Here is a 191435-nt window from a genome sequence, read left to right as displayed (position 1 = left end):
CAAGGTGGCGATCCAGACAGTTGTAGGAGACGTTCAGAGTGCCATCGGCAAACCATTTGATATCGACATGGTGATCGTCGAAGGAGGTTTGCTTGACCTTGGTGAAGGGCTTGATCCAGTCCAGGCGCTGGGCCTGCTCACGCCAGAAGCCGTCCGGGTTGATAACCGACTGCTGGTACATGGCCTTGTAGGTCGCCTCATCAGTCAGGGTATTGGCCGCAACCTCGGGACGAACGGGATACAGGGGAGCCGCACTCATCTTTATCTACCTCGGTGTAATAGTTGTTTTTGTTGGTTCAGTTGAAGCTGCACGCAAAGCAATCAAATACTGAAACGCCCCAACAGCCTATCTTGCTCACCAACATGCTCGACCATGGCCGAGCACTGGGTGGCCTGCTGTTGCGCGCTACCGGAAACTTCAACGCTGATGTCGCGAATCGTTGTGGTATTGCGATTTATCTCCTCAGTCGTAGCGCTCTGCTGTTCAGCCGCCGCGGCGATTTGCAGGTTCATCTCGTTTATACGGTTGATCGCTTCGCGTATGCGTTCAAGCATCCCGTTGGCAGCGATCGCGTCTTGCGCCGTTTTGCTGGCGGTGTCCCGGCTCAATTGCATACGTGATTGCGCTTGTTTAACGCCCGACTGCAACTGGTCGATCATCTGGCGTATCTCCTGAGTGGAGTGCTGGGTTCTCGAGGCAAGCGACCGCACCTCATCGGCAACCACTGCAAAGCCGCGCCCGGATTCGCCCGCGCGTGCCGCTTCGATGGCGGCGTTGAGCGCAAGCAGATTGGTTTGATCGGCGATGCTGGTAATCACCGAGAGAATCGACTCAATGTTCTGGCTGAGCAGGGACAACTCATTGATGGCACAGCCGGTAGCGTCCATTTCCTCTGCCAGACGCAGAATTGCATCGGTCGAGCGCGAAACCAGGGCAACGCCGTTGGCGCTCTGCTCATCAGCGGCCACCGCTGCCTGCGCAGCTGCCTGCGCATTGCCCGCGACCTCTTCAGCAGTGGACGCCATCTCCTGCATGGCCGTAGCCAACTGCTCCAGTTCCTGCAGTTGCGTCTGCACGCGGCCCGCCGTCTGGCTGGCCTCCACCGATGCCACCGTCGTGCTTTGGCGCACGTGCTGGGCACTGTTCACGACATCGCAAATGAGCGTTCTGAGGTTTTGCAAAAACCGGTTGAACTGTGCTGAAACCAGCGATATTTCATCGCTGCCGGAAACGCGCAGCTCACGGGTCAGGTCGCCTTGCCCGTCATTGATGTCTATCAACGAGTCTTTCAGGCGGTCCAGTGGACGCAGCAACATTTTCACCCAGAACCCAAGGAGCAATAGGCTGATCAACACGCCAAGGCCGGTGCCGAAAACTGCGCGCCAGCCAAGTACACGGGCTGCGGCCATCACCAGTCCTTCATCCAGTACGATACCGATGTACCAGTCCATGCCCTTGAGTTGGCTGAGGGGTATGAAAGCTACCAGCAAAGTCTTGCCGTCATGGTTGATCTCGCGCAGCTTGCTCTCAAGAGGCGGTAGATCACCGGCAAAAATCTCACCGTAGGATTTGCCATTCAGTTGGGTTCGCGGGTGCGAAATAATGTTGCCGTCCTTGCTTAGCAGAAAGGCATAGCCGGCACCGCCGAAGTCCAGGGTGTTTATAGCGTCAGCTACCGCTTTTAAATGAATCTGCCCACCGAATACGCCGATGGTCTGGCCAACATCGCTGACCTTGCTCACCGCAGAGATTAGAATCTCGCCGGTGGTGGAATCTGGGTAGGGCTCAGTAAATACGGCCTGGTTGGCGGCTTTGCCGACCTCGTACCATGGCCGCGTACGTCCATCATAATCAGCCTTGGGGTTCCAGGTAGCGCTGCTAATCAGCGGCTTACCGGTGGACTCGTAGGCGCCAAAGACCATCTTGAATTCTGTGTTGAGCACCGGCGAATCGAGAACACGTTGAGTAGCCTCGGGGCTGTACTGGCTATTGATGGCCTGGCCAGCCAGATCAATCAAGTGCAATTTTCCATTGAGCCAGTTCTCAATCTGCCTGGCCATGGTATTGCTGGTTTCGGCGATGTTAGCCGTCGCCTGGTCGCGCAACAGTTCACGCACTTGAGTGACCTGTAGCAGCGACAACAGGCCGGTGGTGATAAACAGCACACAGGCTGCCACAAGACTTACCTTGTAACGGATCTTCATTAAGCACTCCAACGAGGCGGCTGATCGTATTGCCTTTACGAGGCCGTTGACGCGCCCGGCAGCGCATGCAAATGGCTGCCGAGAACGATTACCAAGGAATTAGAAGAAACCGAGCGGGTTGATGTCGTAGCTAACCAGCAGGTTTTTGGTTTGCTGGTAATGGTCGAGCATCATTTTGTGGGTTTCGCGGCCGACGCCAGATTTTTTGTAGCCACCGAACGCGGCATGTGCCGGGTACAGGTGGTAGCAGTTGGTCCATACGCGGCCCGCTTTGATGCCCCGACCCATGCGGTAGGCGCGATTGATATCTCGAGTCCACAGGCCTGCTCCAAGACCAAACTCGGTGTCGTTGGCAATCGCCAGGGCCTCTGCTTCGTCCTTGAAAGTAGTGACCCCGACGACCGGACCAAAGATCTCCTCTTGGAACACACGCATTTTGTTGTGGCCTTTGAGTAGGGTTGGTTGGATGTAATAACCCGCCGACAAGCTGCCCTCGAGTTTCTCCACCGTGCCGCCGGCAAGTAGCTCAGCGCCTTCCTGTTCGGCGATCTCAAGATATGAAAGGATCTTGTCGAATTGCTGCTCGGACGCCTGGGCGCCGACCATGGTGTCGGTGTCCAACGGATCGCCGCGCTTGATCTGGTTGATCTTCTTCAACACTTCAGCCATGAACGCCGGGTAGATCGACTCTTGAACCAACGCGCGTGACGGACAGGTGCACACTTCACCCTGGTTGAAGAACGCCAGCACCAAGCCTTCGGCAGCTTTCTCGATGAAGGAAGGTTCGGCCTGCATGATGTCTTCGAAGAAAATGTTCGGCGATTTGCCGCCCAGTTCGACGGTGGAAGGAATGATGTTCTCGGCGGCACATTTCATGATGTGCGAGCCTACCGGGGTAGAACCGGTAAACGCGATCTTGGCAATGCGTTTACTGGTAGCCAGTGCCTCACCGGCTTCACGGCCATATCCGTGCACCACGTTGAGCACGCCTGCTGGCAGGAGGTCGCCAATCACTTCTAGCAGTACTGTGATGCCCAGCGGCGTCTGTTCCGCTGGTTTAAGCACGATGCAGTTGCCCGCAGCCAAGGCCGGTGCCAGTTTCCAAGCAGCCATCAGGATGGGGAAGTTCCACGGAATGATTTGTCCGACCACACCGAGCGGCTCGTGAATATGATAAGCCACGGTATTACCGTCAATCTCAGCTGCACTCCCTTCTTGCGCGCGCAGACAGCCGGCAAAATAACGGAAGTGGTCAGCGGCCAATGGAATATCGGCGTTGAGCGTTTCACGGATCGGCTTACCATTGTCCCAGGTTTCAGTAATTGCCAGCAGCTCAAGATTCTGTTCGATGCGATCGGCAATTTTTAACAATACGCTCGAGCGGGTCAAAACTGACGCACGCCCCCACGCGTCTGCTGCGGCATGCGCAGCATCTAGGGCGCTTTCGACATCTTCAACGCAAGAGCGTGGAAATTCGGCAATCGGCTGGCCATTAACCGGGGACGTAGTGGTGAAATACTGAGCGTTTATCGGAGCGACAAAGTCGCCATTGATAAAGTTGCCGTAACGAAGCTTGAAGGACACCTTGGAACCTTCAGTGCCGGGATGTGCGTAGCGCATGATTTTCTCCTAATTATTGTATTTAGCTGGAGGAGCCTGGATAGAACCTGTCAGGTCAAGCTTCTGCCTGGTATAGCGGGAACAATCGCCCTTCCGTTAGCGCCGGTATAGAGTCATCAGGTCTGGGCTCAAGCTCAAATCGATTATTGAAAGGGGTGGATCGGCTGGAGCGATACGAAGCAAAAAGCGGGCAATTTACTCCACCTGCGGGCGGGCGCTATCCTCAAATAGCTCGTGAATCATTGGTCGGTTGCGGCGGGTTTGCAGGCAACAGAGGTAATAGCTGATCTGAAAAGGTTGCTCGACGAAGCTGATCGCCTTGGTCCCGGGACGATCTGCGTACTCCACTGCCGACACAAATCCCACGCCAATTCCATGAACAACTGCATGTACAATGGCTTCGCGACTGTTCAGTTGCATAGAGCAGTTAAGCTTTACGTTATGGGCGGCGCAGCCCTCCTCGACTAATTGCCGTGTGCGCGAACCCTGCTCTCGTAGCACCACAGGCTGGCCAATAATATCTTGTACGCTCACTTCGTCCTTGCTGGCCCATGGATGATCATCCCGCACTACCGCGAGAATCGGACAGGTCCGATACAACTGCGTACTAAGCCGAGGATCAAACTCGGATAAAGCCAATATGGCAAGGTCAATGTCAAAATTATAGAGCCGGTCTAGCGTTCCAGACTCAGTTGTAAACGAAGTTTCCAAGTCCACGTCCGGATACTTTTGCATAAGCGAATAGGTGAGACTCATAGCAATCGGCGGTGACACGGCCCCAATTCGTAACATTCCGTGTTTGCGCTGACGAAAACTTTGCAACAACTGAATCGCTTCATCCTCCTGACCAAATAAACCCTGAGTAATGTCGTAAAGCATATGCCCGGGAGCGCTTAGTTCAATATATCGACCGCGGCGATGAAATAACTCTACGGAAAATTTTTTCTCCAGCGCACTAACTTGCTCACTGATGGTCGGTTGGCCGACACTCAAGTATTCCGACGCCAGGGTAAAACTACCTGTACGAGCGACCGCATGAAATGAACGAAGCCATTTATGATATTGATACATGTTGAGTCTCTTCTTTAAGGCATCTGACCGTCAATCCATGAGGCGTGCACCCAATGGTCCTAATGAAAAGGATCATTACCTGTAGCATAGACCGTTTTTCTGATTAAAAAGAGGTCGCCGACTATCCACGTATTTACTACGCGGGGGGGAACGCGGACAATCGACAACCTAGAGGGAAACGTTTGATTTGCAGCAGCACTCGACCAGTGCTTGCCACGCAAATCTACAGCCCATAATTTAGAAATTGATCACATAACTGGCGATCACCCGGTTTTCGTCGCCACTGTCGGCATAATTTGAACGATTGGTCGCGTTTCGCCACCGAAGTGAAAGGTTTTTAAGCGGACCGGATTGAACGACGTAGATAATATCGGTGCTACGCTCCCACTCATGTCCCTCTTCATTCAGGGCACGCAACGCAGCGGACTTAGATGTTTTGATGTTGGCCGGGTCGACGTCGTCACCCTTAACATAGCGCAAGTTGAATGTCAGACCAGGGATACCTAGTGCAGCAAAGTCATACCCGTACCCCGCGTAGATAGCCTTTTCATTGGCCAACGAGAAGGTGCTGACTAGCATTTCGCCAAACAGGTAGGTATCTGTGCCGGAAATATAGGGAAACGCCGTATCGCCAGAGCTCTTTTGATAGCCGCCGCTCAGGGTATGTCCAGCAATGGTGTAGCCCATGTTGCTACTGAATGTGCGGTTATCCACCTCGCCGACAAGCGAGCGCCCGGTTTCACGAGCGTCAAAGTAGCGTGCTTCAGCAAAGGCTTTACCCGCGCCCAACGGCGCGTTGAATTTTACGCCCAGATAGTTCCGACGAACAATATCATCAAGCTCACTCAGATGATAAGAAAGTGTAAGGTTGGGCAGCACCTGATAATCCAGGCCACCATAGGAATAGTGGTCACCAGTTACTGCAGCGTAACCACTAAACTGGGAGGTCAAGGTAAGGTCGTCGGAACTGGATGAATCTCGCTGTTTAACCGAGTCGACCTGCCCCGCCGTAACGCTCAGGCCGGTAATGTCCTTAGAGACAAGCTGGGCACCATTAAATACCTGAGGCAACAAGCGGCTATTGTTCGACGACAACAGTGGTAGTACCGGATTCAACCCACCAATACGCAATTCTGATTGTGCAACGCGCGCCTTAGCGGTTACTGCCAGCTTTGAATAATCATCTTCAGCGCGTTTATCGGACCCACGCGGCAGTAAACCTGTGCCGGTGCGGTCTGGACTGGAATCAAGTTTCAGTCCAAGCATCCCGATTGCATCGACTCCAAAACCAACCGTACCATCGGTAAAACCCGACTGCAGGTTCAGGATAAAACCTTGAGCCCACTCCTCGCGCTTCGATTGACTCGGTGTACCATCGCGAAAGTCGCGGCTGTAATAAAAGTTTCGCAGTTCCAGCGAGCCTTTACTGTCGCCAATAAAGTCTGCGAAGGCGCTAGATGCGCCGGGCATCAGGGTCACGCACAGTGCGGTTTTCAGGTAGTGGCGAGGTCTTGTTTTCATTATTGTTTGATCTCTACGTTGAGTAATTCACCCAAACACACAGGTGCGCTGGCGACAGCCAGTGTGATCAGGTTTCGACGGACAAACGGTGGTGCAAGGCAAGTTTGAAAGCTTGCCGATTTCGCAAGCGCTAGTTACTGCGTTCCATTGATAGCCAGGTCAAACACCTGGTAACTTTTTAGAACACGCGTCGCAACACGCATGCGGTATTCATTATTCAGCGAACGATTAATAATTAGCGGAATCTTGGCTTCGGACAATCCGCCATGGGTACGTAGCCGCGTGCCATGCAAACCCTCAAGGTTATGATTGTCAATCGAACTACCAATACAAGTATCGGAGCGAGCGATTACCACCACGTCAGCCTCGCGATCTTCCGGCAGCTGGAATAACCCGCAGGCCGACTTTTTGTTAAGGACCAGTTCAACCCCTTCAATCGCACTGATCCGCGTCATGACAGCCTCCGGACTAGCGTTGCCGCGACACCAGACCCGAACAAATCCCCCGAGGGCACCATGATGACCTACAAAAGCATCGGTGATCGGACAGATAACAATGGTATTGCCGCTACCGAACGATTTATCGAGAATATCCTGCAACCAGATGACGTTGGGCGCCCCTTGTTTGTTGCTTTTGTCGCTCATGCCATGATCGGCGACCAGCGCCAATACAACATCCTGTTCGGCTAGCTTTCCGAAGGCGGTATCCATCTGTTGGTAAAAAAAACGCGCTTCTGAAGATTCCGGTGGACATTTGTGTTGCACATAATCCGTCAGGGACAGGTACATCAGATCGGGACGTTTATCATTCAGCAGCTTGAGGCCGGCTTCAAGAACAAACAGCGACAGTTCCATGGAGTACATGTCAGGCTGAGGCAAACCTACATAACTCAATACGTTTTCTATCCCATTTTCCTGCAAGGTGCAGTAGCGAGCAGCTTCTGCGGAAAAACTGATTTGGCCAGGGCTAGCGGTCAGGCCTTTACCCAGCTGTCGACGCAACTTCTCTTTGGCGGTGATAGACACTACCGTGGCGCCGGCGTGAGCAAAACCGGCAAGGATAGTATCGCAACGCAGCAATTCCGGGCCGGTCATCACCACCGGTTGCCAAGTGCCGGTATCCAGATAGTAATTACCGGAAATCCCGTGCTTGAGCGGAGGACTACCCGTGATGATCGACATGTTGTTTGGGCAGGTGAATGAAGGCACTACACCATCAACTAGGCAGGCAAAACCCTGTTCGATGAAGCGTTGAATGTTGGGTATTGCACCCTCCTCTAAATAACGCTGTAAGTAACTTGGGTCGCCACCATCAATGCAAACAACGACGACTGGGCGTTTGGGCCAGCTATATTCCGTTCCATTGACACTTACAGCATTGGTCATGTGGATGTCCTTCTGTGAAATACTGCCTGCTACCGCCAGGAGCAGTAGCAGGCAGTGCCCGAAGCGCTAAATTACGCTTAGCTCGATTGAGGCATTTCACCGCGTGCAAGTCGCTTGTTGATGTCATCGATTACTGCCGGCAATTCGGCAATGGTGTCGATCAAGTAGTGCGGACGCGAGCCTTCAAACATCTGGGCAATACGGGCGCGCTCTTCAGCCAGTGACTCCAAAGACAAGGCTTTGTATTCGTCATAGGTCAAACCCAAAGCATTCCCCGAACAGGTCAGAGCTACCGTCCACATACCGGCGCTGCGACCTTCCAGAATACCTGGCCAGGTGTCGTCAACCTTTACGCAGGCCGCAACGTCGTCGATCCCGAGGGCGATGACGTTAGCTAACGCTTGTGCAGGATGAGGACGGCCATTCGGTACTTCGTCAGTAGCGACCACATGGTCTGTGACGTAGCCGTTATCGCGCGCCAGATCGACTACTTTCTGCATGACCACTGCGGGATAACCGGAGCACGAACCGATTTTCAGGCCTTTGCTACGCAGCGTGGCGATGGCATCCAGGGCGCCTGGAATCAGTGCAGAGTGCACGGCAATCTTTTCGATCTGCAGCGGCATGAAGCGCTCATAAATAGCAGTCACGTCGTCGTCAGTTGGGGTACGACCAAAGGCCGCACGATAACGCTCGGCGATTTCCGGTACATCGCAGAGAGTACGGATATGATCCCATTTTCCCATGCCCATCGGGCCGCGGGCTTCTTCCAGAGTCACCGCGACACCGAACTCGCCAAATGCTTCGACAAAAATCTGAGTCGGAGCGAAAGAGCCGAAATCTACAACAGTGCCAGCCCAATCCAGGACGACAGCTTTAAGATGGGTCGGTTGCTTGTAGTTCATATTGGTACTCCACTTAGTTTTAGAATCGCCCACCCCGAAGAGCGTGGGCCATGTTACATGGGTTGAATGAAGCCATTAATACCAAGTTATTCAGCACTGGCTCCTTTGAATAACTTTTCAATCAGCGGCCGCTGCCGGAAAATGCGTAAGCAGCACAAGTAATATTCGATGTGCAGCGGTTCATCGATAAAGCTGATTGCGCATGTTCCGGGTAATTCGACATATTCCACTGCAGAGACGAAGCCGATACCGATGTTTTGCATGATTGCGTGGGTTATCGCCTCACGGCTGTTCAACTGCATCACGCAATTGAGTGGTACACCGAGCGGCAGGCAGTACGCTTCGAGCCGCTGCCTGGTCCGCGATTGAGATTCGCGTAACACAAGCCTCTCACCGCTGATTTGTCTGATGCTCACCTCACCCAACTTAGCCCAAGGATGGTCATCACGAACCACCGCTACGATCGGGTATTTTCTGTATAACTGAGTTTCGAGGCGTGGATCAAAATTACAATGCGCAAGAATTGCTGCGTCACTATCAAGATTAATCAAACGCTCCAATGTTGCCCTTTCAGTGTTGAACGAAGTCTCCAGTTCGATTTCAGGGTTACATTGCATGAACGAATAGATAATGTTCATCGCCACCGCCGGTGAAACGGCTCCCAAACGCAGCGTTTCTTTCTTTTGCTGCCCTAAGGAAGTGAAAACCTGCACCGCTTGCTCCTCTTGCTCGAACAGTCCTTGGGTGATAGCGAATAATTGACGACCCACCGGGCTAAGCTCGAATCGGCGCCCGTCGCGGTGGAACAGCTCCACCGCGAATTTTTCCTCAAGGGCACCGACTTGCTCGCTGACAGTCGGCCGACCAACGCTCAGATACTCGGCAGCGAGAGCGAAACTGCCCGTCCTCGCCACGGTATGGAAGGAACGGAACCACTCATTGTATTGATACATAAGAGGCGCCTGGATGAGCGAGTCAGCGTACTAGTTGCAGGCTTCAGCGCCGGATGAACAGGGCTACGGTTGCGCTGGAGAGACAAGCCGCAGTCACTACGATAAAGATAAGCGAGGTGTTACCGGTGCTGTCGAGCATTGCGCCAATCAGCGGCTCCGCCAGGCCTGCGAACAGGTAGGAAGAGAAGTTCATGATCCCGGTGGCTGTGCCAGCACGTTTGGCACCGACCAGATCAGGACACAGCGCCCAGAAGCTGGAAGCAGGGCCGTAGACGAAGAAGCCGCAAAGGAATAGAGCAACCAGACCGATAGCACTGTGGGCAGGCAGACTCCACATCCACATGCTGGTTGCGGCGCCGAGGAACATGTAGAGCATGATCGCCAGATAGCGCTTGGAGCCAAACAGCTTGTCGGATACCCAGCCATTGCTCAGTGCACCGACTGCCATGCCTACTGGCAATGCGACGGTGATCCATTTAGGGTCGATGAAGCCGTCACCATGTTTCCAGTCAGCCCCCATGAAGTGCACCGGCACCCAGACGATCAAGCCATAGCGAGCGGCGTTCTGGAAGCCAAGGGATACAGCCGCAATAATCAGACGGAAGTTTTTCAGTACAGCTTTATAACGCTGCGCAGAAGTTTCCACTTCACCTTCGCCAACTTCGTGGTCCTTATCGCCAGCATTGGCCACACCGGTGTCGGCAAGTGGTTCAAAGCCGAGGTCCTGCGGACGTTCACGAGCAATCAGGTAAAACAAGATGCCACCTGCGAGCATCAACAATACTGGCAGACGGAAGATCCACCGCCACTCGAGCTGGAAAACCTCCAGTACGACGATTGAGGTGATGTACGACAGGACCGATGCACAGCCGGCGGCGAATACATAGAAGCCATAGACCTTGCCGCGTTCGCCGGCGCTCCACCAGTTCGACAGCAAGCGACTGCCCGGCGCCCAACCCAATGCCTGGAAATAACCATTAATACCCCATGGCAGAACCAGGCTGGCTAGACCGCCGGCGAAACTGGTTACCCAGTTGGCGGCACAGGAAAGCACAGCGCCCAAACTCATGATGCGCCGGCCGCCGAACTTATCGGCTAGGTTGCCATTGATTGCCTGGCCGATGGCATACGCCCATAGCATTGCGGCAGATGCCCAGCCCAGCGTTTCTTTGGTAAAACCAAACTCAGCCTGAATACCGGGGATCGCAAAACCGAAGGTTTGACGTCCGGTATAGAAGAACAGGTAGCACAGCATTGCAGCCAATAGCATGCGCCATTGAGCCACGCGGAAGGATGACGTCGGTACAGCGAGACCGGACAGGGTGTCGGCACGATTCATGATGTTTTCCTTTTTGTTCGTTCCCACCAGCCGTTAGCAGGCGGGGGTGGCACTCTTTTTTGGTGCATCAGGAAAGCGCTGCAGCAAACACTGCAGCTAATGGGCTTCGTCCCTAGGCGGCCTGGGAGCCGATGAAGTTCTTCCCTCGCGCGCCCTGCATGGCAAACGCGATGATTTCTTCCGCCTCCTTGGCCGACACGCCGTAATCGGTAAATTCTGTCTTAACCTGCAATGCGTGAAGGAATGCGCGTAGTTGCGACTGCGCAGTGATCAGGTCGCAACCAAATACCTGTTGCAGGGTGCGGTCGCGCGCTTCGTCCTGGCCCCAGGCCAAGCCCAGAACAAGCGGCAGTGTGAAGGAACAGGCGATACCATGAGGCAGCCCATAGCGCAGGGTCATTTCGTAGGAAATGGAATGGGCGAGTGCCGTTTTGGTATTGGAGAAAGCCATGCCTGCCTTAAGCGCAGCCAGCGCCATACGCGAACGCAGCTCTTTATTCGAAAGGTCGCGATACAGTTGCGGCAAGCATTCCAAGATGTCCCGAATAGCAGAGATCGCGAAATTATCCGAGACGGGGTTGGCATTGATATTCCAAATCGATTCCAGGGCATGCGACAAAGCGTCCAAGCCGGTTGAAACTGTTACGCCAGCGGGCACAGTTAACATAAGTTCTGGATCGATAATCGCGACCTTTGGCCAAGTGCAATCAAGGTGTAGGGAATATTTTTTCTGGCTCCCGCTGTCCCAGATCGTGGCCCATGGCGTCACTTCACTACCGGTACCGGCAGTCGTGGGCGCTGCAATCAGGGCTTTACTGCGGGCTGGTTCAAAAGCCTTGCCAGTGGCCAGCAAAGCCAAAAGTTCGTCAAAGGTTCCGGTTTCGGTACCGACGATCAATGCTTTTGCAGTATCAATGGCACTCCCACCGCCGACAGCAATCACGGTTTCACAATCTGCCGCGTCGCGCCAGAATCGCTCATAAGTGCTGCGCAGTTGTGCGACATCTGGGTTAGGCTGGACATCCTCAATGATGTACACCAAGCGATCGCCCAACAAACCCTGGATGCGATCCACGAGCCCCAGGCCACGTGCTTCCGGAAAAATTACTAACGCGACGTTTTGCCCCTCAGTGAGCGACACCAGTTCCTTCAGGCTGCCATAGCCATAGCGCGTATCGACCGGGTTGTGGAAACGAGCAGTCATGACGACTCCTTGGTTTTATTGTTGTTGGAAGGTGTTGTCATCCTCACTGTCGCGACCGCATAGCTCAAATCGATTGTTTGCAGGTGACTATCGGTTGGGCCGATCGAAAGAAGTAAGTGCAATTAGCGCGGTCGGATACGGCACACGGAAAGTAAGTCCAAGGACCTTCTTCGCAGCGATCGAACTGCTACGCCGCACCGGCACTTAAAACAAACGGGGGAAAATAAATCCTGCAGACCTAATGGTTAACATTGAGTAGTGGACTGCCCCGGAAAGCTAGACGAATACCGTCAACCAGGCCGATACCAGTAACATCAGGGCCAGCGCGTGGTTCATGCGCTTGAACGCCCGTGGCGAACTCAGTGCCCGGGCGCTGCCCACGCCGAGCAAGGCCCACAGGGTCATGCACGGCAGCGAGACCAACAGAAACACCAGTGCCAACAGGACAACCTGCATCGCTCTGTCACCGCCGCTGACGAACACGCTGACGACCGCAATCGCCATCATCCAGACCTTGGGATTGACCACTTGCAGCAGCGCGATACTCACCATCCCGACGCCTTCGTCCTCGAAGTCTGCTTGCTCCAGCGAAGGCGCCGGACTTTGAAGAATCTGCCAGGCAAGCCAGGTCAACCAGAGCACGCCGGCCCAGGCCATTGCCTGTTGTACGCGCGGAAACTTCAATAAGGTTTCTCCCACCCCAAGCCCCGCGGCAAAAACAATCAGTGCCGCAGCCACACATGCAGCAACGATGATCGGCAACGTGGCGCCCATACCCCGCCGGGCGCTGTGACTGAACACAAGGATGTTGGTCGGCCCCGGGGTTATCGAGGCAACGAAGGCAAACAACAGAAACGGCAACAGTGACGGCATCGATCAAGCTCCTGCAAAGAGGCGATCATGGTCACGTAGCGGTGCGATTCAGTCTGGAAGATTTGAGCAACGCTTACGGTAGTCCGCTGGCGTCAGTCGGTAAGCGCGGCGGAACCAGCGCCCCATATGGCTTTGATCGGCAAAGCCGACAGCACTGGCGACCTGCACGGGTGACACACCGCGCGCCAGCAACTGCCGCGCTTTGGCCAGACGCAGTTGGATCAGATAGGCATGCGGCGCAAGGCCAAACGCCGCCTTGAAGGCTCGGGTCAAACGAAAGCGGTCGACGCCACAGGCGCGCGCCAGATCATCCAGGCCGATGTCTTCGCAGCCGTGGGCATGCAAGAAATCACGGGCTTTTTGTGCCGACAAGGGCAGGCGCGGATCCGGACTCAAACGCTTGCGCCAGTCCATATGGCGGGTTAGCACAACGAGCAAATCATCGATCGCGCTTTGACGCACGATGCGCAGGTCGTTGTCGTGAAATGCCCGAAATGCGTTTGATATGACCGTAGCCAAACTCCCGTCCTGGCTTAGGGTAGCGGTAAAACCCAGTTGGCAATTGTGCGGTGCGTGCTCGAACAACGTCAGCAACTCACGTTCCAGCCACTGCGGATCGAGATAGAGCATGGAGTAAGTGAACCCCTCCTCGGTCGGTGCATGGCCATCGTGCAGTTCCCCCGGCTCCAGCATGAACACCTTGCCGGGCGTACTGACATGACGAACGCGCCGACAATTGAACTGCTGCACACCTTGCTCGGTAACCCCCACAAGAAAACTGTCGTGCCAGTGCGGGTCGTAGGCATGCCCTTGAAAATGCGCACGAATCGATTCAATCCCGGTTTCGGTATCCTGGGATAGATCGATCCAATTGCATGGGTTCATTTGAGCTTCCAGTAGCACTGTTCATCAATGTCTGCGTGAACGTACACGCTACCTTGCTTTGGCGCAGACCGTTTAGAACATTTGTGCAGTTGGCCGTCTCGGCAGCGCCGTTCTCTTCTCGACTGGGCGCACTAGGGATTTGCAACCTGAATCAGTAAGATCCAAACCATCTGGTGAAATTTTCAACCCCATTACAAGAACAAGAGAGACCCAAATGACCTTGGAGCACAGTGTCGCCACCCTTAACCAACTGCTGTCGCAACGTTCCAGTTGCCGCGCCTTCACGGCCGAGCCGGTTCCCCAGGCTACGCTCGAAAGTATCCTGACCACGGCACAGCGCTCGGCCTCCTGGTGCAACTCCCAGCCCTGGCAAATTCACATTACTCAAGGTGATGCGACCGAACAGTTCCGCGACATTATGCAAGCGCCCGCGCATGAAGACGAACCCGGCCCCGACTTTCCATGGCCGAGCGCGTATCGTGGGGTTTATCAGGACCGCCGCCGCGAGTGCGGCCTGGCACTCTATGACAGCCTGGGTATCGAGCGTGGCGACCGAGTAGCCTCGGCGCGTCAGACCCGGGAGAACTTTCGATTCTTTGGCGCCCCGCATGTGGCGATGATCACCAGCGACCAGGCGCTGGGCGTCTACGGCGCGGTAGATTGTGGTGGATACATCGCCAACCTCTTGCTTGCCGCTGCAAGCCACGGTGTCGCTGCCATTGCGCAAGCGGCGCTCGCAGCCTACCCCCAACGTGTCCGTGACTACTTTGGCCTTGCGCCAGACCGGCTGGTTGTCTGTGGTGTCTCGCTGGGCTTTGCAGAGCCCGCCCATCCAGCCAACAATTTTCGCACCACCAGAGCCGAAATTGCCACGGCGGTGCAATGGAAGGGAAATAGCTGACCATCGCACAGCCATGGGATTTACACCCCATGGCTGGCAACAGTAACCGCTCGGAAGGTTAACGCGATGCCCAGGCGTTGAAACGCTGTTCCAGGTGTTCACCGTGGTCGGCCCAGAACAGGGCATCTACAGCCACTTGTTGCGCAAGGTTCTCGGGGGCGGTGGGTAGCTCTGCGATGCGCGCCTTATCGAGCAGATCCATGGCCTGCAAGTTGGCAGCGCCATAATCGATATGCTCGGCAAAGCTTTTCTGTTGCTGCGGTTCAAGCGAGAAGGCAATGAACTCACGGGTTTTTTCCTGACGCGAAGCGCCACGCGGAATAGCCCAGGAGTCAAATTCGTAGAGCCCACCGGACCAGACGATTTTCAGGTCATAGGTTTTGCGCTGCTCGGCCGAAAGACGACCGTTATACACCGAGCTCATCACCACATCCCCTGCCGCCAGGTATTGAGGTGGCTGCGCGCCGGCCTCCCACCATTGAATGTGCGGTTTGATCTGGTCGAGTTTGGCAAAGGCACGATCCTGTCCAGCCTCGGTCGCCAGCAGCGAATAAACCTCCCCAGGTTCAACACCGTCGGCGATCAGCGCAAACTCCAGGGTCGACTTGGCCAGTTTACGCAGGCCACGCTTACCCGGGAATCGCTCGACATCCCAGAAGTCTTTCCAACCGGTGGGCGCTTCCTTCAGCTTGCTGGCGTTGTAGGCCAGCACTGTCGAATAGACCAGGAAGCCAATGCCACACGGCTGGATGGCACCGGGCACGAAGTTTTTGCTGTCCAGGCCGATCTGCGCAGGGTCGAGGGTCTCGAACATGCCTTCGTCACAACCACGGGCCAACTCGGCGGACTCGACCTCCACGGCGTCCCAAGAGACGCTGCGGGTGTCGACCATGGCTTTGACCTTGGCCATTTCACCGTTGTATTCACCGGAAATAATCTTGCTGCCGCTGGCTTGCTGCCAGGGTTTGTAGAAGGCCTTTACCTGCGCCTCTTTGTTGGCGCCGCCGAAGGACACGACGGTGAGATCGGCGGCAAGGCCTTGACTGGCAGTTACTATCCCCGCTGCCAGCGCTGCGAATTTCAGAGTCTTGATCATTATTGTTATCTCCTACTGTTCAAGGGTGATTGCAAATCACTCAAGACACCGGGATAAACCAGCCTTCCCAGGCGAGAGACATCCGGGTCTCGATGCGTTCGTGGGAGATAGGCCATACGACCTACTCGGCAACGAACAATGGTGTTCTTAGGCTCCATTTTTCTCGCCAAGTAAGGTGGCATGTATGTAACGGTGGTTAGACTCTACTTTTCTGATTTTCAGATTGGCTGTGACTAAACATATGCAGCAGTAACTTTATGTGAGTGTGATCAAGCTTGTCTGCGCAGGGTGAGAATCGCAGCCCCAAAGAAGATGAACGTCGAACCGACCACCCTGCTCACCCACAGCGAAAAGCGCGGCCGCGTCAGTACGCCCTTGGCTCGTGAAGCGAGCGCGGCGTAGACGCTCAAGGAAGTCAGCGACAAGCCCATGAAAATCGAGGTCAACAGCAGAAACTGTGGCAGCAGTGCCGCACTCTGGTCGAGAAACTGTGGAAACAGCGCGGAGAAAAACATCGTGGCCTTGGGGTTGGTCGCTGCGGTCAGGAAGGCTGATTTGAATAGTTTCTGCCGCGACGGCCGACCTGCTTTCTCATGGCCCGGAGCATCGCTGGCAAGCATGGGTGACTTCTTGAACAGCTGCTTGGCACCCAGGTAGAAGAGATAGCCGGCGCCAGCAATCTTGACGACGTTGAACATCCATTCAGAACTGGCAAGCAAGGCGCCTAAACCGAGCATCGCCGCCGCCGACAAGCAGAACAAACCGCAGGCATTACCCAAGGATGACCATACTGCCGCACGCTGGCCATAGGCGACGCTGTTGTTGATTGCCATCAGTGTGGCAGGGCCCGGGCTGGCAATGGCGATTGCAGCGACAACGGCATACGCGAGAATCGAGTGAGCATCCATTTTTCAAACTCGAAGTAGATAGGAAGACATGCATCTTACAGAGCTGGTCGAGCGTATTCATTTGCTCATGGGACAAATACTGAGATGGCTGAGAGAGATTCGCTATCAACCCACAAGACTGCCGCTATTAGCCCTCGCAGTTGGCCACGTCTAGCCTATATTTATCGCTGCACCGATCCGGCTGGATGGCGTTTGGGGAAAGCGGCAACAGAGCGGCTACCGCCGTCTTTCCCGCAGTGGTCCACCTGTCGATAACGAGATTGCCGCTACGCTTAACCGTCCGTGATGGCCATCAACGATTCGTTGTCTGAACCGCTGGCCTTGAACCTATGCCATTGATTTCACTCATCTCTACTCGGTTGGCGCAACGGGTCAGATTGTGGGGTGAGTCCATCCAGAGGTGAAACAGTCATGTCAAACGAGTCAAAATGCCCGTTCAATCATGCCGCTGGCGGCGGCACCACCAACCGCGATTGGTGGCCCGATCAGTTGAACCTGAGAATACTCCATCAGCATTCGTGCCTGTCCGATCCGATGGACGAGGACTTCGACTACGCCAAGGCTTTCAAGAGCCTAGACTTTGCCGCGGTGAAACGTGACCTGACGGCACTGATGACCGACTCCCAGGATTGGTGGCCAGCCGACTTCGGTCATTACGGCCCACTGTTCGTGCGCATGGCCTGGCACAGCGCCGGCACTTATCGCACCAGCGACGGCCGAGGTGGCGCTGGGTCTGGACAGCAGCGATTCGCGCCCCTCAATAGTTGGCCCGACAACGTCAGCCTCGACAAAGCGCGGCGCCTGTTGTGGCCGATCAAGCAGAAGTATGGCAAGAACATTTCCTGGGCCGACCTGATTGTGCTCACCGGCAACGTTGCGCTGGAATCCATGGGCTTTAAGACTTTCGGTTTCTCTGGCGGCCGTGCCGATGTCTGGGAACCCGATGAGGATGTCTACTGGGGCTCGGAAACGGTCTGGCTGGGCGGTGATACGCGCTATGGCAAAGCACAGCCTCCGGGCGACGTGCCGCTGGTCGCCGAGCCCTCCAAGCATGGTCAGGAAGAAAGCCGTACCGATCCGCCTGGACGCAACCTGGAAAACCCACTGGCCGCCGTGCAGATGGGCTTGATCTACGTGAACCCGGAAGGCCCGGAAGGCAACCCCGACCCGGTGGCTTCGGCCAAGGACATTCGCGAAACCTTTGGCCGCATGGCCATGAATGACGAAGAAACCGTGGCGCTGATAGCCGGTGGCCACGCCTTCGGCAAAACCCATGGCGCCGGCCCGGCTGATCATGTCGGCGCCGAACCTGAGGCGGCTGGCCTTGAGCAACAAGGCCTCGGTTGGCATAACACCTTCGGCACCGGCAAAGGTCCGGACACTATTACCAGCGGCCTTGAAGTTACCTGGACCTCCACCCCCACCCGGTGGAGCAACGAGTACCTGGAGAACCTGTTCAACTTCGAGTGGGAGCTGACCAAAAGTCCAGCCGGCGCCCACCAATGGAAGCCGAAGGACGGCGCGGGCGCCGGAAAAATCCCGCACGCCTTCGATTCGGCGAAGCGACAGGAGCCGCGAATGCTGACCTCGGACCTGGCCTTGCGCCTTGATCCGATCTACGAGCCCATTTCTCGACGGTTCAAGGAAAACCCCGAACAGTTGGCCGACGCCTTTGCGCGTGCCTGGTACAAGCTCATCCACCGCGACATGGGCCCGCTTTCACGCTACCTCGGCCCAGAAATGCCGAGTGAGGAATTGCTTTGGCAAGACCCGATTCCGGCTGTCGACCATGCGTTGGTCAACGATGCGGATGTGTCCGCACTCAAAGCCAAGGTGCTGGCCTCGGGTCTATCGGTGTCGCAACTGGTCGCTACTGCATGGGCAGCCGCTTCGAGTTTCCGCGGTTCCGACAAGCGCGGAGGTGCCAACGGTGGACGGCTGCGCTTGGCGCCACAGAAGGATTGGGAAGCCAATCAGCCTGGGCAACTGGCTGAGGTACTTGGCAAGCTGCAAAGCATTCAGAACGACTTCAACGCCCAAGGTGGCGGCAAGAAAATCTCCCTGGCTGACTTGATTGTGCTGGGGGGCGCCGCCGGCGTGGAGCAGGCCGCGAAAAATGCCGGCCACAACGTCAACGTGCCCTTCTCTCCTGGACGAGCGGACGCCTCGCAAGCACAGACCGATGTCGAGTCCTTCAGCCTGCTGGAGCCGGTGGCCGATGGCTTTCGCAACTTTGCCAAATCCGGACTCAAGATCAAACCCGAAAAGCTACTGCTGGATAAGGCCCAGTTGCTGACCCTGAGCGCACCGGAAATGACCGTTCTTGTCGGCGGTCTGCGCGTGCTGGGCAACAATGTCGGGCAAGGCACCCAGGGTGTGTTCACTCAGCGGCCGGGTCAATTGACCAATGACTTCTTCCACAACCTGTTGGACATGAGCGTGGAATGGAAACCAACCTCCAGTGCCAACGACAGCTATGAAGCTCGCGACCGCAAAAGCGGCGAGCTGAAATGGACAGCCAGCCGCGTCGATCTGGTGTTTGGCTCTAACGCCCAGCTACGGGCATTGGCTGAGGTGTACGGCAGCAGCGATGGCAAGGACAAGTTTGTCCACGACTTTGTCGCCGCCTGGACCAAGGTGATGAACCTGGACCGCTTTGACCTGGCGTAAAAAAGCCGCTGTGTTGTGCAGGTGCAACGCAAAAGCGCCCCGAGTTGGAAAGCCAACGCGGGGCGCTTTGTGTCTGATCCGTATTTTTACGCAGCATCTGCATCTGTAATGAAAACCCCGACACTCCGACAATAAAGCCCCTACAGGGCACCTTTCAAAGCGTGCCTGACCAGGCAGTTGCTTCATCTGCAGCGCCTGTTGCCTCTTTCCTGTTCAGTTCGGAGTTCATATGGGCAAGCTTGCACTTTTCGTGGTTGGTTTTCTGGTGCTGGCAATTGGTATCGGCGCGTTAGGGACGATTTCGCCGCTGTAACAAACTCTGTACCACGCAAGGAGCTGTCATCTTTGCGTCATCAATCGAGTGGAAGATCGTCGCCAACGCCCTAGAGCGTTGCCCGATGAACCTGCAAGGACCACTCGATGAAAGGCGATACCTCCCTGTTTGCGGCCATTGACCTGGGGTCAAATGCATTTCGCATGATGATCGGCCAACCGGTCAAACGGAACCGCCAATGGCAGATCGAGGAAGTTAAATCCTTGCGTGAGCCGGTTCGCCTGGCAGAGGGCCTGCAAGGAGGCGCCCTCGACGAACTGGCACTGGATCGAGGCTGGCAAGCGCTCGCACGCTTTGGCAAAAAACTGCGTGGCTTCGAGCCAGGACGAGTACGTGCCGTCGCCACCAGCGCCGTGCGCGAAGCTGCCAACGCCAAACTGTTCTTGAGTGATGCCCAGCGTCACCTGGGCTTTCCAATTGATGTCATCTCCGGCCAGGAAGAAGCCCAGCTGGTTTACGCCGGCGTCAGTCATCGCATCCCCAATGCTGCCTCCATGCGTTTGGTGGTAGATATTGGCGGCGGCTCTACCGAGCTGATTTTGGGCCAGGGCGACAAGGCGCTGCTGACCGAAAGCCTGACCATTGGCAGTGGAATATGGAGCACGCGCTTCTTTCCTGACGGCAGGGTTACCGCTCAGTCCCTGCTCGACGCCGAGCGCACTGCCACGCTGCAATTCGAAAAAGTCGCGCGCCGCTATCGTTACCTGGGCTGGCAACAGGCAATCGGATCGTCCGGCACTGCGCGCATGCTGGCCAAAGTGCTCAGGGCCAATGCCTTGAACGACTGTGGTGAAGGCGGAATCACATACCGCGGTTTGTTGCGCCTGTCAGTGCTGCTGCTTGAACAGGGCAACGTCAATACTGCTCAACTGGGCGGCCTGCAACCTCATCGCCAGAGCGCCCTGCCCGGTGGCCTGGCAATCATGATGGCTGCATTCAAAGCCTTCGGGATCACCGAGATGATGCCTTCAGAGCCCGGTTTGAGGTTCGGCGTGCTGCATGGCTTGATGAACAAAGGCTGATCGTCGCAACGCCAAGCAAGGTAGCTAATAGCCCGTCATTTCCAGATAGCCCCTGCCGCTCATACTTCCGCTAAAGCGCACCGGCCCCTCCCAGTACGGGAAGCGGGTGCCCATCCAGGCGTTGTCTTGCAACGCTTGGACCTGCACATCCACGTCATGCGCAGGCACCTGCACGCGCCAACGGGTGGGCACTGAGGCGCCGCGATCCTGACGTGTCCAGGCCAACTCCGTTAGCTGTATTTGCTCACCCTGCAACGCCTGGGGCTCACCCTGCGGGCTGATCCAGGTGCCTGCCCGATAGGGTTGGCCGTCTTTTTCGCGCACACGAAACAGCATCAGCTTGGCGCCGTTGTCCAGATGCAAGGAAAACCACTCCCAACCCGTTTGCCCGGCGGCCAATGGCTGGCTGCTCCATTCGCGATCAAGCCAGGCATTGCCGGTAACCGAGAACCGTTGGCCATCGCGTTCAACCTCACCGCTGACCCGGTAGAACGGCTGACTGTAATAGTAGGAAGCCTGCCCCTTGCCGGACTTTTCGCTGTAGCCCTCATCACCATGAAGGACCGGCGCACTGCTGCTCGTGAGGTTCAAGTGATAGCCAAAACCCTCGCCCCTGGCCGTCATCTGCAACTGATCAATGCCGCCTGGGCCCTGCAACGACCAATCATTGATCCAGGCCCTGAACGGCTGGGCCACGACGCCGGCCTGGCCGATACCGCCGCGCGCCAGCGTTTCGCTGGACTGATGACCGCCCGGGCCGGTCAGCGCCGCATGCCCCATCCACAAATTCGGACTGTTCCACCCAGTGGTTTCCGGGCCATTACGCAGGGCTGAACGAAACAGGGTCCATTGCACGCCCCAATCCCGGCCTTGACTGTCCTTGAGATTGGCAGTGACATACCACCACTCAATCCGAAAGCCCTCATGAGTGCCGTGATCACGCGGAAATACCAGCGGATGATCGCGCGTCACCTGCGCGAATTCAGCCGCGTCCTGCCCCAGCCCGGCATAGCTTTTGGGCTCGGATGCAGGCTGATCGCAACCCGTCAGCAACATTAGCAACGCCCACAACCAGACTTCAGGTTTCATCGGCAAACTGCCTCAACAACTCGCCTGGCTGGCGTCGCGCCAACTGCCACAACGGCCAGGCACTGGCTAGCAGACTGGTCAGTAAACCCAGAAGGCTCAACTGCAACAGTTGCCCAGGAAACAGATGCAGCGGCAAGCGCCAGCCGAACGCTTGCACATTCACCACCGCAACCAGGCACCAGGTGAGTAACAACCCCAACGGCATTGCCAGCAGCACTGTCAGACAACTGAGCATCAAGGTCTGCGCGAGCGACAGCCACACCAACTGTCTACGCGGTACACCCAGCGCCCAGAGCGGCGCCAATTGGCCCAGGCGGCTCTGGTTCAGCGTCAACAAACTGATGAACAACGCTATACCAGCAACACCCAGGGTGAGGCTGTTGAGTGCAGCAGTCGCGGCAAAGGTACGACTGAAGACATCAGTCGACCAGCCCTTCAACATCGCTTGCTCGACAACGCGGCTATCGTCCAGGGCAAAGCGCTGCTGCAGTTGCGCTTTGAGTGCTATCACCGACGCAGATGCCACACTCAGGCTCAAACCACTGAGCCGTGCCTCGGGCCAGTGACTTCGCAGCCACTGGGCATTGACCAGCAAATGCCCCTTGGGATTGCCGTAGTCCGCATACACCGCCACTACACGCATCACTGGCCCTGGCGCGCCAGGCAACTGCAGACGATCGCCCAGTTGTACACCAAGGCGTCGGGCCAATTGCTCGCTGAGCATGACCCCACGACCGTTCGCCAATTGCTCCCAGGCGTATGCACTGTGCTCCAGCAACGGCCAGCGCGTCCGGTAGGCGGGGTGATCGATGATGCCCTGCACCTGCACTGGCCAACCCTGCAAGCGTACCTCGATGCGCCAGCTTGGCAGTACATCGGTGACTGCTGGCTGTTGCACCAGCCAGGCATTGATCAGCAGGCCTTGTGCGGTATCACGCGGAGTTACGAAGAGATCCGCTGATAAGCGCTGGTCGAGCCAGCCGGTAAATGTTTTGCGAAAGCCTTCGGTCATGCTGCCCACGCCGACACTGGCGGCCAACGCCAGCAACAATGCCATCAACGCCAGACTCAGCGCAGGCAACTGCTGGCGGCTATCGGCGATGAACCACTGCGACAACGGCCCTGCACTGCCCACTCGCGCCAACCCGACCAGCAGGCCATCGAGCAAAGCGGGCAACAGCAGTGCTGCTGCCAGCAACAGGGCCGCCAGTAAAACCAGAGCACTGGGCAGGCTGTTTCCCCACTGCCAACAGCCCAGCGCGACCAACAGCAGCAATCCTGCAGCCAGCGCTTGGTGGCGCAACCAGGGGCCTTGGGCCATGCGCCACGCCTGCGGCTGGGCCAGGGCCAGCAATGGCAAACGGGCTGCACGCAGCACACTGCTCGCCCCGGCCAGCACAGCACCGAACACACTCACCAACACCCCGCCCAGCCACCACCAGGCCGGCAGGCTCAGTTGGCCGGCGATTTGCGCACCATACAACCCACGCAAGCTGGCGGCCACATCGGGCAGCAGCAACCCCGCCAGCAGATAACCACTGGCGACCCCGGCCAAACCACCCAACACGGCGAAAACACCCAGTTCCAAGGCAAGGCTGAACAACAGGGTTTTCAAACTGACGCCGCACGAACGCAGGTTGCGAATCAGGCCACGGCGCTGCTCAAGTGCCAGGCCAATGGCGGCATGCGCTATGAACAGGCCAACGACAAAGGCCAGCAGGCCAAGCGCAGTGAGATTGAGGTGAAAGCTATCGGTGAGGCGCTGCAGGTCGCCATCGTCGCTGGCCTCCTGCAGTGTCAGCTGACTGGCAATCGCTGCGGGCAAGGTTGGCACATCACCGTTGAGCAGTAACCGAGATAACTGTGCAGGTGCTTGCAGCAACCTTTGCGCGTGGCCGATATCAACCACCACGACCCCAGGCGCCAACTGGGGTTTCAACACAAACGGCGGCAAGCGTTGACCGTCACTGCCAAGCGCTTGATCCCCCTCATTCAGGCCCAATTGGCGCAGTGTGTCCGGTCCGACCCAGGATTGGCCGGGGGTGCCAATAAAAGCCTGTAAGTCAACGCCCTGTGCCTGGGTTCCAGCAATGGCTGCTCCGGCCGGCAGGCTCAGCGGTTCGATACCTATCAGGCGCACACTCAGGGGTGGCTCGCCAGCGAGGCGCAAACGTCCCTCCAACACCGGGGCTAGCCGCCAGCCTGCCAGGCGTAGTTGTAGGTAGATCGATTGAGCGAAGCGATCACCCGTTCGCGCTACCAACTGCGCGTGCCCAAGGCCGCCCAGTACGGCACTGGCCCGTGCATAGTCGGCCTGGGCCTGACTGTTGAGGGCCTGTACGCCAGTCCACAGTGCTGTCGCCAGCCACAAGCCGGTAAGGATGCTGAACAACTGCAAGCGATGGCGCCACCAGTGACTCAATAGCGCCTGTAAGGCGATGATCAATTGGGTCTTTACCTCCTTTTTATCCAGGCTGCACGAACCTCTCGGGGGACAAGCTCGCACCTATCGACAGCGGGCGCGGAACTATCAGTGCTCGTCGACTTGCACGCGACCGGCCGAGAGAACGCATCGTTGCTCGAGTCGGGCGGCCAAGCGACGGCTGTGGGTCACCATCAGCACGCTGCTTCCGGCCTCGCCAACCAACTGCAACATCACGTTCAGCACTTCATCGCTGCTGAGTTCATCCAGGCTACCGGTGGGCTCATCGGCCAGCACCCACGCTGGTCGCCCCGCCAGCGCCCGACCGATTGCCACCCGCTGCTGCTGGCCACCCGACAACTGCTCTGGATAACGTTGCATTAATGCGCCAAGACCAAGACGCTCGGCCAGGTAATCCACCCATTGCTGCTCGAGCCGACCAGCCAAACGCGCCTGGAACGCCAGATTGGCGGTGACATTCAGGCTGCTGATCAAGTTGAATTGCTGGAACACCAAGCCAATGCCCTCCCGTCGCCAGCGGGCCAACGCTGACTCAGAGCGGTCATCGAGAGGCTCGCCGTCGATCAGAATGCGACCACTGTCGGCGCGATCAAGGCCCGCCAGCAGGTGCAGCAGGGTACTTTTTCCGCTGCCCGACTCGCCCATCAACGCCAGGCTGCTGCCCCTCGCCAAACACAAGTCAACGCCCTGCAACACCGACAAGGGGCCCTGAGCGGTGATGAATGACTTGTACAGTTGTTCGACGACCAGCATCTATACCATTCCTTGAATGCTTGAACCCTTAGGAATAGCAGCGTTCCATTGCTTTGCCCATTCGCTGCCGCTCGTTGGGTATTTATCCTAACCTTCACCCCAGACAGCCACTGCGGACGCCACCATGCCCAACCCTGAATCGGCACTCCAGCAAAGCTGGAGCGACAATGCCCGAATGTGGATCGAAGCCATCCGCAGTGGCACGATCGAAAGTCGTCGGCAGGTCACCGACCAGGCCATCCTGTTAGCGATCCTCGGACGTCAACCCGAGCGCGTGCTCGACCTTGGCTGCGGCGAGGGCTGGCTGCTGCGAACACTGGCTGAACGGGGAATCACGGCGGTGGGCGTTGACGGTGAGCCGGCGTTGGTCGAAGCCGCACGATTGGGCGGTGCTGGGCCTGTTCATCTGGCCAGCTACGACGCCCTAGTCGAAGGCTGTGTGGATCTCGGCAACAATTATGACCTGATCTGCGCCAACTTTGCCCTGCTGCATCAGGACATCATCCCCCTGCTCGGCGCCATGAATGCCCTGCTTGCCCCTGGCGGCGTGCTGGTAATCCAGACCCTGCACCCCTGGAGCTGTGCAGCCGGCGACTACCAGGATGGCTGGCGGCAGGAGACGTTCACCGCGCTCAAAGGCCAATGGCAACCCATGCCCTGGTATTTTCGTACCTTGTCCAGTTGGCTCAATGCCTTGGACATGGCCGGCTTTCGCCTGACAACCCTGCAGGAGCCACAGCACCCGCAAAGCGCCGTGCCGCAATCCCTGCTGCTGGTGGCCGAGCAGCAGCGCTGAGCGCTGCCCGCAACCCAGGTCAGAGCGTGGTGCGCTGGCCCTGGCGGTCCAACTCGAACACCTTGTTGGTTTGCAGACGTTCCTGCAGCCAGCGCTGCGCCTTGCCCATGGGCCTTTGTCGCGCCCAGAGCAGGTCCACACCCACCTGCCAATCGGTGTGGGGATAAGCGTTCAGTTGCAGTTCTACCAACTCGCCGCGCTCCAGTTCGCGCTGAATCAGTTGGCGCGGTAAGGTGGTCCACCCCAACCCTGCGCGCACCATTTCCAACAATGCCAGATAGCTCTCCGCTTGCCACAACTGCGTGGAACGCAGGTATTCACTACTGGGCAGCTTGCTGGCATGGGCGCTGAACGCAAGACGCCGGTGCACGTGCAAATCTTCGAAGGTTACCGTGGGCAGTTGCGCCAACGGATGCCCGGGGTGACAGACATGCAGCATGATCAGCTTGCCCAGTTGCTGGAACGCCAGTTCCTTGGCATATCCCGGTTGTGAAAAGGCAATGCCCAATGCGGCCTGGCCCTGGACCACAAGCTCACTGACATCGCCATGGACCGGGTGGCGGATGATCAGGTCGACATACGGGAAATCCAGCTCGAACGCCTTGAGCACCGGCAGAATCGGACCATAGGGCGTCTCGATCGCCAGCGTCAGGCTCGGCTCCACGGTTTCAGACAAACAATCAGCATGCGCCTCAAGCGCCAGACACCGCTCCAGCACTGCTTCAGCCTGAATCAGCAGCTTTTGGCCGCTGGCGGTCAGCCCCGGAATACGGCTGGCTCTATCGAACAGTTCGACACCCAAGTCAGCTTCCAGGTTGGCAATCGCCGCGCTGATCGTCGACTGAGTTTTGCCCAGCTTGCGTCCTGCGGCAGAGAAAGAGCCGCTTTTCACCGCCTCCACGAACATCAGCAATTGATCCAGAGAAAAACGCAACGTCCTGCTCCTTGCTTAGTAGGTATGGCCACAGCCTGCAACCCGGCGCCCTTTTGTGCAAGGGCGCATCCATCGATGTGGTCGATGGTTATTAACTTGTTTCATCGCTCGCAACACTGAAATATGGCCACGTTGTCGGTAGTTCCTGCTACGAAAAACAATAAGCGCTGCACCTTCAGGAGACATGCGCCATGAGCAAAACACCGGTTCATCCAGTGGACGAAGTCTTGCCTCTGCGTCAGTTATTCACCTTCGGTTTGCAACATGTACTGGTGATGTACGCCGGGGCGGTAGCGGTACCGCTGATTCTCGGCAGTGCGCTGGGGCTGACATCGGCGCAAGTCATCATGCTGATCAACGCCAACCTGCTGACATCGGGCGTGGCGACCCTGATCCAGACCCTCGGTTTCTGGAAGTTCGGCGCTCGCTTGCCCCTGATCCAGGGCTGCTCATTCATCGCCCTGGCACCCATGATCATGATCGGCAAGGAGTTCGGGCTCAGTCAGATTTTCGGTGCTGTGATCGCGGCAGGCGCCATTACTATCGCGCTGGCCCCCGTATTCAGCCGTCTGCTGCGCTTCTTTCCGCCGGTAGTAATCGGCAGCCTGATCACCATCATCGGTGTCTCGCTGATGCCTGCCGCGGCTATCTGGCTGGGCGGCGGCAACCCGGCTGCCGAAGACTTCGGCAACCCTGCCAATCTGCTGCTGGGCCTGGCGACAGTCACTGTCACCCTGGTGATCTACGCCAAGTTCTCCGGCTTTATCGGCAACCTCAGCGTGCTCATCGGCTTGTTTGTCGGCAGTTTGATCGCCGCAGCGTTCGGCATGACCAACTTCAGCCGAGTGAGCGAAGCTGCCTGGTTCGAACTGAGCCCACCCATGGCCTTCGGCGCGCCGCAGTTCTCGCTGGTACCGATCATGGTCATGACCCTGGCCATGCTGGTGATCATGGCCGAGACCACGGGCAACTGCCTGGCCATCGGCAAATTGACCGGCAAACCGACCACTCAGCAAACCCTGGGCAACGCGTTTCGTGCGGACGGCCTATCCACCATGCTCGGCGGCCTTTTCAACAGCTTTCCGTACAACGCGTTCACACAAAACACCGGGCTGATTGCTCTTTCCAATATCAAGAGCCGCTTCGTGGTAGCTGCTGCTGGAGCAATCATGGTGCTGATGGGCTTGTTCCCCAAGCTCGGCGCCTTGATTGCTGCAGTGCCCACCCCGGTGCTGGGTGGCTGCGCCATCGTGATGTTCGGCATGACCACAGTCGCCGGTATCCAGGAGCTGTCGCGGGTGAAGTTCGAAGGCACCCGCAACGGCATCATCGTGGCTGTTTCAGTCAGCGTGGGGGTGCTGCCGATGTCCTTCCCGCCCCTGTTCGAACACGCCAACGGCGCACTCAAGCTGGTACTGGAGAGTGGCATTTTCCTCGGCGCAATCACCGCCATCGTGCTCAACGTACTGCTCAATAACGAGAAGAAAACCAACGACAGTGTCGCCGCCGAGATGGCCGAGTGACCCGTCCACCCTTTACTGCCAAGGAGCAAACCATGACCAGCATCACTCAGCTCAGCCCTGCTGGCGTTACCGAGATGGACCTGCAACTGCTGCGCCGCGCCATCGATTTATCCACTGCGTCCCGGCAGCGCGGCCGCCACCCCTTCGCCGCCTTGGTCGCCGATCGCGATGGCAATGTGATTGCCGAAGCTGGCAACAACTCCATGCCTCCGGAGGGTGATCCGACCCAGCACGCCGAATTGGTCGCGGCCGCCAACGCCGCCAAGCTGCTCGACCCTCAAGCACTGGCCAGTTGCACTTTGTACACCAGCGCCGAGCCTTGCTGCATGTGTGCCGGCGCCGTGTATTGGACGGGTATCGGCCGAGTGGTGTATGCCTTGTCCGAGCATGCCTTGCTCGGCTTGACCGGCGATCACCCGGAGAATCCGACCTTCTCCCTGCCGTGTCGCGAAGTGTTTGCCAAAGGTCAACGCAAGGTCAGCGTGCTCGGCCCAATGCTTGAAGATGAAGCCGCCGCGCCGCACAAGGGCTTTTGGTCATGAATGGAGGCATCTCCATCCATGTCGTGGATGTCGCCAGCGGTTGCGTGGCACAGGGGCTGGAAGTACGCCTGGAGCGATTGGATGCAGCACGGCGTGAGCTGATCTGTGCCGGCCGTATCGGCAGTGACGGGCTGCTGGCTGAGCTTGGTGATCTCAGTGAGTGTCGCCCGGCAGGGGTGTACGAGGTCAGCTTGCAAGTTGCCGACTTCTACCGGGCCCAGGGCACTGCGCTGCCAGCACTGCCGTTTCTGGATGAGCTGGTGTACCGCTTCGGCGTTGGCGAACCAACCCAGCACTACCATTTACCGTTCAAATTGACCGCCTGGGGCGTTTCCTGTTTTCGCGGTGGCGCCTGACGCTCAGCTCGACGCACGTTAGTGCGTCGAGCCTCGGCCTTGTTCTTCAGGCATTCAGTTGCTGCAACAGCACTTCCAGTGGATGACGCAAGGTGCGATCAGCCTGGCGCTTGACTTGGCTGCGGCATGAATAGCCGGTCGCCAACGCTTCACCTTCCTTGTCCAGTTTACCGGCCCAGGACTGTTCGAAGATGGTCTTCGACGTTTCCTGATTGCGTGCTTCATGGCCGTAAGTGCCCGACATGCCGCAGCAACCGGTGGCCTCGGTGGACAGCTTCAGGCCCACGCGCGCAAACACCTGCTCCCACTGGCGCGTGCTGGCCGGTACGTTGGTCTTCTCGGTGCAGTGCGCCATGAGTCGGAAAGTACCAGTCGTTCTGCCAGGCTGCTCAGGCAGCACCTCCATCAGCCACTCCTGTGGCAACAGGACTTTCGGGCATTCACCCAGACCAGGAACCTTCAGGTACTCCTGGCGATACACCAGGGTCATCGCCGGGTCCAGGCCAACCAACGGCACACCGCAATCTGCCAGGGCACTGAGCTGGCGGGCGTTACCAATAGCCGCCTTGTTGAAAGCGCCGAGAAAGCCCTGCACGTGCAGCGGCTTGCCGTTGGCGCTGTAGGGCGCCAGGTAGATACGCTGGCCAAGGCGATAAGCCAAATCGATAAAAGCGGCCAACACCGGGGTTTCAAAATAGCGGGTGAAGGCATCCTGGACCAGGATGATACTGCGCTCACGCTGCGCCGGGGTGAGCTCGCGCAGGGCCGGGATACTGGCCATGCGCACGTTGCAACGGGTCAGCGTCGCTTGCAGGTTGTAGCGGCTGATCAAGGGGCTGTCGAGTATGCCGACCTGCTGTTCCAGCAGTTTGCTCACCCACTTGGAGCCCATCACCGCGTTATACAAACCGGGAGCGTGCGCCAGGTACGGAATGCTGAACTCCAGCGAGCCGATCAGATAATCACGCAGGGGTCGCTGGTAGCGCCCGTGGTACAGCTCAAGAAAACGCGAGCGGAATTCCGGCACGTTGACCTTGATCGGGCATTGGCCAGCACAGGATTTGCACGCCAGGCAACCGGCCATGGCGTCGTAGACTTCATGGGAAAAATCCGCCTCGCCTTTGCTGCGCGAAAAATTGTTGCGCAAGCGTGCTGGCAGGCCCTTTAGCCAATCGAGCTTACCTTGCGCTGTCGCCAGCACATCGATGTTGGCAGCGCCCTGCAGGCGCAGCCACTCCCGGATCAGCGAAGCGCGGCCCTTGGGTGAATGCTGGCGTTCACGGGTGGCTTTCCACGACGGGCACATGGCGTCGTTGGGATCATAGTTGTAGCAGGCGCCGTTGCCGTTGCAGTGCACGGCGCTGCCAAAGCTTTGCCATACGCGCTCGTCGATCTGGCGGTCGAAGTCTCCTCGCAGGGGTGCCTCGTTGACCTTGATCAGGCCCTGGGCGCTGTCCGGTGGTGTGCAAATCTTGCCGGGATTGAGCTGGTTGTGCGGGTCGAATGCACCCTTGAGCGCTTGCAGCGACGGGTACAGTTCGCCGAAGTATTCCGGTACGTATTCCGAGCGCAGGCCCTTGCCGTGCTCGCCCCAGAGCAAGCCGCCGTAACGCAAGGTCAAGGCTGCCACTGCATCGGAAATCGGCTTGACCAACGCCGCCTGCGCCGGGTCTTTCATGTCCAGGGCCGGACGCACGTGCAGCACGCCGGCATCGACATGGCCGAACATGCCATAGGCCAGACCGTAGCCATCAAGCAAGGCCCGGAACTCGGCAATGTAGTCCGCCAATTGCTCCGGCGGCACCGCCGTGTCTTCCACGAACGGCTGCGGACGCACCTCGCCCTCGACGTTGCCCAGTAGACCCACCGAACGCTTGCGCATGGTGTAGACCCGCGTGACCGCCTCGGAGCCCTCGGCCAGCGTGTGACCCAAGCGCTCGACACCGGTGTCGGCCTGCAGGTGTGCGACGAAAGCCTGTACCCGTGCATTGACTTCCTGCGGATCATCACCGCAGAACTCGACCAGGTTGATCCCCAGGGTCGGGCGTTCGACGTCGGCGGGGAAGTACTCGGCAACACTGTGCCAAACGATGTCTTTCATCGCCAGCATCAAGACCTTGGAGTCCACCGTCTCGATCGACAGCGGCTTGTGCGCCATCAATGCATTGGCGTCCCGCAAGGCGTCCATGAAACTGCTGTAGCGGACGTTGACCAGCACGGCGTACTTGGGAATTGGCAGCACATTGAGCTTGGCCTCGACCACATACCCGAGCGAGCCCTCTGCACCGCACAACACACTGTTGAGGTTGAAACGGCCCTGCTCATCACGCAGGTGCGCCAGGTCGTAACCGGTCAGGCAGCGGTTGAGTTTGGGGAAGATCTGCTCGATCAGCTCGGCTTTGGTTTCCTGGATGTTGCGCGCCGCGCGGTACACCTCGCCAGCACGGCCAGTTTCAGCACAGGCCTGATCCAGTTCAGCCTCGCTTAAAGGCCGGGTATGCAGGCGTTGGCCGCCGAGCAGGACGCTGTGCAGCTCCAGCACATGGTCACGGGTTTTACCGTAGGTGCAACTGCCCTGGCCGCTGGCATCGGTGTTGATCATGCCGCCAACCGTAGCGCGGTTGGAGGTGGAAAGCTCAGGGGCGAAGAACAGGCCATGCGGTTTGAGCGCGGCATTGAGCTGGTCTTTGACCACCCCGGCCTGCACCCGTACCCAGCGCTCCTCGACATTGATTTCAAGAATGCTGTTCATGTGGCGCGACAGGTCGACCACAATGCCATCGGTCAGCGACTGACCGTTGGTGCCAGTACCGCCACCGCGAGGCGTGAGTTTGACTGCCTGAAAGCGCGGTTCGGCCATCAGCGCGGCAATACGCGCAACGTCGTCGGTATCCTCAGGAAATACCGCTGCCTGCGGCATGCGCTGGTAGATCGAGTTGTCCGTGGCCAGCACCGTGCGGGTGGCGTAGTCAGCACTGAGCTGGCCACGGAAACCGGCACTGCGCAGGGCTTCAAGGAAATCAGGGTAAAGAGTGGCCGGTGCGGTGCCGGTCAGTCGGGCGATCATCGGTGGACGGCCTCATTTATGTCAGGCTAATCGAGAATACTTGCTGAAACGGTATGGTCAGTACACCGCCAGGTAGTGGATGATGCCAATGATCCCGCAGCCTTGAGCCAGGCACAAACGGATATTTCCGCAGCCTTTGATGACTTTTACGAATGAATTACCGCAATCTCACCCCTTCAATGTCTTTACTGCTGGCATTCGAGGCCGCGGCGCGCCATGAAAGCTACACCCGCGCCGCTGTGGAGCTGTCGCTGACCCAAAGCGCGATTAGCCGCCAGGTCCAGGCGCTTGAGCAGCAGTTGGGCGTGACGCTGTTCCGACGCGAAGGCCGCACGGTAAAGCTCACCGACGTCGGACGGCTATACCAGCGTGAAATCAGCGAGGCCCTGGGCCGCATCCGCAGTGCCACCCTGCACGCTATTGCCCACCAGGCAGGGGGTGGCAGCCTGCGCCTGGCAACCCTGCCGACCTTCGGCTCGAAATGGTTGCTGCCACGGCTGCACGCGTTCTACCGTAGCCATCCTGAAGTACTGGTACACATCAACTCACGCATTGAACCGGTGGACTTCGCCACCAGTGGTATAGACGCCGCAATCGTCGTCGCCACCAGCGAGCTACCAGGGCTGATCTGCCATCGTTTGCATGCCGAAGAATTGATGGTGATCCTCTCGCCTACCCTGGCCGCCACCCGGCCGACCTGGAGCGCGCAAGACATCAGCCAGCAGGTCCTGCTCAGTGTGGCCAACAATGCCAATGCCTGGGGCGAGTGGTTTACCCATCACGGCCTGACCCACCACGCTATGCGTCTTGGGCCGAGCTTTGAATTGACTTCGCATTTGATTCAGGCGGTGCGTGCCGATATCGGCATCGGCCTGGTGCCACGCATTCTCATCACCGAAGAACTGGCCGGGGGCGAACTGAGCAGTCCCACCCAGCCCTTTGCCAGCGCACGCAGCTATTACCTGGTATACCCGCCACGTAACCAGACACTGCCGGCACTGCAAGCGTTCCGTGATTGGCTCTTGGAAAAAGCAGGCAGGGAACTTCGCGACTGAGATCGAGCGCGACGCCGCAACGTCGCGCTCGCTGGCCCTTAGTGCGGGGCGCGGGGAATGGTCTTGAGCAAGTCTTCAGGGCTGATGTGCCCGACCACTTGCTGGCTGCCCGGTTGCGGCAAATCGAAGATGTGCCCCTTCATCTTGCCGATTACATGCATTTCGCAAGGCTTGCAGTCGAACTTCAACGTCAGCACCTCGTCACCGTGTATCAGTTGCATCGGTGCAACCTTGGTGCGCACACCCGTAACGCCCTTGGCCTGCTTGGGGCACAAGTTGAAAGAGAAACGCAGGCAGTGCTTGGTGATCATCACCGGCACTTCGCCTTTCTCTTCGTGGGCCTCGTAGGCGGCGTCGATCAGCTTGACCCCGTGACGGTGATAGAAGTCGCGAGCCTTCTGGTTGTAGACGTTGGCCAAAAATGACAGGTGCGACTCCGGGTACACCGGCGGCGGATTGCTTTCGGCTTTGCGCCCACCCCGCGGGTGTGCGGCAATGCGCGCAGCCGTCAGGGCCTCGATGACTTCACGGCGCAAGGCTTTGAGCTGCGAGTTGGGAATGAAGTATGCCTGTGGCGCTTGCAGGTCGATGGCGGTGGCATGGTATTGAGTGGTACCCAACTGACCGAGCAGATCGTGCAACTGCTCCAGCGCCTGCTCCGGCTTGTTGGCGACCCCAAACGGGCCGTCAAGCGTAATGCTGGCAGAGACACCCTCTTCACTGGTGGCGGTCAATTGCAGGCTGCTCTCGGTCAAGCGCGCGACCCATACCAGGCCGATGCGACGCTCGGCAGAAGTTTTCTGCAGGGCTTGCTGCCAGTTGTGGTCCAGGTTGCGGCTCAACGGATGGTTTGGCCGTAGCTGGTACATGCCCTTGGGCATTTCGTTGGGTTCGACGCGATAGCGGTAGCGCTTCTCGCCGTCTTCATCGAACTCGCCCTTGGGCTCGGCGATATTGGCCCGAAAGCCCACCACTTCACGCTTGACCAGCACATTGAGGCCATCACCATTGGATAGCGGCTCATGGGTGACGACTTGCATGTCACGCTTGCCGACTTTTTCCACCACACCTACCGCCAGACCGGTGAAGGTTGGCGAGTCGAAGGCGCCGATATCGATTTTGCGCTCGCTGACAAAGTAGTCGGTGCTGCCACGGTGGAAGGTTTTATCCGGGTCGGGCACGAAGAAGTGCGCGGTGCGGCCGCTGGAAGCGCGCGCCAGGTCCGGGCGATCTTCGAGGACTTCGTCCAGGCGCTGACGGTAGTAGGCGGTGATGTTCTTCACATAGCCCATGTCCTTGTAACGCCCTTCGATCTTGAACGAGCGAACCCCCGCTTCAACCAGGGCGCGAATGTTGGCGCTCTGGTTGTTGTCCTTCATCGACAGCAGGTGTTTTTCGTAGGCAATGACGCCGCCTTGTTCATCCTTGAGTGTGTACGGCAGTCGGCAGGCCTGGGAGCAGTCGCCACGGTTGGCACTGCGACCGGTCTGGGCATGGGAAATGTTGCATTGGCCTGAGAAGGCCACGCACAAAGCACCATGGATGAAGAACTCGATGGCGGCATCAGTCTCGTCGGCAATCGCACGGATTTCCTTGAGGTTCAGCTCTCGGGCCAGAACCAATTGCGAGAAACCGGCCTGATCGAGGAATTTGGCCCGCGCCAGGGTGCGGATGTCCGTCTGGGTACTGGCGTGCAGTTCAATTGGCGGGATATCCAGCTCCATCACACCCAGGTCCTGGACGATCAGCGCATCGACTCCAGCATCGTACAGCTGGTGAATCAGCTTACGTGCCGGCTCAAGCTCGTTGTCGTGGAGAATGGTATTGATGGTGGTGAACACCCGAGCATGATAACGGCGGGCAAACTCCACCAACTGGGCGATATCGCTCACCTCGTTGCAGGCGTTGTGGCGGGCGCCGAAGCTTGGGCCACCGAGGTACACGGCGTCGGCGCCATGCAAGATGGCCTCACGGGCGATGGCCACATCGCGGGCAGGGCTGAGCAGTTCGAGGTGATGCTTGGGTAAGGACATGTTTTTTTAGTCAGGCTTGGCACGGTCAAGGCGCGCATTGTAGCGCGAAACACGCTACCGGCACCTGTGCGCTGCCCGATGGCCATCGAATTGCGACCTCAAGCGCGGCAACAAACCAGCGGAAGCGTCAGCTCACTAAGATGTTGCTGCTAAATTCCTATCCTTTTAATAGCCACGCCATTGAACAGATTAATCAAGTTGGTGGCTAACCCGGATACGCATTACCTAGCATTTTTGTCAGGTTCGAACTTCAAGTATTTCCTCAATACTCCTCGAAGCGTTCCTATCCGCTTCAAGGAGTACCACATGTCTACCTACCACCAGCTCAGTGCGATCAGTCGCCTGCTTGCCAACCTACACCCGCTTAGCCTGTTCCAAGATCCCCCACCCACCCTGAATGCCCCGCGCATCCCCATTGCCGAGGGCAACGGCGGCATTCGCTGGGCCGACATCAGCGACCCGAACGTCCCCATTCAAGTGTTGATCACTGCCTACCCATCCATGCGGATCGCCGACAAGGTCGAGCTGTTCTGGAACAACCGCCTGATCGACACCCAACTGGTCAATCAGGATCACCTCGACCTGGGTTCCATGACCCTCAACGTCCCCACCGCCGCCGTTCAGGACGGCACACCGCCGGTGCATTACCTGGTCACCAGTGCCGTCGGCGGCAATGTCTACAAATCCCACCCGCTCAACATCCGGGTCAAGACCAACGTGCCCGGCGGCACCGACCCCGATCCTTCCACCCCGTACACCAACGAGAACCTGCAAGCCGTCACCGGTGTACCGGAGCTGGTGGAGGACAGCAACGCCGACAACATCGTCGCCACTGTGCCGGCGTACCTGAACATGACCGAGGGCGACCAACTCAAGCTCAGCTGGGGAGGCGAATCGGTCGAGCACAGTGTGCAGGCCAGCGAGGTGAACACCGCGATCCTCTTGCCCGTGCCTCGTGCCGTCATCGAGCAAGCCGGCGCCGGGCCCGTGCTGGTCCTGTACGAAGTGCGCGACATCGTCAACAACTGGTCGCTGTGGTCGCGCCCGGTGGAGATCAATGCCGAGATTGGCAGCGGCCTGCTGCGGGCCCCGGACGTCCTCGACGCCGTGAACGGCGCGATCGATCTCGAACGCCTGGGCGACCAGGATGCGCGCATCCGGGTACGCGTCTATGCCGGTATGGCCGAGGGTGACACCCTCACCGTCACCTGGCGCGCCCGCCCGCCCATCGGCGACCCGGTCGAGCATGAGCAAGCCTACAGCGTGGACGCCGACAACGAGGGCTTGCCTGCCGAAGTCGGCGTGCCCAATGCCATCGCCAGGGCCAGTGCCGGTGGTATGGCCGTCATCACCTACAAGGTGACCTCCAACCGTGGCGTGCAGCATTCCCGCCGCACCTCGGTAGAGATCATTGGCCAGGTCCAGCGCCTCGTACCGCCGACCTTGCAAGAGGCCGTGGGCGATAGTCTTGATCTGGAGCAGATCCCTGACGGCGGCGCCACCGTCGAAGTCGCACCCTATCTAAACATGCAGGCGGGTGATCGAGTGGAGCTGTTCTGCGTGGGTACGGCTGCCAATGGCTTGCCCTCCTCCTATCAGGACACCCGGGACATCACCGGTAGCATGGTCGGCAAGCCTGTGTTGCTCAGCGTACCCAAGGCCTTCTTCACACCTTTACTCAATGGCTCCCTGCGCGTGTACTACCGGGTCAAGGGTGAAGAGTCCACCAGTCTGGAGCTTAACGTGGTTGGCCAGGGCGGCGCCGTGCTACCGGCACCCAGCGTTGTTGGGGTAGTAGACGGCACCCTCGATCCCGACGCAGTACCCAGCGGTACCAATGCCACAGTGCCCCAGTATCCTGGCAAGGCATTGGGTGACCGTATCACCCTGACCTGGCAAGGCCTGACCGGTACCAGCTACAGCGACTATATCGATGTGAGCGCAGAAAATCTGGGCACACCGATCAACTTTTTCATCGGCTATACCCCTTACATCATTGGCAACCTCAACAATGACGTGACCGTTGGCTATCGAGTGCAGCGCAGCAGCGGCAGCCCGGCCAGTTCGGCACTGCTGAACCTGCCCATCCGGCGCAAGGCGCAGGACAATTTCATCGCGCCGACGGTTGTACAGGCGCCAGGCGGCATTCTGGATCCGATTACGGCCAGTGCAGGCGCCACGGTGCGGGTCGAGTATGAAGCCATGCTGACCACCGACACCCTGGCCGTCGCCTGGACGGGTGAAGGCAGCGCCGACACCATCGAAACCGAGCAAAAGCCCGGGAGCATCAGCGGTCGCGTGGATTTCACTATCCCGCCTTCAGTGGTGGCGGCCAGCCAAGGCAAGACCATCAACGTGCGCTATGCCGTGGTCCGCGGGAGCAACCCTGTACTCTCCGAACCCTTGGCATTGCGGGTGAACACACTGCAGCCAATACATCTGCCGACCCCCATCGTCCCCGAAGCAAACGGCACTGCCACGCTGGACATGGCCAGCTTCGACGGCGATGCCGCGGTCACGGTCGAGCCCTGGCCGCTGATTGCCGAAGGGCAACGCTATTGGATCAAGGTCAGTGGAACGCTGGAGAACGGCACGTCCTATAGCTTCTATCCGGCACGAGCGCTGCTGGTCAGCGCGGGCGAAGCGACACAAGGGTTGAGCAGCAAAGTGCTGCGCACCGAGCTGGTAAAGCTCAAGCATGACTCATCGTTAAGCGTGGAAGTCAGCGTCGCTTTCGATGGCGCTGCAGACGAATCCAAAGCGCTGACGTTTCCAATACTTACATTGACACTCTCCAAACTGCCCGACCTGAGCCTGGAAAAGCCCGTTATTCCTTCAGCGCCAGGTAATGTACTCACCCCTGAGCAGGTGCCGGCCAGCGGGCTCGTGATTAACGTAAGGTCATACACCGGCATGACCATTGGGGACAAGGTCGGGGTGAAATTCGGCGCTTACACTACGCAACAGCAAACGGTAACTCAGATCCAACAATTAACCTTCAACGTCCCCAAAGCGGAGGTTAACCGTTACGCTGGCATGACCTTCTCAGTTGCTTATGTTGTGACCAGAGTTTCTGGAGATCAGGTCACCTCGCCGTCAGTAATCCTTCAAGTCAAGGCCTTGCAACCGGCCCTGTACATAGATCCCACACCCGTAACGCTGAACGGCAGAATCTATCGCTCATCAAGACCAGTTACGAATCCACCCGCAAACGCCTCAGTGACACGTACAGCCAGCGGAGGGAAACCTCCTTACAAATACTACTCAAGTAATCCGAACGCGTTCGAAGTCGACATCAATACCGGACGAGCCATTTCATTCCTCAGTGGCACTCATAACGTAGTAGTACAGGATGCCGAGATGAACACGGCCCAGTACAGCGTGACCGTTTCGAACGTGCGACTTTTTTCAGGTTTGGGAATATTCGGGACGTGGGTCTCGTGCCGGGACTCGGCAGCTTCGTATGGCGGCACTTTGCCAACGCTGGCGGAATGGGCAGCACTTCGTACCTCCTACAGCGACGGTAACCCTGGCTTCGAGGGCGCAAATTGCTGGTGTCTGGATTCGGCTGGAACGAACAGGCGCTATGTATTCAATCCAGCAACCGGGGAACAAGGATCTCTACGAGGAGGAAACTGGATTGGTGATAGCGCGATAGGCTACGGCATATTCGACCGTTAGCCTTATTCCCTTTCGGGTGAGCCCGGCGTTTACCACTGCCGCTCACCCCTTGGCCGCCATCGCCGTCACTTCCACCCGCATACCTTCAACAGCTAGCGATGCAACGCCAACAGCGGCGCGTACCGGCCACGGTTTGGCGAAGAAACGTTGGTAGACTTCGTTGAAAGCGCCGCGATCCGCCATCTCGGTCAGGTAGATCGTCAGGTGCAACACCCGGTCCATCGAGCTGCCAGCACGCTCAAGGGCTACCTTGAGCGCTTGCAGGGTGCACTCACTCTGTAGGGTAATATCGCCAAGCTCCAGGCTGCCGTCGGCACGCGTTGGAATCTGGGTGGAAACCAACAGGCCGCCAAAACCGGCAACATCACTGGAAATGGATTCCGGATCGGGGTCAGGCGTGAAGGTAATGTCGTGGTTTGCCATGTGGGAATTTCCTGCTGAATAAATAAACGCTACGATGATGCAACAGTAACCAGCTGTTTTAAAAACAAATTTTTGCTTCAGGACTTCACAGACGGCGCAAAAGTTGTTAAATTCGCGGCCATTCCTGCTACAGCAGCGAATGCAGCAACTTCTTCAAATGAGTGCCCGACACTCATCGCAACATCTACAGGGGCGTCGCCAAGCGGTAAGGCAGCAGGTTTTGATCCTGCCATGCGTTGGTTCGAATCCAGCCGCCCCTGCCATTTTCTTCTTCAAAGCCAAAGCAATCTCACGACGACCTCCGTCGAAACCAAGCGCACCTCAAGCACAACGCTCAGCCGATAGGCCGGGATGACGCTGCTCAGCGCCAACCCCAACCTGCCTGTTACTTACCGACTGCCAGTGGCGGCGTGCGCGGCGGTACCAAGCGCCTGGAGCCTGTGGACTCGAATGCCGAAGCCAGGCGCAGCAGCGCTGAATCGTCGTAGGCACGCCCGGCAAATGTCAGCCCGACTGGCATACCAATGTCCACCATCACGCCCATCGGCACCGTCACCGTCGGCACGCCCAAGTGCCGGATAGCCAGGTTGCCGTTGGCGACCCACACGCCGTTGCTCCAGGCTATATCGGCCGATGCCGGGTCGACATCGGAATTGGCCGGGGCAACGTCGGCGACCGTTGGAAACAGCACGGCATCGAGCTGGAGGCGATCCATCCACTGCTCAAGGTCGATACGACGGGTTTTCTCCAAACCACGCAAGCCATCAGGCACGGTGCCGATCTTATCCCAAGGCGTGATGCCCCGCTCCGCCATGCGCACGTACTCATCCATGCCGGCAGCAAGGTCGCCCTCGCGATTTGGCAAGGTGCCCGGATCATGGGGAAAAATCTTTGCACCCTCGACATCGACCAGGCGGTTCAACTTTGGGTCGCCATTGGCCTGGAGAAAATCGTCAAACGCCCAGGCAGTCAGGTCCCACAGTTCATGGTGCAGGAACTCCTTGGAAACCAGGCCACGATTGAACACTGTCGGCGCGCCGGGACGATCCCCTTCGCAATTGGAGACCAACGGAAAATCCACCTCGATCACCTCGGCGCCCGCCGCTTCCAGCGCCTTGCGTGCCTCTTCCCATAGCGCGATTACCGTCGGCCGGGTATTGATACGCTGGCCCGTCGGACCACCGATACCCGGCGCTTCGCTGGTACCCGCCTCGGGATCGGCATTAATGTACATACGTGGAATGCCCAGGCGTTTGCCGGTGAGCGACGCAGCATCAACGGCCAGTTCCAAATACGAAGCCGGGCGCACCGACGCCACACTCGGAATCGGTACCCAGGGCTGCATCCGCCATAGATCGCCACGGGTATCAGGATCTTCGGCAACCACCACATCGAGCACTTCGAGCAGGTCGGTCATGGTTCGGGCAAAGGGCACAACCACGTCCATGGTGGGCGTCAGCGGCCAGTTGCCACGCACCGAAATTACCCCACGTGAAGGGGTGTAGGCACACAAGCCGTTGTTCGACGCAGGCCCGCGACCGCTCGACCAGGTTTCCTCAGCCAGTCCGAACGCTGCAAAGCTGGCAGCAGTGGCAGTGCCTGCGCCATTGGATGAGCCCGAGGCGAAAGGCGCAGTGAGGTAGTCGGCGTTGTACGGGCTTTCAGCCCGGCCATACACCCCACGCTGCATACCGCCGTTGGCCATGGGCGGCATGTTGGTCTTGCCCAGGCAGATCGCACCGGCGGCACGCAGGCGCTCGATGGTGAAGGCATCGCGATAGGCAACCAGTTCGGCAAAGGCCGGGCTTCCCGAGGCGGCGGTAAGCCCCTTCACCAGATAACTGTCTTTGGCTGTGTAAGGGATGCCATCGAGTGGCCCGAGGCATTCGCCCTTGGCCCGACGCGCATCGGCTGCCCGCGCTTCATTGAGCGCTTCGGGGTTGCGCACCACCACTGAATTGAGCGCAGTTGTGGTTGCAGGGCCGTCGTAGGCATCGATTCGGGCGAGGTAAGCTTCAACCAATTCCACCGAGGTCGTGCTGCCGGATTCGAGCGCGGCGCGCAATTGCGCGATGGAAACTTCAGTGACCTCGATCATGGGTTCACCTCCGATGGCTGGAGGTTGACGCCAGGACGTTCGCCATCACACTGAATACTGGGCACAGACACATCAATTCTCTCAAAACGGGTTTTCATATCGAGTCTCGTTGCACGCCATTACGCGATTCCGCGCATTGGCCACCATGAAAACCCGGCGTTGCTTTTAAAGCAACAGAGCAGCCGAAGGATCAACTCGAGTAAAATGTACTAACTTGTTAATTAGCTTGCTAAGGGTATAATTCCGCCACTCCCCTCTTCGAGTTCTTTTCGACATGAAGCAACCATCGCGCCCTGCTGGCGCCTCAACATTCATCCTTGCCGGCCTTGGCATCATCATCGCCGTGCTTGGTCTGGCGCTGGCCGCAGGTGGCGTGAAACTGATCAGCCTGGGCGGCTCCTGGTACTTTCTGATCGGCGGCTTGGCAATGACCGGCGCCGGCTTGCTGGTCGCACGCCGCCAACCAGCCGGCGCCTGGCTGTATGCCGCCTTCCTTGTCGGCACGGCCATTTGGGCTGTGGCCGATGTCGGGCTGGAGTTCTGGCCGCTGTTCTCACGCCTGTTCATGTTCGGCGCAATCGGCCTGGCAGTGGTGCTGGTCTACCCCATGCTGGCGCGCTCTGCAGGCGCAACACCCGGCCGCGGCGCTTATGCCATGGCAGGCCTCATGGCCGTGGCGCTGGTTGTTGCAGTCGGCAACATGTTCGTCGCCCACCCCAGCGTCAGCCCAAACGGCGATGGCCCCGGCCTGACCCCGGTCGACCCGGCCAAAGCGCAGAAGGATTGGGCGCACTACGGCAACACCGAAGGTGGCAGCCGCTTTGCCGCCCTTGACCAGATCAATCGCGAAAACGTCAATGACTTGAAAGTGGCCTGGACCTATCACACCGGAGACGTTGCTATCAGCGACGGCAATGGCGCCGAAGACCAACTCACCCCTTTGCAGGTCGGCAACAAGGTTTTCATCTGCACCCCGCACAACAACCTGATTGCCCTTGATGCCGACACCGGCAAAGAACTGTGGAAGAATCAGATCAATGCCCAATCGGCGGTCTGGCAACGCTGCCGCGGCATGGCCTATTTTGATGCCAGCACGCCAATCGTACAGCCTACTCATGCCAACAGCTCGGCGATCATTGCGGCCAGCGTGCCGGCGGGTGCGAACTGCCAGCGACGACTGCTGACCAATACCATCGACGCCCGCCTGATCGCCGTTGATGCGGACACCGGCGAGTTCTGCCAGGGCTTCGGCAGCAACGGTCAGGTCAACCTCAAGGCCGGCCTCGGCAATGTCCCCGACAGCTACTATCAACTATCATCTGCTCCGCTCATGGCCGGTACCACCGTAGTTGTCGGTGGACGCGTGGCAGACAACGTGCAAACCGATATGCCAGGCGGCGTGATCCGAGGCTTTGATGTCATTAGCGGGCAAATGCGCTGGGCATTCGACCCGGGCAACCCCGAAGACCGAAACGCGCCAGACGCTGACAACACCTATGTTCGCAGCACACCCAACAGCTGGGCGCCGATGTCCTACGACCCGGCGATGAACACCCTGTTCCTGCCGATGGGCAGCGCGTCTACCGACATCTATGGGGTCGAGCGTACCGAGCTGAACCACAAGTACGGTGCTTCCATACTGGCGCTGGACGCTACCAGCGGTGAAGAAAAGTGGGTGTACCAGACCGTGCACAACGATCTCTGGGATTTTGACCTGCCCATGCAACCGAGCCTGATCGACTTCACCAAGGCCGATGGTCAAACCGTGCCAGCGGTGGTGATCGGCACCAAGGCTGGGCAGATTTTTGTACTCGATCGCGCTACCGGCAAGCCGCTGACCCAGGTCGAAGAAGTCGCCGTCAAGCCGAGCAACATCCCCAACGAACCCTACTCGCCAACCCAGCCAAAATCGGTTGGCATGCCACAGATCGGCGCCCAACAACTGACCGAGTCGGACATGTGGGGCGCCACGCCGTACGATCAATTGCTGTGCCGCATCGACTTCAAGAAAATGCGCTACGACGGCCTCTATACCGCTCCGGGCACCGACCTGTCGCTGAGCTTCCCAGGCTCGCTTGGGGGCATGAACTGGGGCAGCATTTCTACCGACCCGGTGCATGGCTTCATCTTCGTCAACGACATGCGCCTGGGCCTATGGATTCAAATGATTCCATCGCAGAATAAGGCTCAGGCCAGTTCCGGTGGCGAAGCACTTAACACCGGCATGGGCGCCGTGCCGCTCAAGGGCACGCCCTACGCGGTGAACAAGAACCGTTTCCTGTCGGTGGCCGGTATTCCTTGTCAGGCGCCGCCGTTCGGCACCCTGACCGCCATCGACATGAAAACCCAGAAAGTTGCCTGGCAGGTACCCGTAGGCACGGTCGAAGACACCGGCCCCTTGGGTATCCGTATGCACTTGCCGATCAACGTTGGCTTGCCGACCCTTGGCGGCACCCTGTCGACTCAGGGCGGCCTGATATTCATTGCCGGTACTCAAGACTTCTACCTGCGCGCCTTCAACAGCGGCAACGGTGAAGAAGTCTGGAAAGCCCGCCTGCCCGTCGGCAGCCAGGGTGGCCCGATGACCTACGTATCGCCGAAAACCGGCAAGCAGTACATCGTGATTAGCGCAGGTGGTGCCCGCCAGTCGACCGATCGCGGCGACTACGTCATGGCCTACGCCCTGCCGTAACCACGCCGTTGCTGTATGGCGCGGCGCCTGGGTGCCGTGCCCCTTCCCTCGTTTTTTCTCGCGATTCTTTCAGATAGGTTGTGCATGTCCCGCGCTTTTCGCTTCTCTGGCCCTCGCTTGCTTGCCGGCCCGCTCCTGACCCTAACGTGCATCACCTTGCAACCCGCACTGGCCAACGATGCGGACCTGATGACCCGTAGTACCCTCAGCGGTGATTGGGGTGGCCTGCGTCATCAACTGGACAGCCAAGGCATCAAGTTCACTGGCGACTACAGTGGCGAGACTGCCTACAACGCCGATGGTGGCCTGCAGCGCTCCGCCAGATACTCACAAAACATCAAACTTGGCGTGCAATTCGATCTGGGCAAGCTATATGGCCTGGATAACGGCGGCAAGGTGCAAATGACCATCAATGATCGTCGCGGCAACAGTGCTTCTGAGGACTTGGTAGGCAACCGTCTGCCAATTCAGGAAAACTTCGGCGGCCTCTATACTCGCCTGACTGAGTTGAGTTACGAGCGCACCCTGTTCAGCCCCGAACTGAACGTCAAGCTGGGCTACATGGCCATGGGCAACGATCTCGGTGGCTTGGACAGCGGGATTCTCTGCAACTTCATGAACGCAGGTTTTTGCGGTCATCCGTTGAACATGTCCGGCGGCAGCGGCTGGACCAATTACCCCAACGCACACCTCGGCGTGCGCCTGAAGTACGACCTGTCATCGACCTGGCAAGTGCGGGTCGCCGCGTTCAACGTTGACCCACAGAGCAACGGCAACTCCAGCCGCGCCTGGCACTTGGGACCCAAACACACCACCGGCACTGTGCTGCCGCTAGAGCTGGTGTACAAGCTGCAGGGTGAGCTGCCCGGCGAGTACAAGCTGGGCTACTACTACGACAGTTCCGACGCCAAGCGCATCGGCAGTGACAAGGAAGTGTCCGGTCGTGACGGCCATTATCTGCTGATCGACCAGGCCGTGTGGCATTCGCAAGCCTCGCCAGGGCGCAGCATGCATGCTTTTGGTCAGTACTCGGCAGCGAGCACCGCCGCGTCCCCGTTCAGCAAGTGGTATGGCGTTGGCCTGGTCTTGTACACACCGTTCGAAGGTCGCGCGCGCGACACCATCGCTATTGGCTACGGCCGCGCCGTACCCAATCCGCGCAGCCGTGACGCCCAGCAAGACGCCGCCGCAGCCAATGGTGAAAGCGTTCCCAACCTGCACAGCGCCGAACAACTGATCGAACTCAGCTACGGCTATCAGGCAACCCCCTGGCTGACGCTGCGTCCGGACGTGCAATACATCATCGAACCTGGGGCATTTTCCGCAGAGAAAATCGACAACGCCCTGGTGTTGGGCCTGCAAGTCAAAGCGAGTTTCTAAACCTGCCCAAGCCGGTTGACGGCCAGAAAAGACAAGGCCCCGTCCAATACTGGCGGGGCCTTGTTTTACCTACTGCCTATAGTTCTAGCATCGGCACCAGACCCGCGATTGGCGGTCGTCGTGGTACGCATCGAGGTCAGCAGGCAAATCGTGTTGATTTCATACTGCGCCGGCACTGGCGACGGGTCAACGTCCAACCCTGTACCGTTTGTCAGACGTTTTTGAATACAACCATGGTCCAATCTATGACTGGCCGTTTCCCATCTGCACGGGATGTATTATCGTGGCTGCGTGCGCAATAAGAGACGCCTGGTTCGTCAGGCATATGCAAATCGATTCGAGGGTGCCATGAGTAACGAAAGCATTAACTGGGACAAGCTGGGCTTCGACTACATCAAGACCGACAAGCGCTACCTGTCCTATTTCCGTAACGGCGAGTGGGACCAGGGCACCCTGACCGAAGACAACGTGCTGCACATCAGCGAGGGCTCTACTGCGCTGCATTACGGCCAGCAATGTTTCGAGGGTATGAAGGCCTACCGCTGCAAGGACGGTTCGATCAACCTGTTCCGCCCCGACCAGAACGCCCTGCGCATGCAGCGCAGCTGCGACCGCCTGTTGATGCCACAGGTACCGACCGAACAGTTCATCGAAGCGTGCAAACAGGTGGTAAAAGCCAACGAACGCTTTGTGCCGCCGCACGGCAAAGGCGCCCTGTACCTGCGTCCGTTCGTCATCGGTGTAGGCGACAACATTGGCGTGCGTACCGCCCCGGAATTCATTTTCTCGATCTTCGCCATTCCGGTCGGCTCCTATTTCAAAGGCGGCATGACCCCGCACAAGTTCCTGATTTCCGACTACGACCGTGCCGCGCCACAAGGCACCGGTGCCGCCAAGGTTGGCGGTAACTATGCAGCCAGCCTGCAGCCCGGCTACAAAGCCAAGCAGGCCGGTTTTGCCGACTGTATCTACCTGGACCCACTGACCCACACCAAAATTGAAGAAGTCGGTTCGGCCAACTTCTTCGGGATCACCCCGGACAACAAGTTCATCACCCCGAAATCGCCCTCGGTACTGCCAGGCATCACCCGTCTGTCGCTGATGGAACTGGCCAAATCGCGCCTGGGCCTGGAAGTGATCGAAGGTGATGTGCTGATCGACAAGATCGGCCAGTTCAGCGAGGCCGGTGCCTGCGGTACTGCTGCGGTGATCACCCCGATCGGCGGCATCCAGTACAACGGCGAGCTGCATGTGTTCTACAGCGAAACCGAAGTCGGCCCGGTTACCCGCAAGCTCTACGATGAGCTGACCGGCATCCAGAGCGGCGACATCGAAGCGCCAGCAGGCTGGATCGTCAAAGTAGCGTGACCCACAGACCCCGCCGATGGCGGGGTTTTTTTTCTGCAGGCCTGGATTTATTCACGCTTGCAGCGCCTGATCCTCGCAGATGAATTTTTCTTTAACCCGGGCACCGCCTATTCTTTGGCACAATCAAGTCTCTACTCGCCGCCCAGGTACTAGCATGCCCCGCGTACTGACTATCGAAGACGACGCCGTGACCGCCCAGGAGATCGTCGCCGAACTCACCAGCCATGGCCTGGAAGTGGATTGGGCCGACAACGGCCGTGAAGGCCTGGCCAAAGCCATAGCCGGTGGCTACGACCTGATAACGCTCGACCGCATGCTCCCTGAGCTGGACGGCCTGACCATCGTCACCACCCTGCGCAACCTGAAGATCGCCACGCCGATTCTGATGATCAGCGCGCTGTCTGATGTCGATGAACGAGTGCGCGGCCTGCGCGCTGGTGGCGATGACTACCTGACCAAGCCCTTTGCCTCGGATGAAATGGCTGCCCGCGTCGAAGTGTTGCTGCGGCGCAACAGCGTGCCCCTGGCACAAACCCGCCTACAAGTGGCCGACCTGCAACTGGACTTGATCAGCCACGAGGCCCGCCGCGGGGAACAGGCCCTCAGCTTGCTGCCCACCGAGTACAAGCTGCTGGAATTCCTGATGCGCCATGCAGGCCAGGTCATCACCCGAATGATGATCTTCGAAGAAGTCTGGGGCTATCACTTCGACCCCGGCACCAACCTGATTGACGTGCACATCGGACGCTTGCGCAAAAAAATCGACGCGGCTGGCCAGACGCCCCTGATTCGAACCGTACGGGGCTCGGGCTATGCCATTGCCGAACCCGTCTAAGGGTTGGAGTTCCTCGACCAGTCGTATGCTGGCGCTCTACAGTTTTCTATTTGTGGCCTGGAGCAGCATCCTCATGGGGGTGCTGTATTTCGAGGTTTCCGGCTACCTGAACAAGCTCACCCGGCACTCACTGCAACAGCGCCAGCATTTGTTCGCGCACATGAGTGGCAAGCAACTCGACGACGCCCTGATCGCAAGTCAAGCCTTCGAAGAACGCAGCTTCGACGCCTATGGCTTGTTCGACGCACAGTTCAATCCGTTGGCTGGGCAGATCCGCCAGGTGCCGACCGACCTTGGGTTGGACGGCAAAATCCATGAGCTGAGCCGCTGCCTGGACGCCGATGATCCGCACCTGCCTCGCGACAGTTGTGACGCCGTGGCAATCAAGGTGCGTGATGGCCGCTGGCTGGTGTTGGTACGCGACAACGGCTCGTTGTTTGTCGTTACCCGCATCATTCTTCATGCCCTACTCTGGGGACTTTCACTGACGATCATCCCCGGCTTTGCCGGCTGGTACCTGCTGCGTCGTCGGCCGCTCAAACGTATTCGCGCCATTCAGGCGACTGCCGAACAGATCGTCGCAGGCGATCTTACCCAGCGCCTGCCACTGTCTCAGCGGCGCGACGAACTGGACATGCTCGCAGCTATTGTCAACGCCATGCTCGATCGCATCGAGCGTCTGATGCACGAGGTCAAGGGCGTATGTGACAACATCGCTCACGACCTGCGCACCCCGCTGACGCGCCTGCGCGCCCAGCTCTACCGGATACGCCAGCAGGCCGGAGACAACTCCGCGCAAGCCGACGCACTGGAGCAGGCGATAGGAGAAACCGACACCCTGATGGCGCGCTTTCGTGGCTTGCTGCGCATCAGCGAACTGGAAGACCGCCAGCGGCGGGCCGGATTTGTCGAGCTTGATCCGCGCGCCCTGCTGGTGGAAATGCACGACTTCTACCTGCCTTTGGCAGAGGACGGCGAGATTCAGTTGAAGCTGGAACTGCCCGCACAGCTACCGCCACTCAACGGTGACCGCGAGCTATTGTTTGAGGCACTGGCCAATTTATTGGGCAATGCGATCAAATTTACCCCTGCCGGCGGCGCCGTACGCATGCGTGCCCGCAATGAGGCCGGCGTGGTGAGCATCGAGGTGGAGGACAGCGGCCCGGGAATTCCCCAGAGCGAGCGTGAAGCGGTGTTGAAACGCTTTTATCGCAGCGAAGAAGGTCATCGTCACCCAGGATTCGGGCTGGGACTGTCGGTGGTTGCGGCGATTATCGACCTGCATGGCTTTGCGCTTGAGGTCGGGGCGAGCGAGTTGGGTGGCGCGAAATTGGCGTTGCATTGCCGGACCGGGGTAGCCCGCTAGGGCCATCGCGAGGCAGGCCCACTCCCACAGTAGGAGCGAGCTTGCCCCACGAGTGTTCAGTCAGCCAGACGCCAGGTAGTCGCGCCTTTGCTGTCTTCCAGCACCACGCCCATGGCGGTGATCTGGTCGCGGATGCGATCCGACTCAGCCCAGTTCTTGTCGGCACGCGCCTGCAGGCGCGCCTGGATCAAGGCTTCGACCTCGGCGGCATCAACCTTGCCTTCGGCGCCAGCGCGCAGGAAGTCGTCGGCATCCAACTGCAGCACGCCCAACAAGCCTGCCAACTCGCGCAGACGCGCAGCCAGACCGGCAGCAACCTCAGGCTCGCTCTCGCGCAAGCGATTGATCTCGCGCACCAGATCGAACAGCACCGCACAGGCTTCAGGCGTACCGAAGTCGTCGTTCATCGCCGCGGTGAAACGCTCGACATAGGCTTCGCCACCCTTGGCCTGCACGCGTGGCAAGCCGCGCAATGCGTGGTAGAAGCGCTCCAGGGCACCCTTGGACTCGCGCAGGCTGTCTTCGGAGTAGTTGATCGAGCTGCGGTAGTGGCTCGACACCAGCAGGTAGCGGACCACCTCGGGGTGGTACTTGTCGAGCACATCGCGAATGGTGAAAAAGTTGTTCAAGGACTTGGACATCTTCTCGCCATTGATGCGAATCATGCCGCAGTGCATCCACGAATTGGCGTACTGCTTGCCAGTTGCCGCCTCGCTCTGGGCGATTTCGTTCTCGTGGTGCGGGAACTCAAGGTCGTTGCCCCCGCCATGGATGTCGAAACTTTCACCCAGGCAGCAGGTGGACATCACCGAGCATTCGATATGCCAGCCAGGACGGCCCGGGCCCCACGGCGACTCCCAACTTGGCTCGCCCGGCTTGACGGCCTTCCACAGGACGAAGTCGAGCGGGTCTTGCTTGGCTTCGTCAACTTCGATACGAGCACCGATTCGCAAGTCTTCGATCTTCTTGCGTGACAACTTGCCGTAACCGACGAACTTGCCGACCCGGTAGTACACATCACCATTCGCCGCGGCGTAAGCGAAACCCTTGTCGATCAGGGTCTGAATCATCGCGTGCATGCCGGCGATATGGTCGGTGGCACGCGGCTCCTGATCTGGCGGCAAGATATTCAGGCGGCGCTCATCTTCGTGCATCGCATCTATCATGCGCGCCGTCAGGGCGTCGAACGACTCGCCGTTTTCATTGGCCCGATTGATGATCTTGTCATCGATGTCGGTGATGTTGCGCACGTAGGTCAGGTCGTAGCCGCTGTAACGCAACCAGCGCGTGACCAGGTCGAAGGCAACCATGCTGCGACCGTGGCCCAGATGGCAGTAGTCGTACACGGTCATGCCGCAGACATACATGCGCACTTTGTTGCCATCGAGCGGCTTGAAAACTTCCTTGGTCTTGCTAAGCGTGTTGTAGATGTTAAGCACGAGCGTTCCTCAGCTGCCCCACGAATCGCGCAGGGTCACAGTCCGGTTGAATACCGGGCGACCCGGCTGGGAGTCTTTCAGGTCGGCGCAGAAATAACCTTCGCGCTCGAACTGGAAGCGGTCTTCTGGCTGGGCCTGGCCCAGGGAAGGTTCCGCACGACAACCGCTGAGTACCTGCAGCGAATCGGAGTTGATATTGTCGAGGAAGCTGCCGCCGTCTTCGGTTTTCTCGGGGTTGGCCGAGCGGAACAGACGGTCGTACAGGCGCACTTCGCACTCGACGCTGGCCGCAGCCGGCACCCAGTGAATCACGCCCTTGACCTTGCGACCTTCAGGGTTTTTGCCCAGGGTGTCCGGGTCGTAGGAGCAATGCAGCTCGACGATATTACCGTCAGCGTCCTTGATCGCCTCATCGGCGCGAATCACATAGCTGCCGCGCAGACGCACTTCACCGGCTGGCTCCAGGCGCTTGTAGCCTTTTGGCGGCTCTTCCATGAAATCGTCGCGGTCGATGTAGATCTCGCGAGCGAACGGCAGCGCACGCACGCCCATGTCTTCTTTAGGGTGACGCGGCAGTTCGAGGTTCTCGACCTGGTCTTGCGGATAGTTGGTGATGACCACCTTCAATGGGCGCAGCACGCACATGGCGCGTGGCGCGGTGCGGTCTAGGTCGTCACGGATACTGAACTCGAGCATCGACATGTCGACCACGCCGTCGGAACGGTTGGTGCCGATCATTTCGCAGAAGTTGCGGATCGATGCCGGGGTATAGCCGCGACGGCGAAAGCCTGACAGCGTCGACATGCGTGGGTCGTCCCAACCGTTGACGTGCTGCTCATCAACCAGTTGCTTGAGCTTGCGCTTGCTGGTGATGGTGTAGTTAAGGTTCAGGCGGCTGAATTCGTACTGGCGCGGCTTGGCCGGCACCGGCAAGTGGTCAAGGAACCACTCGTACAGCGGGCGATGACCTTCGAACTCCAGGGTGCAGATGGAGTGCGTGATGCCCTCGATAGCATCCGACTGGCCATGGGTGAAGTCGTAGTTCGGGTAGATACACCACTTGTCACCGGTCTGGTGGTGGTGGGCATGACGAATGCGGTACAGGATCGGGTCCCGCAGGTTCATGTTCGGCGAGGCCATGTCGATCTTGGCCCGCAGCACACGTTCACCGTCCTTGAACTCGCCGGCTTTCATGCGCGCGAACAGGTCCAGGTTTTCTTCGACACTGCGCTCGCGAAACGGGCTGTTCTTGCCGGGCTCGGTCAGGTTGCCGCGGTATTCCTTGGCCTGCTCCGGGGTCAGGTCGCAGACGTAGGCGTTGCCCGACTTGATCAGGTCCACGGCCCAGTCGTGCAACTGGTCGAAGTATTCGGAGGCGTAGCGCACCGGGCCGGTCCACTGGAAGCCCAGCCACTGCACATCACTCTGGATGGCATCGATGTACTCCTGGTCTTCTTTGGCCGGGTTGGTGTCATCGAAACGCAGGTGACAAGCCCCACCGAATTCCTGGGCCAGGCCGAAGTTCACACAAATCGACTTGGCATGGCCGATGTGCAGGTATCCGTTGGGCTCTGGTGGAAAACGGGTGACGATGCTGCTGTGCTTGCCCGAATCCAGGTCGGCCTGCACGATCGGACGCAGGAAGTTCGCAGGGATGGCGGGTGCGCCTTTGGCAGCGGCGTTAGGAGCGGTGTCGGCAGTGGGCTTGCTCATAGGATCCTTGAATACGGGTACACGGCCTGGGTAGGCCGACTGAATCAAAGCGCTTATCATAGCCGAAGCGGTCGAGCTGCCGACAGCTTCGGTCCGACAAACTGGTCCGATATTCGGCAGGCAATGCGAAAAAACTGCCGCGAACCACGTATCGCGGGCTGTAGACTGTGCGTCAGGTTTGTATCGCGATCCTGCGTAAGCCCAATTCGAATGCCTTGAAAGAGCGAATTCCAGCATGTCCAAAGTCAAACTGAGCACCAATCACGGCGACATCGTCATTGAACTGAATGCCGAAAAAGCCCCGATCACCGTGGCCAACTTCATCGAATACGTAAATGCCGGTCACTACAGCAACACCGTTTTCCACCGCGTAATCGGCAACTTCATGATCCAGGGCGGCGGTTTCGAGCCAGGCATGAAAGAAAAGAAAGACAAGCGTCCGAGCATCCAGAACGAAGCCGACAACGGCTTGAGCAACGACAAGTACACCATCGCCATGGCCCGTACCATGGAACCGCATTCGGCTTCGGCACAGTTCTTCATCAACGTGACCGACAACAGCTTCCTCAACCACAGCGGCAAGAACGTGCAGGGCTGGGGTTATGCGGTATTCGGTAAAGTTACCGAAGGCACCGACGTTGTCGACAAGATCAAGGCTGTTTCCACCGGTTCCAAGTCTGGCCACCAGGACGTACCGGTCGAAGACGTGATCATCGAGAAAGCCGAGATCATTGAGTGATACTGCTGATCTCTGATCTGCACTTGCAAGAAGAACGCCCGGATATAACCCGGGCGTTTCTTGATCTGCTCGACGGTCGTGCGCGCCATGCTCAAGCGCTGTACATCCTCGGCGACTTCTTCGAGGCCTGGATCGGCGATGACGCCATGACGCCCTTCCAGACCAGTATTTGCCAGGCCCTGCGCGCCTTGAGCGACAGTGGTACCCAAGTCTACCTAATGCATGGCAACCGCGATTTCCTCATCGGCGAGGCCTTCTGCAAGGCTGCCGGCTGCACCCTGCTGAGCGACCCAAGTGTCGTGCAACTGGGGGGCGAGCCGGTGTTGTTGATGCACGGCGACAGCCTGTGCACTCTTGATCTGGCCTACATGAAAATGCGCCGTTACCTGCGTAACCCAGTAAGCCTATGGCTTCTTCGGCACCTGCCGCTTAGCACCCGCCAGAAGCTGGCGCGCAAGCTGCGCAGTGAAAGCCGGGCGCAGACGCGGATGAAAGCCAACGACATTGTCGACGTGACGCCGGAAGAAGTTCCGCGGGTCATGGCGCACCATGGCGTACGCACCCTGGTGCACGGCCATACTCACCGCCCGGCGATTCACAAGCTGATGGTCGATGATCAACCGGCACGGCGTATTGTGTTGGGCGACTGGGATCGTCAGGGTTGGGCACTGGAAGTGGATGAGCAAGGGTTTCAGCTGCAGCCGTTTGCTTTTCCGTAAGACCTGATCGCGGGGCAAGCCCTCTCCCACCCGTACGGCAGGAGCAGGCTTGCCCCGCGATTGCTCAATGCCCCGCCGACGCCGGCCCGGCCTTGGCCGCAAACGGCGGCTTGGCCAGCCACACCAGCAAGATCAACCCGGCAAACACCCAGCCCATCATGGTGAAGTAATCCACCGTCGACATCATGTAGGCCTGGCTGCTGAGTATCCGCTCCAGCTGCGCAAAAGACTGCCCATTCGCACCCCCCAGTTGATTGAGCGCTTCACGGGTGGCCGGCTCGTAGGTGCTGATGCTTTCGCTCAAGTAGGCGTGATGCTGGTCGGCGCGGCGAATCCACAACCAGGTCGTCAAGGATGCGGCGAAGCTGCCACCAAGGGTGCGCAGGAAAGTAGCCAGCCCGGAACCGTCGGCAATCTGGTGCGGTGGCAGGTCCGACAACAGGATGCTCAAGGTCGGCATGAAGAACAGCGCCACGCCGATACCCATGAATAGCTGCACCAGGGCGATGTGCTGAAAGTCGACCTCATTGGTAAAGCCTGCTCGCATGAAACAACTGGTGCCGATGGCCAGGAACGCCAGGCCTGCCAGCAGGCGCAAGTCGATTCTGTGTGCATATTTACCGACGAACGGCGACATCAGTACCGGCAGCAATCCGATGGGCGCCACCGCCAGGCCAGCCCAGGTAGCGGTGTAGCCCATTTGTGTCTGCAACCACTGCGGCAGAATCAGGTTGATACCGAAAAAGCCCGCATAGCCGCCCACCAGGACGATGGTGCCGATGCGAAAGTTGCGGTGGACGAACAAGCGCAGATTGACCACCGGATGCTTGTCGGTCAGCTCCCAGATGACAAAGATCGCCAGGAACACCAGCGAAATCAGACTGCCGACAATAATGAAGTTGGACTCGAACCAGTCCAGGTCATTGCCCTTGTCCAGTACCACTTGCAAGGCACCGACGCCGACGATCAAGGTCAGCAGACCGATGTAGTCCATCGGCTGGCGCTGGGTCGCAACCGGGCGCGTGCGCATTTGTTGACGCACCACTGCCGCAGCAAACAGGCCAATCGGAACGTTGATGAAAAAAATCCACGGCCAACTGTAGCTGTCGGTAATCCAACCGCCGAGGATCGGACCGGCGATTGGCGCCACGACCGTGACCATCGCCAGCAAGGCCAGGGCCATGCCGCGCTTGGCTGGCGGATAGACTGCGATCAGCAATGTCTGGGTCATCGGATACAAAGGACCGGCGACAATCCCCTGCAAAACCCGAAAGCCCACCAGCTCCGGCATCGACCGAGCAATACCACAAAGAAATGACGCCAGCACGAACAGCAAGGTGGCCCAGATAAACAGCTTCACTTCGCCAAACCGCCGACTCAGCCAGCCGGTCAACGGCAAGGCAATAGCGTTACTCACCGCAAACGAGGTGATGACCCAGGTACCCTGCTCGGTGCTCACCCCCAAATTGCCGGAAATGGTCGGCAAGGCGACGTTGGCAATGGTGGTATCGAGCACCTGCATGAACGTTGCCAGCGACAGCCCGATGGTGGTCAGCAGCAGGCTCGGCGGGGTGAATGAAGCGGTGTTGCTCATCGCACGGCCGTCTTGCTGGAGCCTTCACTGTTTTCATGGATCAGCCGCGTGATCATGGCATCGGCTTCAATCAACTGGCGGTCATACACCTGAGTGGCAAACGATGCCTTTTGCGCAGGCACCTGGGCCAATACAGGGCCGCTCTGGTCATGCAGATCAACGCTAACCTGGGTCGAAAGACCGATACGCAGTGGATGGGCGGCCAGTTGTTCGGCATTGATGTGAATACGCACGGGCACCCGCTGGACGATCTTGATCCAGTTGCCAGTGGCGTTCTGCGCTGGCAGCAGCGCGAAGGCACTGCCAGTGCCGGCGCCGAGACTGTCGATGGTGCCGCTGTACTTGACCTCGCTACCATATAAGTCGGCAACAATATCTACCGGCTGGCCGATGCGCATGTTGCGCAACTGAGTTTCCTTGAAGTTGGCGTCGATCCATAGCTGATCCAGTGGGATCACCGCCATGGTTGCGGTTCCGGGCTCCAGACGCTGGCCCAATTGCACTGTGCGCTTGGCCACATAACCTGTAACCGGCGCCACCAGAGTGGTGCGTGCGGCAGCCAGGTATGCCTGGCGCAGGTCGGCAGCCGCAGCCATCACCTGTGGATGGGACGAAACCACGGTGTCATCAACCAGTGCAGTGGTGGTATTGAGCTGCTGTTTGGCATTGATCAGCGAACTTTGTGCCGAGGCCAGATCATCACGAGCGTGAGACAGCTCTTCCAGGGAAATTGCCCCGCCCGCCGCCAGGGTCTTGCGTCGGTTGTAGTTTTCCTGGGCTTTGGTCTGTTCAGCCTGACGCGCAGCAACCTGAGCGCGCATCCCATCGACATTGCTGTACAACCCGCGCACCTGACGCACGGCGCGGGCCAACTGCGCCTGCGCGGCTTGAAGACCCACTTCGGCATCACTGGGATCGAACTCAATCAGTACTTGCCCGGCATGAACCAGATCACCATCGTCGGCACCGATGCTGACGACGGTGCCGGTTATCAACGGCGTGATCTCTACAACGTTGCCGTTGACATAGGCATCGTCGGTTTCTTCGTTCCAACGCCCGTAAAGCTCGTGCCAGGCCCATACCGCGCCCCCGCCCAGCACGACCAGCAAGGCAAGACCGAGCAACCAGGTCTTGCGTTTTCGGGAGTTGTTGAGATCTTGCGCGCTGCTGGCGCTGTCAGACATGTCACTCATTTTGCACCTACCCGTAGGGCTGTCAGTGTGTCGCCAGCTGCAAGGAGTACTTTTGTCAGCAAGCCTTCAAGGTTCGCCAGTTCAGTTGCATCGAGCACGCCTACCAACTCGTTCATTGCCGCTGCACCGATCTGCGGCAATTGGTCCGCCAGGTTCTGCCCTTCTTCGCTCAAGCCCAGACGCACCTGACGCCGGTCATCCGGGCAACGCCGACGCATGATCAATTGCTTTTGTTCGAGACGATCGAGCATGCGCGTCATCGAGCCGCTATCCAGAGACAGGTAACGGCACAGCTCGGCGGGGGTATCGACGCCGTACTGAGAAACAATGATCAACACCTTGAACTGCGCGGCAGTGACGCCGAAATCTTGCAGGTGACTGTCGAGAATGCGGTCTTTAACCAGCGCGGCGCGGCCCAGGAGCAAGCCTATGGTGCAAGTCTGGAAGTTTTCGGGGGAAAAGTGCTGCATGAAGGCAATACCGCTTAGGCAGTTAGTAACATAATGTTACTGCCTAGACAGCTAGCGTCAAGCCATTAATTAGCCTGCTTACTATTTCTTCTTAAAAAAATCGCGGGGCAACTCGATGGTCGCGCCGCGATCGTTTAAGCCGGAATACCGCTATGGAAACGGAACTCTACATCCGGGGTATTGATCAACTCGGCTTCAGCCTCCCTGACCTTCAGCACCACCCGCTCGACATCCGCTGCTTCACCGTATTGATGTGCCAGCTTAAGGTAACCCTGGTAATGCCGAGCTTCGCTGCTGAGCAGGCCGTGATAGAACTTGCCCAGTTCTTCGTCCAGATGCGGCACCAACGCGGCAAAGCGCTCACAACTGCGCGCTTCGATAAATGCACCGACCACCAACGTGTCGACCAGCTTTACCGGCTCGTGCGTGCGCACTACGCGACGCAACCCGGAGGCGTAGCGACCCGCCGACAGTGGGCGCAGACCGATCTTGCGACGTTTCATCAAGCGCAGTACTTGCTCGTGATGTACCAGCTCTTCACGTGCCAGGCGCGACATCATGTTGATCAGGTCCAGGTGCGTGTTGTACTTGGCCATCAGGCTCAGCGCCGTGCTGGCGGCCTTGAACTCGCAGTTCTTGTGGTCGATCAACAGGGTTTCCTGATCGGCAAGAGCTGCCTGGACCCAGGCATCGGGAGTACGGCAACCAAGGAACGCGTCAATTTCGGGAATAAGGTGCATAGGCTCACAAACAGGCAGGGCAACGACAAGAGCGGCGATTATACCGGCGGTGGAGGCGATCACCAGTGGACTATGCTTGATACATATCAGGCCCATCGCATTGAGTGCCGTCTATAGTCAGACATCGGTGACCAATTCTGAAGGGAGTTCACGCTCATGCTAGAAGTACGCAGCATCCTGGTGGTACTCGATCCCGAGCACGCCCACAGCCGGGCCCTGACCCGGGCGAAACTGATCGCAGGCGTCACGGGTGCTCGTCTGCACTTGTTGATGTGCGATAAAAAACACGACCACAGTGCCTTGCTGAGCCTGTTGTGCAGTCAACTGCACGACGACGGCTACAACAATGTGACCTACGAACAAGCGTGGCACGACACCCTGCATGAATCGATCATCAGCGTGCAACAAGCCGAAGGCTGCGAATTGGTCATCAAGGAGCACCGGCCAGACAACCCCCTGAAAAAGGCCCTGCTCACCCCTTCAGACTGGAAACTGTTGCGCCAATGTCCGTGCGCGGTGTTGATGGTCAAGACCGAACGACCATGGACCGGCGGGGTAATCCTCGCCGCCGTGGATGTCGGCAACCACGACGAACCGCATCGCCTGCTGCATACGAGCATCATCAATCATGGCTACGAGATCGCCAGCCTGGCCAAGGGCAACCTGCATGTGATCAGCGCCCATCCATCGCCGATGCTCTCGGCTGCCGACCCGGTGTATCAATTGAAAGAAACCATCGAGCAGCGCTATCGCGAAGAATGCACCGCATTCCAGGCCGAATTCGACATCAAGGATGATCGCCTGCACGTTGCCGAGGGCCCTGCCGATGTGCTGATTCCCTACACCGCGAAGAAGTACGATGCGGTGGTGACCGTGATCGGCACAGTGGCTCGTACCGGCATCTCCGGCGCATTGATAGGCAACACTGCCGAGGTGGTACTCGATTCACTGGAATGCGACGTGCTGGTACTCAAAAGTGAAGAAGCAAAAGTCCACCTGACCGAGCTGGCGCAGGGCTAAGGACTGCATCGTCGGGTTTGCCTCGCGCTTTACGGATCGCGGGGCAAACGACATTTAACCCAAGGCATCCTTGAGAAAACCTGGCGCGATATAGCGCTGGTAATGCGCCTCGGACAGCAAAAAGAATTCCCGATCAATGGCATCTCGCAGTTCGGGCAATTCCCAGTCACGGAACTCCGGCAACAACACCATGCCATAGGCCTCAAGCTCGCGAATCACCCGCGCGCCACGGGCGATCAACTGATAGGCCCAGCAGTATTCGGACTGATGCGGCACAAAGCGGATCTTGCGTTGCACCAGTTGCTGGCGCAGACGCTCGGCATCAAAGACCTCGAGTTTGGCCACCATGACCTGTACCAGCAATTGCTCAAGACGCAGCCAGACTGCGCGCTTTTCATCTTCGTTATAGCCGTTCCAATTGATCACTTCATGGTGAAAACGCTTGCAGCCACGACACACCAGATCCCCGTAGACCGTGGAACACAGGCCGACACAAGGCGTTTTTATTGACTGATTGGACATGAAAAAACCGACAGCTATGCGGTGGAACAGGCTGCCATGTTAGCCCTTTGTCTAACGGGGGTCACCCGCTAAAGTGATCAAGCGCGCCTTACCTTTATCAACTTTTTCCAGTAGAATTGCCCGGCCTTTTTAAGGCGCCAAATGTCCGTTAGAAGCTGTTTTCAAAGCGTCACGAGCACAGTTAATCCGGTAGAACGGCGTTGGCCTGGGATATTCGCCTGTCGCATATCCCTCGCCAGCCCTCATCAGCCTCCGTTCTACAGGCGTAAAACTTTGAAAGCAGCTTCTGTAAGGATTTCCTGCAACCCTGGCTACGCGGCCCAAGAAGCCGTATTGCGCACGGGTGCCGGAATTTCTGGATGAGCGTCCCGGACACCCATTTGGGACCACTGATGAGGGTAATAACTGTGCTTGAAGCCTACCGCAAACACATCGAAGAGCGTGCCGCCCAGGGTATCGTGCCCCAGCCGCTTAACGCCGAACAAACCGCAGGCCTGGTCGAGCTGCTGAAGAACCCCCCTGCTGGCGAAGAAGCAGTCCTCGTCGACCTGATCACCAATCGCGTTCCACCAGGAGTGGACGAAGCTGCCTACGTCAAGGCTGGCTTCCTCTCTGCTGTCGCCAAGGGCGAAGCCACTTCCCCACTGATCGACAAAAAGCGTGCTGTCGAACTGCTGGGTACCATGCAGGGCGGCTACAACATCGCCACCATGGTCGAGCTGCTGGACAACGCTGAACTGGCCGCCGTAGCCGCCGAACAGCTCAAGCACACCCTGCTGATGTTCGACGCCTTCCACGACGTCGCCGAAAAAGCCAAGGCCGGCAACGTTCACGCCAAGGCCGTTATGGAATCCTGGGCTGCAGGCGAGTGGTTCACTGCCCGTCCAGCCATCGAAGAAAAATACACCCTGACCGTTTTCAAGGTCCCAGGTGAAACCAACACCGACGACCTGTCCCCTGCCCCGGACGCATGGTCGCGCCCTGACATCCCGCTGCACGCCCTGGCCATGCTGAAAATGGCCCGTGACGGCATCGAGCCTGAGCAACCAGGCGTGGTCGGTCCGCTCAAGCAGATCGAGCAAGTCAAGGCCAAGGGCTTCCCAGTCGCCTACGTCGGTGACGTAGTGGGTACCGGCTCCTCGCGCAAATCCGCCACCAACTCGGTGCTGTGGTTCTTCGGCGACGACATCCCTTACGTGCCGAACAAGCGCGGCGGTGGTTTCTGCTTCGGCACCAAGATCGCCCCGATCTTCTACAACACCATGGAAGACGCCGGCGCTTTGCCAATCGAGTTCGACTGCACCGACCTGGGCATGGGCGACGTCATCGACGTCTACCCGTACAAAGGCGAAGTGCGTCGTCACGGCAGCGACGAGCTGGTCACCAACTTCCAGCTTAAAACCGAAGTGCTGCTCGACGAAGTCCGCGCTGGCGGCCGTATCCCGCTGATCGTCGGCCGTGGTCTGACCGAGAAGGCGCGTGCCGAACTGGGCCTGGGCCCAACCGATCTGTTCAAGCTGCCGGAAACCCCAGTCGACACCGGCAAGGGCTACAGCCTGGCACAGAAAATGGTCGGCAAGGCTTGCGGCCTGGCAGAAGGCAAAGGCGTTCGTCCTGGCACCTACTGCGAACCGAAGATGACCACCGTCGGCTCCCAGGACACCACTGGCCCGATGACCCGCGACGAGCTCAAAGACCTCGCCTGCCTGGGCTTCTCTGCTGACCTGGTCATGCAGTCGTTCTGCCACACTGCGGCCTATCCGAAGCCAATCGACGTCAACACCCACCACACCCTGCCGGATTTCATCCGCACCCGTGGCGGCGTGTCCCTGCGTCCAGGCGACGGCATCATCCACAGCTGGCTGAACCGCATGCTGCTGCCGGATACCGTCGGTACCGGTGGTGACTCGCACACCCGTTTCCCGATCGGCATTTCCTTCCCGGCCGGTTCCGGCCTGGTCGCCTTCGCCGCAGCCACCGGCGTAATGCCGCTGGACATGCCGGAGTCGGTACTGGTGCGCTTCAAGGGCAAACTGCAACCCGGCATCACCCTGCGCGACCTGGTTCACGCCATCCCTTACTACGCCATCCAGAAAGGCCTGCTGACCGTCGAGAAGAAGGGCAAGATCAACGCCTTCTCCGGCCGCATCCTGGAAATCGAAGGCCTGGACGAACTGACCGTCGAGCAAGCGTTCGAACTGTCCGACGCCTCGGCTGAGCGTTCTGCTGCCGGTTGCTCGATCAAGCTGCCAGAAAAGGCCATTGCCGAGTACCTGCAGTCGAACGTTACCCTGCTGCGCTGGATGATCAGCGAAGGCTACGGCGACGCCCGTACCCTGGAGCGTCGTGCTCAAGCGATGGAAGCCTGGTTGGCCAACCCAGTGCTGCTGGAAGCCGACAAGGACGCCGAATACGCCGAAATCATCGAGATCGACCTGGCCGACGTCAAAGAGCCTGTGCTCTGCGCGCCGAACGACCCGGACGATGCTCGCCTGCTGTCGAGCGTACAAGGCGAGAAGATCGACGAAGTGTTCATCGGTTCGTGCATGACCAACATCGGTCACTTCCGCGCTGCCGGCAAGTTGCTGGAGAAGGTCAAGGGTGGTATCCCTACCCGTCTGTGGCTGGCTCCGCCAACCAAGATGGACGCTCACCAGCTGACCGAAGAAGGCTACTACGGCATCTACGGCAAAGCCGGTGCACGCATGGAAATGCCAGGTTGCTCGCTGTGCATGGGTAACCAGGCACGTGTGCAAACCGGTTCGACTGTGGTTTCCACTTCGACCCGTAACTTCCCGAACCGCCTGGGCGACGCTACCAACGTCTACCTGGCCTCGGCCGAGCTGGCTGCTGTTGCCTCGATTCTGGGCAAGCTGCCAACCGTCGAAGAGTACATGGAGTACGCGAAGAACATCGACAGCATGGCTGCCGACGTTTACCGCTACCTGAGCTTCGATCAGATCGCCGAGTTCCGTGAAGCTGCTGCGAGCGCCAACATCCCGGTCGTTCAAGCGTAAGCTGACCTAGCGTAAAAAAACCCCGCCAATCGGCGGGGTTTTTATTGGCTGCTTGAAAGTGCGATCGATCGCTTCACCTTGATCAGCACCACAAACAACATCGCCGGCCAGCCTGCCCCCATCGAGTGGAAGCCGACTATGCCGGCGATTGTGCGAGCGTTAACAGGTTTTAAAAAGCATCACCTGGAACACGCACCCAGCCTTCCATGAGGATACGAGCGCTGCGGCTCATGATGGCCTTGGTGACCGTCCACTCGCCATCCACCTGCCGCGCTTCAGCACCCACACGCAAGGTGCCCGAAGGATGACCGAAACGCACCGCGCTACGCTCACCACCACCGGCTGCAAGGTTGACCAGGGTGCCAGGCACTGCTGCCGCAGTACCAATGGCCACGGCCGCAGTGCCCATCATGGCATGGTGCAATTTACCCATGGACAACGCACGCACCAACAGATCGATATCGCTGGCTGCTACCGCTTTACCACTGGACGACTCGTACGCTGCAGGCGGCGCAACAAATGCCACTTTCGGCGTGTGCTGGCGCTTGGCGGCTTCGTCGATGTGCTCGATCAAGCCCATACGCACCGCGCCATGGGCTCGAATGGATTCAAAACGGGCCAAGGCTTGCGGGTCGCTGTTGATTGCGTCCTGCAACTCGGTGCCGGTATAGCCGAGCGCTTGGGCCTGAACAAAAATGGTCGGGATACCGGCGTTGATCAAGGTGACCTTGAGCGTACCGATACCAGGTACTTCCAAGTCATCGATCAGGTTGCCGGTAGGGAACATCGAACCGCCCTCGCCGTCCTCGTCCGCCGCCGGATCCATGAACTCCAACTGCACCTCTGCGGCCGGGAAGGTCACGCCATCGAGCTCGAAGTCGCCGGTCTCCTGCACTTCACCGTTGGTGATCGGTACATGAGCGATGATGGTCTTGCCAATGTTGGCTTGCCAGATCCGCACGGTGGCGACACCGTTTTGCGGCACACGGCTGCTGTCGACCAGGCCCGCGCTGATCGCAAATGAGCCGACGGCAGCGGAAAGGTTGCCGCAGTTGCCGCTCCAGTCAACGAACGCCTTGTCGATCGACACTTGCCCGAACAGGTAGTCGACATCGTGCTCGGCCTTGATGCTGCGCGAGAGAATCACGGTCTTGCTGGTGCTGGAAGTAGCGCCGCCCATGCCGTCGATTTGCTTGCCGTAAGGGTCCGGGCTGCCGATTACTCGCAGCAATAACGCATCACGTGACGCTCCGGGAATCTGCGCACTCTCGGGCAGGTCCTGAAGACGGAAAAACACACCTTTACTGGTGCCGCCACGAATGTAAGTGGCGGGGATTTTCACTTGAGGAACATGTGCCATAGCTGTTGTCCTGTTGATGCTTTGGGGGAGCTATCACCAGACAAGCCCACCCCATAGGAGCAGGCTTGTCTCGTGATCAGGCTTTACCTCAGGCTGTCGCTGATTCGAGGAAGTCCTGGGCAAAGCGCTGCAACACGCCTCCCGCTTCGTAGATCGACACTTCTTCGGCGGTATCCAGACGGCACGTCACAGGCACGTCGAGGCGCTCGCCATTACGGCGGGTGATCACCAGGGTCAAGGTTGCCCGCGGCGTACGCTCACCGATGACGTCATAGGTTTCAGTGCCGTCGATTTCCAGGGTCTTGCGATTCACCCCCGGCTTGAACTCCAGCGGCAGCACACCCATGCCCACCAGGTTGGTGCGGTGAATCCGCTCGAAGCCTTCGGCAACGATGGCCTCGACGCCTGCCAGACGCACACCTTTGGCCGCCCAGTCACGGGACGAACCCTGGCCGTAGTCGGCACCGGCAACGATGATCAGCGGCTGCTTGCGCTGCATGTAGGTTTCGATCGCTTCCCACATGCGAGTGACCTTGCCTTCCGGCTCGATGCGCGCCAGCGAACCCTGCTTGACCTTACCGCCTTCCTGGACCATTTCGTTGAACAGTTTCGGGTTGGCGAAGGTTGCACGCTGCGCGGTCAGGTGGTCACCACGGTGGGTAGCGTAGGAGTTGAAGTCCTCTTCCGGCAGGCCCATTTTCGCCAGGTATTCACCGGCCGCGCTGTCGAGCATGATGGCGTTGGACGGCGACAAGTGATCGGTGGTGATGTTGTCCGGCAGCACCGCCAACGGACGCATACCCTTAAGCGTACGCTCACCGGCCAGCGCACCTTCCCAGTACGGCGGACGTCGAATGTAAGTGCTCATCGGGCGCCAGTCGTACAGTGGGTCGACCTTCGGGCCACGGTCTTCCTCGATGGCGAACATCGGGATGTACACCTGGCGGAACTGTTCCGGCTTCACCGAGGCACGGACCACTGCGTCGATTTCTTCGTCGCTCGGCCAGATATCCTTGAGGCGGATTTCCTTGCCATCCACCACCGCCAGGACGTCTTTTTCGATGTCGAAGCGAATGGTACCGGCAATGGCATAGGCCACTACCAGCGGCGGCGAAGCCAGGAAGGCTTGCTTGGCGTAAGGGTGGATACGGCCGTCGAAGTTACGGTTACCCGAAAGCACGGCAGTGGCGTACAGGTCGCGGTCGATGATTTCCTGCTGGATGACCGGATCCAGGGCGCCGGACATGCCGTTGCACGTGGTGCAGGCAAACGCCACGATGCCGAAGCCGAGCGCTTCCAGCTCTTGGTCAAGACCGGCTTCTTTAAGGTACAGGGCCACCGTTTTCGAGCCCGGGGCCAGGGACGACTTGACCCATGGCTTGCGCACCAGCCCAAGCTTGTTGGCGTTACGCGCCAAGAGGCCTGCCGCGATCACGTTGCGCGGGTTACTGGTGTTGGTGCAACTGGTAATGGCGGCGATGATTACCGCACCGTCAGGCATCTGCCCCGGCACTTCCTGCCATTGACCGGCAATGCCCTTGCTGGCCAGCTCGCTGGTGGCGACGCGGGCGTGCGGGTTGGACGGGCCAGCCATGTTGCGCACGACACTGGACAGGTCGAAGTGCAGCACGCGCTCGTATTCGGCGTTGACCAGGCTGTCGGACCACAGGCCGGCGACCTTGGCGTAGGTCTCAACCAGCTTGACCTGCTCGTCTTCACGACCGGTCAGCTTGAGATAGTCGATGGTTTGCTGGTCGATGGAGAACATCGCAGCGGTGGCGCCGTATTCCGGTGCCATGTTGGAGATGGTCGCACGATCACCCAGGGTCAGTGCGCGAGCACCTTCGCCGTAGAATTCCAGGTAGGCGCCAACGACCTTTGCCTTGCGCAGGAACTCGGTCAAGGCCAGCACTACGTCGGTTGCGGTGATGCCTGGTTGTGGCTTGCCAGACAGCTCGACGCCAACGATTTCCGGCAGGCGCATCCACGAGGCGCGGCCGAGCATGACGTTCTCGGCTTCCAGGCCGCCAACACCGATGGCGATCACGCCCAGGGCATCGACGTGCGGGGTGTGGCTATCAGTGCCGACACAGGTATCAGGGTACGCCACGCCACGTTCGGCATGGATCACCGGCGACATCTTCTCCAGGTTGATCTGGTGCATGATGCCGTTGCCTGGCTGGATCACATCGACGTTCTTGAACGCCTTCTTGGTCCAGTTGATGAAGTGGAAACGGTCTTCGTTTCGACGATCTTCGATTGCGCGGTTCTTCTCGAACGCCTGTGGGTCGAAGCCGCCACACTCCACTGCCAACGAGTGGTCGACGATCAACTGCACCGGCACCACTGGGTTGACCTTGGCCGGATCACCGCCGCCATCGGCGATGGCATCACGCAAACCAGCAAGGTCGACCAGAGCGGTCTGGCCAAGAATGTCGTGGCAGACAACACGCGCAGGAAACCACGGGAAGTCGAGATCACGCTTGCGCTCGATCAGTTGGCCCAGCGACGCATTGAGGTTGGCCGGATCACAGCGGCGCACCAGGTTTTCTGCCAGTACGCGGGAGGTGTAGGGGAGTTGGTCATAGGCGCCGGGCTTGATCGCATCGACAGCCGAGCGAGCATCGAAATAATCCAGGCCAGTGCCCGGCAGGTTTTTGCGAAATTCAGTATTCATGGCACAGGGACTCAATCACGGTAAGTTCAGTGGCTGGCAGACTGGCTGCCTGCATGCCCCTTGCGGGAGCTTGCTTGCCTGGCGACTGCGACCAACTGGGGCTGATCGCAATCGCGGGGCAAGCCTGCTCCAACCGGGCTCTGACAGGCCTACTGCCTCAGGCTCAGCGTTGTTCGATTGGCACGAACTTGCGCTGTTCGACGCCGGTGTACTCGGCGCTCGGACGGATGATGCGGTTGTTGGCACGCTGCTCGAACACGTGGGCTGCCCAGCCGGTCAGGCGCGAGCAGACGAAGATCGGGGTGAACAGCTTGGTTGGAATGCCCATGAAGTGATACGCCGAGGCATGGTAGAAGTCGGCGTTAGGGAACAGCTTCTTCTGCTCCCACATGGTCTTGTCGATCGCCTCGGACACTGGGTACAGCACAGTGTCACCGACTTCGTCAGCGAGCTTCTTCGACCAGCCCTTGATCACTTCGTTACGTGGATCGGACTCTTTGTAGATGGCATGGCCAAAGCCCATGATCTTGTCTTTGCGCTCAAGCATCTGCAGCAATTCGGCAACAGCGTCCTGCGGGCTCTGGAAACGTTCGATCAGCTCCATTGCCGCTTCGTTGGCGCCACCGTGCAGTGGGCCCCGCAGCGAGCCAATGGCCGCCGTGATGCACGAGTACAAGTCAGACAGGGTGGAGGCACACACACGAGCGGTGAAGGTCGACGCGTTGAATTCGTGCTCGGCGTAAAGTATCAGCGAGACGTTCATCACCTTGACGTGCAACTCGCTCGGTTTCTTGTCATGCAGCAGGTGCAGGAAGTGACCACCGATGGTGTCTTCGTCGCTGGTGCAGTTGATACGCACGCCGTCATGGCTGAAGCGGTACCAGTAGCACATTACTGCCGGGAACAGTGCCAGCAGACGATCGGTCTTGTCGCGCTGCTGTTCAAAGGTCAGCTCTGGCTCGAGGGTGCCGAGCATCGAGCAACCGGTGCGCATCACATCCATCGGATGGGCGTCAGCCGGGATGCGCTCGAGCACTTCCTTGAGGGCTTGCGGCAGATCGCGCAGGGTCTTGAGCCTGCCTTTGTATTCGGCCAGTTGGGCCTTGCTCGGCAGCTCGCCGTACAGCAGCAGGTAGGCGACCTCTTCAAATTCGGCACCCGCGGCCAGGTCACGTACGTCGTAACCACGATAGGTCAGGCCGGCACCGGTCTGGCCCACGGTCGACAGTGCGGTTTGCCCGGCCACTTGACCACGCAGGCCGGCACCACTGAGTACTTTTGCTTCGGCCATGTCTTTCTCCGTTATTGAATTTTTTATGGAATCTTGGCTAATCGCGGGACAGGCCCGCAGCTACGGTTCAGCTCTTTTTCTGGGCGAACAGAGCGTCGAGGCTTTGCTCGAACGCGTGGTAGTTGATGGCGTCGTACAGCTCCATGCGGGTTTGCATGGTGTCGATAACATTCTTTTGCGTGCCGTCGCGGCGCAGCGCGGTGTAGACATTCTCGGCCGCCTTGTTCATGGCGCGAAATGCCGACAGCGGGTAGAGCACCAGCGATACGTCAACCGAGGCAAGCTCTTCGGTGGTGTACAGAGGGGTGGCACCAAATTCGGTGATGTTCGCCAGAATCGGCGCTTTGACCCGATCAGCGAAGGTCTTGTACATGGCAAGTTCAGTGATGGCTTCCGGGAAGACCATGTCGGCACCGGCTTCAATGCAGGCAGCGGCACGGTCCAACGCAGCTTCCAGGCCTTCGACGGCCAGGGCGTCAGTGCGCGCCATGATCACGAAGCTGTCGTCGGTACGGGCATCGACGGCGGCCTTGATGCGGTCGACCATCTCTTGCTGAGAGACAATTTCCTTGTTTGGACGGTGGCCACAGCGCTTGGCGCCAACCTGATCCTCGATGTGGATCGCCGCAGCGCCGAACTTGATCATCGACTTGACGGTGCGCGCCACGTTGAATGCCGAAGAACCGAAGCCGGTATCCACGTCTACCAGCAGCGGCAGATCACAGACATCGGTAATCCGGCGCACGTCGGTGAGTACGTCGTCCAACCCGGTAATACCAAGATCCGGCAGGCCCAGGGAGCCTGCCGCTACACCGCCACCCGACAGGTAGATCGCCTTGAAGCCGGCACGCTTGGCCAGCAACGCATGGTTGGCGTTGATCGCACCGACGACCTGCAGCGGGTGCTCGGCGGCGACAGCATCGCGAAAACGCTGGCCGGGACTGCTTTTCTGACTCATGACTCACCTCGTGGGCTGGTAGCGTCCAGGTAATGACGCTCGATATTGCGTTTGGAGGCGCCGATGTGACGACGCATCAAGAGCTCGGCCAGTTCACCGTCACGGTCGGCGATGGCATCGAGAATCCGGTGGTGTTCGGCGAACGCCTGGCGTGGCCGGTTGGGGGTAGCGGAAAACTGGATGCGGTACATGCGCACCAGTTGATACAGCTCGCCACAGAGCATCTGCACCAACGTGCGGTTGCCGCTGCCCTGAATGATCCGGTAATGAAAATCGTAATCGCCTTCCTGCTGGTAGTAGCCCAGGCCGGCCTGAAAGGTGGCATCGCGCTCATGGGTGTCGAGCACCCGACGCAGCTCGTCGATCTCGGCTACGCTCATACGCTCGGCAGCCAGGCGGCAGGCCATGCCTTCCAGCGACTCGCGAATCTCGTACAGCTCGATCAGCTCGGCATGGCTTAGCGAAACTACCCGCGCACCGACATGAGGCACCCGCACCAGCAGGCGCTGGCCTTCGAGGCGATGGATGGCCTCGCGCAGCGGGCCGCGGCTGATACCGTAGGTGCGCGCCAGCTCTGGCTCGGAAATTTTGCTGCCAGGGGCGATCTCACCCTTGACGATGGCCGCCTGGATACGCCGGAAGACGTTTTCCGAGAGTGTTTCGGAATCCTCTGCTATTGCGCCGGGCGCTTGGGCTGTATCCAGCATATTGTCGACACCTCGTAAATCAATGAGGCCAAAACTAGCCAAATCCACTGGCATAGTCAAAGGCAAAATCAATATTGTCGACAATCGTCTAAGAACGAAACTCACCGCCCCTGCTGTTGTCAGAGTGCAGCCGCTGGCGCCAGCACACCAGCGTGATAGAATGCCGCGCCCCACACAGGGCATGAATAGTGTGCTTGTCATCATTTTGTGGTGATGGCAGATAAACGAGGAAGCTTGCGCAGAACTGCCAGTGGCCTTGACCCAAACATCGCACAGCACCGCGCCAGGATTTATGAGACTTACGCCCCTTCCACTGTTGCTCAGCCTGTTTTTGTTGCCTGCCCTCGGCCAGGCCGCGGAAAAGACCGTGTACGGACTTAATGAATACGCCCGTCTTGCCGATATCGACCTGGAGGTTGCCGCCAAGCTCGATACCGGCGCCAAGACCGCCTCGCTTAGCGCCCGCGACATCAAGCGCTTCAAGCGCAATGGCGAATCCTGGGTACGCTTTTACCTGGCAATTGACGCAGCCCACGCGCATCCGATAGAACGGCCTCTGGCCCGTGTCAGCAAGATCAAGCGACGTGCGGGCGATTACAATCCGGATGAAGGCAAGGCCTACACTGCCCGCCCGGTTATTGAAATGAACATCTGCATGGGGACGGCCAAACGCGTGATCGAAGTGAACCTGACCGACCGTAGTGCGTTCCAGTACCCGCTGCTGATTGGCTCCGAGGCGCTGAAGCACTTTGATGCCCTGGTCGACCCAAGCCTTAAATACGCGGCCGGCAAACCTGCCTGCGCCCCTGACGCTCAAACCGCAGAGTAATCCCGATGCGCTCTCTTACCCTTCATCTGAAAGTCCTGATCACCGTACTGGTGCTACTGGGCATCATTGTCACGGCCTACCAGATCTTCTTTCTCGGGATCCCGGTGACCGAAGACGAGACCGACGATCTGTGGAACATCGACGCCAAGGTCGAGTTCGTTGCCAACCCCAAGGATCCGGTCAAGGTACAGATGTTCGTACCCCCGTTGAGCCATGACTATGTCAGCCTCAATGAGAGCTTCATTTCCAATAACTATGGCGTCAGCGTCAACCGTGTCGACGGCAACCGCAAGGTAACCTGGTCGGCCCGTCGCGCCAGCGGCAACCAGACCCTGTACTACCGCCTGGTGCTGACCAAGCGCTATAGCACCGAAAAAGCCAAGATCAAGGGCCCGACCTTCCGCGACAGCCTGGCTGTGGAAGGCCCGGAAAAAATCGCCGCCGAAGCATTGATGGCTCCTATTCGCCAGCACTCTGCCGACGTCGAGACCTTTGTCAGCGAGACTATCAAGCGGGTTAACAACCTCAATGACGACAACGTCAAGCTGCTGCTGGCAGGTGACACCTCGTCCCTGAACAAAGCCAAGGTCATCGACCTGCTGCTGTCGATCGCGCACGTCCCGGTCGAAAAAGTCCACACCATTCGCCTGGTGGCCGACCAGCCGCAAACCCCTGAACTGTGGCTGCGCAGCTTCAATGGCAGCGACTGGCTGTACTTCAACCCGGATACCGGCGAGCAAGGCCTGCCAACCGACCGCCTGCTGTGGTGGACCGGTGATGACAACCTGATCACCGTCGATGGCGGCAAAAAAGCCAACGTCAGCTTCAGCCTGAACAACAGCGAGATGAACGCCATTCGCCTGGCCAAGCTGACGGACGAAAACACCGATGCCGACTTCCTCGAATACTCGCTCTACGGCCTGCCGCTGCAAACCCAGCAGACCTTCATGATCATGGTCATGATCCCGATCGGCGTATTGGTGATCCTGGTGCTGCGTAACCTGATCGGCCTGCAGACCCTGGGTACCTTTACCCCGGTACTGATCGCCCTGGCCTTCCGTGAAACGCAGTTGGGCTTTGGCATCATCCTGTTCACGGTAATTACCGCGCTTGGGTTATCGCTACGCTCCTATCTGGAACACCTCAAGCTGCAAATGCTGCCGCGCCTGTCGGTGGTGTTGACCTTCGTCGTGGTGCTGATCGCCGCCATCAGCCTGTTCAGCCACAAGCTGGGCCTGGAGCGCGGCCTGTCTGTAGCGCTGTTCCCGATGGTGATCCTGACCATGACCATCGAGCGCCTGTCGATCACCTGGGAAGAGCGTGGTGGTGGCCATGCCATGAAGGTTGCCATCGGCACCTTGTTCGCAGCCTCGATTGCCCACCTGCTGATGAGCGTGCCGGAGCTTGTGTACTTCGTCTTCACCTTCCCGGCCGTATTGCTGATTCTGGTGGGCTTCATGCTGGCAATGGGTCGCTACCGCGGCTATCGCCTGACGGAGCTGGTACGCTTCAAAGCTTTCGTGAAGGCTGACGCCTGATGTTCGGTCTCTGGAAAACCTGGAAAGCCCTGGAGGCCCGGGGCATCATGGGTATCAACCGGCGCAATGCGGACTATGTCCTCAAGTACAACAAGCGCCACCTGTACCCGATCGTCGACGACAAGATCATCACCAAGGAGCGTGCGATCCAGGCCGGCATCCATGTGCCGGAAATGTACGGGATCATCTCCACCGAGAAAGAAATCGACAAGCTCGGCGAAATCATCGGCGGGCGCAGCGACTTCGTGGTCAAGCCTGCCCAGGGCGCAGGTGGTGACGGCATCCTGGTGGTTGCTGATCGCTTCGAGGACCGTTATCGCACGGTGTCGGGCAAGATCATCAGCCACGAGGAAATCGAGCACCAGATTTCCAGCATCCTCACCGGCCTGTACTCCCTGGGCGGTCACCGCGACCGCGCCCTTATCGAGTACCGGGTCACCCCCGACCAGATCTTCAAGAGCATCAGCTATGAAGGGGTGCCGGATATCCGCATCATCGTGCTGATGGGCTACCCGGTCATGGCCATGTTACGCCTGCCGACCCGCCAGTCGGGCGGCAAGGCCAACCTGCACCAGGGTGCCATCGGCGTGGGTGTCGACCTGGCTACGGGCATGACCCTGCGGGGTACCTGGCTGAACAACATCATCAGCAAGCACCCGGACACCACCAACGCGGTGGACGGCGTGCAACTGCCGAACTGGGACGGTTTCATGAAGCTGGCCGCCGGTTGCTACGAGCTCTGCGGCCTGGGCTACATCGGTGTCGACATGGTGCTCGACCAGGAAAAGGGTCCGTTGATTCTCGAACTCAACGCCCGTCCAGGCCTGAACATCCAGATCGCCAACGACTGCGGCCTGACCACGCGCACCCACGCGGTAGAAGCGCACCTGGAACAACTGGCCAAAGACGGTCGCCAGGAGTCTCCCGAGGAGCGTGTACGCTTCGCCCAGGAGCTCTTTGGCCACATACCGTCGAACTGAGTGCATCCATCCGCCGTGCGCCAACCGGCCCTGGTTGACGCACGTCGGGCACTTAAGGTCGTTGTCAACGCTAGGCGCCATACCTGCACGGGACTACAATCGCTCCCCCGTATTCTTAGCTGTTCACTTGCATGCCGACCTGTACGCTTCACCCCCTGCCCTACCTGGCCGACCCTGCGGCTTACTTTGCGCGCATTCGCAAGGCACCTGGCGCGGTATTGCTCGACAGCGCTCGACCTAACGCCGAACGCGGGCGCTTTGACCTGCTCAGCGCCTGGCCCGTGCAGACGCTGGCGCCTTCACCAGACGAAAGCGGCGTGGCTTACCTGCAACGCCTGCGCACCAGCCTTGAACACCTGGGCCGGGCAGAGTTGCCAGACAACAGCGAACTTCCCTTTGCCGGCGGCCTGATCGGCTACCTGAGCTATGACTTCGGGCGACGCCTGGAGCAGCTACCTAGCCTTGCAGCAGACGACCTGGGCCTGGCCGATGCCAGCCTTGGGCTCTATGCCTGGGCGCTTATCAACGACCATCTGCGTGGGCATTCGCAATTGCTGTTCCACCCGCAGTTGGCCGAGGACGAGCGCCAGCGCCTGATCAACCTATTTGAATCCCCGGCACCGGTCGCCAACGCACAGTTCTCGCTATTGGCACCCATGCGCGGCGACATCAGCGCCGAGGCTTATCGCCAGTCCTTTGACCAGGTGCAGGCCTACATCCATGCGGGCGACTGCTACCAGATCAACCTTACTCAACGATTTCGCGCGCCGTGCCAGGGCGACCCCTGGCATGCCTATCAGGCCGTGCGCCGCGCCTGCCCAACGCCTTTCTCCGGTTTCCAACTGCTGGCCGATGGCAGCGCCCTGCTGAGTTTCTCGCCCGAGCGCTTTATCCAGGTCAACAATGGCCGGGTCGAAACCCGACCAATCAAGGGCACCCGCCCCCGCAGTGCGGATGCCGAGCAAGATGCACGCAACGCGGCTGAGCTACTGGCCAGCACCAAGGACCGCGCCGAAAACCTGATGATTGTCGATTTGCTGCGCAACGATCTGGGACGCACTTGCGAGACTGGCTCGGTGAAAGTACCTGAACTGTTCAGCCTGGAAAGCTACCCCAACGTGCACCACCTGGTCAGCAGCGTCACCGGCCAACTGGCCAGCGGCAAGGATGCTCTGGATTTGATTGCCGACAGCTTTCCTGGAGGCTCGATCACCGGCGCCCCAAAGATCCGCGCCATGCAGATCATCGACGAGCTCGAACCCAGCCGCAGGGCACTGTATTGCGGTTCATTGCTGTACGTGGACGTGCGCGGCGAGATGGACAGCTCCATCGCCATTCGCAGCTTGCTGGTCAAGGATGGACAGGTAAGCTGCTGGGGCGGTGGCGCGGTGGTCGCCGATTCGCAGTGGCAGGCGGAGTACGAGGAATCGATTACAAAGGTGAAAGTGCTGCTCGATACGTTGCAAAACCTGTAGCACACATCGAGGCGCAAGGCGCTTCCACTCAGGCGGTGGGAGCGCGCTTGCATCGCGGCCAGGCCGCTACAGACTCAACGACCGATTGGAAGCCTTGATGAACTCTTTCTTCAACGCCTCGAAATCATGCACCGCCGGAAACTGCGGGAACTCGCGAATCACATTCTCCGGTGCATGGAACAGAATTCCGGCATCGGCTTCGCCCAGCATGGTGGTGTCGTTGTACGAATCGCCCGCGGCAATCACACGATAGTAAAGGCTCTTGAAGGCCAGCACCGACTGGCGCTTGGGGTCTTTCTGGCGCAGCTGGTAACCAGTCACCCGGTCGGTTTCGTCGGTAATCAGACGATGGCACAGCAAGGTCGGAAAGCCCAACTGACGCATTAGCGGCTGGGAGAACTCGTAGAAAGTGTCGGAGAGGATCACCACCTGGAAGCGCTCGCGCAGCCAGTCCACGAATTCGATAGCGCCATCCAAAGGCTTGAGTGTGGCGATTACCGCCTGGATATCGGAAAGCTTCAGGCCATGCTCATCAAGAATGCGCAGGCGCTGCTTCATCAGCACGTCGTAATCGGGAATATCACGGGTGGTAGCCCGCAACGATTCGATTCCGGTTTTTTCCGCAAAGGCGATCCAGATCTCCGGGACCAACACGCCTTCCAGGTCGAGACAGGCAATTTCCACAACACACTCCTCGAACAACAGCAAAATGGGAAGCGGCACTCTACATGCGCGGCGTCTGCCCGGGCAATTTTTGTTAACATTGCCTGATTACGAGCGCCAAGCGCCATTCAATGACCGGAAGCCGCCTGATGAGCCAACCCTTCGACGTCGCCGCCCTGGCCGCGACCTATGCCAACAAGTCGCCACAAGACATCCTCAAACTTGCTTTCGAGCACTTTGGCGACGACCTGTGGATTTCCTTCAGCGGCGCCGAAGATGTGGTGCTGGTGGACATGGCCTGGAAGCTGAACAAGAGCGTCAAGGTGTTCAGCCTCGACACTGGCCGCCTGCATCCGGAAACCTATCGCTTCATTGATCAGGTGCGCGAGCACTACAACCTGCCAATCGAGATTCTCTCTCCCGATCGCAGCAAGCTTGACCCTTTCGTCAAAGACAAAGGCCTGTTCAGCTTCTACAAGGATGGCCATGGCGAATGCTGCGGGATCCGCAAGATTGAACCGCTACGGCGCAAATTGAGTACAGTCAGCGCCTGGGCCACCGGCCAGCGCCGCGATCAGAGCCCGGGCACGCGCAGCCAAGTGGCGGCTTTGGAAATCGACGGCGCGTTTTCCACTGCCGAACGTACCTTGTACAAATTCAACCCACTGGCGCAGATGAGCAGTGAAGAAGTCTGGGGCTATATCCGCATGCTTGAACTGCCTTACAACAGCTTGCATGAGCGCGGTTTTATCAGCATCGGCTGCGAGCCTTGCACCCGGCCCGTGCTGCCCAATCAGCACGAGCGCGAAGGTCGCTGGTGGTGGGAAGAGTCCACCCAGAAGGAATGCGGGCTGCACGCCGGCAACCTGATCAGCAAGGGCTGAATGCCTTGCGCAAAAAAACCGGCTTCGGCCGGTTTTTTCATGCCTGCTGCAGCTGTCAGTGCACGGGCAACTCGACACCGGCAAACAGCTCTTCAAGCTCTTGCTTGTTGTGGCACTGGATTGCCTTGGCCATTACTTCACGAGTCAGGTGCGGGGCAAACTTCTCGATGAAGTCGCACATGAATCCACGCAGGAAGGTGCCACGACGGAAACCGATCTTGGTCACGCTGGACTCGAACAACTCGCTGGCATCGAGTACGACCAAGTCGTTATCGAGCTTGGTATCGACTGCCATCTTGGCCACGATACCCACGCCCAGGCCCAGGCGCACGTAGGTCTTGATGACGTCGGCGTCAGCCGCGGTAAACACCACTTTTGGTGTCAGGCCGCGGTGACTGAAGGCCTCGTCGAGCTTGGAACGACCGGTGAAACCGAATACATAGGTAACGATCGGGTATTCGGCCAGGGCTTCCAGGGTCAGCTTTGGCAGCTTGGTCAGCGGGTGCCCCTGAGGCACAACCACACAACGATTCCAGCGATAGCACGGCATCATCACCAGGTCACCGAACAGCTCTAGCGCTTCAGTGGCAATGGCGAAATCCACGGTGCCGTCTGCGGCCATTTCAGCAATCTGCATCGGTGAGCCCTGATGCATGTGCAGGGCTACTTCCGGGTACTGCTTGATGAAACTGCTGATCACTGGCGGCAGTGCATAGCGCGCCTGGGTGTGGGTAGTTGCGATCGACAGCGTGCCCTTTTTCTCGTTGGAGAATTCCTGGGCAATCTGCTTGATGCTCTCGACCTTGCGCAGGATTTCACCTGCGGTGGTGATAATGCGCTCACCTGCCGGCGTCACTCGGGTCAGGTGCTTGCCGCTGCGCGCGAACACTTCAACGCCCAATTCGTCTTCGAGCAGGCGGATCTGCTTGCTGATGCCCGGCTGGGACGTATACAGGCTCTGCGCTGTCGCGGAGACGTTGAGGTCGTGGTGCGCCACTTCCCAGATGTAGCGCAATTGTTGAAGCTTCATATGTATCCCTCAAATCAGCTGGGCGCCACCGGCAGCAGCGACGATTTATAACTATATTAGTGGTTTGAAGAATAAATCTAGAACTATTTTAACAGTCTAGTAGGAATCCACCGACAAGACTGCGTTACGCCTTCCGACGCCCCAAGTGCTGGGCCAACGGCACCATGTACACCGGCACCGACGACAACTGCAGCAAGCGCACTGCGGTGCGACCCAGGGGTATATCGACCCCCGCCCCCTGGCTGTGACTGCCAAAAATCAATAGATCAACGTTCAAACGCTGCGCTTGCTCCAGAATCACTTGGGCGGGATCGCCCTGACGCACGCGTACCGCCTTGATCAAGGCCAGATCTGCTTCTTCGCCCAATTCATCGCGAAAATTGTCCAATACCTGCTGCTCGATATTGGCCATGACGGTGTTGACCCCCTGGCTATGCAACTGGTCCAGGGTTCGCTCGTCCAGGTAGCTTTGCAGCAGCGACTCAGCAAACTGCCCCATCGGCTCGACGGCATGGATGACATAAAGCTCTGCATTGAACGTACGCGCCAACGCCAGCGCGTGTTGCATGACAAAAGGCGCGTATACACCGAGGTCAGTGGCATACAGCATGGAACGGATCATTCGACCTCCTCGACTGCCGCGAGGGCAGAGCAAGCTTCAGCTTAGCAGCGCGCCGCCCACGCGCTGCTCCGTCCGGCGCTCGCCCCAAACGGCCTAGCCCATGGTTGGTTCGTTGCTGATGCCATGAGGCACATGACCTGTTGCCACCACACTGCGCGCCCGCTCGCAGTGACCGGCCTGATCGTCGAAGAACACATCGGCAGCGAAGGCTTCAAGGAACGCCGACTTGTCCAGGCCACCCAAAAACAGCGACTCGTCCAGGCGGATATCCCACTCGCGCAATGTCCGAATCACCCGCTCGTGGGCCGGTGCCGAGCGTGCCGTGACCAAGGCGGTACGAATCGGGCATGCGCCTTCTGGGAACTCCTTCTGCAGCAGGTTGAGTGCGGCGAGAAATGGCTTGAATGGACCACCGCGCAGCGGCTCGCGGGCCGATTGCCGCTCGCTGGCCTGAAAGGCCTCCAACCCACCCAACTGATAGACACGCTCGGATTCGTCGGAGAACAGCACGGCATCTCCGTCGAAGGCGATGCGCAACTCATCGCTGGCGGCTCGACGCGCACCTCCTGACAGGATGGTCGCTGCAGCGAACCCGGCGTCGAGGGCGCTGCGAACATCATCGGCATCGGTGGAAAGAAACAGGTGGCAACCAAAAGCCGCCAGATACGGATAGGGACTGCGCCCTCCAACAAAGGCTGCACGGTAGATACCCAGACCGTGGTGTTCAATTGAGTTGAAAACGCGCAGGCCCGTGTCGGCACTGTTGCGCGACACCAGAACGACTTCGACGCGAGGCTGGCCAAGATGAGCATTGAGGCCCAACAACTTCTGTACCAACGGAAAAGCATCCCCGGGCTCCAGCACTTCGTCTTCGTGCTCGATCTGATACTGGCGGTAAGCCTCCACTCCTTGCGCCAGATACAATCGATGGCTTTCACTGAGGTCGAACAACGCCCGCGAGGAAATCGCCACCACCAGTTTGTCGCCAAGATTCTTGCCCATGTGTTGTCCTCGGAACGCGCTAGTGCGCCGGCAGATTATGTCGATCGATGAAAGCCAATGCCTGGTACAAGTTCTCTATTCGCGGCAAGCTGCAGCCGACTGCTCGTGCCTGCCTCAATGGCTCGGCATAGATAGCCGCAAGTTCCAGGGGCCGATGATGGGTGAAATCGTGGTACATGCTGGGCCAGTAATCGGGCATATGTTCCGTCATTGCGAACAAATGCTCAGCATAGCCTTCGGGCAACTCATGACCGCAGCTACGCGCGCCCTGCACGACCTCGGCCATCAACGCCTGAATCAATTCCCGGCCCTGCTCGTCAGCCATCAGCGCCGAGGTACTGGCCCTGAGCAACACTGACAAGCCGTTGTAAGGCACATTCCACACCAGCTTCTGCCAACGCGCCTGGGCCAGGTTCGCCATCGCCTGGGCCTCAATACCCGCGGCACGAAAAAGCTCGGCACACGCCTCGACAACGCCCTGGCGTTCGACAGCATCAACCAGCGGGCCACTGTGATAGCCCAAATGCACTGCGCCAAAAGCCTGGTGACGAACGATCCCCGGCGCCTCACGATTGGCACACACAAAGCACAGGCCGCCGAGCAAGTGCAGGGCGCCAGGCAATAGCGGACGCAGGGACTCTTCCACTGCCAAACCGTTCTGCAGCAACACCACCTTGCAATCGCTTGCTGCGGCCTTGGCGATCAGTGGCGCAAGCTCGGCGTTGCTGGTGGCCTTGGCACCCACCAGCAACCAGTCGCACGCAGGCATATCGGCGGCATCGGCATAGGCTTGCACCGGCATCTGTATGACCCCATGCACCGCGCTGTCAATGCGCATGCCGTGAGCGCTGACCGTTGCGAATTCGCTACGCAGGAGAAAATGCACATCGAACCCGGCCCGGGCCAACATCACGCCGTAGAAACCGCCAATGGCACCGGTACCGAGGATGCCAATACGCGGACTGCTGGTGTTCATCCTGCCTCCTTCAACCGTTCATATTCTGTTCAATTTTTTTACACACAAATCAAGCGCTTTACGATCTTTCACTATACTCAGGCGAACAAGGTCAAAAAATCGACATGGAGTCGATCATGCGCGGATTCCTGCCCCACCCGGACGATGTACCGGTCGAACTGTCCCTGCGGCCCTCGCCCAGCCTGTTCCGCCAGCGCTTGCACACTATCAGCCTGGGCGGTATCGCCTGCAATCATCCTCGCGCCTACCGGCGCGGCATGGCTATCGAAATATTCATTCCCTCCCTGGGCGACTCGGCCCGCTTTCCCGGCTACGTGGCCTGGTGCCAGAAGCAGCAGGACGGTTACCGCGTCGGCATCGCCTTCATCGATGAGCAAGCCTTGTTCGGCGCCAGAATGAGCGAACAGGTCTGCCAGATACAGCACCTTTACCAACAGCACACCCGCGAACAAACCACCCCGCCAGACCTCGAAGCACTCGCACAGCAATGGGTCAGCCTGCACGCTGGCGAGTTCTCCGAAGCCAATCTGCAGGCCACCTACACCCGGCAGATTCTTGTTTGACGCGAAAAACCCCGCCCCTACGGGTTTTTACACGCAGGAAAGCAGGCTCTGCCCATTGTCGAGCCACCGTGTAACGCGCTAAGGTTCTGCTCCCCGCTGCGTACAATCTTGCTGCTCCGCCGCACGGGGATCGCTGGCGGCCGGCACCCGTGACCTGACGAGTAACACGATGGCTGATTTACCGATCGATGACCTAAACGTTGCCTCCAACGAGACCTTGATCACTCCAGATCAGCTCAAGAAGGAAATTCCCCTGAGCGCTGCTGCGCTCAAGACCGTAACTGCGGGCCGCGAAGTGGTGCGCAATATCCTCGATGGCAAGGATCACCGCCTGTTCGTGGTTATCGGTCCCTGCTCGATCCACGACATCAAGGCTGCTCACGAATACGCCGAGCGCCTCAAGGTCCTCGCTGCTGAAGTGTCCGACACCTTGTACCTGGTCATGCGCGTGTACTTCGAGAAGCCGCGCACAACGGTCGGCTGGAAAGGCCTGATCAACGACCCCTACCTGGACGACTCGTTCAAGATCCAGGACGGCCTGCACATTGGTCGCCAACTGTTGCTGGACCTGGCGGAGATGGGCCTGCCCACCGCTACCGAGGCCCTTGACCCGATCTCTCCGCAATACCTGCAGGACTTGATCAGCTGGTCGGCGATCGGCGCACGCACCACAGAATCGCAGACGCACCGCGAGATGGCATCGGGACTGTCTTCGGCCGTAGGCTTCAAGAATGGCACCGATGGCGGCCTTACCGTCGCGATCAACGCCCTGCAGTCGGTTTCCAGCCCACACCGCTTCCTGGGTATCAACCAGGAAGGTGGCGTATCCATCGTTACCACCAAAGGCAACGCCTATGGTCACGTGGTACTGCGCGGTGGCAATGGCAAACCAAACTACGACTCGGTCAGCGTCGCCCTGTGCGAACAGGCACTGGCCAAAGCCAAGATCAAGCCGAACATCATGGTCGACTGCAGCCACGCCAACTCCAACAAGGACCCGGCACTGCAACCGCTGGTGATGGAGAACGTCGCCAACCAGATCCTAGAAGGCAACCAATCGATCATCGGCCTGATGGTCGAAAGCCACCTGAACTGGGGCTGCCAGGCAATTCCGAAGGACCTCAACGACCTGCAGTACGGTGTATCGATCACCGACGCCTGCATCGATTGGGATGCCACCGAGAAAACCCTGCGCAGCATGCATGCCAAGCTCAAGGACGTCCTGCCCAAGCGCGACCGCGCCTGACAGGCACACACAAAAACGCCGGGCATTGCCCGGCGTTTTTGTGTGTGTGCGTTAAATGACAGCTCGGGGCCGCCCTTCGCGATTCTCAGGCCTTGGTGGAGTGGCGCTGCTGACGCTCCATGTAGCGCTCTACATACGAGCATGACGGAATCACGGTGTAGCCCATTTCTTCTGCATACTGCAGTGCCTTTTCGGTCAACGCAGCAGCAATACCCCTGCCCCGCAACGCATTGGGGACAAAGGTCCGGTAAATATCCAGGGTTTGCTTACCCAGGTCCATGTAGGTCAGGTAAGCACGATGACCGTCCACACTGGTCTCGAACTGATGACCAGCCTGGTCATGGTGGATGGACAACGCCTCGCTCATCATTACTCCTCGCGGGTCTTGTGATCTGACCCTACCTTACCGATGTTTGTCCGGCGAAGGAACCTCTACGCCACCCCGTGCCCGTTTGGACAGCAAGAACAGCCTGGTCGTTCTCTGGCAAAAGAGCACGTACAAATAGTAGGCGCCCAGGGCCCGTATGCTCAAGGCGTCTGGTCATAAATTTCATGTACTTCTAGCCAGCGGACCAAGCAGCAGGCGGCAGCCTGAACAGTTGCCGGATGTTGTAATGCTAAGACGTTTGATGACACTTTTAGTCACCGCTAGTTCAACAAAAAAACACACTTGCTACACTTGAATACAGCCGCTGCGGCGGCGCCTTCACGGTTTTTTTACAAAAACTGGGCAGGCCCCGAGACAGGCGTATTTTTTTGCAGTTCTTGCGCTCTGTCAGTTTACTTACTACAAGTAATGGGTACTATGTACACCGGCTAGTTTCTCTTTTCTGAGAGATGGCTATTTAATAGAAAGTCCTTGAAGGGGAACACGATGAACAACGTTCTGAAATTTTCTGCTCTGGCTCTGGCCGCAGTTCTGGCTACCGGTTGCAGCAGCGTATCCAAAGAAACTGAAGCTCGTCTGACCGCTACCGAAGACGCAGCTGCTCGTGCACAAGCTCGCGCTGACGAAGCCTACCGTAAAGCTGACGACGCTCTGGCTGCTGCTCAAAAAGCACAACAGACCGCTGACGAAGCAAACGAGCGCGCTCTGCGTATGCTGGACAAAGCCAGCCGTAAGTAATTATCCCTCGGGATTTTTATTTGGAGCCGACCCACTTGTGGGTCGGCTTTTTTATTGCCGACAAGAAAGTAAACCGATAGAAACGACGAGGCCTGCACAATGGCAGGCCTCGGGTGCAAACTCTTGCAGGTTATTGCATGTCTAGCGGCACGCTTGAAACCATAGGCTGCTGATCTGTGGTTGGTACGGCGATTTCTACCGGCATGCCGTCTTCCGCAGCAACCACGTCGCGCACCATGTCCCAGTTCATGCGCAGATTGTTAGCCAGGTCTGCGCGCTTGAGCAATGTGTTGATTACCGCAGTGTGCTTGTCGACTACCGACGGATCACCCTTGTCATCCAGCGGCGTGTGCGCCTCGAGGTAGACCTTGCCCGCGCTGACACCGAACTTGTACGGCTCGTTGATAATGCGCACCGCGACACCCACCGGCGCCATTTTGGCCAACTCCAGCACGTTGTTGTTGAACATGCGGAAGCAACCGTGGCTGGTGCGCATGCCAATACCGAACTTCTTGTTCGAACCATGGATCAGGTAGCCCGGTACGCCCAACGTAAACTTGAACGGGCCTAACGGGTTGTCCGGGCCTGCCGGCACTACTGTAGGCAGAATGTCACCGTCTTCTGCGTGTTCCTTGCGGATGGACGCCGGTGGTGTCCAGGTCGGGTTCGGCGTTTTGGCCGTGACCTTGGTGTTGGCAATCGGCGAACCCCAGCCTTCACGGCCGATACCCAACGGATAGGTGTGCACTACGTTTTGCCCTTTCGGGTAGTAGTACAGGCGGTATTCGGCCAGGTTGATGACAATGCCTTCACGCGGGCCCGGCGGCAGGATGAAGCGGGTTGGCAGGATGATCTCGGTGCCAGCGCCAGGTAGCCAGGGGTCGACCCCCGGGTTGGCGGCGATCATTTCCAGGTAGCCCAGATCGTTGGCAGTGCCGATATCGGCGAAGGTGTCTTCGTACTTGGCTTTTATCACCTGAACCTGGCCGATGACGTCTTCGCCTGGCGGTGGCAGGGGAAACTCCAGCGCAGCAACGGGACCTGCCGCCAGCAGGGCGGCCAGGGACAGGCAACGGGTGACGGCGGGAAAGCGCGGCAACATCCGGGAAATCCTTCGCTAATTCATTGAGGTCAAGAGCGCGATTGTACACCGCCCCCGGCACAATCGGGAGTAATCCCGGGCGCAGAAGACGATGCAGGGGATGAAAGGCTATTACCAGCTGTTACAGCTGCGGCCAGATTGGTCGCGTACCGCGACGCTGGGCATCGAGAATGGCTCGGCACAGCGAGCACAGACGCTGGTCGCGGTAGATAGCCCGCTCGACTGTCGACCAGCGCGGCTGCGCCGGCAGCAAGGTGCCACACAGCGTGCGGTCGGCCGAACCTCCCAGCTCAAGCTGACGGGCCACCAGATGGACGCGGATCTCCTGGCAGGCGAACAGGTCAAGCTGTTCGTCAGGCTCGATCAATTGATAGGCAAACAGGGACCAGGCGGGACGCGGCATCGGGGGCTCCAAATCGGGGGCGCCACATTAGCCGAAAGCCGGTCAGTATAAAAGCGTCAAAGCAGCGGTTTTAGCTGCGGCCAGGCATTTTCCAACAAACGAGCCTGGGCACTCTGCCCCGGATGAATGCCATCCGCCTGCATCAGCTCGGGCACCCCGCCCACGCCTTCGAGGAAAAATGGCACCAGGGACACCTTTTTTTCACTCTGCAAATTAGTGAAGACCTGAGCAAAGGCCTCGGTGTAGCGCTTGCCGTAATTAGGCGGCAAACGCATACCCAGCAGGAGTACCTTGGCACCTGATTGGCGAGCGCTGTCGATCATCGAGGCAAGATTTTGTTGCAATTGTTTAGGCAGCTGTCCACGCAAGCCATCGTTACCCCCCAGTTCCAACACCACCAGCGCCGGCTTATGCTCTGCAAGCAGCGCCGGCAGCCGCGCCTGGCCGCCTGCACTGGTATCACCACTGATCGAGGCATTGACCACTTTTGCATCGATACCCTCGGATTTCAGGCGTTGCTCCAGTAAGGCAACCCAGCCCTGGCGGGTATCCAGGCCGAAAGCGGCACTGATACTATCGCCAACAATCAGCACGGTACCCGCTGCTGCGACCTGAGCCATGCACATCAAGGCCAGGCCAGCACTCAATAACCACACTCGCATCGGATTCTCCATGGGCCCCAGCATTCTCACTGCGCGGAACCTTAGCAAAGTGGTTCCCAGCGCGGAAGGCGACCTGACCATCCTGCACGAACTTTCACTGGAATTGAAACAAGGCGACAGCCTCGCCATCGTTGGGGCCTCGGGATCGGGCAAATCGACACTGCTTGGCCTGTTGGCGGGCCTGGACTTGCCCAGTGCGGGCTCGGTCACCCTCGCCGGGCAAGACCTCGGCCAACTGGACGAAGACCAGCGCGCCAGAGTGCGAGCCGAGCATGTAGGGTTTGTGTTCCAGTCGTTCCAACTGCTGGACAGCCTCAATGCCCTGGAAAACGTCATGCTCCCGCTGGAGCTCGATGGTCGCCGCGATGCCCGTGAGCATGCCCGCAACCTGCTCGAACGCGTCGGTCTGGGTCAACGCCTGAGCCATTCGCCGCGCCAACTGTCCGGTGGCGAACAGCAGCGCGTTGCCATTGCCCGGGCCTTCGCCGCCGAACCTGCTGTCCTGTTCGCCGATGAGCCCACCGGCAACCTTGACAGCCACACCGGTGAGCGAATCAGCGACCTGCTGTTCGACCTGAACAAGGAACGTGGCACCACCTTGGTACTGGTTACCCATGACGAGCGCCTAGCCCAGCGCTGCCGTCGCCTGATCCGCCTGGACGCCGGCCATCTGGTCGCGCCGCTGGAGCCCTGATGGCCCGCCTGCCGTTTTTCCGTCTGTTTGCCCTGGCCCTGCGCCAGCTATTGCGCGATGCCCGTGCAGGTGAACTGCGTGTGCTGTTCTTCGCCCTGCTCGTAGCAGTAGCTGCCAGCACAGCCATCGGCTACTTCGGTGCGCGTCTCAACGGCGCCATGCTGCTGCGCGCCACCGAGTTCCTTGGCGCTGACCTTGTATTGCAGGGTAGCTCGCCAGCCCGGGCCGAACAGATCGCCAGCGGCGAATCCGCAGGTCTTTCGCACGCTCAGGTTGTCGAATTTTCCAGCGTGATTGCCACCGATAACGGCATCCAGTTATCCAGCGTCAAGGCTGCTGACAACGCCTACCCCCTGCGCGGCGAGCTACGCAGCGCCGCCGAGCCCTATGCCAGCGAAACCAGCGGTGGCGGTCCCGCTCCAGGCGAAGCCTGGGTGGAGCCGCGGCTGTTGGCCGCGCTGAACCTGAAGATCGGTGACACTATCGATGTCGGCATGAAAACCCTGCGCATGAGCCGGGTTCTGACTTTCGAGCCTGATCGTGCCGGTAACTTCTACAGCCTGACGCCTCGCGTGTTGATCAACCTTGCCGACCTCGATGCCACTGGTGTGGTGCAACCTGGCAGCCGTGTCACCTACCGCGACCTCTGGCGCGGCGAGCCCGAGGCCCTGGCCAGTTACCGGAGCAGTGTCAGCAAAGCACTGGCACCCAACCAGCGATTGCAAGACGCTCGCGATGGCAACCGACAGATCGGCGGCGCTTTGGGCAAGGCCGAGCGCTATCTGAACATGGCCAGTCTGGTCGCGGTGCTGCTGGCCGGGGTAGCAGTAGCCTTGTCGGCCAGCCGCTTTGCCACCCGTCGATTCGACGCCAGTGCCCTGCTGCGCTGCCTGGGACTGTCGCGAGGCCAGGCCCTGAGCCTGTTCTGCCTGCAACTGGCAATACTCGGAAGCCTCGCGGCCCTGGGTGGCGCCCTGCTTGGCTGGCTGGCCCAACTGGGTCTGTTCAAGCTGCTGCAAGGCTTGATGCCCGCACAAATTCCACCGGGAGGCCTGGCACCGGCATTGGCCGGGGTCGCTACTGGCCTGGTTGCCTTGGCAGGCTTTGCCTTGCCGCCTCTGGCCGCTCTGGGCCGGGTACCACCACTGCGAGTGCTGCGCCGCGACCTGCTACCGGTTCCGCCGAGCAGTTGGCTGGTTTACGGCGCAGCGCTGTTGGCACTGGGCCTGATCATGTGGCGCCTGAGCCTGGACCTTTTGCTGACCTTCGCCTTGCTCGGTGGTGGACTGGTTGCCGCCGTGCTGCTGGGGGGCTTGTTGTTGCTTGGTCTGCGCAGCCTTCGGCGCCTGCTTGCCGGCGCGCCCTTGGCCTGGCGCCTGGGCCTGGGTCAACTGTTGCGCCACCCGCTGGCAGCCGCCGGGCAATCCTTGGCCTTCGGCCTAATCCTGCTGGCCATGGCCCTGATCGCGCTGCTGCGCGCCGAGTTGCTCGACACCTGGCAAAACCAGCTGCCCAAGGACGCGCCGAATTATTTCGCACTGAATATTCTGCCCGACGACAAGGACACTTTCGCTCAGCACCTGCATGAATTCACCACCCAGGCTGCCCCCCTTTTTCCAGTAATTCCGGGGCGCCTGACCGAAATCAACGGCCAGGCCGTACAGCAGATCGTCAGCAAGGAATCCACCGGTGACCGCGCAGTGCAACGCGACCTGAGCCTGACCTGGGCTGCCGAGCTACCACAGGGCAACGCCCTGAGCGAAGGCCAGTGGTGGCAGGCCAGCCCCGGTGCCGACAGCGATCTTCCAGGGGTGTCGGTGGAAGCCGAACTGGCCCAGAGCCTAAAGCTGAAAATGGGCGACAAGCTCACCTTCAACATCGGCGGCCAGCAACGCCAGGCAGTGGTCAGCAGCTTGCGCACGGTCAACTGGGACAGCTTCCAGCCCAATTTCTACATGATCTTTCAGCCCGGCACCCTACAAGACCTGCCCACCACCTATCTGACCAGTTTCTTCCTGGCTCCGGGACATGACCAGCAAGTGGTAGCCCTGTCGCGGGCATTCCCGGCAGTCACTATCCTGCAGGTCGATGCGTTGCTCGAACAGTTGCGCAGCATCCTCGCCCAGGTCACGCTGGCGGTTGAGTATGTGCTGCTGTTTGTGCTTGCTGCAGGGCTGGCCGTGTTGTTTGCCGGGCTGCAAGCCACGCTGGACGAGCGCATTCGCCAAGGCGCACTGCTGCGTGCCCTCGGCGCCGGACGCAGCCTGTTGATCAAGGCCCGGCGCATCGAATTCGGTCTACTGGGCGCGGCCAGCGGATTGCTGGCGGCGATCGGCTGCGAGCTGATTACCCTGCTGCTTTATCGCTACGCCTTCGACCTGAGCTGGAGCCCGCATCCATGGTTGCTGTTGCTGCCGTTGATCGGTGCGTTGCTGATCGGCGGCGCCGGTGTATACGGCACCCGCCGCGCGCTAAATGCCAGCCCATTGACCGTGCTGCGGGAGGGGTGATTACTTCTCGTAGTCGATGGCGTTGATCCACCAGCACATTTCACCAGAGGGAGTCTGGACCACGACTTCGTCGCCAACCTCCTTCTTCAAAAGTGCCCGGGCCATGGGCGAGTCAATCGAGATGTAGTCCATGCGCCCGTATATCTCGTCATAGCCGACAATACGAAAGCGCTTGGTCTGGCCTTCTTCGTTCTCGATCTCGACCCAGGCGCCAAAAAACACCCGCCCTTCCTGCTCCGGCGAATACTCCACCACTCGCATGTCTTCCAGGCGTTTGCGCAAGTAGCGCACACGCCGGTCGATTTCTCGCAGCAGTTTTTTGTTGTACTGGTAATCGGCGTTTTCACTACGGTCGCCCAGCGATGCCGCCCAGGTCACTTTCTGGGTGATGTCCGGACGTTTGACCCGCCATAGATGGTCCAGCTCCTGTTTCAGGGCTTCATGACCTTCCTTTGTGATGATTTGGGTGCTCAACAATTCTCTCGTTTATAGCTGAAGGTTCAACACCGCACCGATGCTGCGGCGAAGTTCGGATTCAACCGCGGGTGATCAAACCTTGCCGCGCAACGCGGGTCAGGTGACCGATCACCTCTGCAGCGTCTTCGGCGCTTGGCGACTGGATCACAGCCAGGTCGAAGCGATCGTTGGCAAACTGGTCGAGGGAAGCGCGGGTATCGGCGAACTGAATCAAAAATGCAGTGGCGCTGCCTTTACGGCGCGGCCAACCATCGAGAAAGCGAAGAAGTGTAGGCTGATGGCTACCGCCCAGCAGGATGCGCGGCACGCGAGTGGCCTGGCTAGCAGGCAGAGGGGTCAAGCAGACACTGGTACGTGGACAACTCATGGAGTATTTCTCCGCCTCGCAGATCCCGCTGGGCTGCGGTGGGAGGCGTCACCGAACCAGCGCTTTAGCGGTATTTGGTGAAACCTTCCCGGTTCCTCCTGCGCCCCGCAAGTAGCTGTTTAAATCGGCGCAAGTCAGCATCCTAGAGAAGCTGCGGGCAGAATGTCAACCCGGATAAAACGTCCCCAGTGCATCTGTACTCATACAGGTACGCGCCAATCACTTGCGCCTTTGTGGCTCAAGCGACGCCCGCTCTCGATCAAATGCGAGGAAATATTTATTCACGCTGTTCACGTAACTGACGGGCCCCATCCCCACCTGCTCCATGGCGATACGCTCGGTCTGGAAAAACCATTGGTTGCCGTTGAGGCCACGCCGCCGAGCTTCGGCACGCATGGCTTGAACCCGTTCCGGCCCCAGGTTGTAGGCTGCCAGGGTGAAAGCCATGCGCTCACGCTCGTTGAGTTGGTTGCTGGAAAAGAACTTGCGCCGAATCAAGGCCATGTACCGCGCGCTGGCCTGCACATTGCCGTCGACATTGCTGATATTGCTCACACCCACCCGCTGGGCCGCACTCGAAGTAATCTGCATTAACCCATGGGTTCCCCCGGCACCTCGGGCCGCGGGGTTCAACGACGACTCCTTGAAGGCTACGGCAGCCAGGTTCAACCAATCGATATTCTGCTCGCTGGCATGGCGCTGCAACACTGGGCGCACGGCTTCCAGACGCTTGCGGTCCTTGCGCGCCAGCGGGTTGTGAACCCGGTAGAGGCACCGGTAAATGCGCTCAAAAGCCGCGTCCTGGTTCGCCGGCGGCCGATAGCCCTGGAGGAACCGGTCAACACTAGCATGCAGCATTACCGCATCGCGTCGCACATACCAGCGCATGGCGTCGGGAGCGGCTACCTGCACTTTGCGATCGATTCGCAGCTTGGGCATGACCCTGGCCCAACGTTCGGCAATGGGCTGTTCGACCACCGTCAGATGAAAAATGCCGGCTTGAACCATCTCCAGTACATCTTCCACCGCCAACGTAGGATCGACCCATTCGACCTTGATCGGCGGCAACTTGCGCAAGGCCAGCTTCTGGTTGAGTTCATGCAAGGTATCTCCGGCGGCGCTGGCACTGGTCAAGGCCACGGTTCGGCCAGATAACTGTTCGACCCGCTGGAAACTGCGCTCGCCCTTGCGCCCGACCAACACCATGGGGACGTTGTCCACCACCGGATCACTGGCGACCAGCCCGCGTGTAGAAGTCGGATCGAGCAACTCACCCGGCGCCGCGAGATCGGCCTCGCCACGCTGCAATGCGGCCAACAATTGCTCCTTGGCTCGAGGAATGATTTTCAGGCGTATTTCCTGACCATCGCGAGCGCGAGCATTAAGGTAATGCTCCAAGGCACGCAGGCGATGGTATTCAACCCCCACCGACTCGCCTTTGACTTCACCGGAACTGTTGCGACTCTGATTGACCAGTACCTTGAGCACCCGGCTGCTGCGAATTTGTGCGAGGTCTAGAACCTGGGTCTTGACTGTCGACTGTTGCGGCCCGGGCAAACGCGCACTCGCAGGCCCTGCCTGAAGCAGTCCTAGACTCAGCACAATCGACAGAAACAGCGCTCGGGTCATCCGTTGCAAGGTCCGCGCGTGTGGGGTTGGTGCCATAGTGTGCGGTCGTTCCATGACAATTGACCGCAAAAGACCACGACAACTCATTGAAGTTCTTCGATTTATCGAAATTCTTCGAGCTTTGCTATGCTGGCCGGCCACCGGCCTGAGGTAGCACCATGCAACTCATCGACATCGGCGTCAATCTGACCAACCCAAGTTTTGCCGACAAGCACCAAGCGATTCTCGATCGTGCCCAAGCTGCCGGTGTGGTGCAAATGCTGGTTACAGGCACCAGCCTTGAAGGTAGCGAGCAAGCCTTGGAACTATGCCTGGCGCTGGATGAAAGCGGCCAGCGCTTGTTCAGCACCGCCGGGGTTCACCCCCATGATGCCAGTAGCTGGAATGCTGCTAGTGCGCGCAACTTGCGCGCCTTGCTGGAACAACCGCGCGTGCGCGCCGTGGGTGAATGCGGGCTCGATTTCAATCGAGACTTCTCGCCGCGCCCTCAGCAAGAAAAAGCCCTGGAGGAGCAGTTGGCCCTGGCGGTCGATCTGCAAATGCCCGTGTTTCTCCATGAGCGCGATGCCAGTGAGCGGCTGTTGGCAATCCTCAAAGACTACCGCGACCGCCTGCCCGCCGCGGTCGTGCACTGCTTCACCGGAGAACGCAGCGCCCTGTTCGGTTATCTGGATCTTGATCTGCATATTGGTATCACTGGCTGGATCTGCGATGAACGTCGCGGCACCCACTTGCACCCGTTGGTCAGCAGCATCCCTGAAGGACGCCTGATGTTGGAAAGCGATGCCCCCTACCTGCTGCCACGCAGCCTGCGGCCAAAACCCAAGAGCGGTCGCAACGAACCGGCGTTCCTCACCGAAGTGTTGCGCGTAGTTGCCCTGCATCGCGGCGAAAGCCCCGAGCAACTTGCCGCTCATACCAGTGCTTGCGCCCGCAGTTTCTTTGGCTTGCCCGCGTTTTTTTGACGCATATCAACACGCAACCTGTGCGCTGCGGCACAATGATGGCACCTTGCCAATAATGTTTGTTTCCGCTCAATCAGAGAAGACCTTCCATGGGTGCCTGGCTTAGCAATATCTCCCTGAAGTACAAGTTCTGGGCCGTCAATGCGGTGGCCTTTGTAACGACGTTGTTCGTGGTGCTGTATGCCGTACATCTTGAACAGCAAGCCCGGGCGCAGGAAGCCCAGGCCAAAGCCCAATCGCAAGCCCAATTGCTGGCTGCATGGCCTGCAGGCCAAGCCCTGCCGCACAACCCCTTATGGTTGCAGTACGCCCCAGGGCAAACGCCCGCCTTTGCCGATGAAAAGCTTGAAGCTCTGGCCAATGCCCAGGGCTGGGTAGAGCTGCACGGTCTGGCGCTGACCGGCACCAACCCATTGAGCGGCGCCCAGGTAATCAGCCGCGAAGGCCAACAGGTCGCTGTCCTTGCGCCCTCCCCCAGCCTGCTGCAGGTGTTTGCCGACCGTTTCACCAATTACGCGATCTGCGTCCTGATCCTGATGCTGGCCATGCTCTGCGCCTCGCAGTTGTTGATCCGCTTCTTGCTCAGCCAGCTCAACACCCTCAAGGATGTGATGCTGCACGTGGAAAAGACCGGCGACCTCTCGGCGCGGGTTCCCTTGTCCTGCGGCGACGAAGTCGGCCAGATGGCCAGCGCATTCAATGCCATGCAGACCACCTACCACCGTGTGGTAAATACCGTTGCACGCACCGCTGCACAGCTCGACTCAGGTGCTGCGCGCCTGGCCTCGAGCATGAACGATGTACGCCATGGCATGCTCGGGCAGCAGAGCGAAACCGATCAGGCCGCCACCGCCATCAACGAAATGACCGCCACCGTTTATCACATCGCCCAACATGCCGGTGCTACCCGCGACCTGTCGCAGACTGCCGACACCCTGGCTGGCAGTGGCCAGGAAGTGGTCAGCCGGGTGCAGACTTCGATCTCAGGGTTGTCCAGTGGTGTACAGCAAACAGCCGAGATGATTCGTCAACTGGCCGAAGATAGCCAGAAAATCAATGGTGTGGTCAGCGTCATCCACAGCATTGCCGAGCAGACCAACCTTCTGGCCCTCAATGCGGCAATCGAAGCCGCCCGCGCCGGAGACCTGGGACGCGGCTTTGCCGTTGTCGCCGATGAAGTGCGCAACCTGGCCAAGCGCGTGCAAGCCTCCACCGACGAAATCACCACCATGGTTTCCGCGCTGCAGGCAGGTACCCGCGATGCCGTGGACTTCATGCAGGAAAGCTCGTTCAAGGCTGACGATTGCGTGCAACAGGCTCAGGAGGCAGGCGCCGCCTTGGCCGAGATCACCAGCGCCGTGGCGCAGATGCGTGAAAGCAATACCCAGATTGCAGTCGCCGCCGAGCAACAAAGCCAGGTAGCAGAAGAAATGAATCGCGCGGTGGTGAGCATTCGTGACGTCACCGAGGAGACCGTGCAGCAGACCGTCGACTCGGCCACCACCAGCAGCGAGCTGGCAACCCTGGCTGGCGAACTCAACAAGGCCATTGGCCAACTAAAGCTATAAGCCTCATAGCTGGCGCTCATTGGCCCCCTTGCGGGGGCCGCACTATTCTTCAGGCATAACCCTGAGGATTTGCCCATGAGCAAACGCTTACCCAACCTGCACGCCTGGCAATGGCGCGGCTATCACCACAACCACCGCAACCCGACCAATCTGGTGCTGCATCTGATCGCCGTACCGTTGTTCATACTCGGTGTACTGCTGGTGCTGTCCGGGTTGTTCTCCCTGGACTTCGGGCAACTGGCCGTCGGCATCATCGCCTTGATCGCAGCCCTTGGCCTGCAACGCCAGGGCCATCGCCTCGAGAAGCAACAGCCGGAGCCCTTCAGCAGCCGCAAGGATGCCGTCGGGCGACTACTGGTCGAGCAGTTCATTACCTTTCCGCGCTTTGTCCTTAGTGGCGCATGGTGGCGGGCCTGGCGTGATCGCCATCGCCACTGAAGGTTTTCACGCAAGGCTCAGGCAAAGACAGTCACCGTCTGGCGACTGATAGCCAGCAACTCGCCCTTGTCGGTCCACAGGGCCGACGCTGCATGGCCGTAACCATCGCGGGCATGTTCTGTTTGCACGCAGTACTTGCACCAGTCCAGGGTGGTCAGGCTTGGCACTGGCTGAACGAACTCGATGGTCCATGTCAGGGTGCTGCCTGCTGCGGGCCTTTTCAGGTGCGAAAGCAAGGTCGGCGGCCAGGCATCTACCAACGCCAACAGGTGCGCTTCACTCAAGGTTTCGTCACCGCCTTCGTCCCGCAACCTCACCCATCCGCCCATGCTGCGCGAGTGGTTGTTGCTGAAAGGAATGCCCCCCATCGCCCAGCGCAGCGATACATGCTGCATGAACTCCGGTGTTATTCCCTTGATGTAAGGGAGCTCGGTCGAGGACTCGTCCACACTGCGCATTTCCACAGCTGGCAATGCCGGGACGTCGACCACTGACTCACGCCCGCTACCGAAACTACCCTGCATCAGGGTTACCACCTGACCGTTCTGCATGGCGCGGCCCAGCAGCGAACTGACTGCCTTGCCTTCGCGCAACAATTCCACCTCGAAACTGATCGGTACATCCGGCTCAGCTGGCCCGACAAAGGTGATAGCCAGGGAGCGCACCGGGCGACCGGGGGATGTCTTGGCACGCATGGTTTCGTATAGCAGGGCAGCCATCAGGCCGCCAAAACAGGCACGCCCTTGCGCCCAACTGGCAGGAATAGACACTGCCTGAGGATGTAGACGGACCGCCTTGAGCAATTGCGAGAAATTCATGCCGACTTCATCCTTGGGAAAAGTCCGATCTTAACCAGCACAGCGGGCAGCGACAGCCCGCATTTCTGCCATATCAGCGGCTTATCGCTGCTTAACCGCTGCTTGCAAGCGCTCCAGCGTTACGTCAGCGCGTTGCTCGGCGTCGTGCAACTGGGCCTGCCAGTGATCGACGCAGGGTCTGAGGTCATGCTGCTGGTCGGCTTGCAACAACCATTGCAAATGGTCATGCCAACTGCCCAAATCGCTTTGCGCGGCTTTGAGCAAGCGCCGCAAGCGACGCCCGGCATGCTCCAACTGCGGATAGGCTTGCGCGGCATAGCGCACGCGCTTGATCAGCAGGCGCAGGCGGTGTCGATCATGAGCCGGATCCCGCAACGCCTCACCGAGCTTGTCCCACTGCTTTTCCAGGCGCTTGTCGATACGCCGGTGCAAGCGGCGGATCAAACCCTCGCGCTCAGCTGCCCGCAGAAAAATCGGAAAGGCGTCGATAATCGCCAGCAAGCGCCCCAGTTCGGCACTCTCGGCAACGCTGGCAAAGGTTGCCTGACGATGCACCAGGCGCGTCTGTGCCGCTACCATCAGCTCGCGCTCGAGCAACTGCGCTGCCAGTACCTCGCGATCACGCAACGGCGTCGTCAGATTGCCCAGCGCTTTCGCCGCCCCCTCAAGCTGCTCGACACCAGGCAACTCACGCAAGGGTCGCAGCAAGCTGCGCAAACGCCGGGTAGCGATGCGCAGGTCGTGCAGCGCTTCGCTGTCAGTGTCAGCTGCGAGGCGTGCCTGACAGCTGAGCAAACGAATCTGCAAGGCCAGTACCTGGGCAATCACATGGTCGAGCATTACCGACATGGTGTTCTCCTTGGTCAGCGACCCGCACGCGATTCACGAATGTAGAAACGGGCCTTTTCCGCCTTGTTGCTGCATCCTTCAAAGGCTTCGAACTGCTGCTGGGTCTTGGCGCCGGTCAACAACGACAGCGCCTTCGAGTAGCTGACTGTTCCAGCAAAACCTTCAGCCTTGGCCAGGTCGAGCTCCTGCCAGGCCGAATCCAACTGATTGGCGCAACTATCGCGATAGGCAGTCTTGCCAGCACAACCGGTCAGGAGCAGAGCAATCAGAGGCAGGCAAATCCAGGCTTTCATCGGTAATACCTCAAAAATAAATACACAAAGTGGCGTGTTCGACGACCAGAAAGAACAAAAGTGCCCTGCAAAGCGTAGCGCAGCGCTCATGACGATTGAAGCACAGACACGAAAGGGCGCATTGTTAGACCATCGACGCAGTCAAGCCGGGAACCATCATGAGTAAACGCGTGGCATTGGTACTAGGCTCGGGCGGAGCCCGAGGGTATGCGCACATCGGCGTGATCGAGGAGCTGGAACGGCGGGGCTATGACATCGCCTGTGTGGCCGGCTGTTCGATGGGCGCGGTGATTGGCGGCATTTATGCTGCTGGCAAGCTGGATGAGTATCGCAACTGGATCGAGAGCCTGGACTACCTGGATGTGCTGCGACTGGTGGATGTGAGCTTTCGCCTGGGCGCCATACGCGGTGAGAAGGTGTTCGGTCAAATTCGCAAGATAGTCGGCGAAATTAACATCGAAGAGCTGCGCATCCCTTACACAGCGGTAGCCGCAGACCTCACCAACCAGCAGGAAATCTGGTTTCAGGAAGGCTGCCTGCATCAGGCCATGCGTGCCTCGGCAGCAATCCCCAGCCTGTTCACCCCGGTGGTGCAAGGTAACCGTATGTTGGTCGACGGCGGGATTCTCAACCCCTTGCCGATCATTCCGGTGGTTTCCAGTCACTGCGACTTGATCATTGCAGTGAACCTCAACTCGACCAACCAGAAACAGTACCAATTGCCGGTGATCGAGAGACCGGCCGCGTTCAAGTTGCGGTTTGACAACCTGATCAGCTCTCTGGGCTCGCACCTGCCTTTTCGGCGTAAGCAAGCCGAACAATTGATGCGCATCCAGCAAGAGTTTCAGCCTCAGGCGGTGCATATTCCCAACCCGTGGCTCAGTGACGCAGCCGATCCCGAAGCCCAGCAACCGGCTGCGGCGCCGGAAACGGACGGTGCACCGAAGTCGGCGACGGGTTCGTTCATTATCGACAACGTCGGGCCGGCTTCACTGCTGGACTTGATCAACCAGAGCTTCGAGGTGATGCAAACCTCGTTGGCGCAATACAAGATTGCCGGTTATCCACCGGATGTATTGATTAACGTGCCCAAGCGGGTATGTCGCTTCTTTGAGTTTTACAAGGCGCCGGAATTGATCGCCCTGGGACGGGAAATTGCTCGCGATACGCTGGATAACTATGAGGCGGAGCGGCGCTGAGGGTAATCCATCTCGCTCACTCAGGTCCCACCAAGCGATACCCCACGCCCGGCTCGGTGATGATAAAGCGCGGCGCAGTCGGATCATCACCCAGCTTTTGCCGCACATGCGCTACGACAATGCGCAGGTAGTGACTGTCGTCTACATGGGTAGGCCCCCAGATATCCTTGAGCAGTTGCTGTTGGGTGATCACCCGCCCAGGGTGCGTAGCCAACTGTGCCAGCAATGCGTATTCCTTGCGGGTCAGGGCCACTTCAACCCCATCCAGGGTCACCTTGCGAAAAGCCAGGTCCACCGTCAGCGGACCGAAGCTCGGTGCCACATCGCTGGCGGTGGCCTGCGGCGCCTGGCGCAGCAACGCACGCACCCGGGCCAGGAACTCCTGGATGCCAAACGGTTTGGTCACGTAGTCGTTGGCGCCGTTATCCAGTGCCTCGACTTTCTGCACCTCACTGGCACGTACCGACAACACCAGGACAGGCACCGCACTCCATTCACGCAATTCACGCAGCACCTGCTGGCCATCCATGTCGGGCAAGCCCAGATCCAGCACCACCAGATCAGGCCGGGTTAACGCCGCCTGAGCCAGACCTTCGGCGCCAGTTGCGGCCTCCAGCACTTTATAGCCCTGAGAATTCAGGCTGATACGCAGGAACTTGCGAATCTGTGGTTCATCGTCGATGACCAGAAGGGTCGCTATCTGGCTCATAGGGCTTCGCTTTCAGGCTCGGGCTGAGCGGGGAGCGGCAAGCATAGTGTGATGCAGGTGCCGTGACCATCGATGCCCTCGCCCACCAGAATTCGCCCGCCATGCGCACCGATCATGCCCTGGCAAATCGCCAGGCCAAGGCCCGTGCCTTGACCGCCCCGATCCCCACGTGCGGCGGTATAGAACATGTCGAAAATTTTCTCGCGATCCGCCGGCGCAATACCAGGCCCTTCGTCACTGACGGCAAAACTCAACTGTTCATCGTCAGCCGATACGCGCAACTGCAAGCGCCCATTGGTGGGCGAGAAACGCGCCGCGTTCTCCAGCACATTGACCAGCGCCTGCTCGATCAGGGCCGCATGGACAAACAGCAACGGCAAGCCGTCCGGCACCTCGGTGGAAACCTGTAGCGGAGTCAATAGCACTCGCAAGCGGTTGAGGGCACTGCCGACAATGTCGGTTGCCGCCACCCAGTCACGGGCCAGTTTCAATCCGCCATGCCCCAGGCGTGTCATGTCCAGCAGATTCTGGATGTAACGGTCCAGGCGCTCGGCTTCGTTGCGCGTGCCTTCAAGCAGCTCCTGGCGGTCGCCCGCAGGGATCGCGTCGCCCAGGGCCAGCAGGCTGTCGATGCTACCGCGCATGGCGGTGAGCGGCGTGCGCAGGTCGTGGGAAACCGAGGCCAGCAATGCGCTGCGCAATTGCTCTGTTTCACCGTGCAGGCGCGCGGCTTCAAGCTGTTCAGCCAGGCGTGCACGGGCCAGGGCCTGGGCCAGTGGCTGACTGAGCGCCTTGAGCAGGCGCCGGCGTTGCGGGGTAAGGCTCTGACCCTGACGCGGACGCACACCGATCAGCGCCAGCGGCTGCTCTTCGACAGAAAGCGGCCACCACCACCAACGCCCATTGGGCAAGGTATCGCTGCCAAGGCCTGCGGCCTGATCATGCTGCCAGGCCCAATCGGCGGCAGCACGCTCGTTATCGTTGAACTGCACGTTGCTAGCCGTGGCAACCTGCAGGCGTCCTTCGACATCCCGTTCAAGCAGGCAAACCTGCAAATCGTTCCAGCCGTCGAGGTGTTGCCCGGCGGCGTTGAACACGGCCTGACGGTCAGTGGCGGCGGTCAGTTTGCGCGTCAGGTCGAGCAGTTGGTTGGTCTGCTCCTGGGTTTCACGCAGCGCCTGCAATTGCCGGCGCTGACGTGCGGCCAGGTTACCGGTGAGTGCTGCCATCAACAGGAAAAACAGCGACGTCAGAACATCCTCTTCACGCTGGATGCTGAAGGAGAAGTTAGGCGGGATGAACAGAAAGTCATAGGTCAGGAACGACATGACCGCACAGGCCAAGGCTGGGCCCAGGCTGCTGCGAACGGCCACCAGCAGCACCGCGGCAAGAAACACCAAGGAGATATTGGGCAATGCCAACACCGTGGACACGCCCCAGGCGAGGCCCGCTGCCAGCAAGGTGGCGACCAGCGCCAACAAGTAATGACGCCAGACCCAGACCTTCTTCACCGCCGCACTTTGCGGCTCAGGCCGGTCGTCACGGTCGAGTACGTTGATCTCCAGGCCATGGGCCTCGCGCAGCAAGCGGGTGGCCACACCGGCGCCGAACAAGCGCCGCCGCAGGCGATCACGGGACTGGCCGACCAATACCAGGTTGGCGCGCCGCTCAAGCGCATGCTCGATCAATGTTCTGGCCACTTCACCCGCACGCAGCAGCACCACTTCACCGCCCAGACGCTCCGCCAATTGCTGGGCTGCCTGCAAACGCTGGCGAGCGGCTTCGTCGCGCAACTTGCCATTGTCGACATGCACCATGCTCCAGGGCAAGTGGCGGCGCTGGGCCACCCGGCAGGCATGGCGCACCAGGCGCTCGGCCTGGACATCGCCATCGACCCCGACCAGCAAGCGACCACGCAAGGAAGGCGCATCCTGGCCGAGCTGGCGATAGCCGTGGGCAAGGTCGGCATCCACCTGTGCCGCCGCGGTCTGCATCGCCAACTCACGCAACGCTGTGAGGTTGGTCTGACTGAAGAACGCATCGATTGCCGCCCTCGCCTGTTCGGGCACGTACACCTTGCCCTCGCGCAAACGCTCGAGCAATTCGCGTGGCGGCAGATCGATCAGGACCAGTTCAAAGGCTTCCTGCAACACCCAGTCCGGCAGGGTTTCACGGACCTGCACGCCGGTAATACCGCGCACTTGGTCGTTGAGACTTTCCAGGTGCTGGACGTTGACCGTGGTATAGACGTCGATGCCCGCAGCCAACAGCTCCTGCACATCCTGCCAGCGCTTGGCATGACGGCTGCCGGGCGCATTGCTGTGGGCCAACTCGTCGACCAACGCCAGTTGCGGCGAAGCCTTGAGCAGGCCATCGAGGTCCATCTCTTCCAGTTGCACTGCGCGGTATTCAGAACGCAGCAAGGGCTGCTGCGCCAACCCGGCAAGCAAGGATTCGGTTTCAGCGCGGCCATGGGTCTCGACCACCCCCACCAGCACCTGCACACCTTGGCGTACCTGGGCATGGGCAGCCTGGAGCATGGCGTAGGTCTTGCCTACTCCCGGCGCGGCACCGAGGAACACCTTGAGCCTGCCGCGCCCTTCGCGCGGCAGCCCGGCCAACAACGCATCAGCGCGTTCGGAGTTGCTATCGCTCACTGCCTATCCTTACTTTGACGTCGGGGCCAGCCGTTCGAGGCTGGCGTTCAGAGCCAGTACATTGACCACCGGTGGTCCGATCAATGGCTGCAGGGTGGACTGCTCGGCCAACGCTTGCAAGGCCTCGACACTGAGTTGGCGCGCCGCTGCTACCCGTGGCAGTTGATAAGCGATGGCGGCGGGCGACAAGTGCGGGTCCAGGCCGCTGCCGGAGGTAGTCAGCAGATCCAGCGGCACCGCACCCTGCGCCGCTACATAAAGCTGCGCAGCACGTTCATTGATGCGCTCAGCCAGTGCCGGATTGCTCGGTGCCAGGTTGCTGGCGCCACTGGCGACCGTTGCATAGTCGCCAGCAGAAGGCCGCGAGTGGAACCAGCCATCGCCCTTGAACGCCTGGGCAATCAACAGCGAGCCGCGCACGTTACCCTGGTCATCGCGCAGCAGGCTGCCATTGGCCTGCTCGGGAAAAGCCACCTGTGCCACCCCAGTGACCACCAGTGGATACACCACCCCGGTGATCAGGGTCATCAGCAGAATCAGGCTCAAGGCCGGACGTACGTAAGTTGTCATGGTCGTCTCCCTGGTATCAGACCAGATTCACAGTAGTGAGCAGCATGTCGATCAACTTGATCCCGGCAAACGGCACGACCAAGCCACCCAACCCATAGATCAGCAGGTTGCGGCGCAGCAGGTGTGCAGCACTGGCCGCTTGCACCCGTACCCCACGCAAGGCCAGCGGAATCAGTACAACAATGATCAAAGCGTTGAAGACAATCGCCGAAACGATCGCACTTTGCGGGCTGCTCAGTTGCATGAGGTTGAGCACACCCAATTGCGGATAGATCGCCGCAAACAGTGCCGGCAGAATGGCGAAGTACTTGGCCACGTCGTTGGCAATCGAAAAGGTCGTCAAGGCACCACGGGTCACCAACAACTCTTTGCCGACCTGAACCACGTCCAGCAACTTGGTCGGATCGCTGTCCAGATCAACCATGTTGGCGGCTTCGCGGGCCGCCTGGGTGCCGTCGTTCATGGCCATGCCGACATCGGCCTGGGCAAGCGCCGGAGCGTCATTGGCGCCGTCACCACACATGGCAACCAGACGCCCGTCGTTCTGCTCCTGGCGAATGCGCGCCAGCTTTTTCTCGGGCGTGGCTTCGGCCAGGACGTCATCGACACCTGCCTCGGCAGCAATTGCAGCCGCCGTCAGCGGGTTGTCCCCGGTAACCATCACGGTACGAATGCCCAGTTTGCGCAGTTCGGCAAAACGTTCGCGAATTCCCGGCTTGACCACATCCTTGAGGTGAATCGCGCCCAGCAGGTGCTTGTCGACACATACCAGCAACGGGGTACCACCACTCTGGGCGATCTTGTCCACTTCACGCGACAAGGACGCGGGCATTTCCAGACGTTGCATACCAACGAACGCCAGCACCGAATCGACTGCGCCCTTGCGAAACCGTCGCTGCTGATAATCCACACCCGACAGCCGGGTTTCAGCGCTGAACGCCACTGGCGCCAGTTGATTCGCACATGGCTCGGCAAAATCATGCGCCTGGCGCAGGAACTCGACGATCGACTTGCCCTCGGCGGTATCGTCCGCCAGCGACGCCAGCAAGGCGCCCTCGCCCAACTCCCTGGAAGTCACACCGGGAGCGGCGTGCAAGGCACTGCAACGACGATTGCCGAAGGTGATGGTGCCGGTCTTGTCGAGCATCAGCACATGTACGTCTCCGGCCGCTTCCACGGCGCGGCCAGAACGGGCGATAACATTGAGACGCACCAAGCGATCCATGCCGGCGATACCAATGGCCGACAATAGGCCACCGATGGTGGTGGGGATCAAGGTGACCAACAGCGCCACCAGAAACACCAGGGGGATACTGCCGCCGGCAAAGTGGGCGAAGGGTTGCAGCGTGACCACCACGACCAGGAAAATCATGCTCAAACCGATCAGCAGGATATCCAGGGCAATTTCGTTGGGCGTCTTCTGGCGCCTGGCGCCTTCGACCAGGGCGATCATGCGGTCCAGGGTCGACTCGCCGGGATTGCTGGTGATGCGGATCAGCAGCCAGTCGGAAACCAGGCGCGTGTTGCCGGTTACCGCCGAACGATCACCACCAGACTCGCGAATCACTGGCGCCGACTCACCCGTGATCGCCGCTTCGTTCACCGCGGCAATGCCTTCGAGCACTTCACCGTCGCCGGGAATCATCTCCCCTGCCAGCACCTTGACCACATCGTCCTTGCGCAGGCTGCTCGCCGGCGCCACCTCGAAACTGCCCGAGGCATTGCGCCGCCTGGCATTGAGGCCTTGGCTGCCGGCCTTGAGACTGTCGGCGCGAGCTTTGCCACGCCCTTCAGCCAGGGCTTCGGCAAAATTGGCAAACAACACGGTGAACCACAGCCACACGGCGATTTGCACCGCCACCGCCACCGGCACCTGGCTGTCGGGAACCAGGCACAGAAAGGTGGTGAATATCGCAGTCAACTCCACCACCAGCATGACGGGGGAACGCTTGAGCTGACGTGGGTCCAGCTTGACGAAAGCCTGTACCAGCGCCGGGCGCCACAGTGCCGCAAAGGTAGTGCGTGCCATGGCGGCCGGAGCGGCGTTCACTTCAGGAATGGGCATATTCATGATTCGCTCCTCAGAAACCCAGGCTCAGGTGTTCGGTGACAGGGCCAAGGGCCAGGGCCGGCAGGAATGTCAGGCCACCCACCAACAAGATGGTTACCACCAGCAACGTGGCGAACAACGGGCCATGCGTAGGAAAGCTGTTCTCGCCCAGCGGAGCGGCTTTCTTCATCGCCAGGCTGCCCGCCAGCGCCAGCACCGGTAGGATGTAGCCGAAGCGGCCAATTAGCATGCCCAGGCCCAACATCAGGTTGTGGAAGGTGGTGTTGGCACCGAAGCCGGCGAATGCTGAACCGTTGTTGGCACTGGCCGAGGTGTAGGCGTAAAGCAACTGGCTGAAGCCATGCGCACCAGGATTGCTGATCGCGCCGGCAGGACCAGGCAAGCTCGCCGCCACGGCTCCCAGCACCAACACACCGACCGGCATCACCAACAAGGTTGCCACCAGCAGTTGCACTTCCCGGGCCTGAAGCTTTTTGCCCAGGTACTCCGGTGTGCGACCAATCATCAAGCCTGCCAGGAACACCGCGATCAGCACATTGAGCAACATGCCGTAGAGCCCGGCACCGACGCCACCGAAGATCACTTCGCCGACCATCATGTTAACCAGCGCGACCATGCCGCTGACCGGGTTGAGACTGTCGTGCATGTTGTTCACCGAGCCGTTGGAGGCAGCGGTTGTGGTCACTGTCCAGAGCACACTGGCGGTGGTAGCAAAGCGGCTTTCCTTGCCCTCGAGCGGTGCTGTCTGCTCTACCTGCGGGTTGTTCAAGCTCGGATTGGCCTGGTACTCCGACCACAGTGCAGTACCGCCACCAATCAGAAACAATGCCAACATGCAGGCAATGATTGCCCGGCTCTGACGCAGATCCTTGACGTAATGACCGAATGTGAACACCAGTGCCGCGGGAATCAGGATGATCGAGGCCATCTCGAACAAGTTGCTCCAGGCCGTTGGGTTCTCGAAGGGGTGCGCGGAGTTGACGCCGAAGAATCCACCGCCATTGGTACCCAACTGCTTGATTGCAATTTGACTGGCCGCAGGACCGAGCGGAATTGTTTGATCAGCGCCTTGCAGTGTCAGGACCTGGATATAGTGACCGAACGTCTGTGGCACACCCTGCCAAACCAGCAGCAAAGCCAACAGCAGGCACAACGGCAGCAAGCCATAGAGCGTGGCACGGGTCATGTCGACCCAGAAATTGCCCAATGTCAGCGCTGAACGGCGGGCAATACCACGGCACAATGCGACCAGCACGGCCAACCCTGTGGCAGCACTGACAAAGTTCTGCACCGTCAGCCCCATCATCTGGCTCAGGTAGCTGACCGACGCTTCACCACTGTACGCCTGCCAGTTGGTGTTGGTGACAAAGCTCACAGCGGTATTGAACGCCAGTGACCATTCCTGGCCTGGCAAGTGCTGCGGGTTGAGCGGCAGGTAGTCCTGGAACAGCAACACCGAAAAAACCACGCCAAAACCGGCCAGGTTAAATGCAAGCAAGGCCAGGGTGTACTGCTTCCAGCTCTGCTCGACTTGCGTGTCGACCCCGGCCAACCGGTAGCATCCGCGCTCCAGCGGTCCCAGCACCGGGGACAGCCAGGTACGCTGACCTTCCATCACCTTGTAGTAAAAACGCCCGAGCCAAGGCGCCGGTACCAGCACCAGCGCGAAGAACGCCAGCAGCAACGCATAATCGTAACTGTGCATGGCGGCTCCTATCCCCGTTCGGCGCGCAGCAGCGCGACCATCAGGTAGATCATCAACGCCACTGCCAACAGCAGGGCCACCCCATCCAGAATGCTCATCGAAACTCTCCGTCCTTACGGCACTTCGCCGCTGACGGTCATTCTCGGTAGAGCTGCTGTAAAGGTGCGAGACCAGAGCCCTGGCCAGATCATAAAGAATGCGTAAAGAACGCTACCCGTGTCCCGCCAATGCCAACCACTGTGGCGGCTGCACGTAGCCCGCAGCCCAGTCGATAACGGCGTCTGCCGGCATTGGCCGGGCAATGCCATAGCCTTGGGCGACATCACAGCCGAGGCCCATCAACAGTTGCCCGTGCTCGATGGTCTCCAGACCCTCGGCGACCACCTCGCGTCCAAACGCCCTGGCCAGACCAATCACTGCCCGCGTCAGCGCAAGATCGTCATGGTCGTTGAGGATGTCGCGAACAAAGGATTTATCAATCTTGATGGTACGTGTCGGCAGGCGCTTGAGATAACTCAGGGACGAATAGCCGGTACCGAAATCATCCAGGGAGAACTGCACACCCAGTCGCTGACAGGCCTCAAGACACTGGCTCACACTCTGAATATTCTCGATCGCCACCGATTCGACAATTTCCAGATCGAGCATCTGCGGCGCTACTGCGGGGTGACGCGCCAGCAATATTGTCAGGCGCTCGACAAAATCACTGCGCTGAACGTGCCGCGCCGCGATGTTGATGCTCACCGGCCAAACGTGCCCGGCCTGCTGCCAGCGCTGCATTTGCGCCATGGCCTGGGTGATTACCCATTCGCCGATGTCGACAATCAGGTCCGTCTGCTCCACCAGTGGCAAAAAATCGGCCGGTGCGACCAAACCCTTGATCGGATGCTGCCAGCGTAGCAACGCCTCGAAACCGAGAACCTTGCCGCTGCGCATGTTGACCTTGGGTTGGTAATGCAAGCACAACTCGCCCTTGATCAAGGCCTGGCGCACGCGCGCCACCGTCTGGTGGGTGGCCTTGACTTCACGATCCAGCGACACATCGAACAAGTGGTAGCGGTTACGGCTACTCTGCTTGGCAACATAAAGCGCCTGGTCGGCATGCCGTACCAGGGTGTCGGCATCTTCGTTGTCGAGAGGAAACAGCGTCACGCCGATGCTGGCGCTGACACTCACCTCGCGATCCTTGATCGAGTACGGCGCTGCAACCGCCTTGAGGACCCGCTGCAAGGCCAGGTGCAATTGCCCGGGGTCTTGCACATCGCGCAAGATCAACACGAACTCGTCACCGGAAAGGCGCGCTACTTCGTCGCCACCGCGCAAGATCCCCTTCAAGCGATTGGCTACCTCAACCAACAACAAGTCGCCGCAGGCATGGCCGTAGCCGTCATTAACCGCCTTGAACCCATCCAGATCGAGCATGCACACGGCCAGGGCGATGTCCTTGCTTCGGGAGAACTCCAGCGCCTGATTCAGCAAGTCTGAAAGGTATGCACGATTGGGCAGCCCGGTCAGCACGTCATGCCCCACCCGCCACTGCAGCGTATGCAGTAACTGGCGTTTCTCGGTAACGTCGAAGCGGATTGACACGTACTTGCGCACTCGGCCACTGGCAGGATCGATCAGCGGCACCATGGTGCTGTCGACCCAGTACAGCGAACCATCCTTGGCGCGGTTGCAGATTTCGCCCTTCCACATCCTGCCAGCCACCAGCGCAGTCCACATACCCTCGAAAAAAGCCGGGTCGTGCAGGCCGGAGTTGAGGATGCGGTGATTGGCCCCCAGCAGTTCATCGCGACTGTAGCCCGAAATACTGCAGAACTGCTCGTTGACGTAAGTGATCCTGCCACTCAAGTCGGTTTCGGAAAAAATCGCGGCTGCATCAACAGCCGTGCGGTAATTATCGTCCATGAAAATCTCGTACCAGTGGGTAAGCGATTGCAGCGCTCGACCAGCACTGATTCTTTAGTTCGAAGCAGCCGTCCACGCCGGGTGGTTAACGTAGACGGTTGGTAATAACCACACGAATTACATCACATTTCATGAGCAAATGTGACGAAATCAGCTGCGACCAAATGCTTATGGATTTAAACAACCAATTGATTTTCAACAAAAATTTACTGACCGAACAGTCAAATAGATAGCACGCGCCGGTATTTAGGCCTAATAAGCGCTGACGTCCTGCCCGCTGAAGCACGCGAACCGGTCTGACCAGTTGTTGCTACCTTTCATCTAAAGACCTCTTGCAAACCCCGAAAACCCGCGCATACACTGACCGCGCACTGGACATACCGGTAAGACCACAATAATTAAGTCCTCCGCTCTTTCGCCCCTTCCAGGCATCGAAGCAAGGACACCGATCAGAGATCCCTCCCATGCTCAAATGGTGCTCGCGTTCGATCTTCCTCCAAGTAGTGCTCGGCCTGGTGCTTGGCGTCGCCTGTGGCCTCAGCTTTCCCGAAGTGTCCCTACAGTTGAAACCCTTGGGCGACGGCTTTATCAAGCTGATAAAAATGCTCATTGGACTGATCGTGTTCTGCGTTGTAGTCAGCGGTATTTCCGGTGCAGGCGACCTGAAGAAGGTTGGCCGCATCGGGCTTAAATCGGTCATCTATTTCGAGATCCTCACCACCATTGCCCTGGTCATCGGCCTGGTGTTTGCCTTTACCTCCGGGATCGGCAGTGGCGCCAACATCCACCTCGATCAACTCTCCACTGCTGAGGCTGGCAACCTGGCTGATCGCGGCCAGCACATCCACGGCACCGCGGCGTTTCTCATGGACCTGATCCCGACGTCGGTGATCGGTGCATTCGCAGACAACAACATCCTGCAAGTGCTGCTGTTCTCGGTACTGTTCGGCAGCGCCTTGAACCTGGTAGGTGAAGCCGCCTCGGGCATCTCGCGACTGATCAACGAGCTGAGCCATGTGATCTTTCGCATCATGGGCATGATCGTGCGCCTGGCGCCGATCGGCGTGTTCGGCGCCATCGCGTTCACCACCAGCAAATATGGCCTGGAATCGCTGCAGCACCTGGGTGGACTGGTCGCTTTGTTCTACCTGACCTGCACAGGTTTTGTGCTGCTGATCCTGGGAGCCGTGATGCGCCTGTCGGGCCTGCGTATCCTGCCATTCATCAAGTACCTGCGCGAAGAGTTGACCATTGTCCTGGGCACCGCGTCCTCGGACGCCGTACTGCCGCAAATCATGCGCAAGCTGGAGCATCTGGGGATTGGCAATTCCACTGTCGGCCTGGTGATACCGACCGGTTACTCCTTCAACCTTGATGGCTTCTCGATCTACCTGACGTTGGCTATTGTCTTTATTGCCAACGCTACCGGCACGCCGCTGGCAATGACCGACCTGCTGACCATTTTGCTGGTATCGCTGATCACCTCCAAAGGTGCCCACGGTATTCCGGGCTCGGCGCTGGTGATTCTGGCGGCAACGCTAACCGCCATTCCTGCGATTCCGGTGGTGGGTCTGGTGCTGGTGCTGGCCGTTGACTGGTTCATGGGGATCGGCCGGGCGCTGACCAACCTGATCGGCAACTGCGTGGCTACCGTAGCCATCGGCCGTTGGGAAGGTGATATCGACATGGAGCGGGCCAATAACGTGCTGGCCGGTAAACAGGGTTTTGGTTTTGCCCAACGCAAGACACCCCACGCCCACCAACAAGAGTTCTGAGTGAAGTGGCCGGCACCAAGGGTGCCGGCCACAGGAGCAAACCATGCAAGTGTTCTCATGGAGTGAACAGTGATTACTTCATCGACAGTAGTGAATTCGGTAGTGGAAAAACTTCGCCAAGCCCTGGCCCGTGGTCAATGGCGCTCCGGCGACATGCTCCCGGGCCAGCGCGAGTTAGCCGAACAATTGGGCATCAGTCGTCCCAGCCTGCGTGAAGCGGTAACCGTCCTGGAGACCCTCGGCCTGGTGCGTTCGATGCCTGGTAAAGGTGTGTTGGTGCTGGACGCCGAGATGGCCGAAAGTGCCGCGCCGCAGTCCGCGGTGGCAGAAGCCAGCCTCGAGGATGTTCTGCAACTGCGCTATACCCTGGAGCCGTTCATCGTCGGCTTGGTGGCCCAGTCTGTGAGCAGCAAGGAAATTGGCCAGCTACGCCTGACCCTGATGGACATGCGCGAAGCCCTCGAGGCGCAAGACAGCGAAGCCGGGGTCAATGCCTACATCGCCTTCCATGAAGAGCTGTTCACCCTCACTGCCAACCCGATTTTCCAGAGTGTGGTGCAACAAACCAGTAATGCCCTCAAGCAAAGTGCTGCGGTGTTGCGCAACTCTCCCGAGCACCTGGCGGCGCGCCTGGAGGAAAACGAAGCAGTGGTACGCGCCATTCGCAACAAGAACAGCGCTCAGGCCAGCGCGCAAATGCGCCACCACATACTCCAGGAAGGTCGGCGCATGGGTATCGAATTGAATATCCCGGACGAACATCCGGTCAACTGACCCCAGGAGAGCATTGATGAACACCAGCGCCCAAGCGTCCGTGACCGCCCTGCCTGTCCTGCTTGCCCACGGCGAAGTGCGCCTGTCAGCCGAGCAGATCTATCCGCGCCTGTTCGATGCGATTCTTGAACAGCGCCTGGCACCGGGCAGTGCCTTGCCCGAACAGGCACTGGGTGAAGCGTTCGGCGTCAGTCGCACGGTGATTCGCCGGGTGTTGGGCCGCTTGTGCGATCAACAGGTAATCGTCCAGCGCCCCAGCCACACCGCCCGTCTGGCCGCGCCTGACCCGCAACAGGCGCGACAAATCCTCAGCGCCCGACGCCTGGCCGAAACCACGTTGATCACCCTGGCTGCACAACGCTCGCGACCGGCCAAGATCCGCCAATTGCGCGAACTGGTCGCCCGTGAACGCCAGCACCATGAGCAAGGCCAGCGCTGCACGGCCATTCGCCTGGGCGGTGAATTCCACCTGAAATTGGCGGAAATCGCCAACAATGCTCCCCTGACGCGCTTTCTCAATGGTTTGGTACCACAGACTTCATTGATCATCGCCCAATACGAAACGCGTCCCTGCAGTCACTGCGCCTGGCAGGAACATGCGGCCATCATCGATGCCCTCGAACAGGGTGACGCCAGTGCTGCCCTGGCCCTCATGCACCAGCACCTGGACCATATCGAAGCCAAACTCGACCTGCAGACTGTGGCTGGCGACTGAAACGCGGACGCTGTTCGTCTATCCCCGGCTGAGGCTCGCGCCAGCACCTCAGCGACTGCCTATACTGAAAATATTGAGAGATAATTCTGTCGCAAGGGGGTAGCGCTTGTGACCCCCCGTGCCCTTCTCGTTCTGTTGGTGATTCTGCTTGCACTAAGCGGTTGCGCCTCGCGACAAAAGCCCGTCGAACCTCCCCCGGTGCAACTGAGCCCTGCCACCTGGGAGCAGATTGACCGGGAAATCATTGAGGCCTCCCTGGCCAGTACCAGTTCAGTCAATGACTATGCCCGACGCTCCATGCGCGTATGGAAGGATCGCGTGCAGCAGTTCACCGAAAGCGAGTTCATTCCCTGGTTCACCGGTTACTGGACCCAGCAGTGGCTGACCATGAAAGTCGCTTGGTACAAAATGAACAGTGGCGATGGTAAAGACCCGCCAGAGAAGCGCCTGGCGCTTTACCTGCAAGAGCAGTATCACCGCCAGGTGCTCGACCAGGTGGCCAAGGAAATTGACCCCGAAGGGATTCGTGATCGCGCCATGGAACTGTATATCCAGCTACTGGGCCAGCAACTGCAGCAAATTGCCCAGCGTTATCGCGCACCGGCGCAGCAATTCAATCTGCGCCTGACGCGGATCCAGGCCATTAACCTGGGACCGCCAGCCGCGCGCAATGCCTCGCTCTATCAGTTGCTTTTCAGCAAACCGCTTACCGAGCAACCCGCTTACGCCGCTTTGGTCGGGCATATGCACAGCACAGTGCGCGCCGGCACCCAACGCTCCGATGTCGGCCTCTCCTCGGTGGCCCAACAGGCCAGTGAAAAACTTGGCGCAACCCTGGCGCCGCGAGGTATCGCCAGCGCCGTGGCAACTGCGGTTGGCCGCGTTGCTGGCTCACTGATCTCAGTGGCCGCGGCGGGCTATGGCGTAATAACCCACAACCAGGAACAGCCCGCCATGATCGAACAGCTGCGGGTGATCCTCAATGTTGCGCTCAATGAGGAATGGCGAGAGCTGATGGACAACCGCAAGACTGGCGCCATGGCCGGGGTGTATTACTTGTCCGGCGAAATCGAGGAAGGCTTGCTTGGCACCCGGCGAATGGGCATTGAACCCGAAAGCGGTTCGCTACGCATTGTGCTGCCGGCACCGTAACCGGCCTCAAGCGACAGCACGATTGTCACTTACCGCCTGAGCAGAGGTCGGCAGGCCAAAAATGCGATCGAACAGCCAGTTGTACACAAAGGTGTAGCAAGGAATCAGAATGATGAAAGCCAGGTCCACCAGGAAGGCTTCGACCAGGCTCATGTCCAGCCACCAGGCAATCAGCGGGATCAGGTAAACCACCAGGGTCAGCTGAAAACCAATGGCATGCGCCACGCGCCGGGCAACGCTGCGCCCGCGCTTCACCTGTCGGCTTTCCCAGTACTCGAACAGCGTGTTGTATATGAAGTTCCAGGCCATGGCGATGGTGGTGATCATCACCGCCAGCGGGCCGGTATTGCTTGGCGCCGTATCCGACAAATAGGCCAGGCCCAAGGTCGACATGCACAGGCCAATTGCTTCATAAGCGCTCACATAGACCAGTTTGCGTTTCACCCCTTGCACGTTACCACCTCAATTTCGTCATCAAACGCAGCCCATCCGGGTTGCAGAGGCGCGCAAGAGTGCGTCAATATTTCTGATAGAAAAAGTCAGCAGCTATCAATTTTACTGACAACAGGAAGTACCCTTTGAATTTCTCCAGTGACAACATCGAGCTTTTCCTTGCCGTACTTGATCGTGGCTCGTTCTCTGCCGCCGCGCGTACCTTGGGCCGGGTGCCCTCGGCCGTGAGTATGGCGATTGGCAACCTGGAGGCGGAATTGGGCTATCCGTTGTTCGAACGCACGCATCGAGAAACCCGTCCGACCGCCCTGGCCCAAGCCCTCGAACCTCATGCACGCATGATCGCCGGGCAACTGGCGCTGTTGCAGGTGCATGCCCTTGAGCTATCCCAGGGCCTGGAGAGCACGTTGTCTATCAGCGTGGTCCCGGATATTGATCACGGCCCGCTACTGACCGCGATCAAAGCTGTCAGCGAACGCTACCCATTGCTGGACGTGGAAATCCTCAACGCCCCACAGGAACAGGCCCTGCAGTTGCTGCAGCAAGGGCGCGTCAGTTTGTGCCTGGCTTTTGCCGGATTGACTGTCGACCCACAGCAGCGCTTTCAGAACATCGGCATGGAATCGTTGGTGGCAGTCATCTCGCCGCAGCACCCTGCCCTCGCGCACCAGCCCCGGCAAATTGCCTACCTCGAAGACTTGGTCAATGTTCGGCAAATCCTGGTAGCCAGCCACGATCTGCCGATTACCGACACACGCGCACTGATCGGCAAAGCCCAGTGGCGCACCGATAGTTTGAGCATGGCCCTGGAGATGGTAGAGGCGGGACTGGGATGGGGCGATTTTCCGTTGTCACGGGTTGCTCCGCTACTCAAGGCCGGACGCTTGCTGCGCCTGGACTTCAACAACACCCGCAACGAACTGCAACTGCCCGTGCATGCCTTTTGGCGGCAAAGCCACCCCCTGCAAAAAGCGGCGCAAGAACTGGTCAGGATGCTCGGCGCATAAGGGTTTACCCGGCACCACTGGCAGGATAAACCTGACGTTCCCCTGCGGCATTCTGACTTTCAATTTTTCCAGACTGCGGCCGATAGCCTCATCGACAGGTACGAGCAACGCCAAAAGCACCGCTCGGCACTCCTCCTTACTGGCTAAAGGTCTCGCAACATGAACCTGAAATTTCGCCACAAGATCCTGCTGTGCGCCTGCGGCGTCGTGGTTCTGGCATTTGCATTGTTCACCCTCTACAACGACTACCTGCAACGCAACACCATCCGGCAGAACATCGAGTCATCGGTCAAACAGGCCGGTGCATTGACCGCCAGCAGCGTGCAGAACTGGATGAGCGGCCGCATTCTGGTGCTTGAGAACCTGGCCCAGAACGTTGCCCATCAGGGTGCCGACGCCGACTTCGCCGGCCTTGTCGACCAGCGTTCGTTCACCAGCAACTTCCAGTTCACCTACGTGGGCCAGGCCAACGGTGTATTCACCCAGCGTCCGGACGCAAAAATGCCTGACGGCTACGACCCACGCCAGCGCCCTTGGTACACCGCTGCCGTGGCCGCCAACCAGCCTATGCTGACGCCACCCTACATGGCCGCAGTCGGTGGTTTGGTCGTAACCATTGCCATGCCGGTGAAAAGCAACGCCAGCGGTGAACTGCTCGGCGTGGTCGGCGGCGACCTGAGTCTGGCGAGCCTGGTCGATATCATCAACGCGGTGGACTTCGGTGGCATCGGCCACGCGTTCCTGGCTGATCGCAATGGCCAGGTTATCGTCAGCCCGAACAAAGACCAGGTGATGAAAAACCTCAAGGACATCTACCCTGGCAGCAACCTGCAAGTGGCACCGGGTATTCACGACGTGAACCTGGGCGGCGAAGAGCGAATCATCTCGTTCGCGCCGGTCAGCGGCCTGCCTTCTGCCGACTGGTACATCGGCCTGTCTATCGACAAGGACAAAGCCTACGTAGCCCTCAGCCAGTTCCGCACCTCTGCCATCATCGCCATGCTCATAGCCGTTGCTGCCATTGCCGGCCTGCTGAGCCTGCTGATTCCGGTGCTGATGCGTCCGCTGACCACCATGGGCCGCGCCATGAAGGACATCGCCCAAGGAGAAGGTGACCTGACCCGCCGCCTGGTAGTGGAAAACAAGGACGAATTCGGCGAACTGGCGGGTGCGTTCAACCAGTTCGTCGAGCGTATTCATGCCTCGATTGCCGAAGTATCCTCGGCCACCCGCCAGGTCCATGACCTTTCCGAGCGTGTGATGAGTGCATCCAACGCCTCGATTGTCGGTTCCGAAGAACAAAGTATGCGCACCAACAGCGTGGCCGCCGCCATCAACGAACTCGGTGCCGCTACCCAGGAAATCGCGCGCAACGCCGCCGATGCCTCGCAACACGCCAGCGGTGCCAGCGAACAGGCCAACGACGGTCGCCAGGTGGTGCAGGAAACCATTGCCGCGATGACCTCCCTGTCGCAGAAAATCAGCGAATCCTGCGAACAGATCGAAACCCTCAATGCCAGCACCGACGACATCGGGCAGATTCTCGATGTAATCAAGGGCATCTCCCAGCAGACCAACCTGCTGGCCCTCAACGCGGCCATCGAAGCTGCCCGTGCAGGCGAAGCCGGCCGCGGTTTCGCCGTGGTTGCCGATGAGGTTCGCAACCTGGCCCACCGCACCCAGGAGTCGGCCGAGGAGATTCACAAAATGATCACTACCCTGCAGGTCGGTTCCCGCGAGGCGGTGCATAACATGAACGCCAGCCAGGTCTCGAGCGAGGAAAGCGTGTCGGTTGCCAACCAGGCCGGTGAACGCCTGAGCAGCGTTACCCAGCGTATTGGCGAAATCGACGGCATGAACCAGTCGGTGGCCGCCGCGACCGAAGAGCAGACTGCAGTGGTGGAAAGCCTGAACCTGGACATCACCCAGATCAACGTGTTGAACCAGCAAGGCGTGGCCAACCTCAATGACACCCTGCTTCACTGCGATGCCCTGGCCCAACAGGCAGGTCGCCTCAAGCAACTGGTCGACAGCTTCAAGATTTAAAGCAAACACCTGGCGAGGGAGTGCACAGCCCTCGCCAGGCGCCTGTCGCTATACCGCTACGGCGCGTTTGACCCTGCCCAGGCGTATCCAGCCGATCAACACCGCCAGCATGACCACAAAGCCCAGGTAACCGAAGAGCGGATAAACCTGGCCGACCAGGCTGATGAAGCCGATCAGGCTACAAACAAACGCAGCCACCCCTGCACCCACTGCCCCCACTTGAAAACTGCGAGTGCCCGCGGGCAACAGCCGCGCCAGAAACGAATAGAGCATGCCCACGGCGGTATTGACGATCATGCCGAAGATGATCACGCACATGATCACGCCAAGCGTTGGCGACAGCTCGCTGGCGATCGACAGCATCGGCATTGGCAAGTCAGCCACGGTATCCAGGCGCGCGAGCAGCCCGGCGCTCATCACCAGCATCAGTGCGCCCAGCCCTGCACCGCCGAGAATGCCACCCCAGATAGCGGTTTTCTCCATACGTGCCGAGCCACCAAGAATCGCCAGCATTGGCGCCCCGGCGACGACGTTGTAAGACACATAGAGAAAAGCCCCCAACAACCAATGGCTGGCGCCTGCCTCCTGCTTGCTGGCGATCTGGTCCAGCGCGGAAAAACTCAAGTCGCGAGTGAACACCGCGTACAGCGCGATCGCAGTGGCGGCCAGAATCAGGAAAGGCGTAACTGCACCAATCAGCACGATGACCTTTTGCACATCAAGGCACACCACCGCTACCACCAGCAGGGTGACCAGCACACTGCCGGTCAGCGCCGGAATCCCAAACTGCTGCTCGAGCAAGGCGCCGCCCCCGGCGAGCATCACCACGGTGACCCCGAACATGAAGAAAGTAATCAGCAGATCGACGAACAGCCCCAAGTAGCGGCCGCAGATGGCATACACCACATCCTTGTGCGACGTGGCTTGCAGGCGATTGCCCAACCCGGCCAGGGCCATGCCGAGGAACGTGAACAGCGCCGCACTGACCAGCGTGCCGAGCAACCCCCAGAGACCGAAATTGACGAAAAACAGCAACAGTTCTCGCCCGGAGGCGAAACCTGCACCCACGATGACGCCAATAAAGGCGCCTGCAATTTTCAGCTGATCTTTCATCTCGAACCCTCTGGCATCTATGGCCCTGGCCGGGCCTTGTTGTTTTTTCCCAGTACCACGCAGGCAGGTGTGATCTCAGTCGTGGCCGATCCAGGCCTGCACTTCGATCTCCACATCAACCCCCAGGGCAAGCCCGGCGCTGACCGTCGAGCGCACGGGATAGCCGTTAGCAAAGAAGCTTTTGTAGACCTCGTTGAAGCCGGCGAAATGTGCCATGTCCGACAGCCATACCGTGGCCTTGATCACCTGATCAAAACCGACGCCGCATTCGGCCAGGGTTTCACCAATACGCTCCAGCGTGGCCTGGGTCTGGGTCTGGATATCACCCTTGACCACCTCGCCTTGGGCATTCATGGGAATCTGGCCGGAGAGAAACAGAAAGCCGCCGACCTTTACCGCTTTAGAGAACGGGAATGGCAAGTGGCTGGGGATACGCTGGATAGTCGAGCTCATTGAAGTGTCCTTGGATGATTAACGAAAACGGGCTGGCGACAAGCGTTTTGGCTCGACGCCCTCGCGGTGCAAGGCAGCAGGAAGGGGCTGACCGAGCAACAACGCACAGGCCAACTGCGAAACTCCCGCCGCCGACTGAATGCCATAGCCGCCCTGGGCGGCCAGCCAGAAAAACGCAGGATTGTGCGGGTCGGCGCCGATCACCAGATCGCCATCGGCCACGAATGAACGCAGCCCGGCCCAGGTGTGGCTGGGGCGCCGGATAGTCAGGGTGGTCAAGGCTTCGATGTTGTAGATGCCGATTGCCACATCCAGTTCTTCAGGCACTACGTCCTGGGGTTGGACCGGATCGGCATTGGCAGGAGAACCGAGCAATTGCCCGGCGTCGGGTTTGAAATAGAAGCTCTCGTCCACCCCGATAACAGCCGGCCATTGCGCAAACTCATGCGCCTGCGGTCCTTCAAAGGTAAAGGCGCTGCGCCGGCACGGTTGCAGGCCAACGGTTGGCACGTCGCACAGCGTGGCAACCTGATCGGCCCAGGCGCCCGCGGCGTTGACCAACTGCCGAGCCTGGATAACGCTGCCGTCAGCCAGGTGCACGTGCCACAGACCGTCGGCAAAGCAGCCTGCTACCAGTTCGGCGTTGCAGCGCAACTCACCACCGGCCTGACGAAAGCCACGCAAAAAACCCTGATGCAGGGCATGCACGTCAAGGTCCATCGCCCCCGGCTCATGAATCGCACCCGCCAGCGCGTCGCTGCGCAGGCTTGGCACCATTGCCGAGGCGGCCTCGGGATCAAGCAAGCGCACCTCGGTGCCGTTGGCCAGGTTCTGCGCGTAGCTGCTCGCTAGCAGCGCCTGCTGTTCGAGACTGGCGACATACAGACACCCACGCGGCTCAAGCAAATGATGTTCACAGAAGCCTTCCGGGGGCGACTCATAAAAAGCCCGGCTGGCGCGGGTCAGGGCCTGGATTTGCGGGGTGCCATAGGCTTCCATGAACATCGCCGCCGAACGCCCGGTGGAGTGGTAACCCGGCTGCGCTTCACGCTCCAGCAATAGCACTCGCTGCTGGCCAGCCAGCCGGTAACCCAGGGAAGCACCCGCTATACCGGCGCCAATGATTACGCTGTCGAATAGTTGCGTCATAACCTTGCCATTGCCTGGTAAAGAATTCGAAATTATCACTTATGAGAATTCTAATATATGAGAATTTAGAAATACGCAAGCGGCCACGGTAAGATGCCCAACCGCGATGCCTGACCGAGATACTTGATGAGTGACCGCTCCCCTGCTGCCAACCGCCCCGGCGCACAGCCGCCGATTGACCGTACCGAAGTCGGTGCGCGCCTGCGCACGGTGCGCAAGAGCCAGCAATTGACCCTCAAGCAATTATCGGAACGCTCCGGGGTGCCCGTATCGACCCTGTCGAAAATGGAACTGGCCCAGGTTTCAGTGAGTTACGAGAAACTCGCGGCGGCGGCGCGGGCCTTGAACGTCGACATCGCCCAGTTGTTCCGCTCATCCGAAGCGGGCGATGTGCCAACCTCCACCACCGTGGTGGTTCACTCGCTGCCTACCGCACCGGGCTACAGCACCGGGACCTACGATTACCACCTGATTGCCGGCGAATTTCCCGAACGTCTGATGACCCCGATGTACGCTCGCATCATTGCCCGCGAACTCCAGCAGTTCGATGAATTCATCCGCCACCCTGGGCAGGAATTTGCCCTGGTACTCAGCGGCCGCGTAAGAATCGTTTTCGAGACTGGAGAAGCCGTGAGCATCGGCGCCCAAGAGACCGCCTACTTCAACAGCAACGTAGGCCACATCTACCTTTCGGAGAGCGAAGATGGCGGCGATGCGCAAGTGATGGTGGTCATGACCGACCGATAACGCGGTCATCCCATTGCCGCGAATGCAGGTCGAGCCCGCATGCAGCGGTTATAACCTAATAACGAACTAGTCTATTTGGCTATAAAAAAACCTTTATGCTGGCTCACATCCGATCACGGGCATGTTGGGCGTTTAGATAAATGATGGATGTAGGTTCTTTCGGCTTTACCATTGCAGGCCTCGTCGTAGGATTCATCGTCGGCATGACCGGCGTTGGCGGCGGCTCACTCATGACCCCCATCCTCCTTTGGTTCGGCATCAGCCCAGCCACCGCCGTGGGCACCGACCTGCTCTATGCCGCCATCACCAAAGCCAGCGGCGTCTGGGTGCATAGCAAACACAAAAACATCGACTGGAAAATCACCGGTTGGCTGACCTTGGGCAGCGTCCCCGCTGCAGCCGCCACCCTGTGGTTTCTCAGCACCCTGAACACCGATACCCAAGCCGCAAACGCGGTGATCAAACAAGGCCTGGCCGTGGTCCTGGTACTGACCGCCCTGGCCATCCTGTTCAAAAGCAAACTGCAAGCCTTTGCCAGTAAACATGCCGGCGACCGCTATCACCTCAGCGGTACCAGCCTCAACTTGCTCACGGTGATCACCGGCGTGATTCTCGGTGTGATGGTCTCGCTGACCTCCATCGGTGCTGGCGCGCTGGGTACCGTGGCGTTGTTCCTCCTCTATCCCTACCTGGTCACCCGCCGCCTGGTCGGCACCGAAATCGCCCATGCCGTACCCCTGACCCTGGTTGCAGGCCTGGGCCATGCCAGCATGGGCAATATGGACTGGTCGCTGCTGGGCTACCTGCTGCTAGGCTCACTGCCGGGCATCTACCTGGGTAGCCACCTGACCGGCCGCATTTCCGACAGCGTCCTGCGCCCTTGCCTGGCCGGCATGCTGCTGATGATCGGATACAAACTGGCGTTTTAAACCGACAGAGCCGCGATGCCTGTCAAAAGTAGGCATCGCTGGCCCGGGCTTCTCTGATTCGCAGCTCTCGCGTCGCCTCCACTTCCTCGACCGACTGCAGTGAGCAGGCCTGCTTCTTGTAGCGATAACCGCCTTCTACGGGACGAGCAACCGCTACCTCTCCTTTGGCCAACAGCGCCAGCCGTGTGCCAACAGGCAACCCGGTCATCGCGCAGTCTTCAGGCCCAAGGTGAAAGGATGCATACACCAATGACTCATGCAAAACCGACCGCAGCTTGCTGTTCACCACTTCGGAAAACACCAGAAGGATCACGGCGGTATAGATCACTCCGATCATACACGCTGCATGCAGCCACTGACGCCGGTGCCCACCTGAGCTGGGAACGAAGAGGTTCCAGCAAATAGCAGTGGTGCGATTACGCCTCACCTGCTGCCTGAACACCGGCGCCGTCATACCGAACACCAAGGCGCCAATAAACATCACCACAGCGATCAGCAAGCTCGTCGCCAGGTACCAGATGTAAACCAGATAAATAAATGTCAGGGTTTTCTGTGCACCGGGAAACTGCCCTGGCTCGATGCGCGTCTGCCCGAGGATGAAGGCGTCCGCCTCTGCGCTGGCTGCAAGCCCCGCCGCCACCGTGAGCAATGCAGCCAGCAGCGTCAACCAGCCCTTGTGCTGCGCATAGCGCTCGACCAGCTGCAGCAAGCGCACAGCCAGCACGATCGACCCCAGGCTGAGCAGCGCAAACAGCCATTTCGCCAGGGTCTTGTCGACCGTGCTGCCCAGCCACTGAAACATCATCATGACCTGCAAGACCATCGCACAGGTCATGACCAACGCGGCCAGGTACTCATCAACGCCCCAGCCTTTCACACTGAAGTTCAGCTTCCAGCGAAAGTGCCGGTTCTGGGTACGGATGAACAACGACCGATGAATACTACGATCCAACCAATAGACGCTCGCTGCAAAGAGCACATAGAGCGCGACATATCCCCACATCAGCCTCGGTTCCCCTTCCTGCCAGCGCAACGCGCCAAAGCACACGAAGGGGTCATCCTAGATCAAAGCTGACTCGCCGTCTGGACGCAGTGACACCACCCTCAGGGCAATTTCGTATCGACGGATGTGCTAATGGCGACTATCGATTGAACCTGTCCACCAGGGCATACATTTCATGCGCAGTCTGCTGCAACGCTCGACCGAGGGTAGCGGAGCTGGCAGCAATGCCAACGTTCTGCTCCGACACCTGAGCAATGGTGGTGATTTGTCGACTGATGTCTTCGGCAACATGTGCCTGTTGCTCGGAAGCGGCTGCCATCTGTTCTGTCATCTGATGGATACGCTCCACCGCAGTGCCGATACCGTCCAGGGCGTTTTGCGTGGCAATCACTTGATCGACCCCGGCGTGGGCCTCGTCACTGCCTTGACGGGCAATGTCTACCGCCTGATTGGCCGCGCTGTGCAATGACTGAATAATGCTCTGGATCGTCTCGGTTGACTCCTGGGTCTTGAATGCCAGGGCCCGCACCTCGTCGGCGACAACGGCGAAACCACGCCCCTGTTCGCCGGCCCTGGCTGCCTCGATCGCAGCGTTGAGAGCCAAAAGGTTGGTCTGGTCGGCGATCTGTCGAATCATGTTCGAGGCGATCTGGATCGACTGGGTTTCCCCCGCGAAGTGCTCTACCGACTGGCTGATCTGATTAACCGTCTGCTGCAAGGTCTCGATGACCAGGCGCGTCTTGCCTGCCTCCTGTGAACCAACCTGAGTCAGCTGGTTGACGTCCTCGGCTTCGCGGGCCGTGTCGTGAATATGGGTCGACACCTCCGCAATCGAGGCAGCCATTTGAGTCATGGCGGTGGCGGCCATGTCCGTTTCGTCACGCTGACGTTGCAGCGACACCTCTGACGCCTGGGCCAACTGGCCACTCTCGGCGGCCATGGTTTCGGTCTGGTTGGCGTAGTCTCCCGAGCGGCTCAGCGCCGTGCGACCTTTGGCCTGCTCGCTGATCAGCGCCATCATCAGTTGCGCCAAAGGGCCCTGCTGGTCGGTGTAGGTGCGGGCGATCAACTCGCTGTCAAAACTCTCGGCGGTCAAACGCCGGGCTTTTGCGAACTTATGCTGCATGCGCCAATGAGCCGCTATCTGCATACCGATAAAGCCACAGGCCAGCACCGCAATAGCCGCCCAGTTGTCCAGATAGACCACGGCGGCAATGGCAGGCACCCCCAACGCAACCGGCGCCAGCCCCTGCTCCAGTGCAGTTGCAGCAAAGCGCTTGAAATTCCAACTGCGTTTACCTGTACGCATGCGTTCATACAGCGCAGAGGCACGTTCGATATCGGCTCGCTGCGGCTTGACTCGCACCGATTCGTAACCCACCACTATCGCGCCATCGAGGATCGGGGTGACGTAAGCACTGACCCAATAGTGATCGCCATTGCGGCATCGATTCTTGACGATGCCCATCCAGCTTTTACCGTCCTTCAAATACGACCACATGTGAGCGAAGACTGATTCTGGCATGTCCGGGTGACGCACAATGTTATGCGCACTGCCAATCAGCTCCTCACGACTGAAGCCGCTGATGGCGACGAATTCGTCGTTGCAATAGGTAAGGTTGCCGTGCAGGTCGGTGGCGGATATCAGCCGCTGTTCGTTCTGGAAAATGACTTCCTGCTGGGTGACCGGCAGATTGGTTCTCATACGCTGGTATCCGTTTGTGCTTGGATCAATTCAGGTGCAATTACCCTCATTGTAGGTATGGCCATTAGCCATTCCTCATCAATAGAGCGGGCATTGCTATAACGATAAGGAATAGAGGGCTAGACAGCCTGCGCTTCATTCGCAGCCATTTGATTGGTCAAGGTCAGGCACTCTTTGAACAGCCTGGCGGCGGGATCTAGATTGCGATTGGCCGCATAAAAACAGCCGATACTGCCAAAGCTCATCGGCTTGCCCAGATCAAACGCCTTGAGCTTGCCGCCATGGGCCAACTGCTGAGCGGTTTGCAGGGAAAAGAAGCTGATCGTCTGCTGATCCTGGATCAATTCGTAGTTAGTCAGGGCAGCAACCGACTCGATGACGTTGACCGGCGGGCCAAGGTCGAGCTCTTCGAACAAGCGATCGACCGTGCGCCGCAGCAGGCCACTTCGCGGGGGCAGAATCCAAGGAAAAGGATGCAAGTCAGCCAGGCTCAGCGGTTGACCGCTTCGATGCAATGGATGCTCGGCGCCCGCCACCACACACAGCCCTTCTTCGCCCAACACATCCACCTTCAGCCGCGTCTCGTACTCATGCCGGTGCCAATCATCGGGAATTCGCCCCACGACAATATCCAATTCACCGGCCAGCAAACTGGAGAACAATTGATCCATATGCCCGACACGCACCGTCACCAGTACACCGGGCGCACTCTCCTTGAGCAGCCGCAGCGTATGAGGCACCAGCAACGCGGAGGAAGAAGTCAATGAACCGACCATGACCTGCCCCGTGGTTCCGCTGTGGTACGCGTTGACCTCATCGGTCAGGCTGCGTAGCTCAGTGAGCATCGCATGGGCCCGACGCACCACTACTCCTCCCAGCTCTGTGGCGCGCACACCCCGGTTGCCTCTAACCAGCAAGGCCGCGCCGAGGAAAGCTTCCAGTTCATGAATGATCTTGGTAACAGCCGGCTGGGTAAGATTCAATGCCTGGGCAGCACCGACCAGCGAACCACTGCGCAGCACCTGGTCGAAGACCACCAATTGATAAAGTTTGAGTTTTCGGGCGACAGAAACAACGGTTGACTTCATGGGTAAAACCTAATGACTATCGAGCGATATCCGCGACATAAAACGGTGCTCGATATACTGGGCGGCTCCCTATTATTTTATTAACCCCCACACCAAAAACATCAAGGCGGCGTGGGCATCAGCACTTCCTTTCATTTCAATATAGAGGGGGTGCGAATGTAGAAATTGACCCAGATCATCGCTTTGAACGCGAGAAATATATATGCGAAGTGCTTATATAAAACACAAAAACCATACACAATGGAATTCTCTGCGAATTGTAAATTCTAACGTTTAATTCTGGAAATCAATTTAATCGACCCAGATATAAATAATTGGAATATCTGCGCTGTGGTTATTCAAAAAACCAGACTACCAGCGTGTCAGGCGGCCCTCTGCGTAGCTCCTTGGCTAATGAAGGCCCGCCGCCTTGCAGGCCTCGACAAAGGTTGCGCCTGCTCCGGTAACCTCAGGCGCCCTACTCGATGCGCCAACTCGGCCAGCAGGTACGGTATTTTCCAGAACACCAGCACGCGGTGGATGTACCAGAATCGCAAACGCCATGGGGTCATTCAATGGAGTAAGAAAAATTTCAGGATAAAATAATAAACTGTATAAAACGATAAGAACCGGCGCTATAAAAATCCGGCTTTGTCTTTACCTTTTAGTAATTCGAGCATCTTCGACTTAGCCGCGACAACCGTGCCCCCTTAATCATTGCGAACAGAGCGAATGAGCAGTTTGAAATGCGCGGTATTGGCCAACGCGATCATGGGCTTGTCCTTAAGCGTGATAAAGAACCAACGTATGGCTCAGCCTGACGCCGACCCATACGCTGATATTGCTACGCCTTAGCCTGCGACCGGTGCACGCCAGTCATCCGAGCCAGAAGTGCCAGACACTTCGTGGGTCCAAGTGATTTTGCGGTAGGTGAAATGCACGTCTTCCAGATGAGTGAAGTGTGCGTTGGAAGGATCTTGGCAGTTGTGCATGTAGTCTTTGATATCGACGATGATCGCGTCTTCCAGGAGGGTGGTGTAATAGTGCTCCTGGGTGCCGGCTGCCGAGGTACGGAACCACTGGATTTCGATTTTGGTCAGTCGCTCGCCGGAAGTCAGTGCTGCCAGCAGCAAAGGCGAAGCCTTGTCGAATACCTTGGTGATGACCACCGGCTTGTGTACACGCTGACCGGTTGGCTGGCCGGACTGCGGATCACGCGGAATGATCACTTCGTGCTGGAAACCCTGGACCATGACCTGGTCTTCGTGACCTTCCTGGTAGGTGTTACCAACAGAATCTGCGGTGAAGGCACCGGCGGTGATCAGGCCTTGTTTGGTACCCGTTACGGACATGTAGGCAGGTGTTGCCATTGTTGCTCTCCTTGCTGAAAAATGAAGTTCCCAAGGGTGTATTTTCCACTGGGGACATCATTTACTTGCCAAGGATCGTGCCAAATTAGCCAAGAAGCCCAGAGAGCGGGCGTTTCATTGATGAAGCTTATTTACCAGACCTCTTTTCACCCGTAATTTAGGTAAAAAGTGCGCAACTTCTTGCACACCCGTGCGCAAGAAGTTGCGCAGTCGACTGTACGCCAGGCGGCACAAGGCCTGGAGCGGTACATACGCCGGGTTGTCCACATTTTGATGTGCAAGAAGTTGCGCATAAAGGCTTAGCGCCATCGCCGGACACGAACGGATTCTCACACTGCAACATGCAACCAGAAAAGCGACGCTATTGGGCGTAGCGCAGAGGCAGCGCCGTGCGCATGTGCCCGACCGCACAAACCCTGATTCCTGATAAACTGCCCACCACGTTGTACACGCTCCGACTCGCGTCACAGTCGCATCAATACAGAAACCGCTAATGCCCCTAGATACCGCCAACACCTCTGCCCCTGAGCCTTCCCGCCGCTTCAGCGTGGCGCCGATGATGGACTGGACCGACCGCCACTGCCGGTTCTTCCTGCGTCTGCTCTCGAGCAATGCTTTGCTCTACACCGAGATGGTCACCACCGGTGCCTTGTTGCACGGCGATGCCGAACGCTTCCTGCGTCACGACGAAGCCGAACATCCCTTGGCTCTGCAATTGGGTGGCAGTGTGCCGGCTGATCTCGCTGCCTGCGCCAAGCTGGCGGAGGGTGCGGGCTACGATGAGGTCAATCTGAACGTCGGCTGCCCAAGTGACCGGGTGCAGAACAATATGATCGGTGCCTGCCTGATGGCGCACCCCGCGTTGGTGGGCGATTGCGTCAAGGCTATGCAGGATGCGGTACAAATTCCTGTGACGGTCAAACACCGTATTGGGATCAATGGTCGCGACAGCTACGCGCAGCTCTGCGATTTCGTCGGCCAGGTACGAGATGCCGGATGCCGCAGCTTTACCGTGCATGCACGAATCGCGATTCTCGAAGGGTTGTCGCCGAAGGAGAACCGCGAGATTCCACCGTTGCGCTATGACGTTGCCGCGCAACTGAAGACGGATTTCCCAGCGCTGGAGATCATCCTCAACGGTGGCATCAAGACGCTCGCCGAGTGCCAGGAGCATTTGCAAACCTTCGACGGCGTGATGCTTGGGCGCGAGGCTTATCACAACCCTTATGTGCTGGCGCAAGTCGACCAGCAATTGTTCGCCAGTCAGGCACCGGTGATCAGCCGCAGTGAGGCACTGGCCAGGCTGCGCCCGTACATCGCCGCGCATCTCGCTGCCGGCGGCGCCATGCATCATGTCACCCGCCATATCCTCGGCCTTGGCCAGGGCTTCCCAGGGGCACGCAAGTTCCGTCAGTTGCTCTCGGTCGATATCCACAAAAGCAACGACCCACTGGCGCTGCTGGACCAGGCAGGCGAACTGCTGCAAGGGCGTTAGTTCCGGAACCTGTGGGCGGTTGCAGACTCGAAGTGTTATCCCCTCGCCCGTCCTGCCAGCCAGCGCTTGAGCCGCTGGCAGCGCTCGGGTAATGTCGATCCATTGCACAGGACAGAGCACGCCCATGACCTCCAAGCTGGAACAACTCAAGCAGTTCACCACTGTGGTTGCCGACACTGGTGATATCGATGCCATCAGCCGCCTGAAACCGGTCGATGCCACCACCAATCCTTCCCTGCTGCTCAAGGCTGCAGCCATGCCCGGCTACGCCGACTTGCTGAAGGATTCGGTGGGGCACAGCAAGGGTGATATCGCCCGCGCCTGTGACGCCTTTGCCGTGGCCGTGGGTGCTGGCATTCTCAAGGTGATTCCCGGGCGTATTTCCACCGAGGTCGATGCGCGCCTGTCCTTCGATCAACCTGCATTGCTGGCCAAGGCCCGGCAGTTGATCGAACTCTACGAGCAAGCCGGGATCGGCCGCGACCGCGTACTGATCAAACTGGCCTCCACCTGGGAAGGTATTCGGGCTGCCGAAGTACTGGAAAAGGAAGGCATTCAGACCAACCTCACCCTGCTGTTTTCCTTCGCCCAGGCCCAGGCCTGCGCTGATGCCGGGGTATTCCTGATTTCACCGTTCGTGGGCCGTATCTACGACTGGTACAAAAAATCCACCGGTACGGACTACGTCGGCGCTGACGATCCGGGCGTGCAGTCGGTTACACGCATCTACAACTACTACAAGAGCAATGGCTATAACACCGTGGTCATGGGCGCGAGCTTCCGCAACATCGGCCAGATCGAACAACTGGCCGGCTGCGACCGCCTGACCATCAGTCCAGAGCTGTTGCAGCAATTGAGCGACGATCAAGGCGAACTGCCACGTATTCTCAAGCCTGGCAACGCCGGTGAGCCGCGTCAGCAACTCAACGAAGCGCAATTTCGCTGGGCATCCAACGAAGATGCAATGGCCACCGAAAAGCTCGCCGAAGGCATCCGTCAGTTTGCACGCGATCAAGAGAAGCTTGAGGCGTTGATGGCAGCAAAGGTTTGATACAAAGCCGGGTTTGATACTGAGCCAAAGAATGCTGAGTATCGTTGCCTTTTTGCGGCCTTGACGGCCTCATCGCGGGTCATGCCCGCTCCTGCACTGGAGCGGACGTGGCCCGCGATGCTTTTGATTTGTGCCCTTAGAGATGTTGATGCCTGATCCCTCCCCCTTGCCAGCAGTGTTGGCTGGCCCTTTGCTACGCCGCCTGGAACCCACCCGCATGGTGTTCTGGCTGGTCGGTTCGCAGGAACTGAATCCTCGCTTGTCATTGAGCTGTGCGAACATCACACCCACCCTTGAGTGCCAGGTCATTGCCATCGGCCAGCACGCGTTCGTGCACCTGATCGATATCCATCTCGACAGCGCCCTGCCCTACGATGTGCAAATCGACTATGACCTGCTCCTGAGCACTGACGACGGCTGCCAAGGCATCGCACAGTGGGCGCCCCACCTGCTTTACAAGGGTGCCAGCCAGCCCAATTTCGTACTGCGCTCGCGCATTGATCAACTGCTTCACGGGTCTTGCCGCAAGCCTCACTTTCCCGCTGCAGATGGCCTGCTGTGTGCTGATCGCTTGCTGATGGACTGTGCCGACCCCAACGCTCGCCCAGCGCTACTGATGATGAACGGCGACCAGGTCTACGCCGACGACGTCGCCGGCCCCATGTTGCGGGCCATCCATGCCCTGATCGAACGCCTGGGACTGTTCAACGAAAAGCTGCAAGGCGCAGTGGTCGAAACCAGCGCTGCGCTCTACAGGCATCCGGCAAGCTACTATCATCGCGCCGACCTGCTGCCGGCGCTGGAAAGCAACGAAACCCTGCGTGAGCGTTTCTTCGGCGGTACCCGCAAACCAATCTTTACCAGCAGTAACGCCGATAACCACCTGGTCACCTTCGCCGAAGTCATGGCCATGTACCTGCTGGTCTGGTCGCCGGTGCCCTGGACAGTGATCGACACGCAAATGCCGCCCGGGCTTACCGAGCAGCGCCAGGTGCGCTACCGGACCGAGCAGCAACTGATAGAAGACTTTGTCGCAGGACTTGGCGGTGTGGCAAGGGTATTGGCGCACCTGCCCAGCCTGATGATCTTCGACGACCATGACATCACCGATGACTGGAACCTGTCAGCACAATGGGAGGAGACCGCTTATGGCCACCCCTTCTCCAAACGCATCATCGGCAATGCTCTGCTTGCCTACCTGCTGTGCCAGGGCTGGGGCAATGATCCCGACAGCTGCTGTGAGCTGGTGCGCAAATGCCAGGCGCTGAGTAGTAGTGCCCAGACGGACCTGGAGCTGGATTCGCCGCTGCAAGATAGCCTTATCGATGAGCTGTTGCGCTTTGAAGGCTGGCAATTCGTGCTGCCGAGCAATCCACCCTTGCTGGTGCTCGATACCCGCACGCGGCGCTGGCGCAGTGAAAGCAACTTGAAGAAGCCATCGGGCCTGCTCGATTGGGAAGCCCTGTGTGAATTGCAGCAAGCGCTGCTCGATCATCCCTCGGCGATCATCGTCTCCCCGGCTCCGATCTTCGGCGTCAAACTGATAGAGACGGTGCAGCGGGTGTTCAGTTGGTTGGGCTATCCGCTATTGGTCGATGCTGAAAACTGGATGGCCCACCGTGGTTCGGCGCAAGTCATTCTGAATATTTTCCGCCACTCGCGAACCCCAGGGCACTACGTGATTCTATCGGGCGATGTGCATTATTCGTTCGTCTACGAAGTGCTGATCCGCCACCGTCAGCGCAGCCCACACTTGTGGCAGATCACCAGCAGTGGCATCAAGAACGAGTTTCCGCGGCGGCTTCTGGACATTTTTGACCGTCTCAATCGCTGGCTCTATGCACCGCATTCACCTCTGAACTGGTTCACCAAGCGCCGCCAGATGGAAGTGATACCGCGCACACCCAACCACAGCAAGGCGGGCGAACGGCTGTGGAACAGCGCGGGCCTGGGCCAGGTGTTTTTCAATGAACAGGGTCAACCCCAGCAGATTTTCCAACTCAATGCCGATGGGTCGACAGCAACCGAGTTTCCACCCAGGGTAACGGATTAACCAGTAGAAGCAGGCGTCATGCAGCGCCTGCAGGGCAGATCAAGTGCGCTCGAGTGCGTTGACCAGGTCGTGGAAAGCTTCACGATTGGAGTCGTTCAGCCCCATGAGGATTTTATGCGCCTCAAGCACCTTGGAGCGCACCACGTCTTCGCTCTGGTCTTGCGACGGCAGGTCGGTCAGGCACTCCGGGCAGGGAATTGGCCGATCAACGATGTTGAACACCTGATCGAAGCCCATGGATTGCAGCAACCGCGAGATGTCCGGGTTGGTGGTAACCACCGTCGGCAGTAGGCCGACCTTCTGCCGCGACAGGATCGAGAGCTTGGCCAGCAGGCCCAAGGTGGTGCTGTCGATACTTTCTGCTTCAGTCAGATCAATGACAATCGCCGAGAAATCCAGCGCCGTGAAGATCTTTTCAATAGTCGCATCCAGCGCCGAACACAAGGTAAGGCGCACTTCGCCGACGAACTTCAGAACGAACGTGCCGCTCTGTTCAGCGAACTGGATTCTTCCCATACTCATTGAAGGTTCCTGCTCAACACCAATAGGGCGATATCATCCGGCATCTCCCCAAGCGTAGCCAATCCGAATCGTTGGCGCAGCCCATCCAAGCTGCCCCCCGCGGCCTTTATTATTTCAGGCAAGGCCGCCTCTTTATCTTTGAGCGTCTTTCCAGGCAAAAGATCCAGAATGCCATCGGAGAGCAAGGTCAAGCTGAACGTCGCGGGCAATTCCAGAACATGATCCTGATAAGTCGCCTCGTCGAACAACCCGACCGGCAATCCACGACCTTCCAGATAGCGACTTTGCTCCGGGGTGTATAGCACCGGCAAAGGCAAATGGCCGCCGATGCTGTAGGTCATCAGCCCGGTATCTTCATCGATCACACCACCGACCATGGTCACGTGCTTGCCCAGCTTGCAGTTGATCAGGCCGCGGTTGATGTGCCCAAGTACTTCCGACGGTTTGAAGTCGCGCAATCTGGAATTGCGTTTGAATTCGAACAATAGCCGGGTAGTCATGAATTTTAACAATACAGTGACGAAGGCCGAGGAAGCGCCGTGACCGGAAACGTCTGCCAGGTAGAACGCAATACGGCGCTCATCGACGCGGAAATAATCGACAAAGTCGCCCGACAGGTACAACGATGGAATGATCTGGTGCTCGAATGACAGCGCGTCAGCCACCCACGGGCTTTCCGGTAGCATATTCATCTGCACCTGGCGCCCGGCGGTCTGGTCTTCCTGCAACAGGTGCAGGCTGGCCTCCAGTTCACGGTTGGCGGTTTCGAGCTTCTCCCGGTAACGCTGGTTTTCCAGCACCAGGCGAGCTCGATCCAGCGCACGGCGTACCGAGTGCTCCAGTACTGCGAGGTCTTCGAGCGGCTTGATCAGGTAGTCGGCTGCACCCAGGCGCAACGCCTCCACTGCGTCGTTCATCACCCCGGCGCCGGAAACAACGATCACCGGCAATTCAGGTGCGCGCTCGGTAACCTGGCGAATCAGCTCCAAACCGCCCATTTGCGGCATGCGCAGATCGCAGATCACTAGATCAGGCTGTTCCTTTTCGAAGACCTGCAGGCCCTGCTGCCCGTTACACGCTTGCAGGACACTGAAACCACTGTCTTCAAGGTAGGCGGCGAGACTCGCACGTACGACGTCGTCGTCATCGATTATCAGCAGCGTTGCACTGGTATTCTGCATGTGGGCAAACGGCGCCAGAATTAGGTTGGCGTAGGTGGCTCGACAAGGCATGAGCACACGTACTGGATTCGCTTCTAGCCACTCTTATATGAGTTGTAGGACAAGACAGGCTGTCCGGCAACTAGCAGAGGTGCCCTCTAAGGCGCAGACGGTACTCCCATCCGCCGGGGGTTTCAAGGGTACGCCGATGCTCGCAGTTGCTCTTTGCCGGGTAAATTACCGGGAGTTATAAAAACCCCTGAAGCTGCAACGCCTTGGAAGGTCTGTGGACAGCCGCTGTAGGAGAAAAAGGCTGGACTGGTAGGAGCAGTCTTGCCCGCAATTGCGATTTTTCAGCTGAATCGCAACGCGAGGCAAGCTCGCTCCCCTGCGCCGATGAACGGGCCCAGAATCAGAAATCGTCTACAACTTCGCCGTCCTTGACCTTGAACTCACGGTTTTGCAGGTAGGCATTACGAATAAACACGTATTTGTCACCGCTGATCAGCTTTTCCGCCGACAGCAAGCTTGCGCGGGTATCGACAACATCGACGGCGATGGCAGTGTTTCGGGTCGGCACATGATCAACATAACGGTAAGGTTCGGTGTAGGTATCCGGGTACTTGCCGATCGCATCACGAACCGTGCTTGGACCAAGCAGCGGCAGCATCACGTAAGGCCCGCTGGAGACGCCCCAGTAACCGAGGGTCTGGCCAAAGTCCTCATCATTGCGTTGCAGGCCCATCTTGGTGCCTACATCGAAGAAACCGGCCAAGCCGAAGGTGGTGTTGATGATCAAGCGAGCGGTGTCGACGCCAGCAGCGTGAGGTTTGAACTGCAGCACGTTGTTGGCCAGGTTGGTGACATCACCCAGGTTGAGGAACATGTTGTGGATACCATCTTCCAGAAACTGGGGAGTGACGGCCTGGTACCCTTTTGCCAGCGGCTTGAGGGCGTAGGTATCGACGGTATCGTTGAAGGTGAAGATCGGCCGGTTGATGCTCTCCCACGGGTCTTCTTCAGTAGCTGCCTGGGCTGCGCCCAATGGCGCCAGCAACAGGCCGGCGCAGACACAGGCCCGGGTCATCCGATCGATCACACCTGTACCGATCCTACGCATAGAGTTACTCCTCGACAGTCACTGCGCTGGACGTTATAAGCCCTGCGCTAAAAAAGGAAACAAGTATAAAGGGTCTTCCACTGATAAACAGCTTGGCACAATTGAGGTCACGATTTTGTGAACAACTGTGTACCTGGTCGCCAAGGTGTAACACGTCGAGTGTAGCCTGCAGGCTATTTACAGGGACGTTGCCATGTCAGACTTTCCCGCAATTAACGCATTGCTTTTCGGTCTGCGCGACTGCCTCGTCGACAGCACTACGGTGCAACTGACGCCAGGCGCGCTGCAAACCCTCGACGGATTGAAGCAGCAGCATATCCCCTGTGCCTGGATTGACGAGCTGACCGAAGCCGATGCCCTGCAGTTGTCCTCCCCCCTGCCATCATGGCTCAAGGCCCAGTACCAGGCACCCACGCCATGGCCAGCACCCGATGCCTGCTGGCACGCCTTGATGTCGCTCAAAGCCCCTGGCCTCGACGGCTGCGTGTTAGTCAGTGGCGATCCTCGGTTGCTGCAATCGGGCCTCAACGCGGGCCTGTGGACAGTGGGCGTGGCAACCTGCACCTCTCGGTGCCGGGCAGACAGCCTGAAATGGCAGGCGTTGAGCCTGCAGGAGCAAGAGCGCGAGCGTGGCAAGGCGACGCTGCAATTGTTCGCGCTGGGGGTGCATTCGGTGATCGGCCACCTCGAAGCCCTTGGCGATTGCCTGAACGACATCGCCCAGCGCCGCATCAAGGGCGAAAAGCCCTGACACAGAGCTGTTGATCAGGGTCATGCAAAGCGTCGCCTGGTGGATTACTCTAGTAACCAAGGTATGGACCTTTCACCCACTGCCGGGGTCCATGACTGAGCCTATTCATAGAGGGAGATCACCCATGCCTGCCCGCGAACTGCAAGAGCAACTCAACGAGCTGCGCGAGCAATTGGAGCAAAACCCACCGCTTTCAGAAGAAGAGCGCGAACACCTGCATGAGCTTATGCGCCAGATCGAGGCCAAGCTTGAGCTGGAAGCCGCCAGTCCCGACAACGACCTGGTCGACAGTGTCAATCTGGCAGTCGAAACATTTGAAGCCAATCACCCCAGCCTGACCGGCATCCTGCGTCGCCTGGCCGTAAGCCTGCACAGTATGGGTATCTAACCCCGTTGCGAAAAAAAGCCCCGTTATCAAACGGGGCTTTTTTCGTTACTGGCGAACCAAGCGCAAATTCGGCAGCGTCACGGCTTCGGTACTGCGGTACGGGTTGATATCCAGGCCACCACGACGTACATACCGGGCATAAACGGTGAGGAACTCTGGATTGAGCAAGCGCTTCAGGTCCAGGTAAATACGTTCAACGCACTGCTCATGGAAATCGGCGTGTTGACGGAAGCTGATCAGGTAGGTCAGCAAGCTTGCAGGGTCCAGCGCCGCACCGCGGTAATGAACGGTAACGCTGCCCCAATCGGGCTGACCGGTAACCGGGCAGTTGGATTTGAGCAGGTGACTGTGCAAGGTTTCTTCGACAATGCGGCTGCTGTCACATTGCAGCAATTCCGGTTGCGGCTGCTCGTAATTAGTGATGCTGACATCCAACTCATCGATACACCGGCCAGGCAAAGCAACCACGCCCTGCCCTTCGACTTCGGCCAAGCTACGAACCTGCACGGACACCGGCTTGCCAGCGGCCGCCGAAAGGTCTTTTGCCAGGCACGCCTGTAAGGCCTCCGGCGTTTCGAAGACGGTCTGGTTCAACGAGTTCAAGTAGAGCTTGAACGACTTGGACTCGATGATATTGGGTGAGTCGGCGGGAATGGCGAATTCGCCAATGGCCACCACCGGCTTGCCCGAGGGCAGCAACCAGGACAACTCGAAGCAGTTCCAGAAGTCCACTCCCTGCCAAGGCAGGGTCTGGGCAGTGACGCCCAGCTCGGCCCATTTGGCTGCCCGTGGAATAGGGAACAGCAGCGATGGCGTGTAAGTGGCGATGTATTCGCTGGACTTGCCCAGCGGGGAGTGTTCGGCGGCGGGGTGCATGGCTCAAACCTGAAGGACGAAATACGCCTAGTTTATCGGGTTTGTGCCATGCGTTGGGCAATCGGCGGTTATTGACCGATAGTCAGCTTGCCAACCATGCCGGCCTGGTAGTGGCCTGGCACGTTACAGGCAAACTCGATGGGGGTTGCCTGGGTAAAGGTCCAGGTCAGTTCACCCCGCTTGCCCGGATCGACCATGACCGTGTTTGGATCCTCATGCTTCATGCCACCACCATGCTGCATGCCGCCATGACCCATGGACGAATGATCCATCTGCCCCTGCATAGCGATCATTTCTTTCTGGTGCTTGGCATGCATGACTGCATCACCAAGGCTGAACTCGTGCGCCACTGCCCCCTTGTTGATCAGCACAAAGCGCACCGTTTCTCCAGGCTTGACCTGTAAGCTGCGCGGCTCGTAGTACATATCGCCCATGACAATTTCCACAGTGCGATCAGCCTTGGCGGCAAGCGCTGGTGCGCCGAAAGCGAACGAAGGCGCAGGCGATGCCAATGCAGGCAGGCTGAACAGCGCCAAGGCGCCAGCAAAATAAAGGTGTTTCATGTCAGGCCCACTCCAGGGTTGCGACGATTCAGGCTTCACTGTAAAAAATCGGCGCTGGCAGCTACCTGACAGAAAGATTACAACTTTGTCAGCTTGGCCACCCACTTTGCCAGGCACGGTATAACCATTTGGCACTCCTTCTCCAAGAGCCTCACGATGAAACTATTGATCGTCGAAGACCAGACCAAAACCGGCCAGTATCTGTGCCAAGGCCTCAGTGAAGCAGGCTTTGCCACAGAACTTGCCGCCGACGGCAATACCGGCCAGCACCTGGCCCTTACTGGCGACTATGACCTGTTGATTCTCGATGTGATGCTGCCCGGCCGAAACGGCTGGCAGATTCTTCAGGCGGTGCGTGCATCAGGCAATGAGGTTCCCGTCCTGTTTCTTACCGCACGTGACGCTGTGGAAGACCGCGTGCACGGTCTGGAGCTGGGTGCCGACGATTATCTGGTCAAGCCTTTTGCCTTCTCGGAACTGCTGGCGCGGGTGCGCAGCCTGCTACGCCGCGGCAGCAGTCCCGCACAAGAAACCACCCTTGGGCTCGCCGACCTGCGCCTTGACCTGATACGCCGCCGAGTTGAGCGCAGCGGTCAGCGCATCGACTTGACCGCCAAGGAATTCGCCCTGCTGGAATTGATGTTGCGCCGCCAGGGCGAGGTGCTGCCCAAGTCATTGATCGCCTCTCAGGTCTGGGACATGAACTTTGACAGCGATACCAACGTGATTGAAGTGGCCATTCGCCGACTGCGCCTGAAGATCGACGACAGTCATGAGCACAAGCTTATCCATACTGTGCGCGGCATGGGCTACGTGCTGGAAGAGCGAGTTGGCTGATGCGTAAATTGTCTCTGGGTGGCCGGCTGGCCCTGCTGTTCGCCGCTTGCACCGCGGCAGTATCGTTGACGGCCGGTGTGTTGTTCAGCCGTGCCAGCGAACGGCACTTCATCGAGCTCGACCAGCAGTTACTCGAAAGCCGCCTGTCAGTGTTACGTCAGTTGCTTGAGGGCGTTGCCGACCCTGCCAGCTTGGCCTTGCGCCTGCCTGCCCTGAAATCAGAACTAAGCCACCAGACTGACCTTGCCGTGCGCGTACGTGGCAGCGATGGCCAAGTCTGGTTCGACAGCCAGGAAAAGCTTCCCGACTCTCCACGGGTGCCCGGGGTCAGCACGGTGCACAGCCCAAGCAGCGATTACCGCAGCCTGTGCGTCAATCTGAACAATGCTGACCCGCAGTCAGCGCAACTGACGCTGTTTCTCGACATCACCCATCACCAACACTTTCTCCAGCGCATGCAGCAACTGATCTGGCTCACCGTCGGCCTCTCGGCGTTGGCTACGGCGCTGCTCGGCGCCTGGGCGGCGCGCAGCGGCCTGCGCCCCTTGCGCCAGATGGGTGAGGTGGCGTCAAAAGTGTCGGCACGCTCGTTGACCACACGCCTGCCGGCGGAGCAGATGCCGGTAGAACTTGCAGAACTGGCACAAACCGTTAATGCCATGCTCGAGCGCCTGGACAATGCCTTCCAGCGCCTGTCGGCCTTCTCCGCCGACATCGCGCATGAACTGCGCACGCCACTGTCGAACCTGCTGACCCACACCCAAGTCACCCTCACGCGCCCACGGGGCCTGGAAGAGTATCGCGAAGCCTTGCACAGCAATCTGGAGGAACTGCAGTGGATGGCGCAGTTGGTGAATGACATGCTTTACCTCGCCAAGGCTGACCATGGCCTGTTAATGCCGAGTCGTCAGTATCTGGATCTGCATGATGAAGCCGACGCCTTGATCGAATACTACGCACCCCTGGCCGAAGACGCTGGAGTCACCTTGAGTCGCGAGGGTATGGCAAGCCTGGAAGGCGACCGTCACATGTTGCGCCGGGCCCTGTCCAACCTGCTCGATAACGCCCTGCGCTTTACCCCGCCCGCAGGGGAAATCCGCGTGAATATCCAGGTGCACGACCATCAGGTGCAGTTGCAGGTGGCCAACACGGGCGAACCTATCGATCCGTCACTGTTGCCGCGCTTGTTCGACCGTTTTTATCGGGCCGACCCAGCGCGTCGCGAAGGCAGTAGTGAGCATGCAGGCTTGGGACTGGCGATAACCCGCTCGATCGTACAGGCCCATGGAGGTAACATTCGGGCAGAGTCGGTGGGGGGATGGACGCGGTTTGTTATCAGCTTGCCAGCAGTGTGAAATCGCCGGTCACGCCCGCTCCCACCAATGCGTAGTGGAGCAGGCTTGAGCGGCGCTGATTGTTACTCGTAACGCAAGGCGTACGCTGGCTCAACCTGCGAGGCGCGGTAGGCAGGGTACAAGGTCGCAAGGAAGCTCATGATCAGACCAGCGCTGCAAATCAGCGCCACATCACCCCATTGCAGTTGCGATGGCAAGCTGCTGATGAAGTACACGTCGGAGGTAAAAATGTGCTGTCCGCTGACCCGCTCCAGCCAGCCGACAATCTGACTGACATTAAGCGCAGCGATCACCCCAAGCACACCACCGATAAGAGTGCCGACAACGCCGATCAACGAACCCTGGACCATGAAAGTGCCCATGATCTGCGCAGGGGTCGCGCCAATGGTGCGCAGGATGGCAATGTCCGCACCCTTGTCGTTGACCACCATGATCAACGTGGCAATGATGTTGAACGCGGCCACGGCGATGATCATCAGCAACAGAAGGCCAATCATGGTCTTCTCCATTTTCATGGCACTGAACAGACTGCCCTGAGTATGCGACCAGTCATCGGCACGGTAGGTCTCACCCAGGCTTGCGGCAATGGCCTTGGATACCTGCGGCGCGCTGTAGAGATCCTTGAGCTTGAGGCGCACACCCTGCACCTGCCCCGGCTGCCAGCGTTGCATCTGTGCGGCATCGGCCATGTGAATGTAAGCCGTGGAGCCATCGAGCTCGGCACCCACCTTGAACACCCCGACCACGTTAAGGCGTTGCATGCGCGGGGTGATGCCACCCGGCGCACTGCTCACTTCGGGCACAATCAGGGTCAGCTTGTCACCCACGTTCAAGCGAAAACGTCGGGCACTGATCTCACCGATCACCACACCATACTCACCCGGCTCCAGGGCCTGCAGGCTTCCTTGGACAATGTGCTGGCCGACGATAGAGACCTTGCCCTCCTCGGCCGGATCGATACCACTGACCTGGATAGGTTGCATCGCGCCCTTGTAGGACAGCATGCCTTCCATCTCGGTCAACGGCGCGGCGGCAATCACTTGCGGATTTTTCAAGGCAGCGTCCGCCGCCGCGTGCCAGTCATCCAGGGGTTTCACACCCAGGATGCTTGCATGCGGAACCATACCAAGGATCCGCGCACTCATTTCGCGCTGGAAGCCGTTCATCACCGACAACACCACGATCATCGCCAGCACGCCCAAAGACAGGCCGATCATCGAGGTCATGGAAATGAACGAGATGAAATGGTTGCGGCGCTTGGCGCGGGTGTAGCGCGCGCCGATGAAAATAGACAAGGGTCTGAACATGAACGAAAGCACCCAGGTAAAGAAAAGGAACAGAGCACCCGACAACCTGTGCGGGCGCTCTGCACGGCCAGGTCAGATCGCTACCAGATGTCCGTCTTCCAGACGCAACACTCGGTCCATCTGCCGCGCCAGATTCAGGTCATGGGTTACAACCAGGAAGGCGGTCTGCGATGAACTGCTCAGCTCCTGCATCAGATCCTGGATACCCTGGGCGGTATGGTGGTCGAGGTTGCCGGTAGGCTCGTCGAGCATCACCAAGCCAGGGCGGTTGACCAGGGCCCGGGCAATCGCCACGCGCTGGCGCTCACCACCCGACAGCTCGGCAGGCTTGTGGCTCAGTCGATGGCCAAGACCAACACGCTTGAGCAATGCCTCGGCGCGCTCGCGCGCTTCGGGAATGGCAGTGCGGCCAATCAGCAATGGCATGCACACGTTCTCCAGCGCGGTGAACTCCGGGAGCAAGTGGTGAAACTGATAGACAAAACCCAGTGCGCGGTTGCGCAACAGCCCACGAGCACGCTCACCCAGGGCCGACAGCTCTTCACCGGCTAACCAGACGCTCCCTTCAGTAGGGGTATCGAGGCCACCCAAGAGGTTGAGCAAGGTACTTTTGCCCGACCCTGAACTGCCGACGATGGCCACCCGCTCGCCGGGTTGCAACTCCAATTGCAAGCCGGACAACACCTGTACCGACTCCGGGCCTTCCTCGTAGGACTTGCCCAGGTTGCGGCAACTCAGCACTGCTTTATCACTCATGCCCAACTCACTCATAACGTAGCGCCTCCGCAGGCTGGGTGCGCGCCGCACGCCAGGCCGGATACAAGGTGGCGAGGAAACTCAGGACCAATGCCGCACCGCAGACCATCCATACGTCCTCGGCCATCACCTGGGACGGCAGGTAGTCGATGAAATAGACGTCGGCATTGAGAAACTTGTGTCCGATCAGGGTTTCGAGTCCGGATATCGCCGCACTGACATTCAGCGCAGCGGCAATACCCACCACGCCTCCAATCAAGGTACCGACCACACCGATCACTGTGCCCTGGACCATGAAGATGGCCATGATCTGCCCCGGGGTCGCACCCAGGGTACGCAAAATGGCGATGTCGCCCTTCTTGTCATTGACCACCATCACCAGGGTGGAAATGATGTTGAACGCCGCCACTGCCACGATCAGCAACAGCAGCAGGCCAATCATGGCCTTCTCCATGCGAATCGCCTGGTACAGGTTGCCGTGGGTACGGGTCCAGTCACGGGCATAGAACTCCCGGTCGCCGAGCTTCTGGGCAATATCCCAGGTTGTACGCGGTGCCTGGAACAGGTCATCGAACTTCAAGCGAAGGCCCTGCACCTGGTCCGCTTTCCAGCGATGCAGACGCGACAGGTCCGACAGGTTGGTCAGCCCCATATAGCCATCGATTTCGCCTGCGCCGACATGAAAGATGCCGACCACGGTAAAGCGTTTCATGCGCGGGAACATGCCGGCCGGCGTCACCGTGACTTCCGGGGCCACGAAGGTCAGCTTGTCGCCGATGCCTGCGCCCAGCTTGGCTGCCGCCTTGTCGCCGATCATGATGCCGAACTCACCCGGCGCCAGGGCGTCGAGCTTACCTTCACGAATGAAGTTATCGATGATCGAGACCTGGCGCTCCTGGACCGGATCAATGCCGTTGAGCAGCACCTTCTGCACTTTGCCCTCATGGGTCAGCAGACCCTGCATCTGGGTAAAGGGCGCTACCGCTACAACCTGCGGGTTCTGCTTTACTTGATTGGCAAGTGCAGGCCAGTCGCTAATCGGCTGGCCGGTTTCCAGTGTGGCATGGGGCACCATGCCCAACACCCGGGTGCGCATCTCGTGATCGAAACCGTTCATGACCGACAACACCACGATCATCACAACCACGCCCAGGGCGAGGCCGATCATCGAGGTCAGCGAAATGAACGAGACGAAGTGGTTGCGGCGCTTGGCACGTGTGTAACGCGTACCGATAAATACGAAAAGAGGTCTGAACATGTCGGGGCTTGTTCGGAGGAAAGAGGAACGTCCTTGTGGCGGGGCTTGAATAGCGGCTTTACACTCAGACCACCGCCGCTACCATGGGTTCGCCATGTCGACATTAGATGAAGAAGATCGCCGCGAATACTACCGTATCGAGGATCAGATCGCACTGGAAATTAGCCCACTGAGTGCTGCCGAAGCCCTTGGCCCAGACTTGTTGCAAGATGATTCACCACTCTTCAACCTGCTCAGCGAACTGCACCTGAGTGAATTCGAGTCCCAACACCTGCTGCGCCAGCTCAGTGACAAGGACCGCACCCTTGCGGCCTTTCTCAAAGCCCAGAACAAACGCATCGATCTGCTCAGCGCCGTTGTCGCACAAACACTGCTGGGGCAGATCAGCGCGCCACAAGCTGTGGTGCTGTCCGAAGGCGGCATCGAATTCAAGCAGGCCCAGCCAATTACCGCAGGCACCCGGGTCGCGGTAAAGATGATCCTCATGCCCCAGGCCCTGGGCCTACTGCTGCGCGGCAAGGTCACCCACTGCGACCAGCAAGCTGACGGCCAATACGAAATCGGTAGCGAATTCGTTGATATCACCGACGCCCAACGACAGTTACTGGCCCGCTATATCCTGCAGCGACAGGCGCAACAGCGACGCCAGGCATTGGACCAAAACACCTCTAGCGCTTCTTGAGTCTTACCTTTTTTTGAAGGAACAACCGTGACCCAGATTTATGGCCACCGTGGCGCCAAGGGCGAAGCCCCCGAAAACACCCTGACCAGCTTCCAGCAATGTCTCAAGCACGGCGTCCGCCGCTGCGAGCTGGATTTGCACCTTTCAGCGGACAATGAACTGATGGTGATTCACGACCCGACGCTCAAGCGTACCACCGGGCGACGTGGCAAAGTTTTCGAGCAACAGGCTGCCGACCTGATCACATACGATGCACGCAAAGGCGGCCCGGGCTGGGTATCGGCAAGCCCTATCCCGCGCCTGGCAGAACTGTTCGAGAAGTGTGACTTCGAGCACTGGCAACTTGAAGTCAAGAGCGCTTCTCGCACGCGCGCCGTCACCACCGTGCTGGCGATTCGCGAACTGGCGCAAGAATTCGGCCTGCTCGATAAAGTCACCATCACATCAAGCTCACGGGAAGTGCTGGGCGCAGCTGCGGAGTTCACCCCGGATATTTCGCGCGGACTGGTTGCCGAATACGCCTGGCTCGACCCTCTGAAGGTCGCCCAGAATTATGGCTGCAACTTACTGGCACTGAACTGGACACTGTGCACCCCTGAGCGCCTGATCAAGGCCCAGCGCCAGGGTTTGCACGTGTCAGTGTGGACAGTCAACGAGCCGGCGCTGATGCGCAGGCTCGCCGACTTCGGCGTAGACAGCCTGATTACAGACTTTCCCGGTTTGGCCAGCGCCACCCTCGAGAATCGCTGAAATCGGTCTCCCCGGCCGGCTCAGGCCACCGGCCGGAGCCGCTCAAAAAAGCCGGTTGAGGCCGTCGTAGGCAGCTACCCGATAGGCTTCGGCCATGGTCGGGTAGTTGAAGGTGGTGTTGACGAAGTACTTCAGGGTATTGCGCTCACCCGGCTGATCCATGATCGCCTGACCGATGTGGACAATTTCCGAAGCCTGGTAACCGAAGCAATGCACGCCAAGGATTTCCAGCGTCTCGCGATGGAACAGAATTTTCAGCATGCCTTGCGGCTCACCCGCGATCTGCGCTCGCGCCATACCTTTGAAGAATGCCTTGCCCACTTCGTAAGGTACCTTGGCCTGGGTCAGCTCCTGCTCGTTTTTGCCGATCGAGCTGATTTCCGGGATGGTGTAGATACCGGTCGGTACGTCGTTGACGAAGCGCCAGCTTCCGTTATCGACGATGCTGCCCGCCGCCGAACGACCTTGGTCATGGGCAGCACTGGCCAGGCTCGGCCAACCGATTACGTCACCGGCTCCGTAGATATTCGGCACGTGGGTGCGGTAGGTCTCGTCCACTTCAATCTGGCCACGGCTGTTGACCTTGATACCGATGTTTTCCAAGCCTAGCTTGTCGGTGTTGCCAGTACGGCCGTTGCACCAGAGCAAGGCGTCTGCCTTGATCTTTTTGCCGGACTTCAAGTGCAGGATCACACCGTTGTCCACGCCCTCAACACGGTCATACTCTTCGTTGTGACGAACAGTGATGTTGTTGTTGCTGAAGTGGTAGCTCAATGCCTGGGAGATTTCCGAATCAAGGAAGCTCAGCAATTGGCCGCGGTTGTCTACCAACTCCACCAGCACACCCAGGCCGCTGAAGATCGAGGCGTACTCGCAACCGATGACACCGGCACCATAGACAATCAGCTTGCGCGGGGTGTGGCCGAGGCTGAGGATAGTGTCGCTATCGTAGATACGCGGGTGATGGAAATCGATATCGGCCGGACGGTATGGACGCGAACCGGTAGCGATAATGATGTGCTTGGCGACCAGTTTCTCAACCACGCCATTGGCGCAAACCACTTCGATGGTCTGCTCGTCGGCGAAACTGCCAGTGCCAAAGAACACGTCCACACGGTTGCGCGCGTAGTAGCCAGTGCGCGAGGTGACTTGCTTGGCAATCACCTTCTCGGCGCTTTTCAGTACGTCAGGGAACGAGAACCAGCGCGGCTCACCAATGGCCCGGAACATCGGGTTGGTGTTGAACTGCATGATCTGGCGCACCGAGTGACGCAGGGCCTTGGACGGGATGGTGCCCAGGTGGGTGCAGTTACCGCCGACCTGGCGACGGCTATCGACCATCGCCACCTTGCGTCCTGCTTTGGCAGCATTCATTGCCGCCCCTTCTCCTGCGGGGCCGGAACCCAGCACCACTACGTCGTAGTTGTAGACAGCCATGCGTACTCCTTCAGAACAGGCCCGTTCGCCACGCCGGCGATCGGGGCTAGATCATGTCGCCAGCGGCGCCATGAAAATTTCGAATGCAGTCTAATCAAGCTTGAGCGTCGCGCACATTAACCCTTGGTCGCGTCGTAGGCTAATTTTCTCTGCACTACATGTATTCATCGCGGGGCAAGCCCACCCAAAAACGGTGGGCGCGGGCTTGCCCCGCGATGCCTTTCAATTCTTAATCACTCGAGCAAACGCCGGCGTGCTCCGAGAGACGAAACCATCACCAACCCGGGTCACGAACAGCGCAGCAATCTCGTGTTTCAAGGCAAAGTCCCAGCCCTGTTGCGGCCCAAGGATCAACAATAAGGTCGAGTAACCGTCAGCCATCAATGCCGAACGATCAAAAACTGTCACCGCCGCCAACTCATGCTGCACCGGTTTGCCCTGGCGCGCATCGAAGGTATGCGAATAGCGCTGGCCATTCTCCTCGAAATAGTTGCGATAGTCACCGGAGGTCGAAACACCATAGCCATCCACCGCCACTATTTGCTGGGCAATCTGGCGATCATCACGGGGGAGCTCAAGCGCTACTTTCCAGTGGCTGCCATCGGGCTTTCTGCCCAAGGCTTTAAGCTCGCCGGTCACTTCGACCAGCAAATCCGCGACCCCCAGGGCTTCAAGCCGCTCAACCAGAAGGTCCACCGCATGCCCTGCCGCTATGCTGTTGAAGTCGATTTGCACCGCAGCATCCTTGCACAACTGCTCGCCAACTATGCGCAAATGCCCATACCCGACACGCTGCCGCGTACTGGCCAGCGCCTGTGCGTCTGGCACTTTTTCTTGCCGTGATTGCGGACCGAAGCCCCACAGATCGAGCAACGGCTCCACGGTCAGGTCAAACGCACCCTCGCTCTGCTGCGACAACTGCTCACCAACACGCACCAATTCCAGCACCTCTGCCGGCATCCTCTGGCAACTGTTGGCAGGCAAGCGATTGAAGGTCTCGGTCAACGAGTCACTGCGATAGGTGGAAAAGCGCTTGTCGATCCCCTCAAGCACGCCCTGCACTTCTTGCCTGACGCGCTCCGGCGTCGGCCCTTGCGCCGTGCGCACATACTGCACGGTGAAGCTACTCCCCATGGTTGGCCCGCTGATGCGCTCAAGCGTATCGCCTTGCGAGCAACCGGCCAGGCTGATCAGCACACTCACCAGCGCGTTCACCAGCAACAGGTTACGCATTCATCCTCCTGGAAAATCAGGCAAAAAAAACGGGAACCCTGAGGTTCCCGTCTTTCACAACCAAGACAAGCTTAGCGTGGGAAAGCTGGCGGGTTTACACCGGCCATGTCTTCCATTACACGCACAACCTGGCAGCTGTAACCGAATTCGTTGTCGTACCAGACGTACAGGACAACGCGGTTATCGTTGCAGATGGTAGCTTCGGCATCGACCACACCGGCGTGACGCGAGCCAACGAAGTCAGTGGAAACCACTTCCTGCGAGCTGACGTAATCGATCTGCTTGTGCAGATCCGAGTGCATGGCCATCTGGCGCAAGTACTCGTTGATTTCTTCGCGGTTGGTGGCCTTTTCCAGGTTCAGGTTGAGGATGGCCATCGACACGTTCGGCGTTGGAACACGAATCGCGTTACCGGTCAGCTTGCCCTTGAGCACTGGCAGCGCCTTGGCAGCTGCAGTGGCTGCACCGGTCTCGGTGATAACCATGTTCAACGGCGCGGCGCGGCCACGACGGCTGCCCTTGTGGAAGTTGTCGATCAGGTTCTGGTCGTTGGTGAACGAGTGAACGGTTTCGACGTGGCCGTTGACGATGCCGTACTTGTCATTGACAGCTTTGAGCACCGGCACGATGGCGTTGGTGGTGCAGGAAGCGGCCGAGATAATCTTGTCGTCAGCGTTGATTTCACCGTGGTTGATGCCGTGCACGATGTTCTTCAGTGCGCCTTTGCCAGGTGCAGTGAGGATTACGCGAGCAGCGCCAGGGCACGCCAAGTGTTGGCCCAGGCCGTCGGCATCACGCCATACACCGGTGTTGTCGACGATCAGAGCGTTTTCGATGCCGTACTGGGTGTAGTCGACTTCGCTAGGGCTCTTGGCGTAGATAACCTGGATCAGGTTGCCGTTGGCGGTGATGGTGTTGTGTTCTTCGTCGATGGTGATGGTGCCATCGAACGGGCCGTGAACCGAGTCACGACGCAACAGGCTGGCACGCTTGACCAGATCGTTTTCGGCGCCTTTGCGCACGACGATGGCACGCAGACGCAGACCGTCGCCACCACCGGTTTTTTCGATCAGGATGCGCGCCAGCAGACGGCCAATACGACCGAAGCCGTACAGCACGACGTCAGTGCCTTTGCGCGCCGAAGCATTCTGCTGGCCAACCACGTCGGCCATTTCTTCACGCACGAACTGCTCGGCGCTACGACCGTTGCCTTCTTGCTTGAATTTGTTGGCCAGCTTGCCCAGGTCGACCGAAGCGGCGCCCAGTTTCAGCTCGCTCATCGCCTTGAGCAGCGGGAATGTCTCGTGGACAGAGAGTTCGGTTTCGTCGGTTTGGCGATGACGAGCAAAGCGATGCGCTTTGAGGATCGAGATCACCGAGCGGTTGATCAGGCTACGGCCATAGATCGAGCTCACCACATTGTTATTGCGGTAGAGCTGACCGATAAGCGGGATCATCGCTTCTGCAAGTGCTTCACGATCAATCCACTCACCAAGACACTGGTCGGGCTTCTGAGTCACGGGAACCTTCCACATGTAGGGACAGAAAAAAGGGGCTACATTATGACGCCCCGCAGCCCATCGAGCAATGAGCGCCTGTCGCCGATGCGTCACTACATGGATTTAGCCTGCGCAAACCTGACAGCACGGGCTCGTCACCGGTACAATTGTCGTCTTTGTCGCAACGCTTGGAGCTCGACCTCCCGTGCCTGTACTGCGTCTACCGCACCTGCCGGCCACTGCCGGCAAACAAACCTGGGGCAATCTGCCGGGCGCTGCCCTGAGCCTGGCCATTGCCGAAGCTGCCAGCGCCGCCAAGCGCTTTACCCTGCTTCTGACCGCCGACAGCCAAACAGCTGACCGGCTCGAGCAGGAGTTGCGCTTTTTTGCGCCGGATCTGCCGGTATTGCCGTTCCCCGACTGGGAAACCCTGCCCTACGACCTGTTCTCGCCGCACCAGGACATCATCTCTCAGCGGATTGCCAGCCTGTACCGGCTGCCGGAGCTTGACCACGGCATTCTCGTGGTGCCGATCACCACTGCCCTGCACCGCCTGGCACCGACCCGCTTCCTGCTGGGTAGCAGCCTGGTGCTGGACATCGGCCAGAAGCTCGACGTTGAGCAAATGCGCACGCGTCTGGAAGCCAGCGGTTACCGCTGTGTCGATACGGTGTACGAACACGGCGAATTCGCCGTGCGCGGCGCACTGATCGATCTGTTCCCAATGGGCAGCAAGCTGCCGTACCGGATCGATCTGTTCGACGACGAGATCGAGACCCTGCGGACCTTCGACCCGGAGACCCAGCGCTCCATCGACAAAGTCGAGTCGGTGCGCTTGTTGCCGGCGCGCGAGTTTCCGCTGCAAAAAGATGCCGTGACTCGCTTCAAGGCTCGCTTTCGTGAGCGCTTCGACGTCGACTTCCGCCGCTGCTCGATCTTCCAGGACCTGTCCAGCGGCATTACCCCTGCCGGTATCGAGTATTACCTGCCGCTGTTTTTCGATGACACCTCGACCCTGTTCGACTACCTGCCCCAGGACACCCAGGTGTTTTCCCTGCCCGGCGTCGAGCAGGCAGCCGAGCATTTCTGGAGCGATGTGCGCAACCGCTACGAGGAGCGGCGTATCGATCCGTCGCGCCCCCTGTTGCCACCGGCCGAATTGTTCCTGCCGGTAGAGGATTGTTTTGCCCGCCTGAAAAACTGGCCACGCGTTGTCGTCAGCCAGGATGACATCGACAGCGGCGTCGGTCGCGAGCGCTTCCCGGCACAAGCGCTGCCCAATCTTGCCATCGAAGCCAAGGCCCACCAGCCGTTGGCAGCGTTATCAGCGTTCCTCGACCAGTTCGCTGGCCGCGTGTTGTTCACTGCCGAGTCGGCAGGCCGTCGCGAAGTGCTGCTCGAACTCCTCGAGCGCCTGAAGCTGCGCCCGCAAACCGTCGACAGTTGGAGTGCATTTGTTGCCGGCAAAGAGCGCCTGGCAATTACCATCGCCCCGCTCGATGAAGGCCTGCTGCTGGAAGATCCGGCCATCGCCCTGGTTGCCGAAAGCCCGCTGTTCGGGCAACGGGTCATGCAGCGCCGGCGCCGGGAAAAACGCAGCGACGGCAGCAACGATGCGGTCATCAAGAACCTCACCGAATTGCGCGAAGGCGCGCCAGTGGTACACATCGACCACGGTGTGGGTCGCTACCTGGGCCTGGCGACCCTGGAAATCGACAATCAGGTCGCCGAGTTCCTCACCCTGGAGTACGCCGAGGGCGCCAAACTCTATGTGCCGGTGGCCAACCTGCACCTGATCGCTCGTTACACCGGTAGCGATGACGCGCTGGCGCCACTGCATCGGCTTGGCTCCGAAACCTGGCAAAAAGCCAAGCGCAAAGCGGCCGAACAAGTCCGCGACGTTGCTGCCGAACTGCTCGACATTTATGCCCGCCGCGCCGCACGCAAAGGGTATGCCTTCGCCGATCCGTCTGCCGACTACGCCACATTCAGCGCCGGCTTTCCTTTCGAAGAAACGCCCGACCAGCAAAGCGCGATCGAAGCGGTACGCGAGGACATGCTCGCGCCCAAGCCGATGGATCGCCTGGTCTGTGGCGATGTGGGCTTCGGCAAGACCGAAGTGGCCATGCGCGCCGCCTTCATCGCCGTACACGGTGGTCGCCAGGTAGCGATCCTGGTTCCTACCACCCTGCTCGCCCAACAGCACTACAACAGCTTCCGCGACCGCTTCGCCGACTGGCCCGTCACCGTGGAGGTGATGAGCCGCTTCAAGTCGCCCAAAGAAATCGCCAACGCCGTCGCCGATCTCGCCGAAGGCAAGATCGACATCGTCATCGGCACCCACAAGCTGCTGCAAGACGACGTCAAGATCAAAGACCTGGGCCTGGTGATCATCGACGAAGAGCACCGTTTTGGCGTACGCCAGAAAGAACAACTCAAGGCGCTGCGCAGTGAAGTCGACATCCTCACCCTGACGGCCACACCGATTCCGCGTACGTTGAACATGGCAGTGGCCGGCATGCGCGACCTGTCGATCATCGCCACCCCGCCAGCTCGCCGATTGTCGGTGCGTACCTTTGTGATGGAGCAGAACAAGAGCACCGTCAAGGAAGCGCTGCTGCGCGAGCTGCTACGCGGCGGCCAGGTCTACTACCTGCACAACGATGTGAAAAGCATCGAGAAGTGCGCCGCCGACCTCACTGAACTGGTACCCGAGGCGCGCATTGGCATCGGTCACGGGCAGATGCGCGAACGCGAACTCGAACAGGTGATGAGCGACTTCTACCATAAGCGCTTCAACGTGTTGATCGCCTCGACCATTATCGAGACCGGTATCGACGTACCGAGCGCCAACACCATCATCATCGAGCGTGCCGACAAGTTCGGCCTGGCCCAATTGCACCAATTGCGCGGCCGGGTCGGACGCAGTCACCACCAGGCATACGCTTATCTGCTTACCCCGCCACGCCAGCAAATCACGCCAGATGCCGAGAAGCGCCTGGAGGCTATCGCCAACACTCAGGATTTGGGCGCAGGTTTTGTCCTTGCCACCAACGACCTGGAGATCCGTGGCGCTGGCGAGCTGCTTGGCGAAGGCCAGAGCGGGCAGATCCAGGCGGTCGGGTTTACCCTGTACATGGAAATGCTCGAGCGCGCAGTCAAGGCCATCCGCAAGGGTACCCAGCCTAACCTCGATCAACCCTTGGGCGGTGGCCCGGAAATCAATCTGCGCCTACCCGCGCTGATTCCTGAAGATTACCTGCCCGATGTGCATGCGCGCCTGATTCTGTACAAGCGAATTGCCTCGGCGGTGGATGAGGACGGCCTCAAAGACCTGCAAGTGGAGATGATCGACCGTTTCGGGCTGTTACCCGAGCCCACCAAAAACCTGGTACGCCTGACCTTGCTCAAGCTGCAGGCAGAAAAGCTTGGCATCAAGAAAGTCGACGCCGGCCCCAACGGCGGCAAGATCGAATTCGAAGCCGAGACACCGGTCGACCCAATGGCATTGATCAAGCTGATCCAGAGCCAGCCCAAGCGTTACAAGTTCGAAGGTGCAACCCAGTTCAAGTTCATGGTGCCGATGGAGCGCCCGGAAGAACGCTTCAACAACCTTGAGGCGCTGTTCGAGCGCCTGACCCCACAATCTGCGTGAAGGAAGATCCATGCGTGCCATTCGCTGCCTGACCCTGCTACTGGCGCTATTTGCCCCAGCCGCATTTGCTGAAGGCGAGTATCAGGTTGAAATGATTCTGGTACGGCAAAACGCCGTGCCGGCGATTACCAGCCAGTTTGCCCCGGAAGACTGGAGCAACGGCGCCCAGGCCCTTGCCGAAGGCGACCTGCGCAAACCCGCAATGACCGATGAAGCAGCGAAGCTGACCGCGGACAGTCAATACACGGTGCTTTTACACAAAGCCTGGAAACAGGACGCCGGCACCGTTGCCATCACCGACGGCAAGGAACAATTCGGCCACTTCCCGATCGAGGGCAACCTGAGCCTTAAGGAAGATCGCTTCATCGCCGTCGATGCCAACGTCTGGGTCAATCAGTTCGACGGCAATGGCGCCGTCGTCCAGAGCGAACAGCTCAAGCAGAGCAACAGCACGGTAAAAAATGCAGAACTGACTTTTCTCGATGGCGGCCACCTGGCCGTGCTGCTCAAGGTTACCGCCAACAGGCCGGTGAGGATGCCCAGCCCAGCGCCGGAGTTGATGGAGCAATAACCAGATGCGGAGAGAACTGCGGCAACTGGTTGAAAATGACGACTGGACGTCAGCGTTCCGCTCACAGGTGCTGGAAAGAGGCGCCAAATATGCGGAGCAAGGCCGCGTAAAGCTGCTATCGCTAAAAGGCGCCAAGCTCACTTCAACCTGCCGCGGTTCCGGTGGCAATGTCTACACCCAGATTATTGAGTTGGGCAACCTCGAGTTCGGGTCATTGCTGAGGTCATTCTGCAGTTGCCCGGTAGGTTTCAATTGCAAGCACTGCGCCGCCGTCCTCTATTACGTGATGGCCCTGCAAGAACCGGACGAAGCACTACAGCCAAGCGAAACGTCGGGGCTGAGCCCGCAACTGGAGCACTGGATCGACAACCTCGCCAAGGTTGCAGCAGGCGTCGGAAAATCCTCGAAAGAGGATGGGCGCATACTGATCTACGAGCTGTCCTTACTAGAAAGCGGCAAGGCCTGCATCATCCCGTACAAATGCAATCGCCTGAAGGATGGCAGCTTCACCGAGCTCAAGCCGATCCTGCCCCCTCAAGAACCCCTGCGCCTGAAGCCGCGCTATCTGCAGGCGTGTGATGCAAAGTTTCTACGCCTGGTTGTTGCCAGCCCGCAAAGCGCCACATTCAACGGCACCGTAACGCTTGAAGGAGCCGATGGCGCGGCACTGCTTGAACAGGCCCTGTCTACCGAACGATTGGTCCTCGCTCCGCACCTCTCCCCCCTTACCCGGGGAGCGCCGCTTAGCTGCGAGTTTCGCTGGGTCAAGCTGGATAGCGGCCATTACAAGGGCTGCTGGTACAGCCACGGCACGTTGATCGAACACGTTCTGGCCCTGCAGCCACTGTATTACCTAAACCAAGCCCAGGACCAGATTGGCAGCCTGAGCCACGGCTACGACGAAATCACAGCTTCATATCTCGCCTCCGCGCCGGTCATACCGGAAAGCCAGGTAGTACAATTCAGCCATCGGATTCAGACCCTCAATCGTCAGATCCCCACCCCCAGAACATTGAGCGAAAAGATCATCGAAGGCATTGCACCCACACCCCACCTCACCCTGGGCAGTCACGAGTTCAGCGCTTACGTGCCGCAATCAGGCCGAATGCAGCGCCAACACCAGCACCGAGCTGCCTTGTCTTTTGTCTACGACGGGGTGCGCGCCAGTGGCCGCCAGGCCAAAGACGTTACCAAGCTCGACGGCAGCACCTGCCAACGTATCCAGCGCCAACCCGAAGCCGAAGGCAAAATCCGCCAGACGCTGACGAAGCTGGGATTCAAGGTGGCCACGCGGCAAAGCAAAGCGTTGCCCGAAAGCGCTGGCGACCTGCTTGAGTTGGCGTCCGAGGGCGCTTGGCTACGCTTCATCCTCAATGACTTGCCGCTGTTGCGCGAACAAGGATGGGAGATCGAATACACCGACGAATTCGCCTTCAACCTCGCCCAGGTAGATGACTGGTACGCGCATATTGATGAAGCCGGCGGGCGAGACTGGTTCGACCTGGAGCTGGGCATCGAGGTCAATGGCGAGCGCCTGAGCCTGCTGCCGATCCTTCTCAACGTACTGCGTAGCCATCCGGAGCTGCTCAATCCCGCGCAATTGCAAAAGCGCCGAGACGATGAACAAATGCTGGTGCAGTTACCTGGCCCGCCAGGCAGCGTACGCCGCAACCTGCAAGTGGCACTGCCCTATGGCCGGCTCAAACCCGTATTGGCGACGCTAGGCGACTTCTACCTGCGTGAGCCAGGCGACACCAGCCTGCGCCTGCCTACCCTGGATGCCACCCGCCTCAATGCGCTGCAAGACCTGCCGCTAAGCTGGCAAGGCGGCGCTCAGGTGCGCAACCTCGCCGAACGCTTGCGCGATATCCGCCTGCAACCGGCGCAGGCCCCAAGCGGCCTCAATGCAACACTGCGTGCTTACCAACTTGAAGGCCTGAGCTGGATGCAGGCACTGCGCGAGCTGGAAGTCGGCGGCATCCTTGCCGATGACATGGGCCTGGGCAAGACCCTGCAAACCCTCGCCCACCTGCTCACCGAGAAAAACGCCGGACGCCTGACCCGCCCCGCCATGGTGGTGATGCCCACCAGCCTGATCCCCAACTGGCAGGACGAAGCCGCACGCTTCGCGCCCGACCTGCGAGTGCTTGCGCTGCAAGGCGTAGGCCGACGCAAACACTTTGCCAACTTGCACGACTATGACCTGCTGCTTACCACTTACGCCTTGCTGCCCAAGGACATGGAGCACTTCGAGGGCCTGAAGCTGCATGTACTGATTCTCGATGAAGCGCAGTACATCAAGAGCCCGAACAGTAAGGCAGCCCAGGCTGCACGTGAGTTCGAAGCACGCCAACGCCTGTGCCTCAGTGGCACGCCCCTGGAAAATCACCTGGGTGAGCTGTGGTCGCTGTTTCACTTCCTGCTGCCCGGCTGGCTGGGTGACGCCAAGACATTCAATCGCGACTACCGCGTACCGATCGAGCGCCAGAGCAATGAAGAACGCTTGCAGCACCTCAACGCCCGGATCAAGCCTTTCCTGCTCCGGCGCACCAAGGAACAAGTTGCCACGGAGCTGCCCGCCAAAACCGAAATGATTCATTGGGTCGACCTTAGCGACGCTCAGCGCGATGTCTACGAGACCATGCGCCTGGCCATGGATCAAAAGGTACGCAACGAAATCACTCGCAAGGGTGTGGCGCGTAGCCAGATCATCATCCTTGAGGCATTGCTCAAACTACGCCAGGTCTGCTGTGACTTGCGCCTGATCAACAGCGAGGCCACAACCGCGCGCGGCGCCCATTCGGGCAAACTGGCAAGCCTGATGGAAATGCTTGAGGAACTGCTCGCCGAAGGCCGGCGAGTGCTGCTGTTCTCGCAATTCACCAGCATGCTCAGGTTGATCGAGCAAGAGTTGCAGCAACGCCACATCGCCTACGCACTACTGACCGGCGAGACACGTGACCGTCGCGCACCCGTGCAGGACTTCCAAAGCGGACAATTGCAGATTTTTCTCATCAGCCTCAAGGCGGGTGGCGTTGGCCTGAATCTCACGGCGGCCGATACTGTCATTCACTACGACCCGTGGTGGAACCCGGCAGCCGAGAACCAGGCCACCGACCGTGCCTATCGCATCGGCCAGGAAAAGCCGGTTTTCGTCTACAAACTGATCACCCGCGGCACGGTGGAAGAAAAAATCCAGCAACTGCAACAGGAGAAGTCGGCGCTTGCGGCCGGCGTGCTGGATGGGCGAACGGCGGGTGACTGGCGTTTGGCCGCAGAGGATATCGATGCCTTGTTTGCCCCACTGCCTGGCAAGCACAAGGGGTCTAAAACGGGCTGAATCCCCGCCGGGGCTAGCGCCCACTGGCAATGTGTTTCCAGTGGGGCCTGCCCGGCGAGGTCAATCGACCAACTGGGCCTCTTTCAACGCCCCGAGCGCTTCCAGCCAGCGCGGTTGCTGACGATAGTCAGTACGTGCAAAACCCTGCCCACGCATCTGCGCAATACGTGGCGACGGCTTGACCTTCAACCGCTGCGCAGCGGTCAGCGCCAATTCGGCGGCTGCCCGATCGTTGCACACCAGCCCCATGTCACAACCGGCAGTCAACGCAGCCTCGATGCGGCTGGCAGCATCGCCGACAACATGAGCCCCTGCCATTGACAGGTCATCACTGAAGATCACCCCGTCAAAGCCCTGCTCACCTCGCAGGATGTCCTGCAGCCAACGCCGCGAGAAGCCGGCCGGCTGGTTATCGATCTGCGGGTAGATCACATGCGCAGGCATCACCGCAGCCAGTTGGCCACTGAGGCGCGCAAAAGGCACCAGGTCGACAGCACGGATCTGCTCCAGGCTGCGCTCGTCGGTAGGAATCGCGACATGGGAGTCAGCCTCGGCCCAACCATGGCCAGGGAAGTGCTTGCCACATGCGGCCATGCCTGCGGCGTTCATACCCCGAATGAATGCGCCGGCCAGGGCAGTTGCACGGAGCGGATCAGCTTCGAACGCGCGGCTGCCGACTACAGCGCTGCGCTGATGATCAAGATCCAAAACCGGGGCAAAGCTCAGGTCCAAGCCTACCGCCAGCACTTCAGTGGCCATCAACCAGCCGCATTGCTCGGCCAGGTATTGGGCATTGTCATTGTCGGCAAGCGCCCGCATGGCTGGCAGCCTTACAAAGCCCTGGCGCAGGCGCTGGACTCGCCCGCCTTCCTGGTCCACTGCCAGAATCAGGTCCGGGCGAACGGCACGAATCGAAGCCGACAACTCGCGTACCTGGCGAGGGCATTCAATATTGCGGGCAAAAATGATCAGGCCCGCCACTTCGGGCTGGCGCAAAAGCTGGCGATCTTCGGCGGTCAGCCAGGTACCGGCGATGTCCACCATCAGGGAGCCTTGCAGGCTGGCACTCATATTAGATCCTTCAGTTCAGGGGCGCGTCGACCCATTGAGGGCACGCAGCTTCTTCGATCTGCACTGCACAATGCATCGGCACCCGGTCAAACAGATGCAACAGGTCGGCATTGCGCAGGCGGACACAGCCATGGGACAACGGCACGCCTAAAGGTTCGCTGTCAGGCGTGCCGTGCAAATATATGTAACGTCGAAACGTATCGACCGACCCCAAGCGATTGAATCCAGGCTCGCAACCGCTGAGCCAGAGGATACGACTGAGAATCCAGTCACGGCCCGGGTACTGCGCATGGAGCTGCGGCGTCCAGACTTCACCGCTCCAGCGTCGACCACGCAGCACTGCCCCTTGGGGCAAACCAGTTCCGATCTTTGCTCGCACCTGATGGCGGCCGCGCGGCGTACAACCAGAGCCGTTGGCTTCTCCGGCACCCATCAGTGCAGTGGAAACGGGTAGACGCAGGCGTAAGTGCCCCTGGTAGAACCCATAGAGGCATTGATCGGCAAGGGAAATGTGCAGTAAATCGAGACTGGGCATGGGCGCTAGCTTAGCCGATGCGGCTCGCCGCGCCCAGCCATGGCTCAGGCTTTGGCGGTAACCGCCGGGCTCGATGACTTGCTGCGTGGACGCAGTTGCGCGGCGGCCATGGCTTCATCGGTGACGCCACTGTCTGCGCGCATACCGGCCGCAAGAAACGGCACCATCAAGCGCATGACCTGCTCGATCGAGGTGTTGATACCGAAATCGGTTTCGGCGATGGCGCGCAATGCTTTGATGCCGGACATACTGAATGCTGCAGCGCCCAGCATGAAGTGCACACGCCAGAACAGCTCGATAGGCGGAATACGTGGGGCCGCTTCGTTGACCAGCAGCATATAGCGGCGGAACACCTTGCCGTACATGTCTTCCAGGTAACGTCGCAGGTGACCCTGGCTCTGACTGAAAGCCAGGCCCAGCAAACGCATGAAAATCGACAGGTCGTTACCGCTGCGCGGCTGCACGACCATGGCCTGCTCTACCAGCATTTCCAGCAATTCTTCCAGGCTTGGCTTGTGCTCGGGACGGGCCTGGCGACGCTCCAGTTCACGCTCCAGACTTGCGCAGAAAGGACCAAGGAAACGCGAGAAGACCGCCTGGATCAGGGCCTTCTTCGAACCGAAATGGTAGTTCACCGCCGCCAGGTTGACGCCGGCCTTACTGGTGATCAGCCGCAATGAGGTTTCGGCAAAACCTTTTTCCGCGAACAACTGCTCGGCAGCATCGAGAATGCGTTCTACGGTTTCCGACTGGGCCATGACTACTCCGCCTGACAAACACTTGTTTGAAACATACGTTTCAAACCGGTAATTTGTCAAGCCCATCCGACCGCTTTGCGTCTATACGGTCACGTATTAAATCACAGCTGCAGGCCCCAGACTGCAAGGCATAAGCGCCATATCCCGCTTTTTGTTCAAGCTTGATGCTTGCAGCTTGCCACTCACTGTATATAATTACAGTCACTGTATAAAAAGACAGAGCGATCGAAATGCTAAAACTGACGCCACGCCAAGCTGAGATTCTGGCTTTTATCAAGCGCTGCCTGGAAGACAACGGCTTTCCGCCGACCCGCGCGGAAATCGCCCAGGAGCTGGGTTTCAAATCGCCCAACGCTGCCGAGGAGCACCTCAAGGCACTGGCCCGCAAGGGCGCAATCGAGATGACTCCAGGCGCCTCGCGCGGCATCCGCATCCCCGGCCTTGAAACCAAGACCGAAGACAGCAGCCTGCCGATCATCGGTCGTGTAGCTGCGGGCGCGCCAATACTGGCCCAGCAGCACATCGAAGAGTCCTGCAACATCAACCCGGCTTTCTTCCATCCGCGGGCCGACTATTTGCTGCGCGTTCACGGCATGAGCATGAAGGATGTCGGCATCGTTGATGGTGACCTGCTTGCCGTACACACCTGCCGCGAAGCTCGCAATGGCCAGATTGTGGTCGCCCGCCTAGGTGACGAAGTGACGGTCAAGCGCTTCCAGCGCGAAGGCAGCAAAGTCTGGCTGCTTGCGGAAAACCCCGAGTTCGCCCCCATCGAAGTCAACCTGAAAGAGCAGGAACTGGTGATCGAGGGCTTGAGTGTCGGCGTAATTCGTCGATAAAGGAGGCGTCATGCAGTTCCCCCCAGCGTCACAGAACGTACCACAGCAAGTGCAACTGCCCTTGTTCGAAGCATTTCTGGCCCAGCCAGTGCTGCCCGGACTTAAAGCTGCCAAGCCTGCGTCGCACCCGGGCACAGCCCAGGTATTCAGCGAACTGTCCTTGCGTGGCGCTCTGGGTAGCTGCCAGAACCTGCTGGCGCCAATGCTGCGCGATTTGAGCGAGCTGAGCGAAGAGCACGACGCTCGCTGGCTAACCTTGATCGCCCCACCGGCTAGCCTGACCCAGGCATGGCTCCGCGAAGCTGGCCTCAATCGCGAGCGCATTCTGCTGCTGCAACCACGCGGCAACCAAAGCGCCTTGCAACTGGCGTGTGACGCCCTACGCCTGGGCCGCAGCCACACCGTGGTCAGCTGGCTGAGCACTGTCAGCAGCAGCGCTCGCATGCAACTGAGCAATGCCGCCCGCGCCGGAGACGCGCAAAGCTTGAATATCCGCCTCGGCTGATATTCAGGACAGGTAGTCTGGATATTGTCCGGCTTCCTCAGAACGAGGAAGCCATGCCGTACGATCAGTGCAGGACGCGCGACCCATCGTCTCGTTCGACTTCACCTTCGACCAACTTGCCAGCCATCTGCACACCAACACTGAGCATGGCTTTGGCCACTTCCACGTGTTGACCTTGCAAGAAGGCCTTGGCGTCCTCGGAGAAATCCAGGGTCACCAGGGAGCCCTCGTCCTCGGCGCGGCGCAGCTCGATCCGGCCATCAGGCAACTCGACAATTTCTAGAAAGGACGTTGGCATAAAAGGCTGTTCTCCACGAAAGGCCAGCATTGTACCAGCGAGCGCTTAAATCAGCACTCACTCAGGCCCTCGCGAAAGCGAACGGTCAGGCCCTTGAGATTCTGCCGCCAACCTTCCAGCTCCTCCCGAGATAGCGGCGCTAGCTCAGGCTCATCAAGGCTTACGGCTTGTATCAGAGGCTGGGTGACATCGGTTTTTGGGGCTTTTTTCGCGACCGGCGGTCGAAACAAATCGGCATAAGCGTTCAACAATTGCGCGAGCCAGGTTTCGCGTTGCTCCGCCAACTCAACCAGCTCAGCCATCTCCGGAATTGCCACAGCCTCCAGCACTTCGCGCGTCAGCAACAATTCCACACGCGCAGCAGCGGCTTGTGGTAGACGGTAGAAGCCAGCAATTTCATGGCATAGCCCCAGAAGCGCGCCGTAGAGGTGAAACAACGCTGATTCGCGCTCAGCCTGAATCAACGCTTGAGCGTTCATTGTCCGGCTGTCCTGCGCCTTGCCCATAGCCTCAAGAGCCAGGCCTGCGAAGTAAATCTTCTGGTTGGTGCGTGTGTAAAGTTCCTGGGCCATCTGGGTGCCCTCCGAAAGGCTGCAAGGCGATTGCTGAATTTACACTATTGCAGCCCCGAAATGCATCGCGGGGCCATGCCCCGCGATTGGATCAATAACGATTGATCAGCGCTTGTCTTCGACCTTCCAGGCCTTGCCGTCGTAGAACGCACGCCAGCCCGTAGGTTTACCTTCAACCTCGGTCTGCACGTACTGCTCCTTGGTCTTGCGGCTGTAGCGAATTACCGCTGGGCGTCCGTCAGGGTCTTTCTTTGGCGCTTCGCAGAGGAAGTGATACTTCGGATCGATTTCGTCCTTGTGTGGAATGATCTCGATCACCAGCGGTGCACGGGTCTCACGGTTTTTCGGGAACTGGCTGGCAGCCAGGAACAGCCCCGAAGCACCGTCACGCAGCACGTAAGTGTCATTGACCTTTTCGCACTTGAGCTCCGGCATCTTCACCGCATCCATCTTCGGCGGCGCCGCTTCACCGCTCTTGAGCAGCTTACGGGTATTTTTGCATTCAGCGTTGGTGCAGCCGAAGAACTTGCCAAAGCGGCCGGTCTTGAGCTGCATTTCACTGCCGCACTTGTCGCACTCAAGGCTTGGACCTTCGTAGCCTTTGATACGGTAGCTACCCTCTTCGATCTCGTAGCCGGTGCAATCGGGGTTGTTACCGCAGATATGCAGCTTGTGCTTCTCGTCGAGCAGATACGCATCCATCGCGGTGGAGCAGATCGGGCAGCGGTGCTTGTTGAGCAACACCCGCGACTCGGACTCGCCCTCGTCATCAGCAGCGATTTCATCACCCGGGACCAGGTTGACGGTAGCCTTGCAACGCTCTTTAGGCGGCAGGCTATACCCCGAGCAACCGAGGAACACGCCAGTGGAAGCCGTGCGAATCATCATCGGACGACCGCAATCCTTGCAGGGGATATTGGTCAGCGTCGGCTGATTGGCACGCATGCCCTTTTCAGCATCTTCGGCGAGCTTGAGCTTGTTGCTGAAGTCGCCGTAGAACTCATCCAGCACATTCTTCCAGTCGCGCTCACCCTGAGCCACGTCATCGAGGTTTTCTTCCATACCGGCGGTAAAACCGTAGTCCATCAGGTTCGAGAAGCTTTCGGACAGGCGCTCGGTGACGATGTCGCCCATCTTCTCGGAATAGAATCGGCGGTTATGCAAGGTGACGTAGCCACGATCCTGAATGGTCGAGATGATCGCCGCGTAGGTGGAAGGACGGCCGATACCACGCTTTTCCATTTCCTTGACCAGGCTGGCTTCGGAGAAACGCGCAGGCGGCTTGGTGAAGTGCTGGCTTGGATCAAGCTGGATAAGCTTGAGCACTTCACCCTGATTCATCTCAGGCAGCACGTCATCATCGCCCGGCTTGGTCTGCTGTGGCAGCACGCGGGTGTAACCGTCGAACTTGAGGATACGGCCCTTGGCGCGCAGCTCGAAATCACCAGCCATAACGCTGACGGTAGTCGAGAGGTACTGCGCCGGTGGCATCTGGCAAGCCAGGAACTGACGCCAGATCAGCTCGTAGAGACGCTCGGCGTCACGTTCCATACCCGTGAGCTTGGATGGGTGGGTGTTGACGTCGGAAGGACGAATCGCTTCGTGCGCCTCCTGGGCACCCTCTTTGCTGCTGTAGACAATCGGCGCTTCTGGCAGGTACTTCTTGCCAAATTCGCTTTCGATGTAGCTACGCGCCATTTCCACCGCGTCGGCAGAAAGGTTGGTCGAGTCGGTACGCATATAAGTGATGTAGCCAGCTTCGTACAGACGCTGGGCCATCATCATGGTCTTCTTCACCCCGAAGCCCAGGCGATTACTCGCCGCCTGCTGCAGGGTGGAGGTGATGAACGGAGCAGACGGCTTGCTGCTGGTAGGTCGGTCTTCACGCTTGGCGACGCTGTAGCTGGAAGCCTTGAGCTTCTCCAATGCCGCCATTGCCTGGGCTTCGTTGAGCGGCTTGAAAGCCTCGCCCTTCTCGCGCGCAACTTCGAAACGAACCTTGGCATCCTTGGCGGTGCCCAGGTCGGCATGCACTTCCCAGTACTCTTCAGGAATGAAGGCACGGATTTCGCGCTCGCGCTCGACCACCAGCTTTACCGCTACCGACTGTACGCGGCCGGCTGACAGACCACGGGCGATTTTCTGCCACAACAGTGGCGAAACCATATAGCCCACTACGCGATCGAGGAAACGACGGGCCTGCTGGGCGTTGACCCGATCGATATCCAGCTCACCCGGCTGCGAGAACGCTTCCTGAATGGCTTTTTTGGTAATTTCGTTGAACACCACGCGCTTGTAGCGGCTGTCGTCACCACCGATGGCTTCGCGCAGGTGCCAGGCAATGGCTTCCCCCTCGCGATCCAAGTCGGTTGCGAGATAGATGGTGTCGGCATCCTTGGCCAGGCGACGCAGTTCTTCGATGACCTTTTCCTTGCCTGGAAGGATCTCGTACTTGGCTTTCCAGCCGTGGTCCGGATCAACCCCCATGCGTGCGACCAGCTGCTTGCGCGCCTTTTCTTTTGGCGACAGCGCCGGAGCCTCACCCGCTGCGGCCTTGCCACGCTTGGCGGCAGGCTCTTTGCTGGCGCTGGCCGAACCGCTGGTGGGCAGGTCTCGGATATGGCCGATACTCGACTTCACCACGTACTGGCTACCCAGGTACTTGTTGATGGTCTTGGCCTTAGCCGGGGATTCCACAATGACCAGCGATTTGCCCATGGATCGGAAAATTCCTGAATACTGAAAATAAAAACACGGCAGGTACCTGACGCGGCACCGCTATATATAGTGGCAACAGAGTGAGGTCAAGCGCGAGGCGCTAGCCACCCTCGGCATCGGAGCGAGAAAACAGATCCTTTTCAGCCGTGACCAAAGCAAAGCGCGGCACATGCTCGCCGTCAACCTCGACCGACCCCTTAAACATGGAAAGTGGCCGAACCCAAAGGCCGAATTCGCCGTACAGGGCTTGGTAGAACACGACCCACTCCTCGGTTTCGGAATGGCGCGCTGTGCCGAACACACGATACTCAGGCCCCTTGTAATGCCGGTATACGCCTGGTTGTATCTGCATGTTGCTCACCCTCTTGAAAAAAATACCGCAAAAAACAAAAACCGGGGCACCAGGCCCCGGTTTCCACCCGCGAAACGCTTAAACGCGTTCGAAGACGGTAGTGATGCCTTGACCCAGACCGACGCACATGGTCGAAACGCCGAAGGTCCCGCCATTCTGCTTCATGACGTTAAGCAGAGTGCCGGAAATCCGCGCACCAGAGCAACCGAAAGGATGACCCAGAGCGATCGCGCCGCCGTGCAGGTTAACCTTCTCATCCATCTTGTCGAGCACTTTCAGATCTTTCAGCACCGGAAGTGCCTGTGCAGCGAAGGCTTCGTTGAGCTCGAAGAAGTCGATATCAGCGATGCTCAGGCCCGCACGCTTGAGCGCTTTTTTGGTCGCCGGAACCGGACCGTAGCCCATGATCGCAGGATCGACACCGGCCACTGCCATGGAACGGATAACAGCCAGCGGCTGGATTCCGAGGTCCTGGGCACGCTGGGCCGACATCACGATCATGCACGAAGCACCGTCGGTGATCTGCGATGAAGTACCGGCAGTCACGGTACCGCCTTTTGGATTGAATGCCGGCTTCAGTGCCGCCAGACTTTCCAGCGTGGTATCCGGGCGAATGGTTTCATCGTAGTCGAAGACTTTGAGGAAGCCATTTTCGTCATAGCCCTGCATCGGGATGATTTCATCCTTGAACTTGCCTTCGACCGTTGCCTTGTGGGCGAGCTGGTGCGAACGCAGGCCGAACAGGTCCTGCTGCTCACGGGTAATACCGTGCATCTTGCCGAGCATTTCCGCGGTCAGGCCCATCATGCCCGAGGCCTTGGCGGCGTACAGCGACATGTGGGGGTTCGGGTCGACACCATGCATCATGCTGACGTGGCCCATATGCTCGACGCCACCGACGACGAAAACGTCACCGTTACCGGTCATGATCGCCTGTGCTGCAGTGTGCAGGGCGCTCATCGACGAACCGCACAGACGACTGACAGTCTGGCCCGCGGCAGTGTGCGGGATCTGGGTCATCAACGAGGCCATGCGGGCGATGTTCCAGCCCTGCTCCAGGGTCTGGTTGACGCAGCCCCAGATCACGTCTTCGACTTCGCTCGGATCAACCTTGGTGTTGCGCTCCAGCACTTTGCTGATCAGGTGCGCGGACATGTCCTCGGCACGAGTGTTGCGGTGCATGCCACCCTTGGAGCGGCCCATTGGTGTGCGACCGAAGTCGACAATCACCACGTCTCTTGGATTCAAGCTCATATATTCTCTCGCTCTCTATCGTTGGGCGCTTAACCGAAGAAGCTCTGACCGTTCTTGGCCATTTCACGCAGCTTCGCGGTGGGGTGATACAGCGGACCCAGATCGGCGTACTTGTCTGCCAGGGCAACGAACTCTGCTACGCCGATCGAATCGATGTAGCGCAGTGCACCACCACGGAACGGAGGGAAACCGATGCCGTAGACCAGACCCATGTCGGCTTCGGCCGCCGTTTCGACAATTCCGTCTTCCAGGCAACGAACCGTTTCCAGGCACAACGGGATCATCATCCAGTTGATGATGTCTTCGTCGGTGACTTCACGCTGCTCGTAGACGATTGGCTTGAGCACTTCGAGTACAGCCGCGTCGGCAACTTTCTTCGGCTTGCCGCGCTTGTCGGTTTCGTAGGCGTAGAAGCCCTTGCCATTTTTCTGGCCAAGGCGGTTGGCTTCGTAAAGCGCATCGATCGCCGAGCGACGGTCGTCCTTCATGCGGTCTGGGAAGCCTTCGGCCATTACGTCACGGCCGTGGTGACCGGTGTCGATGCCGACTACGTCCATCAGGTAGGCAGGGCCCATCGGCCAGCCGAATTTCTCCATGATCTTGTCGATGCGTACGAAATCGACACCGGCGCTGACCAGGCGGGCGAAACCACCGAAGTACGGGAACAGCACGCGATTGACCAAAAAGCCTGGGCAGTCATTGACCACGATGGGGTTCTTGCCCATTTTCTTGGCGTAGGCAACGGTGGTGGCAACTGCCACGTCGCTGGACTTCTCGCCACGAATAACCTCAACCAGCGGCATCATGTGTACCGGGTTGAAGAAGTGCATGCCGACAAAGTTCTCTGGACGTTTGAGCGCCTTGGCCAGCAGGTTGATGGAGATGGTCGAGGTGTTGGAAGCCAGGATGGCATCTTCCTTCACCTGGCCTTCCACTTCGGCCAGTACTGCTTGCTTGACCTTCGGGTTCTCGACCACGGCCTCGACGACGATGTCGACGTTGGCGAAATCGCCATACGACAGGGTCGGACGGATCGCATTGAGCGCTTCGGCCATTTTCGCCGGGGTCAGACGGCCTTTTTCAACGCGCTTGCCGAGCAGCTTGGACGCTTCGTTCAAGCCCAGCTGGATGGCAGCCTCGTTGATATCCTTCATCAGGATTGGCGTGCCCTTGACCGCGGACTGGTAGGCAATACCGCCACCCATGATACCGGCACCGAGTACGGCAGCCTGCTTCACGTCGTGAGCGATTTCGTCATGAGCCTTGGCCTTGCGCTTGAGCTCCTGGTCGTTGAGGAACAGGCCGATCAGGCTTTCTGCAACCGAGGTCTTGGCCAGTTTGGCAAAACCTGCAGCTTCAACTTCCAGCGCTTTGTCACGCCCGAAGTTGGCCGCCTTCTGGATGCTCTTGATCGCTTCGACCGGCGCCGGGTAGTTCGGCCCAGCCTGGCCAGCAACGAAACCTTTGGCGGTTTCGAAAGACATCATCTGCTCAATGGCGTTGAGCTTGATTTTTTCAAGCTTTGGCTGACGCTTGGCCTTGTAATCGAACTCGCCACTGATGGCGCGCTTGATCAGGTCGAGGGCCGCAGCCTGCAGCAGCTCGGGCGCAACCACGGCATCGACGGCGCCGACTTTCAGGGCGTCTTCAGCACGGTTTTCCTTGCCAGCGGCAATCCACTCGATAGCGTTGTCGGCACCAATAATGCGCGGCAGGCGAACAGTACCGCCAAAACCTGGGTAGATACCCAGTTTGACTTCCGGCAAGCCGATCTTGGCGTTGCTGGACATCACGCGATAGTCGGCTGCCAGGCACATTTCCAGACCGCCACCCAGGGCAATGCCATTGATGGCCACAACGGTCGGGACGGCCAGGTCTTCGAAGTCGCTGAAAATGCGGTTTGCTTCCAGGTTGCCGGCGACCAGTTCGGCCTCGGGCAGCTTGAAGTTATCGACAAACTCGGTGATATCCGCGCCGACGATGAAAACGTCCTTGCCACTGCTGACAATGACGCCCTTGATCGATGCATCGGCCTTGATGGTGTCTACGGCCTGACGCAATTCGTTCAGGGTTAGACGGTTGAACTTGTTGACGGACTCACCCTTGAGGTCGAACTTCAGTTCGACGATGCCGCTTTCAAGAGCCTTAACCGTGATGGCTTTACCTTCGTAAATCATCAACTGATCTCCACGATATGGAAGCTGAACTGTACACGCCAATCGCTGGTGAAAGACTCGGCGGGCCGTTGGCCGGTGTTTGCCGAATCCTTGCGCCAGGCACACCCGTCAGCGCGATAGTCGGGATTCTGTAAGAGCCTTCTGACAATACAAACGCTCAATTCATACGCCCGTTTGATTTGGGTATGCACACATTCAACGAAAAGAACGCCGTTGTCAAATACCCAAAAGCGGCGTGAAAACGCGACTTTGCGGTCATTTTTCTTTCGGCGCATGCAAACACCGACCTCGGTGATCGAGCCGTATTCATACCAGCGATAGTGGTCAAAGGCTTACACGCACAAACGCGCTGTCCACGCATTCGGGTGCAATCAACAAGCACAGAGAAAAAGCAGAAAGCGGCAAGCCCGCTACACTAGGTGGGAATCAACACTTACAACCGGCCTGCCTGGCCCGCCCGCCCGATGCGTACATCGGGCTTTTTATTGCGCGCGGTCAGGCGAGCGCTTTCAATACTGCAGCAATATCCTGCAATACAGCCGTTTCGCCGTGTTCTCCCCAGTACAGGGAAATCATTTGCGGGCCGGCTTCGACCTTGTAGACATTGTCAGGCAAACGGGAAAAATGCTCATTAAGCACAGCATCGGCGCACGGTTCTCGCCATTGATTAAGCCAGGTACCGGGCGCAGTTTGCCAGTAGCTCCAGCTGTCTACCCTGCCCTGACGGCGCGGCCGCACGTACTGCGCACAGGGGCTTGGCGGCTCCTTGGGCAGCCAATGAGGCCACTGCTGCTGCGTCAATTGCATATTCAATCCCATGCGCCGGGCTTCCATGCGCAGCGCCATCCGCCCGCTCTGATTGCGCGAAGGACGCAGCCAGGCCAACGGACTCAAAATCAGCGCAAGGATTGACACCACCACCCAGACCGTCATATCTGTTGTTCCCATAAAGCTTTGCAAATGAGCTGGTTAGCCGAGGTTCTAAGCGATCAGCCTGAAACCGACCATACTTGAACTATTGCGACTGTCAGGAGAGCTTCTCATGCCCTACGAACACATACTGGTTGCCGTCGACCTGACCGAAGAATGTGACCCGGTCATCAAGCGCGCCATGAAACTCGCCGAGCCGACAGGTGCCAAGGTCTCTCTGGTGCATATTGTGGAACCAATGGCCATGGCCTTTGGTGGCGATGTACCGATGGATCTGTCACAACTGCAACAACAACAGTTCGACCAGGCCAAAGAGCGCATGGACCGCCTGTTCAACAAGTATCCGGACATCAACCGCGGCGACTCGCACCTGACTTATGGCCAACCTCGCCAGGAAATCCACCAACTGGCCAAAGACCAGAACTGCGACCTGATCGTGGTGGGCAGCCATGGCCGTCACGGCCTGGCGCTGCTGCTCGGCTCCACTGCCAACGACGTACTGCACGGTGCACCTTGCGATGTGCTCGCTGTACGTCTGATGAAAACCTCGTAACGCGGGAAGCCTGGCGCAAACTGCGCCAGGCTCTGCTTCTTAGCTGTCGAGCTCTGCCCAGCGTTCTACCAACACGTCCAGCTCTGCCTGCAACTGCTCCAATTGAGCCAGTACGGCGGTGGTCTGGTCGATTGGACGCTGATAGAAGGACGGGCTGGAAATTTCTTCCTGCACTGCCGCCATCTTCTGCTCCAGCGCGTCGATCTGACCGGGCAAGGCTTCGAGCTCGCGCTGCAGTTTGTAGCTGAGCTTCTTTTTCGGTGCTTCGGCAGCAGCGGTTGGCGCCGGTTCCGGTGCCACCGCCTCTACCACAGCAGTGTTGAGCTCCGACTTGCCGGACTTGCTTTCGCTGACACCCAGTAACTTCGGCGAACCACCCTGGCGAATCCAGTCCTGATAGCCGCCGACGTATTCGCGCACCTTGCCCTCACCTTCGAAGACCAGCGTGCTGGTGACCACGTTGTCGAGGAAGGCTCGGTCGTGGCTGACCATCAGTACGGTTCCCTTGAACGCCGACAACACTTCTTCGAGCAATTCGAGGGTTTCTACGTCCAGGTCGTTGGTCGGTTCGTCGAGTACCAGCAAGTTGGCTGGCTTACTGAACAGCTTGGCGAGCAGCAAGCGCGCGCGCTCGCCTCCGGAAAGCGCCTTGACCGGGGTACGGGCACGCTGTGGACTGAACAGGAAATCGCCGAGGTAGCTCAAGACGTGACGGTTTTGACCATCGATCTCGATAAAATCGCGACCTTCGGACAGGTTGTCGATTACGGTTTTTTCCAGGTCCAGTTGGTGGCGCAACTGATCGAAATAAGCCACCTCAAGACGGGTACCGGATTCAACCTTGCCGCCGGTAGGCTCAAGATCACCTAGCATCAGCTTGAGCAAAGTGGTTTTGCCGGTACCGTTGGCGCCGAGCAGACCGATACGGTCTTCACGCTGCAGGACCATGGAGAAGTCCTTGACCAACTGCGGGCCACCTGGGTGGGCGAAGCTGACGTTCTCCAGCACCATGACCTGCTTGCCGGACTTTTCCGCAACATCGAGCAGGATGTTCGCCTTGCCCGTACGCTCACGACGTTCGCTGCGCTCTACACGCAGTGCCTTCAGAGCACGAACACGACCTTCGTTACGGGTGCGACGGGCCTTGATGCCCTGGCGAATCCATACTTCTTCCTGAGCAAGCTTCTTGTCGAACAGGGCGTTGGCCGTTTCTTCAGCGGCCAGTGAAGCTTCTTTGTGCACCAGGAAGCTGGCGTAGTCGCCATTCCAGTCAATCAAGCCGCCGCGATCCAGCTCAAGAATGCGCGTAGCCAGGTTCTGCAGGAAAGAACGGTCGTGGGTAATGAACAGTACCGCACCACCAAAGCCATTCAGTGCCTCTTCAAGCCAGGCAATTGCGCCGATGTCCAGGTGGTTGGTTGGTTCGTCGAGCAGCAGCAGATCAGGCTCGGACACCAGGGCCTGGGCCAGTAGCACGCGACGACGCCAGCCGCCGGACAGCTCGGCCAGGGTTTTGTCGGCCGGCAGCTGCAAGCGGCTCAGGGTGCTGTCCACCAACTGCTGCAGGCGCCAGCCATCACGCGCTTCCAGATCGTGCTGGACGTGCATGAGTTTTTCCAGATCGGCATCGTTGTGGATGTTCTGGCTCAGATGGTGATACTCAGCCAGCAACGCACCGACACCGTCGAGGCCTTCGGCCACTACGTCGAATACCGTGCGGCCGTCTGCCACCGGCAGCTCTTGCGGCAATTCGCCAATCTTCAGGCCGGGGGCGCGCCAGACATCGCCGTCGTCAGGCTTCTGATCGCCCTTGACCAGGCGCAGCATGCTCGACTTGCCAGTGCCGTTGCGGCCGATAATGCACACCCGCTCACCACGGGCGATCTGCCACGACACCTTGTCCAACAACGGCATGGCGCCGAACGCAAGGGACACATCGCTTAATTTGAGCAGGGTCATGATCTTCTCCAAAAACCGGGCGCGTATTCTACCCGACTTGAGCCTGGTTCACATTAAGCAGGCACGTGCGCTTACAGATCCGACGACAGACCGTCTGATTACAACTCGATACAAGCACAATGCTTTCATCCGCCTACGGCAAACGGCTAAGCTTAGGCAACGTAACCCCAACAGTGCTGGCTTCGCCGTCACTTTTCATGGTCAAACTGCCCGGAAGTCTCATGCGCAGCCGCCTGTTAAATCTAGTTTCCTGCCTGCTTCTCTCGGCCTCCGCAGCCAGCGTCGCCCAGGCCACCGACATCACCGTGCAGCGCCAGTATTATGACGAGGCCAAGCGCGCCCTGGCCAAGGGCGACAAAGGGCCCTACCTGCGCTATGCCAAGGCGTTGAGTGATTATCCGCTGACGCCCTATCTGGCCTACGACGAACTGACCGCACGACTGAAAACCGCCAGTAACGCCGAGATTGAAAAATTCCTCGCCGCCCATGGCGACCTGCCCCAGGCCAACTGGATGAAACTGCGCTGGTTGCGCTGGCTGGCTGAGCGTGGCGAATGGGAAACCTTCAGCCGTTACTACGACCCGAAACTCAACTTCACTGAACTCGACTGCCTCAATGGCCAGCGCCAATTGATCCAAGGCCAGCGCGCCGAGGGCTACGCCAGCGCAGAAAAACTCTGGTTGGTAGGAAAATCCCAGCCTGCCGCTTGTGATGCCCTGTTCGAGCGCTGGGCAGCCGAAGGTCAGCTCAGTGAGCAAAAACGCTGGGAGCGCACCAAACTTGCAGCCCAGGCCCGCAACTATGCACTGGCCAACAGCCTGACCAAAACCCTGCCCACCCTGGCACCACAGGGCCGCCTGCTGGTGGAGGTGGCACAGAAACCACAACTGCTGAACCAACCGAGTCGCTTCGCACCCGTCAACGACGCCATGTCGGATGTAGTCAGCCTCGGCTTGCGTCGCCTCGCGCGCCAAGACCCGCAGCGCGCCATGAGCCTGCTGGATGACTACGCCAGCCGCATGCACTTCTCGCGCGACGAAAAAGTCGCCATCGCCCGTGAAATCGGCCTGACCCTGGCCCGCCGCTACGACCCGCGGGCTCTGGACCTGATGACCCGCTACGACCCTGAGCTGCGCGACAACACCGTTACCGAGTGGCGCCTACGCCTGCTGTTGCGCCTGGGACGCTGGGAAGATACCTACGAGTTAACCAAGCGCCTGCCGCAGGATCTCGCCTCAAGCAACCGCTGGCGTTACTGGCAAGCGCGCAGCCTTGAACTGGCGCAGCCACAGAACACGCAGATTCCCATGCTGTACAAAACTGTTGCCCGGGAGCGTGACTTCTATGGTTTCCTGGCCGCCGACCGAGCAAAAACCCCTTACCAGCTCAACAACAAACCCCTGGTGCTGAGCAAGGCTTTGATGGACAAGGTTCGCAACACACCGGGGATCCGTCGTGCCTTGGAGTTCCATGCGCGTGGCCAGATCGTTGATGGTCGACGTGAGTGGTATCACGTCAGTCGCCACTTCAACCGCGACGAAATGGTGGCTCAAGCGCGCCTGGCCTACGATATGCGCTGGTACTTCCCGGCGATTCGCACCATCAGCCAGGCCAAGTACTGGGATGACCTGGACATTCGCTTCCCAATGGCCCACCGCGACACGCTGGTGCGTGAAGCCAAGGTGCGTGGCCTGCATTCGAGCTGGGTGTTCGCCATCACTCGCCAGGAAAGTGCGTTCATGGAGGACGCCCGCTCCAGCGTTGGCGCCAGCGGCCTGATGCAATTGATGCCCGCTACCGCCAAGGAAACCGCACGCAAGTTCAGAATCCCCCTGGCTTCACCCGCCCAGGTGTTCAATCCGGACAAAAACATCCAGCTTGGCGCGGCTTACCTGAGCCAGGTGCACAGCCAATTCAACGGTAACCGGGTCCTGGCTTCAGCCGCCTACAACGCGGGGCCAGGTCGAGTGCGGCAATGGCTGCGTGGCGCCGATCACCTGAGCTTCGATGTGTGGGTAGAATCGATTCCGTTCGATGAGACTCGCCAATACGTGCAGAACGTACTGTCCTACTCGGTAATCTACGGCCAAAAGCTCAACTCGCCACAGCCGCTGGTGGATTGGCATGAGCGGTATTTTGACGATCAGTAAGCTCGATTTTTTCGCAGTGCACTGCCCTGTATAACGCCGGTCAACGGTACCGGCGTTATACAGGCGCCCTCTACCGGCTACTATTCAAGTACCGTCACCGGCATCCCCACCTCAAGCGTACCGCTGCCATCGGCCACCAGGTTCTGACCGAATAGCACATCCCCTTCTTTTTGCCGATAGGTCTTGAGTGTGGTCAGCGGTTCGCGGTCGGCGCTGCGCTCGCCTGTCTGCGGATCAATGGTGGTCATGATGCAGCGTTCACAGGGCTTGAGTACGCGAAACTCCATGTCACCGACACGGATTCGCTTCCAACCATCCTCGGCAAAAGCCTGTGCCCCCTCAACCACCAGGTTGGGACGAAAACGCGCCATCTCCAGCGGCCGACCGACCTTCTGGATCAGATCATCCAGAGAGGATTGACCGATAAGCAGCAAAGGAAAGCCATCGGCGAAGGCCACTCGGTCGGTGTTATCACCATAACCGCCAGGCAAAAAACGAGCGCGCTCCTCAGGTACATGGACCAGGCGGATGTCCTTGCCAATGAATTCGCTCAGCCATTGACCTGCCTCGTCCCCGGCATCCGGCACACGGAAGGTGTCGCGCCAGATCGTCACGCCGCGCAGGTCACTGTCAGCCTGCGGCACCGGCACAGACAGCGCCGATCGCCCCGGCGCTTGAAGAGTGAGGTGGCCATCATCGCTATACAAGGCCGTCAACTGACTCATCTGCGGATACGCGCGCTGCGTCAGGAAGCGACCATTGCCACGCTCTACCAGCATCCAGCGACGATCACCATTCAATCCCAGCAGTCCCAGCGAAGACGATTGCAGCGCTTGGCCGCGCGCGGACTTAAGCGGGTAACGGTAAAGCGCACTCAATTGCATCGACGACCTTCCTTCTGCCGGTTCAAAGCCCAAGCTTATACCGACTCAGGCCGTGGCTTCATCCAGCATCAGGCGCTGACGCACAACATCGACCAATTTGTCGGGCTGGAACTTGGATAGAAAGTTGTCACAGCCGACCTTTTTCACCATCGATTCGTTGAAGCTACCCGACAGCGAGGTATGCAACACCACATGAAGCGGGCGCAAGCGAGCGTCATTTCGAATCTCGGTGGTCAGGCGATAACCGTCCATTTCCGGCATCTCGGCATCGGTGAAAATCATCAACAGCTTTTCACAAACGTCCTCTCCTGCATCCGCCCAGCCCTTGAGCATGCGCAGCGCTTTCAGACCATCCGTGGCAATGTGCATTTTCACCCCCAACTGCGACAACGTATCGCGCAGTTGCGCCAGCGCTACCGTGGAGTCATCCACCAATAGCACCTCACGGCCACGGGCTCGAGCCAGTACGGGGTCCTGGAGTTTGTCGCGTGAAACCTTGGCACTGTAAGGCACAATTTCGGCCAGGACTTTTTCCACGTCGATGATTTCTACCAACTGCTCATCAACCTTGCTGATGGCCGTCAAGTAATGCTGGCGACCGGCGCTGCTAGGTGGCGGCATAATCGCCTCCCAGTTCATGTTGACGATCCGGTCGACCCCACCTACCAAAAATGCCTGAACCGAACGATTGTACTCGGTAACGATAATTGTGCTGCCCGGCCCCGGCTCCAGCGCTCGCATGCCGATAGCCTGGGACAGGTCGATTACCGGCAGCGTCTGCCCGCGCAGGTTAACCACGCCACAAACATAGGCGTGGCGTTGTGGCATCAAGGTCAGCTTGGGCATTTGCAGCACCTCCTGAACCTTGAAAACGTTGATCGCGAACAGCTGCCGGCCAGCCAGGCGGAACATCAGAATTTCCAGGCGGTTCTCACCTACCAACTGCGTTCTTTGGTCTACAGTGTCGAGAATGCCAGCCATTTAAGAACCCCCAGGCGTGTTTCAATAAACGAATCCAATGGCTCTGTATCGGCCGGATCGAACTCATCTTGACCCCCTGGCGAAAATGCTTCGCCAAGCATTGATGTCATTTTAACATCATGCTTTACTGCTGAGCGCCCCTCCTGTCGCTATCCTTCGCAAAAGGTCGCATACAAGTCGCACCATCAGGGAATCCCCTAGTAGCAATCGGGCGGGACCTGATGTTCGCGATATCCAATAGCCATTAATGTGACGCCATTCTCATTGCATGAACGGAGTCAGGCTTTTGTCAGCGATCGCCTCATTGTGGCCAGCCCCTGCTCCAGCCCTTTGCGCTGGAGCCAAATGATGGCCAACGAATCACTGAACAGCGGCGCGCTCCAGGAGTTCCTGGTGGATGCTCAAGTGCTGCTGACCCAAGCCCAGGAGTGCTTGCAGCATCTAGAACTGATCGACAACGATCCGGATGCCTGTCATTGCTTGAGCGACACACTGGCATCGCTGGTCAACCGCGCTCAACGCCTGGGGTTGGTAGAAGTGGCCAGCTACTGCAGACAACTTCAGCATTTGCTGGAAACAGCCCAGAATCCAGCGCAACTGCCAGGAGGCGCCCTGCCCGCTCTCACCGAGTGCCTGACCCTTCTGGCCTGGCAATTGGAGTTGGTGGATCCTTGCACCGGTCGCCTGGGGCTGGATACCGATGAACAAGTTACATTGCTGGATAACCTTGCCGCCGCGCTGAACCCAGTGCCGGCCTGCGAATCCTGCAGCGCCAGCCAAACCCCTTGCGACCATCCGTCGCACCTGCTTCATCCGACAATTAGGCACCCAAGTACGGACAACTAAAAAGCATGACCGCCCCTGGCCAGTCGACGCGCCCGGAGAGCATATTAGCCTTGAACTTTACGCACAGACCGACCCATTGCCGCAGCCACTTTGACAAGTATGACTTTAGTTCTACGGGCAAAATTTTCGGCTAATAAAGTAGTGGCCAAATGCTAGGATCAAGCCCCTGAGAAATCCGGGCATCAGCCCGTAAAACCTGACGATTGTGACAGTCCCGAGAGTTCGCGACCATTTACACTTGAAGTGATACCATGCGCGCCAAAGACGACCAGATACCCCCAGGTCGGACACGCCTTAGATGACTAAGTCACTTGGCGCAAGTATTTATCCAGGCCGTTTGCTGCCGACATTCAACGATATTGAAGGCACTGCCAAAACGTCTCTAGCTTGCTACTTGCACGGCTTTCTACCGCGATATTTCAATGGCTTCATTTTTCTATGCTCTCAAGCCTAAATCGATCCAAGTTCTGGCCCCCCGGAGCCGCCCTTCTGCGCGGACTCACCACTGTCTTGTGCCTCACCTCGATCGCCGCCAACCTGGTCCTGTATATTTACACGCTGCCAATGCCGCTTGCCGTTATCCTGCTGCACCTTGCTGCCATGCTGAGCATCGGTTGGCACCTTCACCAATGGGCACGTTCAATTGCCATGCGCCCTGCCGAACTCGCTGACCGTCTGCTCAAAGTTCAGGAGAGTGAGCGCCAGCGCATAAGCCGAGAGCTGCATGATGATATCGGCCAGCTGCTGACCGCCGCCAAGCTTCAGGCCGACTTGCTGCAGCGCCTCGCACCCGGCGCGCTGCAGGAGCACTGCAGCACCTTGCGCAGCACACTGGATGACACTTTGGATAACATGCGCGACGTCTGCGCCACCCTCAATCCTCGCCAGTTGTCCAGCCTTGGGCTGGAGGCCAGTTTACGCGCCCACCTGGTGCGCACCCTGGAAAACACCAGCCTGCATTGGAGCCTTGAATGCCGCCAGCGTCTTGGCGGAATTCCCGAAGAGATGGCCATTGCCGCCTTCCGTATCACCCAGGAAGCCGTCACCAATATTCTTCGCCATGCTGACGCTCGCAACTTGATCATTTGCATCGAACGCCAGCCGGCGGGCCTTGCGCTGTCGATCCGTGACGACGGGCACGGCTTTCTGCCAGCCAGCAACCCCGCAGATGAAGGGCAGCGCGGCATGGCCGGCATGTACGAACGCGCGGCGCTTCTTGACGGCACGCTGACTGTCAGCAGCCAGCCCGGTAAAGGTACCCGCATCGACGCCCTGTTCCCCTGGCCGCCCCGCACCCTCGAACGCGCCGACACAAGTAGTGCCCCATGACCTGTAAGTTGTTGCTGATAGATGACCACTCGCTGATCCGTGCAGGCGTTCGCGCCTTGGTGTCTTATCTCCCTGGTTATACGGTGGTGGGCGAAGGCAATGATGGCAACCAGGTGGCTGAGTTGGTACTGCACCTGGACCCAGACATCATCCTGCTGGATATTTCCATGCGCACCACCAATGGCCTCGATGCCTTGACCCAACTGCGCGCCAATGGCTGCCGCAGCAAGGTCCTGATTCTGTCGATGCACACAGACCCCGAACTGATCATGCAGGCCCTGGAAAGCGGCGCCCACGGCTATCTACTCAAAGACACCACCGCCACCGAACTCGAACAAGCCCTGGCAGCGCTGCGTAACAATGAGCGCTACTTGAGCCCGGCGATTGCCCATACGGTGATCAATCGGGCCTTGTCACGCACGCACAAACCCAAGCCGCAGATGTCGGAAAATCACAACCTCACGGCCCGTCAATTGGAAATTTTGCGCTTGATTGTGCGCGGCAAATCAACTCGGGAAATTGCCCACGGGCTGGGCTTGAGTATTAAGACCGTGGAAACCCATCGATCCCAGATCATGAAACGCTTGCATATCTATGATGTAGCCGGCCTGGTGCTGTTTGCAGTGCGCGAGCGAATCATCAGCCTTGATGACTGAGTAATGGCGAGTCAGGCGGCAAGTGCACCCGCAACGCGCCTGCCAGCACTTCAAAACGCAAGCTGTCTCCCTGGAGCGGCTCGCCATCGAGATTGATATCCAAGCCTTGCGAACTCTTTATTTCAACCCACGGCAAGCGCGCGCGCACGAACAGGTTATCCAATCCCAGCCCATCGCTGAGCAGACTGCGCAAAGTACCTACCATTTCCTGCGGCGCGGGCAAAATACTGACATCCAGCAGCCCGTCGTCGACCTGTGCCTGCGGACACAACACGTGCCCACCACCGGCTTGACGACCGTTGCCGATGCCCAGCGCCAACAACTCGCCTTGCCACTGAAATTGCGGCCCGTGCAGCTCCACGGTAGCCGCACTGAGCTCACTGAAGCGCGACAAGCCGGTAAACAGGTACGCTGCCGCGCCCAGCACCTTTTTCAGGTCTTCGGAGGTATTGGCGGTCACCTGGCTGCCAAAGCCGCCGGTGGCCATGTTGAGAAATATCTGCTGTCCCACCTGGCCCAGATCGATGGCCCGCGCCGGGGCATCCAACAGCGCCAGGGCCTGCTCGGGCTCCAGCGGGATTCCCGCTGCACGGGCAAAGTCATTGGCCGTCCCCAATGGCAGCAGCACAAGGCTTGCCTGCCCCTGGGATCGTGCCATGGCTTCGGCGACATCGCGCAGCGTGCCATCGCCACCGCCGGCAACTACATGACTGTAACCCGCTGCCAGCGCCTCCTTGACGCAGCGGGCGGCATCACCGGCCTCCCATGTCAAACGCACATCCAGTGGCCAGCCACGTTCACGCGTAGCACCGACGGCGGCACGCACCTGTTCGTTCAAAGCCTGTTTGCCATGCAAAATCAACAACGCTTTTTTCTGCGCCATTTCGCCTAATCCCCACGAAAGAAAACCCACTATCTGGACCTTATAGCCAACCTGTTTACTGCAATTTCATCGCGCTTTTTCCGAGATATTTGCCGAGCATTCACACAAATATCATTGAAACAGCGCGCGCCTGGGTGCATCATTCGACAAATATTTGGCCTTCACGGAAGATGCCGATACTAAAAGTCATTTTATTGACAATTTAAGTGAGCGCCTGCCAGGTCCGGATTCCCTTTAATGCACTGTAGTCTCAGTGCTCTGACACAAGGCTGTGAAATGAGCGTTCTAATCCCTTGCATCATCGCCGGCGGCGCCGGCACTCGACTTTGGCCTGTTTCCCGCGAAACCATGCCCAAGCCCTTTATGCGCTTGCCCGACGGCCAGAGCCTGCTGCAAAAAACTTTCGCTCGCGCCAGCGCCCTGCCGGACGTCGAACGGGTTTTGACAGTGACCAATCGGGAAGTCTATTTCCGCACCCAGGATGAATACCGCCAACTGAACCATAGCGGCATCGCACTCGACTTTATCCTCGAGCCGTTCGGCCGTAACACCGCCCCTGCAATTGCCGCCGCAGCCCTGCATTGCGCCGAGTTGTACGGTGAAAGCGCGCAGTTGCTGATACTGCCGGCTGACCACTTGATCAGTGATCTCCCAGCGTTTGAACGCGCTGTCGCCGAAGCTCGCACCCTGGCTCGCGAAGGCTGGCTGACCACATTCGGCCTGGTGCCGGGTCACGCCGAAACCGGTTTTGGCTACATCGAAAAAGGCCAGGCCTTGAATGGTCAGGGCTACAAAGTCGAATGTTTTGTCGAGAAACCTGATGTGGTCACAGCCCAAGGCTATCTGGATGGCGGCCAACACCTGTGGAATGCCGGCATGTTCTGCATGCGTGTGGACGCGATTCTGGCCGAGCTTGACCGCCATGTTCCCGATCTGCTCGCCAGCGTCCATCACTGCTTGCAACAAAGCCCGCGCAAACAGGGCAAAGACGAATTGCAGTTGGAACTTGACCCGCAGACCTTCGAAAAAGTACCGGACATTTCCATCGACTATGCAGTCATGGAAACTTCAAGTCAGGTCGCCGTGCTGCCTGCCGACCTTGGTTGGAGCGACATCGGTTGCTGGGAGGCGGTACGCGGGCTCAAGGAAGCCGACCACAACGGCAACCACTGCAACGGCGAGACCGTGCTGCATGACGTAACCAACTGCTACATCGATTCGCCACGCCGACTGGTCGGCGCCGTTGGCCTCGACAATCTGATTGTGATCGATACTCCTGATGCCCTGCTGATCGCCGATGCTTCACGCAGCCAGGAAGTCAAAGTGATCGCCCAGCAGCTCAAGCACCAAGGTCATGATGCTTATCGCCTGCATCGCACAGTGAACCGCCCATGGGGCATGTATACCGTGCTGGAAGAAGGCCCGCGCTTCAAGATCAAGCGCATCGTGGTGCGCCCGCAAGAGTCGCTGTCACTGCAGATGCACCACCATCGCAGCGAACACTGGATCGTGGTCAGCGGCATGGCTTGCGTGACCAACGGTGAGGACGAGTTCCTGCTCGACACCAATGAGTCGACCTTCATCAAACCGGGTCGCGTACACCGCCTGACCAACCCGGGCGTGATCGACCTGGTCATGATCGAAGTACAAAGTGGCGAATATATGGGCGAAGACGACATCGTGCGCTTTACTGATATCTATGGACGCGCCCCGGAGTCTGCCAACAACTGACACCCAAGGCGCGTCCATTCCTATCTGCATGCCGTCACCCGCCTGGGTATAGAGGAAAGGGGTCATGCGCGTACTTTGGACACTGCCTTATCTGCCCTGGCCTACCACCAGCGGTGGCAAAACCCGGCAATACCACCTGCTGCGCAGTCTCGCGCAGCGGGGCCACCAGATCACCTTACTGGTGCAGTCCAAGATCCCGCCCAGCGAGGCAGCCCGCCAAGCGCTCGAGCCCCTGCTCGAACGCCTGATCGTGTTGCCCAGGCGGCCATTGCACAGCCCACTGAACCTGTTGGCAGCGGTCTACGCCGGCTATCCCGTGCGCGCCAGTGTCAATGGCCTGGCGCCGCACCTTCGGCATCGTTTCGAGCAACTGCTGGAGGAACACTGGGATGTGATCCACATTGAGCACAGCTACAGCTTCCAGCCATTTGAAAAAGCACTGCAAGCCCGCCAACTGCCCTTTCTCCTCAGTGAACACACCATTGAATCGGTATCAGGCGCAGCCTGTCATGACCGCCTGCCGTTATGGTTGCGGCCATTCAACGCCTTCGACCGCTGGCGCTACCGGCGCTGGGAAAGTCGTGTACTGAGCCAGGCGCATGAGGTTGTAGCAGTCAGCCCCAGGGATGTCGACCATATCAGTCGACTGACCGGCTACCCCGCCTCGCTGGTGATCAATGGCGTCGACTGCGCGCATTACCAGGATATCTCCCCGTCACAGCACAGCCAGCGACTCTTGTTTGTCGGAAACTTTGAATACAACGCCAGCCTCGAAGCCGTCGAATGGGCGCTTGAAGACATCCTCCCTCAAGTGTGGCAAAGCAACCCCGCCGTGCGTCTGGCCGTGGTAGGACATGCCCTGCCCGACAGCTGGAAGTCGCGCTGGAATGACCCGCGCATCGAGTGGATTGGCTACCTGCCTGACTTACGCGAACTGCAACGCCATTCGGCGATTTTCTTCGCCCCCCTGCGCTATGGCGGTGGCTCGAAAATCAAGGTGCTCGAGGCGATGGCCGCAGGGCTGCCAGTGGTCACCACCGCCAAAGGGGTATCCGGACTGCAAGTGACGCAGGGCGAACACTATCTGGGCAGCGACGACAGTGATCAGTTGGCCTTGATCATTACCCAGCTGCTCAATCAGCCTTGGCGCATGCGTCAACTGTCTGAAGCTGCCCGCCAGTTCGTCAATGACCGTCACGATTGGAGCATTGCCGCCGCCCAGCTGGAAAACGTGCATACCCGCCTGAGTCAGCGGGCACCGGTGTTATCTCAACCCAGCACACTCAGCCGAGCAACTCACTCAGGGGAATGAACTGAACGGTGTCGCCTTTGGCAGGTGCAGTGCCTTCGCGAACCTCGACAAGGCCCTCGGCCCAGGCTGCGCTGCGCAAAACACCAGAACTCTGGTTCTTGTAGATCAGCGCTTGGCCCTGATCCAGTCGCGCGCGCAGGTATTCGCGACGCGAGCCAGCCTTGGGCCAGTCGAAACCTGCGGGCACCGCGAACTGCAACGGCATCACCTCCTGCACGCCCTGGCGGCGCAACAGGTAGGGTCGGGTCAGCAGGCCAAAAGTCACCAGTGTCGAGGCCGGATTGCCAGGCAATCCAATGACCGGTACACCTTTGTAGTGACCAAAGGTCAGCGGCTTTCCGGGCTTGATCGCCAACTTCCACAGCGCCAGCTCGCCAGCCTCGCGCAAGGCCAGGCCCAGGTAATCCGCCTCGCCTACCGAGACCCCGCCGGTAGAAAGAATCAAATCGACTTCGCTCAACCCGCTTAGACAGTCGCGGGTCTTTTGCAGGTCATCGGCAAGAATGCCTGCATCGCTCACTTCGCAACCCAGGCGCTGCAGCCAACTGACCAGCAGGCGCCGGTTGCTGTTGTAGATCTGCCCTGGCCCAAGCGGCAAGCCCGGCTCGACCAACTCATCGCCGGTGGACAGCACGGCGACCTTGATCTTGCGCACCACACGCAGGGTGGCGTAGCCAAGCGTTGCGGCCAACCCAAGCTCAATCGGCCCCAGGCGCGTACCCGCCGCCAGCACCGACTCTCCGGCACGGGTTTCCTGCCCTTGCGGGCGAATATTCTGACCCACGCGCAGCGGCGCGGTGAATTGCACCCGCTGATCCTCCAGGACCTCGGCATTTTCCTGCATCTCGACGCAGTCGGCTCCAGGCGGAACCGGCGCGCCGGTAAATATCCGGGCGCAGGTTCCCGGCAGCAACGGCTCAGGGGCGTGACCTGCGAAGATTCGCTGACTGACAGGCAAAGGCTCGCCCTGCCAGTCGGCGTGCCGCAACGCGTAACCGTCCATGGCACTGTTTGGCCAAGGCGGCAGATCCAGGGTCGCAACCAGTTCGCGGGCTAGCACCCGCCCCTCGGCCTGCGCCAGCGCAAGCTGTTCGGTTTCGACGATCGGGGCGGCTTCAGCCAGTGCCAGCAAGCGTGCCAAAGCATCTTCGACCGGCATCAATGGCTTGTTCACAGGCACCTCAACCACGACTGACGCAGGGTTCGGCCTGCTTGAGATGAGGTACGAAATTGCAGGGACGATGGCGAGCATCGAGCTGCTCGGCAAGGATGCCATCCCAGCCCGTGCGCACGGCATTGGTCGAACCCGGCAAGCAACAGACCAGCGTACCGTTGGCCAGCCCGGCCAAGGCGCGGGACTGAACGGTAGATGTGCCGATGTCTGCCATGGAGATATGCCGGAACAGCTCACCAAAGCCATCGACTTGCTTGTCCAGCAGGCAGGCAACGGCTTCCGGCGTGCTGTCGCGGCCGGTGAAACCGGTGCCGCCGGTGATCAGCACCACCTGCACCTGCTCATCGGCGATCCAGGTCGCGACCTGCGCACGAATCTTGTACAAGTCGTCTTTAAGCAGTACACGCGCCGCCAGGCCATGGCCGGCTTCGGTCAGGCGATCAACAAACACCTGGCCAGAGGTGTCGGTTTCCAGGGTACGGGTGTCACTGACCGTTAACACTGCAATATTCAGCGGCACGAAAGGTACATCAGCCTTGGCTTTCATGGGGCCTTGATCCATTGATAGAGAGTATGGCGTTGTTATATCACAGCCCTGCCCGGCTCGCGCCCGCCCTCGACTCTCGATTGCCGTGAATCAAAAGCCGTGCGCACTGACTATGCTGCAATGAGCAAGGAACTTGCGTCGGCACCATGCGTCTCAAGAACATTACGCACCATCCTTTACTGGAGAAACACAATGATTCAACGGACCCTTCCTGCATTTCTGCTCGCCCTCGGCCTAGGCACTCTGGCGGGTTGCGCTTCGCCAACCGTCATCACCCTGAACGACGGTCGCGAGATCCAGGCAGTCGACACGCCGCAATATGACGATGATTCGGGCTTCTACGAATTCGAACAACTTGATGGCAAGCGTACGCGCATCAACAAAGATCAGGTTCGTACCGTAAAAGATCTTTGAAGCCCTAGCGCGCTGCAACGAGCCCGCCTTGTGCGGGCTTTTTTGTGTCCCGATTGCAACAATCTACCCTGGCCAGCATTGCACCCAACTGCCGCGCCCAGCAGAATGCGCGCCTTTCGAACTTAGAGGTTGAAACACATGCGTAAGACTCTTGCCGCCCTGACTCTTGGCCTGCTGTGCGCTCAAGGCGCCATGGCTGGTGATGGCCAGACTGCCGTAGGTGGCGGCCTGGGCGGTGTACTGGGCAACGTGGTTGGCCAGCAACTGGGTGGCAGCACCGGCGCCGCAATCGGTGCCGGTGTCGGTGGCGCCGCAGGCAGCGCCATGGGCGCAAAAAATGGCAACAAGACCAAGGCGGCCATCGGTGGCGGCCTGGGTTCTGCCGGCGGCTCGCTGGTAGGCGGCAAGCTGGGCGGCAGCACCGGTTCGGCAATCGGCGCCGGCCTCGGTGGCGCGGCTGGTGGCGCCCTGGGCAACAACCTGGCCAATGACCATCGCAAAAAGCGTCATTGATCGTAGGCTGAAACACACCCAGCGCCGAAACGAAACAGCCCCCTGAATAGGGGGCTGTTTTTTTCTACCGAGACAAACCTTACAGCGCAGGCTCTGCCTGAACGGCAGCCGTTTCTTCAGGCAGCACCGGAACGAACAGCAACTGCAAGCGCGAGCTGCTCCATTCACGGGTTTTGTTAGTCAGCTCAAGATTGTTGTTGAGCTTCTGGCCATAGGTCGGAACGATTTCCTTCAGTTTGGCCTGCCACTCAGGGGTGTTGATACGATCCTTGAAGGTCTTCTCCAACACGCTGAGCATGATCGGTGCAGCAGTCGAGGCGCCAGGCGATGCGCCGAGCAACGCTGCGATAGTGCCATCCTGGGAGGCAACCACTTCGGTACCGAATTGCAGGATGCCGCCGTGCACAGGGTCTTTCTTGATGACCTGAACGCGCTGGCCAGCTTGCAGCAACTTCCAGTCGTCGTTCTTGGCGTTCGGGAAGTACTCGCGCAGTGCTTCCATACGGTCATCGAAGCTGAGCATCAATTGACCCATCAGGTAAGTGCTCAGGTCAATGTTGTCGATACCGGCGTGGGTCATCGGCATGATGTTGTGCGTAGTCAAGGCAGCGAACATGTCCAGCAACGAACCGTTCTTGAGGAACTTGGTCGAGAAGGTTGCGAACGGGCCGAACAGCAACACTTCCTTACCGTCGATAACACGCGTGTCCAGATGTGGAACGGACATCGGCGGTGCACCTACCGAAGCCTTGCCATACAGTTTGGCTTTGTGACGGGCAACGATAGCCTGGTTGTCGGTCATCAAGAACTGACCACCTACCGGGAAGCCTGCATAACCGTCAGCTTCCGCAATACCAGACTTCTGCAGCAACTTCAGGGCGCCACCACCGGCACCGATAAAGACGAACTTGGCTTTGACGCTACGCTCTACACCCTTGTTGGCCAGGTCAGCGACGACCACGGTCCAGGTGTTGTCCGCGTTGCGGACGATGTCACGTACTTCATGCTGCACGTGCAGCTTGACGTTGTCGTGCTTGGTCAGCGAAGCGATCAATTGACGGGTAATTTCGCCAAAGTTGACGTCGGTGCCGATCGGCATGCGGGTTGCGGCAATCTTTTGGTCGGCAGCACGGCCTTCCATCACGATCGGTACCCACTTCTGGATCTGGGCGTGGTCCTCGGAATACTCCATGCCACGGAACAACGAGCTGTGCTGCAGGGCTTCATGACGCTTCTTGAGGAACTCGACGTTCTTGTCGCCCCAGACAAAGCTCATGTGCGGCACATTGTTGATGAACGACTTGGGGTTGCTCAATACGTTCTGCTCGACCTGGTAGGCCCAGAACTGCTTGGAGATCTCGAACTGCTCGTTGACCCCGACCGCCTTGCTGATGTCGATTTTGCCGTCAGCGCCTTCACTGGTGTAATTCAGCTCGCAGAACGCGGAGTGACCGGTACCTGCGTTGTTCCAGGCGTTGGAGCTTTCTTCGGCAACCTTGTCCAGACGCTCATAGATGTCGATCGACCAGGTGGGCTCCAGCTCATTGAGGTAGGTACCCAGGCTTGCGCTCATGATGCCGCCGCCGATCAGCAGGACATCGACGGTTTTTTCTGGCTCGCTGGGTTTGGAGCAACCAATGACGCTCAGGCATAGGAGCGCCAGCAGGATTTTTTTCATAATTCAATCCAATGAAGGTGGAGTAATTGGCAATGACCGTTGATTCCGTTGCGCACGCCCACATTCTTGTTATCGCTCGCACATACCAAAGCTTAGCGAGGCCTGGCGCTCTGGCGAGCGGCCTGGACACGCGGCAATGTGTTGTCGGCTGGGATTTTTCGATGGATCGGAACCGGTCGTCACTCGGACGAACTGACATTGAAGCTTGCTGCCGCCTTTAAGCACAAATCAGGCCAACTCATGCAAGACCAACGGCTAATAGCTAGGACGAGTCGTCGCACCCCATCTTTAACGGTTTTTTTGGCGACAATCCGCCACATTACCGAGCCCTGAAGCGGCTATGTGGCGGATTTCCCCCGACAATCAGGCACTCAAACGGGCGGTGACCTCGCCGAGCTGACCTGACAGGCCGTGCAGACGCTGCCCGGCCTTCTCGGTGTGCTGTACCGCCTGCTGATTGGCAGTGGCGATGCGGGTAATCTCCACAAGGTTGCGAGAGATGTCTTCTGCCACACTGGTCTGCTCTTCCGCGGCGGTGGCAATCTGCCGATTCATGTCGCGAATGGCCTCCACCGCCTGGGTAATACGCTGCAGCATCTGCCCGGCGCGCTGAACTTGCTCAGCACCTTCTTCACTGCGCTGCTGCCCGCTCTCGATAGCCTTGACCGCCTCCAGGGCGCCGTTCTGCACCGCGCCGATAATCTGGTTGATCTCGGCGATCGACGCCGCAGTACGCTGAGCCAGACTACGTACCTCATCAGCGACCACGGCAAAACCACGCCCGGCTTCCCCCGCACGCGCCGCCTCGATGGCGGCATTGAGTGCCAGCAGATTGGTTTGCTCGGCAATCGCGCGAATCACCTCCAATACCTTGCCGATCCGGGCGCTGTCAGTTTCCAGGTGGCGAATCACCGCCGCTGTACCGGCGATTTCCTGGTTAACTGCGGCAATCGTGTCGATGGTGGCCTGCATCACCTGCTCGCCCGCCTGGGCGCTGTGATCGGCATCATCAGCGGCGCGCGCCGCTTGTGCGGCGTGACGGGCAACTTCCTGGGCAGTGGCAGACATTTCATGCATGGCCGTGGCGACCTGATCGGTACGCTGGAACTGATCGTCAGTCCCTAGCGCCATGCTCCCGGCAATGGAGCGCAAGTCGCCACTGGCCGCTTCCAGCTCGCCGGCGTTGTTTTGCAGGCGAGCGATGGTCTCGGCGAGAAAATCACGCAAGGTGTTCGCGGCCACCGCCAGGCGACCCAGCTCATCCTGGCGATCACTGGCTACCCGTGCCTCGAAACGCCCCTGACTCAGTTGCGCGACATACTCGATCAGCGCCCGGATCGGTTCGATCAGGCTGCGATTGATCAGCCACAGGCTGCACATCCCTACCACCAGCGCCGAGCCGAACATCACCAGCAGCCCCAGCCATACAGTACGTTGGGCAGACGCATTGATGGCCTGGGCACGAACCTGTGCATCGCTGCGCAACTGGCTGACCAGCTCGCTCATCTGCTCACTGGTCGCTCGATCCACACCTTTGACCGCCTGATCCCCGACCGCAGGGTCGGCACCTGCGGCCAAAAACGCCTGGCGCCCCTGCGCGTAGGCCTGACCCAGCTGTCGATGGCTTTGCTTGAGTTGCTCGGCACGCGCTTTGAGCGTGGCGTCGCTACTGCTGATCAACTGATCGAGAATGCCCTGCACCTGCTGCTCGCGGGCCAGAAACTGCTGCCAGTACTTGTCCAGTTCTGCCGGCTGCTTGCCGCGCAGTAACACGTTTTTCCACTCTTGAACCTGCACCTTGAACTGCAGGTTGGCCTCATCGATCAATTGCGAGGCCTGCAACGGCCCCTCAATCAGTTGGCCGTAGCCACGCACACTGGAGGACAGCAATTGAAAGCAGACCAGAGCGATCATCAGTATCGCCAACAGGCTGCCAGCAAGTAATGCGAGGATTTGCACTCGCAGGGATTTACGCAACATCGGAAGGGTTCCGGAACAAGGAAATAGGAAGCGACGCATCGCTGCATCAACCAGATAAAGACGTCCGTGTCCTCGTTCACTGGCAGCTGCTGCAGGCAAAAAAAAGCTGCCATCATTCGATAGCAGCCAAGTTCGAGCGTTACGCAACAGCTGTGAGCGATAGTCTCAGGGGATTGCTACAAAAATGTGACAGCCTGCGGAACGCTGTCACAAATCCGTAACGGTGTTGAATTGCAACGCCGCCAGTCGCGCATACAACGGGCTTTCGGCGATCAACTGGCGATGCGTGCCGATCGCCACCAGACGCCCCTGATCAATTACAGCGATACGATCGGCATGCTGTACCGTGGCTAGCCGGTGGGCGATAACCAGCGTGGTGCGCCCACGCATCAGCGTCGGCAGTGCTTGCTGAATAAGGTGCTCGCTTTGGGCATCCAAGGCACTGGTGGCCTCATCGAGCAGCAAGATCGGTGCATCTACCAACAAGGCTCGAGCAATGGCCAGGCGCTGACGTTGGCCGCCTGACAATCCCAGGCCCGCGTCTCCCAGGTGAGTCTGGTAACCCTGGGGCAGTTGCAGAATGAATTCATGGGCGTGAGCGCTTCGGGCCGCCGCCTCGACCTGCTCGGCACTGGCATCGGCACGCCCGTACCGGATATTCTCCTCGACCGTGCCGAAGAACAATGCCGGGTTTTGTGCAACCAGGGCAAAATGCCGACGCAGGTCCAAGGGATCAAGCCGGTTCAACGCCTGCCCATCCAGTAGTATTTGCCCTTGCTGCGGGTCGTAGAAACGCAGCAACAAGTCGAACAACGTCGACTTGCCAGCCCCCGAAGGCCCAACCAGCGCCAGCGTCTCTCCTGGTTCGACAATCAGGCTCAAGCCATCGATAGCAGCAGGTGTGGGTCGTGATGGATAGGCAAAGCGCACTTCACGCAACTCAAGCCGGCCAGTGACCCGCAACGCGCTGCGCTCCAGGCCTTCGGCCGGCACGCCGATTTCATTTCGGGCGGCCAACAACTCGGCAATTCGTTCAGCCGCACCCGCGGCACGCTGCAACTCACCGATCACTTCGCTGAGCGTACCGAAGGCGCCGCCAACGATCAGGCTGTAGAACACGAATGCCGCCAACTCGCCCCCGGAAATTCGCCCGGCAATGACATCCATGCCGCCGACCCAGAGCATTACGCCTACGGCCCCCAGCACCAGCACAATTACCAGCGTGATCAGCCAGGCCCGCTGCATGATGCGCTTGCGCGCGATGGTGAAGGCGGCTTCCACGGTCTGGCCGAAGCGCTGCTGATCGCTCGCCTGATGGTTATAGGCCTGCACGGTCTTGATCTGCCCGAGGGTTTCGGCAACGTAGCTACCAACATCAGCTACTCGATCCTGGCTCTGGCGCGACAGGCTGCGCACCCGTCGTCCGAAGATCAAAATCGGTGCCAGCACCAGCGGCAAGGCAACCACTACGATGCTGGTCAATTTGGGGTTGGTTACGAACAACAGGACAATGCCACCCAAGACCATCAAGGCGTTGCGCAGAAACAAGGAAAGTGACGAGCCGATCACTGACTGCAGCAAAGTCGTGTCAGCGGTAAGGCGCGACTGAATCTCGGAACTGCGATTGCTTTCGAAAAAACCCGGATGCAGATAGATCAGGTGATCAAATACTTGCTGACGAATATCAGCCACACACCGCTCACCGATCCACGACACCAGATAGAAGCGACTGAACGTCCCGATCGCCAATGCCAGCACCAGCAACAGAAAGAAACCGATGGATTGGTTGAGCAACTGCGGTGAGCGGGTCATGAAGCCCTGATCGACCAGCAAGCGTATACCCTGGCCCATCGACAACGTGATGCCTGCTGTCACGATCAAGGCGAGCAACGCCAGCAGCACCTGTTTGCGATAAGGGCGAATGAAACGCCAACCCAATTGCAGCGCCTGACGCTGACGGGGTGAGAAGCGGTTGAGCATGGAGAGACCAACGATCAATTGTTTCCGCCAGCCTACACCTGACCGCTCGTCCCACGCCAAGGAACTCGCAGGAATAAACAGTCGTCATTTAATAAACCAGTCTCGGCACCCTCGTAGATGTCGCCGCTTACGTGGCTAGATCGTTTCGTTCTAAGACGCCACTGGAGGTTTGCCCAACTTTCTGTTGGACTGGAGGAGTCGTAGCGTGAAAACCGACGCAGCTGTCATAGTTCGGTCACTGCGCGACTCTAGTCTGAGCTGGCAACCTGATGAGGAGACAAAAATGAGCTTGCAACACAGCACCAACCAGCCCAAAAGCGCTCCAAACCCGCAAGCGCCGGTGGGCGGTTCGATCATCGGCCCAGATGGCAAAGAGATCATCATCACCGAAGAGATGGTCCAGCAGGCGTGCGAAAAGCTGGAACAAAGCCGCAAGGCACCCGCCAAGAACGACTGAATCACCGAATTGTTCAACCCGGCCCAAGCGCCGGGTTTTTATTGCCCGGACTCAGGCCAGCACCGCACCCAGGGCTCGAACCATTTGCGCCAAATGGGGGGCTTCGCCATGCAGGCGCACCACCAAGCCTTCGATTTCACGGCGCGGCGGGTAGTGTTTGCGCAAGGCATCGAATGCGCTTTTTTGCTCAAGCGCATCACTGCTCAAGCTGCGGCGAAAATCAGCGTCGTCACGGCGCGGGTCATACACCGCACGGCACAGGGTTGCCAGCGCCCAGGCAGGATCGGTGGTGGCCTGCAGGCCGACTTCTGCCAGCCAGGGCTGGGGCAGCAAGTCAGCCAGTTGCACTGAAGCCGGCTCGCCCCGCGAGCCACAAAAAGCCTGATAGATCTGTGCAGTGCCGCGCTGTTTGCCGTCCAGGCTGTAACCGGCGATGTGCGGCGTGGCCAGTACACAAAGGTCAGCCAACTCCAGATCGACTTGCGGTTCACCCTCCCAGACGTCCAGCACCGCCAGCACATCTTCACGCTGCAGCAAGAGCTCACGCAGCGCCGAATTGTCGATGACCGGCCCACGGCTGGCGTTGATCAGCCAAGCTCCCGGACGCAACGCCTGGAGTTGCTGATCGCCCAGCAAATGCCAAGTCGCGTCTTCGCCATCGCGGGTCAGCGGCGTATGCAAACTGATCACATCGCACCGCGCCAGAATGGTTTCCAGGCTGACGTAGGCACCACCCTCGCGGGCCTGGCGTGGCGGGTCGCAAACCAGCACCTGCCAACCCAAGCCACGTAGCACTTCAACCAGGCGCCCTCCTACCTCTCCGGCACCGACAACGCCATAGGTACGCCCAGCCAGATCGGCCCCATCGAGTTCGGCCAACGTCAACAGGCTACCCAACACATAATCGACTACACCTCGGGCATTGCAGCCCGGTGCACTGGACCACTGAATGCCAGCCTGAGCGAAGTAGTCCAGCGCCAGGTGGTCGGTACCAATGGTGCAGGTGCCGACGAAGCGAACCTTGCTGCCTTCAAGCAGAGCCTGGTCGACGCGAGTCACCGAGCGCACCAGCAGGACATCGGCATCTTTTACACAGGCAGCATCGATTGCACGTCCCGGATAACGGCGAATTTCGCCAAATCCTGCAAAAAAGGCATCGAGCAGCGGAATATTCTCGTCGGCAACAATCAGCATGGCGCTCTCCTATCGGGGTGCGCAGTGTAGGCCCTTGCAGGGGCGCTAATCCAGTTAACCACAGATCCCGCGAATGGATTTCCTGACCAGGGTGTCAACGGGTACACTGGTCGGCTTTGCATCCTATTTTGCAGGACACCTGCCTTGTGACGCCCATGATCAGCGACGCTCTTTCCTCTCCCTCATCCCGCGCTGCCCGAGTGCGCTTGGAGCTGCGCAGCCTATTGCTGCTGGCAACGCCGATTATCATTGCGCAACTGGCCACCACGGCCATGGGCTTCGTCGATGCGGTGATGGCCGGTCGGGTGAGCGCGCGCGATCTTGCAGCCGTCGCGTTGGGCAACTCGATCTGGATTCCGGTGTTCCTGCTCATGACCGGCATTCTGCTTGCTACCACGCCTAAAGTAGCCCAGCGCTTTGGTGCCGGGCAGCATGCTGAAATCGGTCCACTGGTCCGCCAGGCACTGTGGTTGGCAGTCGCCGTCGGCTTGATTGCCAGTGCCTTGCTGGTTTGCGCCGAGCCGGTCCTGCAAGTGATGAAGGTCGATCCGCAACTGATCGAACCGAGCCTGGGCTACCTGCAAGGCATCGCCTTTGGTTTTCCCGGTATCGCCCTCTATTACGTGCTGCGTTGCTACAGCGATGGCCTCGGCCATACACGCCCAAGCATGGTCATTGGCTGCCTCGGCTTGTTGCTGAACATTCCGCTCAACTATGTGCTGATCTATGGCCACCTCGGCCTGCCGGCCATGGGCGGCGTTGGCTGTGGCTGGGCCAGCGGTATCGTCATGTGGTTCATGGCCCTGGCCATGGCTGCCTGGACCCGCTGGGCCCCGGCCTACGAAAAAAGTCGGGTGCTGGTCAACTTCGAGCGCCCGCAATGGCCAGTCATCAAGCGCCTGATGGGCGTCGGACTACCAATCGGCATCGCGGTTTTCGCCGAGTCGAGTATCTTCGCGGTAATTGCCCTACTGATCGGCAGCCTCGGCCCGACGGTGGTGGCTGGCCATCAGATCGCCCTGAACATAAGCTCCCTGCTGTTTATGATCCCGTACTCACTGGGCATGGCCGTGACTGTACGGGTGGGCCAGGCATTAGGCGCCGGGGCGCCGCAGCAGGCACGCTTTGCCGCCCTGGTGGGCCTGGCTGCGGCACTGGTCTTCGCCTGTTTCTCGGCCAGCCTGATCTTGCTGATGCGTGAGCCGATCGCTTCGATTTACACCCCTGACACGACGGTCATCCAAATTGCCGCCATGCTTATCGTGTATGCCGCGCTGTATCAGTTTTCCGATGCCATCCAGGTGATTGCAGCGGGCGCCTTGCGCGGTTATCAAGACACGCGAGTGACCATGATCCTTACCCTGTTCGCCTACTGGGGCATCGGCTTGCCTGTGGGCTACGTATTGGGCCTTACCGACTACGTTGGCCCAGCCAGCGGCCCCAACGGCTTGTGGGAAGGCCTGATCGCCGGATTGACTTGCGCTGCGCTGATGCTGTCCATTCGTTTGGCACGCAGCAGCAGCAAACACATTCGTCGAGCGCAACGCACTTAGTCGAGTTTCTTGCGAATCCAGTACAGGTAGGTGCCTGCATCTTCCTGTTGCTGGACCAGTTCATGGCCAAGGAACACGCAGAACTTGGGGATATCGCGACGAGTCGACGGATCGGTGGCGATTACCTTGAGCAAGCCGCCTGCGGCCAGGTCACGAACGTGCTGGTGCAACATCATTACCGGCTCAGGGCAGTTGAGGCCGGTGGCGTCGAGAACCGCGTCCGGGGTGAAATCAGTCATATACAACTCCAGAAACTGTTAACGGTGAGGTTCAGCGTGGTTTCAAATCCAGCCGACGCAAGTGGCAGGTTACCTCTTCGCGGTCGTGGTACAGCTGCTTGCAGCCGATTGAAACCTTGACCTTGCGCGCCTTGAAGCCTTCCTCGATGCGGTCGAGCAAGCGCCGCACTTCGGCGTAACGCTGCTTCATCGGCAACTTGAGATTGACTACCGCTTCGCGGCACAGACCTTCGCCCAGCCAGGTCTCCAGCAACGCAGCACTGCGCGCTGGTTTTTCGACGATATCGCATACCATCCAGTCCACAATCTGCTTGGGCTTGTAGGTAAAACCGTCGGCCATCAGGTGCTGCACCAGCCCGGTATCCATCAGGCTCTCCGCCATCGGTCCGTTATCGATGGCGGTAACCAGCATGCCACGCTTGACCAATTGGTAGGTCCAGCCACCGGGTGCCGCGCCCAGGTCTACGCCCGTCATGTCATCGGACAGTCGCGCCTCCCACTGGTCCCGAGGTATGAAATGATGCCAAGCCTCTTCCAGCTTGAGGGTCGAGCGGCTGGGAGCTTCACGAGGGAATTTCAGACGTGGGATACCCATTGGCCACATGGCTGAATTGTCTGCAGCGGCAATGCCTACAAACACCCGTCGACCACTGACAAAGGTCAGCAACAAACGTGGCTTGCTGGCGTCTTCGACCAAGCGTCCGGCTTTGGTCAAGGCCTTGCGCAGGGGCACTTCGAACTTGCGGCAGAACGTTGAAAGCTCTTTGCCGTCGTTGGTGTCCATTACCTCTAGCCAAAGGCTGCCGCACTGCGGGTACTCGGCCAGAAAGTCGAGCAGCACACTGATGCGGTCGGTTTCCGGCAGCTCGATGAAACTGCCGTGCGCCCACTGACGAGGAAAAATCAGTTGGGCAAAACGCAGCTCGCGCATCAGGCGCTCAGCCCCTTCAACGTCGTTGCAGATGAACTCGGCACACGCAGTTTGCGGCTTGGCCTTGGCGTAGCCGGGAACATTCAGCCGGGCGGCATGTTCGGCGATTTCCGAACACACTTCACTTTCGAAGCCGGGCCGGCAGTGCATAAACAGGGTATTCATTCTCACTCCAGGACGGTTGGCAGCCAATCACTCCAACCCTGACCGGGCGCAATGAACTGCGCCGGCAAATGCACGAATGATAAAGGAAGTTCGGAACCTGCGACATGCCCCGCCGGTCCAGAACTTGGTCAGGGGTGACAAACAGGTCTAACCTGACCGTTCAGCCAGGTCCGTGCCGTGCGGACCGTCATAGAGGCGGTGAACCGGCGACAGCAGGGAAGATTGCCGTTCACCGGCGCAGAAGGAGTTGGTAATGCCCTCGCTAGATAGCCTGAAAACGCTAAAGTCTTTAACGGTCGCTGACCGTACTTACGCTTACTACAGTCTCACCGAAGCTACAAAGAGCCTCGGTGACCTGCAGCGCTTGCCAATGTCATTGAAAGTGCTGCTGGAAAACCTGCTGCGCTGGGAAGATGGCAAAACCGTCACCCCGGCCGACCTCCGCGCCCTCGCCGACTGGCTCAAGGAGCGCCGTTCCGACCGTGAGATCCAGTACCGCCCGGCACGGGTGCTGATGCAAGACTTCACCGGTGTGCCGGCAGTGGTCGACCTGGCAGCCATGCGTGCGGCCATGGCCAAGGCCGGCGGCGATCCGCAACGAATCAACCCGCTGTCGCCGGTAGACCTGGTGATCGACCATTCGGTCATGGTAGACCGCTACGCCAGCCAGGAAGCCTTCGCCGAAAACGTCGATATCGAAATGCAGCGTAATGGCGAGCGCTACGCCTTTCTGCGTTGGGGTCAAAATGCCTTCGACAACTTCAGCGTGGTGCCACCGGGCACCGGTATCTGCCACCAGGTCAACCTGGAATACCTCGGGCGTACCGTCTGGACCCGTGAAGAAGACGGCCGCACCTATGCCTTTCCCGACACTCTGGTTGGCACCGACTCACACACCACCATGATCAACGGCCTGGGGGTGCTGGGCTGGGGCGTGGGCGGTATCGAGGCCGAGGCGGCCATGCTCGGTCAACCGGTGTCGATGCTGATTCCCGAGGTCATCGGCTTCAAGCTCACCGGCAAACTGCGCGAAGGCATTACGGCTACCGACCTGGTGCTGACCGTTACCCAAATGCTGCGCAAAAAAGGTGTGGTCGGTAAGTTTGTCGAGTTCTACGGCGATGGCCTGGCCGACTTGCCCCTGGCCGACCGCGCAACGATCGCCAACATGGCCCCCGAATACG

The 191435-nt window shown here is 59.0% G+C and carries 163 protein-coding genes, 1 tRNA gene and 4 pseudogenes (1 of these 168 running past the window's edge); 68 read left to right on the top strand and 100 right to left on the bottom strand.

The features are described from left to right. From H8F21_RS10340 to H8F21_RS10285, 12 genes are all read right to left on the bottom strand, one after another. The coding region (locus H8F21_RS10340) for an acetyl-coenzyme A synthetase N-terminal domain-containing protein (protein ID WP_328824453.1) at window positions 1-259 on the bottom strand (259 nt) is incomplete at its 3' end. Between the two features lie 62 nt (window positions 260-321). Next, window positions 322-2205: a methyl-accepting chemotaxis protein gene (locus H8F21_RS10335; RefSeq protein ID WP_203584323.1), complete on the bottom strand. Its 1884-nt coding sequence runs from the start codon at window positions 2203-2205 to the stop codon at window positions 322-324. A 99-nt stretch (window positions 2206-2304) separates the two neighbouring features. After that, entirely contained in the window at window positions 2305-3825 is a 1521-nt protein-coding gene (gene exaC / locus H8F21_RS10330) for an acetaldehyde dehydrogenase ExaC (protein WP_203543202.1), read from the bottom strand. Window positions 3826-4020: 195 nt separating this feature from the next. After that, complete coding sequence (locus H8F21_RS10325; RefSeq protein WP_203543201.1) at window positions 4021-4896, bottom strand: LysR substrate-binding domain-containing protein; 876 nt, start codon at window positions 4894-4896, stop codon at window positions 4021-4023. A gap of 237 nt (window positions 4897-5133) precedes the next feature. Then, the gene (locus tag H8F21_RS10320; RefSeq protein ID WP_203584322.1) at window positions 5134-6417 is read right to left on the bottom strand and encodes an OprD family porin; all 1284 of its coding nucleotides are present in this window, start codon (window positions 6415-6417) and stop codon (window positions 5134-5136) included. A gap of 134 nt (window positions 6418-6551) precedes the next feature. Beyond that, window positions 6552-7802, bottom strand: coding sequence for a phosphonoacetate hydrolase (phnA, locus tag H8F21_RS10315; RefSeq protein ID WP_203543199.1), 1251 nt, complete (start codon window positions 7800-7802; stop codon window positions 6552-6554). A gap of 77 nt (window positions 7803-7879) precedes the next feature. Then, the gene (gene phnX / locus H8F21_RS10310) at window positions 7880-8707 is read right to left on the bottom strand and encodes a phosphonoacetaldehyde hydrolase (RefSeq protein ID WP_203543198.1); all 828 of its coding nucleotides are present in this window, start codon (window positions 8705-8707) and stop codon (window positions 7880-7882) included. A gap of 86 nt (window positions 8708-8793) precedes the next feature. Continuing rightward, the gene (locus tag H8F21_RS10305) at window positions 8794-9660 is read right to left on the bottom strand and encodes a LysR substrate-binding domain-containing protein (RefSeq protein ID WP_203584321.1); all 867 of its coding nucleotides are present in this window, start codon (window positions 9658-9660) and stop codon (window positions 8794-8796) included. 43 nt (window positions 9661-9703) lie between these two features. Beyond that, complete coding sequence (locus tag H8F21_RS10300) at window positions 9704-10999, bottom strand: MFS transporter (protein ID WP_203543196.1); 1296 nt, start codon at window positions 10997-10999, stop codon at window positions 9704-9706. A gap of 112 nt (window positions 11000-11111) precedes the next feature. Continuing rightward, window positions 11112-12203 (bottom strand): iron-containing alcohol dehydrogenase PsrA, encoded by a 1092-nt coding sequence (psrA, locus tag H8F21_RS10295; protein ID WP_203543195.1) that lies wholly within the window; start codon window positions 12201-12203, stop codon window positions 11112-11114. A 276-nt stretch (window positions 12204-12479) separates the two neighbouring features. Continuing rightward, window positions 12480-13076, bottom strand: coding sequence for a LysE family translocator (locus H8F21_RS10290; RefSeq protein ID WP_203543194.1), 597 nt, complete (start codon window positions 13074-13076; stop codon window positions 12480-12482). A 48-nt stretch (window positions 13077-13124) separates the two neighbouring features. Beyond that, complete coding sequence (locus H8F21_RS10285; protein ID WP_203543193.1) at window positions 13125-13961, bottom strand: AraC family transcriptional regulator; 837 nt, start codon at window positions 13959-13961, stop codon at window positions 13125-13127. Window positions 13962-14175: 214 nt separating this feature from the next. Here H8F21_RS10285 and H8F21_RS10280 point away from each other — a divergent pair, with 214 nt between their 5' ends. After that, window positions 14176-14862, top strand: a complete 687-nt coding sequence (locus tag H8F21_RS10280; RefSeq protein ID WP_203543192.1) for a nitroreductase — start codon at window positions 14176-14178, stop codon at window positions 14860-14862. Window positions 14863-14920: 58 nt separating this feature from the next. Here the strand turns inward: H8F21_RS10280 and H8F21_RS10275 are convergent, their stop codons facing one another. After that, window positions 14921-15958 carry an ABC transporter substrate-binding protein gene (locus tag H8F21_RS10275; RefSeq protein ID WP_203543191.1) on the bottom strand — a complete coding sequence of 346 codons (1038 nt, stop codon included), beginning with the start codon at window positions 15956-15958 and terminating at the stop codon, window positions 14921-14923. A gap of 269 nt (window positions 15959-16227) precedes the next feature. Then, on the bottom strand, window positions 16228-16866 hold the full coding sequence (locus tag H8F21_RS10270) for a LysE family translocator (RefSeq protein ID WP_203584320.1): 639 nt from the start codon (window positions 16864-16866) through the stop codon (window positions 16228-16230). Between the two features lie 411 nt (window positions 16867-17277). Here H8F21_RS10270 and katG point away from each other — a divergent pair, with 411 nt between their 5' ends. Together katG and H8F21_RS10260 are read left to right on the top strand one after the other, a co-directional pair. Beyond that, window positions 17278-19536 carry a catalase/peroxidase HPI gene (gene katG / locus H8F21_RS10265; RefSeq protein ID WP_203543189.1) on the top strand — a complete coding sequence of 753 codons (2259 nt, stop codon included), beginning with the start codon at window positions 17278-17280 and terminating at the stop codon, window positions 19534-19536. A 420-nt stretch (window positions 19537-19956) separates the two neighbouring features. Continuing rightward, window positions 19957-20892 (top strand): Ppx/GppA family phosphatase, encoded by a 936-nt coding sequence (locus tag H8F21_RS10260; RefSeq protein WP_203584319.1) that lies wholly within the window; start codon window positions 19957-19959, stop codon window positions 20890-20892. Between the two features lie 24 nt (window positions 20893-20916). Here the strand turns inward: H8F21_RS10260 and H8F21_RS10255 are convergent, their stop codons facing one another. The 3 genes from H8F21_RS10255 to H8F21_RS10245 form a co-directional block, all read right to left on the bottom strand. Beyond that, complete coding sequence (locus H8F21_RS10255; protein ID WP_203584318.1) at window positions 20917-21981, bottom strand: lipocalin-like domain-containing protein; 1065 nt, start codon at window positions 21979-21981, stop codon at window positions 20917-20919. Beyond that, complete coding sequence (locus H8F21_RS10250; protein ID WP_203584317.1) at window positions 21971-24427, bottom strand: FtsX-like permease family protein; 2457 nt, start codon at window positions 24425-24427, stop codon at window positions 21971-21973. The genes H8F21_RS10255 and H8F21_RS10250 overlap by 11 nt, the downstream gene beginning before the upstream one ends. A gap of 84 nt (window positions 24428-24511) precedes the next feature. Beyond that, window positions 24512-25177 carry an ABC transporter ATP-binding protein gene (locus H8F21_RS10245; RefSeq protein WP_203584316.1) on the bottom strand — a complete coding sequence of 222 codons (666 nt, stop codon included), beginning with the start codon at window positions 25175-25177 and terminating at the stop codon, window positions 24512-24514. Between the two features lie 124 nt (window positions 25178-25301). On the opposite strand from H8F21_RS10245, the gene H8F21_RS10240 reads away from it, so the two are divergent. Continuing rightward, window positions 25302-25973: a class I SAM-dependent methyltransferase gene (locus H8F21_RS10240; protein ID WP_203476538.1), complete on the top strand. Its 672-nt coding sequence runs from the start codon at window positions 25302-25304 to the stop codon at window positions 25971-25973. Between the two features lie 19 nt (window positions 25974-25992). Here H8F21_RS10240 and H8F21_RS10235 read toward each other — a convergent pair whose 3' ends face one another. Beyond that, the gene (locus tag H8F21_RS10235; RefSeq protein WP_203584315.1) at window positions 25993-26907 is read right to left on the bottom strand and encodes a LysR family transcriptional regulator; all 915 of its coding nucleotides are present in this window, start codon (window positions 26905-26907) and stop codon (window positions 25993-25995) included. 191 nt (window positions 26908-27098) lie between these two features. On the opposite strand from H8F21_RS10235, the gene H8F21_RS10230 reads away from it, so the two are divergent. The 3 genes from H8F21_RS10230 to H8F21_RS10220 are packed head-to-tail and all read left to right on the top strand — an operon-like array spanning window position 27099 to window position 29328. Continuing rightward, window positions 27099-28430: a nucleobase:cation symporter-2 family protein gene (locus tag H8F21_RS10230; RefSeq protein ID WP_203584314.1), complete on the top strand. Its 1332-nt coding sequence runs from the start codon at window positions 27099-27101 to the stop codon at window positions 28428-28430. A gap of 32 nt (window positions 28431-28462) precedes the next feature. Then, entirely contained in the window at window positions 28463-28972 is a 510-nt protein-coding gene (locus H8F21_RS10225; RefSeq protein ID WP_203584313.1) for a nucleoside deaminase, read from the top strand. After that, window positions 28969-29328 carry a hydroxyisourate hydrolase gene (locus tag H8F21_RS10220; protein WP_203584312.1) on the top strand — a complete coding sequence of 120 codons (360 nt, stop codon included), beginning with the start codon at window positions 28969-28971 and terminating at the stop codon, window positions 29326-29328. The genes H8F21_RS10225 and H8F21_RS10220 overlap by 4 nt, the downstream gene beginning before the upstream one ends. 46 nt (window positions 29329-29374) lie before the next feature. Here the strand turns inward: H8F21_RS10220 and ydiJ are convergent, their stop codons facing one another. Continuing rightward, on the bottom strand, window positions 29375-32395 hold the full coding sequence (gene ydiJ / locus H8F21_RS10215) for a D-2-hydroxyglutarate dehydrogenase YdiJ (protein WP_203584311.1): 3021 nt from the start codon (window positions 32393-32395) through the stop codon (window positions 29375-29377). Window positions 32396-32547: 152 nt separating this feature from the next. Between ydiJ and H8F21_RS10210 the strand changes: the two genes are divergently transcribed. Beyond that, window positions 32548-33450: a LysR substrate-binding domain-containing protein gene (locus H8F21_RS10210; RefSeq protein ID WP_203584310.1), complete on the top strand. Its 903-nt coding sequence runs from the start codon at window positions 32548-32550 to the stop codon at window positions 33448-33450. A 38-nt stretch (window positions 33451-33488) separates the two neighbouring features. Here H8F21_RS10210 and H8F21_RS10205 read toward each other — a convergent pair whose 3' ends face one another. Continuing rightward, complete coding sequence (locus H8F21_RS10205) at window positions 33489-35483, bottom strand: peptidase U32 family protein (RefSeq protein WP_203584309.1); 1995 nt, start codon at window positions 35481-35483, stop codon at window positions 33489-33491. A 306-nt stretch (window positions 35484-35789) separates the two neighbouring features. Here H8F21_RS10205 and H8F21_RS10200 point away from each other — a divergent pair, with 306 nt between their 5' ends. Next, the gene (locus H8F21_RS10200) at window positions 35790-39164 is read left to right on the top strand and encodes a hypothetical protein (protein WP_203584308.1); all 3375 of its coding nucleotides are present in this window, start codon (window positions 35790-35792) and stop codon (window positions 39162-39164) included. Between the two features lie 42 nt (window positions 39165-39206). Here the strand turns inward: H8F21_RS10200 and H8F21_RS10195 are convergent, their stop codons facing one another. Further along, window positions 39207-39587: a RidA family protein gene (locus H8F21_RS10195; protein WP_203476554.1), complete on the bottom strand. Its 381-nt coding sequence runs from the start codon at window positions 39585-39587 to the stop codon at window positions 39207-39209. A 188-nt stretch (window positions 39588-39775) separates the two neighbouring features. Here H8F21_RS10195 and H8F21_RS10190 point away from each other — a divergent pair. After that, window positions 39776-39850: transfer RNA gene (locus H8F21_RS10190), tRNA-Gln, on the top strand. A gap of 122 nt (window positions 39851-39972) precedes the next feature. On the opposite strand, the gene H8F21_RS10185 is transcribed toward H8F21_RS10190, so the two are convergent. Continuing rightward, on the bottom strand, window positions 39973-41685 hold the full coding sequence (locus H8F21_RS10185) for an amidase (RefSeq protein WP_203584307.1): 1713 nt from the start codon (window positions 41683-41685) through the stop codon (window positions 39973-39975). 274 nt (window positions 41686-41959) lie between these two features. Between H8F21_RS10185 and H8F21_RS10180 the strand changes: the two genes are divergently transcribed. From H8F21_RS10180 to H8F21_RS10160, 5 genes are all read left to right on the top strand, one after another. Then, complete coding sequence (locus H8F21_RS10180; protein ID WP_203584306.1) at window positions 41960-44377, top strand: glucose/quinate/shikimate family membrane-bound PQQ-dependent dehydrogenase; 2418 nt, start codon at window positions 41960-41962, stop codon at window positions 44375-44377. An 84-nt stretch (window positions 44378-44461) separates the two neighbouring features. After that, the gene (locus H8F21_RS10175; protein WP_203476558.1) at window positions 44462-45757 is read left to right on the top strand and encodes a carbohydrate porin; all 1296 of its coding nucleotides are present in this window, start codon (window positions 44462-44464) and stop codon (window positions 45755-45757) included. Between the two features lie 348 nt (window positions 45758-46105). After that, complete coding sequence (locus tag H8F21_RS10170; RefSeq protein ID WP_203476559.1) at window positions 46106-47125, top strand: branched-chain amino acid aminotransferase; 1020 nt, start codon at window positions 46106-46108, stop codon at window positions 47123-47125. Window positions 47126-47279: 154 nt separating this feature from the next. Beyond that, complete coding sequence (locus tag H8F21_RS10165; protein ID WP_203476560.1) at window positions 47280-47960, top strand: response regulator transcription factor; 681 nt, start codon at window positions 47280-47282, stop codon at window positions 47958-47960. Further along, on the top strand, window positions 47938-49326 hold the full coding sequence (locus tag H8F21_RS10160) for a sensor histidine kinase (protein ID WP_203584305.1): 1389 nt from the start codon (window positions 47938-47940) through the stop codon (window positions 49324-49326). The genes H8F21_RS10165 and H8F21_RS10160 overlap by 23 nt, the downstream gene beginning before the upstream one ends. 56 nt (window positions 49327-49382) lie before the next feature. Here the strand turns inward: H8F21_RS10160 and cysS are convergent, their stop codons facing one another. Further along, entirely contained in the window at window positions 49383-50765 is a 1383-nt protein-coding gene (gene cysS, locus H8F21_RS10155) for a cysteine--tRNA ligase (RefSeq protein ID WP_203476562.1), read from the bottom strand. A 9-nt stretch (window positions 50766-50774) separates the two neighbouring features. Continuing rightward, window positions 50775-52478: a glutamine--tRNA ligase/YqeY domain fusion protein gene (locus tag H8F21_RS10150; RefSeq protein WP_203543175.1), complete on the bottom strand. Its 1704-nt coding sequence runs from the start codon at window positions 52476-52478 to the stop codon at window positions 50775-50777. A 235-nt stretch (window positions 52479-52713) separates the two neighbouring features. Between H8F21_RS10150 and H8F21_RS10145 the strand changes: the two genes are divergently transcribed. Then, window positions 52714-53217 carry a peptidylprolyl isomerase gene (locus tag H8F21_RS10145; protein ID WP_136475407.1) on the top strand — a complete coding sequence of 168 codons (504 nt, stop codon included), beginning with the start codon at window positions 52714-52716 and terminating at the stop codon, window positions 53215-53217. Continuing rightward, window positions 53214-53936, top strand: a complete 723-nt coding sequence (lpxH, locus tag H8F21_RS10140) for a UDP-2,3-diacylglucosamine diphosphatase (RefSeq protein WP_203584304.1) — start codon at window positions 53214-53216, stop codon at window positions 53934-53936. The genes H8F21_RS10145 and lpxH overlap by 4 nt, the downstream gene beginning before the upstream one ends. Window positions 53937-54000: 64 nt before the next feature. Here lpxH and H8F21_RS10135 read toward each other — a convergent pair whose 3' ends face one another. The 4 genes from H8F21_RS10135 to H8F21_RS10120 all read right to left on the bottom strand — a co-directional run bounded on the left by H8F21_RS10135 (window position 54001) and on the right by H8F21_RS10120 (window position 57933). Beyond that, entirely contained in the window at window positions 54001-55530 is a 1530-nt protein-coding gene (locus H8F21_RS10135; RefSeq protein ID WP_203476568.1) for a DHA2 family efflux MFS transporter permease subunit, read from the bottom strand. Next, window positions 55527-56723, bottom strand: coding sequence for an HlyD family secretion protein (locus H8F21_RS10130; RefSeq protein ID WP_203584303.1), 1197 nt, complete (start codon window positions 56721-56723; stop codon window positions 55527-55529). Before H8F21_RS10130 ends, H8F21_RS10135 begins: the two co-directional genes overlap by 4 nt. After that, entirely contained in the window at window positions 56720-57193 is a 474-nt protein-coding gene (locus H8F21_RS10125; RefSeq protein WP_203543171.1) for a MarR family winged helix-turn-helix transcriptional regulator, read from the bottom strand. Before H8F21_RS10125 ends, H8F21_RS10130 begins: the two co-directional genes overlap by 4 nt. A gap of 134 nt (window positions 57194-57327) precedes the next feature. Then, a complete protein-coding gene (locus H8F21_RS10120) occupies window positions 57328-57933 on the bottom strand; it encodes a MiaE family protein (RefSeq protein ID WP_203584302.1) in 606 nt (201 codons plus the stop codon). Window positions 57934-58089: 156 nt separating this feature from the next. Here H8F21_RS10120 and H8F21_RS10115 point away from each other — a divergent pair, with 156 nt between their 5' ends. Continuing rightward, a complete protein-coding gene (locus H8F21_RS10115) occupies window positions 58090-58953 on the top strand; it encodes a universal stress protein (protein ID WP_203476582.1) in 864 nt (287 codons plus the stop codon). A gap of 54 nt (window positions 58954-59007) precedes the next feature. Here the strand turns inward: H8F21_RS10115 and H8F21_RS10110 are convergent, their stop codons facing one another. After that, window positions 59008-59475, bottom strand: coding sequence for a DUF1289 domain-containing protein (locus H8F21_RS10110; RefSeq protein ID WP_203476584.1), 468 nt, complete (start codon window positions 59473-59475; stop codon window positions 59008-59010). A 407-nt stretch (window positions 59476-59882) separates the two neighbouring features. Here H8F21_RS10110 and acnB point away from each other — a divergent pair, with 407 nt between their 5' ends. Next, complete coding sequence (gene acnB, locus H8F21_RS10105; RefSeq protein ID WP_203543209.1) at window positions 59883-62492, top strand: bifunctional aconitate hydratase 2/2-methylisocitrate dehydratase; 2610 nt, start codon at window positions 59883-59885, stop codon at window positions 62490-62492. A 169-nt stretch (window positions 62493-62661) separates the two neighbouring features. Here acnB and prpF read toward each other — a convergent pair whose 3' ends face one another. From prpF to H8F21_RS10080, 5 genes are all read right to left on the bottom strand, one after another. Further along, the gene (gene prpF, locus H8F21_RS10100) at window positions 62662-63852 is read right to left on the bottom strand and encodes a 2-methylaconitate cis-trans isomerase PrpF (protein ID WP_203584301.1); all 1191 of its coding nucleotides are present in this window, start codon (window positions 63850-63852) and stop codon (window positions 62662-62664) included. 88 nt (window positions 63853-63940) lie between these two features. Continuing rightward, window positions 63941-66529, bottom strand: a complete 2589-nt coding sequence (gene acnD / locus H8F21_RS10095) for a Fe/S-dependent 2-methylisocitrate dehydratase AcnD (protein WP_203584300.1) — start codon at window positions 66527-66529, stop codon at window positions 63941-63943. A 163-nt stretch (window positions 66530-66692) separates the two neighbouring features. Further along, window positions 66693-67820 carry a bifunctional 2-methylcitrate synthase/citrate synthase gene (gene prpC / locus H8F21_RS10090; protein WP_203476587.1) on the bottom strand — a complete coding sequence of 376 codons (1128 nt, stop codon included), beginning with the start codon at window positions 67818-67820 and terminating at the stop codon, window positions 66693-66695. A gap of 67 nt (window positions 67821-67887) precedes the next feature. After that, complete coding sequence (gene prpB, locus H8F21_RS10085) at window positions 67888-68778, bottom strand: methylisocitrate lyase (RefSeq protein WP_203543169.1); 891 nt, start codon at window positions 68776-68778, stop codon at window positions 67888-67890. After that, a complete protein-coding gene (locus H8F21_RS10080; protein ID WP_045189895.1) occupies window positions 68775-69485 on the bottom strand; it encodes a GntR family transcriptional regulator in 711 nt (236 codons plus the stop codon). The genes prpB and H8F21_RS10080 overlap by 4 nt, the downstream gene beginning before the upstream one ends. A 292-nt stretch (window positions 69486-69777) precedes the next feature. On the opposite strand from H8F21_RS10080, the gene rloA reads away from it, so the two are divergent. The 4 genes from rloA (at window position 69778) to pabB (ending at window position 74307) form a co-directional block, all read left to right on the top strand. Then, window positions 69778-70314, top strand: a complete 537-nt coding sequence (rloA, locus tag H8F21_RS10075; protein WP_136475394.1) for a retropepsin-like aspartic peptidase RloA — start codon at window positions 69778-69780, stop codon at window positions 70312-70314. Between the two features lie 5 nt (window positions 70315-70319). Further along, window positions 70320-71852, top strand: coding sequence for an osmotic stress tolerance membrane protein RloB (gene rloB / locus H8F21_RS10070; RefSeq protein ID WP_203476590.1), 1533 nt, complete (start codon window positions 70320-70322; stop codon window positions 71850-71852). After that, complete coding sequence (locus H8F21_RS10065) at window positions 71852-72832, top strand: alpha-L-glutamate ligase-like protein (RefSeq protein ID WP_203584299.1); 981 nt, start codon at window positions 71852-71854, stop codon at window positions 72830-72832. The genes rloB and H8F21_RS10065 overlap by 1 nt, the downstream gene beginning before the upstream one ends. 131 nt (window positions 72833-72963) lie before the next feature. After that, entirely contained in the window at window positions 72964-74307 is a 1344-nt protein-coding gene (gene pabB, locus H8F21_RS10060) for an aminodeoxychorismate synthase component I (protein ID WP_203584298.1), read from the top strand. 66 nt (window positions 74308-74373) lie between these two features. Here the strand turns inward: pabB and thrH are convergent, their stop codons facing one another. Continuing rightward, window positions 74374-74991 (bottom strand): bifunctional phosphoserine phosphatase/homoserine phosphotransferase ThrH, encoded by a 618-nt coding sequence (gene thrH / locus H8F21_RS10055; protein WP_038609216.1) that lies wholly within the window; start codon window positions 74989-74991, stop codon window positions 74374-74376. A 128-nt stretch (window positions 74992-75119) separates the two neighbouring features. On the opposite strand from thrH, the gene H8F21_RS10050 reads away from it, so the two are divergent. Continuing rightward, entirely contained in the window at window positions 75120-75854 is a 735-nt protein-coding gene (locus H8F21_RS10050) for a phosphoadenylyl-sulfate reductase (protein WP_203476594.1), read from the top strand. 55 nt (window positions 75855-75909) lie between these two features. Here the strand turns inward: H8F21_RS10050 and cysB are convergent, their stop codons facing one another. From cysB to H8F21_RS10030, 4 genes are all read right to left on the bottom strand, one after another. Then, window positions 75910-76884: an HTH-type transcriptional regulator CysB gene (gene cysB / locus H8F21_RS10045; RefSeq protein WP_203476597.1), complete on the bottom strand. Its 975-nt coding sequence runs from the start codon at window positions 76882-76884 to the stop codon at window positions 75910-75912. 124 nt (window positions 76885-77008) lie between these two features. Then, complete coding sequence (locus tag H8F21_RS10040; RefSeq protein WP_203584297.1) at window positions 77009-77506, bottom strand: universal stress protein; 498 nt, start codon at window positions 77504-77506, stop codon at window positions 77009-77011. A gap of 93 nt (window positions 77507-77599) precedes the next feature. Further along, window positions 77600-78508 carry a 5'-nucleotidase gene (locus H8F21_RS10035; protein WP_203584296.1) on the bottom strand — a complete coding sequence of 303 codons (909 nt, stop codon included), beginning with the start codon at window positions 78506-78508 and terminating at the stop codon, window positions 77600-77602. 19 nt (window positions 78509-78527) lie between these two features. Then, the gene (locus H8F21_RS10030; protein WP_203584295.1) at window positions 78528-79484 is read right to left on the bottom strand and encodes a putative 2-dehydropantoate 2-reductase; all 957 of its coding nucleotides are present in this window, start codon (window positions 79482-79484) and stop codon (window positions 78528-78530) included. A gap of 116 nt (window positions 79485-79600) precedes the next feature. Here H8F21_RS10030 and H8F21_RS10025 point away from each other — a divergent pair, with 116 nt between their 5' ends. Together H8F21_RS10025 and H8F21_RS10020 are read left to right on the top strand one after the other, a co-directional pair. Then, window positions 79601-80047 (top strand): PilZ domain-containing protein, encoded by a 447-nt coding sequence (locus tag H8F21_RS10025; RefSeq protein WP_203584294.1) that lies wholly within the window; start codon window positions 79601-79603, stop codon window positions 80045-80047. A 169-nt stretch (window positions 80048-80216) separates the two neighbouring features. Then, on the top strand, window positions 80217-81293 hold the full coding sequence (locus H8F21_RS10020; RefSeq protein WP_136475381.1) for a 3-deoxy-7-phosphoheptulonate synthase: 1077 nt from the start codon (window positions 80217-80219) through the stop codon (window positions 81291-81293). Between the two features lie 85 nt (window positions 81294-81378). Here the strand turns inward: H8F21_RS10020 and H8F21_RS10015 are convergent, their stop codons facing one another. Beyond that, on the bottom strand, window positions 81379-81660 hold the full coding sequence (locus tag H8F21_RS10015) for a GNAT family N-acetyltransferase (protein WP_203476602.1): 282 nt from the start codon (window positions 81658-81660) through the stop codon (window positions 81379-81381). 507 nt (window positions 81661-82167) lie between these two features. Here H8F21_RS10015 and oprI point away from each other — a divergent pair. Beyond that, window positions 82168-82419, top strand: coding sequence for an outer membrane lipoprotei OprI (gene oprI / locus H8F21_RS10010; RefSeq protein WP_003259780.1), 252 nt, complete (start codon window positions 82168-82170; stop codon window positions 82417-82419). Between the two features lie 130 nt (window positions 82420-82549). Here oprI and H8F21_RS10005 read toward each other — a convergent pair whose 3' ends face one another. The 3 genes from H8F21_RS10005 to H8F21_RS09995 form a co-directional block, all read right to left on the bottom strand. Further along, window positions 82550-83521 (bottom strand): L,D-transpeptidase family protein, encoded by a 972-nt coding sequence (locus tag H8F21_RS10005; protein ID WP_203543162.1) that lies wholly within the window; start codon window positions 83519-83521, stop codon window positions 82550-82552. A gap of 121 nt (window positions 83522-83642) precedes the next feature. Beyond that, a complete protein-coding gene (locus H8F21_RS10000; RefSeq protein WP_203476606.1) occupies window positions 83643-83924 on the bottom strand; it encodes a hypothetical protein in 282 nt (93 codons plus the stop codon). Between the two features lie 56 nt (window positions 83925-83980). Further along, window positions 83981-84586: an arylesterase gene (locus tag H8F21_RS09995; RefSeq protein ID WP_203584293.1), complete on the bottom strand. Its 606-nt coding sequence runs from the start codon at window positions 84584-84586 to the stop codon at window positions 83981-83983. Window positions 84587-84596: 10 nt separating this feature from the next. Here H8F21_RS09995 and H8F21_RS09990 point away from each other — a divergent pair, with 10 nt between their 5' ends. Together H8F21_RS09990 and H8F21_RS09985 are read left to right on the top strand one after the other, a co-directional pair. After that, entirely contained in the window at window positions 84597-85280 is a 684-nt protein-coding gene (locus tag H8F21_RS09990) for an ABC transporter ATP-binding protein (protein ID WP_203476609.1), read from the top strand. Next, a complete protein-coding gene (locus H8F21_RS09985; RefSeq protein WP_203584292.1) occupies window positions 85280-87790 on the top strand; it encodes an ABC transporter permease in 2511 nt (836 codons plus the stop codon). The genes H8F21_RS09990 and H8F21_RS09985 overlap by 1 nt, the downstream gene beginning before the upstream one ends. Here the strand turns inward: H8F21_RS09985 and greB are convergent, their stop codons facing one another. The 3 genes from greB to H8F21_RS09970 all read right to left on the bottom strand — a co-directional run bounded on the left by greB (window position 87791) and on the right by H8F21_RS09970 (window position 90263). Further along, window positions 87791-88264 (bottom strand): transcription elongation factor GreB, encoded by a 474-nt coding sequence (greB, locus tag H8F21_RS09980; RefSeq protein WP_136475374.1) that lies wholly within the window; start codon window positions 88262-88264, stop codon window positions 87791-87793. Window positions 88265-88325: 61 nt separating this feature from the next. Next, on the bottom strand, window positions 88326-88634 hold the full coding sequence (locus H8F21_RS09975) for a hypothetical protein (protein ID WP_203476611.1): 309 nt from the start codon (window positions 88632-88634) through the stop codon (window positions 88326-88328). A 219-nt stretch (window positions 88635-88853) separates the two neighbouring features. After that, window positions 88854-90263 carry an MltF family protein gene (locus tag H8F21_RS09970; protein ID WP_203584326.1) on the bottom strand — a complete coding sequence of 470 codons (1410 nt, stop codon included), beginning with the start codon at window positions 90261-90263 and terminating at the stop codon, window positions 88854-88856. 158 nt (window positions 90264-90421) lie between these two features. Between H8F21_RS09970 and H8F21_RS09965 the strand changes: the two genes are divergently transcribed. The 3 genes from H8F21_RS09965 (at window position 90422) to H8F21_RS09955 (ending at window position 93234) form a co-directional block, all read left to right on the top strand. Then, window positions 90422-91228, top strand: a complete 807-nt coding sequence (locus tag H8F21_RS09965) for a TatD family hydrolase (protein ID WP_203584291.1) — start codon at window positions 90422-90424, stop codon at window positions 91226-91228. An 89-nt stretch (window positions 91229-91317) separates the two neighbouring features. Continuing rightward, window positions 91318-92796, top strand: a complete 1479-nt coding sequence (locus H8F21_RS09960) for a methyl-accepting chemotaxis protein (protein WP_203476622.1) — start codon at window positions 91318-91320, stop codon at window positions 92794-92796. Window positions 92797-92871: 75 nt separating this feature from the next. Further along, on the top strand, window positions 92872-93234 hold the full coding sequence (locus H8F21_RS09955; RefSeq protein ID WP_203476624.1) for an Mpo1-like protein: 363 nt from the start codon (window positions 92872-92874) through the stop codon (window positions 93232-93234). A gap of 17 nt (window positions 93235-93251) precedes the next feature. On the opposite strand, the gene H8F21_RS09950 is transcribed toward H8F21_RS09955, so the two are convergent. The 3 genes from H8F21_RS09950 to H8F21_RS09940 all read right to left on the bottom strand — a co-directional run bounded on the left by H8F21_RS09950 (window position 93252) and on the right by H8F21_RS09940 (window position 95194). Next, window positions 93252-94052 carry an acyl-CoA thioesterase gene (locus H8F21_RS09950; RefSeq protein WP_203543158.1) on the bottom strand — a complete coding sequence of 267 codons (801 nt, stop codon included), beginning with the start codon at window positions 94050-94052 and terminating at the stop codon, window positions 93252-93254. Between the two features lie 81 nt (window positions 94053-94133). Further along, complete coding sequence (locus H8F21_RS09945; RefSeq protein ID WP_203584290.1) at window positions 94134-94901, bottom strand: CHAD domain-containing protein; 768 nt, start codon at window positions 94899-94901, stop codon at window positions 94134-94136. Window positions 94902-94915: 14 nt separating this feature from the next. Then, window positions 94916-95194, bottom strand: a complete 279-nt coding sequence (locus H8F21_RS09940; RefSeq protein ID WP_203476630.1) for a hypothetical protein — start codon at window positions 95192-95194, stop codon at window positions 94916-94918. A gap of 158 nt (window positions 95195-95352) precedes the next feature. On the opposite strand from H8F21_RS09940, the gene H8F21_RS09935 reads away from it, so the two are divergent. Then, complete coding sequence (locus H8F21_RS09935) at window positions 95353-96393, top strand: patatin-like phospholipase family protein (protein WP_203476634.1); 1041 nt, start codon at window positions 95353-95355, stop codon at window positions 96391-96393. A gap of 16 nt (window positions 96394-96409) precedes the next feature. Here H8F21_RS09935 and H8F21_RS09930 read toward each other — a convergent pair whose 3' ends face one another. The 7 genes from H8F21_RS09930 to H8F21_RS09900 form a co-directional block, all read right to left on the bottom strand. Beyond that, on the bottom strand, window positions 96410-97102 hold the full coding sequence (locus H8F21_RS09930) for a response regulator (RefSeq protein WP_203476637.1): 693 nt from the start codon (window positions 97100-97102) through the stop codon (window positions 96410-96412). Next, complete coding sequence (locus H8F21_RS09925; RefSeq protein WP_203584289.1) at window positions 97099-99759, bottom strand: DUF4118 domain-containing protein; 2661 nt, start codon at window positions 99757-99759, stop codon at window positions 97099-97101. The genes H8F21_RS09930 and H8F21_RS09925 overlap by 4 nt, the downstream gene beginning before the upstream one ends. 9 nt (window positions 99760-99768) lie before the next feature. Then, the gene (gene kdpC, locus H8F21_RS09920; protein ID WP_203476641.1) at window positions 99769-100329 is read right to left on the bottom strand and encodes a potassium-transporting ATPase subunit KdpC; all 561 of its coding nucleotides are present in this window, start codon (window positions 100327-100329) and stop codon (window positions 99769-99771) included. A 16-nt stretch (window positions 100330-100345) separates the two neighbouring features. Next, window positions 100346-102400 (bottom strand): potassium-transporting ATPase subunit KdpB, encoded by a 2055-nt coding sequence (kdpB, locus tag H8F21_RS09915; protein ID WP_203584288.1) that lies wholly within the window; start codon window positions 102398-102400, stop codon window positions 100346-100348. Between the two features lie 10 nt (window positions 102401-102410). After that, window positions 102411-104105: a potassium-transporting ATPase subunit KdpA gene (gene kdpA / locus H8F21_RS09910; protein WP_203476643.1), complete on the bottom strand. Its 1695-nt coding sequence runs from the start codon at window positions 104103-104105 to the stop codon at window positions 102411-102413. A gap of 8 nt (window positions 104106-104113) precedes the next feature. Next, window positions 104114-104203 (bottom strand): K(+)-transporting ATPase subunit F, encoded by a 90-nt coding sequence (gene kdpF / locus H8F21_RS09905; RefSeq protein WP_203476644.1) that lies wholly within the window; start codon window positions 104201-104203, stop codon window positions 104114-104116. Window positions 104204-104315: 112 nt separating this feature from the next. Further along, window positions 104316-106016 (bottom strand): putative bifunctional diguanylate cyclase/phosphodiesterase, encoded by a 1701-nt coding sequence (locus tag H8F21_RS09900; RefSeq protein ID WP_203584287.1) that lies wholly within the window; start codon window positions 106014-106016, stop codon window positions 104316-104318. A 464-nt stretch (window positions 106017-106480) separates the two neighbouring features. Between H8F21_RS09900 and H8F21_RS09895 the strand changes: the two genes are divergently transcribed. The 4 genes from H8F21_RS09895 (at window position 106481) to H8F21_RS09880 (ending at window position 110432) form a co-directional block, all read left to right on the top strand. Then, on the top strand, window positions 106481-107791 hold the full coding sequence (locus H8F21_RS09895; RefSeq protein WP_203543151.1) for a C4-dicarboxylate transporter DctA: 1311 nt from the start codon (window positions 106481-106483) through the stop codon (window positions 107789-107791). 69 nt (window positions 107792-107860) lie between these two features. Beyond that, window positions 107861-108565: a FadR/GntR family transcriptional regulator gene (locus tag H8F21_RS09890; RefSeq protein ID WP_203476647.1), complete on the top strand. Its 705-nt coding sequence runs from the start codon at window positions 107861-107863 to the stop codon at window positions 108563-108565. Window positions 108566-108581: 16 nt separating this feature from the next. Further along, a complete protein-coding gene (locus H8F21_RS09885; protein WP_203476649.1) occupies window positions 108582-109280 on the top strand; it encodes a GntR family transcriptional regulator in 699 nt (232 codons plus the stop codon). 108 nt (window positions 109281-109388) lie between these two features. Then, entirely contained in the window at window positions 109389-110432 is a 1044-nt protein-coding gene (locus H8F21_RS09880; protein WP_203584286.1) for a hypothetical protein, read from the top strand. A 6-nt stretch (window positions 110433-110438) separates the two neighbouring features. Here the strand turns inward: H8F21_RS09880 and H8F21_RS09875 are convergent, their stop codons facing one another. Further along, on the bottom strand, window positions 110439-110885 hold the full coding sequence (locus H8F21_RS09875; protein ID WP_203584285.1) for a PACE efflux transporter: 447 nt from the start codon (window positions 110883-110885) through the stop codon (window positions 110439-110441). Between the two features lie 125 nt (window positions 110886-111010). Between H8F21_RS09875 and H8F21_RS09870 the strand changes: the two genes are divergently transcribed. The 3 genes and pseudogenes from H8F21_RS09870 to H8F21_RS29985 all read left to right on the top strand — a co-directional run bounded on the left by H8F21_RS09870 (window position 111011) and on the right by H8F21_RS29985 (window position 113938). Further along, on the top strand, window positions 111011-111892 hold the full coding sequence (locus tag H8F21_RS09870; RefSeq protein ID WP_203476659.1) for a LysR family transcriptional regulator: 882 nt from the start codon (window positions 111011-111013) through the stop codon (window positions 111890-111892). Between the two features lie 159 nt (window positions 111893-112051). After that, window positions 112052-113083: pseudogene (locus H8F21_RS29990) on the top strand (HAMP domain-containing protein); the annotation flags it as partial. 69 nt (window positions 113084-113152) lie between these two features. After that, window positions 113153-113938 carry a methyl-accepting chemotaxis protein gene (locus H8F21_RS29985; protein WP_371922314.1) on the top strand — a complete coding sequence of 262 codons (786 nt, stop codon included), beginning with the start codon at window positions 113153-113155 and terminating at the stop codon, window positions 113936-113938. A gap of 48 nt (window positions 113939-113986) precedes the next feature. On the opposite strand, the gene H8F21_RS09860 is transcribed toward H8F21_RS29985, so the two are convergent. From H8F21_RS09860 to H8F21_RS09850, 3 genes are all read right to left on the bottom strand, one after another. Beyond that, window positions 113987-115051, bottom strand: coding sequence for a YkvI family membrane protein (locus H8F21_RS09860; RefSeq protein ID WP_203476662.1), 1065 nt, complete (start codon window positions 115049-115051; stop codon window positions 113987-113989). A 75-nt stretch (window positions 115052-115126) separates the two neighbouring features. Further along, entirely contained in the window at window positions 115127-115504 is a 378-nt protein-coding gene (locus H8F21_RS09855) for a RidA family protein (RefSeq protein ID WP_136475351.1), read from the bottom strand. 18 nt (window positions 115505-115522) lie between these two features. Beyond that, on the bottom strand, window positions 115523-116653 hold the full coding sequence (locus tag H8F21_RS09850; RefSeq protein WP_203476664.1) for an NAD(P)/FAD-dependent oxidoreductase: 1131 nt from the start codon (window positions 116651-116653) through the stop codon (window positions 115523-115525). Between the two features lie 126 nt (window positions 116654-116779). Between H8F21_RS09850 and H8F21_RS09845 the strand changes: the two genes are divergently transcribed. Both H8F21_RS09845 and H8F21_RS09840 read left to right on the top strand, forming a co-directional pair. After that, window positions 116780-117400 (top strand): helix-turn-helix domain-containing protein, encoded by a 621-nt coding sequence (locus tag H8F21_RS09845; protein WP_203476665.1) that lies wholly within the window; start codon window positions 116780-116782, stop codon window positions 117398-117400. A 143-nt stretch (window positions 117401-117543) separates the two neighbouring features. Beyond that, window positions 117544-118329: a sulfite exporter TauE/SafE family protein gene (locus H8F21_RS09840; RefSeq protein ID WP_136478901.1), complete on the top strand. Its 786-nt coding sequence runs from the start codon at window positions 117544-117546 to the stop codon at window positions 118327-118329. 22 nt (window positions 118330-118351) lie between these two features. On the opposite strand, the gene H8F21_RS09835 is transcribed toward H8F21_RS09840, so the two are convergent. The 5 genes and pseudogenes from H8F21_RS09835 to H8F21_RS09820 form a co-directional block, all read right to left on the bottom strand. Then, complete coding sequence (locus H8F21_RS09835; protein ID WP_203584283.1) at window positions 118352-119332, bottom strand: hypothetical protein; 981 nt, start codon at window positions 119330-119332, stop codon at window positions 118352-118354. Between the two features lie 139 nt (window positions 119333-119471). Further along, a pseudogene (locus H8F21_RS29980) lies at window positions 119472-120419 on the bottom strand (methyl-accepting chemotaxis protein); the annotation flags it as partial. Between the two features lie 312 nt (window positions 120420-120731). Then, window positions 120732-121037: pseudogene (locus H8F21_RS29975) on the bottom strand (PAS domain-containing protein); the annotation flags it as partial. A 119-nt stretch (window positions 121038-121156) separates the two neighbouring features. Then, a complete protein-coding gene (locus H8F21_RS09825; protein ID WP_203543143.1) occupies window positions 121157-122125 on the bottom strand; it encodes a LysR substrate-binding domain-containing protein in 969 nt (322 codons plus the stop codon). Window positions 122126-122955: 830 nt separating this feature from the next. Next, the gene (locus tag H8F21_RS09820) at window positions 122956-123474 is read right to left on the bottom strand and encodes an Hcp family type VI secretion system effector (RefSeq protein WP_136475345.1); all 519 of its coding nucleotides are present in this window, start codon (window positions 123472-123474) and stop codon (window positions 122956-122958) included. A gap of 493 nt (window positions 123475-123967) precedes the next feature. Here H8F21_RS09820 and dusA point away from each other — a divergent pair, with 493 nt between their 5' ends. The 3 genes from dusA to H8F21_RS09805 all read left to right on the top strand — a co-directional run bounded on the left by dusA (window position 123968) and on the right by H8F21_RS09805 (window position 128073). After that, window positions 123968-124969 carry a tRNA dihydrouridine(20/20a) synthase DusA gene (gene dusA / locus H8F21_RS09815; RefSeq protein ID WP_203543142.1) on the top strand — a complete coding sequence of 334 codons (1002 nt, stop codon included), beginning with the start codon at window positions 123968-123970 and terminating at the stop codon, window positions 124967-124969. 124 nt (window positions 124970-125093) lie between these two features. Continuing rightward, window positions 125094-126020, top strand: a complete 927-nt coding sequence (tal, locus tag H8F21_RS09810; protein ID WP_203584281.1) for a transaldolase — start codon at window positions 125094-125096, stop codon at window positions 126018-126020. Between the two features lie 148 nt (window positions 126021-126168). Continuing rightward, complete coding sequence (locus H8F21_RS09805) at window positions 126169-128073, top strand: alkaline phosphatase D family protein (protein ID WP_203584280.1); 1905 nt, start codon at window positions 126169-126171, stop codon at window positions 128071-128073. 39 nt (window positions 128074-128112) lie between these two features. Here the strand turns inward: H8F21_RS09805 and rssC are convergent, their stop codons facing one another. From rssC to H8F21_RS09790, 3 genes are all read right to left on the bottom strand, one after another. Further along, on the bottom strand, window positions 128113-128595 hold the full coding sequence (gene rssC, locus H8F21_RS09800) for an anti-sigma factor antagonist RssC (protein ID WP_136475336.1): 483 nt from the start codon (window positions 128593-128595) through the stop codon (window positions 128113-128115). Next, window positions 128592-129776: a two-component system response regulator RssB gene (gene rssB / locus H8F21_RS09795; protein ID WP_203476937.1), complete on the bottom strand. Its 1185-nt coding sequence runs from the start codon at window positions 129774-129776 to the stop codon at window positions 128592-128594. The genes rssC and rssB overlap by 4 nt, the downstream gene beginning before the upstream one ends. 391 nt (window positions 129777-130167) lie before the next feature. Continuing rightward, window positions 130168-130875: an MlaA family lipoprotein gene (locus H8F21_RS09790; protein ID WP_136475335.1), complete on the bottom strand. Its 708-nt coding sequence runs from the start codon at window positions 130873-130875 to the stop codon at window positions 130168-130170. A 193-nt stretch (window positions 130876-131068) separates the two neighbouring features. Here H8F21_RS09790 and H8F21_RS09785 point away from each other — a divergent pair, with 193 nt between their 5' ends. Both H8F21_RS09785 and H8F21_RS09780 read left to right on the top strand, forming a co-directional pair. Next, window positions 131069-131626 carry a phosphonoacetaldehyde phosphonohydrolase-related protein gene (locus H8F21_RS09785; protein ID WP_203584279.1) on the top strand — a complete coding sequence of 186 codons (558 nt, stop codon included), beginning with the start codon at window positions 131069-131071 and terminating at the stop codon, window positions 131624-131626. A 124-nt stretch (window positions 131627-131750) separates the two neighbouring features. Further along, on the top strand, window positions 131751-132014 hold the full coding sequence (locus H8F21_RS09780; protein WP_136475333.1) for a DUF4404 family protein: 264 nt from the start codon (window positions 131751-131753) through the stop codon (window positions 132012-132014). Window positions 132015-132059: 45 nt separating this feature from the next. Here the strand turns inward: H8F21_RS09780 and queF are convergent, their stop codons facing one another. Together queF and H8F21_RS09770 are read right to left on the bottom strand one after the other, a co-directional pair. After that, window positions 132060-132890 carry an NADPH-dependent 7-cyano-7-deazaguanine reductase QueF gene (queF, locus tag H8F21_RS09775; protein WP_203543138.1) on the bottom strand — a complete coding sequence of 277 codons (831 nt, stop codon included), beginning with the start codon at window positions 132888-132890 and terminating at the stop codon, window positions 132060-132062. Window positions 132891-132958: 68 nt separating this feature from the next. Next, complete coding sequence (locus tag H8F21_RS09770) at window positions 132959-133453, bottom strand: cupredoxin domain-containing protein (protein WP_203584278.1); 495 nt, start codon at window positions 133451-133453, stop codon at window positions 132959-132961. A 156-nt stretch (window positions 133454-133609) separates the two neighbouring features. Between H8F21_RS09770 and H8F21_RS09765 the strand changes: the two genes are divergently transcribed. Further along, window positions 133610-134290: a heavy metal response regulator transcription factor gene (locus H8F21_RS09765; protein WP_203543136.1), complete on the top strand. Its 681-nt coding sequence runs from the start codon at window positions 133610-133612 to the stop codon at window positions 134288-134290. Continuing rightward, window positions 134287-135645 (top strand): heavy metal sensor histidine kinase, encoded by a 1359-nt coding sequence (locus H8F21_RS09760; RefSeq protein WP_203543207.1) that lies wholly within the window; start codon window positions 134287-134289, stop codon window positions 135643-135645. The genes H8F21_RS09765 and H8F21_RS09760 overlap by 4 nt, the downstream gene beginning before the upstream one ends. A gap of 62 nt (window positions 135646-135707) precedes the next feature. Here H8F21_RS09760 and H8F21_RS09755 read toward each other — a convergent pair whose 3' ends face one another. The 3 genes from H8F21_RS09755 to H8F21_RS09745 form a co-directional block, all read right to left on the bottom strand. Beyond that, entirely contained in the window at window positions 135708-136952 is a 1245-nt protein-coding gene (locus H8F21_RS09755) for a lipoprotein-releasing ABC transporter permease subunit (RefSeq protein ID WP_203584277.1), read from the bottom strand. 72 nt (window positions 136953-137024) lie between these two features. Further along, on the bottom strand, window positions 137025-137708 hold the full coding sequence (gene lolD / locus H8F21_RS09750) for a lipoprotein-releasing ABC transporter ATP-binding protein LolD (protein ID WP_178084175.1): 684 nt from the start codon (window positions 137706-137708) through the stop codon (window positions 137025-137027). A 7-nt stretch (window positions 137709-137715) separates the two neighbouring features. Beyond that, window positions 137716-138966, bottom strand: a complete 1251-nt coding sequence (locus H8F21_RS09745; RefSeq protein WP_203476694.1) for a lipoprotein-releasing ABC transporter permease subunit — start codon at window positions 138964-138966, stop codon at window positions 137716-137718. A gap of 94 nt (window positions 138967-139060) precedes the next feature. Here H8F21_RS09745 and H8F21_RS09740 point away from each other — a divergent pair, with 94 nt between their 5' ends. Beyond that, the gene (locus H8F21_RS09740; protein ID WP_203584276.1) at window positions 139061-139648 is read left to right on the top strand and encodes a PilZ domain-containing protein; all 588 of its coding nucleotides are present in this window, start codon (window positions 139061-139063) and stop codon (window positions 139646-139648) included. Between the two features lie 27 nt (window positions 139649-139675). After that, window positions 139676-140398 carry a glycerophosphodiester phosphodiesterase gene (locus H8F21_RS09735; RefSeq protein WP_203584275.1) on the top strand — a complete coding sequence of 241 codons (723 nt, stop codon included), beginning with the start codon at window positions 139676-139678 and terminating at the stop codon, window positions 140396-140398. 42 nt (window positions 140399-140440) lie between these two features. On the opposite strand, the gene sthA is transcribed toward H8F21_RS09735, so the two are convergent. The 3 genes from sthA to H8F21_RS09720 all read right to left on the bottom strand — a co-directional run bounded on the left by sthA (window position 140441) and on the right by H8F21_RS09720 (window position 144603). Then, window positions 140441-141835 carry a Si-specific NAD(P)(+) transhydrogenase gene (gene sthA / locus H8F21_RS09730; RefSeq protein ID WP_136475323.1) on the bottom strand — a complete coding sequence of 465 codons (1395 nt, stop codon included), beginning with the start codon at window positions 141833-141835 and terminating at the stop codon, window positions 140441-140443. Between the two features lie 222 nt (window positions 141836-142057). Beyond that, complete coding sequence (locus H8F21_RS09725) at window positions 142058-143068, bottom strand: FAD:protein FMN transferase (protein ID WP_459565133.1); 1011 nt, start codon at window positions 143066-143068, stop codon at window positions 142058-142060. Between the two features lie 71 nt (window positions 143069-143139). Next, the gene (locus tag H8F21_RS09720) at window positions 143140-144603 is read right to left on the bottom strand and encodes a glyceraldehyde-3-phosphate dehydrogenase (protein ID WP_203543134.1); all 1464 of its coding nucleotides are present in this window, start codon (window positions 144601-144603) and stop codon (window positions 143140-143142) included. A gap of 169 nt (window positions 144604-144772) precedes the next feature. Between H8F21_RS09720 and mfd the strand changes: the two genes are divergently transcribed. The 3 genes from mfd to H8F21_RS09705 are packed head-to-tail and all read left to right on the top strand — an operon-like array spanning window position 144773 to window position 152133. Further along, the gene (gene mfd, locus H8F21_RS09715; protein WP_203584274.1) at window positions 144773-148222 is read left to right on the top strand and encodes a transcription-repair coupling factor; all 3450 of its coding nucleotides are present in this window, start codon (window positions 144773-144775) and stop codon (window positions 148220-148222) included. A gap of 10 nt (window positions 148223-148232) precedes the next feature. Continuing rightward, the gene (locus H8F21_RS09710; protein ID WP_203476703.1) at window positions 148233-148793 is read left to right on the top strand and encodes a CsiV family protein; all 561 of its coding nucleotides are present in this window, start codon (window positions 148233-148235) and stop codon (window positions 148791-148793) included. A gap of 4 nt (window positions 148794-148797) precedes the next feature. Continuing rightward, window positions 148798-152133, top strand: a complete 3336-nt coding sequence (locus tag H8F21_RS09705; RefSeq protein ID WP_203584273.1) for a DEAD/DEAH box helicase — start codon at window positions 148798-148800, stop codon at window positions 152131-152133. A gap of 60 nt (window positions 152134-152193) precedes the next feature. Here the strand turns inward: H8F21_RS09705 and nagZ are convergent, their stop codons facing one another. The 3 genes from nagZ to H8F21_RS09690 are packed head-to-tail and all read right to left on the bottom strand — an operon-like array spanning window position 152194 to window position 154497. Further along, the gene (nagZ, locus tag H8F21_RS09700) at window positions 152194-153192 is read right to left on the bottom strand and encodes a beta-N-acetylhexosaminidase (RefSeq protein WP_203584325.1); all 999 of its coding nucleotides are present in this window, start codon (window positions 153190-153192) and stop codon (window positions 152194-152196) included. A gap of 22 nt (window positions 153193-153214) precedes the next feature. Then, window positions 153215-153739 carry a L,D-transpeptidase gene (locus tag H8F21_RS09695; RefSeq protein ID WP_203476705.1) on the bottom strand — a complete coding sequence of 175 codons (525 nt, stop codon included), beginning with the start codon at window positions 153737-153739 and terminating at the stop codon, window positions 153215-153217. 44 nt (window positions 153740-153783) lie between these two features. After that, complete coding sequence (locus H8F21_RS09690; protein ID WP_136475316.1) at window positions 153784-154497, bottom strand: TetR/AcrR family transcriptional regulator; 714 nt, start codon at window positions 154495-154497, stop codon at window positions 153784-153786. 230 nt (window positions 154498-154727) lie between these two features. Here H8F21_RS09690 and lexA point away from each other — a divergent pair, with 230 nt between their 5' ends. Then, a complete protein-coding gene (gene lexA / locus H8F21_RS09685) occupies window positions 154728-155336 on the top strand; it encodes a transcriptional repressor LexA (RefSeq protein WP_203476707.1) in 609 nt (202 codons plus the stop codon). Window positions 155337-155346: 10 nt separating this feature from the next. Further along, a complete protein-coding gene (gene sulA / locus H8F21_RS09680; protein ID WP_203476709.1) occupies window positions 155347-155841 on the top strand; it encodes an SOS-induced cell division inhibitor SulA in 495 nt (164 codons plus the stop codon). 64 nt (window positions 155842-155905) lie between these two features. Here the strand turns inward: sulA and H8F21_RS09675 are convergent, their stop codons facing one another. From H8F21_RS09675 to H8F21_RS09640, 8 genes are all read right to left on the bottom strand, one after another. After that, entirely contained in the window at window positions 155906-156139 is a 234-nt protein-coding gene (locus tag H8F21_RS09675) for a hypothetical protein (RefSeq protein WP_136475313.1), read from the bottom strand. A 50-nt stretch (window positions 156140-156189) separates the two neighbouring features. Further along, the gene (locus H8F21_RS09670) at window positions 156190-156711 is read right to left on the bottom strand and encodes a DUF6586 family protein (protein WP_203476711.1); all 522 of its coding nucleotides are present in this window, start codon (window positions 156709-156711) and stop codon (window positions 156190-156192) included. A gap of 105 nt (window positions 156712-156816) precedes the next feature. Next, on the bottom strand, window positions 156817-159429 hold the full coding sequence (gene topA / locus H8F21_RS09665; protein ID WP_203476713.1) for a type I DNA topoisomerase: 2613 nt from the start codon (window positions 159427-159429) through the stop codon (window positions 156817-156819). 100 nt (window positions 159430-159529) lie between these two features. After that, window positions 159530-159781: a DUF1653 domain-containing protein gene (locus H8F21_RS09660; protein WP_203584272.1), complete on the bottom strand. Its 252-nt coding sequence runs from the start codon at window positions 159779-159781 to the stop codon at window positions 159530-159532. A 78-nt stretch (window positions 159782-159859) separates the two neighbouring features. Further along, window positions 159860-161035, bottom strand: a complete 1176-nt coding sequence (fadA, locus tag H8F21_RS09655; RefSeq protein ID WP_203476723.1) for an acetyl-CoA C-acyltransferase FadA — start codon at window positions 161033-161035, stop codon at window positions 159860-159862. Between the two features lie 29 nt (window positions 161036-161064). Continuing rightward, window positions 161065-163212 carry a fatty acid oxidation complex subunit alpha FadB gene (gene fadB / locus H8F21_RS09650; protein ID WP_203543130.1) on the bottom strand — a complete coding sequence of 716 codons (2148 nt, stop codon included), beginning with the start codon at window positions 163210-163212 and terminating at the stop codon, window positions 161065-161067. Beyond that, a complete protein-coding gene (locus H8F21_RS09645) occupies window positions 163212-163487 on the bottom strand; it encodes a hypothetical protein (protein WP_203476728.1) in 276 nt (91 codons plus the stop codon). The genes fadB and H8F21_RS09645 overlap by 1 nt, the downstream gene beginning before the upstream one ends. Window positions 163488-163707: 220 nt before the next feature. Continuing rightward, entirely contained in the window at window positions 163708-164145 is a 438-nt protein-coding gene (locus tag H8F21_RS09640) for a hypothetical protein (protein WP_203476942.1), read from the bottom strand. A gap of 109 nt (window positions 164146-164254) precedes the next feature. Between H8F21_RS09640 and H8F21_RS09635 the strand changes: the two genes are divergently transcribed. Continuing rightward, complete coding sequence (locus H8F21_RS09635; protein WP_203476729.1) at window positions 164255-164695, top strand: universal stress protein; 441 nt, start codon at window positions 164255-164257, stop codon at window positions 164693-164695. Window positions 164696-164734: 39 nt separating this feature from the next. On the opposite strand, the gene H8F21_RS09630 is transcribed toward H8F21_RS09635, so the two are convergent. Further along, window positions 164735-166654 (bottom strand): ATP-binding cassette domain-containing protein, encoded by a 1920-nt coding sequence (locus H8F21_RS09630; RefSeq protein ID WP_203584271.1) that lies wholly within the window; start codon window positions 166652-166654, stop codon window positions 164735-164737. A 221-nt stretch (window positions 166655-166875) separates the two neighbouring features. On the opposite strand from H8F21_RS09630, the gene H8F21_RS09625 reads away from it, so the two are divergent. Then, the gene (locus H8F21_RS09625) at window positions 166876-168804 is read left to right on the top strand and encodes a transglycosylase SLT domain-containing protein (RefSeq protein WP_203584270.1); all 1929 of its coding nucleotides are present in this window, start codon (window positions 166876-166878) and stop codon (window positions 168802-168804) included. An 80-nt stretch (window positions 168805-168884) separates the two neighbouring features. Here H8F21_RS09625 and H8F21_RS09620 read toward each other — a convergent pair whose 3' ends face one another. Next, window positions 168885-169688 (bottom strand): MOSC domain-containing protein, encoded by an 804-nt coding sequence (locus tag H8F21_RS09620; RefSeq protein WP_203476741.1) that lies wholly within the window; start codon window positions 169686-169688, stop codon window positions 168885-168887. 45 nt (window positions 169689-169733) lie between these two features. Then, window positions 169734-170669 carry a chemotaxis protein CheV gene (locus H8F21_RS09615; protein WP_203543126.1) on the bottom strand — a complete coding sequence of 312 codons (936 nt, stop codon included), beginning with the start codon at window positions 170667-170669 and terminating at the stop codon, window positions 169734-169736. A 348-nt stretch (window positions 170670-171017) separates the two neighbouring features. Between H8F21_RS09615 and H8F21_RS09610 the strand changes: the two genes are divergently transcribed. The 3 genes from H8F21_RS09610 (at window position 171018) to H8F21_RS09600 (ending at window position 173500) form a co-directional block, all read left to right on the top strand. Continuing rightward, complete coding sequence (locus H8F21_RS09610; RefSeq protein WP_203476745.1) at window positions 171018-171515, top strand: histidine kinase; 498 nt, start codon at window positions 171018-171020, stop codon at window positions 171513-171515. Between the two features lie 438 nt (window positions 171516-171953). After that, window positions 171954-172844 carry a sensor histidine kinase gene (locus H8F21_RS09605; RefSeq protein ID WP_203584269.1) on the top strand — a complete coding sequence of 297 codons (891 nt, stop codon included), beginning with the start codon at window positions 171954-171956 and terminating at the stop codon, window positions 172842-172844. After that, window positions 172841-173500, top strand: coding sequence for a response regulator (locus tag H8F21_RS09600; RefSeq protein ID WP_136475299.1), 660 nt, complete (start codon window positions 172841-172843; stop codon window positions 173498-173500). Before H8F21_RS09605 ends, H8F21_RS09600 begins: the two co-directional genes overlap by 4 nt. Here the strand turns inward: H8F21_RS09600 and yegS are convergent. Continuing rightward, on the bottom strand, window positions 173484-174383 hold the full coding sequence (gene yegS, locus H8F21_RS09595; protein WP_203476752.1) for a lipid kinase YegS: 900 nt from the start codon (window positions 174381-174383) through the stop codon (window positions 173484-173486). The genes H8F21_RS09600 and yegS overlap by 17 nt on opposite strands. A 276-nt stretch (window positions 174384-174659) precedes the next feature. On the opposite strand from yegS, the gene H8F21_RS09590 reads away from it, so the two are divergent. Both H8F21_RS09590 and H8F21_RS09585 read left to right on the top strand, forming a co-directional pair. Beyond that, window positions 174660-176114, top strand: a complete 1455-nt coding sequence (locus H8F21_RS09590) for a mannose-1-phosphate guanylyltransferase/mannose-6-phosphate isomerase (protein WP_203476753.1) — start codon at window positions 174660-174662, stop codon at window positions 176112-176114. Between the two features lie 64 nt (window positions 176115-176178). Beyond that, entirely contained in the window at window positions 176179-177426 is a 1248-nt protein-coding gene (locus H8F21_RS09585) for a glycosyltransferase family 4 protein (protein WP_203476754.1), read from the top strand. Here H8F21_RS09585 and H8F21_RS09580 read toward each other — a convergent pair. After that, the gene (locus H8F21_RS09580; protein ID WP_236042962.1) at window positions 177398-178585 is read right to left on the bottom strand and encodes a molybdopterin molybdotransferase MoeA; all 1188 of its coding nucleotides are present in this window, start codon (window positions 178583-178585) and stop codon (window positions 177398-177400) included. The two genes, H8F21_RS09585 and H8F21_RS09580, sit on opposite strands and share 29 nt — an antisense overlap. Before the next feature lie 22 nt (window positions 178586-178607). Further along, window positions 178608-179147 (bottom strand): molybdenum cofactor biosynthesis protein B, encoded by a 540-nt coding sequence (moaB, locus tag H8F21_RS09575; protein ID WP_203476756.1) that lies wholly within the window; start codon window positions 179145-179147, stop codon window positions 178608-178610. Between the two features lie 192 nt (window positions 179148-179339). Between moaB and H8F21_RS09570 the strand changes: the two genes are divergently transcribed. Further along, window positions 179340-179561, top strand: coding sequence for a YgdI/YgdR family lipoprotein (locus tag H8F21_RS09570; RefSeq protein ID WP_203476757.1), 222 nt, complete (start codon window positions 179340-179342; stop codon window positions 179559-179561). A 138-nt stretch (window positions 179562-179699) separates the two neighbouring features. After that, the gene (locus H8F21_RS09565; protein ID WP_203476758.1) at window positions 179700-180074 is read left to right on the top strand and encodes a glycine zipper domain-containing protein; all 375 of its coding nucleotides are present in this window, start codon (window positions 179700-179702) and stop codon (window positions 180072-180074) included. Between the two features lie 79 nt (window positions 180075-180153). Here H8F21_RS09565 and mqo read toward each other — a convergent pair whose 3' ends face one another. The 4 genes and pseudogenes from mqo to H8F21_RS09550 form a co-directional block, all read right to left on the bottom strand. Further along, window positions 180154-181752 (bottom strand): malate dehydrogenase (quinone), encoded by a 1599-nt coding sequence (gene mqo / locus H8F21_RS09560; RefSeq protein WP_203476761.1) that lies wholly within the window; start codon window positions 181750-181752, stop codon window positions 180154-180156. A gap of 363 nt (window positions 181753-182115) precedes the next feature. Continuing rightward, window positions 182116-182820: a methyl-accepting chemotaxis protein gene (locus H8F21_RS29970; protein WP_413243032.1), complete on the bottom strand. Its 705-nt coding sequence runs from the start codon at window positions 182818-182820 to the stop codon at window positions 182116-182118. A gap of 228 nt (window positions 182821-183048) precedes the next feature. Continuing rightward, a pseudogene (locus H8F21_RS29965) lies at window positions 183049-183132 on the bottom strand (hypothetical protein); the annotation flags it as partial. Window positions 183133-183939: 807 nt separating this feature from the next. Further along, window positions 183940-185712: an ABC transporter transmembrane domain-containing protein gene (locus H8F21_RS09550; protein ID WP_203476944.1), complete on the bottom strand. Its 1773-nt coding sequence runs from the start codon at window positions 185710-185712 to the stop codon at window positions 183940-183942. A gap of 283 nt (window positions 185713-185995) precedes the next feature. Between H8F21_RS09550 and H8F21_RS09545 the strand changes: the two genes are divergently transcribed. Beyond that, complete coding sequence (locus tag H8F21_RS09545; protein ID WP_203476766.1) at window positions 185996-186169, top strand: PA1571 family protein; 174 nt, start codon at window positions 185996-185998, stop codon at window positions 186167-186169. Window positions 186170-186220: 51 nt separating this feature from the next. Here the strand turns inward: H8F21_RS09545 and pdxB are convergent, their stop codons facing one another. Next, window positions 186221-187363: a 4-phosphoerythronate dehydrogenase PdxB gene (pdxB, locus tag H8F21_RS09540; protein WP_203476768.1), complete on the bottom strand. Its 1143-nt coding sequence runs from the start codon at window positions 187361-187363 to the stop codon at window positions 186221-186223. Window positions 187364-187518: 155 nt separating this feature from the next. Between pdxB and H8F21_RS09535 the strand changes: the two genes are divergently transcribed. After that, on the top strand, window positions 187519-188916 hold the full coding sequence (locus H8F21_RS09535) for an MATE family efflux transporter (protein WP_203476770.1): 1398 nt from the start codon (window positions 187519-187521) through the stop codon (window positions 188914-188916). Here the strand turns inward: H8F21_RS09535 and tusA are convergent. Together tusA and rlmM are read right to left on the bottom strand one after the other, a co-directional pair. Continuing rightward, window positions 188913-189155, bottom strand: a complete 243-nt coding sequence (gene tusA, locus H8F21_RS09530; protein ID WP_133211128.1) for a sulfurtransferase TusA — start codon at window positions 189153-189155, stop codon at window positions 188913-188915. The genes H8F21_RS09535 and tusA overlap by 4 nt on opposite strands. A 31-nt stretch (window positions 189156-189186) precedes the next feature. Continuing rightward, window positions 189187-190251 carry a 23S rRNA (cytidine(2498)-2'-O)-methyltransferase RlmM gene (gene rlmM, locus H8F21_RS09525; RefSeq protein ID WP_203476772.1) on the bottom strand — a complete coding sequence of 355 codons (1065 nt, stop codon included), beginning with the start codon at window positions 190249-190251 and terminating at the stop codon, window positions 189187-189189. Window positions 190252-190504: 253 nt separating this feature from the next. On the opposite strand from rlmM, the gene acnA reads away from it, so the two are divergent. Next, window positions 190505-191435 carry the start of an aconitate hydratase AcnA gene (gene acnA / locus H8F21_RS09520; protein ID WP_203584268.1) on the top strand. The gene runs 1811 nt beyond the window's last position, so 931 of the gene's 2742 nt are visible here — the first part of the coding sequence; it begins with the start codon at window positions 190505-190507; its stop codon lies off the right edge, out of view.

This window comes from Pseudomonas arcuscaelestis (assembly GCF_016881005.1).
In the GTDB taxonomy this organism is placed as follows: Bacteria; Pseudomonadota; Gammaproteobacteria; order Pseudomonadales; family Pseudomonadaceae; genus Aquipseudomonas; species Aquipseudomonas arcuscaelestis.
This window is presented reverse-complemented; position numbering and strand designations above follow the sequence as displayed.

Excerpts from the sequence above, each read along its gene's own strand:
- H8F21_RS10335 (WP_203584323.1), bottom strand. The coding sequence starts at position 2,205 with ATGAAGATCCGTTACAAGGTAAGTCTTGTGGCAGCCTGTGTGCTGTTT.
- exaC (WP_203543202.1), bottom strand. The coding sequence starts at position 3,825 with ATGCGCTACGCACATCCCGGCACTGAAGGTTCCAAGGTGTCCTTCAAG.
- H8F21_RS10325 (WP_203543201.1), bottom strand. The coding sequence starts at position 4,896 with ATGTATCAATATCATAAATGGCTTCGTTCATTTCATGCGGTCGCTCGT.
- H8F21_RS10320 (WP_203584322.1), bottom strand. The coding sequence starts at position 6,417 with ATGAAAACAAGACCTCGCCACTACCTGAAAACCGCACTGTGCGTGACC.
- phnA (WP_203543199.1), bottom strand. The coding sequence starts at position 7,802 with ATGACCAATGCTGTAAGTGTCAATGGAACGGAATATAGCTGGCCCAAA.
- phnX (WP_203543198.1), bottom strand. The coding sequence starts at position 8,707 with ATGAACTACAAGCAACCGACCCATCTTAAAGCTGTCGTCCTGGATTGG.
- H8F21_RS10305 (WP_203584321.1), bottom strand. The coding sequence starts at position 9,660 with ATGTATCAATACAATGAGTGGTTCCGTTCCTTCCATACCGTGGCGAGG.
- H8F21_RS10300 (WP_203543196.1), bottom strand. The coding sequence starts at position 10,999 with ATGAATCGTGCCGACACCCTGTCCGGTCTCGCTGTACCGACGTCATCC.
- psrA (WP_203543195.1), bottom strand. The coding sequence starts at position 12,203 with ATGACTGCTCGTTTCCACAACCCGGTCGATACGCGCTATGGCTATGGC.
- H8F21_RS10290 (WP_203543194.1), bottom strand. The coding sequence starts at position 13,076 with ATGCCGTCACTGTTGCCGTTTCTGTTGTTTGCCTTCGTTGCCTCGATA.
- H8F21_RS10285 (WP_203543193.1), bottom strand. The coding sequence starts at position 13,961 with ATGAACCCATGCAATTGGATCGATCTATCCCAGGATACCGAAACCGGG.
- H8F21_RS10280 (WP_203543192.1), top strand. The coding sequence starts at position 14,176 with ATGACCTTGGAGCACAGTGTCGCCACCCTTAACCAACTGCTGTCGCAA.
- H8F21_RS10275 (WP_203543191.1), bottom strand. The coding sequence starts at position 15,958 with ATGATCAAGACTCTGAAATTCGCAGCGCTGGCAGCGGGGATAGTAACT.
- H8F21_RS10270 (WP_203584320.1), bottom strand. The coding sequence starts at position 16,866 with ATGGATGCTCACTCGATTCTCGCGTATGCCGTTGTCGCTGCAATCGCC.
- katG (WP_203543189.1), top strand. The coding sequence starts at position 17,278 with ATGTCAAACGAGTCAAAATGCCCGTTCAATCATGCCGCTGGCGGCGGC.
- H8F21_RS10260 (WP_203584319.1), top strand. The coding sequence starts at position 19,957 with ATGAAAGGCGATACCTCCCTGTTTGCGGCCATTGACCTGGGGTCAAAT.
- H8F21_RS10255 (WP_203584318.1), bottom strand. The coding sequence starts at position 21,981 with ATGAAACCTGAAGTCTGGTTGTGGGCGTTGCTAATGTTGCTGACGGGT.
- H8F21_RS10245 (WP_203584316.1), bottom strand. The coding sequence starts at position 25,177 with ATGCTGGTCGTCGAACAACTGTACAAGTCATTCATCACCGCTCAGGGC.
- H8F21_RS10240 (WP_203476538.1), top strand. The coding sequence starts at position 25,302 with ATGCCCAACCCTGAATCGGCACTCCAGCAAAGCTGGAGCGACAATGCC.
- H8F21_RS10230 (WP_203584314.1), top strand. The coding sequence starts at position 27,099 with ATGAGCAAAACACCGGTTCATCCAGTGGACGAAGTCTTGCCTCTGCGT.
- H8F21_RS10225 (WP_203584313.1), top strand. The coding sequence starts at position 28,463 with ATGACCAGCATCACTCAGCTCAGCCCTGCTGGCGTTACCGAGATGGAC.
- H8F21_RS10220 (WP_203584312.1), top strand. The coding sequence starts at position 28,969 with ATGAATGGAGGCATCTCCATCCATGTCGTGGATGTCGCCAGCGGTTGC.
- ydiJ (WP_203584311.1), bottom strand. The coding sequence starts at position 32,395 with ATGATCGCCCGACTGACCGGCACCGCACCGGCCACTCTTTACCCTGAT.
- H8F21_RS10210 (WP_203584310.1), top strand. The coding sequence starts at position 32,548 with ATGAATTACCGCAATCTCACCCCTTCAATGTCTTTACTGCTGGCATTC.
- H8F21_RS10205 (WP_203584309.1), bottom strand. The coding sequence starts at position 35,483 with ATGTCCTTACCCAAGCATCACCTCGAACTGCTCAGCCCTGCCCGCGAT.
- H8F21_RS10200 (WP_203584308.1), top strand. The coding sequence starts at position 35,790 with ATGTCTACCTACCACCAGCTCAGTGCGATCAGTCGCCTGCTTGCCAAC.
- H8F21_RS10195 (WP_203476554.1), bottom strand. The coding sequence starts at position 39,587 with ATGGCAAACCACGACATTACCTTCACGCCTGACCCCGATCCGGAATCC.
- H8F21_RS10185 (WP_203584307.1), bottom strand. The coding sequence starts at position 41,685 with ATGATCGAGGTCACTGAAGTTTCCATCGCGCAATTGCGCGCCGCGCTC.
- H8F21_RS10180 (WP_203584306.1), top strand. The coding sequence starts at position 41,960 with ATGAAGCAACCATCGCGCCCTGCTGGCGCCTCAACATTCATCCTTGCC.
- H8F21_RS10175 (WP_203476558.1), top strand. The coding sequence starts at position 44,462 with ATGTCCCGCGCTTTTCGCTTCTCTGGCCCTCGCTTGCTTGCCGGCCCG.
- H8F21_RS10170 (WP_203476559.1), top strand. The coding sequence starts at position 46,106 with ATGAGTAACGAAAGCATTAACTGGGACAAGCTGGGCTTCGACTACATC.
- H8F21_RS10165 (WP_203476560.1), top strand. The coding sequence starts at position 47,280 with ATGCCCCGCGTACTGACTATCGAAGACGACGCCGTGACCGCCCAGGAG.
- H8F21_RS10160 (WP_203584305.1), top strand. The coding sequence starts at position 47,938 with ATGCCATTGCCGAACCCGTCTAAGGGTTGGAGTTCCTCGACCAGTCGT.
- H8F21_RS10150 (WP_203543175.1), bottom strand. The coding sequence starts at position 52,478 with ATGAGCAAGCCCACTGCCGACACCGCTCCTAACGCCGCTGCCAAAGGC.
- H8F21_RS10145 (WP_136475407.1), top strand. The coding sequence starts at position 52,714 with ATGTCCAAAGTCAAACTGAGCACCAATCACGGCGACATCGTCATTGAA.
- H8F21_RS10135 (WP_203476568.1), bottom strand. The coding sequence starts at position 55,530 with ATGAGCAACACCGCTTCATTCACCCCGCCGAGCCTGCTGCTGACCACC.
- H8F21_RS10130 (WP_203584303.1), bottom strand. The coding sequence starts at position 56,723 with ATGAGTGACATGTCTGACAGCGCCAGCAGCGCGCAAGATCTCAACAAC.
- H8F21_RS10125 (WP_203543171.1), bottom strand. The coding sequence starts at position 57,193 with ATGCAGCACTTTTCCCCCGAAAACTTCCAGACTTGCACCATAGGCTTG.
- H8F21_RS10120 (WP_203584302.1), bottom strand. The coding sequence starts at position 57,933 with ATGCACCTTATTCCCGAAATTGACGCGTTCCTTGGTTGCCGTACTCCC.
- H8F21_RS10115 (WP_203476582.1), top strand. The coding sequence starts at position 58,090 with ATGCTAGAAGTACGCAGCATCCTGGTGGTACTCGATCCCGAGCACGCC.
- H8F21_RS10110 (WP_203476584.1), bottom strand. The coding sequence starts at position 59,475 with ATGTCCAATCAGTCAATAAAAACGCCTTGTGTCGGCCTGTGTTCCACG.
- prpF (WP_203584301.1), bottom strand. The coding sequence starts at position 63,852 with ATGGCACATGTTCCTCAAGTGAAAATCCCCGCCACTTACATTCGTGGC.
- acnD (WP_203584300.1), bottom strand. The coding sequence starts at position 66,529 with ATGAATACTGAATTTCGCAAAAACCTGCCGGGCACTGGCCTGGATTAT.
- prpC (WP_203476587.1), bottom strand. The coding sequence starts at position 67,820 with ATGGCCGAAGCAAAAGTACTCAGTGGTGCCGGCCTGCGTGGTCAAGTG.
- prpB (WP_203543169.1), bottom strand. The coding sequence starts at position 68,778 with ATGAGTCAGAAAAGCAGTCCCGGCCAGCGTTTTCGCGATGCTGTCGCC.
- H8F21_RS10080 (WP_045189895.1), bottom strand. The coding sequence starts at position 69,485 with ATGCTGGATACAGCCCAAGCGCCCGGCGCAATAGCAGAGGATTCCGAA.
- rloA (WP_136475394.1), top strand. The coding sequence starts at position 69,778 with ATGAGACTTACGCCCCTTCCACTGTTGCTCAGCCTGTTTTTGTTGCCT.
- rloB (WP_203476590.1), top strand. The coding sequence starts at position 70,320 with ATGCGCTCTCTTACCCTTCATCTGAAAGTCCTGATCACCGTACTGGTG.
- H8F21_RS10065 (WP_203584299.1), top strand. The coding sequence starts at position 71,852 with ATGTTCGGTCTCTGGAAAACCTGGAAAGCCCTGGAGGCCCGGGGCATC.
- pabB (WP_203584298.1), top strand. The coding sequence starts at position 72,964 with ATGCCGACCTGTACGCTTCACCCCCTGCCCTACCTGGCCGACCCTGCG.
- H8F21_RS10050 (WP_203476594.1), top strand. The coding sequence starts at position 75,120 with ATGAGCCAACCCTTCGACGTCGCCGCCCTGGCCGCGACCTATGCCAAC.
- cysB (WP_203476597.1), bottom strand. The coding sequence starts at position 76,884 with ATGAAGCTTCAACAATTGCGCTACATCTGGGAAGTGGCGCACCACGAC.
- H8F21_RS10040 (WP_203584297.1), bottom strand. The coding sequence starts at position 77,506 with ATGATCCGTTCCATGCTGTATGCCACTGACCTCGGTGTATACGCGCCT.
- H8F21_RS10035 (WP_203584296.1), bottom strand. The coding sequence starts at position 78,508 with ATGGGCAAGAATCTTGGCGACAAACTGGTGGTGGCGATTTCCTCGCGG.
- H8F21_RS10030 (WP_203584295.1), bottom strand. The coding sequence starts at position 79,484 with ATGAACACCAGCAGTCCGCGTATTGGCATCCTCGGTACCGGTGCCATT.
- H8F21_RS10025 (WP_203584294.1), top strand. The coding sequence starts at position 79,601 with ATGCGCGGATTCCTGCCCCACCCGGACGATGTACCGGTCGAACTGTCC.
- H8F21_RS10020 (WP_136475381.1), top strand. The coding sequence starts at position 80,217 with ATGGCTGATTTACCGATCGATGACCTAAACGTTGCCTCCAACGAGACC.
- H8F21_RS10015 (WP_203476602.1), bottom strand. The coding sequence starts at position 81,660 with ATGAGCGAGGCGTTGTCCATCCACCATGACCAGGCTGGTCATCAGTTC.
- oprI (WP_003259780.1), top strand. The coding sequence starts at position 82,168 with ATGAACAACGTTCTGAAATTTTCTGCTCTGGCTCTGGCCGCAGTTCTG.
- H8F21_RS10005 (WP_203543162.1), bottom strand. The coding sequence starts at position 83,521 with ATGTTGCCGCGCTTTCCCGCCGTCACCCGTTGCCTGTCCCTGGCCGCC.
- H8F21_RS10000 (WP_203476606.1), bottom strand. The coding sequence starts at position 83,924 with ATGCCGCGTCCCGCCTGGTCCCTGTTTGCCTATCAATTGATCGAGCCT.
- H8F21_RS09995 (WP_203584293.1), bottom strand. The coding sequence starts at position 84,586 with ATGCGAGTGTGGTTATTGAGTGCTGGCCTGGCCTTGATGTGCATGGCT.
- H8F21_RS09990 (WP_203476609.1), top strand. The coding sequence starts at position 84,597 with ATGGGCCCCAGCATTCTCACTGCGCGGAACCTTAGCAAAGTGGTTCCC.
- H8F21_RS09985 (WP_203584292.1), top strand. The coding sequence starts at position 85,280 with ATGGCCCGCCTGCCGTTTTTCCGTCTGTTTGCCCTGGCCCTGCGCCAG.
- H8F21_RS09975 (WP_203476611.1), bottom strand. The coding sequence starts at position 88,634 with ATGAGTTGTCCACGTACCAGTGTCTGCTTGACCCCTCTGCCTGCTAGC.
- H8F21_RS09970 (WP_203584326.1), bottom strand. The coding sequence starts at position 90,263 with ATGACCCGAGCGCTGTTTCTGTCGATTGTGCTGAGTCTAGGACTGCTT.
- H8F21_RS09965 (WP_203584291.1), top strand. The coding sequence starts at position 90,422 with ATGCAACTCATCGACATCGGCGTCAATCTGACCAACCCAAGTTTTGCC.
- H8F21_RS09960 (WP_203476622.1), top strand. The coding sequence starts at position 91,318 with ATGGGTGCCTGGCTTAGCAATATCTCCCTGAAGTACAAGTTCTGGGCC.
- H8F21_RS09955 (WP_203476624.1), top strand. The coding sequence starts at position 92,872 with ATGAGCAAACGCTTACCCAACCTGCACGCCTGGCAATGGCGCGGCTAT.
- H8F21_RS09950 (WP_203543158.1), bottom strand. The coding sequence starts at position 94,052 with ATGAATTTCTCGCAATTGCTCAAGGCGGTCCGTCTACATCCTCAGGCA.
- H8F21_RS09945 (WP_203584290.1), bottom strand. The coding sequence starts at position 94,901 with ATGTCGGTAATGCTCGACCATGTGATTGCCCAGGTACTGGCCTTGCAG.
- H8F21_RS09940 (WP_203476630.1), bottom strand. The coding sequence starts at position 95,194 with ATGAAAGCCTGGATTTGCCTGCCTCTGATTGCTCTGCTCCTGACCGGT.
- H8F21_RS09935 (WP_203476634.1), top strand. The coding sequence starts at position 95,353 with ATGAGTAAACGCGTGGCATTGGTACTAGGCTCGGGCGGAGCCCGAGGG.
- H8F21_RS09930 (WP_203476637.1), bottom strand. The coding sequence starts at position 97,102 with ATGAGCCAGATAGCGACCCTTCTGGTCATCGACGATGAACCACAGATT.
- kdpC (WP_203476641.1), bottom strand. The coding sequence starts at position 100,329 with ATGACAACTTACGTACGTCCGGCCTTGAGCCTGATTCTGCTGATGACC.
- kdpB (WP_203584288.1), bottom strand. The coding sequence starts at position 102,400 with ATGAATATGCCCATTCCTGAAGTGAACGCCGCTCCGGCCGCCATGGCA.
- kdpA (WP_203476643.1), bottom strand. The coding sequence starts at position 104,105 with ATGCACAGTTACGATTATGCGTTGCTGCTGGCGTTCTTCGCGCTGGTG.
- kdpF (WP_203476644.1), bottom strand. The coding sequence starts at position 104,203 with ATGAGCATTCTGGATGGGGTGGCCCTGCTGTTGGCAGTGGCGTTGATG.
- H8F21_RS09900 (WP_203584287.1), bottom strand. The coding sequence starts at position 106,016 with ATGGACGATAATTACCGCACGGCTGTTGATGCAGCCGCGATTTTTTCC.
- H8F21_RS09895 (WP_203543151.1), top strand. The coding sequence starts at position 106,481 with ATGCTCAAATGGTGCTCGCGTTCGATCTTCCTCCAAGTAGTGCTCGGC.
- H8F21_RS09885 (WP_203476649.1), top strand. The coding sequence starts at position 108,582 with ATGAACACCAGCGCCCAAGCGTCCGTGACCGCCCTGCCTGTCCTGCTT.
- H8F21_RS29985 (WP_371922314.1), top strand. The coding sequence starts at position 113,153 with ATGAGTGCATCCAACGCCTCGATTGTCGGTTCCGAAGAACAAAGTATG.
- H8F21_RS09860 (WP_203476662.1), bottom strand. The coding sequence starts at position 115,051 with ATGAAAGATCAGCTGAAAATTGCAGGCGCCTTTATTGGCGTCATCGTG.
- H8F21_RS09855 (WP_136475351.1), bottom strand. The coding sequence starts at position 115,504 with ATGAGCTCGACTATCCAGCGTATCCCCAGCCACTTGCCATTCCCGTTC.
- H8F21_RS09850 (WP_203476664.1), bottom strand. The coding sequence starts at position 116,653 with ATGACGCAACTATTCGACAGCGTAATCATTGGCGCCGGTATAGCGGGT.
- H8F21_RS09845 (WP_203476665.1), top strand. The coding sequence starts at position 116,780 with ATGAGTGACCGCTCCCCTGCTGCCAACCGCCCCGGCGCACAGCCGCCG.
- H8F21_RS09840 (WP_136478901.1), top strand. The coding sequence starts at position 117,544 with ATGGATGTAGGTTCTTTCGGCTTTACCATTGCAGGCCTCGTCGTAGGA.
- H8F21_RS09835 (WP_203584283.1), bottom strand. The coding sequence starts at position 119,332 with ATGTGGGGATATGTCGCGCTCTATGTGCTCTTTGCAGCGAGCGTCTAT.
- H8F21_RS09825 (WP_203543143.1), bottom strand. The coding sequence starts at position 122,125 with ATGAAGTCAACCGTTGTTTCTGTCGCCCGAAAACTCAAACTTTATCAA.
- H8F21_RS09820 (WP_136475345.1), bottom strand. The coding sequence starts at position 123,474 with ATGGCAACACCTGCCTACATGTCCGTAACGGGTACCAAACAAGGCCTG.
- dusA (WP_203543142.1), top strand. The coding sequence starts at position 123,968 with ATGCCCCTAGATACCGCCAACACCTCTGCCCCTGAGCCTTCCCGCCGC.
- tal (WP_203584281.1), top strand. The coding sequence starts at position 125,094 with ATGACCTCCAAGCTGGAACAACTCAAGCAGTTCACCACTGTGGTTGCC.
- H8F21_RS09805 (WP_203584280.1), top strand. The coding sequence starts at position 126,169 with ATGCCTGATCCCTCCCCCTTGCCAGCAGTGTTGGCTGGCCCTTTGCTA.
- rssC (WP_136475336.1), bottom strand. The coding sequence starts at position 128,595 with ATGAGTATGGGAAGAATCCAGTTCGCTGAACAGAGCGGCACGTTCGTT.
- rssB (WP_203476937.1), bottom strand. The coding sequence starts at position 129,776 with ATGCAGAATACCAGTGCAACGCTGCTGATAATCGATGACGACGACGTC.
- H8F21_RS09790 (WP_136475335.1), bottom strand. The coding sequence starts at position 130,875 with ATGCGTAGGATCGGTACAGGTGTGATCGATCGGATGACCCGGGCCTGT.
- H8F21_RS09785 (WP_203584279.1), top strand. The coding sequence starts at position 131,069 with ATGTCAGACTTTCCCGCAATTAACGCATTGCTTTTCGGTCTGCGCGAC.
- H8F21_RS09780 (WP_136475333.1), top strand. The coding sequence starts at position 131,751 with ATGCCTGCCCGCGAACTGCAAGAGCAACTCAACGAGCTGCGCGAGCAA.
- queF (WP_203543138.1), bottom strand. The coding sequence starts at position 132,890 with ATGCACCCCGCCGCCGAACACTCCCCGCTGGGCAAGTCCAGCGAATAC.
- H8F21_RS09770 (WP_203584278.1), bottom strand. The coding sequence starts at position 133,453 with ATGAAACACCTTTATTTTGCTGGCGCCTTGGCGCTGTTCAGCCTGCCT.
- H8F21_RS09765 (WP_203543136.1), top strand. The coding sequence starts at position 133,610 with ATGAAACTATTGATCGTCGAAGACCAGACCAAAACCGGCCAGTATCTG.
- H8F21_RS09755 (WP_203584277.1), bottom strand. The coding sequence starts at position 136,952 with ATGTTCAGACCCTTGTCTATTTTCATCGGCGCGCGCTACACCCGCGCC.
- lolD (WP_178084175.1), bottom strand. The coding sequence starts at position 137,708 with ATGAGTGATAAAGCAGTGCTGAGTTGCCGCAACCTGGGCAAGTCCTAC.
- H8F21_RS09745 (WP_203476694.1), bottom strand. The coding sequence starts at position 138,966 with ATGTTCAGACCTCTTTTCGTATTTATCGGTACGCGTTACACACGTGCC.
- H8F21_RS09740 (WP_203584276.1), top strand. The coding sequence starts at position 139,061 with ATGTCGACATTAGATGAAGAAGATCGCCGCGAATACTACCGTATCGAG.
- sthA (WP_136475323.1), bottom strand. The coding sequence starts at position 141,835 with ATGGCTGTCTACAACTACGACGTAGTGGTGCTGGGTTCCGGCCCCGCA.
- H8F21_RS09725 (WP_459565133.1), bottom strand. The coding sequence starts at position 143,068 with ATGCGTAACCTGTTGCTGGTGAACGCGCTGGTGAGTGTGCTGATCAGC.
- H8F21_RS09720 (WP_203543134.1), bottom strand. The coding sequence starts at position 144,603 with ATGTGGAAGGTTCCCGTGACTCAGAAGCCCGACCAGTGTCTTGGTGAG.
- H8F21_RS09710 (WP_203476703.1), top strand. The coding sequence starts at position 148,233 with ATGCGTGCCATTCGCTGCCTGACCCTGCTACTGGCGCTATTTGCCCCA.
- H8F21_RS09705 (WP_203584273.1), top strand. The coding sequence starts at position 148,798 with ATGCGGAGAGAACTGCGGCAACTGGTTGAAAATGACGACTGGACGTCA.
- H8F21_RS09695 (WP_203476705.1), bottom strand. The coding sequence starts at position 153,739 with ATGCCCAGTCTCGATTTACTGCACATTTCCCTTGCCGATCAATGCCTC.
- H8F21_RS09690 (WP_136475316.1), bottom strand. The coding sequence starts at position 154,497 with ATGGCCCAGTCGGAAACCGTAGAACGCATTCTCGATGCTGCCGAGCAG.
- lexA (WP_203476707.1), top strand. The coding sequence starts at position 154,728 with ATGCTAAAACTGACGCCACGCCAAGCTGAGATTCTGGCTTTTATCAAG.
- sulA (WP_203476709.1), top strand. The coding sequence starts at position 155,347 with ATGCAGTTCCCCCCAGCGTCACAGAACGTACCACAGCAAGTGCAACTG.
- H8F21_RS09675 (WP_136475313.1), bottom strand. The coding sequence starts at position 156,139 with ATGCCAACGTCCTTTCTAGAAATTGTCGAGTTGCCTGATGGCCGGATC.
- H8F21_RS09670 (WP_203476711.1), bottom strand. The coding sequence starts at position 156,711 with ATGGCCCAGGAACTTTACACACGCACCAACCAGAAGATTTACTTCGCA.
- topA (WP_203476713.1), bottom strand. The coding sequence starts at position 159,429 with ATGGGCAAATCGCTGGTCATTGTGGAATCCCCGGCTAAGGCCAAGACC.
- H8F21_RS09660 (WP_203584272.1), bottom strand. The coding sequence starts at position 159,781 with ATGCAGATACAACCAGGCGTATACCGGCATTACAAGGGGCCTGAGTAT.
- fadA (WP_203476723.1), bottom strand. The coding sequence starts at position 161,035 with ATGAGCTTGAATCCAAGAGACGTGGTGATTGTCGACTTCGGTCGCACA.
- fadB (WP_203543130.1), bottom strand. The coding sequence starts at position 163,212 with ATGATTTACGAAGGTAAAGCCATCACGGTTAAGGCTCTTGAAAGCGGC.
- H8F21_RS09645 (WP_203476728.1), bottom strand. The coding sequence starts at position 163,487 with ATGCGCCGAAAGAAAAATGACCGCAAAGTCGCGTTTTCACGCCGCTTT.
- H8F21_RS09640 (WP_203476942.1), bottom strand. The coding sequence starts at position 164,145 with ATGACGGTCTGGGTGGTGGTGTCAATCCTTGCGCTGATTTTGAGTCCG.
- H8F21_RS09635 (WP_203476729.1), top strand. The coding sequence starts at position 164,255 with ATGCCCTACGAACACATACTGGTTGCCGTCGACCTGACCGAAGAATGT.
- H8F21_RS09630 (WP_203584271.1), bottom strand. The coding sequence starts at position 166,654 with ATGACCCTGCTCAAATTAAGCGATGTGTCCCTTGCGTTCGGCGCCATG.
- H8F21_RS09625 (WP_203584270.1), top strand. The coding sequence starts at position 166,876 with ATGCGCAGCCGCCTGTTAAATCTAGTTTCCTGCCTGCTTCTCTCGGCC.
- H8F21_RS09620 (WP_203476741.1), bottom strand. The coding sequence starts at position 169,688 with ATGCAATTGAGTGCGCTTTACCGTTACCCGCTTAAGTCCGCGCGCGGC.
- H8F21_RS09615 (WP_203543126.1), bottom strand. The coding sequence starts at position 170,669 with ATGGCTGGCATTCTCGACACTGTAGACCAAAGAACGCAGTTGGTAGGT.
- H8F21_RS09610 (WP_203476745.1), top strand. The coding sequence starts at position 171,018 with ATGGCCAACGAATCACTGAACAGCGGCGCGCTCCAGGAGTTCCTGGTG.
- H8F21_RS09605 (WP_203584269.1), top strand. The coding sequence starts at position 171,954 with ATGCTCTCAAGCCTAAATCGATCCAAGTTCTGGCCCCCCGGAGCCGCC.
- H8F21_RS09600 (WP_136475299.1), top strand. The coding sequence starts at position 172,841 with ATGACCTGTAAGTTGTTGCTGATAGATGACCACTCGCTGATCCGTGCA.
- yegS (WP_203476752.1), bottom strand. The coding sequence starts at position 174,383 with ATGGCGCAGAAAAAAGCGTTGTTGATTTTGCATGGCAAACAGGCTTTG.
- H8F21_RS09590 (WP_203476753.1), top strand. The coding sequence starts at position 174,660 with ATGAGCGTTCTAATCCCTTGCATCATCGCCGGCGGCGCCGGCACTCGA.
- H8F21_RS09585 (WP_203476754.1), top strand. The coding sequence starts at position 176,179 with ATGCGCGTACTTTGGACACTGCCTTATCTGCCCTGGCCTACCACCAGC.
- H8F21_RS09580 (WP_236042962.1), bottom strand. The coding sequence starts at position 178,585 with ATGCCGGTCGAAGATGCTTTGGCACGCTTGCTGGCACTGGCTGAAGCC.
- moaB (WP_203476756.1), bottom strand. The coding sequence starts at position 179,147 with ATGAAAGCCAAGGCTGATGTACCTTTCGTGCCGCTGAATATTGCAGTG.
- H8F21_RS09570 (WP_203476757.1), top strand. The coding sequence starts at position 179,340 with ATGATTCAACGGACCCTTCCTGCATTTCTGCTCGCCCTCGGCCTAGGC.
- H8F21_RS09565 (WP_203476758.1), top strand. The coding sequence starts at position 179,700 with ATGCGTAAGACTCTTGCCGCCCTGACTCTTGGCCTGCTGTGCGCTCAA.
- mqo (WP_203476761.1), bottom strand. The coding sequence starts at position 181,752 with ATGAAAAAAATCCTGCTGGCGCTCCTATGCCTGAGCGTCATTGGTTGC.
- H8F21_RS29970 (WP_413243032.1), bottom strand. The coding sequence starts at position 182,820 with ATGTCTGCCACTGCCCAGGAAGTTGCCCGTCACGCCGCACAAGCGGCG.
- H8F21_RS09550 (WP_203476944.1), bottom strand. The coding sequence starts at position 185,712 with ATGCTCAACCGCTTCTCACCCCGTCAGCGTCAGGCGCTGCAATTGGGT.
- H8F21_RS09545 (WP_203476766.1), top strand. The coding sequence starts at position 185,996 with ATGAGCTTGCAACACAGCACCAACCAGCCCAAAAGCGCTCCAAACCCG.
- pdxB (WP_203476768.1), bottom strand. The coding sequence starts at position 187,363 with ATGCTGATTGTTGCCGACGAGAATATTCCGCTGCTCGATGCCTTTTTT.
- H8F21_RS09535 (WP_203476770.1), top strand. The coding sequence starts at position 187,519 with ATGATCAGCGACGCTCTTTCCTCTCCCTCATCCCGCGCTGCCCGAGTG.
- tusA (WP_133211128.1), bottom strand. The coding sequence starts at position 189,155 with ATGACTGATTTCACCCCGGACGCGGTTCTCGACGCCACCGGCCTCAAC.
- rlmM (WP_203476772.1), bottom strand. The coding sequence starts at position 190,251 with ATGAATACCCTGTTTATGCACTGCCGGCCCGGCTTCGAAAGTGAAGTG.